The sequence below is a fragment of the Burkholderia puraquae genome, from assembly GCF_002099195.1.
GTDB classification, from domain to species: domain Bacteria; phylum Pseudomonadota; class Gammaproteobacteria; order Burkholderiales; family Burkholderiaceae; genus Burkholderia; species Burkholderia puraquae.
The window spans coordinates 451,995-681,643 of record NZ_NBYX01000001.1; the positions used below are offsets into that span (position 1 = coordinate 451,995).

Annotated in this window: 185 protein-coding genes, 7 pseudogenes and 2 riboswitches (1 of these 194 only partly in view); of the genes and pseudogenes, 80 read left to right on the forward strand and 112 right to left on the reverse strand. The window is 67.7% G+C overall.

What is annotated here, in order from left to right:
- On the reverse strand, positions 1-29 hold the 5' end (the start) of the coding sequence (locus B7G54_RS02065; protein WP_085037527.1) for a nuclear transport factor 2 family protein. The gene continues 484 nt to the left of window position 1, outside the view; the window shows 29 of its 513 coding nt (coding positions 1-29); the start codon lies at positions 27-29; its stop codon lies beyond the left edge, outside the window.
- 212 nt (positions 30-241) lie between these two features.
- On the opposite strand from B7G54_RS02065, the gene B7G54_RS02070 reads away from it, so the two are divergent.
- From B7G54_RS02070 to B7G54_RS02095, 5 genes are all read left to right on the forward strand, one after another.
- A complete protein-coding gene (locus tag B7G54_RS02070) occupies positions 242-742 on the forward strand; it encodes a nuclear transport factor 2 family protein (RefSeq protein WP_085037528.1) in 501 nt (166 codons plus the stop codon).
- Positions 743-792: 50 nt separating this feature from the next.
- Complete coding sequence (locus B7G54_RS02075; protein ID WP_085037529.1) at positions 793-1,659, forward strand: SDR family NAD(P)-dependent oxidoreductase; 867 nt, start codon at positions 793-795, stop codon at positions 1,657-1,659.
- 9 nt (positions 1,660-1,668) lie between these two features.
- Positions 1,669-2,424 carry an SDR family NAD(P)-dependent oxidoreductase gene (locus B7G54_RS02080; RefSeq protein WP_085037530.1) on the forward strand — a complete coding sequence of 252 codons (756 nt, stop codon included), beginning with the start codon at positions 1,669-1,671 and terminating at the stop codon, positions 2,422-2,424.
- 107 nt (positions 2,425-2,531) lie between these two features.
- Complete coding sequence (locus B7G54_RS02085) at positions 2,532-3,308, forward strand: glucose 1-dehydrogenase (RefSeq protein WP_085037531.1); 777 nt, start codon at positions 2,532-2,534, stop codon at positions 3,306-3,308.
- 526 nt (positions 3,309-3,834) lie between these two features.
- On the forward strand, positions 3,835-5,700 hold the full coding sequence (locus B7G54_RS02095) for a phosphoenolpyruvate carboxykinase (GTP) (protein WP_085037532.1): 1,866 nt from the start codon (positions 3,835-3,837) through the stop codon (positions 5,698-5,700).
- 97 nt (positions 5,701-5,797) lie between these two features.
- Here the strand turns inward: B7G54_RS02095 and B7G54_RS02100 are convergent, their stop codons facing one another.
- From B7G54_RS02100 to B7G54_RS02115, 4 genes are read right to left on the reverse strand one after another with little or no spacing between them, the layout of a single operon-like run.
- Positions 5,798-6,706: an NAD-dependent epimerase/dehydratase family protein gene (locus B7G54_RS02100; protein ID WP_085037533.1), complete on the reverse strand. Its 909-nt coding sequence runs from the start codon at positions 6,704-6,706 to the stop codon at positions 5,798-5,800.
- Positions 6,707-6,764: 58 nt separating this feature from the next.
- On the reverse strand, positions 6,765-7,598 hold the full coding sequence (locus tag B7G54_RS02105) for an SDR family NAD(P)-dependent oxidoreductase (protein WP_208864944.1): 834 nt from the start codon (positions 7,596-7,598) through the stop codon (positions 6,765-6,767).
- Positions 7,599-7,638: 40 nt separating this feature from the next.
- Positions 7,639-7,920, reverse strand: coding sequence for an SDR family NAD(P)-dependent oxidoreductase (locus B7G54_RS02110; protein WP_106408922.1), 282 nt, complete (start codon positions 7,918-7,920; stop codon positions 7,639-7,641).
- A 3-nt stretch (positions 7,921-7,923) separates the two neighbouring features.
- A complete protein-coding gene (locus B7G54_RS02115) occupies positions 7,924-8,340 on the reverse strand; it encodes a nuclear transport factor 2 family protein (protein WP_085037940.1) in 417 nt (138 codons plus the stop codon).
- A 460-nt stretch (positions 8,341-8,800) separates the two neighbouring features.
- Here B7G54_RS02115 and B7G54_RS02120 point away from each other — a divergent pair, with 460 nt between their 5' ends.
- Both B7G54_RS02120 and B7G54_RS02125 read left to right on the forward strand, forming a co-directional pair.
- Positions 8,801-9,010 (forward strand): hypothetical protein, encoded by a 210-nt coding sequence (locus tag B7G54_RS02120; protein WP_085037941.1) that lies wholly within the window; start codon positions 8,801-8,803, stop codon positions 9,008-9,010.
- 276 nt (positions 9,011-9,286) lie between these two features.
- Entirely contained in the window at positions 9,287-10,783 is a 1,497-nt protein-coding gene (locus B7G54_RS02125) for an FAD-dependent oxidoreductase (RefSeq protein WP_085037535.1), read from the forward strand.
- 101 nt (positions 10,784-10,884) lie between these two features.
- Here B7G54_RS02125 and B7G54_RS02130 read toward each other — a convergent pair whose 3' ends face one another.
- Complete coding sequence (locus tag B7G54_RS02130; RefSeq protein WP_085037536.1) at positions 10,885-12,549, reverse strand: acid phosphatase; 1,665 nt, start codon at positions 12,547-12,549, stop codon at positions 10,885-10,887.
- 472 nt (positions 12,550-13,021) lie between these two features.
- On the opposite strand from B7G54_RS02130, the gene ftsH reads away from it, so the two are divergent.
- Together ftsH and B7G54_RS02140 are read left to right on the forward strand one after the other, a co-directional pair.
- A complete protein-coding gene (gene ftsH / locus B7G54_RS02135; RefSeq protein WP_085037942.1) occupies positions 13,022-15,004 on the forward strand; it encodes an ATP-dependent zinc metalloprotease FtsH in 1,983 nt (660 codons plus the stop codon).
- Between the two features lie 123 nt (positions 15,005-15,127).
- Complete coding sequence (locus tag B7G54_RS02140) at positions 15,128-15,595, forward strand: OsmC family protein (RefSeq protein WP_085037537.1); 468 nt, start codon at positions 15,128-15,130, stop codon at positions 15,593-15,595.
- A gap of 7 nt (positions 15,596-15,602) precedes the next feature.
- Here the strand turns inward: B7G54_RS02140 and otsA are convergent, their stop codons facing one another.
- The 3 genes from otsA to B7G54_RS02160 all read right to left on the reverse strand — a co-directional run bounded on the left by otsA (position 15,603) and on the right by B7G54_RS02160 (position 21,809).
- On the reverse strand, positions 15,603-17,009 hold the full coding sequence (gene otsA, locus B7G54_RS02145) for an alpha,alpha-trehalose-phosphate synthase (UDP-forming) (RefSeq protein WP_085037538.1): 1,407 nt from the start codon (positions 17,007-17,009) through the stop codon (positions 15,603-15,605).
- Positions 17,010-17,644: 635 nt separating this feature from the next.
- Positions 17,645-19,264 carry a methyl-accepting chemotaxis protein gene (locus tag B7G54_RS02155; protein WP_085037540.1) on the reverse strand — a complete coding sequence of 540 codons (1,620 nt, stop codon included), beginning with the start codon at positions 19,262-19,264 and terminating at the stop codon, positions 17,645-17,647.
- A 466-nt stretch (positions 19,265-19,730) separates the two neighbouring features.
- On the reverse strand, positions 19,731-21,809 hold the full coding sequence (locus B7G54_RS02160; protein WP_425266444.1) for a TonB-dependent receptor: 2,079 nt from the start codon (positions 21,807-21,809) through the stop codon (positions 19,731-19,733).
- Between the two features lie 581 nt (positions 21,810-22,390).
- Between B7G54_RS02160 and adhP the strand changes: the two genes are divergently transcribed.
- Positions 22,391-23,419: an alcohol dehydrogenase AdhP gene (gene adhP / locus B7G54_RS02165; protein ID WP_085037542.1), complete on the forward strand. Its 1,029-nt coding sequence runs from the start codon at positions 22,391-22,393 to the stop codon at positions 23,417-23,419.
- Positions 23,420-23,489: 70 nt separating this feature from the next.
- Here adhP and B7G54_RS02170 read toward each other — a convergent pair whose 3' ends face one another.
- From B7G54_RS02170 to B7G54_RS02180, 3 genes are all read right to left on the reverse strand, one after another.
- Positions 23,490-24,935 carry a sialidase family protein gene (locus tag B7G54_RS02170; protein ID WP_085037543.1) on the reverse strand — a complete coding sequence of 482 codons (1,446 nt, stop codon included), beginning with the start codon at positions 24,933-24,935 and terminating at the stop codon, positions 23,490-23,492.
- A 458-nt stretch (positions 24,936-25,393) separates the two neighbouring features.
- On the reverse strand, positions 25,394-25,825 hold the full coding sequence (locus tag B7G54_RS02175) for a MarR family winged helix-turn-helix transcriptional regulator (protein WP_059240503.1): 432 nt from the start codon (positions 25,823-25,825) through the stop codon (positions 25,394-25,396).
- On the reverse strand, positions 25,822-26,739 hold the full coding sequence (locus B7G54_RS02180; RefSeq protein ID WP_085037544.1) for an alpha/beta hydrolase family protein: 918 nt from the start codon (positions 26,737-26,739) through the stop codon (positions 25,822-25,824). Before B7G54_RS02180 ends, B7G54_RS02175 begins: the two co-directional genes overlap by 4 nt.
- Positions 26,740-27,024: 285 nt before the next feature.
- Between B7G54_RS02180 and B7G54_RS02185 the strand changes: the two genes are divergently transcribed.
- Positions 27,025-27,993, forward strand: a complete 969-nt coding sequence (locus tag B7G54_RS02185; RefSeq protein WP_085037943.1) for an ABC transporter substrate-binding protein — start codon at positions 27,025-27,027, stop codon at positions 27,991-27,993.
- Positions 27,994-28,045: 52 nt separating this feature from the next.
- A complete protein-coding gene (locus B7G54_RS02190) occupies positions 28,046-29,140 on the forward strand; it encodes an LLM class flavin-dependent oxidoreductase (protein WP_085037545.1) in 1,095 nt (364 codons plus the stop codon).
- Positions 29,141-29,245: 105 nt separating this feature from the next.
- On the opposite strand, the gene B7G54_RS02195 is transcribed toward B7G54_RS02190, so the two are convergent.
- The 7 genes from B7G54_RS02195 to B7G54_RS02225 form a co-directional block, all read right to left on the reverse strand.
- Complete coding sequence (locus tag B7G54_RS02195; protein ID WP_085037546.1) at positions 29,246-30,178, reverse strand: ABC transporter substrate-binding protein; 933 nt, start codon at positions 30,176-30,178, stop codon at positions 29,246-29,248.
- A gap of 34 nt (positions 30,179-30,212) precedes the next feature.
- Entirely contained in the window at positions 30,213-32,003 is a 1,791-nt protein-coding gene (locus B7G54_RS39945; RefSeq protein WP_085037547.1) for an amino acid ABC transporter permease/ATP-binding protein, read from the reverse strand.
- Between the two features lie 64 nt (positions 32,004-32,067).
- Positions 32,068-33,420, reverse strand: a complete 1,353-nt coding sequence (locus tag B7G54_RS02205) for an LLM class flavin-dependent oxidoreductase (RefSeq protein WP_085037548.1) — start codon at positions 33,418-33,420, stop codon at positions 32,068-32,070.
- Between the two features lie 10 nt (positions 33,421-33,430).
- Positions 33,431-34,480 (reverse strand): LLM class flavin-dependent oxidoreductase, encoded by a 1,050-nt coding sequence (locus B7G54_RS02210; RefSeq protein WP_085037549.1) that lies wholly within the window; start codon positions 34,478-34,480, stop codon positions 33,431-33,433.
- Positions 34,481-34,554: 74 nt separating this feature from the next.
- Positions 34,555-35,508 (reverse strand): ABC transporter substrate-binding protein, encoded by a 954-nt coding sequence (locus tag B7G54_RS02215; RefSeq protein WP_085037550.1) that lies wholly within the window; start codon positions 35,506-35,508, stop codon positions 34,555-34,557.
- Between the two features lie 74 nt (positions 35,509-35,582).
- Positions 35,583-36,143, reverse strand: a complete 561-nt coding sequence (locus B7G54_RS02220; protein ID WP_085037551.1) for a GNAT family N-acetyltransferase — start codon at positions 36,141-36,143, stop codon at positions 35,583-35,585.
- A 491-nt stretch (positions 36,144-36,634) separates the two neighbouring features.
- Positions 36,635-37,558 (reverse strand): recombination-associated protein RdgC, encoded by a 924-nt coding sequence (locus tag B7G54_RS02225; RefSeq protein WP_085037552.1) that lies wholly within the window; start codon positions 37,556-37,558, stop codon positions 36,635-36,637.
- 459 nt (positions 37,559-38,017) lie between these two features.
- On the opposite strand from B7G54_RS02225, the pseudogene B7G54_RS02230 reads away from it, so the two are divergent.
- Positions 38,018-38,340, forward strand: a pseudogene (locus B7G54_RS02230) (IS21 family transposase); the annotation flags it as partial.
- A gap of 36 nt (positions 38,341-38,376) precedes the next feature.
- On the opposite strand, the gene B7G54_RS38490 reads toward B7G54_RS02230, so the two are convergent.
- Complete coding sequence (locus tag B7G54_RS38490; protein WP_133059135.1) at positions 38,377-38,964, reverse strand: hypothetical protein; 588 nt, start codon at positions 38,962-38,964, stop codon at positions 38,377-38,379.
- Between the two features lie 622 nt (positions 38,965-39,586).
- Here B7G54_RS38490 and B7G54_RS02235 point away from each other — a divergent pair.
- Together B7G54_RS02235 and B7G54_RS02240 are read left to right on the forward strand one after the other, a co-directional pair.
- Entirely contained in the window at positions 39,587-39,916 is a 330-nt protein-coding gene (locus B7G54_RS02235; RefSeq protein ID WP_085037553.1) for a DUF7660 family protein, read from the forward strand.
- Positions 39,917-40,132: 216 nt separating this feature from the next.
- Positions 40,133-41,200, forward strand: a complete 1,068-nt coding sequence (locus B7G54_RS02240; protein ID WP_425266447.1) for a hypothetical protein — start codon at positions 40,133-40,135, stop codon at positions 41,198-41,200.
- A gap of 75 nt (positions 41,201-41,275) precedes the next feature.
- On the opposite strand, the gene B7G54_RS02245 is transcribed toward B7G54_RS02240, so the two are convergent.
- Positions 41,276-42,310, reverse strand: coding sequence for a succinylglutamate desuccinylase/aspartoacylase domain-containing protein (locus B7G54_RS02245; RefSeq protein ID WP_085037555.1), 1,035 nt, complete (start codon positions 42,308-42,310; stop codon positions 41,276-41,278).
- Positions 42,311-42,406: 96 nt separating this feature from the next.
- The gene (locus B7G54_RS02250; RefSeq protein WP_085037556.1) at positions 42,407-43,312 is read right to left on the reverse strand and encodes a LysR family transcriptional regulator; all 906 of its coding nucleotides are present in this window, start codon (positions 43,310-43,312) and stop codon (positions 42,407-42,409) included.
- Between the two features lie 118 nt (positions 43,313-43,430).
- Here B7G54_RS02250 and B7G54_RS02255 point away from each other — a divergent pair, with 118 nt between their 5' ends.
- Together B7G54_RS02255 and B7G54_RS02260 are read left to right on the forward strand one after the other, a co-directional pair.
- Positions 43,431-44,012 carry a flavodoxin family protein gene (locus tag B7G54_RS02255; protein ID WP_085037557.1) on the forward strand — a complete coding sequence of 194 codons (582 nt, stop codon included), beginning with the start codon at positions 43,431-43,433 and terminating at the stop codon, positions 44,010-44,012.
- Positions 44,013-44,101: 89 nt separating this feature from the next.
- On the forward strand, positions 44,102-45,157 hold the full coding sequence (locus B7G54_RS02260; RefSeq protein ID WP_085037558.1) for an aldo/keto reductase: 1,056 nt from the start codon (positions 44,102-44,104) through the stop codon (positions 45,155-45,157).
- 381 nt (positions 45,158-45,538) lie between these two features.
- Here the strand turns inward: B7G54_RS02260 and B7G54_RS02265 are convergent, their stop codons facing one another.
- Together B7G54_RS02265 and B7G54_RS02270 are read right to left on the reverse strand one after the other, a co-directional pair.
- Complete coding sequence (locus tag B7G54_RS02265) at positions 45,539-45,814, reverse strand: hypothetical protein (RefSeq protein WP_085037559.1); 276 nt, start codon at positions 45,812-45,814, stop codon at positions 45,539-45,541.
- Positions 45,815-46,072: 258 nt separating this feature from the next.
- Complete coding sequence (locus B7G54_RS02270; protein ID WP_085037560.1) at positions 46,073-47,623, reverse strand: sensor domain-containing diguanylate cyclase; 1,551 nt, start codon at positions 47,621-47,623, stop codon at positions 46,073-46,075.
- 520 nt (positions 47,624-48,143) lie between these two features.
- Here B7G54_RS02270 and B7G54_RS02275 point away from each other — a divergent pair.
- The 3 genes from B7G54_RS02275 to B7G54_RS02285 are packed head-to-tail and all read left to right on the forward strand — an operon-like array spanning position 48,144 to position 52,977.
- Positions 48,144-51,020, forward strand: coding sequence for a xanthine dehydrogenase family protein molybdopterin-binding subunit (locus B7G54_RS02275; RefSeq protein WP_085037561.1), 2,877 nt, complete (start codon positions 48,144-48,146; stop codon positions 51,018-51,020).
- Complete coding sequence (locus tag B7G54_RS02280) at positions 51,017-51,721, forward strand: (2Fe-2S)-binding protein (RefSeq protein ID WP_085037562.1); 705 nt, start codon at positions 51,017-51,019, stop codon at positions 51,719-51,721. The genes B7G54_RS02275 and B7G54_RS02280 overlap by 4 nt, the downstream gene beginning before the upstream one ends.
- Positions 51,718-52,977, forward strand: a complete 1,260-nt coding sequence (locus B7G54_RS02285; protein ID WP_085037563.1) for a cytochrome c — start codon at positions 51,718-51,720, stop codon at positions 52,975-52,977. Before B7G54_RS02280 ends, B7G54_RS02285 begins: the two co-directional genes overlap by 4 nt.
- Before the next feature lie 89 nt (positions 52,978-53,066).
- Here B7G54_RS02285 and B7G54_RS38905 read toward each other — a convergent pair whose 3' ends face one another.
- Positions 53,067-53,234 carry a hypothetical protein gene (locus B7G54_RS38905; RefSeq protein ID WP_165765534.1) on the reverse strand — a complete coding sequence of 56 codons (168 nt, stop codon included), beginning with the start codon at positions 53,232-53,234 and terminating at the stop codon, positions 53,067-53,069.
- Positions 53,235-53,443: 209 nt separating this feature from the next.
- Here B7G54_RS38905 and B7G54_RS02290 point away from each other — a divergent pair, with 209 nt between their 5' ends.
- On the forward strand, positions 53,444-53,908 hold the full coding sequence (locus tag B7G54_RS02290; protein WP_085037564.1) for a hypothetical protein: 465 nt from the start codon (positions 53,444-53,446) through the stop codon (positions 53,906-53,908).
- A 162-nt stretch (positions 53,909-54,070) separates the two neighbouring features.
- Here B7G54_RS02290 and pal read toward each other — a convergent pair whose 3' ends face one another.
- The 3 genes from pal to B7G54_RS02310 all read right to left on the reverse strand — a co-directional run bounded on the left by pal (position 54,071) and on the right by B7G54_RS02310 (position 57,774).
- On the reverse strand, positions 54,071-54,562 hold the full coding sequence (pal, locus tag B7G54_RS02295; protein ID WP_085037565.1) for a peptidoglycan-associated lipoprotein Pal: 492 nt from the start codon (positions 54,560-54,562) through the stop codon (positions 54,071-54,073).
- 400 nt (positions 54,563-54,962) lie between these two features.
- Positions 54,963-56,174: a porin gene (locus B7G54_RS02305; protein WP_085037566.1), complete on the reverse strand. Its 1,212-nt coding sequence runs from the start codon at positions 56,172-56,174 to the stop codon at positions 54,963-54,965.
- A 577-nt stretch (positions 56,175-56,751) separates the two neighbouring features.
- Positions 56,752-57,774, reverse strand: a complete 1,023-nt coding sequence (locus B7G54_RS02310) for an ABC transporter substrate-binding protein (RefSeq protein WP_085037567.1) — start codon at positions 57,772-57,774, stop codon at positions 56,752-56,754.
- A 136-nt stretch (positions 57,775-57,910) separates the two neighbouring features.
- A riboswitch (guanidine-I (ykkC/yxkD leader) is annotated at positions 57,911-58,032 on the reverse strand.
- 432 nt (positions 58,033-58,464) lie between these two features.
- Positions 58,465-58,598: riboswitch (guanidine-I (ykkC/yxkD leader) on the forward strand.
- Between the two features lie 57 nt (positions 58,599-58,655).
- On the opposite strand from B7G54_RS02310, the gene B7G54_RS02320 reads away from it, so the two are divergent.
- The 6 genes from B7G54_RS02320 to B7G54_RS02345 all read left to right on the forward strand — a co-directional run bounded on the left by B7G54_RS02320 (position 58,656) and on the right by B7G54_RS02345 (position 67,646).
- Complete coding sequence (locus tag B7G54_RS02320; RefSeq protein ID WP_085037569.1) at positions 58,656-59,411, forward strand: urea amidolyase associated protein UAAP1; 756 nt, start codon at positions 58,656-58,658, stop codon at positions 59,409-59,411.
- Between the two features lie 11 nt (positions 59,412-59,422).
- Entirely contained in the window at positions 59,423-60,079 is a 657-nt protein-coding gene (locus B7G54_RS02325) for an urea amidolyase associated protein UAAP2 (protein WP_085037570.1), read from the forward strand.
- A 79-nt stretch (positions 60,080-60,158) separates the two neighbouring features.
- Entirely contained in the window at positions 60,159-63,749 is a 3,591-nt protein-coding gene (gene uca, locus B7G54_RS02330; RefSeq protein WP_085037571.1) for an urea carboxylase, read from the forward strand.
- Positions 63,746-65,653 (forward strand): allophanate hydrolase, encoded by a 1,908-nt coding sequence (atzF, locus tag B7G54_RS02335; protein WP_085037572.1) that lies wholly within the window; start codon positions 63,746-63,748, stop codon positions 65,651-65,653. The genes uca and atzF overlap by 4 nt, the downstream gene beginning before the upstream one ends.
- A gap of 64 nt (positions 65,654-65,717) precedes the next feature.
- Positions 65,718-66,692: an ABC transporter permease gene (locus B7G54_RS02340; RefSeq protein ID WP_085037573.1), complete on the forward strand. Its 975-nt coding sequence runs from the start codon at positions 65,718-65,720 to the stop codon at positions 66,690-66,692.
- A 45-nt stretch (positions 66,693-66,737) separates the two neighbouring features.
- Entirely contained in the window at positions 66,738-67,646 is a 909-nt protein-coding gene (locus tag B7G54_RS02345; protein ID WP_085037574.1) for an ABC transporter ATP-binding protein, read from the forward strand.
- Positions 67,647-68,329: 683 nt separating this feature from the next.
- Here the strand turns inward: B7G54_RS02345 and B7G54_RS02355 are convergent.
- Positions 68,330-68,527: pseudogene (locus B7G54_RS02355) on the reverse strand (VOC family protein); the annotation flags it as partial.
- Between the two features lie 347 nt (positions 68,528-68,874).
- Here B7G54_RS02355 and B7G54_RS02365 point away from each other — a divergent pair.
- The 6 genes from B7G54_RS02365 (at position 68,875) to B7G54_RS39505 (ending at position 81,600) form a co-directional block, all read left to right on the forward strand.
- Positions 68,875-69,981, forward strand: a complete 1,107-nt coding sequence (locus B7G54_RS02365) for an ATP-binding protein (RefSeq protein WP_085037576.1) — start codon at positions 68,875-68,877, stop codon at positions 69,979-69,981.
- Positions 69,982-70,125: 144 nt separating this feature from the next.
- Positions 70,126-72,612 (forward strand): DUF5682 family protein, encoded by a 2,487-nt coding sequence (locus B7G54_RS02370; protein WP_085037577.1) that lies wholly within the window; start codon positions 70,126-70,128, stop codon positions 72,610-72,612.
- Positions 72,613-72,712: 100 nt separating this feature from the next.
- On the forward strand, positions 72,713-73,837 hold the full coding sequence (locus tag B7G54_RS02375; protein ID WP_085037578.1) for a vWA domain-containing protein: 1,125 nt from the start codon (positions 72,713-72,715) through the stop codon (positions 73,835-73,837).
- An 8-nt stretch (positions 73,838-73,845) separates the two neighbouring features.
- The gene (locus B7G54_RS02380; RefSeq protein WP_341866370.1) at positions 73,846-76,080 is read left to right on the forward strand and encodes an SWIM zinc finger family protein; all 2,235 of its coding nucleotides are present in this window, start codon (positions 73,846-73,848) and stop codon (positions 76,078-76,080) included.
- Positions 76,081-76,248: 168 nt separating this feature from the next.
- Positions 76,249-80,514, forward strand: coding sequence for a DUF4132 domain-containing protein (locus B7G54_RS02385; RefSeq protein ID WP_085037580.1), 4,266 nt, complete (start codon positions 76,249-76,251; stop codon positions 80,512-80,514).
- A 339-nt stretch (positions 80,515-80,853) separates the two neighbouring features.
- A complete protein-coding gene (locus B7G54_RS39505; RefSeq protein ID WP_244289239.1) occupies positions 80,854-81,600 on the forward strand; it encodes a lysozyme inhibitor LprI family protein in 747 nt (248 codons plus the stop codon).
- Positions 81,601-82,169: 569 nt separating this feature from the next.
- On the opposite strand, the gene B7G54_RS02405 is transcribed toward B7G54_RS39505, so the two are convergent.
- The 20 genes and pseudogenes from B7G54_RS02405 to tssJ all read right to left on the reverse strand — a co-directional run bounded on the left by B7G54_RS02405 (position 82,170) and on the right by tssJ (position 113,064).
- On the reverse strand, positions 82,170-83,519 hold the full coding sequence (locus B7G54_RS02405) for an MFS transporter (protein ID WP_085037583.1): 1,350 nt from the start codon (positions 83,517-83,519) through the stop codon (positions 82,170-82,172).
- Between the two features lie 221 nt (positions 83,520-83,740).
- Positions 83,741-84,295 (reverse strand): annotated as a pseudogene (locus B7G54_RS02410) (helix-turn-helix domain-containing protein); the annotation flags it as partial.
- A gap of 264 nt (positions 84,296-84,559) precedes the next feature.
- A complete protein-coding gene (locus tag B7G54_RS02415) occupies positions 84,560-84,904 on the reverse strand; it encodes an immunity protein Imm33 domain-containing protein (RefSeq protein ID WP_165765535.1) in 345 nt (114 codons plus the stop codon).
- 41 nt (positions 84,905-84,945) lie between these two features.
- Entirely contained in the window at positions 84,946-89,589 is a 4,644-nt protein-coding gene (locus B7G54_RS02420; RefSeq protein ID WP_085037585.1) for an RHS repeat-associated core domain-containing protein, read from the reverse strand.
- Between the two features lie 15 nt (positions 89,590-89,604).
- Positions 89,605-90,870 (reverse strand): hypothetical protein, encoded by a 1,266-nt coding sequence (locus B7G54_RS02425; RefSeq protein ID WP_085037586.1) that lies wholly within the window; start codon positions 90,868-90,870, stop codon positions 89,605-89,607.
- A gap of 14 nt (positions 90,871-90,884) precedes the next feature.
- Positions 90,885-93,089, reverse strand: coding sequence for a type VI secretion system Vgr family protein (locus tag B7G54_RS02430; RefSeq protein WP_085037587.1), 2,205 nt, complete (start codon positions 93,087-93,089; stop codon positions 90,885-90,887).
- Entirely contained in the window at positions 93,086-95,746 is a 2,661-nt protein-coding gene (tssH, locus tag B7G54_RS02435) for a type VI secretion system ATPase TssH (protein ID WP_085037588.1), read from the reverse strand. Before tssH ends, B7G54_RS02430 begins: the two co-directional genes overlap by 4 nt.
- A gap of 12 nt (positions 95,747-95,758) precedes the next feature.
- Complete coding sequence (tssG, locus tag B7G54_RS02440; RefSeq protein WP_106408931.1) at positions 95,759-96,835, reverse strand: type VI secretion system baseplate subunit TssG; 1,077 nt, start codon at positions 96,833-96,835, stop codon at positions 95,759-95,761.
- Positions 96,832-98,703, reverse strand: a complete 1,872-nt coding sequence (gene tssF, locus B7G54_RS02445; protein ID WP_085037590.1) for a type VI secretion system baseplate subunit TssF — start codon at positions 98,701-98,703, stop codon at positions 96,832-96,834. Before tssF ends, tssG begins: the two co-directional genes overlap by 4 nt.
- 4 nt (positions 98,704-98,707) lie before the next feature.
- Positions 98,708-99,256, reverse strand: coding sequence for a type VI secretion system baseplate subunit TssE (tssE, locus tag B7G54_RS02450; protein ID WP_085037591.1), 549 nt, complete (start codon positions 99,254-99,256; stop codon positions 98,708-98,710).
- A 16-nt stretch (positions 99,257-99,272) separates the two neighbouring features.
- Positions 99,273-99,764, reverse strand: coding sequence for an Hcp family type VI secretion system effector (locus B7G54_RS02455; RefSeq protein WP_027791618.1), 492 nt, complete (start codon positions 99,762-99,764; stop codon positions 99,273-99,275).
- 71 nt (positions 99,765-99,835) lie between these two features.
- A complete protein-coding gene (tssC, locus tag B7G54_RS02460; RefSeq protein ID WP_085037592.1) occupies positions 99,836-101,344 on the reverse strand; it encodes a type VI secretion system contractile sheath large subunit in 1,509 nt (502 codons plus the stop codon).
- Complete coding sequence (gene tssB, locus B7G54_RS02465) at positions 101,337-101,891, reverse strand: type VI secretion system contractile sheath small subunit (protein WP_043183757.1); 555 nt, start codon at positions 101,889-101,891, stop codon at positions 101,337-101,339. Before tssB ends, tssC begins: the two co-directional genes overlap by 8 nt.
- Before the next feature lie 73 nt (positions 101,892-101,964).
- Complete coding sequence (gene tssA, locus B7G54_RS02470) at positions 101,965-103,077, reverse strand: type VI secretion system protein TssA (RefSeq protein WP_106408925.1); 1,113 nt, start codon at positions 103,075-103,077, stop codon at positions 101,965-101,967.
- Positions 103,064-105,439, reverse strand: a complete 2,376-nt coding sequence (locus tag B7G54_RS02475) for a serine/threonine protein kinase (protein WP_085037593.1) — start codon at positions 105,437-105,439, stop codon at positions 103,064-103,066. Before B7G54_RS02475 ends, tssA begins: the two co-directional genes overlap by 14 nt.
- Before the next feature lie 72 nt (positions 105,440-105,511).
- The gene (gene tagF / locus B7G54_RS02480) at positions 105,512-106,207 is read right to left on the reverse strand and encodes a type VI secretion system-associated protein TagF (RefSeq protein ID WP_085037594.1); all 696 of its coding nucleotides are present in this window, start codon (positions 106,205-106,207) and stop codon (positions 105,512-105,514) included.
- Positions 106,189-109,815 (reverse strand): type VI secretion system membrane subunit TssM, encoded by a 3,627-nt coding sequence (tssM, locus tag B7G54_RS02485; RefSeq protein WP_085037595.1) that lies wholly within the window; start codon positions 109,813-109,815, stop codon positions 106,189-106,191. The genes tagF and tssM overlap by 19 nt, the downstream gene beginning before the upstream one ends.
- 1 nt (position 109,816) lies before the next feature.
- Positions 109,817-111,139 (reverse strand): DotU family type VI secretion system protein, encoded by a 1,323-nt coding sequence (locus B7G54_RS02490; protein ID WP_085037596.1) that lies wholly within the window; start codon positions 111,137-111,139, stop codon positions 109,817-109,819.
- Between the two features lie 15 nt (positions 111,140-111,154).
- Complete coding sequence (gene tssK / locus B7G54_RS02495; protein WP_085037597.1) at positions 111,155-112,552, reverse strand: type VI secretion system baseplate subunit TssK; 1,398 nt, start codon at positions 112,550-112,552, stop codon at positions 111,155-111,157.
- A complete protein-coding gene (tssJ, locus tag B7G54_RS02500) occupies positions 112,549-113,064 on the reverse strand; it encodes a type VI secretion system lipoprotein TssJ (protein ID WP_085037598.1) in 516 nt (171 codons plus the stop codon). Before tssJ ends, tssK begins: the two co-directional genes overlap by 4 nt.
- A 630-nt stretch (positions 113,065-113,694) precedes the next feature.
- On the opposite strand from tssJ, the gene B7G54_RS02505 reads away from it, so the two are divergent.
- A complete protein-coding gene (locus B7G54_RS02505; RefSeq protein WP_085037599.1) occupies positions 113,695-114,081 on the forward strand; it encodes a TssQ family T6SS-associated lipoprotein in 387 nt (128 codons plus the stop codon).
- A gap of 44 nt (positions 114,082-114,125) precedes the next feature.
- Positions 114,126-115,571 (forward strand): type VI secretion system-associated FHA domain protein TagH, encoded by a 1,446-nt coding sequence (gene tagH, locus B7G54_RS02510; RefSeq protein WP_085037600.1) that lies wholly within the window; start codon positions 114,126-114,128, stop codon positions 115,569-115,571.
- A gap of 54 nt (positions 115,572-115,625) precedes the next feature.
- Here tagH and B7G54_RS02515 read toward each other — a convergent pair whose 3' ends face one another.
- From B7G54_RS02515 to B7G54_RS02550, 8 genes are all read right to left on the reverse strand, one after another.
- A complete protein-coding gene (locus B7G54_RS02515) occupies positions 115,626-117,104 on the reverse strand; it encodes a sensor domain-containing diguanylate cyclase (protein ID WP_085037601.1) in 1,479 nt (492 codons plus the stop codon).
- Positions 117,105-117,514: 410 nt separating this feature from the next.
- The gene (locus B7G54_RS02520) at positions 117,515-118,960 is read right to left on the reverse strand and encodes an NAD-dependent succinate-semialdehyde dehydrogenase (RefSeq protein WP_085037602.1); all 1,446 of its coding nucleotides are present in this window, start codon (positions 118,958-118,960) and stop codon (positions 117,515-117,517) included.
- A 153-nt stretch (positions 118,961-119,113) separates the two neighbouring features.
- Complete coding sequence (locus B7G54_RS02525) at positions 119,114-120,412, reverse strand: c-type cytochrome (RefSeq protein WP_085037603.1); 1,299 nt, start codon at positions 120,410-120,412, stop codon at positions 119,114-119,116.
- Positions 120,413-120,426: 14 nt separating this feature from the next.
- A complete protein-coding gene (locus tag B7G54_RS02530) occupies positions 120,427-122,649 on the reverse strand; it encodes a xanthine dehydrogenase family protein molybdopterin-binding subunit (RefSeq protein ID WP_085037604.1) in 2,223 nt (740 codons plus the stop codon).
- A 1-nt stretch (position 122,650) separates the two neighbouring features.
- Positions 122,651-123,106, reverse strand: a complete 456-nt coding sequence (locus B7G54_RS02535) for a (2Fe-2S)-binding protein (RefSeq protein WP_085037605.1) — start codon at positions 123,104-123,106, stop codon at positions 122,651-122,653.
- A gap of 135 nt (positions 123,107-123,241) precedes the next feature.
- Positions 123,242-123,541 carry a putative quinol monooxygenase gene (locus tag B7G54_RS02540; RefSeq protein ID WP_085037606.1) on the reverse strand — a complete coding sequence of 100 codons (300 nt, stop codon included), beginning with the start codon at positions 123,539-123,541 and terminating at the stop codon, positions 123,242-123,244.
- 98 nt (positions 123,542-123,639) lie between these two features.
- A complete protein-coding gene (locus B7G54_RS02545; RefSeq protein WP_085037607.1) occupies positions 123,640-124,698 on the reverse strand; it encodes an NADP-dependent oxidoreductase in 1,059 nt (352 codons plus the stop codon).
- A 233-nt stretch (positions 124,699-124,931) separates the two neighbouring features.
- A complete protein-coding gene (locus B7G54_RS02550; protein WP_085037608.1) occupies positions 124,932-125,552 on the reverse strand; it encodes a TetR/AcrR family transcriptional regulator in 621 nt (206 codons plus the stop codon).
- A gap of 305 nt (positions 125,553-125,857) precedes the next feature.
- Here B7G54_RS02550 and B7G54_RS02555 point away from each other — a divergent pair, with 305 nt between their 5' ends.
- A complete protein-coding gene (locus B7G54_RS02555; protein WP_085037609.1) occupies positions 125,858-127,429 on the forward strand; it encodes a hypothetical protein in 1,572 nt (523 codons plus the stop codon).
- A 238-nt stretch (positions 127,430-127,667) separates the two neighbouring features.
- Here B7G54_RS02555 and B7G54_RS02560 read toward each other — a convergent pair whose 3' ends face one another.
- Complete coding sequence (locus B7G54_RS02560; protein WP_085037610.1) at positions 127,668-128,687, reverse strand: DNA-binding protein; 1,020 nt, start codon at positions 128,685-128,687, stop codon at positions 127,668-127,670.
- A gap of 369 nt (positions 128,688-129,056) precedes the next feature.
- Between B7G54_RS02560 and B7G54_RS02565 the strand changes: the two are divergent.
- Positions 129,057-129,407, forward strand: a pseudogene (locus B7G54_RS02565) (IS66 family transposase); the annotation flags it as partial.
- On the opposite strand, the gene fabZ reads toward B7G54_RS02565, so the two are convergent.
- Positions 129,388-129,840: a 3-hydroxyacyl-ACP dehydratase FabZ gene (gene fabZ, locus B7G54_RS02570; protein WP_085037611.1), complete on the reverse strand. Its 453-nt coding sequence runs from the start codon at positions 129,838-129,840 to the stop codon at positions 129,388-129,390. The pseudogene B7G54_RS02565 and the gene fabZ overlap by 20 nt on opposite strands.
- Before the next feature lie 237 nt (positions 129,841-130,077).
- A complete protein-coding gene (locus B7G54_RS38910; protein ID WP_165765522.1) occupies positions 130,078-130,233 on the reverse strand; it encodes a response regulator in 156 nt (51 codons plus the stop codon).
- A 224-nt stretch (positions 130,234-130,457) separates the two neighbouring features.
- Between B7G54_RS38910 and B7G54_RS02580 the strand changes: the two genes are divergently transcribed.
- The 3 genes from B7G54_RS02580 (at position 130,458) to B7G54_RS02590 (ending at position 133,463) form a co-directional block, all read left to right on the forward strand.
- On the forward strand, positions 130,458-131,204 hold the full coding sequence (locus tag B7G54_RS02580; RefSeq protein WP_085037613.1) for a MipA/OmpV family protein: 747 nt from the start codon (positions 130,458-130,460) through the stop codon (positions 131,202-131,204).
- Between the two features lie 171 nt (positions 131,205-131,375).
- On the forward strand, positions 131,376-131,867 hold the full coding sequence (locus B7G54_RS02585; RefSeq protein WP_085037614.1) for a papain-like cysteine protease family protein: 492 nt from the start codon (positions 131,376-131,378) through the stop codon (positions 131,865-131,867).
- Between the two features lie 411 nt (positions 131,868-132,278).
- Positions 132,279-133,463 (forward strand): thiolase family protein, encoded by a 1,185-nt coding sequence (locus B7G54_RS02590; protein ID WP_085037947.1) that lies wholly within the window; start codon positions 132,279-132,281, stop codon positions 133,461-133,463.
- Between the two features lie 391 nt (positions 133,464-133,854).
- On the opposite strand, the gene B7G54_RS02595 is transcribed toward B7G54_RS02590, so the two are convergent.
- Complete coding sequence (locus B7G54_RS02595) at positions 133,855-135,045, reverse strand: helix-turn-helix transcriptional regulator (RefSeq protein ID WP_041493308.1); 1,191 nt, start codon at positions 135,043-135,045, stop codon at positions 133,855-133,857.
- Between the two features lie 281 nt (positions 135,046-135,326).
- Between B7G54_RS02595 and B7G54_RS02600 the strand changes: the two genes are divergently transcribed.
- From B7G54_RS02600 to B7G54_RS02620, 5 genes are all read left to right on the forward strand, one after another.
- Positions 135,327-136,265: an alpha/beta hydrolase gene (locus tag B7G54_RS02600; RefSeq protein WP_085037615.1), complete on the forward strand. Its 939-nt coding sequence runs from the start codon at positions 135,327-135,329 to the stop codon at positions 136,263-136,265.
- Positions 136,262-137,386, forward strand: a complete 1,125-nt coding sequence (gene ribBA / locus B7G54_RS02605; protein ID WP_085037616.1) for a bifunctional 3,4-dihydroxy-2-butanone-4-phosphate synthase/GTP cyclohydrolase II — start codon at positions 136,262-136,264, stop codon at positions 137,384-137,386. Before B7G54_RS02600 ends, ribBA begins: the two co-directional genes overlap by 4 nt.
- A gap of 151 nt (positions 137,387-137,537) precedes the next feature.
- Complete coding sequence (locus B7G54_RS02610; protein WP_085037617.1) at positions 137,538-137,966, forward strand: helix-turn-helix domain-containing protein; 429 nt, start codon at positions 137,538-137,540, stop codon at positions 137,964-137,966.
- 2 nt (positions 137,967-137,968) lie between these two features.
- On the forward strand, positions 137,969-139,309 hold the full coding sequence (locus B7G54_RS02615) for a type II toxin-antitoxin system HipA family toxin (RefSeq protein WP_085037618.1): 1,341 nt from the start codon (positions 137,969-137,971) through the stop codon (positions 139,307-139,309).
- 127 nt (positions 139,310-139,436) lie between these two features.
- Positions 139,437-140,672, forward strand: a complete 1,236-nt coding sequence (locus B7G54_RS02620; protein ID WP_085037619.1) for an NADH:flavin oxidoreductase — start codon at positions 139,437-139,439, stop codon at positions 140,670-140,672.
- Between the two features lie 45 nt (positions 140,673-140,717).
- Here B7G54_RS02620 and B7G54_RS02625 read toward each other — a convergent pair whose 3' ends face one another.
- Complete coding sequence (locus B7G54_RS02625; protein WP_085037620.1) at positions 140,718-141,845, reverse strand: 4-hydroxyphenylpyruvate dioxygenase family protein; 1,128 nt, start codon at positions 141,843-141,845, stop codon at positions 140,718-140,720.
- A 357-nt stretch (positions 141,846-142,202) separates the two neighbouring features.
- Between B7G54_RS02625 and shiA the strand changes: the two genes are divergently transcribed.
- The gene (shiA, locus tag B7G54_RS02635) at positions 142,203-143,510 is read left to right on the forward strand and encodes a shikimate transporter (RefSeq protein WP_085037621.1); all 1,308 of its coding nucleotides are present in this window, start codon (positions 142,203-142,205) and stop codon (positions 143,508-143,510) included.
- Between the two features lie 210 nt (positions 143,511-143,720).
- The gene (locus tag B7G54_RS02640; protein WP_085037622.1) at positions 143,721-145,022 is read left to right on the forward strand and encodes a UDP-N-acetylglucosamine 1-carboxyvinyltransferase; all 1,302 of its coding nucleotides are present in this window, start codon (positions 143,721-143,723) and stop codon (positions 145,020-145,022) included.
- A 72-nt stretch (positions 145,023-145,094) separates the two neighbouring features.
- On the opposite strand, the gene B7G54_RS02645 is transcribed toward B7G54_RS02640, so the two are convergent.
- Together B7G54_RS02645 and B7G54_RS40185 are read right to left on the reverse strand one after the other, a co-directional pair.
- Entirely contained in the window at positions 145,095-145,508 is a 414-nt protein-coding gene (locus B7G54_RS02645) for a PIN domain-containing protein (protein WP_085037623.1), read from the reverse strand.
- Positions 145,495-145,617: pseudogene (locus B7G54_RS40185) on the reverse strand (AbrB/MazE/SpoVT family DNA-binding domain-containing protein); the annotation flags it as partial. The gene B7G54_RS02645 and the pseudogene B7G54_RS40185, both read right to left, overlap by 14 nt.
- 127 nt (positions 145,618-145,744) lie before the next feature.
- On the opposite strand from B7G54_RS40185, the gene B7G54_RS02655 reads away from it, so the two are divergent.
- Entirely contained in the window at positions 145,745-146,518 is a 774-nt protein-coding gene (locus tag B7G54_RS02655; RefSeq protein WP_085037624.1) for an IclR family transcriptional regulator domain-containing protein, read from the forward strand.
- Positions 146,519-146,572: 54 nt separating this feature from the next.
- On the opposite strand, the gene B7G54_RS02660 is transcribed toward B7G54_RS02655, so the two are convergent.
- The 6 genes and pseudogenes from B7G54_RS02660 to B7G54_RS02685 form a co-directional block, all read right to left on the reverse strand.
- Positions 146,573-148,873 (reverse strand): ATP-dependent DNA helicase, encoded by a 2,301-nt coding sequence (locus tag B7G54_RS02660; RefSeq protein WP_085037625.1) that lies wholly within the window; start codon positions 148,871-148,873, stop codon positions 146,573-146,575.
- Positions 148,870-150,564 (reverse strand): VRR-NUC domain-containing protein, encoded by a 1,695-nt coding sequence (locus tag B7G54_RS02665; protein ID WP_085037626.1) that lies wholly within the window; start codon positions 150,562-150,564, stop codon positions 148,870-148,872. Before B7G54_RS02665 ends, B7G54_RS02660 begins: the two co-directional genes overlap by 4 nt.
- A gap of 98 nt (positions 150,565-150,662) precedes the next feature.
- Positions 150,663-151,541, reverse strand: a complete 879-nt coding sequence (locus B7G54_RS02670) for a MipA/OmpV family protein (RefSeq protein WP_085037627.1) — start codon at positions 151,539-151,541, stop codon at positions 150,663-150,665.
- Between the two features lie 205 nt (positions 151,542-151,746).
- On the reverse strand, positions 151,747-152,058 hold the full coding sequence (locus tag B7G54_RS02675) for an ATP-binding protein (protein WP_041492268.1): 312 nt from the start codon (positions 152,056-152,058) through the stop codon (positions 151,747-151,749).
- 14 nt (positions 152,059-152,072) lie between these two features.
- On the reverse strand, positions 152,073-152,270 hold the full coding sequence (locus B7G54_RS02680; RefSeq protein ID WP_133059137.1) for a hypothetical protein: 198 nt from the start codon (positions 152,268-152,270) through the stop codon (positions 152,073-152,075).
- Positions 152,271-152,379: 109 nt separating this feature from the next.
- Positions 152,380-152,592 (reverse strand): annotated as a pseudogene (locus B7G54_RS02685) (hypothetical protein); the annotation flags it as partial.
- Positions 152,593-152,733: 141 nt separating this feature from the next.
- Between B7G54_RS02685 and B7G54_RS02690 the strand changes: the two are divergent.
- The 3 genes from B7G54_RS02690 (at position 152,734) to B7G54_RS02700 (ending at position 154,310) form a co-directional block, all read left to right on the forward strand.
- Positions 152,734-152,982 carry a hypothetical protein gene (locus B7G54_RS02690; protein WP_085037629.1) on the forward strand — a complete coding sequence of 83 codons (249 nt, stop codon included), beginning with the start codon at positions 152,734-152,736 and terminating at the stop codon, positions 152,980-152,982.
- A 340-nt stretch (positions 152,983-153,322) separates the two neighbouring features.
- Entirely contained in the window at positions 153,323-153,754 is a 432-nt protein-coding gene (locus B7G54_RS02695; RefSeq protein ID WP_085037630.1) for a CBS domain-containing protein, read from the forward strand.
- Positions 153,755-153,812: 58 nt separating this feature from the next.
- Positions 153,813-154,310 carry a PRC-barrel domain-containing protein gene (locus B7G54_RS02700; protein ID WP_085037631.1) on the forward strand — a complete coding sequence of 166 codons (498 nt, stop codon included), beginning with the start codon at positions 153,813-153,815 and terminating at the stop codon, positions 154,308-154,310.
- 12 nt (positions 154,311-154,322) lie between these two features.
- Here the strand turns inward: B7G54_RS02700 and B7G54_RS02705 are convergent, their stop codons facing one another.
- Positions 154,323-155,021, reverse strand: a complete 699-nt coding sequence (locus B7G54_RS02705) for a DUF4142 domain-containing protein (RefSeq protein ID WP_244289240.1) — start codon at positions 155,019-155,021, stop codon at positions 154,323-154,325.
- A 48-nt stretch (positions 155,022-155,069) separates the two neighbouring features.
- Positions 155,070-157,058, reverse strand: a complete 1,989-nt coding sequence (locus B7G54_RS02710) for a hybrid sensor histidine kinase/response regulator (RefSeq protein WP_085037948.1) — start codon at positions 157,056-157,058, stop codon at positions 155,070-155,072.
- A 407-nt stretch (positions 157,059-157,465) separates the two neighbouring features.
- On the opposite strand from B7G54_RS02710, the gene B7G54_RS02715 reads away from it, so the two are divergent.
- On the forward strand, positions 157,466-158,503 hold the full coding sequence (locus B7G54_RS02715) for a sigma-54 interaction domain-containing protein (RefSeq protein ID WP_085037632.1): 1,038 nt from the start codon (positions 157,466-157,468) through the stop codon (positions 158,501-158,503).
- Positions 158,504-158,533: 30 nt separating this feature from the next.
- Here the strand turns inward: B7G54_RS02715 and B7G54_RS02720 are convergent, their stop codons facing one another.
- Together B7G54_RS02720 and B7G54_RS02725 are read right to left on the reverse strand one after the other, a co-directional pair.
- Positions 158,534-160,333, reverse strand: a complete 1,800-nt coding sequence (locus B7G54_RS02720) for a methyl-accepting chemotaxis protein (RefSeq protein WP_085037633.1) — start codon at positions 160,331-160,333, stop codon at positions 158,534-158,536.
- Positions 160,334-160,683: 350 nt separating this feature from the next.
- The gene (locus tag B7G54_RS02725; RefSeq protein ID WP_085037634.1) at positions 160,684-160,938 is read right to left on the reverse strand and encodes a DUF3562 domain-containing protein; all 255 of its coding nucleotides are present in this window, start codon (positions 160,936-160,938) and stop codon (positions 160,684-160,686) included.
- Positions 160,939-161,493: 555 nt separating this feature from the next.
- Between B7G54_RS02725 and B7G54_RS02730 the strand changes: the two genes are divergently transcribed.
- Positions 161,494-161,928 carry a hypothetical protein gene (locus B7G54_RS02730; protein ID WP_085037635.1) on the forward strand — a complete coding sequence of 145 codons (435 nt, stop codon included), beginning with the start codon at positions 161,494-161,496 and terminating at the stop codon, positions 161,926-161,928.
- A 495-nt stretch (positions 161,929-162,423) separates the two neighbouring features.
- On the opposite strand, the gene B7G54_RS02735 is transcribed toward B7G54_RS02730, so the two are convergent.
- The 5 genes from B7G54_RS02735 to B7G54_RS02760 all read right to left on the reverse strand — a co-directional run bounded on the left by B7G54_RS02735 (position 162,424) and on the right by B7G54_RS02760 (position 167,956).
- Positions 162,424-163,359: a universal stress protein gene (locus B7G54_RS02735; RefSeq protein ID WP_085037636.1), complete on the reverse strand. Its 936-nt coding sequence runs from the start codon at positions 163,357-163,359 to the stop codon at positions 162,424-162,426.
- A 209-nt stretch (positions 163,360-163,568) separates the two neighbouring features.
- Positions 163,569-164,951, reverse strand: coding sequence for an amino acid permease (locus B7G54_RS02740; protein ID WP_085037637.1), 1,383 nt, complete (start codon positions 164,949-164,951; stop codon positions 163,569-163,571).
- 442 nt (positions 164,952-165,393) lie between these two features.
- On the reverse strand, positions 165,394-166,419 hold the full coding sequence (locus B7G54_RS02750; protein ID WP_085037638.1) for a DedA family protein/thiosulfate sulfurtransferase GlpE: 1,026 nt from the start codon (positions 166,417-166,419) through the stop codon (positions 165,394-165,396).
- 185 nt (positions 166,420-166,604) lie between these two features.
- A complete protein-coding gene (locus B7G54_RS02755; protein ID WP_085037639.1) occupies positions 166,605-167,111 on the reverse strand; it encodes a cupin domain-containing protein in 507 nt (168 codons plus the stop codon).
- Between the two features lie 374 nt (positions 167,112-167,485).
- A complete protein-coding gene (locus B7G54_RS02760) occupies positions 167,486-167,956 on the reverse strand; it encodes a universal stress protein (protein ID WP_085037640.1) in 471 nt (156 codons plus the stop codon).
- Between the two features lie 325 nt (positions 167,957-168,281).
- On the opposite strand from B7G54_RS02760, the gene B7G54_RS02765 reads away from it, so the two are divergent.
- Both B7G54_RS02765 and B7G54_RS02770 read left to right on the forward strand, forming a co-directional pair.
- Positions 168,282-170,393, forward strand: a complete 2,112-nt coding sequence (locus B7G54_RS02765) for a PAS domain S-box protein (RefSeq protein ID WP_085037641.1) — start codon at positions 168,282-168,284, stop codon at positions 170,391-170,393.
- Positions 170,390-171,037 carry a response regulator gene (locus tag B7G54_RS02770; protein ID WP_085037642.1) on the forward strand — a complete coding sequence of 216 codons (648 nt, stop codon included), beginning with the start codon at positions 170,390-170,392 and terminating at the stop codon, positions 171,035-171,037. Before B7G54_RS02765 ends, B7G54_RS02770 begins: the two co-directional genes overlap by 4 nt.
- A gap of 89 nt (positions 171,038-171,126) precedes the next feature.
- On the opposite strand, the gene B7G54_RS02775 is transcribed toward B7G54_RS02770, so the two are convergent.
- On the reverse strand, positions 171,127-171,531 hold the full coding sequence (locus B7G54_RS02775; RefSeq protein WP_085037643.1) for a lysozyme inhibitor LprI family protein: 405 nt from the start codon (positions 171,529-171,531) through the stop codon (positions 171,127-171,129).
- 346 nt (positions 171,532-171,877) lie between these two features.
- Here B7G54_RS02775 and B7G54_RS02780 point away from each other — a divergent pair, with 346 nt between their 5' ends.
- From B7G54_RS02780 to B7G54_RS02790, 3 genes are read left to right on the forward strand one after another with little or no spacing between them, the layout of a single operon-like run.
- Positions 171,878-172,480, forward strand: a complete 603-nt coding sequence (locus B7G54_RS02780; protein WP_085037644.1) for a DUF1326 domain-containing protein — start codon at positions 171,878-171,880, stop codon at positions 172,478-172,480.
- A gap of 23 nt (positions 172,481-172,503) precedes the next feature.
- Entirely contained in the window at positions 172,504-173,292 is a 789-nt protein-coding gene (locus B7G54_RS02785; RefSeq protein WP_085037645.1) for a DUF2182 domain-containing protein, read from the forward strand.
- An 8-nt stretch (positions 173,293-173,300) separates the two neighbouring features.
- Complete coding sequence (locus B7G54_RS02790) at positions 173,301-174,194, forward strand: DMT family transporter (RefSeq protein WP_085037646.1); 894 nt, start codon at positions 173,301-173,303, stop codon at positions 174,192-174,194.
- A 127-nt stretch (positions 174,195-174,321) separates the two neighbouring features.
- Here B7G54_RS02790 and B7G54_RS02795 read toward each other — a convergent pair whose 3' ends face one another.
- The 6 genes from B7G54_RS02795 to B7G54_RS02820 all read right to left on the reverse strand — a co-directional run bounded on the left by B7G54_RS02795 (position 174,322) and on the right by B7G54_RS02820 (position 181,643).
- The gene (locus tag B7G54_RS02795; protein ID WP_085037647.1) at positions 174,322-174,648 is read right to left on the reverse strand and encodes a DUF4148 domain-containing protein; all 327 of its coding nucleotides are present in this window, start codon (positions 174,646-174,648) and stop codon (positions 174,322-174,324) included.
- A gap of 224 nt (positions 174,649-174,872) precedes the next feature.
- Complete coding sequence (locus B7G54_RS02800) at positions 174,873-175,754, reverse strand: PilZ domain-containing protein (RefSeq protein ID WP_085037648.1); 882 nt, start codon at positions 175,752-175,754, stop codon at positions 174,873-174,875.
- A 79-nt stretch (positions 175,755-175,833) separates the two neighbouring features.
- Positions 175,834-178,410 (reverse strand): penicillin-binding protein 1A, encoded by a 2,577-nt coding sequence (locus B7G54_RS02805; protein WP_085037649.1) that lies wholly within the window; start codon positions 178,408-178,410, stop codon positions 175,834-175,836.
- A gap of 173 nt (positions 178,411-178,583) precedes the next feature.
- The gene (gene lhpH, locus B7G54_RS02810; RefSeq protein WP_085037650.1) at positions 178,584-179,591 is read right to left on the reverse strand and encodes a trans-3-hydroxy-L-proline dehydratase; all 1,008 of its coding nucleotides are present in this window, start codon (positions 179,589-179,591) and stop codon (positions 178,584-178,586) included.
- Between the two features lie 71 nt (positions 179,592-179,662).
- A complete protein-coding gene (locus B7G54_RS02815) occupies positions 179,663-180,784 on the reverse strand; it encodes a branched-chain amino acid ABC transporter substrate-binding protein (protein ID WP_085037651.1) in 1,122 nt (373 codons plus the stop codon).
- A gap of 121 nt (positions 180,785-180,905) precedes the next feature.
- Positions 180,906-181,643 carry a FadR/GntR family transcriptional regulator gene (locus B7G54_RS02820; RefSeq protein ID WP_085037652.1) on the reverse strand — a complete coding sequence of 246 codons (738 nt, stop codon included), beginning with the start codon at positions 181,641-181,643 and terminating at the stop codon, positions 180,906-180,908.
- A 274-nt stretch (positions 181,644-181,917) separates the two neighbouring features.
- Here B7G54_RS02820 and lhpI point away from each other — a divergent pair, with 274 nt between their 5' ends.
- The 3 genes from lhpI (at position 181,918) to B7G54_RS02835 (ending at position 184,221) form a co-directional block, all read left to right on the forward strand.
- The gene (gene lhpI / locus B7G54_RS02825; RefSeq protein WP_085037950.1) at positions 181,918-182,853 is read left to right on the forward strand and encodes a bifunctional Delta(1)-pyrroline-2-carboxylate/Delta(1)-piperideine-2-carboxylate reductase; all 936 of its coding nucleotides are present in this window, start codon (positions 181,918-181,920) and stop codon (positions 182,851-182,853) included.
- Positions 182,854-183,020: 167 nt separating this feature from the next.
- Entirely contained in the window at positions 183,021-183,425 is a 405-nt protein-coding gene (locus tag B7G54_RS02830; RefSeq protein WP_085037653.1) for a response regulator transcription factor, read from the forward strand.
- 16 nt (positions 183,426-183,441) lie between these two features.
- Positions 183,442-184,221 (forward strand): helix-turn-helix domain-containing protein, encoded by a 780-nt coding sequence (locus B7G54_RS02835; protein ID WP_085037654.1) that lies wholly within the window; start codon positions 183,442-183,444, stop codon positions 184,219-184,221.
- 60 nt (positions 184,222-184,281) lie between these two features.
- Here the strand turns inward: B7G54_RS02835 and B7G54_RS02840 are convergent, their stop codons facing one another.
- The 6 genes from B7G54_RS02840 to B7G54_RS02865 all read right to left on the reverse strand — a co-directional run bounded on the left by B7G54_RS02840 (position 184,282) and on the right by B7G54_RS02865 (position 188,669).
- Positions 184,282-184,632 carry a metal ABC transporter ATPase gene (locus B7G54_RS02840; RefSeq protein WP_085037655.1) on the reverse strand — a complete coding sequence of 117 codons (351 nt, stop codon included), beginning with the start codon at positions 184,630-184,632 and terminating at the stop codon, positions 184,282-184,284.
- A 155-nt stretch (positions 184,633-184,787) separates the two neighbouring features.
- The gene (locus tag B7G54_RS02845; protein ID WP_069251529.1) at positions 184,788-185,027 is read right to left on the reverse strand and encodes a UDP-glucose 4-epimerase; all 240 of its coding nucleotides are present in this window, start codon (positions 185,025-185,027) and stop codon (positions 184,788-184,790) included.
- Positions 185,028-185,043: 16 nt separating this feature from the next.
- Complete coding sequence (locus B7G54_RS02850) at positions 185,044-185,334, reverse strand: DUF1488 family protein (protein ID WP_085037656.1); 291 nt, start codon at positions 185,332-185,334, stop codon at positions 185,044-185,046.
- A 138-nt stretch (positions 185,335-185,472) separates the two neighbouring features.
- Positions 185,473-185,871, reverse strand: coding sequence for a DUF488 domain-containing protein (locus B7G54_RS02855; protein ID WP_085037657.1), 399 nt, complete (start codon positions 185,869-185,871; stop codon positions 185,473-185,475).
- A gap of 164 nt (positions 185,872-186,035) precedes the next feature.
- Positions 186,036-187,238 (reverse strand): amino acid aminotransferase, encoded by a 1,203-nt coding sequence (locus B7G54_RS02860; RefSeq protein ID WP_085037658.1) that lies wholly within the window; start codon positions 187,236-187,238, stop codon positions 186,036-186,038.
- A 45-nt stretch (positions 187,239-187,283) separates the two neighbouring features.
- A complete protein-coding gene (locus tag B7G54_RS02865; RefSeq protein WP_085037659.1) occupies positions 187,284-188,669 on the reverse strand; it encodes an amino acid permease in 1,386 nt (461 codons plus the stop codon).
- 317 nt (positions 188,670-188,986) lie between these two features.
- Here B7G54_RS02865 and B7G54_RS02870 point away from each other — a divergent pair, with 317 nt between their 5' ends.
- Entirely contained in the window at positions 188,987-189,460 is a 474-nt protein-coding gene (locus B7G54_RS02870) for an Lrp/AsnC family transcriptional regulator (protein WP_085037660.1), read from the forward strand.
- 39 nt (positions 189,461-189,499) lie between these two features.
- Here B7G54_RS02870 and B7G54_RS02875 read toward each other — a convergent pair whose 3' ends face one another.
- Entirely contained in the window at positions 189,500-190,357 is an 858-nt protein-coding gene (locus B7G54_RS02875) for an EamA family transporter (protein ID WP_085037951.1), read from the reverse strand.
- A 401-nt stretch (positions 190,358-190,758) separates the two neighbouring features.
- Here B7G54_RS02875 and B7G54_RS02885 point away from each other — a divergent pair, with 401 nt between their 5' ends.
- On the forward strand, positions 190,759-192,432 hold the full coding sequence (locus B7G54_RS02885; RefSeq protein ID WP_085037661.1) for a phospholipase C: 1,674 nt from the start codon (positions 190,759-190,761) through the stop codon (positions 192,430-192,432).
- A 94-nt stretch (positions 192,433-192,526) separates the two neighbouring features.
- The gene (locus B7G54_RS02890) at positions 192,527-193,948 is read left to right on the forward strand and encodes a cytochrome-c peroxidase (protein ID WP_085037662.1); all 1,422 of its coding nucleotides are present in this window, start codon (positions 192,527-192,529) and stop codon (positions 193,946-193,948) included.
- Between the two features lie 24 nt (positions 193,949-193,972).
- Here the strand turns inward: B7G54_RS02890 and B7G54_RS02895 are convergent, their stop codons facing one another.
- The 5 genes from B7G54_RS02895 to B7G54_RS02915 form a co-directional block, all read right to left on the reverse strand.
- Positions 193,973-194,713 (reverse strand): class I SAM-dependent methyltransferase, encoded by a 741-nt coding sequence (locus tag B7G54_RS02895; protein WP_085037663.1) that lies wholly within the window; start codon positions 194,711-194,713, stop codon positions 193,973-193,975.
- 78 nt (positions 194,714-194,791) lie between these two features.
- Complete coding sequence (locus B7G54_RS02900) at positions 194,792-196,102, reverse strand: NAD(P)/FAD-dependent oxidoreductase (RefSeq protein ID WP_085037664.1); 1,311 nt, start codon at positions 196,100-196,102, stop codon at positions 194,792-194,794.
- Positions 196,099-196,854, reverse strand: coding sequence for an amino acid ABC transporter ATP-binding protein (locus B7G54_RS02905; RefSeq protein WP_085037665.1), 756 nt, complete (start codon positions 196,852-196,854; stop codon positions 196,099-196,101). Before B7G54_RS02905 ends, B7G54_RS02900 begins: the two co-directional genes overlap by 4 nt.
- Positions 196,851-197,507: an amino acid ABC transporter permease gene (locus B7G54_RS02910; protein WP_085037666.1), complete on the reverse strand. Its 657-nt coding sequence runs from the start codon at positions 197,505-197,507 to the stop codon at positions 196,851-196,853. Before B7G54_RS02910 ends, B7G54_RS02905 begins: the two co-directional genes overlap by 4 nt.
- A gap of 88 nt (positions 197,508-197,595) precedes the next feature.
- Complete coding sequence (locus tag B7G54_RS02915; protein ID WP_085037667.1) at positions 197,596-198,372, reverse strand: ABC transporter substrate-binding protein; 777 nt, start codon at positions 198,370-198,372, stop codon at positions 197,596-197,598.
- A 160-nt stretch (positions 198,373-198,532) separates the two neighbouring features.
- On the opposite strand from B7G54_RS02915, the gene B7G54_RS02920 reads away from it, so the two are divergent.
- A complete protein-coding gene (locus B7G54_RS02920; RefSeq protein WP_085037668.1) occupies positions 198,533-199,324 on the forward strand; it encodes an IclR family transcriptional regulator in 792 nt (263 codons plus the stop codon).
- 54 nt (positions 199,325-199,378) lie between these two features.
- Here B7G54_RS02920 and B7G54_RS02925 read toward each other — a convergent pair whose 3' ends face one another.
- Positions 199,379-199,831, reverse strand: coding sequence for a type VI secretion system amidase immunity protein Tai4 (locus B7G54_RS02925; RefSeq protein WP_085037669.1), 453 nt, complete (start codon positions 199,829-199,831; stop codon positions 199,379-199,381).
- A 391-nt stretch (positions 199,832-200,222) separates the two neighbouring features.
- Between B7G54_RS02925 and B7G54_RS02935 the strand changes: the two genes are divergently transcribed.
- The 4 genes from B7G54_RS02935 (at position 200,223) to B7G54_RS02950 (ending at position 204,327) form a co-directional block, all read left to right on the forward strand.
- Positions 200,223-200,933 carry a GntR family transcriptional regulator gene (locus tag B7G54_RS02935; protein ID WP_085037670.1) on the forward strand — a complete coding sequence of 237 codons (711 nt, stop codon included), beginning with the start codon at positions 200,223-200,225 and terminating at the stop codon, positions 200,931-200,933.
- Positions 200,934-201,001: 68 nt separating this feature from the next.
- Complete coding sequence (locus B7G54_RS02940) at positions 201,002-201,808, forward strand: SDR family oxidoreductase (protein ID WP_085037671.1); 807 nt, start codon at positions 201,002-201,004, stop codon at positions 201,806-201,808.
- Between the two features lie 35 nt (positions 201,809-201,843).
- The gene (kce, locus tag B7G54_RS02945) at positions 201,844-202,776 is read left to right on the forward strand and encodes a 3,5-dioxohexanoate:acetyl-CoA acetone transferase (protein ID WP_039367298.1); all 933 of its coding nucleotides are present in this window, start codon (positions 201,844-201,846) and stop codon (positions 202,774-202,776) included.
- A 222-nt stretch (positions 202,777-202,998) separates the two neighbouring features.
- Positions 202,999-204,327, forward strand: coding sequence for an MFS transporter (locus tag B7G54_RS02950; RefSeq protein WP_085037672.1), 1,329 nt, complete (start codon positions 202,999-203,001; stop codon positions 204,325-204,327).
- 157 nt (positions 204,328-204,484) lie between these two features.
- On the opposite strand, the gene B7G54_RS02955 is transcribed toward B7G54_RS02950, so the two are convergent.
- Together B7G54_RS02955 and codA are read right to left on the reverse strand one after the other, a co-directional pair.
- Entirely contained in the window at positions 204,485-205,819 is a 1,335-nt protein-coding gene (locus tag B7G54_RS02955; RefSeq protein ID WP_085037673.1) for a chloride channel protein, read from the reverse strand.
- A 165-nt stretch (positions 205,820-205,984) separates the two neighbouring features.
- Positions 205,985-207,226 carry a cytosine deaminase gene (codA, locus tag B7G54_RS02960; RefSeq protein ID WP_085037674.1) on the reverse strand — a complete coding sequence of 414 codons (1,242 nt, stop codon included), beginning with the start codon at positions 207,224-207,226 and terminating at the stop codon, positions 205,985-205,987.
- 431 nt (positions 207,227-207,657) lie between these two features.
- On the opposite strand from codA, the gene B7G54_RS02965 reads away from it, so the two are divergent.
- Both B7G54_RS02965 and B7G54_RS02970 read left to right on the forward strand, forming a co-directional pair.
- A complete protein-coding gene (locus B7G54_RS02965; protein WP_085037675.1) occupies positions 207,658-208,800 on the forward strand; it encodes a porin in 1,143 nt (380 codons plus the stop codon).
- A 216-nt stretch (positions 208,801-209,016) separates the two neighbouring features.
- Positions 209,017-209,319, forward strand: a complete 303-nt coding sequence (locus tag B7G54_RS02970; RefSeq protein WP_085037676.1) for a DUF4148 domain-containing protein — start codon at positions 209,017-209,019, stop codon at positions 209,317-209,319.
- A gap of 125 nt (positions 209,320-209,444) precedes the next feature.
- Here the strand turns inward: B7G54_RS02970 and B7G54_RS02975 are convergent, their stop codons facing one another.
- Positions 209,445-210,392, reverse strand: a complete 948-nt coding sequence (locus B7G54_RS02975; RefSeq protein WP_027791525.1) for a LysR family transcriptional regulator — start codon at positions 210,390-210,392, stop codon at positions 209,445-209,447.
- A 199-nt stretch (positions 210,393-210,591) separates the two neighbouring features.
- Between B7G54_RS02975 and B7G54_RS02980 the strand changes: the two genes are divergently transcribed.
- The gene (locus B7G54_RS02980) at positions 210,592-212,775 is read left to right on the forward strand and encodes an FUSC family protein (protein WP_085037677.1); all 2,184 of its coding nucleotides are present in this window, start codon (positions 210,592-210,594) and stop codon (positions 212,773-212,775) included.
- A gap of 137 nt (positions 212,776-212,912) precedes the next feature.
- Positions 212,913-213,125, forward strand: coding sequence for a hypothetical protein (locus tag B7G54_RS02985; protein WP_047903348.1), 213 nt, complete (start codon positions 212,913-212,915; stop codon positions 213,123-213,125).
- Between the two features lie 129 nt (positions 213,126-213,254).
- Here the strand turns inward: B7G54_RS02985 and B7G54_RS02990 are convergent, their stop codons facing one another.
- Positions 213,255-214,364: a P1 family peptidase gene (locus B7G54_RS02990; RefSeq protein ID WP_085037678.1), complete on the reverse strand. Its 1,110-nt coding sequence runs from the start codon at positions 214,362-214,364 to the stop codon at positions 213,255-213,257.
- Positions 214,365-214,465: 101 nt separating this feature from the next.
- Positions 214,466-215,872, reverse strand: a complete 1,407-nt coding sequence (locus B7G54_RS02995) for an APC family permease (RefSeq protein ID WP_085037952.1) — start codon at positions 215,870-215,872, stop codon at positions 214,466-214,468.
- A gap of 141 nt (positions 215,873-216,013) precedes the next feature.
- Here B7G54_RS02995 and B7G54_RS03000 point away from each other — a divergent pair, with 141 nt between their 5' ends.
- Together B7G54_RS03000 and B7G54_RS03005 are read left to right on the forward strand one after the other, a co-directional pair.
- Entirely contained in the window at positions 216,014-216,814 is an 801-nt protein-coding gene (locus tag B7G54_RS03000; RefSeq protein WP_085037679.1) for a helix-turn-helix transcriptional regulator, read from the forward strand.
- A 138-nt stretch (positions 216,815-216,952) separates the two neighbouring features.
- Complete coding sequence (locus tag B7G54_RS03005; protein WP_085037680.1) at positions 216,953-217,336, forward strand: hypothetical protein; 384 nt, start codon at positions 216,953-216,955, stop codon at positions 217,334-217,336.
- A 72-nt stretch (positions 217,337-217,408) separates the two neighbouring features.
- On the opposite strand, the gene B7G54_RS03010 is transcribed toward B7G54_RS03005, so the two are convergent.
- The gene (locus B7G54_RS03010; RefSeq protein WP_085037953.1) at positions 217,409-217,714 is read right to left on the reverse strand and encodes a panthothenate synthetase; all 306 of its coding nucleotides are present in this window, start codon (positions 217,712-217,714) and stop codon (positions 217,409-217,411) included.
- Between the two features lie 233 nt (positions 217,715-217,947).
- Positions 217,948-219,378, reverse strand: a complete 1,431-nt coding sequence (locus B7G54_RS03015; RefSeq protein WP_085037954.1) for a cytochrome P450 — start codon at positions 219,376-219,378, stop codon at positions 217,948-217,950.
- A gap of 87 nt (positions 219,379-219,465) precedes the next feature.
- Here B7G54_RS03015 and B7G54_RS03020 point away from each other — a divergent pair, with 87 nt between their 5' ends.
- The 3 genes and pseudogenes from B7G54_RS03020 (at position 219,466) to B7G54_RS03030 (ending at position 221,416) form a co-directional block, all read left to right on the forward strand.
- Entirely contained in the window at positions 219,466-220,401 is a 936-nt protein-coding gene (locus tag B7G54_RS03020) for a helix-turn-helix transcriptional regulator (protein ID WP_085037681.1), read from the forward strand.
- A gap of 92 nt (positions 220,402-220,493) precedes the next feature.
- Positions 220,494-220,751 (forward strand): annotated as a pseudogene (locus tag B7G54_RS03025) (EamA family transporter); the annotation flags it as partial.
- A gap of 290 nt (positions 220,752-221,041) precedes the next feature.
- The gene (locus tag B7G54_RS03030; RefSeq protein ID WP_085037682.1) at positions 221,042-221,416 is read left to right on the forward strand and encodes a COG4315 family predicted lipoprotein; all 375 of its coding nucleotides are present in this window, start codon (positions 221,042-221,044) and stop codon (positions 221,414-221,416) included.
- A 150-nt stretch (positions 221,417-221,566) separates the two neighbouring features.
- Here the strand turns inward: B7G54_RS03030 and B7G54_RS03035 are convergent, their stop codons facing one another.
- Both B7G54_RS03035 and aptA read right to left on the reverse strand, forming a co-directional pair.
- Positions 221,567-223,084: a CoA-acylating methylmalonate-semialdehyde dehydrogenase gene (locus B7G54_RS03035; RefSeq protein ID WP_085037683.1), complete on the reverse strand. Its 1,518-nt coding sequence runs from the start codon at positions 223,082-223,084 to the stop codon at positions 221,567-221,569.
- Positions 223,085-223,133: 49 nt separating this feature from the next.
- Entirely contained in the window at positions 223,134-224,489 is a 1,356-nt protein-coding gene (gene aptA, locus B7G54_RS03040) for an omega-aminotransferase AptA (RefSeq protein WP_085037684.1), read from the reverse strand.
- A gap of 105 nt (positions 224,490-224,594) precedes the next feature.
- On the opposite strand from aptA, the gene B7G54_RS03045 reads away from it, so the two are divergent.
- Positions 224,595-225,545 (forward strand): LysR family transcriptional regulator, encoded by a 951-nt coding sequence (locus tag B7G54_RS03045; RefSeq protein ID WP_085037685.1) that lies wholly within the window; start codon positions 224,595-224,597, stop codon positions 225,543-225,545.
- 122 nt (positions 225,546-225,667) lie between these two features.
- Here the strand turns inward: B7G54_RS03045 and B7G54_RS03050 are convergent, their stop codons facing one another.
- Genes B7G54_RS03050 through B7G54_RS03060 form a run of 3 tightly spaced genes read right to left on the reverse strand, consistent with a single transcriptional unit; the run spans position 225,668 to position 227,746 of the window.
- Positions 225,668-226,906: an MFS transporter gene (locus B7G54_RS03050; RefSeq protein WP_085037686.1), complete on the reverse strand. Its 1,239-nt coding sequence runs from the start codon at positions 226,904-226,906 to the stop codon at positions 225,668-225,670.
- The gene (locus tag B7G54_RS03055) at positions 226,903-227,238 is read right to left on the reverse strand and encodes a hypothetical protein (RefSeq protein ID WP_085037687.1); all 336 of its coding nucleotides are present in this window, start codon (positions 227,236-227,238) and stop codon (positions 226,903-226,905) included. The genes B7G54_RS03050 and B7G54_RS03055 overlap by 4 nt, the downstream gene beginning before the upstream one ends.
- Positions 227,239-227,275: 37 nt before the next feature.
- Positions 227,276-227,746, reverse strand: coding sequence for a MarR family winged helix-turn-helix transcriptional regulator (locus B7G54_RS03060; protein ID WP_085037688.1), 471 nt, complete (start codon positions 227,744-227,746; stop codon positions 227,276-227,278).
- A gap of 174 nt (positions 227,747-227,920) precedes the next feature.
- On the opposite strand from B7G54_RS03060, the gene B7G54_RS03065 reads away from it, so the two are divergent.
- Entirely contained in the window at positions 227,921-228,412 is a 492-nt protein-coding gene (locus tag B7G54_RS03065; RefSeq protein ID WP_085037689.1) for a 2,4'-dihydroxyacetophenone dioxygenase family protein, read from the forward strand.
- A gap of 76 nt (positions 228,413-228,488) precedes the next feature.
- Here the strand turns inward: B7G54_RS03065 and B7G54_RS03070 are convergent, their stop codons facing one another.
- Entirely contained in the window at positions 228,489-229,637 is a 1,149-nt protein-coding gene (locus B7G54_RS03070) for an epoxide hydrolase family protein (RefSeq protein ID WP_085037690.1), read from the reverse strand.
- Positions 229,638-229,649 lie beyond the last annotated feature (12 nt).

Below are 229,649 nucleotides of genomic sequence, written 5' to 3' on the forward strand. Positions count from 1 at the left end.
TCATGGAGCGTGCGGGTCGTGTCGTCCATCGCCGGGTCTCGTGGTGGTGTGGTTCGATGGTAGGAACGAAGCTGCCTGCATCACATCGTCTGTTCGGACGAACGCCGTTGTTGCACGTAAGCGGCACTGTCGAAACGAATCATGGGTTTCATCCGAACGGGTGATGGCCGACGCAACGCGCGGCGGTAACGTGGCATCGACGCGGCGTTCGAACCGCGCCCGCACCGAACAAGGAGACAGGATGACCCTCATCGAATCGCTGGAAGCGCGCGTGCGCCGGCTCGAGGACGCCGACGCGATCCGCCGGCTGAAGGCGCGCTACTTCACGTGCTGCGACCGCAAGGATCCGCAAGGGATGCGCGACTGCTTCGCACCCGGTCTCGTGCACATCGACTATGGCCGGATCGGCACGTTCGATACACGCGATGCGCTCGTCGACGTATTCACGCAACTCGGCTGCCATCCGTACATCGTCGAGATGCACCACGGCGTGAATCCCGCGATCGACGTGCTCGACGACACGCATGCGCGCGGCACGTGGGGCCTGCACTACCAGATGATCGACACGAACGCGCGCACGCTCACGCAGCTCGGCGCGTACTACGACGACGAATACCGCAAGGTCGACGGCGAATGGAAGATCGCGGGCACGCGCTGCGTCGTCACGTCGACGCTGTCGGCCCGCTACGAAGGCGATGCGCCGGGCGTGCTGTTCGCCGGCGTACAGCCCCCGGCCGCCTGACGCACGCCAGCGCCACGCTCATGGCGCACATTCCACAGGAGATATCGAACATGACACATAACCACGATACGCCGGTTGCCGTCGTGACGGGCGCATCGCGCGGCGCGGGCAAGGGTATCGCGCGCGCGCTCGGCGCGGCCGGCATGACCGTCTACGTAACGGGCCGCTCGCAGCACGAAGGCGATGCGCCGCTGCCCGGCACGATCCACGCGACCGCACGCGAGATCGATGCGCTCGGCGGCCGCGGGATCGCGGTGGCCTGCGACCATGCGGACGACGCGCAGGTGAAGGCACTGTTCGAGCGCGTCGAACGCGAAAGCGGGCGGCTCGACATTCTCGTCAACAACGCGACCAGCCTGCACGATCAGCTGATCCTGCCGGGCCCGTTCTGGGAGAAGTCGCTCGACCTCGTCGACATCCTCGATGTCGGGCTGCGCTCGGCCTATGTCGCGAGCTGGCATGCGGCGCCGCTGATGGCGAAGCGCCGCAGCGGGTTGATCGCGTTCACGTCGTCGTTCGGCGCGAGCTGCTACATGCACGGCGCGGCCTACGGCGCGCAGAAGTCCGGCGTCGACAAGTTCGCGAAGGACATGGCCGTCGACCTGAAACCGTTCGACGTCGCGGCCGTGTCGATCTGGATGGGCCCGCTGCGCACCGAGCGCACGACGCGCGTGTGGGACGAACACCCGGATCTGTACAAGGAATTCTCGCTCGTCGCGGAAAGCCCCGAATTCACGGGCCGCGTGATTCACGCGATCCACGGCGATCCGCAGCGCATGGCGCTGTCGGGGCAGGTGCTGGTCGGTGCGGAAGCCGCACTGCAGTACGGCATCGCCGATCTCGACGGCAAGCAGCCGCCGTCGTACCGCGAGTTGCTCGGCGGGCCCGTGCAGGCACATCCGGCGATCGTCGCCTGAGGAGATCGCATGGGCATCCTGACAGGCAAGGTCGCGCTCGTGACGGGCGCGGGGCAGGGCGTCGGCCAGGGCGTCGCGCAGGCGCTCGCAGCGGAGGGCGCACGCGTCGCAGTGGTCGGTCGCACCCGCGACAAGCTGCTCGCGACCTGCGAAGCGATCCGCGTGCGCGGCGGCGCGGCCGAACCGTTCGTGTGCGACGTGATGGACGCCGCGCAGATCGAGCAGTGCGTCGACAGCGTCGTCGCGCGGTTTGGCGGCGTGCAGATCCTGGTCAACAACGCGCAGGTCGTGCCGCTCGGCCGCCTGCTCGACGTGACCGATGCGGATTTTATGGCGGGGCTCGAGTCGGGGCCGATCGCGACGCTGCGCATGATGCGTGCGTGCCATCCGCATCTGAAGGGTAACGGCGTGATCGTCAATTTCGCGTCGTCGGCCGCGGTGCGCTGGGATGCGTCCGGCTACGGTGCATACGCGGCGACGAAGGAGGCGATTCGTGCGCTGACGCGTGCGGCGGCCTGCGAATGGGGCGTGGACGGCATCCGCGTGAACGCGGTCGCGCCGCATGCGTTGTCGCCGGGCCTGAAAGGCTGGGTCGACGCAAATCCGCAGGAAGCCGCCGCATTCTTCCGCACGATTCCGCTCGGCCGCGTAGGCGACTGCGAGCAGGACATCGGGCGCGCGATCGTGTTTCTGGCGAGCCGCGATGCCGCGTACCTGACGGGCGCGACGCTGCCGCTCGACGGCGGGCAGGCTTACTGGGGCTGACGGCGGAAGCCGGCGGCGCACGGCGTTGGCCATATGCCAATCATGGTCCGGCGAGCACGCGCACGCATGCGCGGCAGCCGGCAAACCGGAATCGAAGAGAGGACGACATGGGTCGACTGGATGGAAAGGTAGCGATCGTCACGGGCGGTGCGCGTGGCATGGGCGCGGCGACGTGCCGGCTGTTCGTCGCGGAGGGGGCGCGCGTCGTGATCGGCGACGTGCTCGACGCGGAAGGCGAGGCACTCGCGCGCGAGCTTGGCGGCGCGGCGCGCTTCATGCGGCTCGACGTCGCGGACGAAGCGAACTGGGTGCGCGTGACCGAAGCGACGATGGAGCAGTTCGGCCGTATCGACGTGCTGGTCAACAATGCGGCCGTGCTGACGTTCGGCGGCATCACCGAGCTGTCGAAACGCGATTTCGAGCGCGCGGTGTCGATCAACCTCGTCGGCACGTTCGTCGGAATCCGGACGATCGCGCCGCGCATGATCGCGCGGAAAGGCGGGTCGATCGTCAACATCTCGTCGGTGGACGGGCTGCGCGGCGTGAATGCGCTGGCCGCGTACGTGTCGAGCAAGTGGGGCGTGCGCGGGCTGACGAAGGTCGCGGCGCTCGAACTCGGTCATCAGGGCGTGCGCGTGAATTCGATTCATCCGGGCGGCGTGAACACCACGATGTCGAACCCGACCGGGGCGCCGCTCGAGGAAATCGACAAGCACTATGCGAACGTGCCGCTGCAACGCGTCGGCCTGCCCGACGAAATTGCGCGCGCGACGCTGTTCCTCGCAAGCGACGAAGCGTCGTACTGCAACGGCGCCGAGCTGGCCGTCGACGGCGGGATGGCGGCGGGCGCGTATTACCCCGGATTGCCGGGCGCACCGTTTTGAGCAGGGGGGGCCTGCCGCACGTTCATGTCGGATGTTTGTGTACGCAACCTAATTCAGGGTTTGCCTGAGTAGCGAAAACGTGAATTCGCACGGCCCGCGTTCTGGTTCGCAGTGCGCGGAAAGCGCGAGCCGAATTTTCTGCTCCCCCGAAACCCTTGCCGGACGGCCATCCTGGCCGTTTCGTCCCCAAAGCGCGCGCAATGGCGCTGTAAAAAGGACGCACAGGCAACCGGCGTGCCGGCTTGCCGACATAGTTGTTTCTTGTTGCAACGCAACGTTTGCCGAATAACGGCGATGGTATGCTGGCCGTCATGGAGTTGTACGGCAGGTTGCTTGTATGGCGAAACTCGCGTTCGCACTTACTAAAGAGACATCACCTTCTCTCGCTCGCATCGCGGCATCGACGCGCGCTCCGCTCGCGCGTCCCGTCCTGCGCGCCGCCGCACCCTGCGCTCCAATCGCATACCCCATCTCGCGGGCTCGCCCCGCAACCCCCATCCCCGCCCAATAATCTGGAGACATTCTCATGTCGCAAAACAATCTGGCCGAAGCGACACACGGCCCGCTGATCGCTCCGCCGGCTTTCGTCAAACATCGCAAGCTGATCGACTGGGTGTCGCGCATCGCGGCGCTCACGGAGCCCGAGCGCGTCGTGTGGTGTGACGGTTCGCAGGAAGAAAACGATGCGCTGTGCCAGGCGATGGTCGACCAGGGCACGCTCAAGCGCCTGAACCCGGCAAAGCGCCCGAATTCGTATCTCGCGCAATCCGATCCGTCCGACGTCGCGCGCGTCGAGGATCGCACGTTCATCTGCGCGGCATCGCGCGACGACGTCGGCCCGACCAACAACTGGGTCGAGCCCGCCGAAATGCGCGAGACGCTCAACGGATTGTTCCGCGGCTCGATGCGCGGCCGCACACTGTACGTCGTGCCGTTTTCGATGGGCCCGCTCGGCTCGCCGATCGCGCACGTCGGCGTCGAACTGTCCGACAGCCCGTACGTCGTCGTGAACATGCGGATCATGACGCGCATGGGCCGCGAGGTGTACGACGTGCTCGGCGAGGACGGCGATTTCGTGCCGTGCGTGCACAGCGTCGGTCATCCGCTCGAAGCCGGCCAGCAGGATGTGCCGTGGCCGTGCAACCCGGTCAAGTACATCGTGCACTTCCCCGAAACGCGCGAGATCTGGAGCTTCGGTTCGGGCTACGGCGGCAACGCGCTGCTCGGCAAGAAGTGTTTCGCGCTGCGAATCGCGTCGACGATGGGCCGCGACCAGGGCTGGCTCGCCGAGCACATGCTGATCCTCGGCGTGACGTCGCCGGCCGGCAAGAAGTATCACGTCGCTGCGGCCTTCCCGTCCGCGTGCGGCAAGACCAACTTCGCGATGCTGATTCCGCCGCAGGGTTTCAACGGCTGGAAGGTCACGACGATCGGCGACGACATCGCGTGGCTGAAACCGGGTAGCGACGGCCGCCTGTATGCGATCAACCCGGAAGCCGGCTTCTTCGGCGTCGCACCGGGCACCGGCGTAAAGACCAACCCGAACGCGATTTCGACGCTGACCGAAAACGTGATCTTCACGAACGTCGCGCTGACGGAAGACGGCGACGTGTGGTGGGAAGGGCTGACCGACACGCCGCCCGCGAAGCTGACCGACTGGCAGGGCAACCCGTGGACGCCGGAGATCGGCAAGGAAACGGGCCGCAAGGCCGCGCATCCGAATTCGCGCTTCACGGCGCCGGCTGCACAGTGCCCGTCGATCGACGGCGACTGGGAGAACCCGGCCGGCGTGCCGATCGACGCGTTCATCTTCGGCGGCCGCCGTTCGACGACCGTGCCGCTCGTGACCGAGGCGCGCGATTGGGTCGAAGGCGTGTACATGGCCGCGACGATGGGCTCGGAGACGACCGCCGCGGCGGTCGGCCAGCAGGGCATCGTACGCCGCGATCCGTTCGCGATGCTGCCGTTCTGCGGCTACAACGTCAGCGATTATTTCGCGCACTGGCTCAAACTCGGCAAGCAGCTCGAAGGCGCGGGCGCGAAACTGCCGAAGATCTACTGCGTGAACTGGTTCCGCAAGGACGCGAACGGCAAGTTCGTGTGGCCGGGCTTCGGCGAGAACATGCGCGTGCTGAAGTGGATGCTCGACCGTCTCGAAGGCACCGGTGGTGGCGGCGAGCATGCGTTCGGCGTGTCGCCCGCGTATGAGGACCTGCACTGGGATGGCCTCGATTTCACGCGCGAGCAGTTCGATGCGGTGACGTCGATGAATGCCGACGAGTGGCGCGAGGAGCTGAAGCTGCATGCGGCGCTGTTCGATACGCTGAAGCTGCGCCTGCCGGCCGAAATGACCGACACGATGAAGAAGATCGAGCAGCGCATCGGCGCCTGACGGTCCGTATCGACGTAGTCGCGCTAACGTCCCGCCGCCGGCATTCATCGCCGGCGGCGGGACGTTTTCACATCCACGCCACACCCGCGCCGTTCGCTTACTGCGCGCGGCAATGCGCGACGACTTCGTCGACCGCGCGCTGCACGTCGCCGCGCCGGTAGCGCAGCAGTGCGCTGTCGGCCGGATCGGGCTCGTACGACACGACATTGCCGCGCCCCGTGTAGATCGCGATGTCGGGCAGCAGCGGATGCTCCTGGTCGAGCGACGGTACCGCCTGCGGGTTGCCGGCCGCGCGGAAGAAGGCGGCGAAGTAGTCGGCAAAGCTGAGGTTCTCGTCGCCGACGAGGTAGGCCTTGCCCGCTTCGCCGCGCTGCAGCGCGCCCCAGATCGCTTCCGACAGCGATTGCGTCGAGATGAAGTTGCTGCCGCCGGCCGGCCCGAACACGGGCAGCCCCGCGAACTGGCCCAGCGCATAGCCGGTATAGGCAGTGAACATCTCGTTGCGCAGCCCCGGCACGGACCCGACGACGAACGGCGCATTGACGCTGCAGACGGCGAACGACGGCGTCGCGAGCGCACGCACGCGTTCGTCGGCGAGGTGGCGCGAGCGCACGTACGGCACCGTGTCGATGAGCGCCGGCGCGACCTGCGGATAAAAGCTGCCGACCAGCACCGCGCGCTTCACGCCCGCGTCGCGCGCGAGCGCGAAGAAGCGCGGCACCGCGTCGACGTTCGCGCGTTCCCAGTGCGCGGCTTCGTCGGTGCCGGGCGGCAGGTGGCGGATGTCGTTGCCGGCCGCGAACACCACCGCGTCGAACGGCGCGAGATCGTCGCGCGTGAAGTTGCCGGCCACGTAGTCGCGCGGCAGCACGTCGAACTGTGCGAGCGCGCTGCCGGGGGCGGGCGGCTTGCGTGCGGCGAGCGTGACGTGGTTGCCCTGCGCGTGCAGGTGCAGCGCGGCATGGCCGCCGATGAGGCCGGTGCCGCCGACGATCAGGATCTTCATGGTGTCTCCGGTAGCGGCCCAACCGCGCCGCATGAAATGAACAGGCGAGCGGTGCCGCTCAGAAGTTGAAGCCGTTGCCCGTGACGACGGGCAGGTTGGTCCAGAAGCCGTTCGGGTCGCGATACCAGCCGGCCGCCGCGAGCGCGCCGCCGTCGACATGCAGCGTCGTGCCGGTGACCCACGCGGCGAGCGGGCTCGCAAGGAACAGCGCGGCGCCCGCGATGTCGCCGGCCGCGCCGAAGCGCCCGAGCGGGATCCAGCGCGGGATGTGCTCGCGATGCTCGGCCGCGACCATCGCGCTGACGGGCACCTGCGGCGTCTCGGTGGTTTCGGGCGCGATCTGGTTCACGCGAATGCCGGCCGGCCCGAGTTCGACGGCGAGGCTTTTCGTGAATCCGGTCAGCGCGGCCTTGAACGACGCGTATACGGTGCAGTTCGGAATCGCGCGAAAGCCTTCGATCGACGACACGCCGACGATGCTGCTGCCTGCGCCGCGTTTGCGCAGTAACGGCAGCATCGCGCGCGTGACGATGAACACCTGGCGCAGGTTCACGTCGAACAGCCGCGCGATGTCGTCGTCGGTATAGTCGTCGAACGGTTTCGCGATCTGCAGGAAATCGCCCACATTGTTGACGAGCACGTCGAGGCCGCCGAAGTGCGCGTCGACCGTTCGCGCGAACGCATTGACTTCTTCGCGGCGCGTGACGTCCACGGTGCCGACGAGCGCGTCGACGCCCGCCGCTTCGAGTGCCTGGCGCACGCCCTGCGCGCGGGCCGGGTCGATCTCGGCCACCGCGACGCGCGCACCGGCCGCGCCGAACGCTTCCGCGCATGCACGGCCGATGCCTGCGCCGCCGCCGGTGACCAGCACGGTCTTGCCGGTAAATGAAATCATCGATGGACTCCTTTGAACAGGGAAGCAGTGGGTCGCGTCACAGCGACGACACCCGTTGCGCGTTGTCGATCCGCAGCTCCGCACCGTTCACGAAACGCGCTTCGTCGGACGCGAGGAACAGCACGGGATTCGCGACGCGGCTGCCGGGCACTGCGTCGGTCAGTTGCCGCTGCGTGCGTTCGAGTGCGTCGTGGCGGCGGCCCATCGGCACGACGGCCGCGCCGTCGGCGACGAGCGCGTGCGCGCAGGCCGCGCCGATGCCGCCGGCGCCGCTTGTCACGAGCGCGGTGCGGCCGTCGAGGGGAGCAGAGGGGCGCATCGTTCAGCCCTCCAGCGGCAGGTCTTGCGCCCAGTCGACGTGCAGCGTGCGCGTGGCAAAGCGCCACGTGCCGCCGTCGAACACGCAGCGGTCGCGATAGCGCAGCCCCCAGTCGAGCTTGCGCTTCACGCCGTCGCGCCCGTAGACGTGGCAGGCGATGCCATAGGTCTCGACGTCGGCCTCGCCGGCGTCGAGCGTGACGAGCTGGTTGTGCACGTGATGCTGGGTCGCTTCGTAGCGCTCGATCACGCGCATGCCCGCGACGATCGCGTCGCGGTCGTCGAAGCGGAAGCCGGGGCCGGCCAGGGTGGCATCGGCGGTGAACAGGGCGGTGAGTCGTGGCCAGTCGCGCCGGTCGACGGCTTGCGCGTAGCGGCACGCCAGTTCGTACAGCGCGCGGCGGGGATTGGAATCGGTCATGCGTTGGCTCCCGTGGAAGAACGGAACGCGTCGGCTGCGCGAGGCGGGCCGGCGCGGCGGCATTGCGACATCGACGCGCAGGTTCGCACCGGGCAGGCCGAGATTCATCATCCATACGGAGCAGGGCGAGGTCGGGGAAAACACCGGGGCCGGCCGCCGCGCAGCAGCCGAGGGCGCATGGTTGGTGCGGCGCAGCGACCGGTGCGCGACATGCGTCTGACGATCGGTGCGGCCGGCTGCGACAGGCGCGCGACGTGTCGCGTTACCGTCGCGTATGCGAAGCGATGGCGCGCGATGTTGCGATGCGGCAGGTCGTGTGCGCGCCGCTCAGCGTTTGCCCCTAGTCGAAACGGACGATGGCCGGCGGCCGGGCGCTGGCTACCGTGCAGTCATCCGGTGCCGCATGCGATGCACGCCGGACACGAACCGCACCAGCGGACAACCGGAGGGGACGACGATCATGAGACTGACGACTCGCAAGCTGTGCGTACTGGCGATGGGCACGTTCGCTGCCATGGCGATGGCGCGATACGGTGCCGATCAGGTCCCGTCGCCGCCGTACGCGGCCGGCATCCTGCAATGCCGCTCGGTCGACGTGAACGGCCTGCCGACCGGCTGCGTGCCGATCGATCCGTCGCACTTCGGTTTCGCCGCGTTGCGCGGCATGTGACGCCGGCGCGGCCACGCGCCGTGCAGGCCGGAAGCCGTGGCAGCGCGATGGCGTACGGACGCCGTTCGCTACGACAACGGCGGAATCATCGCGCGCCGATCCCGCTTCACGCGGTTCGACGCCAACCGGGCACGAGACGGCGTGCGTCCTGCACGCGCACCGGCGTACCCCCGTCTCGGCAACGGGCCGTTGAAGCGACGTCCGCGTCGGGCCGCCTGCCGGCCTTCGCCACGATCACCGCTTCCCGCAGATTTCCTACACGCTGACCCATTCCTCATGTCATCCGACTATTCCCTGACTCACCCCTTGAATACCCGCGACGTGCATCGCTGGGATGCCGAACACGATGTCGTGATCGTCGGCTTCGGCGCGGCCGGCGCCTGCGCGGCGATCGAAGCCGCGAGCGCGGGCGCCGACACGCTGATCGTCGAGCGCGCGTCGAGCTACGGCGGCACGAGCGCATTGTCGGGCGGCGAGATCTACCTCGGCGGCAGTGGCGGCACACCCGCGCAGCGGCAGGCCGGCTTTACCGACGACACCGAGGACTTGTACCGCTACCTGATGCTGGCCGGCGGCCGCGATGCCGACGACGCGAAGGTGCGGCGCTACGCGAACGAAAGCCTGGCACACCACGACTGGCTCGTCGCGCAGGGCCTCACGTACAAGAACACGTTCATCGCCGAGCGGATCGTCGAACCGGAAACCGACGATTGCCTGATCTGGTCGGGCAGCGAGGAAGCCTGGCCGTTCAGCGAGGCCGCGAAGCCGTGCCCGCGCGGACACACGCCGCAATGGCCGGGCTGGGGCGGCGGGCAGATGCTGATGCGGGTGCTGGCCGAACGCGTGGCGGCGCTTGGCGTCGCGACGCGCTACGACACGCGCGCGCTCGCGTTGATCGTCGACGACGGCGGCGCGGTGCGTGGCGTCGTGCTGCGCGCGTATGGCGAGACGGCATTCGTCCGGGCGCGTCGCGCGGTGATCCTGTGCGCGGGCGGCTTCGCGATGAATCGCGACATGGTGCGCCGGCATGCGCCGCAATTCCTGCGCTCGGACGAACCGATCGGCAGCCCCGGCGACGACGGTTCGGGCATCCTGCTTGGGCAGAGCGCAGGCGGCGCGGCGATCCACATGGACCAGGGCTTCGTCAGCCTGCCGTTCTACGCGCCCGAATCGCTGATCAAGGGCATCTTCGTGAACGCGCGCGGGCAGCGTTTCATCAACGAGGACGGCTATCACGGCCGCACGGGCCATCACGCATTCCATCAGGCCGGCGACCGCATCTACCTGCTCGTCGACCAGGCGACGTACCAGGAGCCGCCCGCGATCGCGCGGATCGGCATCGCGGCGGCCGGCGAAACATGGGAGGAAGTCGAGCGCGACCTGCAGATGCCGGCCGGCACGCTGACGGCGACCGTCGACGTCTACAACCGCCATGCAGCCGAAGGTGCCGATCCGCTGTTCCACAAGGCCAGGAAGTGGCTGCAGCCGCTGGTCGAGCCGCCGTTCGTCGCGCTCGATTGCCGGATCGACTACGCGTTCTATCCGCACTTCACGCTCGGCGGGCTCGACACGCTGCCGACCGGGCAGGTGGTCGATGCGGCGCGTGCGCCGGTGCCGGGGCTCTATGCGGCCGGCCGCACGACCTGCGGGCTGCCGCGCTGGGGCGCCGGGTACAGCTCGGGGCTGTCGCTCGCCGACGCGACGTTCTTTGGCCGACAGGCCGGCCGTCACGCTGCACAGGCGGAGTGCGACGCAGTGCGCCGCGTAGCGTAGCGTTTGCAGGCCGGAAATGAGCGACGCCCCGGGCAATCGCATTGCCCGGGGCGTCGTCGTTTCAACCGGATAAGCAGCCAGGCGGCCGGGGCAGTCTGCCGTCAGCCGAGGTCGAGCGCGTTCGTGAGATCGCCCGGCGGCGTCGCGCCGCGCGCGGCGAACGCCTTGTTGCGCGCGACCACGCCATCGAGCGGCGCGAGCCCGTGCACGCGGCTGATGAAGCGCAGGATCGAGTTGGTGTCGTACAGCGTGTGATCGACGAAACCCTTCTTCGCGAACGGCGAGATCACGAGCGCCGGAATCCGCGAGCCCGGCCCCCAGCGGTCGCCGGCCGGCGGCGCGACGTGATCCCACCAGCCGCCGTTCTCGTCGTGCGTCATCACGATCACGGTGTTGTCCCATTGCGGCCCGCGCCGGATATGGTCGATCACGGTCGCGATGTGACGGTCGCCCGATTCGATGTCCGCGTAGCCCGCATGCATGTTCAGGTTGCCCTGCGGCTTGTAGAACGTGACGGCCGGCAGGCGGCCCGCGTCGATGTCGGCGATGAAGTGGTTGGTCGACGGCGCGTCGCCGAGCCCCGCGTCGCGCAGGTGCTTGCTGCGCGCATCGGTGCCCGGCGCGTAGTTCGCGAAATAGTTGAACGGCTGGTGGTGGTACTGGAAATCGGGCACGGTGCCCGTGTCGCGATGCTCGAGCGCGTACTGCCACGCGCCGCTGTACCACGCCCAGTCGACGTTCTTTTCCGACAGGCGGTCGCCGATCGTCGCATGGCCTTGCGGCGGGATCACGCGATGATCGGCCGGATCCGCATACGCGGCATTGCCCGGGTCGGCCGGCGGCACGTAGCTCGGCTGGTAGGGCGGCGCCATCGTGTTCACGCCGTAGCCGTCGGGCGTCAGCGGGCCGTCGACCGCGAACTTCGGCGGGCCGTCGAGCGCGGACGCGGGCGAATCGCTGGCGAGCTTCAGGCGCGTGCCGGCCGGATCGTCGCCTTCGACCTTCGACAGCAGCTTCGCCGCATGCGGATGCTTGTGCGCGTCCGGATACAGCGGCGGCTGCGCGGAAATCAGGTACATGTGGTTCAGCCACGACCCGCCGAAAGCGGCCATGAAGAAGTTGTCGCACAGCGTGTATTGCCGGGCGAGATTCCACAGCCGCAGCGTGTCGGCCGAATTGCGGTAGTGGCCCATCACGAGGCCGCCCGAATCGGCCCACGCGGCGAACTGGTTGTTGCGGCCGGCCGCGATCTGCATCTGGTTCTGGTAGAAGCGGTGCCACAGGTCGCGCGTGATCACGCCGTTCGGCAGCGGCTTGCCTTGCGCGTCCGCGATCCGGAATGGCGCATTCGGCAGCTTGTCGATGTCGCGCTCGGCGATCGCGTAGCGCTTGCCGTCCACTTCCTGCGCCTGCGGCACGAGCCCGCCCCAGATTTTCGGCAGCACGGGCAGCGGCGTCTTGCCGTCGCGATCGAGCTGCTGCGCGTGCTCGGGACGCACCTCGCTCAGCGGATGGCGCACACCCGGGAAATCGCCGTACAGGTTCGCGAAGCTGCGGTTTTCCGCATAGATCACGACGATGTGGCGCACGCGCTGGCGCAGCGCTTCGTCGATGCGCAGGTCGGCGGCGGAACGCGGCGCGCTGCCTGCCGTGGTTTCACAGCCGCTGAGCGCGACACCCGCACCGAGCGCGGCGAGGCCGCCGAGCACACGGCGGCGGTCGGGATCGGCGGGAAGGTCGTCGGGGCGATCGGGGGTGTCGGTCACGTCGTGGGCTCCTCGTATGGACGGGTGGGCGATGTCGTTCGATGTGCGGCAGCGTCGCACAGGCTGCCGCGACGCGGGACGGATGGCAACGGCCGGCGTCGCGCAAAAGCGGGGGTGATTCAGCTGTCACAAAAACGTCACGAACGCGACTATAACGCGGCATCGGGGGCAGATGATAGGTGTTTGTCGGACGATTCGAGGCGCGCCGCGGGCGATGCGCGACGCGCGCGCGCGAACTAGACTGGATTCAGGGGCGGCGCGTCGCGGTGCGCCGCCCGGGCGAGGATTGCCCGGCGGCGCCGGCCGACAGCGGCGTCGCGGCGTCATCGATGCAACGAAACGAGGCGACACAGCGAGACGAAGATGGCGCGGATGAATGCCGCTTCCGCATGGCTGCCGATGCCGTGCACCGCTCGCGCGCGGTTGCCCGCGTGAGCGCGCGACGCACGGCGCGCACGTCCGGCCCGATGCCATGGACAGGAAATTCGACTACCCGGGATTGCTGATCGCGGCGGGCTTCTTCGTGCTGTTTGCCGCGCAGTTGCTGATGCTGCATCCGTCGTCGGCGCCGATCGCGTACAGCGATTTTCACCGGCTCGTGGCCGCACGGCTCGTCGACGATCTCGAAGTCGGCCCCGCGTCGATCTCGGGCACGCTGAAGATGCCGCAGGCCGGCACGATGCTGCCGGCGTCCGAAGCCGCAGCCGTGCAGCAGGCCGGTGCGCCGTGGCGCTTCACGACCAACCGCGTGACCGACGAGCACCTGACCGACACGCTGACCGCCGCCGGCGTCCGCTATCACGGCGCGCCCGACACGAGCTGGATTGCATCGCTTGCGTCGTGGCTGCTGCCGCTCGTGCTGTTCGTATTCATCTGGAACATGATGCTGCGCAAGCGCGGCGGGCTGCAGGATTTCACCGGGATGGGCAAGAGCCGGGCGCGTGTGTACGTGCAGCAGGAAACCGGCATCACGTTCGACGATATCGCGGGCATCGATGAAGCGAAGGCCGAGCTGCAGCAGCTCGTCGCGTTCCTGCGCAACCCCGACCGCTACCAGCGGCTCGGCGGCAAGATTCCGAAGGGCGTGCTCGTGGTCGGCGCGCCGGGCACCGGCAAGACGCTGCTTGCGCGCGCGGTGGCCGGCGAGGCGGCCGTGCCGTTCTTCTCGATCAGCGGCTCGGCGTTCGTCGAGATGTTCGTCGGCGTCGGCGCGGCGCGCGTGCGCGACCTGTTCGAGCAGGCGCAGCAGAAGGCGCCGTGCATCGTATTCGTCGACGAGCTCGATGCGCTTGGCAAGGTGCGCGGCGTCGGCCCGATGTCGGGCAACGATGAACGCGAGCAGACGCTCAACCAGCTACTTGTCGAGATGGACGGCTTCCAGGCCGGCTCCGGCGTGATCATCATGGCCGCGACGAACCGGCCCGAGATCCTCGATCCGGCGCTGCTGCGGCCGGGCCGCTTCGATCGCCACATCGCGATCGACCGGCCCGACGTGAATGGCCGCCGGCAGATCCTCGGCGTGCATGTGAAGCGCGTGAAGCTCGCCGCCGACGTCGATCTCGGCGAACTCGCGTCACGCACGCCGGGCTTCGTCGGCGCGGATCTCGCGAACGTCGTCAATGAGGCCGCGCTGCATGCGGCCGAACTCGGCAAGCCGGCGATCGGCATGGCCGACTTCGACGAGGCGATCGACCGCGCGATGACAGGCCTCGAGCGCAAGAGCCGCGTGATGAACGCCCAGGAGAAGCTGACCATCGCGTATCACGAAGCCGGCCATGCGCTCGTCGCGGAAAGCCGCGTGCATTGCGATCCGGTGAAGAAAGTGTCGATCATTCCGCGCGGAGTCGCGGCGCTCGGCTATACGCAACAGGTGCCGACCGAGGATCGCTACGTGTTGCGCAGGAGCGAGCTGCTCGACCGGATCGATGCGCTGCTCGGCGGGCGGGTTGCCGAAGAACTCGTGTTCGGCGACGTGTCGACGGGCGCGCAGAACGATCTCGAACGCGCGACCGCGATGGCGCGCCACATGGTCATGCAGTACGGGATGAGCGAGAAGATCGGGCTCGTGACCTTCGATGACGGCGACACGCGTACCGGCATGCCGGGCGTATGGCATGCGGGCGACGGCCGCTGCAGCGAGCACACCGCGCGGATGATCGACGACGAGGTGCATGCGTTGCTGACCGACGCGCATGCGCGTGTCGCGGCTACGCTTGGCGAACGTCGCGACGCGCTCGAGCGGATCGCGCAACGGTTGCTCGCGTGCGAGGTGCTCGAACGCGACACGTTGCAGGCGCTGATCGACGGGCGTGTCGAACCGTCGTCCGCAGTGGCGCCGGCGGCAGCGCCGGACGATGACGCCGGCGCCCGCGGCGGCACGATCGAAACGGACCACGCGTCCGCGGTCGAGCGCGATTTCGTCGCGTACGGGCCGCCGCGCGAACCCGAGCGCTGAAGTCCGAGCCTCGAGCGCTGCCGGCGGGCCGCCATGACCGCGTCGCGCCGGGGCTGCCACTCACTTGTGTCGGCGCGGCGTCGCGCCGGCCGTCTTTTTCCTCTTTCCAGTCACGGAGTCGCCATGAGCGAGGCGCACGTATCGGTCGATGCCGCGCAGCACGCGCGTTTCAGTTTCGAGGTCACGTTTGTCGGCACCGATCTCTCGCCGGTGCTGACCGACGAGCCGCCGCCGCTCGGCGCCGGCCGCGGCCCGAACCCCGTCCGGCTGCTGGCCGCGGCGGTCGCCAGCTGTCTCGCGGCGAGCCTGCTGTTCGCGCTCGAGAAACAGCGCGTCGATCCGCAGCCGGTGGCTGCGCATATCGACGTCGACATGGAGCAGAACGATGCGGGGAGGGTGCGGGTCGGCGCAATGGCCGTGACGCTGTCGGTCGGCAAGGCGTGGGCCGATCTCGCGGCGGCGACACGCATGCTTCACCGGTTCGACGCGTATTGCGTGGTGACCGAGAGCATGCGCGACGGCATACCGATCTCGGTGGCGGTGCAGGACGTGAACGGTACGGTGCTCGACCGCGAGACGACCGGCGTGTGAGCGCGCGTCAGGATTCGGTCGCGGCCGCGACTTCGGCCGCTTCGGTGAGCGCGTCGAGAAAGCGCGTGCGCCACCAGTGCACGTCGGTCTTGCGCACGATCGCCATCAGCGCCGCGTGACGCTGGCGACGCTCTTCGAGCGGCATCGCGAGCGCGCGCTGGATCGCCTGCGCGGTGCCTTGCGTGTCGTACGGATTGACGAGCAGCGCCGATTTCAACTGCTCGGCCGCGCCGGCGAAGCGCGACAGCACCAGCACGCCCGGGTCGGCTGCGTCCTGCGCGGCGAGAAACTCTTTCGCGACGAGATTCATCCCGTCGCGCAGCGGCGTGACGAGCGCGACGCGGCTCGCGCGGTAGAGGCCCGGCAAGCGCTTGCGAGCGACGGTGCGGTGAATGTAGCGCATCGGCATCCATTCGAGTTCGCCGTAGTCGCCGTTGATCGCGCCGCACAGGCTGTCCATCTCGCGCCGCAGGTCGTCGTATGCGCCGAGGTCCTCGCGGCTCGGCGCGGCGATCTGGATCAGCGTCGCGCGGTCGCGGTTCTCCGGATACTGCTCGAGCAACTGGCGGAACGCATGCACGCGCTGCGGCAGCCCCTTCGTGTAGTCGAGCCGGTCGACGCCGACCAGCAGCTGGCGGCGCGAATATTCATCGCGCATGCGCTCGAACATGTCGATGCCGTCGCGATCGCGTGCGAGCGATTCGAACTCGTCGACGTTGATGCCGATCGGAAATGCGCCGGCCGACAGCGTGCGGCCGAACGCGCGCAGGCGGCCGTCGGGCAGCCGTGCGGCGCCGGCTTCCGCTTCGACGTAATGCTCGAAGTGGAGCAGATCCGACTCGGTCTGGAAGCCGACGAGATCGTACGCGAACAGCGAGCGCATCAGCCATTCGTGTTCCGGGATCGCGGCCATGATCGGCGGCGGCGGCATCGGGATGTGCAGGAAGAAGCCGATCGGATTCCTGCAGCCCATCGCGCGCAACTCGGCGGCGAGCGGAATCAGCTGGTAGTCGTGGACCCAGATGGTGTCGTCGGGCCGCAGCAGCGTGCTCAGCTTGCGCGCGAACAGCTGGTTGACGCGCCGGTAGCCATCGGCGAAGCGGCGGTCGAACTGCGCGAGATCGAGCCGGTAGTGAAACACCGGCCACAGCACGTTGTTCGAATAACCGAGGTAATACGCGTCGTAATCCTGCGGGTCGAGATCGATCGTCGCGAGCTGGATGCCGCCGACGTTCTGGATTTGCACCTCGTCGCCATGCGCGGGCTGATCGTCGCCGCCGCGCAACCGGCCGCTCCAGCCGAACCAGACGCCGCCGGATTCCTGCAGGCTGTCTTTCACGGCGACGGCGAGCCCGCCGGCCGCGGCTTTACGTGGATCTGCAATGCGATTGGATACGACGACGAGTCGGCTCACCAGTTCTCCTGACGATTGTTGGGGGATGGTTCGTGCGGCCGTGGCGCGAGAAGCGGACGCCGCCATCGACGCGCGCTGCGCGCAGCGATGGGGCCGCAATGCGATCGGACGGGAGTCAGGGCACGCGATTCGCCGTCCGAACGGGGAGTGCTTTTTTTAGGATACTCGTCATTCGTGCGTTTTAAAAGTCTGCATCGGCGAGCGATGCGCGGGTGAATGCAGCACGATCTCCATGTCGTCGGTGTGGCAGCGCACGATACATGGGCGGGAGCGAAACTTGCGCGACGCTGCAAACGCAGCGTGCGCCATGCCCTGCGGAGGAGGGCGCATCTTGCGCGATCGTTCGTGACGATGCGCATTGCCCGACACAGGCACGATGCTGCGCCGGTCGGTAGAAACGACCGTCGACGATCGCGCTACGCCGACGTACGTGCTACACGCACGCGTGCCGCGAACGCGCCACGCGAATCGGCGAAGCGCGACGTCGTGCGTGAGAACAGGCCACGCCGGACGGCGACGATGCACAGCCGCACCGCGTGCCGCGTGCGGCCGCGCATCGTGCGGTGCGCGCAAGCGTGACGACGCAGGCGGGGCGGCGGAACAGTGTGCGCATCGTCGTCTCCTTGCGGCATCCGTTACGCGGTGGCCGGTTGCCAGTGATGCGCGGCGGGCGCTTGCGCGTACGCGTTCGGCGGCGTCGCGTGCGTGCCGGACGGCATCCGGAACGCGGCGACCGTTTCGGACAGCTCGCGGCCTTGCGCCTCGAGCGACTTCGATGCGGCCGCGGCCTGCTCGACGAGCGCCGCGTTCTGCTGCGTCGTCTCGTCCATCTGCGTGATCGTCAGGTTCACCTGGTCGATGCCGCGGCTCTGTTCGGCCGACGCGGCCGCGATCTCGCCCATGATGTCCGTCACGCGCGCAACGGCCTGCGTGACGTCCGACATCGTCTTGCCGGCTTCGCCGGCGAGCGCCGAGCCGTCGCGGATCGTCTGCACCGATGCGGAGATCAGCTCCTTGATCTCCTTCGCCGCCGTCGACGAGCGCTGGGCGAGACTGCGCACCTCGCTTGCCACGACCGCGAAGCCGCGGCCCTGTTCGCCCGCACGCGCCGCTTCGACGGCCGCATTCAGCGCGAGGATGTTGGTCTGGAACGCGATGCCTTCGATGATGCCCGTGATGTCGGCGATCTTCGACGAGCTGTGGCCGATCTCCGTCATCGTGTCGACCACGCGGCCGACCACCGAGCTGCCGCGATGCGCGACGTCCGATGCGTTCGCGGCGAGCGTGCTCGCCTGTTGCGCGTTCTCCGCGTTCAGCCGCACCGTCGACGTGAATTCCTCCATCGTCGCGGCGGTTTCCTGCAGCGACGCGGCCTGTTCCTCGGTGCGCTGGCTCAGGTCGAGGTTGCCCGACGCGATCTCGCTTACCGCATGCGCGATGCTGTTCGACGAATCGCGCACACGGCCGACGATGCCGATCAACCGCTCGTTCATCGTCCGCAGCGCTTCGAGCAGATCGCGCGTCTCGTCGTTGCCGCTCACGTGGATGCGGCTGCCGAGATCGCCGTTCGCGACCGTGCGCGCGACGTCCACGGCCGAACCGATCGGCACCGTGATCTTGCGCGTCAGCCACAGGCCGCCGCAGACCGCGACCGCGACAGCGATCAGGCAGATGCCGGCCAGCAGGTTGCGCTCCATCGCATAGCGATCCGCGAATTGCTGCGCGATCGCGAGTTCGCGTTCATGCGTATAGGTCGCGTATGCGTCGGTCGCGCGCACCAGCTGCGCGAGCAGCGGCCGGCAGTGGTCGTCGATGTCGGCGGTCGCCTCGTCTTTCTTGCCGGCCTGCGCGAGCCCGACGATGCGCAGCGCGACGGGCCCGTAGCTGCCTTCGATGCGCACGATGTCGGCCACCAGTTCGCGCGCGCGATCGGAGCTGTCGGTCGCGTTCGCCATCATCTCCTTGAGCTTCGAGAGACGCTCCTGCACGTCCTTGTGCGCCTGGTTCACCTCGGCCAGCTCGAGCTCGAGGTCGGACGGCTTGGTCACGAGCACGAGGTTGCGCGCGGCGATCGCGCGCCGGTCGACTGCCGTGCGGATCTGCGCGGACAGGTTCGCCCGCGCGTTGACGCCGTTCATGTAGCGGGAAAACTCGGCGTTCGTGTCGGATAGCGCCTTGAGTGCCATGCCCGACACGATTACGACAACCGCGGCGAGCAGGCCGAAGCCGCCTAGGAGTTTTGTTCTGATACTCATTCTGGCGATTTTCACAGTGTGCCTCTGTGCGTGTGGTTGGCGAATTGAATTTATTGTTCGACCAGATACGGGCTCGTGCCGGAATTAACGGGTATACCGGATGATTCTTTACCCGCCGAAAACCCTGATATTAGTTTTTTAGCATTGGAAACCATGCCAGGCGGCATTTGTTGGCTTTGATCAAAAAACGCCGGAGCGCCCGCAATTTAAAGATTTATACGTGGAATTTGAAACCGGTTTTATAGGGTTAAACAAAATAGCTTTTTGCTAATAATTGTCTGATGAATCTGTTTTGATTTATGGATGAATGACGGAATTTCGTTGCAGTCTAATTGGGGAGGGAACCGATGTGCGTCGCGGGCGGCGTGCGCCGCACGATTGGCGGTAATGCCCGAAAAGCGGAAATTCGCGGCGAAGTGGGGCGCCGGGGAGCGGCCCGCGGCGGGCGCCGCGAACCATGAGAGGGTCAGAACGTGGTGCGCAACCCGGCCATCACGCTGCGGCCGCCTTCCGGCGCGAAGCCGCGCACGACCGAGGTCGAATAGCGGATTTCCTGGTTCGTCAGGTTGTCGCCGCGCAGGTACGCGAGCCAGCGCGTCGCACCGACGCGGAACTTGTAGGTGAGCATCACGCCGAGCGACGTGTAGCCGTCCGTCGAAACGTCGTTGTCCGGCACGCGATGCTGCGACCAAGCATGCGTGACCTGCGCGCGCGCGCCGAACGGGCCGTAGCCGTAGTCGGCCGCGAGCGTCGCGCGCAGCGGCGCGATGCGCGGCAGCGGCTGGCCCGTGTCGACGTTGCGCGCGTGCGTGTAGTCGGCCGTCAGTTCCAGGTCGACCGTATGGCCGCGCCGCGCGAAGGCGCGCCACTTGCCGTCCAGCTCGATGCCGTAGAACTCGGCGCGCACACCGCGGTAGATCGCCTCGTTGAGCGAGCCGTCGGTACCGGGCGCGACCGGTTCGCCGTCGTCGTTCACCACGCGGCCCGTGTTGTACTCGGTCAGGTAGTTCGAGAAGCGGTTGTAGAACACGCCGATGCTGCCGCGGTTCGGGCCGCTCGCGTAGCGCAGCGACAGGTCGGTCGAAACGGCCTTTTCCTTCGACGCGTTCGGGTTGCCGATCAGGAACTGGCCCGTCGCATCGTGCGGCCCGTTCGAGTACAGCTCGTAGAAGGTCGGCGCGCGCTCCGTGTACGCGACGTTGGCCGCCACCGACCATACGGGCGTGAGCGAGAACAGCGCGCCGGCCGACAGGCTGCCCGCGTTGAACTCGCGCGGCTGCGCCCCCGCGAATTTCTCGACGCCGGCCGGATCGGGATCGACCTTCACGTGCTCGAAGCGGCCGCCGAGGCTCAGCTTGAGCGCGGGGACGACCTGCCATTCCTCGAGGCCGAACAGTGCGACGCTGTTGGTGCGCGTGGACGGCACGAGCATCTCGTCGCCCAGCGCGGAGAACGTGTTCTGGCCGAACTGCACGCCGATCGCGCCTTCGAACGGGCCGATCTTGCGATGCGTCGCCTCGATGCGTGCCTCGTAGCCGCGATTGCGGAAGGTGGTGGCGGTTTCGCCGTTGTCGACTTCCTTGTGGCGGTAGTCGGTGTACGCGAAGTCGAATTTCAGCTTCGTGAACGGCCCGCTCAGGTTGCGCACCTCGGACGCGAGCGCAAGGCGTTCCTGGCGCATCCGCAGCCGCACGTCGCTTTCCGCGACGGAGCCGTAGTTCGATTCGTAACCGCTGTAGGACAGGCCCGCGAAGCCATCCGCCCATGTGTACGACGCGCCGACCGCGCCGCCGTGCACGCGGCCGTCGCTGTTCGGCACGTTGCCATACGGCTGCGGCGTGTCGGGGCCGTCGATCGCGCGTTGCGCGCTGCTGCGCGCGTAGCCGGGAATCCGCAGCTTGCTCGTTTCTCGGTCGAATGCGTCGACGTGGAACGCGAAGCGGCCGTTGCCGCCTTCGACTTGCGCGGCGCCCGCGCGCACCGAGTTCGCGCCGCCGTAGCGCGCGTCGAGCGCGCCCGTCACGCCCTGGATCGCTTCGCGCGGAATCCGGTTGTCGATCGTGTTGACGACGCCGCCCACCGCGTTGCCGCCGTATAGCAGCGCGGCCGGGCCGCGCACGATCTCGACGCGTTCGATCGACAGCGGATCCTGCGGCACCGCATGGTCGTACGACAGCGACGACGCGTCGTAGGCCGCGACGCCGTTCTGCAGCAGCCGGATCCGGTCGCCGTCCATCCCGCGGATGATCGGGCGGCCGACCATCGGCCCGTAGGTGGTGGTCGACACGCCGGGCAGCCCGTTGAGCGTCTCGCCGAGCGAATCGGCCTGGCGGCGCGTCAGCGCATCGCCGGAAAGCTGGACCGTCGGCGCGATCAGTTCGTTGTCGCCGAGCGGGTTCGCGGTCACGAAGATCGGGGCGAGCGGGGTGGCCGGCGGCGTGCCGGACACGGCAGGCGTATCGGCCTGCGCGTGCGCGACGGCGGCGAACACCATCAGCGAAAGGGACGAGAGCGGGCGAAGCGGTAGACGAGGGAGGTCGCGCATGGTCGGGAAATCGGTTGGAATCGGATCGGATAACGAGCGATGCGGGCCACGGCTAGATACGATATATTGTTGCGTCGGCGACGCGCAGTGACCCGTTGGAACATGGCTCGGCGAGGCTTGCCCACCCACAGTGGAACGGCGGCAGGCGGACGAGCACGCGAAATGATATGTTATATCATTTCAAAATCCAAGCAGGACGGCGGCGTTCTGTCGGGTTTCTGTCGGATGGGTGAAATGGTGGCGGGAGCGGAAAGCGTCTGCACAGTGCTCGGAGCGACCGCCATCACGGGGGGATGCGATGCGCGTGCCGACGCGTTGCTCACGCGCCGGCCAGGTTCGCGTCGCCTGCCTTCGGTGTCTGTCGACACTGTCCGCGGGGAAACAGCCATACGCCGGTCGATGAGGCTGGCGTGGATAGCCACGATCGGATCCGGATCCACGGCAATCCGGCATCACGCGCCGGTGCGACGCCTTGCAGCACCGGCCAGCGCCGCGGATTGTCCCGCGCGTTGACGCGCATCAACGTCCTTCGATGCCGAAACCGGATACTGGATCGCTCACCGACCAGGCAGGAGCGACATATGACCCAAACCATGAAAGCGGCCGTCGTGCACGCGTTCGGCGAACCGCTGCGTATCGAGGAGGTGCCCGTGCCGACGCCGGGGCCCGGCCAGATCCTCGTCAACATCAAGGCATCGGGCGTGTGCCATACCGACCTGCATGCGGCCGACGGCGACTGGCCGGTCAAGCCGTCGTTGCCGTTCATTCCGGGCCATGAAGGCGTGGGCATCGTCGCGGCGGTCGGCGCGGGCGTCACGCACGTGCGCGAAGGGGACCGCGTGGGCGTGCCCTGGCTCTACACGGCCTGCGGCCATTGCGAGTACTGCCACACGGGCTGGGAAACGCTGTGCCACGGCCAGCAGAACACCGGATATTCGGTGAACGGCAGCTACGCGGAATACGTGCTGGCCGATCCCGACTACGTCGGCCATTTGCCCGCTCAGGTTGCGTTCGACGAGATCGCACCGATCCTGTGCGCGGGTGTCACCGTCTACAAGGGCATTCGCGTCACCGATACGCGCCCGGGCCAGTGGCTCGCGATCTCCGGCATCGGCGGCCTCGGGCACGTGGCCGTGCAGTATGCGCGCGCGATGGGCCTGCACGTCGCGGCCATCGACATTTCACCCGACAAGCTCGCGCTGGCGCGGCAGCTCGGCGCGCAACTGACGATCGACGCATCGATCGACGATCCGGCCAAGGTGATTCAGAAGGAGATCGGCGGCGCGCACGGCGTGCTCGTCACGGCCGTGTCGCGCAGTGCGTTCGCGCAGGCGCTCGGGATGGTGCGGCGCGGCGGCACGGTGGCCCTCAACGGCTTGCCGCCCGGCGATTTCCCGTTGCCGATCTTCTCGACCGTGCTGAACGGCATCACCGTGCGCGGGTCGATCGTCGGTACGCGGCGCGACCTGCAGGAATCGCTCGACTTCGCCGCCGACGGCCTGGTGCGCGCGCACATCCATCGCGACCGGCTCGGCAACATCAACGACGTGTTCGCGAAGCTGCGCGAAGGCAAGGTCGACGGGCGCATCGTGCTGACCGACATGCATTGACGCCGCACACACGGACCACGGCACCGCGCGACGGGCGACGTCGCGCGGTGCCGTGGCGGCCAGGTGCGCGTTATTGCGCGAAGAACACGTCGGTGCGGTTCGTCAGGTTGCCCGCGTTGGTCTGCACGAAGAACGGATGGAACGACGACGACGGAAGCACGTCGAGCCCCTGGTAGTCGCCGATGAAGAAGCCTTCGGCGTTGGGTGCGAGCTTCATGTCGAACGGGCCGCCGACGCGCCGCTCGTCGCCGAACGTGGTGCCGCCGTCATGCGAGATCTTGCGCCAGAAGCCGGTCGGCAGCGTCGTGGTGTTGCCGGCCAGCAGGTCGCGGAAGTCGTAGTACGTGACCATCACGGCCCCCGTATTGTCGACGCGCACCGATGGATTGAACGCGGGGCGTCCGGTCGGCGTATTCAACTGTTGCGGCGTGCTCCAGGTCGCGCCGCCGTCCTTCGACGTCGAGACCGCAATCTCGTCGTACGTGCCGCCGTTGAAGCGGCTGTCCTGCCACACGACGTACAGCTGCCCCGATGCGGGATCGATCGCGGGTTCCGGAATGATGTCGCCGGTGCGCACCGGTTCGCCGGTGACCGGATCCGTGACGCCGACCGTCTGCAGGCCAGCGATCACCTGCGGTTTCGTCCACGTTGCGCCGTCGTCGGTCGACTTGATGAACGCGACCTTGCCGGCCGCCTTGCTGAATGGTGGCTGGATCAGGTCGAAGAAATCGTAGAGCGTGCCGTTCCTCGGATCGACGACGATCTGGTTGCCGATCGTCTGCTGACGCGAAGGCACGTTGACGATGACTTTCGGGGCGCTCCACGTCTTGCCGCCGTCGATCGTCTTCGAGAACAGCGTCGGGCCGCGGAACGCCTGCGTGTGCAGGTTCGCGTACGGGTTGCCGTTCGGCAGCTCGAGGCGGTCCCATACCGCATAGGCCGTGCCGGCCTTCACGGGGTTTGCGGTCACCGATTCCTTGTCGTTGAAGAACTGCGTCGTCGGCTCGTCGTTCGCGATCAGCACGGCGGGGCTGCTCCACGTCTGTCCGCCGTCGGTCGAGACCGACGCGGCGACCGCGTTGCTGTTGTTCGACTGGTTGAACGAGATCGACACCGAGTACGCGGTGCCGTCCGGCCCGAACGAGACCCACGGATCGGACGCGCGTTCGTACTTGAGCCCGCCGGGCGCGCATGCGCTGAACGGCTGCGGCGTGCGTGCCCAGGTCGCGCCGCCGTCGAACGTGTAGCCGGCGACGAGCCCGTGGGCGCCGCCGTTCGACCAGCGGTCCTGCTGCCACACGCCGATCATGTTCATCGGGTTTGCAGGATTGACCGATAGCCACGGCTCGACTTCGGCGTTCACGTAGTTGGTGCCGGGGCCGCCGATGGTGCAGGCGGCGAACGGGCTCGGGCCGGACACCACGACGGGATCGGCGTGCGCCGCGGCAGCGGCGGCCATCGCCATCGCGGCGGTCAGGCGGGTGACAAGCGAGTGGGACACGATCATGCGTCGCATGGACTGCTCCTCGTTGACATGCGGGTGCGATGACGTGGCACGACGCGGCAACGCGATTCGGCGCGTGGCGTCGTATGCCGCGCATCATGCCGATACGTATCGTTCAGGATGCCGCTTCAGTCATCGCAATCCGCGTGCGCTGGACGCCGCCAGCGCGTCGGTTAAGACTCCTCTTCATTTTCATTGATTGTCAGGCGTGCCTGCGATGTCGGCCGGACGGGAAGGCCCGTCGGCGCATGCGACGAATGCGTCGAAGTGGATTGCAATGTAGGCGATTAGAATGCCGCCGGACAGGCAGTTTTTTGTAACAGTGCGTAGCCGGAAAGCGTTGCCGGCAGAGCGCCGCAGGCACGCAAAAATTGCCGTCGCAGCGGCATGAGAATCGAATCGAAAACGCGAATCGCAATCGCTTTCGATGAGGGCCGCCGAGCGCCGGTGGCGATGCCGGAACGTGCCGCTCAGCGTTCCGCTGGAAATCGCTCCTGCAACGCATGCAGCCAGCGCGCGACAACATCGAGTTCGTCATCGGAAAACCCATCGCACAGCTTGCCGTTGAGTTCGCGCAGCAGCACGCGCGCACGCTTGAGCGCGGCATGGCCTTCGTCGGTCAGGTACAACCGCGTCGCGCGGCCGTCGTCGGAATCGGCATGGCGCGTGATCAGGCCGGCTTTCGCCATCCGGTCGGCGAGCCCCGTCATCGCGGACGGCGCGAGCTGCAGCGCGGCGCCGACTTCGCCGATCAGCGCGCCATCCTGCTTCGCGAGACAGAACAGCGCGCCGGCCTGCGCGGCGCTCGCGCGCGTCTCGGTCTCCGCCTTGCGGTCGATCCATCGCTGCACGCGCCGCTGGCCGATGTTCAACATGAAAAACAGTCGTCGGTCTTCGCTCAAGCTGGGTTCCCGGCTGCAATGGAAAGGGAGGGACGGCCCGCGGTTCGCGGCGTGTCGAGTGCCTGCGCGAGCCAGTCGGCCACGTCGGGCCACAGCACGGTGCCGGGGCGGCTGCGGAAGAAGCCCATGTGCCCGACCGGGCCGCTGCCCGCCGCGTGCGGATCGATCTGGCGGCGTTCGACCGCCGCGCGGGTCAGGTAGCTTACCAGCAGACCGATGGCAGCCGGGTTTGCCCACGGATCGTCGTCAAAGCCGAGCGCGAGGATCGGCAACTGCTGTTTCGCGTAACGCTCGGCCGCGCCGAGTGTCGGATCGTCGAAGAAATAATGCGGCAGCGTCGTCCAGCGGCTCCATTCACGGAACACGCCGGCCGGCATGTCCTCGCCAAGCCCGAGCCGCTTGCCGGGCACGTAGCCGAGCAGCGCCGACATCAGCGGGCCGAGCACGCGCAGGATCAGCCGCACCTTCAGGCGTTCGGCCGCCTGCGTGATCAGTCGCGTGCTGCCCGCATGCGCGGCGACGAGCACGGCCGCGCGCAGGTGCGGCGTCGTGGCAGACAGCCCGATCGCATGCCCGCCGACGCTATGGCCGACCGCCAGCAGCGGCAACCCTTCATACGCCTGCCGTGCCCACGCGGTCGCCGCGCCCACGTCGAGTTCCATCCAGTCGCGCATACGGGCCTGCAGCGCGCCCAGGCGCGCGGGCCGCGACGCGCCGATGCCGCGATAGTTGTAGGTGAGCGCCGCGAAGCCGCGTTCGGTCAGGAAGCGCGCGAAGCCCGCATACAGCCGCTCCGGCACGGCCGTCGCCGGATGGATCAGCACCAGCGCGCGCGGCGGCGCGTCCGGCGACCACAGCGTGCCGTGCAGCACGTAGCCGTCGGCGGCGGAAAACTCGATGGGTTGGGAGGTCATGGCCGTCCTCGTTCCAGGTAGTTATTTCGTATGCGAAATATAGTCCGCGATTTATTTCGTGCACGAAATATCTGTCGAGGATTCATTCGAACGGCAGACGGCCGAGACGGGTTCGAGCACAGGGCGCCTGAATGCACTTCATAAAATATTTGCATCTTTGCAAAGCAGAATATTGCGTTTGTTTCATGAAGCAGATCGACGTATCTTCACCGGTTCAATCCGTTCCGCCGGCCGTCGCGCATGGCGGGCCACGCGGCGGCGCGACCGCCAACCTTCCGGGAGATCATGTTGTCGAGCCGAATCGTCACGGCACTCTTGCTGGCGCTTGCCGCGCAGCCGGGTATGGCCAAAGACACCGTCACGCTGCGCGTCGGTGAACAGAACTACTTCAACATCCAGGCGTCGATGGAGGCGTCCGGTGTGTTGAAGGACCTGCCTTACACGATCGAGTGGAAGCACTTCCAGGCCGCCGCACCCGTTGCCGAAAGCCTGAACGGCAACGCGATCGACGTCGGGTTCCTCGGCGATTCCGCACTACTGACGCTGGCCGCGCGCGGTGCGCCGGTGAAGGTCGTCGCCGTGTCGCGGCAGAGCCTCGACGGCGTCGCGATCCTCGTGCCGAAGAATTCGCCGGTGCGCACCGTGGCCGACTTGCAGGGCAAGACCATCGCCGTGTGGCGCGGCGCATGGAGCCAGCAGCTCGTGCTGCGTGCGCTCGAACACGCGGGGTTGCGCGCCGATTCGGTCAAGTACGCGTACCTGATGCCGATCGATGCGACCAACGCACTCGCGAACGGTTCGGTCGACGCCGTGTCGCTGTGGGAGCCGTTCGTCAGCACGCTTGCGCTGCGGCAGGGCGCACGGCCCGTGACGACCGCGCAGGGGTTGATGCCCGCGCTGAGTTTCGTCGCCGCGAACGAGCAGGCCGCCTCCGGCAAGCGCGCCGAGATCACCGATTTCCTGCGCCGCGTCGTTGCCGCGCGCCAGTGGGTCGACAGCCATCCGCGCGAGTATGCGGACCTGTGGGCGAAACGCGCGAAGCTCGAACCCGACGTCGCGTACCGCTGGCTCAACAACGCGAAGCAGCGCGTCGGCCCGGTCGACGAGACGGCCGCGAAGGACGCGCAGAACACGGCCGATTTCCTGCACAAGGCCGGTGTGATCCCGGCCGCATACGACACGTCGAAGCTCCTCGACCGCTCGTATGCGGGCGCGTTCGCCGCGCCCGTGCAGAAGACGGCCGCCGCGCAGTAAGCGGGCCATCCCGGCCGCGATTTCCGATCGAGAACCACAAGGACATCCCGACATGCCAGTCGACATCATCGGCATGATCACCGCGACGCCCGGCGCGGAGGTCGACGTACCGGGCGGCGAGGCCGTCCAGCCCGACTACGTGCGCCGCTTCGCGCAGGCGCACGAGGCCGCAGGCTTCGACCAGATCCTGGTCGGCCATTTCAGCAACGCGGCGGACGGCTTCATCGTCGCGTCGTTCGCGGCCGCCGCGACCGAGCGCATCCGCATCCTGCTCGCGCACCGGCCGGGCGTAATCGTGCCGTCGGCCGCCGCACGGCAGATCGCGACGCTCGACGTGTTCAGCGGCGGCCGGCTCGCGCTGAATGTCGTGTCGGGCGGCGACGATGCGGACCTGCAGCGCGACGGCGATTTCGTGCCGCACGATGCGCGCTACCGCCGCACCGGCGAATATCTCGACGTGCTGAAACGGATCTGGCAGGCTGACTCGCCGGTCGACCACGATGGCGCGTTCTACCGGCTGCGCGGCGCGTCGCCGCTCGTGAAGGGCACGCAACGGCCGCACGTGCCGATCTATTTCGGCGGCTCGTCGCCGGCCGCGCTGGCGGTCGCGGGCGAGCATGCCGATGTCTACATGACGTGGGGCGAGCCGCTCGCGTCGGTGCGCGAGCAGATCGCGCGCGTGCAGGCGGCCGCCGCGCCGTTCGGTCGTGCGCCGCGCATCAGCGTGTCGTTCCGGCCGATCGTTGCCGATACCGAGGCTGCCGCATGGGAGAAGGCCGAGGCGATCCGCGAACGCGTGCGCGCGGCACGGCTCGCAAATGGCCAGCCGATCGCCGACCATGCGCCGCAGAATGCCGGCTCGCAGCGGCTGATGGCGGCCGCCGCGCAGGGCGACGTGCTCGACGAGCGGTTGTGGATGGGTGTCGCGAACCTGACCGGCGCGCGCTGGAATTCGACCGCGCTGGTCGGCACGCCCGAACAGGTCGCGCGGGCGCTCGGCGCGTATTACCGGCTCGGTGTATCGACGTTCCTGATTCGCGGGTTCGATCCGCTCGACGATGCGCTCGATTACGGGCGCGACCTGATTCCGGCAATTCATGCGCAGGTCGCGGAACTCGACCGGTACCACGCGGCGGTGACGGCGTAGACGCGTCGCGGCGCAACGACGTACGGGACTGCGTCGAATCGCCCCGGCATTTCCGTTGTGGCATGCCGGGGCGATGTCATGTGGGGCATCGGCGTTTCGTCGCGTTCAAAACGACGGCAACCCCGGCGGATTGGTCTCCGCACGCGCGATCGCCTCGCTCTGCAAGCCCCAGCGCGCGAGCGCCTGCCCATAGCGGCCGCTGCCGATCAGCGCGTTCGTCGCGAGCGTCAGCGCCGGTGCCAGCCCGCTGTCGCGCCGCGTCGCGATCGCCACATCGGCGTTGGCCGGCCAGCCCGCATTGACGACGCCGACACGGCGGATCTTGCCGGTGCGCGCGGCCTCGTACGCGAGCGACGCGTTCGGGTTCAGCTCCGCATCGGCACGGCCCGACAGCAGCGCGACGCGCGACGTCGCATCGTCGTCGAAATAGAGCAGCTCGGCCGGCTTCAGCCCCTGCGCCACGTTGCGCTTGTTCCATTCGAGCAGGATGCGCTCCTGGCTCGTCCCCGCGCCCGTGATGATGCGCAGGCCGGCGATATCCTTCGGCTCGGCGATCTTCGCGATCAGGCTGCCGGTGCGCACGTAGAAGCCGTGCAGCCCGAGCCGGTAGGTCGTGAAATCGTATTTCTCCTTGCGCTTCTCGGTCACGCCGACGTTCGAGATCACCGCGTCGTACTTGCCGGACGTCAGCCCGAGCGGCCAGTCGGCCCACGCAATCGGCACCAGCGCGAGCGAGCGGCCGAGCGCATCGGCGACGAGCTGTGCATAGTCGGGATCGGCGCCGACCACGGTGCGCGCGTCGGTCGCATAGGTCGACACGGGCGGCGCGTGCGGTGAGATCGCGACCGTGAACGCGCCGTCGCGTACCCAGCGGTAGCCGGCTGCCGCGCGGATCGCCGCGTCGTCGCGTTCCGCGCGCAGGCGGCCGGCCTGGCGCGGGTCGAGGTCCGCCGTGGCGGCGGCCGCGTGCGCCGTGTGCCACGGCAAGCCGGTTGCCGCGACCAGCGCGGCGGTCATGAACTGGCGTCGGTCGGTCATCGTGCGGCACCTCGCAGGTCGGGAGCAGCGCGCATCACAGCACCCGCGACAGGAACTCGCGCGTGCGCGGATGCGTCGGCGCGTCGAGCACGACGGCCGGCGGCCCGGCTTCGACGATGCGCCCGCGCTCCATGAACAGCACGTTGTCCGCGACTTCGCGTGCGAAGCCGATCTCGTGCGTGACGATCACGAGCGTCGTGCCCGAGCGCACGAGTTCCTTGATCACGTCGAGCACCTCGTTGACGAGCTCGGGATCGAGCGCCGACGTCGGCTCGTCGAACAGCAGCACCTTCGGGCGCAACGCGAGCGCCCGCGCGATCGCGACGCGCTGCTGCTGGCCGCCGGACAACTGGCGAGGGTACGCATCGGCTTTATCCGCGAGGCCGACGCGCGCGAGCAGCGTGCGGGCGATGCGCTCGGCCGCGTCGCGTGTGACGCCGCCGACGACGACCGGCGCCTCGACCAGGTTCTCGAGCACCGTCAGGTGCGGGAACAGGTTGAAGTTCTGGAACACCATCCCGACGGCCGTGCGCCGGGCCAGCACGTCGCGTTCCTTCAGCTCGTAGAGCACGTCGCCGTCGCGGCGATAGCCGATCAGTTCGCCGTCGATGTCGATGAAGCCGTCGTCGACACGTTCGAGATGATTGATCGTGCGCAGCAGCGTCGACTTGCCCGAGCCCGACGGCCCGACGATCACGGTCACGCTGCCGCGCGGCGCGACGAACGACACGTTGTCGAGCACGCGCTGCATGCCGAACTGCTTCGATACGCCATGCACGGCCACTTCGCCGCCGGCGCGCGGTGCGACGGCGGTCGCGGCGTCGCCATCGCCGTGAGCCTGCGCGACCGATGCCGCGTGACGGGACGCGACGCGCCGCCACAGCACGCCGAGACGCGCGAGCGCAAACGTGATGACGGACGGCGGCGGGTTGCGCAGCGCCCCGCGCGCATAGTGCCGCTCGACCTGCACCTGGATGGCCGACAGCACGGTCAGGATGATCAGGTACCAGACGGTGGCGACCATCAGCAGCGGAATCACTTCGAGATTGCGGCGATAGATCACCTGCACCGTATAGAACAGCTCCGGCATCGCGAGCACGTAGACCATCGACGTGCCTTTCGCGAGCATGATCAGGTCGTTGAACGCGGTGGGCAGGATCGCGCGCATCGCCTGCGGCAGCACGATCCGCGTGGTCTGGCGGCCGCGCGGCAGCCCGAGCGCGGCGGCCGCTTCGAGCTGGCCCTGATCGACTGCGAGAATGCCGCCGCGGATCACCTCGGCGGAAAACGCCGCGTGGTGCAGCGTGAGGCCGAGCACGGCCGCGAGGAACGGGCTGATCAGGTCGGTCGTCGGCGTGTCGAACCACACGATATCGGTGAACGGCACGCCGAGCCGTACATGCTCGTACAGGTAGCCGAGGTTGTTCAGGATCAGCAGCAGCACGATCAGCGGAATCGAACGGAACAGCCACACGAAGGTCCACGCGCTCGCCGACAGCAGCCGCGAACGCGACAGCCGGGCCAGCGCGACGAACGCGCCGAGCACGAGGCCGAACACCGCGCCGAGCAGCGTCAGCACCAGCGTGCGCGCGAGCCCCGACAGCACCGGCGGCGACAGGAACCATTCGGCGAACACCGGCCAGCCCCATTGCGGGTTGCCGAGGATCGAATGCAGGACGATCGCGATCAGCGCGACGGCGAGCACGGTGCCGGCCGTGCGCGACCGGTGGCGCGCGGGCACGATCCGGAAACGCGTGCCGGCGTCGCGCGCGCCGGGGGAAGAGAGCGGCGGCAGTGCGCCGCCGAGGTGGGTCGTGTCGCTCATGTCGGTGGAAATCCTCGAATCGGTCGGGCGGGCGCGCCGCGCACGGGCGGCGCGGCAGCGGGTGTCAGGCGTGCGCTTCGGCCGCCGTTTCGTGCGAGGCGCCAGGCGCCGCATGGCGGCTGGCCTTGCGCGGCAGGCCGAGGTGGTCGCGCAGCGTCGCACCGGGCAGGTCGCGGCTATAGCGGCCGCGTGCCTCGAGCACGGGGATCACGAGTTCGACGAAATCCGCGACGCCCTGCGCCTGCACCGCAAAGCCGAGGATGAAACCGTCGCCGGCACCGGCGTCGTGCCAGCGGATCAGCTCGTCGGCGACCTGCTCGGCCGTGCCGATGAAGTTCGGGCGCGGCGTGGCGACCGCGAGCGCCGTCTCGCGCAGCGACAGGCCTTTCTGTTTCGCGTCGGCCTTGATCCGGTCGGTGGTCGAGCGGAAGCTGTTGCGGCCGAGCTCGCCGAGTTCCGGGAACGGCGCATCGAGTGCGTACTGCGTGAAATCGTGGTGATCGAAATAGCGGCCGAGATACGCGAGCGCCTCGTCGATCGTCAGCAGGTTACGGATCGCCTGGTATTTGTCTTCGGCCTCGGCAGCCGTGCGGCCGACGATCGGCCCGATGCCGGGGAAGATCTTCACGTCGCTGCCTTGCCGGCCGTGCTCGATCGCGCTCTGCTTCACGCGCCGCGTGAACGCGGCCGTTTCGTCGAGCGACGGCGAATGCGTGAACACGGCATCCGCATACTTGCCCGCGAGCCCGATGCCGGTGTCGGACGAACCGGCCTGGAAGATCACCGGCTGGCCCTGCGGCGAGCGCTGGATGTTGAGCGGGCCTGCAACCTGGAAGAAGCGGCCGTGGTGATCGAGCGTATGGAGCTTGTCGCGATCGAAGAAGCGCCCGGTCGCGCGGTCGCGCACGAATGCGTCATCGTCCCAGCTGTCCCACAGGCCCTGCACGACGTCGAGGTATTCGTCGGCGATCTCGTAGCGCAGTTCGTGATCGGGATGCGCCTTGCCGAAATTCTTCGCGGTGCCTTCGAGCGGTGTCGTCACGACGTTCCAGCCCGCGCGCCCGCCGCTGATCGCGTCGAGCGACGCGAGCTGGCGCGCGACCGTGAACGGCTCGCTGTACGACGTCGAGATCGTGCCCGCGAGCCCGATCTTCTTCGTCGCGACCGCGAGCGCCGACAGCACGGTGAGCGGCTCGAAGCGGTTCAGGAAGTGCGGGATCGACTTCTCGTTGATGTAGAGGCCGTCCGCGACGAACGCGAACGCGATGCCGGCGGCTTCCGCCTGGCGTGCGATGCCGATCGCGAAATCGAGGTTGATGCTCGCGTCGGGCGGGTTGCTCGGATGCCGCCAAGCGTTCATGTGGCTGCCTGCGCCTTGCAGCATCAGGCCGAAGGGGATCGATCGTCGGGTCGTCATGATGGGAGCGTCACGCGTTCTGGTCAGGGGTAAGGGAGCGGCCGGCCGCGAGGGCCGCCTGCAACGGCGTGGCCGACAGTGCGCCGCCGAGCCATTCGGCCGACGCGAGGCGTGCCGCGTAGTCGGTCACCGGCGAATCGATCACGAACGCATCGACGTCGAGCCGCCGGCTCAATGCGTCGAGCGCGCGGTGGATGCGCTCGGGTGTATCGGCGAGTACCGTCGGGCGCAACTCGTCGATCCGGTAGTCGGACGCGCCGCTTTGCCGCGCGAACTCGGCGGCCGCCTGCGCGCTGGCCAGGTTGAAGCTCTGGCCGCCCGCAAACTGCAGCTTGAAGATCTTCAGCGGCCCGATCAGTTGCTCGGCCTCGTCGCGCGTCGGCGCGGCCACCGCATACAGCGCGACCAGCGGCCGGGTGCCGCCCGCGCTGCGGTACGCGTCCAGCGAGCGTTCGAGGTTCGCGTCGTCGCCGTTGAAATGCCCCGCGTAGCAGAAGCGCCAGCCGTTGCGCGCGGCGAGCGCGCCGCTGTCCGGCGAGCCGCCGAGCAGGATCCGTTCGGGCGGCTGCGGCGGCACGGGCAGTGCGACCGCGCCGGCGAGCGGGTGATCTTCGGCGACGCCCCAGCCGAGAAAGGCGTCGAGTTCCGCCAACTGGCCCGCGAAGTCCGGCTTGCGCGCCTTGTCGTGGAACCACTGCAGCGCGCGCGTGGTCAGCGGCAACCCGCCGGGCGCCTTGCCGATGCCGAGATCGACGCGGCCCGGTGCGAGCGCGGCCAGTACCTTGAACGTCTCCGCGACCTTGAACGGGCTGTAGTGCTGCAGCATCACGCCGCCCGAGCCGACGCGGATGCGCGACGTGTGCGCGAGCAGGTGCGCGACGACGATCTCCGGCGCCGAGCTCGCGAAAGCCGGCGTGCCGTGATGCTCGGCGACCCAGAAGCGCTCGTAGCCGAGCTGTTCGGCGCGCTGCGCGAGCGTCGTGGTGAAGCGCAGCGCGTCGGCGGCGTTCGCGCCGTCGGCGATCGGACTCTTGTCCAGCAACGAAAGCGAGTAAGACATGATGGGCGGCGTTCCTGCGTGAGCGTGAAGTGAGCGAGAAGCGAGCGTGAATGGACGGTGGGCTGGCGCGGCGCTCAGCTCTTCGGCAGCCCCGGCGGATTCGTGCGCGACTGGTCGATCGCTTCCGATGCGAGGTTCCAGCGGTCGAGCACCTGCTGGTAGCGGCCGCTCTTGATCAACCCGTTCAGCGCGACGGTGAGCGGATCGGCGAGCCCGCTGCCGCGGCGCGTCGCGATCGCGATGTCGGCCGTGCGCGGCCAGCCGCCGCTGATTGCGCCGACGAGGCGCGTCTTGCCTTGCTGCGCGCTCTGGTACGCGAGCACGGAGTTCACGCTGAACACGGCATCGGCGCGGCCCGACTGCACGGCGACGATGCGCATCGCCTGGTCGTCGTAGTACTGGATCTGCACGGGTTTCAGCCCGTGCGCGACGTTCTCGCGATCCCACGCGAGCAGGATCTTTTCCTGGTTGGTGCCGGCGTCGGTCACGACACGCAGCCCCGCGACGTCCTTCGGCTCGCGGATCGCCTGGATCTTGCTGTCGTTGCGCACGTAGAAGCCGACCTGGTCCTTGCGATAGGTCGAGAAATCGAATTTCTGCTTGCGTTCCTCGGTGACGGTGACGTTCGAGATCACCGCGTCGACTTTCCCCGATTCGAGCGCGAGCGGCCAGTCGGCCCATGCGAGCGCGACGATCTTCAGCTTGCGGCCGAGGCTGTCGGACACGAGCTGGCCGACGTCGGCGTCGAAGCCGATCACCGTGCGTGCGTCGGTCGCATACGAACTGATTGGCGGCAGGCTCGGCGCGATGCCGATCGTCAGCGTGCCGGGCTCGGCGAACCTGAACGACGCGGGCACCGCGCGTTCGACGGCCGCGTCGGCTGCGCCGCGCGGGCGGCCACGCTGCTCGGGGCTCAGGTCGAACGTCGCGGCGGCGGCTACCGTCGCGGTGGCGAAGGCGGTCAGGCCGATCAAGGCGGCGGCCAGCGTGCGCACGGTGCGAAATGAAAGCGGTACGGCTCGTTGCATGAAAACGTCCTGTCGTGGAATCGTGGAGTCGTGGAAAGCGGAACGTGCGACGTGGAAGGCGGGACGCCGTGCGCTCAGCGCGGCAGCACCGGTTCGGGTACGGGCGCCCACAGGTCGGCCAGCGTCGACGTGCGCGACGGATCGACGAGGTCCTTGCCGAAACGCAGGTGGAAATACGCTTCAGGGTCGATCGATGAATCGAACAGCCGCGTATAGCCGGTGCGGTCGTACAGTGCCCACGCTTCGGGCTGGCGAAAGCCGGTGGTCAGGTAGAGGCGGCGATAGCCTTGCTGCGCGGCGCGCAGTTCGAGTGCCTCGACGATGAGGCGGGCCAGGCCCTGGCGGCGCAGGTCCGTGCGGGTCCAGATGCGCTTGAGCTCGGCGGTCTGCGCGTCGTAGCGCTTGAACGCGCCGCCGCCGATCGTTTCGCCGTCGCGCAGCAACAGCACGAAAGCGCCTTCGGGCGGCGCGAACAGCTCGGCCGGGTAGCGTGCGAGCTCATCGCGGGCCGACGCCCGGCTGTCGGGGCGATACGCGTTGTAACGGGTCGAATACTCGTCGATCAGTGCGTCGATCAGCGGTTGCGCGCGGACGTCGAGCGGCGTCGTGTCGATGATGCGGTCGGTCGTGGCCATGGGCATCGCGAAGGGCGCGCGATGCGGACGTTCCTGGCGGGGTGCGGGCACGCGGCCCGTCCGGTCTGTTCCGTTATCGCGACGCAGTTGTCGTGATGACGGCGGCCGGTGCGTATCCTGCTGCGATGCAGATGGCGGGCCGCCGCCGTTTTGAACACGTTAGCGGCGCGGCCGGCAAAGGCGAACGAAGCAATTGCGATAAGGATTTCGCGGGCGGTGTAAGAAGGCTTGCAGGGGGAGTGGGGTGGGGCGAACGGGCGGGGTGGGGAGCCGCGCCCGTTCGATACGTGGATGCGATGGATGACTGCCGTGGACTGGCGGGGTGTCGTTGTTTCGATGGCCTGCCGGTCATGCCGATTCGCGGTTGCCATTTCACGCGCGCGAGCACGCGGCCGCGATCCGCCGCCAGGGCGGCGACGGTCCTCCTCGAATGGTCGCGTCAACGCGAAGCCCCGCTATCGCAGGGCGATGATCGCCGCCGACGACGGCGTTCAGGCGGCTGCGGCTTGACGCATCGAGTCGTGCTGATCGCCACCCAGGATATCGACGAGATCGGTCAGCATTCGCGCCAATTCCCCCGTCATCAACGTGAAATCCGAATCGAAGCGTTCGTCGTCATTTTGCGCGGTGGGATCCGCCGCTTCCTTGATCACGTCGAGCGGCGTGACGCGCTTGATCGTCAGCGACGGTGTCAGCACGAACGAGATTCGGTCATCCCAGGTCATCGCGAGGCGCATGCATTGTTTGCCGGCTTCGATGTGCCGGCGCATGTCGTTCGCTTCCAGCGCGTGGCCGACGTATCGCACCGTGGCGCCGCCTTCGCCGCTCGAGCGCAACTCGGCGTCCTGGTCCACGGTGAAGCCGCCCGGCGCGTCGCCCGACAGCAGCCAGTCCGTCATCGAGGCCACCGGCGAACGGGCCACCTGAACGCCGGCGAGCGGCAACGTGTCGATGGATTTGACGAGGAGACTGCGCACGTCGTCGGCAAGCGCCTGTGCGGCCGCATCGATGACGAGCCAGCCGTTCGCCGTATCGATCCACACGCGGGTATCGCGGCGAATGCTGAACGCGCGCGGCAGCAGTTCGTCGGTCACCTGCTCCTTGAGCTCGCGTAGTTGCTTTCGGCCGACCTTGAAGCCCTGCTGCTCTTCGACTTCGAGCGCACGCGCTTTGGTGACCTGATTGATGACGGACGCCGGCAGCAGCTTCTTTTCGGCACGAAACAGCAGCAGCATCTGCCGGTTGTTCGAGTACACGAGCGCGCCGTCGTCACGCGGCGACGCCCATCCGGCACGCTGCATTTCGACGCTGCTGCCGGGCTGGAACGCGTGAGGCGCCAGCCATTTTTCCATCTGGTCGGGGGTGACGGCCCAAGGGGCGGGAAGACGATGAAGCTGAAGGTTCTTGAACCACATGGGAGTACGGGCAAAGCGCGTCATTCTATATGACGGCGGCGGTTCGCGGCCATGATGCGCGTCGGGGGTTAGATGTTCGGTACGCAGAAACGGTTCCGACCGTTCAGGGTCGTATCGAGCCATCCGGCTCGCCCCAGACCCGCCATTCGATGTGACGCACGAATATCGACGTTGCAGAGGAAAATGTTATCGGGATAAAAATATCTTTTTTGTCGCGACCGTGCGATTGCGAGCCGAAACTGGTGATCGGCGCAACACATCATCATGACCGCGCTCGCCGTGACAAGGCGGAAGGGTGTTGACAGCGGGCTTCGCGACGCCACGGCCGGTGACAATTATATTGCGCAGCGAATAACTTCAAGAATGCACGAGGAATTCCATTCATGTTGCCGATGTCCGGTGCCTGCCGAATTGACATCTTTGCTTCGCAAACGGTGACGGCTTTATTTCGGTCTACGGTTGCTGCGCGAGTTGCATGCGCACGGCTACGATGGTCAGTTGCGAAGCCTGCAGGTTTTCATGAATGCGCACAAATTCGTGCCGAAGCCGGACCCGCTCGTGAGGTTCGAGACCGAGCCCTGTCGGCAGATGCCGTGCGATTTCGTTGTCTTCCGCCGAGAAGCCGGTCCTCATACCATCATGCACTGTTCGGCGCCTTGGACAGTGTTCCTCGCGAGATCCTTTACGACAACGCCAAGACCATCGTTGTCGAGCGCGATGCGTATGGCTACGGTCAACACCGCTGGCACGCTGAGTTGCTCGACCTGGCCAAGCGGTACGGCTTGCGTGCCAACGACGCAGTCCACTGCTCTACCTCGTCATTTCGGCAGGACGATTGTCGCGTAGCCGTAACCTTCTTTGTAGGCGGCGCTGTAGTTGTATCCGTTGAATAGCCCGACCTCGTTTCCATCCGAGAGCCCCCAGAAGGTCTCTGTCACTTTGGTCGCAGTTGAAGTATTGTTGGTTGAATAATACCTTCCTCCAATTGGGCCTGCCCCCGATGGATTTGTGAGCATGTAAAGATCGCAGCTCACATAGCCGTGCTTGTAAGTAGAACTCCATCCATATCCAGAAAATGCAGATTTTATGACGCTTGCATCGGAGCCGGTATAGCCCCAGCTGAACTCTTCTACCGGCGTGTTGCTTGAAGAGTCGTTATTTGCCCACATTTTGCCGCCGACGACCATGTCTAAGCTCTCGTCTTGACTTAAATAAATGGATAGCCTGCCGTAAGAGCTTCCATACGCCTTCGTGTAGCAATAGACTCCGCCGATATGGTGGTGCAGAGGTGTCTGAACTCCCCATGAGCTTATTGTCACGAACGGGGCTGTAGACTTTGAATTCGAAGCCTCCATCAGGCCGCCAACAATTCTAAGTAGGGGACGCTTTGCCAGATCGGTGCTCATTATCCACTCCTGATGACAGTTTGCGCTGGAAGGCAATCTGGATTGCTCCATAAGTCAATCTGAAATTGTGCAAACTCTGCTCGATCCCGAAATTAATTGTGTCCACGTTAGTGTGGTGCACCCTGCCGCATCCCGTGTTGCCATTTCAGTAGCCGATCACGTTTTGATTGTACTAACGGGAAGAATCCCTAAAGGACACGTTTGGAAAGCGGCTTGCATTCATCACACAATAGGTAACTCGATGCTGCGATGTCAAGGAACAAGCGCTACGCGGCGTAGGTCCTGATGGGGCGGCATAACGTCTGGAAACGTCGACACGACATACATCTGGTTTCGACGTGCGACGAGGGAGGTTAACTGGGAAGCAGATTCCACAATTTTTTGCTCGCATCGCGCGATGTGGCGCACTCGCTCCGCGATACGTAATCGGGGGAAGGACGGCCGCTCTTCTACAAGGTTTTGAGACGTTCGGAGCAACTCACTCAACGATCGCTCCGGGTCGATCTGCGTCGGTCGCGCGTTGCAGGGCAGCGGCCGGCCGCGTTCGGCCACTTTGAGACGTTCGACGTTATGCGCCGGATCAGTGACAATCTCTGCTCAAAGTGTCGAGAAAAGGCGCAGCATGGAACACAAACAACGCAAGTTGAAAACCGAAATGGCGACGAAGCTAAGAGACGCACTGGAGCAAGTTTCCGATGAGCGCTCCTTCGTGGAATTTCTGGCGCATCTTGCGACTGACTGGTTCACTGAAGCAGAAATCGAAGCAACCACGCCTTCATCACCCTATTCCAGGGGTGCATTGGGCTGGGAAAATGGTTCCATCGGCTCCTTCCTGGAGGCCTCGTGCGCATGGGCAAATGCGTCCACGAAGGGATTGAAATATTACACACCGTCGGAAAATCCTTGGCGCCGCGCCGCTGACATTTTGATGGCAGGCAAGATCTATGAGTAAGCTACTCGTCCGATTTGTAGTGGTGCGGCTTCGCGTGGTCAGGCGGTGTCAATTGCTTGAGTGAATGCCCCCTGTCCAGAACGATGCATGACCGTTTCGGGTCGGCATGCGGCATCGGAGCGGCGCCGGGCTAAAATCGGCGAGAAAGAGACAATCGACGGTTGTATCGAGATTGACGACAATGAAAACCATTCCAACAGAGGGCAAAAAACAATGATGACTTCCGGCGACGGCCTGACCAGCCCGGCGCGGCTCCTGCGACTCGCGTCATGGGTGATCGCGATCGTCTTCGCGGTCTTTCTGAACATGCTCGGCAGCCTCGTGATCCGCGACATGGCGTTCGCGCCGAGCGGCGGCCCGCCGGTCATCGAGCAATTCGCCGACGCTCCGGCAAAAGCGCGGCTGGATGCAGCGCGGCGACAGCTACAGGCGCAGCGGGACGCGCTCGTCGAGAAGGTCGACACGATGGAGGTGGCGCGCAGCCGCGCGGCGAAGGAGTACGCGGCCGAGAAGGAAAGTTTCCGCAACTGGCTGGCCACCCGATCGGTCACGGGAGACAGTGCGAGAGACCCGGACATTCTCGCGAGAACGCACAAGCTCGATACGCTGCAGGCGGTGGTGGTCGACTGGCAGCATCAGATCGATGCGATCGCCGACCAGCAACGAGCACTCGCATCGCAACAGACGCAGGTGGACGCGCAAATCGCCGAGGCGGACGCTGCTGCGGAGAAGCGCTTCGACGACGCAACCCGGCACTACGAGATGCAGGTGTTCGGGCTGCGGCTTGCATTGACGTTGCCGATCCTGCTGGTTGCGATCTGGCTGTTCATCCGCTACCGCAAGGCGCGCTACTGGCCTTTCGTATATGGTTTCGGCCTGTTCGCACTGAGCGCGTTTTTCATCGAACTGGTTCCGTACCTGCCGAATTTCGGCGGCTATGTCCGGGTTCTGGTCGGCATTGCGCTCACGGTATTCGCCGGCCTTTACATGATGAAGGCATTTCAGCGCTATGCCGAACGCAAACGGCTCGAATTGCAGCAGGATCAGGGCGCACGCGCGCGCACGATCGGATACGAAAAAGCCGTCCGGTCACTCGAAAAAAAGCGCTGCCCGTCATGCGACAAACAATGGAATCTCGGCGGCGACGATTCCACGTTCTGCGTGCATTGCGGGTTGAGGCTTTTCAACGTATGCGAATGCGGCGGACGGAATTTCTTTTTCTTCCCGCATTGCCATCAATGCGGTGCTGCGCAGGGAAACGAGTTGCCGGGGTCGTCCGGCTGACGGCCAGCGTGCCTGCCATATGCACGGGCGCCGGCGAGCGACGTCAGCGAAGCGTTGCTGAATCCGCCGGGTGCATCACTCGATGACACGCGGCGGTGTCGATAGCTCCGCCAGCTGAAACAAACAATCTCCCCGCTGCACCTGCGCGGGCACGCGCTTGCACACCACCTCACCATCCCCCTTGAACCGGTGCAGCACCGGTTCGCGCAACGGCGTATCGGGGAAATGCACCCACGCGGCCGGCTGGCCGGCCTTCACCTGATCGCCGAGTTCGACAAGCGGCTCATACAGCCCGCGCTCGTACGCATAGACGAAATGGCGATCGCCGTCGACGCGCATGAAACGCGTGACGGTGGGCGGTGCGTCGGGCACGAGCGCGCCGTGCAGCAGTCCGATATAGCCGAGGTAATGCAGCAGGCCATGGCGGCCGAGTCGGATCAATGACGGATCGGCCATGCCGGCACCGCCGAGTTCGGTGACGATCGAGATCGCCCCTTGCCGGCGCGCAGCCGACGCCGAATGCACGGGATTCGGCGCATGCAGCAGCGCATTCTGCAACCCGAACGCGACCAGCAGCCCGTTGAGCTTCGCGGCTTCGTCTGCGTCGAGCGGATCGATCGCGAGCATGTTGCCGCCCTGGTACAGCAGCGAGCTGCCGCCCGAGTGCAGGTCGACCAGATACTGCGCGCGCGACAGCAGCGCGTGCTCGATGTAGTGGGCGATCATCTGCGTCGGCGTGCCGGTCGGGTCGCCGGGGAAGCTGCGGTTCAGGTTGCCTTCGTCGAGCGGCGACACGCGCAGGCCCGCATCCGCCGCCGGGAAATTCGCCATCGGCAGCAGGATCAACTGCCCGCTGACCATCTCGGGTTCGATCTCGCGGATCAGTTGCGACACGATGATCTGGCCTTCGTACTCGTCGCCGTGGTTGCCGGCCATCACGAGCGCGACGGGGCCGTCGCCGTTGCGGATCGACGCGATCGGGATCGGCAGCCAGCCATATGCCGAGCGGTGTACCGAGTGCGGCAGCCGCAGGTAGCCCGCGTGCTTGCCTGGCGCGTCGAGATCGATTTCGCAGTGAATGGGATTTCGGTGTGAGGAGGAGGCGGTCATGGCAGCGTCGTTCGATGAACGGAATCTGCCATCTTATCGGGAAACGGCTGTGGCGCGGCGCGCCGGGCGCGTGCAACGCCGAACGTGCGCACGCCCTCAATCGAAATACGGCGCCAATACCCGTTCGATCCAGTCCATGAACGCCCGGACGCGCGGCGAGAGATTGCGCCGATGGGCCACGACGAGCGACGCGGAGAGCGGTTCCGGGCGCAGGTCGGGCAGCACCTCTACCAGCGCGCCGCTTGCGACGTGGCTGGCGACCCCTGAATAGCCGGCCTGGATCAGCCCGATGCCGGCAAGCCCGGCCGCGTGATAGGTCTGCACGTTGTTGACCTGCATCGCGCTCGGCAGCGCAAGCGTCGCATAGCCGTCGCCGCTCGGATATTCCCAGCCGGCATGTCTGGCACCGAGCGTCAGCGAGTAGTGGACCATCCGGTGTCCGTGGCGGAGCAGATCGTCGAGCGTGTGCGGTACGCCATGCCGTGCCAGATAACCGGGGCTTGCCGCATTGATCATGCGCAGCCGGCCCAACGGCCGGGCAATCAGCGTCTCGTCCACGATCGGACCCAGGCGGATCACGCAATCGAATCCTTCCTGCACGAGATCGACACGCCGATCGGTGCTCGATAGCTCCAGTTCCAGCTCCGGATGTGCCGCCATCAGCTGCGGGAGCGCGGGAACCACGACGCTGCGTGCCAGCTCGGTCGGCATGTCGACGCGCAACCTTCCCCGGAGGCGGGTGCCGTCGCGGGAGAACATCGACTGCAGTTCCTGGACGTCGGCCAGCAGGTCCCGTGCGCGCGAATAGAACGCGCGGCCGTCGTCGGTCAGCTGCACGCTCCGCGTAGTTCGATGCAGCAGCGCAACCCCCACGTCGCGCTCGAGTTGACGGACCACCATCGAGACACGTCCCTTCTGGATACCCAGGCTTTCGGCCGCACGCGTGAAGCTCGTCATTTCGGCGACACGCGCAAAGATCAAAAGTGCATCGAGGTTTTGCATTGTTCACTCACGGAGTAACAGAACGTTCAATCGGCCGTCATTTATAACCCAGTTGCGACCCAGTAGAGTGCTTCCCGATGTCGTCACCCGACGACAACCTCAATGGAAGGGCACAACCATGACGCAACACGCTTCCCCGGTTAAGACGGCCGTGGTCTACCACTCCGGCTATGGACATACTCAACGGCTGGCCGCGGCGGTCGCCGAGGGGGCCGCCGCCGTGCTCGTCGCCATCGACGCCGACGGCAACATTGCAGAGGACGCGTGGGACACGCTGGCCGGCGCCGATGCGATCCTGTTCGGCTCGCCGACCTACATGGGCGGGCCCAGCTGGCAGTTCAAGAAGTTCGCCGATGCGTCGTCCAAAGCCTGGTTCGACGGCGCGTGGCGCAACAAGATCTTCGGCGGCTTTACCAACAGCGCGAGCATCAACGGCGACAAGCTCAATACGCTCGAATACTTCGTCCTGCTGGCCGGGCAGCACGGGGGTATCTGGGTGAGCATGGACATCAAGCCGGCGAACCTGAAGGCGTCGGCGCGTGACGACCTGAACCGCATGGGCTCCTATATCGCGCCGATGGCGCAGACGCCGGCCGATGCGTCGCCTGACGAGATGTCGCCGGGGGATCTCGAGACGGCACGCCGCTATGGCGCACGCGTCGCGACGATCGCCGGGCAGTTTCGGGCCGGGCAGCGCTGAATCAACCATCAACTGAAGTCCCTGGGTGCGCGGTGCGCCGGACCGGACGCCGCCGCATTTTTTCCCGCCGAGCCTGAAGGAAAACGACCATGAAATACAAGCGACTGGGCCGCACCGGCCTGTACGTCTCGGAGCTGTGTCTCGGCACGATGACGCTGGGCGGCAGTGCGGATGCCGGCATGTGGGCGGCGATCGGCACGCTGGATCAGCGCGACGCGACCCGACTGATTTCCCGTGGACTGGACGCGGGAATCAACTTCATCGATACCGCCGACATCTACTCGTTCGGCCAGTCCGAACGCCTCGTCGGACAGGCGCTCCGGGATCTCGGCGTCCCGCGCAACGAGATCGTGCTGGCGACCAAGACGGCCGGCGCGATGAGCCCGAAGCCCAACGATCAGGGGGCGTCGCGCGGCCACATCATGGATTCCGTGCAGCGAAGCCTGGAACGCCTCCAGGTCGACCATATCGACCTTTACCAGATACACGCCAGCGATTCCGTCACGCCGGTCGAAGAGACGTTGCGGGCGCTCGACGATCTGACGCGTCAGGGGCTGGTTCGCTATGTCGGCGTCTCGAACTGGCGCGCCGGAAAAATCGGCAAGGCGCTCGGCCTCAGCCAGGGGCTCCATGCGACGCGCTTCGAGACGCTGCAGGCCTACTATTCGATCGCCGGACGGGACGTGGAGCGCGAACTGGTGCCGCTCGCGATCGACGAGCAGATGGGCCTCCTCGTGTGGTCGCCGCTCGCCGGCGGGCTGCTTTCGGGGAAGTTCGGCCCCGGCGCGCCGACCGAGGCAGGCTCGCGACGTAGCCATTTCGACTTTCCGCCGGTCGACCTCGAGCGCGCGTGGCCGTGCGTTGCCGCGATGCGCGCCATCGCCGACGCGCATGGGGTCTCGGTTGCCCGGATCGCGCTTGCCTGGCTGCTTGCGAAGCCGCATGTCACGAGCGTCATCATCGGCGCCAAACGGGTCGAGCAGCTCGAAGACAATCTCGGCGCGGTCGATATCGTCCTGACCGGGGACGAGCTTGCACGTCTGGACGCCGTGAGTGCGTTGCCGCCCGCCTATCCTGGCTGGATGGTCGATCGTCAGGACGCGGGCAGGGTGCCGCAGCCTTTCACGGGCGTCGCGTCGAAATAGGACGGTGACGCCACGTTCGAGCCGGGTCGTTGCAAACCGCCCGTTATCGAACTGCGCGCGCTCGTCGGCGACCGCATGGCGGCCCCTGGCGATCGGTGTTCGAGCGGGCAGAGTGTATTCGTGAGGTGCGAGCCGATGTTTCGGAAGCCGCCCACCAGCGGGAGGCAGCCGGGGGTGCCGCATCAGTCGGGCGGCGGCGACCGGCGAAGTGACCTCGTTGCTTCGCCAGCCGCGGCAGGTTCATGGTGATCGCCGAGGACGACACGCGAGACCACCGGGATGTTGCAGCGATGAGCGCATGCCGGCGCGCGGCCGGCTGCATTCGTGTACCGGATTTCGCGCTGGCCCCTTGCTGCGACAGGGCCGGCGCGCGCAGCCGGCTTACCGGCCCGATGTTTCAGCTTCGAGACGCCCTTCTTCCCACAGTGCCCAGAAACGGCTGCCGGCGCGATACGGATTCGCGCGGCGCGCGCCATGATCGGCGATGCCCTGGCGAAATGCGCCGTACAGCGTCAGCGGCGGATTGTCGACGCAGCGGGCTTCGCGTGCGGCCGGTATGCGGCGCTCTGACACGAGCCGGCGGATCAGCGATGCGCCGTCGATCACATCCAGTTCGTCGATGGTTTCGCTGCGGCTGAGGACTTCGACGGTATTCATGTTGGGTCTCCCTGACAACCTGTTTCCCTGACAGGGAGCAATAAAAGTGCCAGGCTTGAAAGGCCTTGCGCTGCGTCGATCGTGCCGGCTTCTGCCGTCAACGTCAGGGGTGACGAACGGCGATGTTACGGAACACGTCACGTGACACGCGAACGCGCGCCACCACGTGCGGCCATGCAAGGCGTTTCGGAATTGAATCGTCGGGAGGCGGCGGAGGCGGGAGAAAGGAGGGCGGCGCAGCGGGCGTGCGCCGCCGCGTCAGTTCGCGGTGGCCGGCGTGACCCGGCTGCTGCCGCTCGAATAGAAGCGGTAGATTCCCTTGCCGGCCGACTTCGCTTCGTACAGCGCGCTGTCGGCCTGCCGGATCAGTTCATCGGGGGAACCGTGCCCGTCGTCGAGCGCGATGCCGATGCTGATCCCCAGGCTCACCGTCTCGCCGATCGACAGCGTGTACGGCGCCGAGATCTGCCGGATGATGCGCGTGGCGAGGAGCGAGCACGCGTGCATCGTCGTGTCGTCGAGCGCGACGACGAACTCGTCGCCGCCGATTCGCGCGGCGAGTTCGCCGGGCGGCAGCGTCTTGCCGAGCCGCTCGGCGACCTGCGTCAGCACGTCGTCGCCGGCCTGGTGGCCGAACCGGTCGTTGATCGCCTTGAAGCCGTCGAGGTCGAGATACATGACGGCGAGCGAGGGGCCGGGCATGCGCGGCCGGCGCGCGAGCATCCGCTTGAGCTCGGCATGCAGTTCGTGGCGGTTCGGCAAACCCGTCAGCGCATCGTGCCGTGCGAGATGCCGGATGTGCTGCTCGGTCTGGCGGCGCGCTGTGACGTCTTCGACGATGATCACCGTGTTGCCGTCCGGCACGCGGTGGCGCGTCAGTTCGAGCTGGCGGCCGTCGGCGAGCACGACGTCGAGTGGCACGGGTTCGTCGCAGGTCAGCCAGACTTCGCACTGCGCGGCGAGACTGGCGCCGCCGGGATCGGTCGCGTCGTTCGCGCCGAGCGCCGCGACGACGGCGGGCAGCGGCGTATCGAGCATGATCTCGCGCGGCGAGCCGAACAGTTGCGCGGTGCGCCGGTTCGCGACGATCACGCGGCGCTCGCCGTCGATCATGCACAGGCCGTGCGGCATGTAGGTGAGCGCGGCGTCGAAGCGCGCGACGAGTTCGGCATTGCGCTGGCGCGCGGCGATCAGCGCGACGAGCACGCGATAGTGACGCTGGACGACCGTGCGCATCGCGGCGAGATAGATCGCGAGCGGCGGCAGCAGCAGCCACGCGCCCGACCGGTGGGCCAGCAGCGCACCGACGCCGATCGGCAGCACGCCGAGCGTGACCTGCATCATCGCGAGCCGCGGCAGCGCCGAATTGCGCGATGCGATCCCGCCGAATACACCGCCCGCAACCATCACCGACAGCGTGCCGAGTTCGACGTCGGCGGCCTGCACGCAGCCCATCACGCCGAGGCCGAGCACGAAGCACGCGACGAGCGACACGGGGGCATAGCGCATTGCCCAGTACTCGGCGCGGTCGTCGCCGGTGTCGCGCTGAACCGTGTACGCACGTGCGATCGAGAGCCGTGCGATGAGCAGGCCGGCGTCGACGATCAGCCATGCGAGGCACCAGAGCTGCTGCAGCCGGATCAGTGCGATGGCCGCGACGAAGCCGCTCGCGAGCCCGGAGAGCGCCATCGGGCGGACGTCCTCGAACAGGGTAACGAGCATCGACGGGCGCAGCGCGACCGTCACACGGTGGTTGCCGGAGGGGGGAGTGGCGAGAACGGAGTGCAGGAGAGATGCCCTGACTGCCATGGTTTTTAACCTCGACACGATGTCGCGTGATGGCGCGATGGCTGGCGGCGCCCGCACGGCACATGGCGGAGGCCCGGCCCAGCCGGATGCGCACGACATTACCATGAAATACGGGCGGCGCGGAGGGCCGGGGGCCATGTCGGGGCAAGCCGGCGGCGCCGGCCAGTAGTCGTCAACCACGTCGGCGAAAGTCTTGCGCATTCGCCAACGCCGCGGCAGCATCGTTGCGAATGGATCGCGGCGCGGCGACGGACAGGAGGCCGGTCACCCTGCACCGGGCGCGTGTCCGCCGTGTGCGCTCGACACGATCGAAATCGCTGCAAACGGGCACGCGACGCGATCGAATCGCCTCCCGCGACCGGCTGTCGCAGCCCGGCTGAATACCGTTATAAGAAATTCAATAAGTATTTCATGCGAGAAATACTATAGGCGATATATCTAAAACAATGCCAGAATGCGCGCCGCTCCGAACGTCGCGACACCCGATCGTCGTCCGAGCCGCATCAGGAGGTTCCCCCCAATGAAAAACCACGGCCTGTCACGGCGGGGTTTTCTGAAAGCCAGCGTGCTGGCGGGCGTCGCAGTGTATGTCGCGCCCCTGGGCAGCCGCGCATTCGCGGCGCTCTTCGAAGAAAAACTCCTCACCCCCGTCAAATGGGATAGCGTCACCGGCATCCCCCAATTCCGCATCGACGGCATCGCGAAGGTCACGGGCTCGAAAGTGTTCGCCCGTGACGTGCGCGCCGCCGACATGCCGCACTGGCCGCAGCAGCAGTCGCATGCGCTGATCCTGCGCGTCACGCAGGCCGACCGCACCTACGAAGGCTTCGACCTGTCGCTGCTCGGCGACGACCTGAAGCCGGACCGCGTGGTCACGGCCGACGATCTCGCGCGCGACGGCGTCGCGTTCCCGACGTTCTACGGCGACGACATGTTGCTGCCGGCCGGCAAGACGCCCGCGTATCTCGGCCATGCGGTCGCGATCCTCATCTACCACGACTTCGCGCGCTTCCGCTTCGCGAAGAACGCGCTCAAGTTCCGCGACGACGTGATCCGCTACGGCGCGGTCACGGGCCCGCTCGAGCGCGATCCGTGGGGCACCTTCCGCTATGTGCGCGTGGGCGGCAAGACGGCCTATGACGACGACGTCTATTCGAGCCTGAAGGATGCGCCGATCTTCCCGAGCATGATGCGCAAGCACCTGCCGGTCTGGCCGGACGGCAAGGAGCACGGCAAGCTCGACGAGCAGGGCATGTTCCTCGCCGGGCAGATCGCCAGCGAGCTCGACCATCCGTCGGCCGACTGGCTCGTGTTCGACCGCGAGTACAACACGCAGTCGGTCGACACGTCCGCGCTCGAGCCGGACAACGCGAACTGCTGGTACGACACCGCGACGCAGTCGCTGCACCTCGTCGTGCCGACCCAGTCGCCGCTCGAAGTGGCGGAGAACGCGGCCGCGATGGTCGCGAAGTGCCGCTTCCCGGTGAAGAAGCTGTTCGTGCATCCGTGCTACACGGTCGGCTACGGCTCGAAGGATCACTTCAACGTGCCGTTCTACGGCCTCGTCTGCGCGCTGTACGCGGACGGCCGCCCGGTGCGTTTCGCGAACGATCGCTACGAGCAGTTCCAGACGTCGCTGAAGCGTCACGCGTTCAAGATGCACTACCGGATCGCGGTGGACCGCAACACGGGCCTGCTGCAATCGTTCAAGGGCGACTTCGAAGCGAACGGCGGCGGGCGCTCGAACTTCTCGCCGTCGGTCGCGATGGTCGGCGCAACGGCCGCGCAATCGATCTACTACTTCCCGAAGAGCGACCTGGCCGCAGTTGCCATCGCATCGCGTGCGATCGATGCCGGCTCCGCGCGCGGCTACGGCACGCTGCAGAGCATGGCGGCGACCGAGATGGCGGTCGACGAGATCGCCGCGCAGCTGAACATCGACCCGATCGAGTTCCGCCTGCGCAACGCGCTGCGTTCGGGGATGAAGAACACGCAAGGCGCGATTCCCGCCGGCGCGTTGCGCGTCGACGAGGTGCTGGAGCGTTCGAAGCAGCATCCGCTGTGGACGCGCCGCGCCGCACGCAAGGCCGAATTCGAGGCCGCGAACCCGGGCAAGCGCTACGGCGTCGGCTTCGCATGCGTGCAGAAGGATTTCGGTACGGGCGCGGAAGCGTCGTTCGCGAAGGTCGAGTTCGACGAGAACGGCAAGGTGTCGCTGCAGCACACGGCGGCCGAGATCGGCACCGGGATGTCGACGTCGCAAGCCGTCGCGGTCGCGAAATGGCTGGGCCGCCCGGCGACGGACGTGCGCGTGGCCGTGACCGAATGGCCGGACCTGCCGGTCGAGACCAGCGGCGATCCGTACATCATGTCGCAGGCCGACCAGGACCGGCTGAGCGCGAACCCGCGCTGGTCGCCGGGCTATGCGTCGCCGTCGAGCGCGACGAACTCCGCGTACTACTTCACGCACAGCACGCGCGAAGCCGCGCGCGCCGTGTTCCGCTATGGCCTGTGGCCGGCGGCGATGTCGATCTGGACGCGCGGCCTCGGCGGCGGCCAGGCCGCGCCGTACACGATCCGCATCGAGGACGCGCGCTGGGTCGACGGCAAGCTGACCGCCGACGGCCTCGAGCCGCTGTCGTTCGAACAGCTCGCGAAGCAGGCGCATGCACTCGGCCTGCCGACCGGTGCCGTGGTGCACGTGTTCAACCGCTGGCAGTGGACCGACGCCGAGTTCGAAGTGGGCGGCACGGTCGAGCGTTTGCCGATCGACGGGCTGTCGCTGCGTGTCGGCACGCCGAAGACGGGCGACAACGGCCCGGTGCCCGGCACCGCCGCGCCGGCCGGCGCGACCGCGATGCGCGGCACGCTGGCGCCGACCGCGAACGGTTACCGCGTGCTGGATCGCAAGCGCGTGTTCATCCCGCCGACGAGCCGCAACAACGCGGCCGTCACGTACTACACGGCAGTCGGCACGCTGGTCGAGCTGGCCGTGCACGAAGCGACCGGCAAGGTCGAGCTGCTCACGCATCACTCGATCATGGAATGCGGCAACCAGATTTCGCCGCAGCTCGTGTCGGGCCAGTTGCAGGGCGGTCTCGCGATGGGTATCGGCCACGCGCTGCACGAGTACCTGCCGCTGTATGAAGACGGCCCGGGCAACGGCACGTGGAACTTCAACCGTTACCAGCTGCCGCGCGCGTCCGACGTCGCCGTCTGGACGCAGACGGGCGACGTGCTGCCGCCGCTGTCCGAAACCGACCCGCCGAAGGGCGTTGCCGAAGTGGTGATGATCCCCGTCGTCGGCGCGATCGTGAACGGCATCGCGCACGCGATCGGCCATCGTTTCACCGACCTGCCGGTGACCCCGCAAAAGATTCAGGAGGTGCTCGCATGACGACCGCCCAAACCGCGGCTTCGGCCGCGAGCGCCAGCGCCGCTGCGACCGGCGCTTCCGCGCCGGCGGCAGCTTCGGCCGCACCGGCATCCATTCCTTCCGCGCCGGCTGCGCCGGCATCGGCGCCGGCCGCCGTCGAGCGTCCGCTCGTCCGGTTCCAGCAGAAGCCGCTGTCGGTGAACATCAACGGCAAGTCCGTCGGCCCGATGCAGGTGCCGGAAGGGCTGATGATGATCGAGTTCCTGCACGAGTACGCGGGCCTCACCGGCTCGCGGCTTGGCTGCGGGCAGGGCATCTGCCACGCGTGCGTCGTGATCGTCGACAAGCCGGACGGCACGAGCGAGGAAATGCGCACGTGCATCACCGGCGCGCACTTCTTCCACGGCCGCTCGATCCGCACGATCGAAGGCCACGCGAAGCGCAACGAAGCGGGCGAAGTGGTCGAGCTGTCGCCGATCCAGCAGAAGTTCCTCGAGCACTTCAGCTTCCAGTGCGGCTATTGCACGCCGGGCTTCGTCAATGCGGCAACCGTGCTGATCGAACGCCTGAAGCGCGAGCCGATTGCGAAAGCCGACGTCGAACGCACGATCACCGAGGCGCTCGATGCGCACCTCTGCCGCTGCACGGGCTATGTCCGCTACTACGAAGCCGTCAAGGACGTGGTGCTGACGACGCCGGGACTCGTGAAGGACACCGCATGAAACGCACATTCGCTCATCGTGTCGCGCGGGCGGCGGGCCTGCCGGTGCTCGCTGCAGCCTGCGCGCTGCTGCTCGCCGCGTGCGGCGGCCACGACGCACCGGCCCCGAACGCGGCTTCGGGCGCGCCCGGCGCCGACCAGATCGCGCGCGGCCGCTATCTCGTCAAGGCCGCCGACTGCGCCGCGTGCCACACCGCGAAGGACGGCGCGCCGTTCGCCGGCGGCGCGGCGCTCGAATCGCCGTTCGGCACGTTCTACGGCTCGAACATCACGCCCGACAAGGATCACGGGATCGGCAGCTGGAGCGCGGACGATTTCTATGCCGCGCTGCACGACGGCAAGGCGCCGGGCAAGCGCCTGTATCCGTCGATGCCGTACACGTCGTACCGGCAGCTCACGCGTGCCGATTCCGACGCGATGTACGCGTACCTGAAGACCGTCAGGCCGGTCGCGCAGGAGAACCGCGAGCACGAGCTGAAGTTCCCGTACAACCTGCGTTTCGGGATGGTCTTCTGGGACATGGTGTTCCTGAAGGACAGCCTGCCCGATGCATCGACGGGCCAGTCCGCCGACTGGCAGCGCGGCCGCTATCTGGCGGGCGCGCTCGGCCACTGCGCGGAATGCCACACGCCGCGCGCGTTCACGGGGCAGCTCGACAGCGCGAAGCCGTTCGCCGGCGCGGCGCTCGGCCGCGTGGCCGCGCCCGACATCACGCCGGCCGGCCTGGCCGCGCGTGGCTGGACGGGCACCGACCTGCAGACGTTCTTCGGCGTCGGCATCGCGCCGCAAGGCTCGGCCTTCGGCGAGATGTACCCGGTCGTGCACCTGAGTACGCAATACATGACGAAGGACGACCTGCGCGCGCTGTCCGTGTACCTGCTGGGCGACACGCCGCCTGCACCGCAACCGGTGAAGCCGGTGTCGGCGGACGCCGCGCAACTCGCGGCCGGCCGCTCGGTGTATCTCGCGGTCTGCGCGGGCTGTCACGGCTTCAACGGCGAAGGCAAACCGCACGTGGCGGTGCCGATGAACGGCAATTCGACGGTGCGCCAGGGCGACCCGCGCAACCTGCTGGTCGCGATGCTCGACGGCATCGGCGAGCAGAAGTTTGCCGGGTTCGAGAACCTGCAGCCGATGCCCGGTTTCGCGCACACGCTGAGCGACGACGAACTCGCTCAGCTCGCGAACTACCTGCGTGCGACGTGGGGCGGCCAGCCCGCGAGCGTCACGCCGGCCGACGTGAAGGCCATGCGTTAAGGCATGCTGCAGGGCGGGGCGTCGCGCGCGAGTCAGCCGGTTTCCGGTGCTCGCGCGCGACGCGTCGCCCGATTCTTTGCGGCGGTTCTTCAGTAGCCGCCGCCACCTCCGCCACCCCCACCGCCTCCCGCGCCACCGCCGCCGTACCGGCTCATGCCCGGTCCTTGCGAAACGCCGCCACCCGACGACGTACATCCTGCCGACAGCACGAGCACCAGCGCCGCGATCAGCGCCGCGGCCAACGTTGCCGATTTCATTTTCCGCCTCCTTGCAACGCGCAGGCCGCGGGAAAGGCCGGTTCGCGTGAACCGTGCGTCTGCGCGCTGACGAAACGTTTCGGGCGGGTCGTTTATTCCATGTTTTTTGCTTGCGGATCGTCGAATGCGAGGGGGCCGGATCGGAGCCATCGCACCGTGCCTTGGTACACTCCGGCACGCCGCCATTCCGATCCCGACGACAAAAAAACATGAGTGCCATCTCCGAACGTCCTCAGTCGCGTCCGTCCCATCCTGTCGTCCTCGGCTGCGTGTCGTTTGCCGTCGGCGGCCCGCTGGTCGCATCGCTCGTCTGGCCGGCCGTGATGCTGATCGCATGGTCGCTGATCGACGGCCCGTCGTGGGACGTCCTGAAAGTCACCGCCGGCATGGTGCCGATGATTTTTATCGCGTCGTTCGTATTCGGCTATTTCCTGCCCGCGACGGTCGCGGGCGGCATCATGGGCGCAATCGGCACGCGGATCCGGCGGCGCTGGTTCGTGCTGCTGGGGATGGCCGTCGGCGCTGGCGCGATGTTCGGCTTCGTCGAACTCGTGATTTACCTGATGAAATCCGACAAGTTCGGCGGCATCAACGAGATCGCCACGCTCGATGCGATCGTGACATCGGCCGTGATGTCGCACTGGCTGCATCGGCGGCTCGAACGCCGGCGTTGAACGCGAAGCGGTGTGCTATTGGCCGCCTTCGGGTCGATCGTGTGCATGCACCGTACGGACCGCAGGCGGCACCGCGCGGCCGCTTCTGCGGCCTGCGGGCTGCCATGCCATGCCATGCCATGCCGTTCCGGAAGGAGCAGCCGCCGTCGCGGCGGCCCGCGATCAACGATAGACGAGATCGGCGCGGCGGTTCTGTGCCCACGAATCCTCGTCGTGGCCGAGCGCGACCGGCTTTTCCTTGCCGAGGCTGACCGCCTCGAGTTGCGTGGCCGGCACGCCGAGCGTTTCGAGCCCGCTCATCACGGCCTGCGAACGGCGCTGGCCGAGCGCGAGGTTGTATTCGGACGTGCCGCGTTCGTCGGTGTTGCCCTGGATCAGCACGTGCCGCGCCGGATGGCTGCGCAGGTAGTCGGCGTGCGCCTGCAGCAGCGACTGGTATTCGGGCTTGACGGAGTACTGGTCGAAATCGAAGTAGATGCTGCGCTTCGCGAGCGGGCTGTTCGGATTATTGAGTTCGTCGGCCGTCACCGTTGCGACGGCTTCGCTCGAGGGCGTCGGCGCCATGCCGGCATTCTCGGGTGTCTTGGCCGCGTGGTGGCAACCGGCCAGCAGCACCACGGTTGCCAGGACCGCAAATCGGTTCGTTTTGCTCATCGTTCGTCTCCAGCGGTTGACTGCGTTGAACGCGTGGGGCGTGCGATTGGCACGCCCGTATCCGGCCGCAACGGCGCGAAAGGTCCGGCACCTACGACGTGAATCATGTTCGTAAGCCGGTGGTGCGCCATATGAAAGAGTGTCGCGACCGGAACGCCAAATCACGGCGTCGCTGCAAACAGATTAGGAAAAATGTCACAGCGTGACCAGTTTCTCCGCATTTTTTGCGCCGACGCCACAGTCCGGGCGACATTCTTGCCGTCGCGCCGGTCGATCCCACAGCGAAAAGGCCGCGCGGGCGCGGCCTTTTTGGCTCGAGGCATCACGATCGCGCGATGCTGGAAATACACGCGGCATGCCGCATGCGGTCAGCGCAGCAGCGTTGTGCCGCGCCGCGTCGTCAGAACTTGTGCCGCAGCCCCAGTGCGACGACGACCTGGTTGCTGTTCGCCGACGGCGTCAGCGTCCACACGGTCGCGTTGAACGCGGGATTGCCGTTGCCGCCGCTCACGCTCTGGTAGACGCCTTCGAGATACGCATCGGTGCGCTTCGACAGCGCATAGTCGGCTTGTGCCACGACCTGGTTCCATTTCGGGCGTGTCTGGCCGGTGCGCGTGTCGAAGCGGCCCATCGTGTACGTGTACGCGGCCGAGAGGCTCAACGCACGCGTGACGAAGAAGCGCCCGTCGACCGTGAAGTTGTCGAACACCAGCGATTCACCCTTCAGCGGCGCGATGCCGCCGCCCTGGAGCACACCCGTCACGCCGTCGGTGGTCGAGTGCGACCACGCGGCCCCGACCGAATGCGGCCCGAACGCATAGCGACCGGCCGCGGCCCAGATCTGCTGGTTGCCGCCCGTGATCGTCGCCGAGCCGTCGACCGTGCTGAGCGCGCCATTCGGGTTCGGCGCATTGCGGTCGCGGCTGATCTTCAGGTAGCCGGCACCCAGCTTCAGCGGCCCGTTCGCATATGACACGCCCGCGCTCCACGCCGCGTTGTTGGCGAACTGGCCGGCCGTGTTCGAGAACCCGTACATCGCGCCGAACGTCAGCCCGCGGTACGTCGGGCTCGTGTACTTCACCGCATGGTTGATGCGGAGGTTGCGGTTCGAATCGTCGTTGTCGTACGGATGCACCGCGAGGTTGCCGCCCCAGCCGGGGCCGGACGCGCCGAGCGGCGTCACGAAATCGAGAATCAGGTCGTACTGGCGGCCGAACGTGAGCGTGCCGGCTGTCTTCGAACTCAAGCCGATCCATGCCTGGCGGCCGAACAGGTCGACGCCTTTCTGCGACAGCGCGCCGGTGGTGCCCGAGAAGCCGTTCTCGAGCGTGAAGACCGCGGCCATTCCGCCGCCGAGATCCTCGCGGCCGCGCAGCCCCCAGCGCGACGCGTTCAGCGCACCGCTCGTCATCGCGACGGCGCCGCTGCCCGGCGAGCCGGCGCCGTGCGTGCGCTGGTTGGTCGCGTAGGTGATCGACGTGTCGATCAGGCCGTACAGCGTCACGCTGCTCTGTGCATGTACGCCGCCCGACGCGAGGGCGGCCAGGCAGGTGGCAATGGCGGTCCCCGCAAGTCGAGTGCTCGCGTGCTTGTTCATTTTGTAGGAATGCATAGGAGTTTTTATCGTTTTCCCGGCCCGGTGGCCGGCGGATCGAGCGGCCATTATTGGAGATCGCGCGGCGGTCGATTAAGGCGTTGCACAGGAAAGGTCCTCTGCGAAATCGCGCAGAATCGTGGCGAGGCGGAAACCGGTCGTCGTTCAGCCAGCGGGCGCGGCGGCCGGCCATCGGCATATCCGGGCGCGCCGTGCGATCCCGAGGCCATGGCCGGCACGATGCGGTATTGCGTCGCGACGACGCGCGTGCGGGCGCGGTGGCATGACGTCGACAACGATCGGCACTTTGTGCCCGATGTCATGCGGATCGGGTTCGACGCGTTCCAGGCGGGGGCGGGGAGGGTGACTTCGTCGTCGAGTCGCCGTTCGGACACGACGGGTACGGGACGTTCGCGGCAGGCCGCGCGATACCGATCGGGTTGCCTGCTTCAGGCCGTTCGCCGGGGTGGTGGTGTCGGGGCTGCCGCTGCCGGACGCAGCCGCGCATTGACGCGAACGCGGCGCGGCGGCAACAGGAGGATGCGCGTGTACGCCCGCGCTCGGGGCCGGCGCCCGAAGACCGGCCCCGCGCCCGTCAATGCGGCGCGACCAGGCGCGGATCGATATACGCGTCGACGTCCTGCGACTGCTTGTACACGGCGTTGCGCACGTTGAACGCATTCGCGTTGCGCGTCGAGCCATAGATCGAGTCGAGCCCGTCGCCCTTGCGGAACGCACGCTTCGCCGCCGCCTCATCGAGCAGGTGCGTGCCTTTCAGCAGCGGGAGGTATTGCTCCGGCGCGAGCCCGACGCGTGCGGCCATGATCCTGACCGCGTCGGGCTGCGTCTTCGAATCGTTGATGTATGCGACGCAGCGATACCAGACCTTGATCACCTTGGCCCAGTCGGCACGGCGCGCGGCGAGGCTCGCCGGTGCGACCGTGATCGCGTCGTAGATCAGCCCCGGCGCATCCGCCGACGTGAAGATCGCGCGTGCACCCGGTGCGCGCTTCAACGCCTCGCCTGCGTTCGGCTGCCACGCGGCCACCGCGGCGATGTCGGTCGACGAGCCGAGCACCTGCGGCAGCTCGTTGGTTTTCGCATTCACGAGCGTCACGTCGCCGTCCTTCAGTCCGTGCTTCTGCAACGCGGTTTCGAGCAGCAGGTGATCGACGAGGCCGAGTTCGACGCCGACCTTCTTGCCCTTCAGCGCCTCGACGCTGCGCAGCGGCGGCTTGGCGACGATCATGTCGTTGCCGGCGGAATAGTCGGTGAGCAGGATCATCACGTTCTTCGCGCCCGCCGCGCCCGTCACGAGCGCATCGCCGTTCGTCGCCGCGACGGCGTCGAGCTTGCCTGCGGAAAACGCGTCGAGCGATGCCGAATAATCGAACCATTCGAAATCGACATCGACGCCGGCCTCCTTGAACCAGCCCTTGTCGAGCGCGACCTGGAACGCGACCCAGCCGGGCCAGTCGCTGTAGCCGATCTTGAGTGGCGCGGCCGCGTGCGCGGCGGGCGCAGCCAGCAGCGTGGCTGCCGTGGCAGCGGCACCCAATGCGTGACGGACGGAACGGAAGGACAGCAGGCGGCGGAACGCCGGGGCGGGACGGGTCATCGTTTTCTCCAGGAGACCGGGATCGGATCGTCGATACGGACCGTGCTCGTGCACGATCCGGCCGCGTGGCCGGTTCCTGCGGATGCGGAACGAATGAAGCGGCCACGGAGAGGCGCGACGGCCGTTGCCATCGCCAATCTCCCGGGCTTTTGTCCCGCCGTGTAGCGCATGCGTGTCCGGTCTCGCGATCGGACGAACCCGCGCCGGGCTGCTCTCGGACCAGACGTTCGATGAACCGGAACCCTAGCACCCCTAAGATGCGACGCCGCCGCACCTCTCGGCGTCATGTCGAGCGAGAAGCGTGCCAACGGCGCGCGGCGGGCCCGCTCAGCGGCGGCGCGATGGGCGCTGCAGTTCGATGAAGCGGGCGGAGAAGAGCGCGCTCAGCGCGCGCCGGAGCAGGTCGAGCTTGTTCATGAGGTGTCGCGTATCGAGTGAAGGTGCATGCATCGAGCAATGCCCATGCCATTGCCGATCGTGCCGTGCAGGCGGGCGCGGTGCGCACTGCGCCGGTGCGCAAGCGCGTTTGCGTGGTGCGCGGCACGCTCGCCGCGAGGGCAGCCATCCGTATCGGGTGCAGTGCCCGTCAACGCGCGCATGCCGGGAAGCCGCGTGGCGCGGTGATTCCGCACACGCTGGCACGCAACTCGCTTAGTCGATGCCCGAGAGGTGCGAAGCAATTTGCATCATCTTCAGGATCGCTAGGGTTCCGGTCGTGCGGCGTTCGCGCCGTGCGATGGCTGGTCCGAGAGCAATCCGGTCTTGTCTTCTCCTCGATTCGAGGAAACGGCGAGGCTCCACGGAGGGATAAAAGCCCGGGAGGTCGCGATGTCGTTCGGTCGCCCTCTCACGCCTTTTGTCCAACCGACCACGGAGCCGCCATGTCGCCGAGCCCCCAAGCCGTCCTTGCCCCGCCGCCACACGTCGTGTGGGAAACGCTCATTCCAGCCGGTACCCACTGGTCCGGCATCCTGCGCCGCGGTCTCGCGCTGCGCATCGTCGACGTCGACGGCGGCGCGAACCTGTCCGCCGTGTTTCATCGCCAGGAAGACCCGCTCGAACGCTACAACATGGCTGACACGCTGAAGGCGCAGCACACTGCGCACCTCACGCGCGGCCATGCGCTGTACACCGACATGGGGCGCGTGATCGCGTCGATCACGGCCGACACGCTCGGCTGGCACGACCCGCTCGGCGGCGTCGGCGACGCGCGGCTGTTTGCGCACAAGTACGGCACGACGTCGTACCAGGCCGATCGCAACGCGATGATCCGCAACGGCCGGGACAGCCTCGTGCTCGAACTCGCGAAATACGGGCTGTCGGCGCGCGACCTCGTCGCGAACGTCAATTTCTTCAGCAAGCTCGACACGCGCGACGACGGCGCGCTCGATTTCGTCGCCGGACATTCGCCGGCCGGCAGCACCGTCGACCTGCGCTTCGAAATGAACACGCTCGCGGCGTTCTCGACGGCGCCGCATCCGCTCGATCCCCGCCCGGACTATGCGCCGAAGGCCGTGAAGCTGATCGCGTACCGCGCGTATCCGGCGGATGGCGCCGCACCGGAAGACGACCCGTGCCGCCGCGCCTGTGCGGAGAACACGCGGGGCTTCACCAACACCGATCGCCTGTTTGCGTAAGGAGCCGAGCCATGCCGATCATCGAAAGCCGTCTCGACCCACGCGACGCGATCCACGACACCACGCTGAACGCGGGCGAGCCGTGGTTGCACGACCTGAAGCGCGGGCAAGTCTTCCGCATCCTCGACCTGGAGGGCAACCAGGCCGTCGACACGCTGTTCTACCGCTCCGACGACCCCGACGAGCGTTACAGCGCGCAGGACACCATCCGCGCGCAGCGCAACCTGTACCTGAGCGCGGGCAGCGTGCTGCTGTCGAGCCGGGGTAACCCGATGGCGACGATCGTCGCCGATACCTGCGGCCGCCACGACACGCTCGGCGGCGCCTGCGCGGCCGAGAGCAACACCGTGCGCTATGCGCTCGACAAGCGCTACATGCACAACTGCCGCGACAGCTTCCTCAACGCGATCGCGCACTGCACGTGCGGCGCGGGCGCGCGGCTCACCAAGCGCGACCTCGTCGGCAACGTCAACTTCTTCATGAACGTGCCCGTCACGCCGCTTGGCGGGCTGACTTTCGAGGACGGCATTTCCGCGCCGGGCAAGTACGTCGAGATGCGTGCGGAGATGGACATCACGGTGCTGATCTCGAACTGTCCGCAGCTCAACAATCCGTGCAACGGCTACAACCCGACGCCCGTGCGCCTCACGATCTGGGAGGCGGAATGAACTGCCCCCACGCTCACTATGGTTCGCCGCCCCCCAGGAGAGCAGTGACCTGCCTCGGGGCTGCCCGGCGGGAGGCAACATGAGATTCGACAAAGTCCTCGTCGCGAACCGCGGCGAAATCGCGTGCCGCGTGATCCGCACGCTGAAGCGGCTCGGGATCGCGTCGGTCGCGATCTACTCGGACGCCGACCGCGATGCGCGTCACGTGACGCTCGCCGACGAAGCCGTGCGGGTCGGCCCCGCGCCGGCGGCGGACAGCTATCTGAACATCGAGGCGATCCTCGCCGCCGCACTTGAGACGGGCGCGCAAGCCGTGCATCCCGGCTACGGCTTCCTGTCCGAGCATGCCGGTTTCGCAGACGCCTGCGAAGCCGCGGGCCTGCGCTTCATCGGCCCGCGTGGCGACCAGATGCGCGCGTTCGGGCTCAAGCACACCGCGCGCGAACTCGCCGCTGCGCAGGGCGTCGCGCTGCTGCCGGGCACGGGCCTGCTCGACGACGTGCGGACGGCACGCGCCGAAGCCAATGCGATCGGCTATCCGGTGATGCTGAAAAGCACCGCGGGCGGCGGCGGGATCGGCATGTCCTTATGCCGCGACGCCGCACAGCTCGAAGCCGCGTTCGAATCGGTCGTGCGGCTCGGCACCGCTAACTTCGCGCATGCGGGCGTGTATCTCGAGAAATTCGTCGATCACGCGCGGCACATCGAAGTGCAGATCTTCGGCGACGGCCGTGGCGACGCGATCGCGCTCGGCGAGCGCGATTGCTCGGTGCAGCGGCGCAACCAGAAGGTGATCGAGGAAACGCCCGCGCCGGGCCTGACCGATGAAGAGCGCGCCGCATTGCACGCGAGCGCGGTGCGGCTTGCCCGCGCGGTCGGCTATGCGTCGGCCGGCACGGTCGAATTCGTGTTCGACGCGAACACGCGCCGGTTCTATTTCCTCGAGGTGAACACGCGGCTGCAGGTCGAGCATTGCGTGACCGAGGCGGTGACGGGCATCGATCTCGTGGAATGGATGATCCTGCAGGCGGAGGGCGACCTGCCGCCGCTCGCCACGCTCGCCGTTGCGCTGCGTGGCGCGAGCATCCAGGTGCGGCTCTATGCGGAGGATCCGCACAAGCAGTTCCTGCCGAGCGCGGGGCTGCTGACGCACGTTGCGTTTCCGGACGACGTGCGCGTCGACGGATGGATCGAGGCGGGCACCGAGATCAGCGCGTACTACGATCCGTTGCTCGCCAAGCTGATCGTGCATGGCGATACACGCCGCGACGCGCTGGCCGCGTTGCGGGGCGCGCTGGCGCGCACGGAACTGTACGGAATCGAGACCAACCTCGACTATCTGCGCGCGATTGCCGGCTCGGACACGTTCGCGCGCGGCGCGTCGACGACAGCCTTCCTGTCGCGCTTCGCGTTCGCGCCTCACACGATCGACGTGCTCGACGGCGGCGTGCAGACCACCGTGCAGCAGTCGCCCGGGCGTGTCGGCTACTGGAACGTCGGCGTGCCGCCGTCCGGGCCGATGGACGATCGCGCGTTCGAGCTGGCGAACACGCTGCTCGGCAATGCGCGCGACGCGGCCGGGCTCGAATTCACGATGGTCGGCGCGACGCTGCGCTTCAACGCCGAGACGCTCTTCGTGCTCGGCGGCGCACCGCTCGCGGCAGCGCTCGATGGTGAACCCGCACCGTTCTGGCGGGTGCTGCGTGCGCGGCCAGGCGCGGTACTGAAGCTCGGCGGCGTGACGGGCGCCGGCGTGCGCGCATGCCTGGCCGTGAAAGGCGGGCTGCAGGTGCCCGACTATCTCGGCAGCAAGGCGACCTTCACGCTCGGCCAGTTCGGCGGCCATGCAGGGCGCGCGCTGCGCAAGGGCGACGTGCTGCATCTGCATGCGGATGCCGGGCGCGGCGACGCGGGCGCAACGCTCGCCGCAGCGGACATTCCCGCGCTGACGCACGCGTGGACGCTCGGCGTGCTCGACGGCCCGCACGGTGCGCCGGATTTCTTCACGCCGGACGACATCGCGATGCTGTACGGCACGCAGTGGACGGTCCATTACAACTCGAGCCGGACCGGCATCCGGCTGATCGGCCCGAAGCCGCAATGGGCACGCACGGACGGCGGCGAGGCGGGCCTGCATCCGTCGAACATCCACGACAACGCGTATGCGATCGGCGCAGTCGATTTCACCGGCGACATGCCGGTGATCCTGGGCCCGGACGGCCCGAGCCTCGGCGGCTTCGTGTGCCCGGTGACGGTCGTGCGCGACGAGTTGTGGAAGCTCGGCCAACTGCGGCCGGGCGATACCGTGCAGTTCGTGCGCACCGGCGCCGCAAGCGGGCGTGCCGCCACGGCGGCCGTGCCCTCGGCACAGGGCGGCGTGCCGGACGATTGCGTGCTGCATCGCGACGCGTCGGCCGGCGGCGGCATCGGCGTCGTCTACCGGCGCTCGGGCGACCGGAACGTCCTGGTGGAATACGGGCCGCTCGTGCTCGACCTGAACCTGCGCTTTCGCGTGCATGCGCTGATGTGCTGGCTCGACGCGCACCGGCTGCCCGGCATGCTCGACCTGACCCCGGGAATCCGTTCGCTGCAGGTCCAGTTCGACGCGCGGACACTGCCGCTCGACACGCTGCTCGCGCATCTGCAGGCCGCCGAACGCGAATTGCCGGAAGTCGCCGACATGCGCGTGCCGAACCGCATCGTGCATCTGCCGCTGTCGTGGGACGATCCGTCGACGCGTGTCGCGATCGAGCGCTACATGCAGTCGGTGCGGCCCGATGCGCCGTGGTGCCCGAGCAATATCGAGTTCATCCGCCGGATCAACGGGCTGGTCAGCATCGACGACGTGAAGCGCATCGTGTTCGACGCGCGCTATCTGGTGATGGGGCTCGGCGACGTATACCTCGGTGCGCCGGTCGCGACACCGATCGATCCGCGCCATCGCCTCGTCACCACGAAGTACAACCCCGCGCGCACCTGGACGCCGGAAAACGCGGTCGGCATCGGCGGCGCGTATCTGTGCGTGTACGGGATGGAAGGGCCCGGCGGGTATCAGTTCGTCGGCCGCACCGTCCAGATGTGGAACCGTCACCGAACCACGCGCGAGTTCGAAGCCGGCAAGCCGTGGCTGCTGCGCTTCTTCGACGAGATTCGCTTCTACGAAGTCAGCGAGGCCGAGCTGGCGGGGCTGCGCGCGGATTTCGTCGCGGGGCGCGCCGGGCTGAAGATCGAGGAGTCGGTGTTCGATCTCGGCGCGTACAACCGCTTCCTGCGGGACGAGGCCGATTCGATCGCCGCGTTCAAGACATCGCAGCAAACGGCGTTCGAAGCGGAGCGCGAACGGTGGCGGGTGGCCGGGCATGCCGAATACGTCGGCGACACAGCCCAAGGCGATGCGGACGCCGTGCGGGAAGCCGGCGTGCTCGCCGATACGCAGCGCGCGATTGCCGCGGACGTATCGGGCAGCGTATGGAAGGTGCTGGTCGAAGCCGGCGAGCGCGTGACCGAGGGGCAGGTCGTCGCCATCGTCGAGTCGATGAAGATGGAGGTCGCGGTGACGGCGACGGAAGACGGCACGATCGAGACGATCGATTGCGCGCCGGGCGCGGCGGTGGTGGCCGGCCAGCGGCTGATGGTGATGAAGGCGGGCGCCGCCGAGGAGGTCGCATGAGTACGACGGAACGTTCGATCCTGCCCGGCGTCCGCTCGATCGCGGCGCTGCGTGCGCGCTATGCGGCGGGCGACCTGACGCCGCACGCGCTCGTCGACGCGATCGCCGCGCATTTCGCCGCGGGCGATCCGCATCATGCGTGGATCCGGCCGCTGACGCACGCCGAGATGACGGCTTATGCCGACGCATTGGCCGGGCGCGACAGCGCGGCATTGCCGCTGTACGGCGTGCCGTTCGCGATCAAGGACAACATCGACCTCGCCGGCATACCGACCACGGCGGCCTGCCCGGCGTATGCATATACGCCGGCTCGCAGCGCGCCCGTCGTCGAGCGGCTGATCGCGGCCGGCGCGATCCCGATCGGCAAGACCAACCTGGACCAGTTCGCGACCGGGTTGTCGGGCCAGCGCTCGCCTCATGGCGCGTGCCGCAATGCGCTCGATCCGCGTTATGCGTCGGGCGGCTCGAGTTCCGGGTCGGCGGTGGCCGTGGCGCTCGGCGTCGCGACGTTCTCGCTGGGGACCGACACGGCCGGTTCCGGGCGCGTGCCCGCCGCATTCCACGGGCTCGTCGGGCTCAAGCCGACCAAGGGCGTGCTGAGCACGCTCGGCGTCGTGCCGGCCTGCCGGTCGCTCGATTGCGTGTCGGTGTTCGCGCATTCGCCGGCCGATGCGCGGGCGGTGTTCGCCGCCGCGCACGGCGTGACCGATGGCGATCCGTACGGGCGCGCATGGCAGCCGCTGCGGGGCGCGGACGGGCACCGCGCGCAACCGGCGCGACCGTTCGGGCAGTTGCGCTTCGGCACGCCGCGCGCCGATCAGCTTCAGTTCTTCGGCGACGAATCGTATTGCGCGGCATGGCATGCCGCCCTCGAGCGCCTGCGCGCGACCGGGGCGCGGATCGTCGAAATCGACTTCAGCGCGTTCCTGGCTGCCGCGCGGCTGCTTTACGAAGGCCCGTGGGTCGCCGAACGGCTCGCCGCGATCGGTGCCTTCGCCGCGCGGGAACCCGATGCGTTGCATCCGGTGATCCGCGAAATCGTCGGCGGCGCGTCGCGCTTCAGCGCGGCCGATGCGTTCGCCGCGTTCGACACGCTTGCGAAGTTGCGCATCGAGGCCGGTCGCGCATGGGACGGACTGGACGCGATCGTCATGCCGACTTCGGCGACGACCGCAACCGTCGACGCACTCGAAGCCGACCCGATCGGCATCAATTCGCGTTTCGGCTACTACACGAACTTCGTCAACCTGCTCGACCTGTCGGCGATCGCGGTGCCCGCCGGCCTCTGCAAAACCGGGCGGCATGCAGGGTTGCCGTTCGGCATCACGTTCGTCGGGCGTGCGCACGACGACGCACGGCTGCTCGATCTTGCGCAGGCGTGGGGCGATGCAGGTGAACGCGGCAGGGGCGCAGGCGAGGAGGGCGGTTCGCAGACGGACGTCGCCGGCGACGCGTGTGCAACCACGACACCGGCGCCCGGCGTGTCAGCCGGCGTCGTGCGGGTGGCTGTCGTCGGCGCGCATCTGCGCGGTGAACCGTTGAACGGGCAGCTCACGCAGCGAGGCGGGCGGTTCGTCGCCGCGACGACGACGGCGCCCGCCTATCGTCTCTACGCGCTGTCCGCGGCGGCATCCGGCGGCGTCGCCAAGCCGGGCCTCGTGCGTGTGCCGGACGGCGGTGCGTCGATCGCAGTCGAGATCTGGGAGATGCCGGTCGGCGCGTACGGCAGCTTCGTCGCCGGTATTGCCGGCCCGCTCGGCATCGGCACGCTGACGCTCACGGACGGCGCTCGGGTGCAGGGTTTCCTGTGTGAAAGCGCGGCGCTCGACGGCGCGCAGGACATCACGCACTTCGGCGGCTGGCGCGCTTACCGCGCAACTGCCGCGAGCCGCGCATTGCAATGAACGCCCGGTCGCGCGGCGCCCCGGCATTCGCGCGACCGGCATCTGAAACGATACGGAGATTTTCATGCCAACGACCCGCAACACGACCGGATGGCTTGCCGTGCGCCGCGAGCTGACGACACGCGGCAAATGGACACTCGGCGTGGCGTCCTTCCTGCTGCCGTTCGCCGTCTGGTGCCTGATCAGCTATGTGCCGTTCATCTGGCATCCGCAAATGCGCATCACGAATCCGGGTAGCGTCGACTATTTCCAGTCAGGCATGCAGATCGACCGCGACGTCTTCGACGATGAACTCGCGCATGCGCGTACGGCGCACGCGGCCGTGCCCGAAGGCGTGCGTGCGAACCCGGTCTACCTGCCCGCGCCGCACCAGGTGCTGCGCGCGTTCTACACGGCGTTCACGACCCCGCCGGCATCCCGCGACGGCGTATGGCTGCACGAGAGCCTGTGGCACAGCATCCGGATCATTTTCTGGGGCTTCGTGATCTCGTCGGCGATCGGCGTGCCGCTCGGCATCGTTTGCGGCACCTTCAGTGTGCTCGCGCGGCTGCAGGAACCGTTCCTCGAGTTCTTCCGCTACCTGCCCGCACCGGCGTTCGGCGCGCTGATGGTCGCGATCCTCGGCATCTACGATGCGCCGAAGGTCGCGATCATCGTGATCGGGACGCTCTTCCAGCAGGTACTGATCATCGCGAACACCACGCGCAAGCTCGAATACGGGCTGTTCGAGGCCGCGATGACACTCGGCACGAAGAAGCTGAAGCTGCTCACGCACGTCGTGATCCCCGGCGTGCTGCCGGACCTGTATCGCGACCAGCGGATCCTGCTCGGCTGGGCCTGGACCTACCTGATCGTCGCCGAACTCGTCGGCACGAGCTCGGGCATCACGTGGTACATCAGCCAGCAGGCGCGCTACCAGCATTTCGACAACGTGTATGCGGCGATCCTGATGATCGGGATCATCGGCCTCGGCACCGACATCGTGCTCGGGCTGCTTGGCCGCAGGCTGTTTCCGTGGGATCGCACGCTGAAAGCGTGACGCCCGTTGACGCCCACCCATCGACCGATTCCCGCAGAGGCCATCATGCAGAACCCGCAAGCCGTTCCCGATTACCTGATTCAGTCCGACGCGGTGCGCGAGCGCTTCGCGCGACTGAAAACCCGCGACGTGATACTCGACGTGCGTCATGTGGGCAAGCGCTTCCCGTCGCCGCAGGGCGAGTGCGTTGCACTCGACGACATCAGTTTCCGCACCTATCGGCGCGAATTCGTGTGCGTGATCGGCCCGTCCGGCTGCGGCAAGTCGACCCTGATCCGCATCCTGGCAGGGCTCGATGCGCAGACGAGCGGCGAGGTGCTGCTCGACGGCAAGCCCGTGCAGGGGCCGGGTGCCGATCGCGGGATGGTGTTCCAGGGCTATACGCTGTTTCCGTGGCTCACCGTGAAGAAGAACGTGATGTTCGGTCTTCGGATGAACGGCAGCAGCAGCGGCGAAGCCGAGCGCGAAGCGCTGCAGTGGCTCGATCTCGTCGGGCTGACGCGTTTCGCGGACGTGTATCCGCACCAGTTGTCGGGCGGGATGAAGCAGCGCGTGGCGATTGCCCGCGCGCTCGCGAACCGTCCGCGCATCCTGCTGATGGACGAGCCGTTCGGCGCGCTCGACGCGCAGACACGGGCGAGAATGCAGACGCATCTGCTCGACATCTGGCGCAATATCGACGTGACGATCCTGTTCATCACGCACGATCTCGACGAGGCGATCTTTCTGGCGGACCGGATTCTCGTGCTGAAGGCGAATCCGGGCGCGGTGCAGGAACTGATCGAGGTGCCCGTGCCACGCCCGCGGGACTATTCGCAGGTCAATACACCCGAGTTCATCGCGACGAAGGCGCGGCTCGAGGCGCTGATCCATCCGAAGGAGGCAGTGGCGATGGACGACGGCGTGAGGCCGCACATGATCCGCATGACGGATGTGTCGGACAACGTCGAGTAAGCCGTGACGAACACCGTCGGGCGGTCGACACTCGGGCGGTCGACACGCGTCTAGCTGCGGGCGATCGCGAGCGCCGTCGCGACATCGCCACGGCGATACGCAGCCCGGACGGCCGCTGCCGTGGCCGCGACGATTTCCGGCGGCGGTGGCTTGCGCAGGCGCACGGCGACGCGCGGCAGCGATGCGAGCTGATTCCGGAGGTCGACGATCAGCCGGCAGCAGCGAACACCGGCGGATGAAGCTTCCGGGCGCACGGCGGCGTCGGCAAGCTCGGCCGTCCACGCGACACCGCGGTGGCGCCTGACTTCGTCGAGATGCGGCAGATGGTGTGCGTCGCCCGATAACGCGATCAACAGCGCGGCCCACTGCGCGCCGCGCCATCCGTGGAGCATGCCGCGCGTGAGGTCGGCCAGCAACGCATCGTCCAGCACGGACAGGCTTTGCTGGCACAGGTAGTGGAAGTCGAGCGGCTGGTAGCGGACCTGCGGGTAGTCGCGCAGCACATGCCCGAGTTCGGCGCCGGTCTCGACGGCGGCGGCGAGAAACCGTTCGGCCGGTGCCGGACGGTTCAGGAGCAGCGTCGGTACGCTCAGGTAGAGCCGGTGGAGGTCGTCGGGGTGATAGTGCATCGCCGGTGTCGGGGTGATCGACCGGTGCGCGCGGCGCGCCGTTCGGGTTTTCTGCTGATCGCCGGACAGCAGCGCCGTGTAACGCCGCTGCATTTCATCAGGTTCGATCGCTTCGATCGTATGCCCGATCAGCCAATCGTAACCGAACGGGTCGCGAATCTTGCCGGAACGCTCGCCGTAGAACGGGTCGTGGATCGCGCGCGTCAGCTGCGCGCCGGCCGCGACCGCGGCGGCGATCGTCGCGTCGGCGTCGGCGTCGTCGACAGGCGGTTCAGCGCGGAACGCGAAAGCCGCTCGCGGTCGCGCGTTGCCGGTACTGTTTCGGCGACAGCCCCGTGAACGCGCAGCGGATCGGCGTCGAGCCGGTTCGCGATGGGTCCTGCGCCGATCGGCAGCACACGCTCGCGGCAAGGTTGGTTCCGGATCGGAAACGGCGGGTACGACGCCCGGCCCATCGCGAATCAGCGCCCGCTCTCGCAATCTGACCACGAGATGACAAAAACCGACATCGACGGATCGTGACCTCGCGCGCGGCGATATAATTCGCGCTCCGAGGGCCTTCGGGCCCGAACGCGAATACAAGACAAGAAGAAGCAGACATGGCTCCGTCTCAACCGCATGCATTGCAGCGTCCGCCCGCTGAAGTCCTGTATGCCGATCAGCTCGCCGAGCTGAAGGCGCAGGATGGCGCCCAACCACGTCCGCCGGGCTGGCAACTGAGCCTCACGGCCGCCCGTGCATTCATTGCCGGGGATCGTTCGCTCGGCATCTCGCCGAAGATCGTCGCGCCGATCGCGAGCATCGAGCGCATGCTCGTCACGCTCGCCACCGGCCGCGGGCTGATGCTGGTCGGCGAGCCGGGCACCGCGAAATCGATGCTGTCCGAGCTGCTGGCGGCTGCGATCAGCGGTACGTCGACGCTGACGATCCAGGGCGGCGCATCGATCACCGAAGACCAGATCAAGTACGGCTGGAACTACGCGTTGCTGATCAACGAAGGGCCGAGCCCGCGCGCGCTCGTGCCCGCACCGCTGTACCAGGGCATGCACGACGGCCGGATCGTGCGCTTCGAGGAAATCACGCGTGCGCCGCTGGAGGTGCAGGACTGCCTGCTCGGCATGCTGTCGGACCGTGTGATGGCGGTGCCCGAACTGCACGGCGAACACGAGATGCTGTATGCGCGCGAGGGCTTCAACATCATCGCGACCGCGAACACGCGCGACCGTGGCGTGAACGAGATGAGCGCGGCGCTCAAGCGGCGCTTCGATTTTGAAACCGTGTTTCCGATTCTCGACTTCGACAGCGAGCTCGCGCTCGTGCGCGAAGCCAGCGCGCGCCTGCTGGCCGGCAGCGGCATTCCGGCGGCGGTGCCGCAGCCGGTGCTTGAGCTGCTGGTCACCACGTTTCGGGATCTGCGCGGCGGGGCCGGCGACGCGACGGGCAGCGACGGCGCGATGGATCGGCTGACGGCGGTGATGTCGACCGCCGAAGCCGTGAACGTCGCGCATGCGGTCGGGGTGCGCGCATGGTTTCTCGAGCAGCGCGAAGGATCGCCGCAGGATCTGGTCGATTGCATCGCCGGCACGGTCGTCAAGGACAACGCCGACGATCGCGCGAAGCTGCGCCGCTACTTCGAACAGAAGGCCGCACGGCGCGAAGGGGCGCACTGGCGCGCGTACTACGCGGCACGCCACCGTCTGCCGTGACGCGCAACATGAACGCGACTGTTCACGGCGACATGCCGGGGCCGAGACGTGTTGCGCCCGCCGCGCCCTGCGCGCACGGCGACAAGGGCAGGTCGGGCGCCATCGGCGGCGTCGCAGGCATCGACGTCGGCTGACGGGCGCCGCATGCAGACCGACACGCCCAACACACCTCACATCGTCGGCATCCGGCATCACAGCCCCGCCTGCGCGCGGCTGGTGGCCGAGCGCATCCGTGCGCGGCGGCCGCGCTACGTGCTGATCGAAGGGCCGGCCGATTTCAACGACCGGCTCGACGAACTGTATCGTCCGCACCGCCTGCCGATCGCGATCTACAGCTATCTGTCCGGCGATGCTGCGCACTACGGCTCGTGGACCCCGTTCGCCGAGCATTCGCCGGAATGGCAGGCCTTGCAGGCGGGGCGCGAAGTCGGCGCGACGGTTCGCTTCATCGACCTGCCCGCGTGGCATGCAGCGTTCTCGCGGCTGGAGAACCGCTATGCCGATGTCGCGGACGCCGAACACGAGGCACGCGCCGACGCATACGAGCGCGCGCTGGCAGACACGCTTGCCGTGCAGGGCCGCGATGCGCTCTGGGACCACCTGTTCGAGGACGTCGGCGATACGCCCGATGCGCTGGACGAACTCGCACTGCGGCTGTCGACCTACTTCTCGCACCTGCGCGGCGGCGATCCGGGCTCGCTCGGCAACCAGGCGCGCGAACGGATGATGGCGCGCTGGATCGCGTGGGCGGTCGCCGAAGCCGGCGGGCAGGCGGACGACGTGCTGGTCGTCTGTGGCGGCTATCACGCGCCGGCGCTGGCGAGACTCTGGCACACGCTGCCGGCCGCGTTGCCGGATACTCCCGAACCGGGCTCGAACGACGGCGGTACCGGCACCGTGCTCGACGAACAGGCGAACGACGCCGGCGTTCCCGAGACGGATTCGAATACCGCCGACGGAGCTGCACACGGCGTCCGCTACGGCTCCTATCTCGTGCCTTACACGTTCAAGCGCCTCGACGCGTTCGCGGGCTACGCGTCGGGCATGCCTTCGCCGGCCTATTACCAGTGGGTCTGGGCGCACGGTGCCGAAGAGGCCGCACGGCGCGTGCTCGAGAACGTGATGCAGCGGCTGCGCGCGCGCAAGCTGCCGGTATCGACGGCGGACCTGATCGCCGTGCACGTGCGGGCCGAAGGGCTGGCACGTCTGCGCGGCCACGTGCGGCCGTTGCGCAGCGACTGGCTCGATGCGCTGGCCGGCGCGCTGGTGAAGGATGCGCTCGACGCGCCGCTGCCATGGACCTATCGCGGGCCGCTGCGGGCCGGCACTGATCCGGTGCTGGTCGAGGCGATGGATGCACTGGCCGGCGACGTGGCGGGCGAACTCGCGCCCGGCACGCCGCAACCGCCGCTCGTCGCCGCGGTGCGCGAGGAACTGGGCGCACTCGGTATCGTGCTGCGCGGCACGCTGACGCTCGACCTGCTGACCGACGAAGGCCGTGCGCGCAGCCGCGTGCTGCACCGGCTGGCACTGCTGCGCGTGCCAGGCATCGTGCGCCGCCGGGGCGCACAGCTTGCGATGTCGGGCGAGCGCGACGAGGTCTGGCAGCTCGGCGAGCCGCTCGAGCAGCAGGCGGCGCTGATCGAAGCCGGCGCGTGGGGCGCGACGCTGTCCGACGCGGCACGCGCGCGGCTCGAGGATGAATTGCGCCAGGCCGGCGGCCGCATCGCGCCACTCGCGGATGGCCTGAACCGCGCCGCGTGGGCCGGACTGGCGGCACTGAGCGATAAGTTGCTGGATACGCTGCGTGATGCGGTTGCGCGCGAGCAGCGCTTCGAGTGGCTCGCACCGGCGCTCGGCAACCTGTATACGCTGCTGCGTCATGGCCATCTGCTCGGCATGAACGACGCGCCGGTGTTGCGGATCGTCGTCGAGGCCGGTTTCGACCGCGCGCTATGGTTGCTGGAGCCGGCCGCCGCGCTGGCGCCGGCGGATCTCGACACGCATGTGCAGGGGCACGTCGCGCTGCGCCGGATCGTGGCCGATGTGCTGGCCGCCGCCGACGGTGATGCTCACACGCCGCTCACGGTCGAACCGTTGCGGGCGTTGGCCGTCTGGCGGCGCAAGGCGGCTGATGCGACGGCGGCACCGGCGAGTCGCGGTGCGGCGCTTGGGGCACTGCTTGCCCTCGCCGCCCATGCGAGCACCGGCGACGGCCAACCCGTTGCCGGCATCGACGATGCGATGGCGCTGCTGCAAGCAATGCCGGCGGCCGCGCTCGGCGATGCGCTCGGTGGATTGCTTGCGCTGGCGCGCGAGACATTGGCGAGCGAGCCGGCCTTCGTCGCGGGCATGGATGCGACCGTGCGCGCGCTCGACGACGCCGATTTCGTGCTCGCGCTGCCGGGGCTGCGCGGCGCGTTCGCGTGGTTGCCGCCGCAGGAGCGCGGGCGGCTCGCGGACCAGGTGCTCGCGCTGCACCAGGCGACGCACCTGTCGCGACGCGTGCTGACGGAGCGGCATGCGAACGATGCATCGCCCGAGGAGGCCGCGCACGCTGCACGCATCGAGGCGCAGGTGCTCGGCCGCTTGCGGCGCTGGGGGCTCACACCCGATCCGGAGGCGTCGTGACGCGTCGATCGTCGGGCCGCCATGCGCGCAGCTTCTTCTTCCTTCACCACGATGTCGCGCCGTCACGGCACGGAGCGGCATGGTTTCCACGAGTCCTGCCATGCCGCTGAATATCCCCGGTCCGCTCGAACGCTGGCGCCTGCTGCTCGGCGAACCGGCCGAAGCCGCGTGCGGCACGCCGGGCGCCGACGCGCAGGCCGCCGACGCGGCACTCGAATGGCTGTACGGTCGCGACGACGACCGCGCGAAGCGTGGCGAGCGCGGTGCCGGCCTCGGGCCGTCCGCGCTGAGCACGCCGGACTGGATCAACACGATTCACACGCTGTTTCCCAAAGAGGTGATCGACCGGCTCGAACGTGATGCGGTCGAGCGCTTCGGCATCGACGAAGTCGTCACGAACCTCGATGTGCTGGAGCGGATCGAGCCGTCCGAATCGCTGCTGCGCGCCGTGCTGCACACGAAGCACCTGATGAATCCCGAGGTGCTGGCGGCTGCGCGGCGGCTGGTTGCCGAAGTGGTCCGGCGCATCATGGAGCGGCTGGCGACCGAGGTGCGGCAAGCCTTCAGCGGCACGCGCGACCGGCGCCGGCGCTCCCGGATGAAGATCGCGCGCAATTTCGACTACGCGCGCACGCTGGCCGCGAACCTGCGCCACTGGCATCCCGAGCGGCGCAAGCTGTATCTCGACAGGCCGGTGTTCAACAGTCGCACGCGTCGACAGGTCGAGCCGTGGGACATCGTGCTGCTCATCGACCAGAGCGGATCGATGGTCGACTCGGTGATCCACAGCGCGGTGATGGCCGCGTGCCTGTGGCAATTGCCGGGCATGCGCACGCGGCTCGTGGCATTCGATACGTCGGTGGTCGACCTGAGCGCCGACGTATCCGACCCGGTCGAGCTGCTGATGAAGGTCCAGCTCGGCGGCGGCACGGACATCGCGAAGGCCGTCGCGTATGCGCAATCCTGCGTCGCGAATCCCGCTCGTACGATCGTCGTGCTCGTCAGCGACTTCTACGAGGGCGGCAGCGGTTACGAACTCGTGCGTCGCGTGAAGGCACTGGCCGAGAGCGGCGCGCGCGTGCTCGGGCTGGCCGCGCTCGATTCGGCGGCCGAGCCCGCGTACGACCGCGAGATGGCGGCGCGGCTCGTGAACGCCGGTGCGCAAGTCGGCGCGATGACGCCCGGGCAACTGGCCGCGTGGCTCGCCGAGAAGGTGCAGGGATGAGTGCGACGATGCGTGACGATCTGCTCGAACTGACGCCGGAGGCGCTGACCGCGCTCGCCAACGCCGGGTTCGTCAAGCGGGCACAGAAGGATGTCGCGGCCGGCGCGGTGCCGGCACTGGCTGTCGACGGCGACGGAACGGTGCACGCGTCGTTCGACGACGGCGTGCGGACCAGCCTGCCGCCGGGCCGCACCTTGCGCGATGCGGCGTGCAGTTGCACCGCGAGCGGCATGTGCCGGCATCGCGTGATGCTGGTGCTGGCCTATCAGGCGAGCGTGCAGGCGAACGAAGCGGTCGATGCGGCTGATTCGGCCGATGTGCGTGCAAGTGGAGACGGCAAGACGGGGCAGGCCGATACGCGCGACGAAGCGGCCCGCAACCGGCAGGATGCGGCGAGCGACGAAACGCGCGACGGCCCGGACGATGCGCCGCAGGATAACGACACGAACGGCACGTCGTCCGCTGATCGCGCATGGAGTCCCGCCGATTTCGACGATGCCGCGCTGGAGGCGAGCTTCGCGCCGTCGGTGCTCGAACAGGCCGCGCGCATGGCGGCTTCACGTCCCGTCGTGGCCGTGCAGCCGTCGACAGGTGGGCAGGCGTCGCCGGTTGCACGATTGCCGATGTGCACCGTGCGGTTCTTCTCGCGACGCTCGCTCGCGCATGCGCGCTGCGATTGCCGGCAGGGCAGCGGCTGCGCGCACATCGTGGTGGCCGTCTGGGCGTTTCGCCAGGCCGGCGCTCCGGCCGACGGCGCATCGGAGACGATCGTCGAGGTGCGCCCGCCGGCCGGCGACGGAGACGAGAGCGACGACGACCGGTCGCCCTTGCGCGACGACGCAGCGCACGCGTTGATCGCCGACCTCGACAAGCTGGTGCACGCGCTGTGGCGGGACGGCTCGAGCCAGCCGCCGATCGCGCTGGCCGCGCGCGTGGAGTCGTTGCGCGGCCGTTTGCGGGAGCGCGGCTGGCAGTGGGTCGACGACGCGCTCGACGAAGCCTGGCAGCTCGTGCACGCGCAGCATGCGCGCAGCAGCCGTTTCGAGCCGCTGCGGCTCGTGCGCGTGCTGGCCGAACTGTGGGCGCGCCTGCGCGCGGCGATGTCCGCCGCGACGCAGCGCGATGGTGCCGCGGTGCCGGCCCGGCAGATGCTCGGCATCGGCGTGAAGGGCGAGGTCGAACTCGATCATCTGCGGCTGGTGTCGCTCGGTGTCGAGCTGTGGGCCGACGAGGCGGAAGAGGGCGCGAGCGTGCTGTTTGCCGATCCCGACACGCAGACCGTGATGGTGCTGACGCGAAACTGGCCGCGAGCCGCCGACGCCGCGGCCGGCGCCCGGGCACCGGATCTGGCCGGCCGCCGGGTCGCGGGTTTTCCGTTGCGGCAGATCGCGGCCGGGCAGGTCGTCACGAAAACCGCAAAGCGCCGCGCGAACGGTGCGGTCGACATCGCGGCCGGCGTACGGCAGACGGGCGTGCTGCCGCTGTCACCGAAATCCTGGGACGATCTCGCTGCGCCGATCCGCCAGCCGGGCATCGCGGCGCTCGTCGCGCACCTGCGTGACGCGCTGCCCGATTTCGTGCGGCCGAGACAGGCGGCGAATGGCGCAGCGGCCGGCGCGGCCGGGTCGCTGCACGTCGTCGCGTTCGAGCCGATGACCGTGCGGTCGGTCTATTGGAATGCGGCCGCGCAGGTGCTGCACGCGCGGCTCGCGCAGGGCGAAGCCCAGGCAACCGGCGCGGGCGGCGACGATGCGCTGCACCTCGCGCTGCCGCATCGCGCCGTGGCGCCCGGCGCGGTCGATGCGCTGGCGCGTGCGCTGTCCGGCGAATGGGGAGCGTTGCGCGCGCTGGCGGGCACCGTGCGCCTGCATGCGGGCACGGCCGTGATGCGGCCGCTGGCCGTGCTGACCGAGCAGCGCGCCGTCGTGCTGCAAACCGAGGCGGCGGCACCGCATCCGCTGCCGCTGGGCGGCGGGCGCGAGCCGTTGTCCGCACGGGTCGCGCTCGCGGAGGACACGCTGGCGCTGCTGGCCGAGTGGCTGCGGCAGGGCGTGCGCCATCAGGGCGGCGGTGCGGTCGAGCGAGCGTTGGCGCAGGCCGCGCGGCTGGAGCGGGCCGGCCTTGCTCACGCAGGCCGGCTGCTGCGCGCGCTGACCGACGGCCTGCGTGCCGCGCAATCGGCGTCGATTCTGGCGCAACTGGGTTCGCTGACGTTGCTGCTGCTGGGCATCGTCGAGCAATGACGGCATGACCGTCGACCGGGCGAGCAGGCAGCGCCCGACACCGCGCATCGTCGTGCAGGTTGCACGGATCGCGGGATGAATGAACGAGAGGGCGTCGTGGCTGCCTGGCGGCCGCGGCATGCAGGCGCGGCATCGTGCTGCGTCGTCGATCCGAGTGAGAGGGAACGGATGCGTCGTTTTGAACTGATCGAAGGCAATTCCAGCAAGTTCTGGGAAGTGGAGCAGGACGGCTCCGGGCTCAATATCCGCTGGGGCCGCATCGGCACCGCGGGCCAGAGCCAGACGAAGGCGTTCGCGGACGATGCGAAGGCACGCGCAGCGCTCGACAAGCTCGTCAAGGAGAAGACCGGCAAGGGCTATGCGGAAGTTGCGGTGACAGCCGGCGCCAGCATCGGCGCGGCCGCCGCGAAGCCGCCGGCCGCCGCGCCGTCGGCAACCGCGTCCGCGGTGCCGGAGGCGTCGGGAGAGGCAGACTCGGCGGCGAGCACGCAACCCGCGGCGGTGACGGCGGCGAATGGTGCGCCGCCCGTGCCATCGGCCCAGCCGGCCGCATCGACGCCGTCTTCGACGGCCACTTCCACGTTCGCCCCCGCGCCCATGCCGCCCGTCGCGGCCGAAAGTTTCGATGCCCAGTGCGAGCGTGTCTTCGAGACCGTACGCGCACAGATCGCGAACGGCGACATGCAGCCCGGCGAGGCGCTGACGGTCGCCGTGATCAAGCGCCGCTACAACGTAGCCGACCAGGGCGCCTCGATGGCGTTCGACCTGCTGAAGTCGCGCCGGCTGCTGGTCGGCTGGGGAGCGTCGGCCACCGTGCATGAGCACGCGCAGGCGGCGGCTGTGGCGCTCGGCGAGTGGGTAGCGGCCGAGGCTGCCGCCGCACCGGCGCCTGCGGCACCCGCGGTCGCCGATAACGGCGCACCGCCGTGGCTGGCAAATGGCGACCCCGTGCGCCTGTCGCCGCAGATGCAGCGCGACGCCTATGCGTCCCGCCGCTTTCCCGTCGAGGTGAGGGTGCTCGATGTGCGTGCCGCGTGGCTGAAGATCGAAGGCAAGGACGGTTACTCGATCGACATCGGCGCGACCGATGCGGCGCTGCGCCCGGCCGTCCAGCGGATGCTCGACCGGCTGGCCGCACGTACGCCGCTCGCCGGGCCGGTGGCCGATGCGGAAGCCGACGCCGCGCTGTTCGCGCTGGCGATGACCGTGGGCGACTATCACGGCGAGACCACGATCGGCCGCCCGGTCGTCGATTACCTGGTCGCGCAATACGGCTTGACGGGCACGATCGACGTGCTGCTCGATGCATTGAAAATCCAGGTGCACGCCGACTACGACCGTCAGGCCCAGCGCCGCGTCCATCGTTTCACGACGAATGTCGACGGCCCGGTGCGCGGTAGCTGGCGCGGGCCGATCGTCGGCAGCGAGGCCGCGCTGCGCGAGTATCTCGCCGCAGCGAGCGAGGCGGACTGGCAGGCCTGCGTCGACAGGAGCGAGGCCGCGTTGCCGACGCTGCACCCGACCCGCCAGCCCATCCCCGCACTGCTGTTGCCCGATGCGCCGCACTTGTCGAATGCACTGGTGCGCCGGCTGGGCGCCGAGCGCGACGTGCCCGAGACGCTGCACTGGATGCTGCTGACCGCGACCGATCCCGACGCGATCGCCGTCGCCGCGAAAATCCGGCCGGACAGCTACGGCCATTCGTTCTGGGGGATGTCGCGGATGGTCGCAACCGCACTGCGCGAGCGTGGCACGGCGGCGTTCGACGTGCTCGAGCGCGGCGCCGCCGACGATGCGGCGGGCGATGCGCTCGCCGCGATCGGCACGCCCGACGCGGTGGCCGCGCTGGCCAAGGTCGCAAGTGGTTCAAAGGGCGCGCTCGCGCGCCTGTCGCTGTCGCTCGATCGCTGGCCGGTGGCGGGCATGGTCGCGCTGTCGCGGCTCGTGGCCGCTGGCGGCAAGGATGCCGGGCTGCTGACGCCGAGCCTGACGCGCCTGCTGCGCGCGCATACGGCGCACGTCGACGGGCTGCGGCCGTGGCTCGACGCGCCGGCACAGGCGGTGATCGACAAGCTGCTCGCGGTGCTGGCCGGCCCAGCCGAGGTCGCGTCGCCGGACGAATTGCCGGCCGTGCTGGCGGCGCCGCCGTGGCTTGCCGTGCGGCAGAAAAAGACCACTGTGCTGACGCTGGAGCCGCTCGAACTGGCGGCGATCGAATGTTGGGACGAAGCGAAGCGCAACCAGGCGAAAACACCTGGCCAGTGGGAGGTGACGCGACTCGCCGAGGCGGCGAAGGACACGTTGACGCTGGTCGCCGGCCTCGGCTTCGACGCGAGCAAGAAGTACTACGGGCCGCTCGGCGAGGCCGCGGCGAAGGCGATCCGGCAAGGCGACGCGCCGGCCTTCGTCGCCGCGTGGCGCGCGATGATCGACGCGCGCAAGCGCGAGCGGTACTTCTGGTACTCGCTGCGCGCCGAGTACCTGACGCTGCTGCCGGCGGCGGTGGCGGTCGATATCTGGAACGCGGTGGCGGGCGATTACAGCACGGCCGGCGTCAACATGCTGATGGCGACCTTTGGCTTGCCCGCGTTGCCCGGCCTCATCGCAACCGTGCGCAACAAGCCGACGGAGAATTTCGGATACGCGCTGAACTACGGCGCCATCGAATGCGCGCCGATCGCGGCCCGCGCGTTCGCGAAGCTGAAGACGTTGCGCGACGACGGCCGTGCGTGGCTGCTGAAGTTCCCCGAGCATGCGGCCTGCGGCCTGATCGCGCCGTCGCTCGGCAAGCCGGGCGAAGCGCGCGACTGCGCTGGCACCGCGCTGCGTTTGCTGCAGGCGAACGGTCACGAGGCGTTGCTGATGGACGTCGCCGCGCGCTATGCCGACGCCGCGGTGCCGCAAGCGGTGCGCGCGGTGCTCGAGGAAAGCCCGCTCGACCGTTTCCCGACCAAGCGCAGCAAGCTGCCCGAATTCTGGCAGCCGCGCGGCTGGCGCCGGCCGGTGCTGAAGAACGGGAAGGCATTGCCTGACGACGCGCTCGAATATCTCGGCCAGATGCTGACGTTCCCTACCAGTGAAGGGATCTACGGCGGCATCGACATCGTGAAGGACGCATGCACGGCGGAGTCGCTGGCCGACTTCTCGTGGGATTGCTTCAACGCATGGCTCGACGCCGGCGCGCCTGGCAAGGAAGGCTGGGCGCTCACCGCGCAGGGCTTGTTCGGCAACGACGACACCGCACGCAAGCTGACGCCGCTGATCCGCACGTGGCCCGGCGAATCGGCGCATGCACGCGCGGCGACCGGCCTCGACGTGCTGGCCTCGATCGGCAGTGACGTCGCGCTGATGCTGCTCAACGGCATTGCGCAGAAGGTCAAGTTCCGCGCGTTGCAGGACCGCGCGCGCGAGAAGATCGATGCGATCGCGGAAGCGCGTGGGCTGTCGCCCGAGGAACTGGAAGATCGTCTCGCGCCGGATCTCGGGCTCGACGCGCAGGGCACGATGCTGCTCGACTTCGGTCCGCGCGCGTTCCGGGTCGGCTTCGACGAGACGCTCAAGCCGTATGTGCGCGAGACCGGCGCCGACGGCGTGGCGGGCGCGCGGCTCGCGGACCTGCCGAAGCCGAAAAAGACCGACGATCCGGTGAAGGGCAAGGAGGCAGTCGAGCGCTTCAAGCTGCTGAAGAAGGACGCGCGCACCATCGCGAGCCAGCAGCTCGCGCGGCTCGAGGTCGCGATGTGCGGCCGCCGCCGCTGGACGCCCGAGGTGTTTCGCGCGTTTCTCGCCGAGCATCCGCTGGTGCGCCACCTGGTTCAGCGTCTCGTCTGGGGGGTGTACGAAGTCGATGACGGCGGCAACTTCGGCGGCGCGCTGAAGGCCTGCTTCCGCGTGGCGGAAGACGGCACCGCGGCCACGGCCGACGACGATGCGTTCACGTTGCCGGAAGGCGCGACGATCCGCATCGGCGTGCCGCATGCGCTGGAAATCGCGCCGGCCGATGCCGCCGCGTTCGGGCAGGTGTTCGCCGACTACGAACTGCTGCAGCCGTTCGCACAGCTCGGCCGCGACGTGTACCGGCTGACCGATGATGAGCGCAAGGGGCGGCTGCTCGAACGCTGGAAGGGCGTCAAGGTACCGACCGGCCGCGTGCTCGGGCTCGTCAACAAGGGCTGGCGCCGCGGCCAGGTGGAGGATGGCGGTTGCATCTGGTATTTCACGAAGCCGCTCGGCGCGGGCAAGGCGATCGAGCTGTCGCTTGACCCGGGGATCATCGTCGGGGCCGTCGACATGTATCCGGATCAGGAGCTCGGTGCGTTGCAAGCCGGTTCGCCGTCGAACTGGGGCAGCATTCGCGAGGCTGACTCGTTGTCGACGCTCGACGAGATTTCGGCGAGCGAGTTGATCCGCGATCTGGAAGGGATGCGCGAGTAACGCTTGACGGGCGGGTGGGGAGGGGCGTTTGTGGCGTTGCGCCGGCATACGGGCTGTTGGTCGTCCGTAGGCCGGAAGCCCGGACTCCACACGCGCCAAGCCAAGGGCCTGGCGCCACAGGCGAGCTGCGGCGCGACGGTAGGCTCGGCGCGGGTCATGCGAGGCATCTCATCGGAATGTCGCAAAGAAGGCTTGCTCCGCGACTTCGCACGAGGATTGCGCGAGCGGGAATTGGCAATACATGGTCACCGCGGTACCGGCGTCGTTGCCCAGGGTGGTGGGCGAATACCGCCGATACCCGGGAAACGACGCACGTCACTCATCCTCATCGAATTCGACATGAAGACAACGATTACCCTTCGGATGCTGGTGCGCATTGCACTTCTGCCGGCATCTTTCTGGATCGCCGGCTCTGTGTACGCCGCCTCCTTCAATTGTCATCTGGTCAAACACCCGGCGGAACAAACGATATGCGCCGTCCCCGAGTTGTCGAAACTCGACGATCAGCTCGCGATCGCGTGGTCGCTCGCGCCGGAACGTGTCATGAAGGGGTACGGCTCGTCCGGCCTCAACGATTTAAAGGATTATCAGCGCGGCTGGCGACTGCAACGGGATGCCTGCGCACAAGACGTTGACTGCCTGCGCACCAGCTATCTCCGGCGGCTGCAGCAGCTTTCCGAGCCCAACCCCGAAATCGTGCGCGACATCAATGGCTTCCATTGGTCGCAAACCTGGACGCTCCTTGAAATCTCGTCCAAGCCGCTGCCACGTGATCGCGGCGGGATCATCATGATCAATGTCAACCCGTATGCCGATGCGGCACGGCTGACGTTCGACGCGTCATCATGGAACGGTGAAAACAGCGGACGGGAATACAAGGCCGACGCCGTCGTGCGTGCCGACGGCAAGGCATTCCACGTTGGCGCCGACGGCTGCCAGCTCGATTTCGCCATTCACGGCGCGCAGATGGAGGTCGAACAGCGCGGTCAATGCGGGAAAGTGCTCGGCCACGGCAGCGACGTCGATTTCCGAGGCACGTATATCGACGAAGCGCACGCTCCGAACAAGGGCTTCGAATTTGAATGATCGCCTGAACCGCACGTCGGCAAGCCGACATCGCGTCCGCCTCGGCTACGCCGGCATCGCACATCCGGCTGCGCGAACTCGCGCCGTTGTGTGCAAGGGCAGTCGAGGATGACGACGATGAAGCCGACGACGAACGGCGCGACTGGCACGCGGCCCGGCAACGACTCGACGCGCTCGGCGAGCGACAGGGCAGGGAAGCCGATGCGTTACGGGAGGCCGTCGATACGCTCATGCTGCCGCTGATGGCGATCTCGATGCGCGATCGCGACAATCACCGCAATCGCGTCGCCGACACCGCGCTGCGGGCGTTGCGGGACCGGATGGCCGACAACGTCAGTTCGACGTTCGACCAACTGCACTTTCTGCGCGCCGCGTCTGCGTTGCACTACGAACCGGAGTGCGTCGTCGTGCTGCCGGCTTCAGGCGAGGGCTTCATTGCCAGCGCGCATGCGGTCAACAACACGTTCCACGCGCTCACGCTGCTGCACCGCCTGATCGGCGAACATGCGCGAACGCTACGCGTCCGCAAGCCGATCGCGCCGAGGATCGGCGACGAACAGCGAAACACGTCAGAGTTTCAATGGCTCGCGCGCGTCGTCGTATTCCCGCGAAATATCCTTGTTCGTATAGTCCCCGAGCTTCGATGCGGCGACCACGCTCAGCACCGCACATACCAGCACGTACGCCGCGATCGCATACCCCGAATGGTAGTAGGCAAACAGCGCCGTTGCGATCAGCGGTGCCGGGCCACCGGCAATGACCGAAGCGAGCTGATAGCCCATCGACGCACCGCTATACCGTAACCGCCCTGTGAACGACTCGGCAATCAATGCAGCCTGCGGCCCATACATCATCGAATGCGGGACCAGCGACAGCACGATGGCCGCGAAGATCCATACCGGATTCCGGCTGTCGACCATTGCGAAGTAGAGGAATCCGAACACACCGACGGCAGCCGCACCGATCATGTACATCCGCCGCCGCCCGATAAGATCCGACACGTGCCCGAACAGCGGAATGGTGAAGAACTCGACCACAGACGCGACCAGCACTGCCGCCAGCAGCAGTTCGCGCGTGACGCCCAACGCCGTGATCCCGTAAGTGAACACGAACGCCGTATAGATATAGAACGGCGCCTGTTCGGCCATCCGAGCAAACGCTGACAGCACGATATCCCTCGGCTGCTTGCGCAGCACTTCGAGCATCGGCGTCTTCTCGATCCTGCGCTCGGCCAGCAGCTTCGCGAAGATCGGCGTCTCGAGAATATTCAGCCGGATATAGAGCCCGATCGCAACCAGGACGATGCTGAGGAAAAACGGCACGCGCCAGCCCCACGCGAGGAAACTGCTTCCGGAAAACCAGCTCATGGCCAGCACGGCGAGGTTGGCGAGGAACAATCCCGCTGGCACGCCGAACTGCGGCCACGAAGCGACGAAACCGCGATGCGCATTGGTGCGCGCCCACTCCATCGACATCAGGACCGAGCCGCCCCATTCGCCACCCACGCCGACGCCCTGGATGAAGCGCAGCACCGTGAGGATGACGGCACCCCAGATGCCGATCGAGGCGTAGGTCGGAACGAAGGCCACGGCGAACGTGGCGAGCCCCATCAGCAACAGGGTCACGATCAGTGTGGCCTTGCGTCCGATGCGGTCGCCGTAATGGCCGAAGATTGCCGCGCCGACCGGCCGTGCGACAAAGCCGACGGCATAGATCAGGAACGCCTGCAGCGTGCCGACGAGAGGGTGGGATTGCGGGAAATACAGCTTTGCGAAGACCAGGCCGGTGACCGTGCTGTAGAGGAAAAAGTCATACCATTCGATCGTGGTGCCAATCGTGCTGGCGACGACGGCGCGGTGCAACTGGCGCCGGGATTCCTCGTCGGAGAGGGGCGTGGCCGCGGATTGCATGGCAGCCATTTTGATATCTCCCTGATAAAGGGCGATAGAGAAATAAACGATACGCCCCGCGACCGGTTGCGGCAAGTGCAAGTGGCGAATGACTCGAACGGCGTTCAGGCCTTTCAGTTAGACATCCTGATGTATCGCGATATGACGTGTAATTATCATTCGATGCGGAAGGAGTGGGGTGGCGATCGCGAGCGGGCTGGATCTGACGGCCAGCGGTGCCGTGGGAGCCGAGTCTGCGTGAAGTGCCGCATCATCCGCCGGCTCGTCGCGTCGTCCACGTACACCAGCAGCGTGCAGGCCGGCGCACGGTCCTCGAACCACCGGTGGTCGCTACCGTCGATCTGGATCAGTTCACCGAGGCAAGAGCGCCGCGCTCGCGGCTGGTAGACCTTCGGCGGACGCTGTCGGCGCGGAATCCACAAGCCAGCGTCCGTCATCAGCTTCCTGACCGTCTCCTTGGCCAGCCGAATGCCGTGACACTCCCAGAACTTCTCGCAGGCCAGCGTCGGCCCGAAATCGGCGTAGCGATCGCGGATGATCGAGAGAGCCCGGTCGGCGGCCCCTGGGTCCAGGCGACGGTTGCCGGGACCGCCACGCTTACGCGAAGCTAGTCCACCTGCGCCGGATTCCCGATAGCGGATCACCAGACGTTCGATCTGCCGCACTGTCAGCCCCAGCCGTTCGGCTGCACGGCCGGGCTTCAAGCCCATATCCACCACAGCCTGGATCACCTTCAGACGGTCGAGTTCTCGCATGTTCAATGTCACCAGTGCCGTTCGGTGCATCGCCGACTCCATGATCTGACCGGGAGCCGGCAAGCTTACCGAGGTCCAAACACGACATTTCTAAATGGCTAGAACACGACATTTCTAAAAAGCTACTACAACACAAACTGTCGATAATTCACGTTATGTCAAATTTAGTTCGCAGAGTTACTACAATGATCCGGGCAACCAAAGCATCGCTGTCCCCGGCACCTCGCGCCAGGCAACGGCGTAACAGGCCCGAAATCGCCTCCGTCGAAACGCCTGCCGCGACCAAGCGTTTTATCAGGCCGGCTCCTGCCAAACATCCTCGTATCCTTGGTCGTCGACGATGAAACGCGTGCCGGGCGGCAACCGAAGATACTTGATGACGAGCGGCAGCATTTGCTGAAGATGCTCCGTATGCACCGGCTGATAAAAGTCATCGGCGTCCGAGTATTCGCCGCAATGGAAATACCAACTGATGTTATCGTCCGGGCGACGTTCCAGACGCGTGCCATAAACGGGCATCTGCCCCACTGTCGACGTCGCGAAGGCGACCATGTTCTCCACGGCGGTTTCGTGCAACCCGTATCGTTCGCATACTTCGCGCTGCATGTCTGCTATGGCTGTTTCGTGTTGTGATTCCATCTTTGCACTCCAGGTGTGCGTTCAGATATTCAACATCTTCTTCATCGGATATGAAGGGCCTTTTTCATTGCCCGCGAAAAGCCCGACGCTTTGCCCCCTTGAGATCGAGAACAATCGGGGCAATGCGGTTGCACCGCGGCAATTGACGTTTGCACCGTGACGTCGTTCGTTCCGGTTCGATAATACTCGACCACGAGCGCATCGATATGGTCGGCAACCATCGTTGTGGCTGTCTGATTGCACGCCACGCATGGCTTGCCCTGCACTGACCTCGTCTGCGCCGTGGTCGGTCCGCATTGGGAATTGCGCGAGTACGCCGTTGTGATGCCGGATTTGGGTTTGAACAAGGACTTGTCGGGGATACCCAGGGAGACGATCGGGACCGTGTTCCCGTGACCGTCGATCGTGTTTGCAAGACCATAAGGGTCGATCCAGGCGGCCGGGTTCGGTGCATATCGATAGAGTGCCGAACCTCCCTCGATGCAGCTCGGGTCCTGGCTGATGAACTGCCCGATTCCCGGGTCGAGATATCGATATCTGTTGTAGCAAAATCCGGTTTCTTCGTCGTAGTACTGTCCCTGAAGCCGAATGGGCTGATCGAACGATGGCCAGTCTTTCGGCTGTATCGGCGTGTTGCTCGACCATGTGGCATAACTCGCTTCCCACGCAATTCGGCCACGCTCGTCAACAACGCGGACTGGCGCCCCATTAGGGTCGTTATGGAAGAAGTAGACCGTGCTGACGGGGCGATATGACGCCGGCTGCTGGCGCGTAGCCGACGTCGTGTTCGGAGCGGAATAGTCGGCGATCGCCGTGGGTGACCGAATCTCATCGAGTGAAGGCGCGCCTCCGGGCTCGACACCGGCATGCTCTGACACGGGTGGAGGTATGCGCGAGTCGAGGGTTCGATGAACCACGGCGAGCGGTCGAAACGTATCGGGATAGTGGATCCAGTCCCGTACGTCCCGTCGGATCAGCACACTTTGTGTCTGGCTATTTTTCTCGTCTGACTGGTCGGAGCGGAGTTCGCTTGAGAGGACGTCGCCGTCCCAAAAGAATTGACGAACAGAGGTGTGGCTGGATTCAAGCCGGCGCGACGAAGTGATTTTCCTGATCCGCCGGCGAAATGCATCGTATTCGTACCGTACGCGGAGGTGATGATCGTCGTTGGTGTCGCCTTGCCCGGCGCGACGAGTCGTCAGCGTCTCGGCCAACTGCCCTGCAGCGTCCCACCGCAGAGTAATCTCCTGGTGCGCCTCGCGCTTATGGACGAGATTGCCGGCACGATCGAATACGTAATGACTGTCTTCGTGCACGCCTTCCCGACGCCATGCCGGCGATGCGGTTTCGCCTCGTAGCGCGCCTGACTGGAACACCCGGGTGTTGAGCAGATCTCCGGCGGGGTCGTACGTGAAGCGGCGTGTCGCGCCTGCGCAGTCGATATGTGCGACGACCTGCCCGACCGGATCGTATTGAAACTGCTCGATGCCGGTCCGGGAGTCACGTCGCTCGATCAGGTCGCCGTTCGCATCGTACGCGTATTCGATCGCGAACATTTCCCCGGTATCGGCAAGCAGAGCCTGCCGGGACAAACGTCCCTTGGCTTCGTACGACATTTCGCGTCGCAGCGCGTCACCCAGTCGTTCGTCGCGAATCTGGCCAAGTGCATCCCGTTCGATGATGATTGGCGCGTGTCCATCGATCTCGATCCGGACGACCGCATTCAGTGCGTCATAGTTGTAACGAATCGACTGCTCGACGATTTCACTGCCCGCAACGAGGCGCGTTCGTCGTTCGATTCGATTACCGGTTGCGTCATATCGATTGAAAAGTGTAAAGTCGTCGCCCTGTCGTTCCTCGACCAGCCTGCCGTCGTCGTCATATCTGAATTCGAGGTGAGAGGATGCGGTCGACGCGCGAATGAGATCGCCGTGTTCGTCGTAGTGAAAGCAGTCAGTCCGAACACCGTCGTGTCGGTCGGGATCAGGAATGCGTTTCTCGACGATTCGCCCTAGTTCGTCATATCGATACTCGATGGCCCGGCCACGCGGGTCGACGCTACGCAAGAGTTCCCCGGTCGTCCCGTATTCGTAAACGCGCGACTGTCCCCAGTAGTCGATTTCTTCAACGATTCTGCCGAGCGCGTCGCGCTTGAGCAGATAGGACTCTCCGCGCTCGTTGACGACCTGGGCGAGCTGCCCTTCAGTGTCATAGCGATACTGGACTTCAGTGCCATCGGGCTGAATCCGCTTTGCGATTTCTCCCAGCGGCGTATAGGCAAGACGCGTCACATTGCCGACCGGGTCGCGATACCGCAAGAGATGGCCATCCGGGTCATAGCTGCAGTGAATCTCGCGTCCGTCCCATTCGATGGCGCGTACCAGTCGTCCGCAGGCATCTCTCTCGTAACGATTTTGGTGCCCCGCTGCATCGAGGGAGCTTATGACATAGCCACGTGCGTCGCGTTCGTATTGCGTCGGGTGTCCAAGCGCATCGACCATCGTGGTCAGGTTGCCGTATCGGTCGTAACCGAACGTCGTTACGTCACCTTGCGGACCGGCACAGGACGTCACACGACCTAGTTTGTCGTATGCATATCTGAACGTCGCCTGGGATGGCGTGGTGCGACTCATCAGACGACCGCGAGCGTCCCATTCGTATCGAAATTGACGCCCCCCGGCCCCGGTCACGCAAACCGGCTTGTGATTGCTGTCGTATTCGGCCCGAACCGATCGACCATCCGGCATGAACTGTGCGATCAGATTGCCATTCGCGTCGTATTCCCACCGAGACGTACGACCTATCGGGTCGATACGGGCGCAGGTGCGCCACTGGCTGTCGTAACGATAACTGGTCATGCCGCCGAGCACATCTATTTCGGCGATCGGCACACGACGTTCATTCAGCTGAATGACGGCAACGTGTCCCAGGGATTCGATAATACGAGTCTGGTTTCGAGCGAGGTCGTATTCGAAGCGATAGTCGAGCACCCCTTCGTCGCCCCACGCATGGTCGACGCGCCACGCGCCGTCGGCACTTCGTCGATGGCTATAGTGAAACGAAACACCACTGGCACTGACGTGCCGAGTCATCCGATTGCCGCTTTCATAGTCGAAGCGGCGCGGATTGCTCATGGCATCGAGTGCCGCGACGAGGTTCCGGTCACGATCGTGTTCGTAACGTACCAGCGGATACACGTGTCCGTCAGCGTTGGTCAGTGTCATCACCGCTGTCAGGCCGTCGTGCCCGTCAACGTCGGCATTCGAGCGACATTCGATGCGTCGTCCCGTCAGTCCTTCGATGCCATGTTCGACGATCCGTGACACGTGACCCGACGAACTGCGCTCGAACAGCCACGCATGACCATAGAGGTCACCGATCCAGTCGAGCATCAGCGTTAGTGAGGGCGCGCCGGATAACCTGTCGACGATCGTGTCCCACGGATGCGGCAACAGGAATCCGTATTCGATTCCCTCGTCCGTACGCAATACCAATTGGTTGTCACGAAAGTACAGCGCATGGCCACACTGCCAGTCAGTGGCGCGCGTTGCCCACCCCTCGTGCATGGGCACTTCGTCGAATGCCGTGGCATGGTCGACAAAGTAGATCGCTGCGCCGATTCCGTCGTCGCGCGAAATGAGATTCAAATGGATGTCTGCCGGCGTACTCCATCCGACGCCAATAGTACCGAGGCGTTGCGCACGGCTCGCATAACACCGGGTCCACTCAAGAGGAAGATGTCCGGTAATCGTGAAGTCGTGTTGCGCGACGATGACTTCGCCGGTTGTGACATCAACAGGCTCTGCATGCAGGACGTTGCATTTCAGAAACCCCGGCTTCAAATTCAATTTGTCCGCCAGCGCCTTCGCCCATTTCGACCCCTGAAACGCCTTGAACAACCCCTTCGCCGCCGCGGCCATGTTCATGATCGGCGGCCCGCCGACCAACACGGGCCTTCCTGCCGGAATCGGCAGCATCACCGAACTCGGCATCGACGGATAAGTCCGATCCGTATGCGCGCTGTTATGCGGCGGCGGCTCCATCCCGATCGACCAGCAACTCAACGCCTCCAGCGCCATGTACGACATTGGATCGTTGTTGGCGAGCACCGTCTTGCTGCCCATGAACGATTCCCCGTCATTTGACGGTTCGAACTCGGCCGGCGGCGGGGCGAACGATTCGCCAAGCGGAAAATGCAATCCCGGAACGTGATACGCATGCGTCCCGGCCGTGGCCCGCATCATGCCGTTCACGAAAATCGGCCTGCCACTGCCGCCCCCCGATCCGACGTTCGAGCCAAGATCGTCGCTGATGCGATTCTTGATCTTGTTGGCGGCTCTCGCCAGTTTCACCCCCTCGGCGACAGTGGGGTTGTCCTCGAGGTCTGGTAGCTTGCCGCCGCCGATCAGTTCATTGACCTGCTGGCTCGCTTCATCGGCGAGGTGTTCGAGCTTCTTCGCATCTTCAGGATGATCTTCGATGTACTCGGTCACCTTCTCCTGCACGATCATCATGGCGATGCAACCGACCACGGCCTTCGCCGCCTCGACGTATTCGCGCAGATCGAGCATGAAACCAACGTGCGGATGCGGCAGGAACACCGGCGGCGTTGCCGGCGTAACCAGTACCGAATGAACGTCCACGCCAACAACGGGATCGAGATGCTTGACGGCTGGAAGTGCCACGGTTTCGGTCCCCGCTCAGCGCCCACTGCGCAACGCCGCGACTTTCTCGGTGAGCGTGTTTCGCCGCCGGTCCATCGCGCCCAGTTGCGACACCATCCACTCGACAACCATCGGCAGATTGCTGTTCGCCCGCATCGGCTCGTCGATCATCAATCCAGCATCGAGCGCGTTGAATCCGGCCTCCAGCGCATGTTCACGCTCCCCTGCCCGCTCCCAGCACACGGCACTCATTCTCCAGGCCTCAACCGTCATCAGCCCGTCCTTCGCCGCCGTGGTCGACGCGGCCGCTCGCTCGTAGCAATAAGCCGAGTGCGCATAGTCCTGATGCGTCAGATGCACGCTCGCCTCGCCGAACAACCCGTTCGCCACGAGCTTGTGCCCCGCCGGATGCCCTGCCTCGACCGCGCGCATACCGCTGCTGGCGGCGCTCCGGTAAGCCGCGATCGCCTGCTCCCGATCGCGCCACTTCAGATACGCAGCCCCCGCAATCAGGTGCACGACAACGCATTGATCGAACCACTGCTCGCGCTCCGCGACCTTCAGCGCCGCCGTACGCAGTTCCTCCAGACGAGATGGATTGCCGCCTTCGATCATCTCGGTCAGCATCACGAAGTGCCGTCGAAACTCCCCGCTCGGCCCACGCTCGCCCGATTCCGCCAGTAACTCGCGCGGCACGCTCGCCATCGAATACTTGCCTTGCACGACGCGCACCGCAGCCCGATGGCGTTGCATCAACGCTGCAAACGGCGCGATATCGATACGCGGCACGACGAAGCGCACGCGCTCGACAAGCTGCGGTGCGACCGCAATGATCGACAGCAAATCGTCGATCCATCGGATCCATGCCGTGTCATCTCGTACCTTCACCGGTTCCAGCACGAATACCATCGCCGGAAAAATATCCGGATGGTGCTGCATCAGGCTGTCGGTAACCGCGAACAGATACAACAAGGGATTCTTGCCATCGTCGTAGGGGGCGTGCCAGTCCGCACGCACACCCTGCGCATTGGACGCCTCCCGCCGGCTGTCGTAGAACGCGATGAGTTCATCTGTCAGCGCCGTCGCATACCCTGATTCATTGACGAACGACGCCCGCATCGTTCTGACCGCGCACGACGTCTCGTCCTGGACCTGGAAGTACAATCGCACGAGTTCCGCATCCGTCTCGTCGGTCTGCCAGATCATCAATCGCGCGTCCTGCTCTTTCGCGAAACTCATCCAGTCCGCATGCGCGTCCATGAACCTGCGCTCCACCGGATTGGTCGGCTGCCAGTTCTGCATTCGGTCTGGCCTCCTCAAGGATTCAGTTTCAGGACGGCACCTTCGACCGTGTGCTCCGCGGTCGCTGACGACGTTACCGTCTTGCCGTTCACGCTGTGAGTGTTGGTACCGGTCGATGCGACATTGACACCCTGGATCGTGATCGTGCCGTCGCTCTTCATCACGATGCTGGACATCCCGCAGACGAGCGAAAGCTGGTCGCCGGCGTTGACGGTCACCTGATGCTGCACGTTCGTCGTATGGTTCGCCCCGACGTTGACGGTGTGTTCGCCGCCGACCGTGTGCGTATGCGCGTTCGCGATCGTCGATGTGCGCGTGCCGATCTCTTCGGTGTGCGCCGACGCAACCATCGTCTTCATGTCCTGCGACGTCGTCTGGTACATCTGCCCGACGTTCAGCGTCTTGCCTTCGCCGATCGTTTCGGTCTTGGCATGCGTGACCGATTCCGTGTGGCTGCCGCCGATCGTCGCCTCGCGATCCGACGCAATCGTCACGGTCTCCTTCTTCCCGACCGTTCGCGTCCGGTTTCCCCCCACCCCATGCGTCTCATCCACTCCTATCTGCGCCACCCGGTTCTGCCCGATATTCACCGTCTCGTTCTGCCCCACACTCCTTTGCCGGTTGTTCTTCACCTGCATCGTTTCGTCGTTCCCGACCGTATGCGTATGGTTGTTCCCGACGGAAAGCGAATGATCGGCCTCCGTCTCCGCATCGAAATTCCGTTCCGCGTGCATCCAGAGTTGCTCGGCACCTTTCTTGTCTTCGAACCGGAACGCATTGGCATGCTCGTTCGTCCCGCCCGGCGACGAACGGGACAGCAACCCGCTCTGCGTCGCCCCCCCCGGCAGCCCCCACGGCGGCATCTTCTCGCCGTTGTAAACCCGCCCGGTGACGATCGGCTCGTCCGGATCGCCATTCAGGAAATCGACCACCACCTCATCGCCCACGCGCGGGATCTGCACGCCCCCGAACCCGCCCCCGGCCCACGGACTGGACACCCGCACCCAGCACGACGAATCCTGATTGCTCTGCCCGTACCTATCCCAGCGGAACTGCAGCTTCACGCGCCCATACTGGTCGGTCCAGATTTCTTCGCCGGGCGGCCCGACGACGGTCGCCGTCTGCGGGCCGTTGGTACGCGGCCGCGGCGTGTCGCGCGGCGACCGGTAAGGCAGGCTCGACGGCTGCACGAGCATCATCGTCTGATGCACGACGGCCTCCGCGCCCTGATCGCTCGCATACGCGTTCTCCTGGAAGCGGTACTGGCACCGCACGATCAGGTACTCGCGGTTCTGATCGGCGCGCGGGCAATGTTCGAGCGCGAACAGATAGCCGGGCGCGGCACCCCGCACATCGGTATCGGCGCTCGCCCGCTCGTGTTCGGCCTGCTGTTCCTCGAGCCGCACGCGGCTGTAATGCGCGCCGGGCGCATCGTCGCGATAGCCGCCCGGCCACTCGAACGACGCGAAACTGTCGTGATCGTGGCCGCGCGGATCGACCTTCTGCGACGAAAGATCGGCACGCGGCTTCGTATAGTCGTAGTCGGTGGTCTGGTGCCGGCCGACGCTCACCTCCTGCGCGGGCAGCCAGCCGTCGATGTGCTCCTCGTCGGCGATCGCGGTGCGGTCGCGCGCGATGTACGGAATCGTTTCGTAGCCGGGCAGCACCGTGTGCGACGACATCGCGTCGCCCAGCATCAGCGTATGCGTGTCCTGTGCATGCCGGAACCAGAAGTAGATCCCCTCGAACTCCATCAGCCGCGACACGAACGCGGCATCGGTCTCGTTGTACTGCACGCAGTAGTCGCGCGGCACATACGCCTCGGCGAGGTGGTTCTCGATCGGAAAGCCGTACGTCGACAGCACCTCCTGCACGATCTCGGGCACGGTCTTGTTCTGGAAGATCCGGCAATCGGAGCGTCGCGTCGCGAGCCACAGCCACGGGCGCACGATCAGCTCGTAGCCGTAGTACCGCTCGGCTCGCCGCCCCGCGAGCGACGCGCGCGCAACGATGCCGTTCAGGTAGCGCGTCGACAGGTCCTGCTGTTCGATCCGGACCGTCACGGGCTTGCCGAGCATGTCCTTCAGCGACAGGCTGTGACTGTCGGCGAGCGCCTCGATCCGGAATTCGAACAGGCGGCCGAGTTCGTCGCTGCCGTCGAGCGTATGGAACTTGAGGTCGTCGCCATGCTGGCTGTCGAGTGTGAATACGCGATTCAAGTCGCTTCCTCCTCGTCGAACCGGTACACGAATTCGCCGTCGGCCGCGCTCAGCTCGATCGACGACAGCGTGCGGCCTTCGAGCGTGGCCTGCAGGATCGCGCGGCCGATGCGCGGCATCACCGTATGCGTGAGGATCGCGTCGACCATCCGGCCGCCGGATTCGATCGTCCGGCAGCGCTCGACGACCAGCGCGGTCGCCGCGTCGGTGCAGCGCAGCCGGATGCCGTGGTGCGCGTCGATCCGTTGCTCGATCCGCCGCAACTGCAAGGCGACGATCCGCGCGAGCGTCGCGTCGGTGAGCGGGTAATACGGCACGACGGTCAACCGGCCGAGCAGCGCCGCGGGAAACACGTCGAGCAGCGGCGCGCGCAGTGCGTCGGCGAGCGTCTGCACGGCGGGCAGGCGCTCGGGATCGCGGCACAGCTGCATCACGCGATCGGCGCCGACGTTCGACGTCAGCAGGATCACCGTATGCCGGAAATCGATGTCGCGCCCTTCGCCGTCCTCCATCCAGCCCTTGTCGAATACCTGGAAGAAGATCTCGTGCACGTCGCGGTGCGCCTTCTCGATCTCGTCGAGCAGCACGACGCTGTACGGGCGGCGGCGCACGGCCTCGGTGAGCACCCCGCCCTGCCCGTAGCCGACATAGCCGGGCGGCGCACCCTTCAGCGTCGACACGGTATGCGCCTCCTGGAACTCGCTCATGTTGATCGTGATCGCATTGTGTTCGCCGCCGTACAGCGTGTCGGCCAGCGCGAGCGCGGTTTCGGTCTTGCCGACGCCTGACGGCCCGCACAGCAGGAACACGCCATGCGGCTTCTTCGGATCGTCCAGCCTGGCGCGGGCGGTCTGGATGCGCTCGGCGATCAGTTCGACCGCGTGCTTCTGGCCGACGACGCGCTCGCCGAGCGTATCGGCGAGCTTCAGCACGGCCTGCGTTTCGTCGCGCACCATCCGGCCGAGCGGAATACCGGTCCAGTCGGCTACGACGGCGGCCACCGCGTGCGTGTCGACGGCGGGCAGCACGAGCGGCGCATCGCCCTGCAGGTCGGCCAGTCCATGCTGCGCGGCCGAGAGACGAGCTTGTGCCGCGGCGCGCGCGTCGGTGTCGAGCGCATGCGACGGATCGTCGTCGAGCAGCAACGCGCGGGCATCGACGATCGCCGTCAATGCGTCGCGTTCGGTTTGCCAGCGCGTGTCGAGACGGTCGAGTTCGGCCTGTGCTGCCGAAATCTCGGTGTCGATCACGTCGCGCCGCGCGGTATCGCCGGTGCCGAGCGCGCATTCGCGTCCGATCCGCGCCTGTTCGACGCGCAGGCTGTCGATCCGGCGGCGCGCATCTTCGATCGGCGCGGGCACCGCGTGCTGGCTGACGGCGACGCGCGCGCAGGCCGTATCGAGCAGGCTGATCGCCTTGTCCGGCAACTGGCGGGCGGGAATATAGCGATGCGACAGCGTGACGGCGGCCTGCAGCGCGTCGTCGAGCACGAGCACGCGATGGTGGGCCTCGAGTTTCCCGGCGAGGCCGCGCAGCATCGTCAGCGCGGCCGCTTCTTCCGGTTCGTGCACGTGTACGAGCTGGAAGCGCCGCGTCAGCGCCGGGTCCTTCTCGATGTATTGCTTGTACTCGGACCACGTGGTCGCGCCGATGGTGCGCAGCAGGCCGCGGGCGAGCGCGGGCTTCAGCAGGTTCGCGGCGTCGCCGGTGCCGGCGGCCCCGCCTGCGCCGACGAGCGTGTGGACTTCGTCGATGAACAGGATCGCCGGCCGCTCGGACGACATCGCTTCGTCGATCACGCCGCGCAGCCGGCTCTCGAACTCGCCCTTCACGCTCGCGCCGGCCTGCAGCAGCCCGATGTCGAGCAGGTACAGCGCGACGTCGCGCAGCGACGGCGGCACGTCGCCGGCAGCGATCCGCAGCGCGAAGCCTTCCGCGACGGCCGTCTTGCCGACGCCGGCCTCGCCGACCAGCAGCGGGTTGTTCTGCCGGCGCCGCAGCAGGATGTCGACGATCTGGCGAATCTCCGGATCGCGTCCGATCACTGGATCGATCTCATCGGCCCGCGCGCGGGCGGTCAGGTCGACGGCGAAGCGCGCGAGCGCGGAGCCGTCGGCGGCGGTGGTCGCACCGCGCATCGCCGTGTCGCCGCCTGGCGGCGCCTGCCCGGCCGGTTGCGCCTCCGGCGAGCCTTCGACGATCGACTGGAGCGCGTCGGCGAGCACGTCGGGCACGATGCGCTCGAATTCGCGCGTGATCGCCACCAGCACGTTGCGCAATTGCGGCGTCTTCAGGATCGCGAGCAGCAGCACCGCGCCGCGAATGCGCGTCGCGTCGTACTTCAGCGTCGCGTAGACCCATGCACGCTCGACGGCGTCGTCGATATGCACGGACAGATCCGACACCGAGCCCGCACCGCGCGGCAGCCTGTCGAGCGCGGCAACGAGCCCGCGCTCGATCACGGCGTCATCGATCCCGAAGTGGCGCAGCACGCGCTGCAGGTCGCCGTCGGGCCGTTGCAGCATCTGCTTGAACCAGTGCGCGAGCTCGACGTACGGATTGCCGCGCAGCCGGCAGAAGCCGGTCGCCTGCTCGAGCGTCTCGTAGAGGAACGGATTCAGTTTTCCGAACAGGTTGACGCGGCCGATATCGGACATGACGGTTCCCGTTTAGGCGGTTTCGCGATGAAGGGGGGCGCCGGTGCGCCGCACGTCGCAGCGGACGACGAGGTCACGCGCGGGGCCCGGTTCGAGCCGCTGCCCGAGCCACGCGGTGCGGCCGATGCCCTGCGGCCCGCCGAGCGCGATCGCCGGTACCGCGTCGGCCGCCAGTTCGAGCTGCACGTCCCAGTCGAACTCGATGCCGACGTATTCGCGCACCCATTGCGCAAGCTGCCGGGCATGCGGGCCGCCCGGCAGGAAACGGCGGTACGCGTCGAGCGACAGCGGGCCGAGCACGATCCGGAACCGCGACTGCGCATCGCGCACCGCGACGCCGAGCGCGACGGCGCCGACGCGCAACGTCGGCCGCGTCGCACGAATCGTGCAACGCTGCGAACGTTCGATCGCAACCCACTGCGGTACGTGCTCGACGATGCGGGCCTCGACACCGAAATGCCGGCGCAGGATCTGCACGAGCCCTTCCGGGTTGCGCGTGTGCCGCACGAGATGGCCGGCATGAAAATAGCGCGCATGCGGCGCGAGCGTGTCCGCGTCGGCTTGCGCGGCCGGTTTGCCGCCCGGTGCCGCCCGCCCGATCAGGCTCGCGACATAGCCGTCGAACCGCGCGCGCTCCGGGCGATCGAGACTCACCGTCGGCTGCGCGTCAGCCCACGCGCGGTAGAACAGCAGGATCAGCCGGTGATGGAACAGGTCGGCGAACGCGGCAAACGTCGGGTCGTCGTGTTGCGCCGCGCGTTCGTGTGCGTATTCGGTCAGGTGCGTCGGTAACGGCCCGTTCGGCCCGAACAGCCCGAAACCATGAATCGCGATGCGCGGTGGCGTGGCGCCGTCGTCGCTCACGCCGGCCAGCATCGACGCCGCGAACGCGAGCGACGGTTGCTGCCCGAGCCGCACCGGTTCGTCGTGCGGCCGGGCGGCATGGCCGAGCGGTGCGCGGCCGGGCGACAGCGCATCGAGCCAGCGCAGCGCCTGGAACAGGTCGTAACCGTGCGGCGCGGCGCGCAGGCGTGCCCACCACGCGTCGCGGCGTGCGGCTTCGGTGCCCGGTGACGTGGCGCGCTTCATATCGCGGGCCGCCTGCCGATGCGCGCCGGCCAGTGTGCGAGCGTGCCGCGTTGCGCGCTGGTCAGCACGCATTCGGCGAACGCGTTGATCGACACGTGGCGCGCGAAGAACTGTTCGAGCACCGCGCCGAGCAGGAACGGACTGTCGCCGGAGAACGCGTGGTCGTCGACGGTCACGTCGACCTGCACGCCGCGCCCGAACATCAGGGGGCCGGACGCCGGCAGCCGGCGGAACACCGGCGAGAACGCCACGCGCAGCACACCGTCGATCTGCCGGCGCATCGCGGCGTCGGCCGGGTCGGCATGCAGGCCGAGCAGTTCGCGCAGCGCATGCGCGCCCTCGTCGTCGTCGAGATCGGTCAGCGTGTGCCGCGCCAGCCCGAGATGGCGGATCAGCCGCCACGCGGTTTGCGCGTCGGCGATCGGCGGGCGTGGCCGCGACGGGCCGCGGATCGCGACGATGCTTTCGACCGGGGCCGATACGCGCAACGTGAACGTGTTCGCGTCGCCGGGCGGCTGCAGCAGCACGAGATCGCGGTTCGTGCACAGCGTGTCGGCCGCCAGGTAGCGCATCGTCTCGTCGTACGGCGCGCACTGGCTGTCGACGAGCGATACGTAGGTTTCGCTGCCGACGTAGCCGGTGCGCGTGCCGTTCGCGCGCGCCTGCGCGGAGACCAGCCGGGGCTCGCGTCGCATCGTGTAGTACGCGCCATGATTGCCGTCGTCGCTTGCGAACGACGCGTGAAACGGCCGGAATTCGCGCGACTGGCCGTCGTCGCGCTGCTCGCTCGCGAGCCGCTGCACCGCATAGACCTCGTAGTCGAGCGGCCGGCTGCGATCGACGACGACATGGTGCTCACGCGCGCCCGGCTGCAGCGGGATGCGATCGGCGCGGCGCGCGAACAGGTTCACGGCCGGCGTGCAGTTCAGCGCGAGGTGTTTGGCACTGACGGCTGCCTCGAGCGCCGCATCGTGGCGGTCGAACAGCACGGTCAATTCGAACGCGTCGCCGGTCGCGCGCGCGAGTGCGGCACGCAGCCCGCCGATGCTGAAGAACAGGAAGCGCGCCGGAAACGCGAAATACTCGCGCAGCAGCCGGTAGCCGTGGAAGCTGCGGCCGTCGTCGGGCAGGATCGCCTGTGCGGGATCGAAGCCCTCGTGGACGATCGCATCGGTGTCGAGCGTGTGCAACCAGCGCGGCGGCTGAACGGGATCGTGACACACGACGCCGAGCGCATGCGCGGCGATCAGTTCGAGCAGGTGCAGCGCGTCGCGCTCGGGGCCCGCCAGATGGAACGTCAGCCGGTCGAGCGGCAACTGGGCGAGTTTGGCGCCGCCGCGCGCCTTCAGCCGGATGCGCAGCGCACCGCGCACGTCCTGCCGGGCGGCGACGGCGCCACGCGGCAGCCACGACGGTGCGCTGGTGACGGTCGCATCGGTCAGTTCGAGCGGCCACAGCGTCAGGTCGTGCGCGGTGCGGAATTCGCACGCGGTCTGCTCGGACGCGGCCGGACGCGCGCGCAGCGCGGTGCCGGCCGGCAACCGCCAGCCTTGTGCGAGGCTGCCTTCGTTCAGCATCGGCGCGAACCGCACGATCGCCATCGACGGCAGCGGCGCGACATAGCCGGGATACACGGCATCGAGCAGCGCCTGCGTGAAGCGCGGAAACTCGGCGTCCATCTTCAGCTGCACACGCGCGGTGAGAAAGCTGAAGCCTTCGAGCAGCCGCTCGACGTACGGGTCGGGCGGCCCCGATTCATTGAGCCGCAGCCGCGCGGCAACTTTCGGGAACTGCTGCGCGAATTCGCCGCCGAGCTCGCGCAGGTACGCGAGTTCGCGGTTGTAGTAGTCGAGCAGGCGCGTGTCCATCGCGTCAGGCTCCCGCCACGGATTGCAGCGACATCGCGCCGGTCTCGAGATCGAGGCCGGAGCGCAGCACGAATTCGAGCGGATGCGGGATCGACCACAGCGTGCCGCGAATCTCGAACAGCAGCACGTTGTGACGCCGCTCGCCGGCGCGGCCGCCCGGCGCGTCGGTCACGCTGCGGACTTCGACGCTGTCGGGCGCGATGCGCGGCTCGAAGCGGACGATCGCATCGCGGATCGACGCCTCGACCGAGATCCGCTCGACGCCCGACATCGGCTTGCCGACGAGCGGCCGCATCCCGTAGTTGAGCACTGACGCCTGCGCCTGCGCGAACGCCGACCAGTCGACGAAGCCGTCCTCGGCGTTGCGCGTGTTGAGCAGCCACGCGAGATCGCGCAGCACGGCTGCGCGCAGGCGTTCGGCGCCGATCCACTGCGCGCCGGGCGCTTCGGTCGCGCGCTGCGGCATGTCGTCGGTGAGCCGGTCGAGCAGCGCAGGCTGGAGCCGGTCGCGCAGGCTGCCCTCCCGGCCGTCGCGGGTTCGCGGGTCGTCCATGGTCGTCTCCGCGCCGTCACATCTCGGTGTTTTCCTTGATGTTCCAGCCGACGGTCACCTCCGCGCCCTTGCCGCCGTTGTCGTTCTGCTGCCAGTACTGCTTCTTCACCTTCGCGGCCTGGAAGCCGTAGTGCATCATCAGCCGGTCGGCGACGTCGCCCGGATCGATGCCCGCGACCTGCGCGGACGTGACGAGCACTTCCTGCAGCGTCACGCGCATGAACTCGACCTGCGTGCCGCCCGTCTTGCACGCGGAGATCTCGACCGACGAAAGATGCTTGCCGTTCGCGCAGTTCTTGATGATCGCGGGTGCGCCCTTGTCCATGTACGCGGCGACGACGAGATCGTTGAAGCTCGCCTTGCCCGCGTTGCCGCCGCTGCCGCTCGCCATCGCGCCCGGCTGGCTCGCGCCCCACGTGAACGACTGGATGTCGGTCCAGCCCTTGTGCTGCGCGTCCGCCGATTCGCCGGTCACGCCGTCCACCTTCATAAACATTGCCACGCCCATTGCCGTCTCCGTTTCAGTGCGATGTCAGGATGAATGCCGCGGTGAATGCCGATCGTTGCCTGCTCCGCCGCTCACTCGTTGGCCGCCTTCGCGGTCGGCAGCCGCGAGATGAGCCGCAGCGATACGGTGAGCCCTTCGAGCTGGTAGTGCGGCCGCAGGAAGAATTTCGACGTGTAGTAGCCGGGGTTGTCCTCGACTGCGTCGACGACCACCTGCGCGGCCGCGAGCGGCTTGCGCGCCTTGGTTTCCTGCGACGAATTGACGGGGTCGCCGTCGACGTAGTTCATGATCCAGTCGTTCAGCCAGCGCTCCATGTCGTCGCGTTCGCGGAACGAGCCGATCTTGTCGCGCACGATGCACTTCAGGTAATGCGCGAAGCGGCAGCACGCGAACAGGTATGGCAGGCGGCCGGACAGCCGCGCATTCGCGGTCGCGTCGGGATCGTGGTACTCGGCCGGCTGGTACAGCGACTGCGCGCCGATGAATGCCGCGAAATCCGAGTTCTTCCGGTGCACGAACGGCATGAAGCCGTTCTTCGCGAGCTCGGCCTCGCGGCGGTCGCTGATCGCGATCTCGGTCGGGCATTTCTGGTCGACGCCGCCGTCGTCGGTCGGGAACGTGTGGCTCGGCAGCCCTTCGACCGCTCCGCCCGATTCGACGCCGCGGATCGACGAACACCAGCCGAACTGCTTGAACGAACGGTTGATGTTCGCGGCCATCGCGTACGCCGAGTTCGCCCATGTGTAGCGGTCGTGGTTCGCGGCGTCGGTGTCTTCCTCGAAGTCGAATTCGTCGACCGGGTTGGTGCGCGCACCGTACGGCAGCCGCGCGAGAAAGCGCGGCATCGCGAGGCCGATGTAGCGCGAGTCCTCCGATTGCCGCAGGCTGCGCCACGCCGCGTATTCGGTGTTCTGGAAGATCTTCGTCAGGTCGCGCGGGTTCGACAGTTCCTGCCACGAATCCATCTGCATCAGCTCCGGCGACGCGCCGGCGATGAACGGCGCGTGCGCCGCCGCCGCGATCTTCGACAACTCGCCGAGCATCTCGACGTCGGGCGGGCTGTGGTTGAAATGGAAATCGCCGACGAGGCAGCCGAACGGCTCGCCGCCGAACTGCCCGTATTCCTCTTCGTAGATCTTGCGGAACAGCGGGCTCTGGTCCCATGCGACGCCCTTGTAGCGCTTCAGCATCCGCGCGACCTCGTTGCGCGACGCCGGCAGTGCCTTGATCTTCAGCAGCTCGTCGGTCTCGGTGTGCGTGACGAGGTAATGCAGCCCGCGCCATGCGCCTTCGAGCGTCTGGAACTCGTTGTGATGCAGGATCTGGTTGATCTGCTCGGACAGCTTGCGGTCGATCTCCGCGATGATCTGCTTCACGCTGCCGTACGCATCGGTCGTCATGCCGACCGTATGTTCGAGCGCCTGCTGCGCGAGCGTGCGCACCGCGCGCTCGACCGACTCGCGCGCCTCGGCCGTCTTCGGCTTGAACTCCTTCTGCAGCAGCGCGGCGAATTCGTCGTGGGCGACGGCCGGTTGCACGGCATGGCGCGTGTCGACGCGGGACTGGACGGGATCATTCATCGCGGGCCTCCGGTTGGGTCGCGTCGCCGCCCTGCGCAGGCGCATGCGGTTCGCGCACGAGCGTCTTCAGCAGGTCGGGATCGTTGATCGCGCGCTCGATCAGCTGTTCGGCGCCGTGCTTGCCGTCCATGTACGACAGCAGGTTCGACAGCTCGGTGCGCGCCTCCAGCAGCCGGCGCAGTGCGTCGACGTTGCGCGCGATCGCGGCCGGCGAGAAATCGTCGATCTGCTCGAACGTCATGTCGACGTTGAGCATCCCCTCGCCCGTCAGCGTGTTCGGCACCTGGAACGCGACGCGCGGCGCGACCGATTTCATCCGCTCGTCGAAGTTGTCGACGTCGATCTCGAGGAACTTGCGCTCGGGCAAGTCCGGCAGCGGCTCGGCACGCTTGCCCGCCAGGTCCGAAATCACGCCCATCACGAATGGCAACTGCACCTTGCGTTCGGCGCCGTAGGTCTCGACGTCGTACTCGATCTGCACGCGCGGCGCCCGATTGCGCGCGATGAATTTCTGTCCGCTGCCCGCCGCCTTGGTTCTGTCCGTCATCGTCCACTCCTTCACATCGATCAGGTTGCGCAGTCCGTCGCCGTCACCCGAGTGGCGGCGCCTTTCGTTCGTTTCATTCGCTCCGCTCGCCGCTCAGCAAGTCCAGCTTCGGCAGGCTTTCCGGCGCGAGATCGCGGATGATTTCGTAGAAGTCGAGCGCGAGCAGCCGCTGGGCACGTCGCAGCAGCAACGGCGCCGGGTGGCTGGGTTCGTGCTGCTCGAAATAGCGGCACATCTTGTCGAGACCGATGCGCACGTCGTCGCGGCTCGTGACCTCGGCATCGCGCCACGCGTGGGCGTTCGGCATCGCCGCCGCTGCGGTTGCCGCGGGGCCGGCCTGGGAGGCGTCGCCGGGCGCGGCCTGCTGCCGGTCGGGCGAGGCCGGTTGCGGCTCGGGCAGCGGCACGTCGCGCACGATCCGCCGCAGTGCCTTCTCCGCGTCGCCTTCGTCGGGCGCCCATTCGCGGCCCAGCTTGTCCACCACGCACACACGGATCGCCTCCAGCGCGTGGAGTGCCGCGCGCGCCGCGTCGAGCGGCGTCGTGCCGTCGCTGCGCGTGGCCGACAGCGCGGCCAGCAGGCTTTCGCGGCTGCCGGCCACGGGGCTGCCGGTATCGTCGCGGCCGTCGAGCAGCCGTTCGGCGTCGCGCACGCTCGGCCCGCCGTCGAACAGCGGCTGGCGGCGCGCCGCGCGCGCGCAGTCGTGCGCGCCGGCTACCTCGGCGAGCGCATTCATTCGCAGCGTCGGGTCCGGTTCGCCGTCCGCGTCGAGCCGCGGATGCAGGTCGTCCCAGCGGCGCTCGAGCAGGTTCGCGACGAGCGCGAGCGCGTCCGCATAGCCGGGAATGCCGTGCTGCTCGATCCAGCTTCGCGCGAGACAGGCGACGACGCGCAGGTCCTTCGTGCGCGCCGACAGCGCCAGCGCGAGCCGCTCGACCGCGCGCCAGTCGGGCGCTTCGGCCGGGATCACGGTGTCGCCGTATTGCTGCTCGGCGCGCGGCGTCGCGCGCTCCTGAAGTTGCAGGAACTCGGCGTCGTATTCGAGGTTCGCGCCGCACGGCGCATCGGGCGCGACATCCGCGAGCAGCTGGCCGATCAGGTCGGCGCGCGGTGTCGCCGGCACGCCGGGCGGCACCGTGGAAAATGCGGCGGCCAGCGCCGCCTGGCTGACGTCATTCGAATGCATAGTCGATGTTGACTGGTTTGCTGCCGAAGTCGATCGCCACGGTGCGGTGCAACGGCGGCAGCGAGCCGTTGCGGATCTCGATCACGTAGACGCCCGGCGTCAGCGATACCGAACGCAGCGGCGGGCTCGCGCCGCGCCGTGCGCCGTTCACGTATACGTCGCCCCATGGCCGCACGTTGAAACGCACCTGCACGGCTTCCTGCGCCTTCGGCGGACGCGTTTGTGGCTCGGCGGGCAGCACGTTCACGGCGGCGATGGCCGTCTGGTTTTCCGGCGGTTTCGGCGACGCGGATGGCGCCGAAACCGGCGGTACGGCCGCTTCGGACGGCGGCACGTTGACGACGCGCTCCGACGCGTCGAGGCTGCCGGCGGGCGCGATGGTCGAGCTGGAACCGGCCGGCGGCGGAGCCGGGTTCGTCGCGGTGGTCGCAACCTGCGGCGCGGGAGCGGCGGCTTCAACGGCAGGCGAGCTGGCCGGTTCGGCGGCGACAGGTGGCGGCGGAAACTGCGAGGACGATCCGGCCGGCAGGCTGGACGGCGGCACGACGGTCGGTGTCGGCCCCTGCTGGGCCAGGGTGGCTGACGGCGTGCTCGAGGGCGGTGGCGTGCCGGCCTGCGGCTGGCTCGCGGCGGGCGCGGCCTCGTCGGCGACGCGGGTGGGCCGCGACAGATAAGTTGCGGCGAGGCCGGCGGCGATCAGCGCGACGAGCGCGCTGCCGACGTAGACCGGCAGCCGGCGGTTGCGCGATCCGGCGGTGGCCTGGCCGCGTTGTGCACCGGTCGGCACGGATGTGCCACCTGATGACGAAGCCGATGCGGCGGGATGCGGTGCGGTCGTACCGGCGCCGCCGGCAGCCGCGGCCGCGTTCGCATTCCCGGACCCTGCTGCACCACGCGCACCGACGTCGGCGTCGGTACTCGTGGATCGCGTACCGGCTTCGTCGGGTGTGTCAGTTCGTGCAGCGGGCGGTTCTTTCGCGCGTTCGACGTTTCCGTTCGGCCCTTCGGATTCGACCGGTTTTTCAACCGGCTTTTCAACCGGCTTTTCAACCGGTTTCGCAGCCGGCTGAGAAGCATGCGATGCAGACGCTGCGAGCGAGCCCGCAGCCGCAACGGCAGCGCCTTGTGCTGTGGTTTCGGACGTCGAAGGCGCATCGGCCTCCGGCTTGGCGCCGGACACACCAGACGATGCGGATGCCGTATCCGTGGGCGTAGACACATGATCCGCACCACCGGCTGCCGACGGCCGTCCATCCGGTGCAGCGTTGCCCGAAGCGGTCCGGCTCGCGCCGATCGAAGCCGCAGCGGCAGCCGACGCCGTGCCGGATGCAGCAGAAGTCTCGCGCTTCCCTTCCCCGCCTCTGCCTGCTTCAGTCACCGGCGGCACAGCCGCCGCACCATACCCGCCACCCGTCCCGAATTCCCGCAACCCGAGCTCCGCCGCGAAGGCCGCGACCGATTCCGGCCGGTCCGGAATCCGCAACTGCAGCGCATGATCGACGGCCGCGAGGAAGGCTGGGCTGTACACCTCGCCAGCCGGCAGGTCACGTGACGCGAGCGGCCGGTACGTGTCCTTGATGCTGCGCACGACCGCCGCGGGCGGCAGTTCGCCGGTGATCATCGCGTGCATCACCGCGCCGAGGGCATAGAGATCGGTCCACGGCCCCTGGCTGAACGCGGGATCGTCGGTGTACTGCTCGATCGGCGCGTAGCCGGGCTTGATCATCATCGCGCCGTCGTCGACCAGATCGCCGATCCGTTTGCGCGCCGCACCGAAGTCGAGCAGGATCGCGCTGCCGTTCGGGCGGATCAGCACGTTGTCGAGCGCGACGTCGCGATGGAAGCACTGCGCGCGATGCAGCGTGTCGAGCGCGCCGAGCAGCGCGCCGACGATATTGCGCAACTGCGTCTCGCTGATCCGCATCCCGCCGTCGAGCAGCTGCTTGAGCGTACGCCCTTCGTAGAACGGCATCACCATGTACGCGGTGCCGTGGCTTTCCCAGAAATGCAGGACCTTGACGAGCCCCGGATGATCGAATTGCGCGAGCAGGCGCGCCTCGTTGAGGAATGCGCCGCGCCCGGCGTCGAAGGCCTGCGCGAACCGCTCGGAGCGCAGCGACACCGTATAGTCGCCGCCGCGCGTGGCCAGCATCGACGGCATGTACTCCTTGATCGCGACCGCGCGCCGCAACGTACGGTCGAACGCGCGATAGACGATCCCGAAACCGCCGATGCCCAGCACCTCGTCGAGCTGCAGTTCGCCCAGGCGATGGCCGAGCGGCAGCGGCCGCACCGTGAATTCGGATGCGTCGCCGCGTGTCGCCGTGTCGTGCTCGTTGTCTCTCGATCCAGCGTCCTTCATCTCCACCACCTCTCGAAACCGCGTCCTTTCCGCCCGCCGCGCCGGGTGGCCCGCCGTCCCTCAGCCGGGGCGCTAGCTGCCGCCGAACAGCGTCAGGAACAGCGCGTTGTCAGGCGTGCCCGTATGCGCATGCGTGCGCAGCGGCGAGCCGTCCGCGCGGTTGGTCCACCAGAAGCTGGTGCCGCCGTGCGGATCGAAGTAACCGGACAGGCCCGGCCACGCGGCCGGGGCCGGCCGTTCCGGCGGCGGCGCCGGCATGCCGTCGACGATGTCCGCGTACTTGTCGTCGCCGGGCGCGAGCCGCACGCGTTCGAGCATCTGCTCGAGATCGCCCGGCGCGCGCGCATGGCGGATCGCGTCGAGCAGCGCCTGGCCGACCTGCCAGTAGAACGCATCGGCGGCATCCGGCAGCCCGTTCCAGTAATCGGCCGCGCGCATCGGCAGCGTGACGATCACCGGGTAGTAGCGCCCCACGCGGTCGCAGCTCGGCGCGAGGCAGCCCGGCTGCACGCACGACGCGCCGGCGCCCGCCGGAATCAGGAAATTCCAGACCGGCGCGACCGTGTAGTGGCGCTCGATCTCGTCGGCGCCGCGCTGGCGCATCGCGGCCATCCCCTGCTGGAGCCAGCGCTCCCACCACAGCGCGAGCGCGTGCGGCAGCCGGCTGTTCACGAAGTCGCCGGCGCCGGGAATCTTCCCGTACCAGGCCGGCGCAGCGCCGTCGGTACGCGTGAACGGCGGTGTCGGGCTCATGGCTTCGGCGGGCATGTAAAGGACTCCATCTGGGGCAGCCTGAACGGGTTGCGGACACTGCCCGCATTCACTTGCAGCACGATCGGTTTGCCGTCGACCGTGAAGCGCGCAATCATCTGGTCGGAGCCGCGCCCGGCCGACACGGCCGCGCGGTCGAACAGCCGGTGCAGCGCCCACGGCCCGACGGCCGAGAATCCGTCGGTCGCACCGGCCTGCCCCGACACCTGCAGCCGCACCTGGTTGCTGCCGCGCGGGCCCGGCCAGTCCACGGCGCTCTGCACGAGCGGGCCGTGCGCGTAGCGGACGATCTGCCCGTCGACGTCGAGCACCATCTCCGTGATCGCCGGGTCCATTTCGAGCGGCTGGATCTGCACCTTCAGCTGCGCGGTGCGCGCACCACCGCCGAAATAGGCATCGCGGATCACTGCCGCCTTCTCGAACGACGACAGCATCGCGGCGGCCGACGGATCGGCGTCCGCATTGCGGTTCGCGAAGCGCCACGGGTGCGACGTCGTATCGACGATCGACTGCAGGTTCTTCTGGAAGAAGTCGTCCATCAGGCCGCCGGGTGCGAACATCTGCGCGAAATCCGCCGGCGCGACGTCGCGCGACGATCCGCGCGCGAACGGATAGCGGCCTGCGATCGCCTGCCGGCAGAAGTCGCCGACGTTCGCGCCGGCCCGCGTCGCGACGCTGCGCTGCTCGACGGTCGCGACGCTGCCGTTCGCGACGTTCGACAGGTCGTCGAGCACTTCGCGGAACGGCGTCGGCAGGCGGCCGGCCTGGGCGCGCAGCCTGGCGGGCGCGTCGGACGGCGGCGGTTGCGCGCCGCTCCTCAGCGCGTCGTCGGTGGCCGTCAGGTACGTGTACAGCGCGTCGATCGACTTCAACACTTCGTTGAACGCCTGGGCCTGGTCGCCGCTGCCCGGCGCGAACGCGCGCAGCCCGGCGAAGTGGCTGTCGACGATCTGCTCGGCGCTCGCGGGCGCCGCCGCGGACGCGCTCGAATTGCTTCCCTGGCCCGCGAAGATCTGCGACAGCGAGCTGCGCGCCTCGTCGACCTTGTCCTGCGCGCGCGCGGCAAGATTGCGCGCCCCGCCCGGCGCATCGCCGAGCGCCGTGTCGCGCGCGAGCGCGACCATCAGCCGCGTGAGCGGCGAATCGGCGGACGACAGCGCGCGCGCCACCTGGATGCTCTGCGCGAGCGTCGCGGTGCGCTGCAGCTTGATGTCGGCGAGATAGTCGTCCCAGATCTTCAGGTAGTCGTTCAGGTAGAGCTGGCGGATGTCGCGCGCCCATGCAGCCGCGTCGTTCGGCCCCGGAATCTCGGACAGCCCCAGGTTCAGCACCCACACTTCCTCGCGCCCGTAGGCGTCGACCTCGCCGGCCAGGCGCGGCGCGAACACGTTGCGATAGCCGTTGCGCGTATAGAGGCCCGGCACGCCTTCCGACAGCGGCTTGCCGCCCTGGCGGCGGAACACCAGTGAAGCATCGGGGCCGACTGCCCGCGCGACGCTGAAGTCGAACGCGGAGGTGGCCGGCCGCAGCGTGAGCGTGAGCTGCCGGTACAGCCGCTGCGAGAACGGCACCTGCCGCAGCCGGTCGCGCACGTCGGCCACGAGCCGCTCGTTCATCGGATACGGCGACACTGCGACGCGGCCGCCGAACAGCGCGGCGAGATGTGCGCGCAGCGCGGTGCGTTCGGCGGGCGAGAAATCGGGCGGCAGCGCGCGTTCCATTTCGAGGTCGACGACGGCCTGCACGAACGCGGGATCATAGTGCGCGCTGTCGTACAGCATCAGGTAGGCCTTCAGCGCCGCATACGCGTACTCGGTCTCGTCGGGCCGCGCGTCGCGCAGCGCGGCCTCCATCCGGCGTGCGGCAATCGGCAGCAGCACGTCTTCGAGCGCACGCCGGTACTCGGCGTCGACGGCTTCGTCGATCTTCTCGCCCTGGAACAGCCCCCACCGGTACGCGAGCGGCGGATGCTGCAGGTCGACGCCGCCCGCATTCGCGAGGCCGCCGAGCGCATCGAGCACGGGCAGCAGGCGGGCGACGTCGGCCGCATCGGAGAATGTCGCACCGGCGATCTGCGCATCGACGGCCGGCACACGCGCGGCGATCTGGTCGAGATACGCGCGATTGTTCGAATAGCTGCGCAGCCACGCGAACAGCACGGCCACGCACACCAGCGCGAGCAGCACGTAACCGGCGATCTGCAACACGCGCCGCTTCTGGTGCCAGCGCAGGTCGCTGCCGGCGAGCGCGGCTTCGCGGAAGATGTGCTCCTGCAGCAGCGACTTCAGGAAGAAGCTGCGCCCGGTCGAGCCGACCTGCGCGACCGGCGGCACGCCCTCGATCTTCAGGAAGCGCTTGATGCCGCTCATCACGCGGTCGAACGCGGTGCCTTCCTGCGTGCCGCTCGTCAGGTAAACGCCGCGCAGCATCGGCATCGGTTCGTAGCTCGACACGGAAAACACCTCGGCGACGAACTGGCCGAGCATGTCCTGCAGGTCGGCGATCTGTTGGGGCAGCAGGTACGTCATTTCGCGCTGGCGTGCGTCGGTCTGCGCGGCGAGCAGTTCGGGCAGCCCGTCGTTCAGCCGCTGGTGCAGCAGCCGGTATTCGCGGTCGAATGCCGCGCGCAGGTCGAAGCCCGGCGCCTCGCTTTGCGCGAGCGGGAACGTGAAACCCCACACCTGCGCACATTCCGTGCGGCCGTAGCTGCTGAAATACTCGGCGAAGCCCGCGAGCAGGTCGGCCTTCGTCACGAGCAGGTACACGGGAAAACGGATGCCGAGCTGCGCGCGCAGTTCGAGCAGCCGCTTGCGCAGCACCATCGCGTGCTGCGTGCGCTCGGCTTCCGACGCACCGAGCAGGTCGGCGACGCTGATCGTCAGCATCGCGCCGTTCAGCGGCTGGCGCGTACGGTATTTCTTCAGCAGGTCGACGAAGCCTTTCCACTCGGCCTCGTCGAGCGCGCGGTTGCCCTCGTGCGTCGTATAGCGGCCGGCCGTGTCGATCAGCACCGCATCGTTCGTGAACCACCAGTCGCAATGCCGCGTGCCGCCCACGCCGCGAATCGCCGCGCGGCCGAACTGCTCGGCGAGCGGAAAGCTGAGCCCGGAGTTCACGAGCGCGGTGGTCTTGCCCGAGCCCGGCGCGCCGATGAACACGTACCACGGCAGCTGGTACAGATACTGGCGCGACATCCGGTCGAACCAGCGCGGCAGCCCCTTGCGCACCGCGTCGGCCTGCCCGAAGCGGACTTTCTTCAGCAGCGTCGCGGCTTCGTCGAAGCGGCTGCGCAACTCGTCGAGCTGCGCTTTCGCCGGATCGTCGGCGGTGGCCGGCCCCGGCGCGGCCTCGCGCAGCTGGTTCAGCAACTGCGCGTTGAGGCGGCCGGCGCGCCAGCTGTGCCAGGCCACGCGCGCGCCCCACGCGATGAACAGCACCGCGATCGTCAGCCCGCGCGCCCAGCCGCTTTCGAGCGGCCGGATCTCGGCGAACGCGAACAGCGGGCCCGCGAGCCACACGAAGCACGCAAGCACGACGAGACCGGCGAAGGTCCAGATCTCCCGCGACGGCAATGGCCGGACGAAACGCGCGACAGCCTGGTTCATTTCAGTTGGCCCCCTGCGTGGCGCTCGCGCCGACGGCGGCACTGCCGGGCGCCGGCAGCAGCGTGATCTCGACGCGCCGGTTCAGCGCGCGGTTCGCCGGCGAATCGTTCGGTGCAACCGGATCGAGCGTGCCGCGCCCTTCCGCCGCGAGCCGTTCCGGATGGTCGAGCCGCGCGGCGATCATGCCGCGCACGGCTTCCGCGCGTTCGCGCGACAGGTCCCAGTTCGACGCGAAGCGCGCCGTATGCACGGGCGTGTCGTCGGTATAGCCGGTCACGCGCACGTTGCCGGGCACCTTGTTCAGCGCATCGGCCACCCGCGCGAGCACCGGCACGTAGCGGTCGATTACCGACGTCGAGCCAGACTTGAACAACCCGTCGCCGCGCAGCACGATCACGCTGCGATCGGCGTTGTCACGCACCGACACGAGGCCGGCCGCGATCTCCGGTGCCAGGAACTTCGCGATGCGCGGCGCCGGCGCCGGGCGCGGCGGCGCCTGCGCGGGCTGCAGCTTCGGCACGTGCAGCGCGTCGATCGATGCGAACAGCCGATCCGAATGCCCGGCGAGCGCAATCCGCAGCCCGACGAACACGCCGAAGCCGATCAGCAGCGCGAGCGCCACGCATACCCACAGCGGCACGACGAAGCGGCGCGCGACGTCGCGCGTGACGACGTCGCGCCAGTGCGGCGACAGAGCCGGTTCGAATTCGCCGCGCACCGAGCGGATCGTCTGCGCGAGCTGGCGGCGCAGCGCGTCGAGCTGCGCGTGGCCGTTGTCGAGTACGCGATAGCGGCCCTCGAAGCCGAGCGCGAGACAGAAATACAGCAGCTCGAGCAGGTCGAGATGCTGGCGCGGCTGCTGCGACAGGCGTTCGAGCAGGTGGAAGAATTTCTCGCCGCCCCAGGTCTCGTTGTGAAACGACACGAGCAGGCTGTGCGACGACCACACGCTGCCGCCCCACGGCGTCAGCGCAGCCGCTTCGTCGAGGGCCGTACACAGGCAGTAGCGCGCGCCGATGATCGCTTCCGACGGCACGCCGGCCTCCTGCGCACGTGCCTCGAACTGCCGGATCTCGACGACCAGATGCTCGCGCAGCCACGCCGGATTCGGGTGATGTACGGTCGAGCGAATCTGCGGCACCAGGTTGAGCAGCGGATTCGCGGCTGCGACGAGCGGGTTCGTGCCGCTCGCGGCCCAGCGCCCGGGGCGCGGCTGCGTCGCGGTCGGGCCGGCCGCTCCCGCCGCGGCCGGATGCATGCCGCCCGGATTCGGCGGCACGAATCCGCCTGCGCCGGGGGAAATCGAGTCGGAGGAGGTATTCATCGCGTCACCCCGCCCTCACCCGCGTATCGCCCAGAACTCCATCGAGAGCCCAGGGAATTCGCCGGCGAAATGAAAAGCGAGACCGCCGGAGCGTGCCAGCTGCTTCCACAGGTCGCTGCCCTTGTCGATCTCGAAGTACGTATGGCCCGCGTGATACGGGATCTGCCGCGGCGCGACCGGCAACTGGCGCATCGTGATGCCCGGCAGCTGCAACTGCACGAGATCGCGGATCCGCTCGACCGGCCCGAGCTTCGCCTGCGCCGGAAAACGCGCGCGCAGGCTGTCGGCCGGCACGTCCGCGCGCACCGCGAGCACGAAGCCGGCCGTGTCGCGCAGCGCGGGGTCGGCCAGCGTCGCGACGCGGATGCCGTTGCCCGCATCGCGCAGCTCGATCTGGATCGCGTTTTGCTCGAGCACCGTCGATAGGGACCGGCGCAGCTCGGTCATCAGTTCCGCGAAGCTCGTGCGCAGGTCGTCGTGCACGTAGACGGCGAGCGATTGCGGGCGCCGGCCGGCCGCCGTGAACGTGCTCAGGTCGCATGCGAGCTTCAGCCAGTCGCAGAACAGCGCCTCCGGATGGGTCGACACGTGCTGCTGCGCATGCCAGGTCAGCGCGAGATAGCGGTTCACGAGCTGCAGCAGCAGGAAATCTGCGACTTCCGACACGCCGCCCCGCCCGGGCTCCGACAGCCGTTCCGCGAGCGCTTCGCTGCGCTGCGTGAGCAGCCCGTGCAGCTCGCGTGCATAGGCCAGCAGCACGGCGTCGTGCTGCGCGACGAGGCGCGGCGGAATGTAGCCGTCGTCGACGAGCAGCCGCGCGTCGGTGCGCCGCTCGACGATCCGTGCGACGCCGAGTGCGTGCCAGTCGCCGGTCAGCTCGGCTTCGAGCATCAGCCGCACGTTCAGGCGGCCCGTCTGCAGCAGCGCGGGGCCGAGCGCGACCGCGTTCGCGTCGGCCACTTCGTATTCGCGCACGACGTAGCGTGCGACGTCGGTACTGCCGTTCGTGCCGTTTGCGGCATGGCCGCCGCCGGCACCGAACGACACCTCCTCGCCGCCGCCGCGCCACAGCGGCAGCGCGAGCACGACGAGCTGATCCTTCGCATCGGCCGGCACGTCGAGCGGTTCGGGGAGATCGTCCGGATGGGCCAGGTCGAACGGCGTGCCGTCGCGCATCACCCCCGACGCGGTGCGCAGCGCAACCTTGCCGAGCGCCAGTTGCTCACGATCGAGCTCCAGCGTGTCGAAGCCCCAGTAGAAGCCTTGCAGCGGCAGGCAGCGCAGCGCGACGTAGCGTTCCCAGTGCCGTTCGAGCTGCTGGAAATGCTGCGGCCGCAGGAACATCCCCTCGGTCCACACCACCCGCTGGCGGAGCGCCGCGACCGGTGTCGCGGACATCGTCGGTTCGGTCATGGGCGCCCCTTCGCATCGTTCAGTGCGATGCCGCCGTTCCTGACCGCGATCGCCAGCTTCAGCTCGCCCGGCGACGTCTGCCAGAACTTGTAGAGATTGAGCTGCTTCGCACGCGGCAGCGGCACCGTCAGCCGCCAGCGGTTCTTTTCGAGCATGCGGTATTCGGCGACCACGCCGATCGCGCCGGCCTCGACGTTGCCGCGATAGTGCAGCGTGCGCGACTCGCCCGGCCGCAGGATCACGCGGTCGGTGCCGAGCAGGTCGGCACCGAGCACGTTCTCCGGCTTGTCCTGCAGCGAGAAGAAATCGGCGCTGTCGAACGACGCCGCCGCGCGGAGCTGGAACACCTTCAGCACGATCGGCGAAGGCTTGCGGTTCGAGTCGGGGTTGACGTCGGGCGCAACGTCAACCGTGATCGCATACGGCACCGCCGCGGCATGCTCCGTCGCGCCGCATCCCGGCAACAGCATCACGCATCCCCATACGATGAAACTGCTCGACCGCCATTGCATATTCCACCCTCGCCACCCAATAGCCGCGCGCCGGTTTTCGACTTCGAAACCGGATGATCTGATTGAAAAAAGGGACAATTAATTGATCGGTAACTGTGTAGCCAGCATATCCATCCATTGCAATCCATGTCGGCAAATTATTCTTGTAAAAAGCCGGGTCATATCATTCAGGGTTTTTGAAAGTCGCTTTTGGCGAAATGATGGGTAATTGAATTTACGTTGGTAAATTAATGGCACAAGTTAATCCGGCCGATGTGCCTGGGCAGCCCGGTTCCATGGCGTGGACACCTGTCGGATGGGCGCGGGGCGCAAGCTGGCCGGCCGCCGAGCCAGGGGCACTCGCGACGCTGACGGTGGCCAGGCTATTCGTTTTGCACGAACGGACGGTCCGGTTTTCCGTGCATTGACGTGCGCTGGCCAAACAACTGACGAATCCGAAAAACACAGCGAACTATAGGCCGTTTTTACGGATTAACAAGCACTGAAATTCGTAGTCGATTCTGCATTCATGTGGAAACAGATTGCCCAAATGAAACAAAACGTAACAGCTGGTTCGATGCTTATGATTGGCACTAGAATCCAACAGCGCCTGTATGCCACCTTCCAATTACGCCAATCTTTAATTCAATAATGAAAGGTCGTTCATCGCTCGTTCTTTTCCTCGGCGCATGGTTGCTGGGGGCCGGCGGGTGCAGTACGTCCCCGGCACAGTCGGCTGCACGCGCGACAGTCGATAGCGCGCGCGCCGCGTACGACACCGGCGACTACGGGCGCACGATCGCACTGCTGAGCCACGCGAAGGAGATCGACGGCGCCGACCCCGACACGCAGGTTGCCGCGCACAAGCTCCTCGCGTTCAGCTACTGCGTGACGAACCGCATCACGCCGTGCCGTGCCGAGTTCTCGAAAATTCTCGACCTCAACCCGCGCTTCGACTTGTCCCCTGCCGAGAAGGGGCATCCGATCTGGGGGCCCGCGTTCGAATTCGCGCGCCGCAGGCATGCGTCGTCATCCTGAACGAACCGGCTTCCACGCGAGCGCTTCACCGAGCGACGTATGACATGCAACTGATCGTGATCGAACATGCCGGCGAGCCGGTCGAAAACGACTCCTACGACGCCGTCGTGTTTCATCCGCCGGGCGGCACCATCGGCCGGGCCAGCGACAACCATCTCGTGTTGCGCGACGACACGCGGCAGATCTCGCGGCTGCAGGCGCTGCTGCAGGTCGGCGACGACGCATGCCTGCTGAAGAATCTGAGCAGCGTATCGACGATCGAAGTGAACCGCGAGCCTGTCGGCTATGCGCAGGAGCGACCGCTCAACACCGGCGACATCATCCGCATCGGGCCGTACGTGCTGCGCGCGGAACGTGACGATGGCGACGACGGCGACGATGCGCCGGTCATCGACATGGCGACCGATACCGGCACGCACGTCGATACGCAGGCCCCGGCGCGGGCAGCAGCGGCGCCCGCACAAGCATCGCCTTCACGTGTCGATACGAAAGGCGCCGGCAACCGGCTGTGGGGGCTCCTCCAGGATCGTCTCGCCCCGCGCGGCAAGGCGGCGGATGCCGGTACACGGCCACGCGGCCCCGCACGTGCGGACGCAGCACAGCCGGCAAACCACGCGGCGCAGGCCGTACCGCCCGCGCCTTCGCAGCACGACCTGCACCAGCTGTCGACCGATCCGCTCGACCTGTTCGCGCAGTCGCCGGGCGAGTTCGGCGCATCGCACACGGCGCCGCGAGTCGATCGCGGCAACGCGGATCGCGAAGGGGCGGCCGCGACGCAGGCCGACCATGCGCCCGAGTGGACGCAGCACGTGCGCGTGCAGCCGGCCACTGCGCACACCGATGCGCGGCCGGCCGACGAACCGGCGCCGCATGCGGCGCGTGCGCCGACGCCCGATGAACTGCTGAGCGCGTTCTTCGAGGGCGCGGGACTCGATACGGCCGCCGAATCCCATCAGTGGTCGGCCGAACAGTTGTACATCGCGGGCCAGTTACTGGCGCTGTTCGCGAACGGCACGGTCGAGCTTCTGTCGTCGCGCAGCATCCTGAAGCGCGAGGTGAAGGCGCACATGACGATGCTGCTCGATCGCGAGAACAACCCGCTGAAGCTGCTGCCGGACGGCGGCGCCGTGTTGCGGCAGATGTTCGGGCTGCCGCTGCCGGGCTTCATGTCGCCGCAGAGCGCGGTCAGCGACGCGTTCCAGGATCTGCATGCGCACCAGATCGGCATGGTCGCCGGCATGCGCGCTGCGTTGATGGACCTGCTGACGCGCTTCTCACCGCAACGCCTGCGCGAGCGGGACGACGCTATGCGCTGGTACGAGAAGCGCGTGCCCGTGCTGTACAAGGCGAGGATGTGGGATCGCTACGCGGCGACCCATCGCGACACGGTGTTCGCGATCGAGGACGATTTCGCGTCGGTATTCGGCAAGGCGTTTCTGGCGGCGTACGACGCGGAAGTGGAAAGCTATCGCGGCAGCGGCCGGCATTGAGCGTCGAACGGAACGGCCGCCGCCGGCAGCGGGCGAGGCGTGCCGGCGGTGGCGTCAGGTGTTCGCCTCACGCGAGGCGACCTTGTTTCGCCCGGATTCCTTCGCGTGGTACAACGCCTCGTCGGCCGCCTTGATCACCGACTCGACTGCCCCTTCCTGCCCCGGTGCCCAGCTTGCCACGCCGATGCTCGCGGTGACGCGCCCGAATTCGCTTTCCGCATGTTCGATCGCCAGCCCGTCGATGGCCGCGCGAATGCGTTCGGCGATCTCGGTGGCGCCCGTGGCCGGCGTATCAGGCAGGATCACGACGAATTCCTCGCCGCCATAGCGGGCTGCGGTGTCCGCGGGCCGCCGGATGTTCTCGCCGATGCACCGTGCAACCGCCGCCAGCGCGTCGTCGCCGGCCTGGTGGCCGTACGTGTCGTTATAGGCCTTGAAGCGGTCGACGTCGACGAACAGCAGTGAGAATACCGAGCGGGCACGGCGTGCGCGGCGCCATTCGAGGTCAAGCACTTCCCCGAACGAACGGCGATTGTTGAGCCCGGTGAGGCCGTCGGTACGCGCGAGCATGACCAGTTCGGATTCGGCTCGCATCCTGCGCCGCAGCTGTGTGCCCAGCATGAAGGACAGCGCGATGAACGCCGCGCCGAAGGCCGCCACCAGCGCGCCGATCGTGATTGCCCGGCGCCGCCAGGCGGCGTAGATGTCCTGCTCCGCCTCGGCGACCATGATGATCAGCGGCAGGTGCGGCAGCGTCTTGAAATAGTACAGGCGGCGCACGTTGTCGATCACCGAGGTCTCGATGAACGAGCCTTCCGGCGCAGTCTGGAAATGGCGAAACGTTGCTGCCTTGCTGATGTCGCGACCAATGGTGTGCACGTCGTACGGCTGGCGCATGAACATGATGCCGTTCGTGCCGATCAGTGAAATCGCGCCGTGCGAGCCGAGCGCGATGCCGGCAAACAGCGTGTGGAAATATTCGAGATTGACCGCGATCATCACGATGCCGCCGAACGAGCCGTCCGGATTCGACACGCGGCGCGTCAGCGCCACGCTGAGCGAGCCGCCGCGCAGGCGGGACGCATAGGGCGCGCTGATGTAAAGCCCGGCGTCGGGATTGTCCCGGTGAACCGTAAAGTACTTGCGGTCGCCGAAATTGCCCCGTCGCGGCACGTCGTTCTCCGAATCCAGGATGATGTTGCCGGCCGAATCCAGCACGAGCATCGAGCCGAGAAATTGCGCCGTCATCGCGTGATCGAACAGGACGCCGCGGCGCAAGGCCGGCGAGGCCGCCATGACGTCCGGGCGCTGAAGGCCCTGGATCACCGCCTCCAGCGACAGGCCGTACAACTCGATATTGCGTTCGATATCGCGCTCGGCGACGAGCGCCAGGTTCCGCGACGTATCGCGTGCGCGATCGAGCGCGTCCTGACGGCTCTGAAACAACTGCAACACGCAGAGGCCCATCAGCGCGCACGCGATCAAGGTTCCCACCAGCACAACGTAGTACGGCGCTGCCGACCGCGGATGCATCCGTTTCCTCTCAGATGGGGCCGACGCTGACGCACCGGTCGTTATGGTTTGTTCTGAATAACCTATACCAAAAAGTGCGGCGTTCGGGTACGAGGTGCAGCCCGTACTTGCAAGGTTGCTGATGACGTGACCTGAGCGGTATCGAGCGGAGCGTGTTCCGCGCGGGCCGGCACCGGGTGCCGACGCCCATTCACCGAGGGGTGTGGTGTGGCGTGTGTCGTCGCTGATGACGGAATTGAAACAATCCATCCGCAGCGACACGCGTATTGAAATGCCCGGCCGGTTGCCGTTCGAATGCACGGCTGGCGGGAAAAACCGGCGCGAGACCGGGCGTACCGCCCGGCCCGCGCCGATCGCGCGCGCCACGCCAATGGCGCCGCGCACGCGATCGATCGACCATCAGACGGACGTCAGACGGCCATCACCGTCACCGACTTCGTGACGAGGTACGGCTCCAGCGCTTCCGGCCCGCCCTCCGACCCGTAGCCCGAGTCCTTCACGCCGCCGAACGGCATTTCCGGCCACGGCGTCGCCGGCTGGTTGATCCACAGCATCCCGACTTCGAGGCGCTGCGTGAGCAGGTGCACGTTCGCGAACGAACGCGTGAATGCGTAGCCGGCAAGACCGAACGGCAGACGGTTCGCTTCCGCGATCGCATCGTCGAGCTTGTCGAAACCGCGGATCGCCGCAACCGGGCCGAACGGCTCGTTGTTGAACACGTCCGCTTCGAGCGGCACGTTTGCGATCACGGTCGGCGCGAAGAAGTTGCCTTCCGAGCCGATCCGCTCGCCGCCGGTTTCGATGCGCGCGCCGACCTTGCGCGCGTTGTCGACGACCGACGCCATCGCGGTGAGCCGGCGCGGGTTCGCGAGCGCGCCGAGCGTGGTGCCTTCCTCGAGGCCGTTGCCGACCTTCAGCCCTTCGGCATGCTTGACCAGCGCGCGCGTGAATTCGTCGCGGATGCTGTTGTGCACGAGAAAGCGCGTCGGCGAGATGCAGACCTGCCCCGCGTTGCGGAACTTCGCGCCGCCGGCGGCCTTCACCGCGAGCGCGACGTCGGCGTCCTCGGCCACGATCACCGGCGCGTGCCCGCCCAGTTCCATCGTCGCGCGTTTCATGTGCAGGCCCGCCATCGCGGCGAGCTGCTTGCCGACCGGCGTCGACCCCGTGAACGTGACCTTGCGGATCACCGGGTGCGGAATCAGGTACGACGAGATTTCGGCCGGATCGCCGTACACGAGGCCGATCACGCCGGCCGGCACGCCCGCGTCGACGAAGGCGCGCAGCAGCGCGGCCGGCGATGCGGGGGTTTCTTCCGGTGCTTTCACGAGGAACGAGCAGCCGGTTGCCAGCGCGGCGCTCAGCTTGCGCACGACCTGGTTGACGGGGAAATTCCACGGCGTGAAGGCGGCGACCGGGCCGACCGGCTCCTTCACGACGGTCTGCTGCGCGCCGAGGTTGCGCGGCGGCACGATCCGGCCGTACACGCGGCGGCCTTCGTCCGCGAACCATTCGATGATGTCCGCCGCCGACAGCACTTCGACGCGCGCTTCGGTGAGCGGCTTGCCCTGTTCCTGCGTCATCAGCTGTGCGATCGCGTCGGCGCGCTCGCGCACCAGCGCGGCCGCCTTGCGCATCGTCGCCGCGCGCTCGTGCGCGGGCACCTTGCGCCACGCCTCGAAGCCGCGTTGCGCAGCGGCGAGCGCACGGTCGAGATCGGCGATGCCCGCGTGGGCCACCTTGCCGATCGCCTTGCCGGTCGCCGGGTTCACGACGTCGATCGTCTTGCCGCTCGCGGCGTCGACCCACTCGCCGTCAATCAGCAGTTGCGTATCCGTATAAGTCACGTTAGCCATCCAGACACCCCTACATTGCGTCGATAAACGCGCGCTGCCGCAAACGGCCGCGCGCCGGTTGACAGAAAAATGCCAGGCCGCCGGGGCAGGCACGCACCCGGCGGCGGCGATGGCGGGCACGCCGCCACGCCATCGTTCCGCATGAAGCCGCGCTCAGCGCGCGGCTGCCGTCGCCTTGCGGAGTTTCGCGACGTCCGCCGCCTGCACGGCCGGCGCGCCGTTGTTCCAGCCCGCGCGCATGAACGTCAGCACGTCGGCGATCTGCCGGTCGTTCAACTGGTTCGAGAACGCCGGCATCGGATACGCGGACGGCACGCCATCGATCACGAGCGTCTCGCTGCCGTTCAGCGTCACGTTGATCAGCGACGCGGCATCGGCTTCGAGCACGTTCGGATTGCCGGCGAGCGGCGCGAGCAGCGGCGCGTAGCCGCGCCCGTCCGCGCCGTGGCAATGCAGGCAGTAAGCGTTATACACCTTCGCGCCCGGATCGGTTGCCGGCCGGCCCAGCGCGACCTGCGTCACCTTCGGATCATAGCTGTACGGCGGTGCGCCCGTGCCGCCCGCCGCCGGCAGCGATTTCAGGTAACGGGACATCGCCGCCAGATCGTCGTCGGAGAGCGCCTGCGTGCTGTGGTTGATCACGCTGACCATCGAGCCGAACGCGGTCGCATGGCGGTTCGCGCCGGTCTTCAGGAACTGCGCGACCTCGGCCTCGTTCCAGCGGCCGAGCCCCGTGTTGTGTTCGCCGGTCAGGTTCGACGCGAACCAGTCGTCGATCGGCGCGCCCGACAGGAACGCCGTGCCGCCTTCGTCGAGCGCCTTTTCCTGGAAGCCGACGCCGCGCGGCGTGTGGCACGACCCGCAGTGCCCGAGCCCCTGCACGAGATACGCGCCGCGGTTCCACATCGCGTCCTTGGCCGGCTTGTCGGCATACGGCGTCGTATCGAGGAACACCATGTTCCACAACGCGAGCGGCCAGCGCATGTTGAGCGGCCACGGGATGTCGGACGGCCGGTTCGCCTGCTTCACCGGTTCGACGCCGTGCATGAAGTACGCGTACAGCGCCTTCACGTCGTCGTCCTTCAGCTTCGCGTAGGACGGGTAAGGCATCGCCGGATACAGGTGATGGCCGTCCTTCGCCACGCCCTTGCGCAGCGCGCCGGCGAATTCGGCTTCCGTATAGCCGCCGATGCCAGTCTCCGGGTCGGGCGTGATGTTGGTCGTGTAGATCGCGCCCATCGGCGTGACCATCTTCAGGCCGCCGGCGAACGGCGTGCCGCGCGGCGCGGTGTGGCACGCGACGCAGTCGCCCGCTTTCGCGAGATACGCGCCGCGCGCGACGAGCGCGCTGTCGGCCGGTGCCGCCTGCGCGGCATGCGCAGTCGTGCCCGCCAGCAGCGCAGACACGGCGAGCAACGACGTGCCGAGCATCTTCAGGGTGAGGTTTTGCATGTTCGTCGCTCCCTTCAAGCCGACTTCAGCTGGTCGCCGACCGGCAGCTTGCGCAGCCGCTTGCCGGTTGCCGCGAAGATCGCGTTCGACAGCGCCGCGGCCGTGGCGGCCGTACCCGGCTCGCCGATCCCGCCCGGCGCTTCGCCGCTTTTCACCAGATGCACCTCGATCGGCGGCGTTTCGTTGATCCGCAGCATCCGGTAGTCGGTGAAGTTGCTCTGCACGACGCGGCCGTCCTCGATCGTGATCTCGCCGTACAGTGCGCCCGTGATCCCGAAGACGATGCCGCCCTGCACCTGTGCCTCAATCGTGTTCGGGTTGACAACCATGCCGCAATCGACCGCGCAGACGACACGCTTTACCTGCACCTCGCCGTTATCCACTGCGACGTCGACGACGATCGAGAAGAAGCTGCCGAATGCGTGCATCACCGAGACGCCGCGCCCTTGCCCCTTGGGCAGCGCCGGGCCGCCCCAGCCGGCCGCCTTCGTCGCGACGTCGAGCACGTTGAGCGCGCGCGGCGTCTTGCCGAGCAGCGCGCGGCGGTATTGCACGGGGTCGGTCTTGGTCTGCGCGGCCAGCTCGTCGATGAAGCTCTCGACCACGAAGGTGCCGCGCGTCGGCCCGACACCGCGCCAGAACGCGGTCGGGATATGGCGCGGCTCCTGGCGCACGTAGTCGACGAGCTGGTTCGGCAGGTCGTACGGCAATTCGGCCGCGACCTCGACCGCGTCGGGATCGACGCCGTCCTTGAAGGCGGGCGGCGCGAAACGGGCGATGATCGACGAGCCGACGATCCGGTGCTGCCACGCGATCGGCTTGCCGTTCGCGTCGAGCCCGGCCGAGATCCGGTCGTAGTAGTACGGGCGGTACATGTCGTGCTGGATGTCTTCCTCGCGCGTCCAGACGACCTTCACGGGCGCGTTGACCTGTTTGCCGACCTTCACGGCCTGGCCGATCATGTCCGTCTCGAGCCGCCGGCCGAAGCCGCCGCCGAGCAGGTGGTTATGCACGACGATCCGGTCGGGCGCGAGGCCCGTGAGCTGCTGCACGGTATCGCGCGCCCGCGTCGGCACCTGCGTGCCGACCCAGATCTCGCAGCCGTCGCCGCGCACGTGCACCGTGCAGTTCACCGGTTCCATCGTCGCGTGCGCGAGGAACGGCTGTTCGTAGACGGCGTCGACGCGCGTCTTCGCATTCGCGAACGCGTTGCCGACGTCGCCATCCTTGCGCGCGACCGCGCCCTTGCCGTTCGCCGCGGCCTGCGCGAGATCCGCGACGATGTCCTTCATCGACACCTTCGCGTCCGCACCTTCATTCCATTTCACGACCAGCGCCGACGCGCCGCGCTTCGCGGCCCACGTGTGATCGCCGATCACCGCCACCGCGTTGTCGACGCGCACGACCTGACGCACGCCGGGGATCTTCTTCGCGGCTGACTCGTCGACGCTCGCGACCGTGCCGCCGAACACGGGGCTGTTCACGATCACTGCGTACAGCATGCCCGGCAGGCGCACGTCGAGCCCGAATTGCGCGGTACCGTCGACCTTCTCCGGCGAATCGAGCCGCTTCGCGGGCGTGCCGATCAGCTTGAAATCCGCCGGCTTCTTCAGCGCGACGTCCTTCGGCACCGGCAGCTTTGCCGCAGCATCGGCGAGTTGGCCGTACGACGCGCGCCGGCCGCTCGACGGATGCTGCACCTCGCCATTCGCGGCGCGGCAGGTGGCCGGATCGACCTTCCATTGCTTTGCGGCCGCCGCGACCAGCAGCGTACGTGCGGTCGCGCCCGCGCGGCGCAGCGGCTCCCATGCATAGCGCACCGACGTCGAGCCGCCGGTGAGCTGGCCGCCGAGCAGCGGATCGAGGAACAGTTTCTCGTTCGGCGGCGCATGGTCGAGCGTCACGCTCGACAGCGGCACTTCGAGCTCTTCCGCGATCAGCATCGGCAGCGCCGTGTAGACGCCTTGCCCCATCTCGACCTTCGGCATCACCAGCGTGACCTTGCCGGCACGGTCGATCTGCACGAACGCGTTCGGTGCGAACACGCCGGCGCGCGCGGTTTCATCGCCGTCGCCGCCGATCACCGAACGGCGCGCATCGTCGCCCGCAGCCGGCAGGCTGAAGCCGAGCAGCAAGCCGCCGCCGGCCGCCGCGCCCAGCGACATGCCGAGCTTGAGGAACGAGCGGCGCGATACGCCTGTGCCGGCCCGGCCGGCTTCGATCAGTCCTCGCGACATGTCACGCCTCCTTCGCGGCTTGCTTCACGGCCGCGCGAATCCGGTTGTACGTGCCGCAGCGGCAGATATTGCCAGCCATTGCCGCGTCGATGTCGGCGTCGCTCGGGTTCGGGTTCGACGCGATCAGCGCGGTGGCGGCCATCACCTGCCCCGACTGGCAGTAGCCGCACTGGACGACGTCGAGCTCGCGCCACGCCTGCTGGACCTTGTGACCGGCCGGCGTCGCGCCGACGGCTTCGATCGTCGTGATCTTGCGGCCCGCGACCGCCGCGACCGGCAGCACGCACGAGCGCGCGGCGACGCCGTCGAGATGCACGGTGCATGCGCCGCATTGCGCGATCCCGCAGCCGAACTTCGTGCCGGTGAGGCCGACGACGTCGCGCAGCACCCAGAGCAAGGGCATGTCGTCGGGGGCGTCGACCGAGCGGGCTTCGCCGTTGATGTTGAGGGTGATCATTCAGCCTCCGGGGCCGGTGTATTGGGGAAGCGGCGCGAACAATGCGCCGCGTGTTGTGGTCCTCGCCGCCGCGCGCCGTGCGGCGGGTGCCGCGCGGCCCGGGTGGGAGCAAGCCGCGACGGTGGTGCTGCGCGGTTATTCGGCGACGTCGATGCCCGACAGCACCTTGATGACCGGCGGCGCGGTGAACCAGTCGGCCGACTTCGTACGGAATTCGCCGAAATATGGGCTCGCGAGGTGCGCGTCGAAGGCCGCCTGGTCGTCGTAGATCTCGTACAGGTGCAGGTTCGGCGAACCGCCCTGCTCGCGGAACAGGTCGTAGCGCCGGTTGCCCGGTTCGGTGCGCGTCTTGGCGACCAAGCTGCGCAGTTCGGCCTCGGCGGCCTCCGCGTGTTCGGGTTTCACGAACAGGGAAGCAATCACGTGAAGCGCCATCTTGTCACTCCTATCGAAACGGAATTGGAAAAGCCGGCCGCCTGCGTCATGCGACGCCGGTGGCCGGTCGCTTGTTGCTGCGCGCCGGTACCGTCGTGTCAGGCCAGTTCGTCCGGGCCCACGCGCACGACGACCTTGCCGAAGTTCTTGCCGGCAAGCAAGCCGATCAGCGCTTCCGGCGCATCGGCCAGATCGGGGACGACGTCCTCGAGCGTCTTCACCTTGCCCTGCGCGACCCATTCGCTCATTTCCTTCATGAACGGCGCATAGCCGGTTGCATAGTGATCCAGGATGATGAAACCCTGCATCCGGATGCGCTTGCGCAGGATCGTGCCCATCAACGCCGGCACGCGGTCGCGGCCGGTCGACAGCGCGGTGTCGTCATACGCGGTGTCGTTGTAATGCGCGATGATCCCGCACACCGGCACGCGCGCATGGTCGTTGAGCAGCGGCCACACCGCGTCGAACACGGCCCCGCCGACGTTCTCGAAATAGACGTCGATACCGTTCGGACACGCGTCCTTCAGCTTGGCGGCGAACGCAGGATCGCGGTGGTCGACGCACGCGTCGAAACCGAGCGTATCGGTCACGTACGCGCACTTGTCGGCGCCGCCCGCGACGCCGACCACGCGGCAGCCCTTCAGCTTCGCGATCTGACCGACCACCGCGCCGACCGCGCCGCTCGCCGCCGCGACGACCACGGTTTCGCCGGCCTTCGGCTCGCCGATCTTCAGCAGCCCCGTATAGGCGGTGAAGCCCGGCATGCCGAGCACGCCGAGCGCATACGACGGATGCGCGAAGTCGCGGCCGAGCGGAATCAGGTCGCGGCCGTCGGACAACGCATAGTCCTGCCAGCCGGCGCCGGCAACGACGAGATCGCCTTCGCGGAACGCGGGCAGGTTCGATGCGACGACCTGGCTGACGGTGCCGCCGACCATCGCCTGGCCAAGTTCGGCCGGCGCGGCATAGGACGGCGCGTCGCTCATCCGGCCGCGCATGTACGGGTCGAGCGACAACCAGACCGTGCGCAGCAGCACCTGGCCGGCGCCGGGCGTCGGCACGTCACCGGTCTCGGCGCGAAAGTTGTCCGGCGTCGGCGCGCCGACCGGGCGCGAATTCAGGACGATCTGGCGATTTGCGGTCTTGCTTTGCGGCATGTGAGCCTCCGTCAACAGGGTGGACGTGCTTCGTGGGCACGATCGAATCAGGGATGGGCCAGCAGGAGACGCGCGCATGCGGCAGCGTCGGCGCTGAGGCCGTCGCGGCTGCGTGCGTGCGGTTGAAACAATCGGGACAGCGTAACGCGGCGCGGCACGTTCGTCATGCGTATTTGAGTAGACCAGTCGTCTAGAATCAGGGTAAAAACAAGGCGCGCCGCTGCGCGCCCGGGTTACGGCTGCGTTCCGCCCTGCTCGACCGGCGGCAGGTTCAGCATGCGCCGCGTTTCGACCATTGCTCTTTCGAGCGGCTTGCGGTTGCGGTGAATCTTTTCCAGCAGCGTCGCGCCCAGCCACAGCTCGTAAAGGATCGCGGCCGTATGCGACGGATCGGCGACCCCGCTCAGCGAGCCGTCGGCCAGCCCGGCCTCGATGCCGCCCGCGAGCCGCTCGATGATCTGGCTCGTGCCGTGCCGCAGCACCGCGCGCATCGCCTCCGACAGGTCCGACACTTCCGCGCCGAGCTTCACCGCGAGGCACTTGCCTTCCGGATCGTCCGCGCATTGCGTGTGCAGCCAGTTGCGCCAGTACGTCATCAGGCGCTCGGCGCCCGTGCCGGCCTGATGCTTGAGCAGGTTGTCGAGATGCGCGAGATAGCCGTCGAAATACGATTCGAGCAGCGCTTCGCCGAATGCCTCTTTCGAGCCGAAGTAATGGTAGAACGAGCCCTTCGGGATGCCCGCCGCAGCGAGAATCTCGTTCAGACCGACCGCCGAAAACCCCTTGTGGAGCATGATCGGCTTGGCGATATTCAGGATGTGCTGGCGGACTTCCGCGCCTGAAGATGCATTCATGATGGCGTATGGTAGCAACGATTAGACCGGTCGTCTAGTAACGTCGATCCGGCATGTTGAGCGGCACTTTACCCGATCCTCGCCAGTCGCCCAAACGCCGCGCCGGCATTCCCCCCTCTCCCGCGTTGCCGCGTGCGTGGCGTCATACGCATGACTCGGTTTCGTCGCGGGCGTTTCATCGATCTCCCGCATAAATACGCGCGGCGCATGTGCCGGCAGCCGGGAAGCTTCGGCCGGCATTGCACACGTGTGCAATGCGCCGGATCGTCCGCTGCCGCCTCTCGAACCCGTGACCAGGAACGCCCATGACCGCTTCGAAACCCGAACGCCCGTCCGCGCCGAATCGCCGGCGCTTCATCCAGCGCGGCGCCGCGCTGACCTTGTCGCCGCTCGTCGGGACGCTGGCTGCCTGCGGCGGCGACGGCAACCCGACGCCCGCGTCGTCGTTTGCCGCTGCGGGTGCGGCGGATGCATCCACGCGCAGCTACGGCATCGCCGACCGCTCGATCACGATCAACGTCGTCAATACGATCCCGTCGACGACGCTCGCGTACGGCAATGCCGCAAGCCAGAGCGGCTCGCTGCCGCAGGCGTCGCAAGCGCAGGTTGCGACCGGGCAATCGACCGCCGTCAGCGCGTCGAACAGCTGGGGTGATTGCACGGGATCGTTCAGCATTGCCGGCGGCGACGCGTCGTTTGCGATCTCGTACACGCATCCGTTCGGGTCGCAGCCGACCACCGTCAGCGTCACACCGTCGGCCGGCTACGTGTCGGGCGCCGACGCCGCCACGTTTCCCGGTCACGACTCGGTGGCAAATCTCACGCTGTACCGCGGCGTTGCGACCGCGAACGGCGCGTGGGTCGTCCCGCTCGCGCAACTCGCGACGCCGCCGGCCAACAACTGCCAGGATTTCGCGAACAGCATGTTCGGCAGCAACGTGCGCACGGCTGCGGCGATCCAGTCCGCTTACCAAAGTACCGGCCCGCTCGGCTATGTGCCGCCGGCCGACTTCAGCGGCGGCCAGCTCGCGGGCTTCGTCGCGCAATGGGTGCAGCGCTGGCAGAACGGCGCGGCGTATGGTGTGCTGCCCGCTGCCGATGCGCAGCTCATCGATGCGCTGAAGCAGTACGTGTCCGGCGCATCGAACGCAGGCCCGCTGACGATGTGGGTGCCGCAGATCGCGTGGCAGGCCGGCTCCGATCCGGCGGTGTTCGCGCTGTCGGGCTACCGCGCGTTTCCATTCGCCGATGCGCAGGGCAACTGGAACGCGGGCACGCTGTCCGCGTTCCTGACGCTGCTCGCGGCCGGCTCGCATATCGTCGCGATCAGCGCGGCGAGCGACCTGCCGGCGAGCGTCACGATGCAGGCATTCGACAGTTTCATGGGAGCGAGCGGGCTGACGACGTCGACGGATATCGGCAACTCGCACTACGCGTCGGTCCTGAACACGACGGGTCGCTATTACCTGAGCGTCGGCAGCGATTTCGCGCCGGCGAACTGCGGGTTGATCCTGTCGTTCCTGTACGGGCGCACGGTGAACAACCTGCTCGCGGGTGCCGGCACGTACAACACGTTCATCCAGCTGGAAGGCTGGCAGGCTGGCGGTTCGCGGCATAACGCCGACTATGCGACGTATCAGCAGACGCTGTGGAACATCTCGACGTATGGTGCGTCCGCGTATAGCGAGAAGCGCGCGACGTCGATCTTCCTCGCGCCCGCCGGGTGGACGCCGCAGGTCTACCAGACGACGCGGATGATGCCGTACGTCGGCGCCTATGCGCAGTCGAACGGTACGCCGCAGAGCTGGCTGAACACGTCGCTCGTCACGATTCCGGCGGACGCGCCGGCGCTGCCGTCGCGGTATGTATCGGGTTGATTTGTATTGACGGGCGGGCGATCGGGGGGGAGCGGTCTCGGTTGCTTGCTTGCTTGCTTGCCTGCTTGCCTGCTTGCTCGCTTGCCTGCTTGCCTGCTTGCCTGCTTGCCTGCTTGCCTGCTTGCTCGCTTGCTCGCTTGCTCGCTTGCTCGCTTGCTCGCTTGCTCGCTTGCGAGCTTCGAGCTTCGAGCTTCGGGTGTGCGTCGCATTCGGCTGACGCGCGCTTGTGGCTTTGCCGTCAGCGCGGCGCTTCGTCGACGCGCTTTCGCGTGCGCGCCCTCCGCTCGTCTCGCTGCGCGGCCGGTGCCGCCTTCGAACCGCGCAGCGGCGACCGACGCGCGAGCACCGTCATTTCGCGCCGCAGCGCATCGAGCTCCTTGCTGCGTGCCACATCGGTCGCCTGCGCGCCGTCGAGCTGCCCCTGAAGCACGCCGCATCGATGCAGCGCGTCGCCGAGTTGCGCCTGAAGCGCGGCCATGTCCTTCCGCTGCTGCGCATCGCGTTGTTCGTTGCGTGAGGCCGCCGCATCGAGTTCCTTTTGCAGCCGCGCGGCCGCGAGCCGCTCGCGATCGATCTCCTGAAGCGCCCGCTTCTCCGACGCGCGCAAGCGTTCCTCGGCACGGCCGGCGTCGTCGCGCAGCCGGTCGAGCTGGGTGGTGAAATCCGCGCGTGCCTGCGCAAGTGCGCGGTCGCCTTCCACGTTGTCGGCCGTCAGGCGCTCGATCTCCGCTTGCAGCGCTTGCCGCGACGCGTCGTCCGCCGCCCTCGCCTGCTCCAGTTCCTGGATGCGCACCTGCGCGGCCAGCAGCGCGGCTGTGCGTTGCTCCAGCGCGATTTCGGTGCGGGCCAGTTCGGCCTGCAATGCTGCGACGTCCGCCCTTGCTGCCGCCCGCTCGGCTTCGACCTCCGCGCGCAGCGCGTCGAGCGCGGCGGACGCATCGGCGCTCGATCGGTTCCACAGCGCCGCGACCAGCTCACCGGCGGCCGCCCGCAGATCGGCCGGCAGGTCGGGATGCTCGATGCGGACACGACTCTTTTCCCGCAACTCGGCCCAGAACTCGCCGAGGACGGCCGTTGGCGTACTCATGCTGCCCTTGCGAACGAGCTGGTACAGGCGGTTCGCGGTGGGCGTGATGCCGAAGCGGAAGAACAGCAGTGCGCAGGCTTCGCGATACAGCTCGCGGGTCTTCGGGAAGTCGGCCTTGAGGCGCTCGATTTCGGCGGTCAGGCGGGATTCGTCGGCAGCGAGATCGGACATGGCGGGTTCGGTCGGTAATTTCGTTAATAATATAACGTAAACCGTCAAATATCCGATTACCCGGATCATTAAATTTGACATTATTTCTATAATGTCGAGATTGGTGCGTATCGGTCCGGCGCTTCGTGTAACGGACGTCTGTTTGCACAATTTTGTAACCGCCGTCGTGGGTGCTGGAATGTCCGGCATGATCCCATGCCTTATCCGGCAGCCTTATCCAGCAAGGCTTAGCGGCTTATCGCCACTCGCATAGAAGTGAACTGAGGCCGGAGCTTGCCGCTTGAAGATGCCTCCGCCTGTTGGGCGGCTTGAGGCTGCGATCGTCGCAAATTTGTGCCCACGTGACCGATCGGCTAAGACGGTCGCAGAGTTGCCGTGTCGAAGTTCGCTTATCACATCCCGCTGCACCGCCAGGCAGTCATGTATGCGCGCGACGGCGTCGAGATCGATCCCGGCGCAATGGGGTATTGGATGGGCAGCATCACGGCGTTGCTCGCACCACTGGTCGACGCCGTGCGCCGCTACTCGTTGGCCGGCGGGAAGGTTCACGCGGACGACACGCCGCTGCCGGTGCTGGCGCCTGGCAACGGCCGCACAAAGATGGGCCGTCTATGGATCTACGTGCGCGATGATCGGCCGAGTGGCTCCGACGAACCGCCGGCGGTCTGGTTCGCCTACACGTCCGATCGCCGTGGTGATCCTAGCCTTCGGAGTGTTTCACGGTGCACATCAACTCGGCTTCGCAGGCCACTTCGCCGTCCACGGTCGCGTTAGCCTGGAATTTCCAGATACCACGGATGCAACGCACCACGGAAACGTTCAGATGGAGTTGGTCGCCTGGGCGCACCACGCGCTTGAATCGCGCGCCGTCGATCCCGACCAGGTAATACAGCGCCCCTGCCCTCCGCTCCGTGTCCGCGCCGAACGTCAATAGGCCGGCTGACTGGGCCAACGCCTCAATAATCATGACACCCGGCATCACCGGTTGCCCAGGGAAGTGCCCCACGAAGTACGGCTCGTCGATCGTCACGTTCTTGAGGGTTTTGATTCGCGTCTGCGGCTCGAATTCGAGCACGCGATCGACCAGCAGAATCGGATACCGATGCGGCAGCAGCTCCAGAATCTTGTGGATATTGATGTCGGATGCGTTCATGGTGATTTGTCTTCGTCGTGTTTGTGCGGAGCCCGGTAACCGCGGCTGCCCCGATTTAGGCTCATTTGAAAGTGAAAGCTTTCGGGCCGCGGCTCCGATGAATAAGGGGCGTCAATTCGCATCGTGCACTTTGAAGTTCGAACATAGGGCATTTGTTCTTTAAGAATTCTCAGCACGCAACGCGCTCAGTCACGCGGTCGCGCTCCGGTCTGAGATCGGAGGAAGTCGTCGATGCCATCACAGGCAAAGCGGCGGCCCGTAGCGATCGTCTGCGCGTGCACGTCGGTATTCGCGTACCGCGACGACCGCAAGATCGCCGCGCGGCACCACCCTCACGGTAAAGTCATAGCCGTCGAGGTATTCGCGCACGAGACACGCGAGTCGGTCGTTCACACCGGCCTTCGTCCTGCACGTGAGCACGCGGTGCGGCGCCCGAATTCTATCCGTCGTTCCGATCGCACGGGCAGCGTACGACAATCGGGAACAATCGATCACAATTGAGCACACATTCGCCGCAGATTCCGGATAGTCGCGCCACGCGATCGAACCTAGACTCCGGGCTCCGCCACTCTTGTCCCGATATTGTGCGTCCATCCCTGCGCTCCTTCCGCTATTGCATGCCGCTTGCCGGCCTGACGCTCTCTACATTGGCCCACGCCGAAAACCAGTACGCGATTTCACTCGGCGGCGGCTTTGCCCCACGCTACCAGGGCAGCAACCAGTATCGCGCCGTCGTCTCGCCCTCGTTCTCCGCGATGTTCGGCAACGGCTTCTTCATCGACACCAGCGCCGGCGCAGGCTACCGTCTGAACCTGCCGAGCGGTGCGTTCGTGTCGGCGGCAGTGAGTTACGCCGCAGGCCGTACTGACGAAAATCGTTTCGATCTGCCGGGTTCGGACCATCTGAAGGGGATGGGCCGGATTCCGGGCGCGGTGGTCGTCGGCATGCGGGCGGGTGTGAAGCTGCTGGATGGCGGCGAATTGAGCGTCGCGGTTGACGCACCGGTCACGCACACGTCGCGCGGCTTGTCCGGCCATGTCGATCTCGCGGTGCCCGTGTTCGAGGCTGGACGTCACGATGTCGTGTTGACAGGCAGCGTGCATGCGGGCACGGGGCGCTACATGCAGAGCTTCTATGGCGTGACCGACGCGCAGTCGATGGGCAGCGGATTCAGACCGTACTCGACGAGCGGCGGGGTCGACAGCGCGACGTTGTCGCTTGCGTGGAAGTGGGAGATGTCGCGGCACTGGTCGGTGCACGCGAGCAGCGGCTTCACGCGCCTGCTAGGACGCTACGGCGACAGCCCGATCGTCCAGACGCGCAGCAACTACTATGGAATGGCCGGAGCAACGTACAAGTTCTGAAGCGTTGATCGACAATCCTTAAATTGAATTGCCAGCCATGGCCTTTGTAGTGGTGACCTGCCCCCGGTCTGCACGTACGCCGACCGTCTCGACGAGCTCGCCGGTCACGGTGGTTGTCGTCGAGCCCGATTCTTCATACGCTTAGGGATCGTTCCTGCCTGGAGACCCGAAATGGTGGACGTCAGATTGAACGTGCCGATGGTCGATCAGAGCGGCGTCAAGAAGACCAAGTCAGGATCCAAAGCACTGAAAAACGCATGCTGGTATGCGGCGGCGTGCATGGTTTCGTACTTCCACCGCCCCGGGCCGCGTCTGGGCATTCCGGCGCTATGGCAGGCGGACCAGGGGCTTCCCCCGTCGAGAATCCCCGACCTGTGCGCGGCCGAAGGGCTCGTGGCGCTCAACCAGCCGACGGTCATTACGCCCGAGTGGCTGGCCGCGGTGCTGACGGAGTTCGGTCCGATCTGGGCCGCGGGGCATTTCCTGGACAGGCCTGACCAGCCTGAAATCGGTCACGTGATCGTCGTCACGGGGATCCAGCAACGCATCGTTCATTACAATGACCCGGAGGGGCCGCCCGCGCGCACGATGCTCCTGGCGACACTCGACACCGGACGGCGGAAACCCGACGGACTGCTGGTGAAGGGGCCGCACCGGTATTGAATGCATCGCGGGCGTCGGCCCAGCCGCCTGGCATGACGAAAAGACCGTCAAGACGCCTCCCGGCAACGCGATGTCGAAGCGGCATCTGTCCCACCGGACGCAGTCCGTCGCGCTCGCGTGGCGGGAAGGACCGATGGTGCCGAAGTCCTGCCGGCAGCGCGTCGGCCGCCCTTCCACACCCCCTGCCCCTCGATCCCGCACGCAAAGCCCCCGTTGACAGTATGCATATGCATAGATACCGTTCCCTCACATGGCGGCGCGCGATCCGGGCATCGGATGCGGCCGCATGGCGCGGCGTCGGTGATCCTGCCGGCGTCATGGCGCAACCGAACCGGCGACGCGAATTGCGCGGCGTGCCCCGTTCGCCACCGACTCGTCCGCGCAGCTTGCAACCCGATCCAGGAACGCATCATGAGTACACGCGAAGTCGTCATCTGCCATCCCGTCCGGACACCGATCGGCACGTTCAACGGTTCCCTGAAGGACACCCCGGCCACCGAACTCGGGGCGATCGCCGTGCGCGAAACCTTGCGGCGCTGCGGCCTCGACGGCGCGGCGATCGACACGGTCGTGCTGGGCAACGTGATCCAGGCCGGCAACAAGATGAACCCGGCCCGGCAGGCCGCCGTCGGCGCGGGCCTGCCGGTCAAGGTGCCGGCGCTGACGGTCAACCGCGTCTGCGGCTCCGGCGCGCAGGCGGTCGTCAATGCCGCGCAGGAGATCCTGCTGGGTTACGCGAACGCGGCAATCGCCGGCGGCATGGAAAGCATGGAGCGCGCGCCGTACCTGCTCGACGGCGCACGGTGGGGCTACCGGATGGGCGATGCACCGATCCGCGACAGCATGCTGCGCGACGGCCTCGTCGATGCGTTTTCCGACCAGCATTCGGGCTGGCATACCGAGGATCTCGCGAGCCAGCTCGACATCTCGCGCGATCGCCAGGATCGCTGGGCGCTCCGCTCGCAGCAGCGCTTTTCCGCCGCTCTGGCGGACGGCAAGTTCGACGCCGAACTCGTGCCGGTCGAGATCCTGCAGCGCAAGGCGCGCGTCGCGTTTGCGCGCGACGAGACGCCGCGCCCCGACACGACGCTCGACGCGCTTGCGAAACTGAAGCCCGCGTTCCGCCCGGACGGCACGATTACCGCGGGCAATGCGCCGGGCCTGAACAGCGGCGCAGCGGCGATGCTGGTTGCGGAGCGCGCATTCGCCGACGCGCACGGCATCGCGCCGAGCGCCCGGCTGGTTGCATTCGGCGTGGCCGCCGTCGAGCCCGGCATGTTCGGGCTCGGCCCGGTGCCGGCCGTGAAGATCGCGCTGGAGCGAGCGGGCTGGGCGCTGGCCGACGTCGAGCGCTTCGAGATCAACGAAGCGTTCGCGGTCGTACCGATCGCGGTGGCGGGCCAGCTCGGCATCGCCGAGGAAATCGTCAACGTCGAAGGCGGCGCGATCGCGCACGGTCATGCAATCGGCGCGACGGGCGCGGTGCTGACGACGCGCCTGATCCATTCGATGCAGCGCGACGGCATCAAGCGCGGCGTCGTCACGCTGTGCATTGGCGGCGGCCAGGGCATCGCGCTGGCAATCGAGACGCTTTGAGTCGCAGCTGACGCGAACGCATCGACCATTCGGACGAACGGGAAAAGCTGCGGGCGATGAAGTCCGCGGTGCAGGCTTCCCGAGAAGCGGTGCAGCCGGTTGGCCGCGCTCGCGATCGGCGCACGCGTGATCCGGCGCGGTTGCGCGCAGTGGCCGGCGTTGGCGTCGTGGGCGGATGGTTCCACGCGCGGGTCGTGAACGCGAGCGGCATCGCCGTGCGTCGGGCGGCCGGTCTCCGCAAGCGGCTGCGCTGAATGAAGAAGAGGCTCGCACCGTGCGAGCCTCTTTTGCATGATGTTGCCGCCATCGTGCGACACACGACGCGCCGACCCAAGTCGATGTATCGCCAGACGAATACGGCCAGTTCCGACGGATCGGCCTCGGCTGCCGCTTACCCGAGCGGCACGACGCTCCCGAGCAGAATCCGCACGAGCGTCGCCTGGCGCGTGACGCCCGTCTTCGAGAAGATCGCGCGCAGGTGCGTGCGCGCCGTGTTCTTGCTGATCCCCGATTCCTCCGCTGCCTCCTCGAGCGTCAGCCCGTTCGTCAGCAGCAGCGCGAGCGACGTCTCGGCGGGCGTCAGGTCGAACAGCTTGCGGATGATTTCCTGCGCGCCCTGCGGCTTGCGGTCGGGATCGCGCAGGAACAGCGTGACGGCCGGCCGCCGCTTGTTGTCCTCCGACCAATCGGACAGCAGCACCGTGCGCACCAGCAGCCCGAGGCGCGGCTTGTCGAAGCTGCGCGTGATCGGCATCGCCTCGACGGTCGCTGCGGCCGTGCCGTGGTGTCCCATCACCGCGTGGCGGATCAGCCGCTTCAGCGTGCGGTTCTCCTGCGCGTCGGTCGCCTCGATCGTGCCGCGCGCAATCGTCAGGCCGTTGTTCTGCTTGAGGATCTCGTCGGCGACGCTGTTCAGGTCGATGATCGTGCCGTTCTCGTCGAGCGTGATCGTGCCGATCTGCATCCGGTTGATCGCGTTCGCATAGATCGACCGTTCGACCTCGGCCGTGTCGAGCCGCGAATGCAGCTCGACCGCGCGCTTCAGGTGCGGCAGCAGCAGCGCGCAGATCGCCTTGTCGCGCGCGGAGAACTGCTTCGACGCATGATTGCGGCACACGCGGAAGCGGCACTCGACGCCCGACGACGTGCGCAGGTCGGCGCCGAGGATATAGCGCACGTCCTGCGGCTTCAGGAACTGCTTGTACAGCTCGCTCGACAGCCAGCCCGTGTCGCCGAACACGTCGTCGACCGTGACCACGCGATCGGCCGGCAGGCCGACGAACGGGTCGAGCGAATAGTAGTAGTTGTTGTACGACGCCTCGCCGTCGCCCGGAACCACCGGGCCGAATTCCGACGCGTGCACGGACAGCGGCGCGCGGCGGTCGCTCGCGGCCGCGCGCAGGATCAGCGTCACGTAGTTCGCCTGCAGCCAGCGCCGGACCAGTTCGAGCGCACCGGCCCACGGCGGCGTTTCCAGCGGCCCCTGGTAGATGCGCGCCATCAGCTCGCTGAAATCCGCGACGCCGATGTCGGCCTCGTCACTGGTTGCCTGGCTCTCTTGCGGAGCCCATCTCGTCTCCATCAGCACGCTCCATCCTCCATACGACATGTTTCCGGCACGACCCAACCGCGCCGCCATGATTAAGACGCGTCTAAATTCCGGCGTCATCGGGAGATTCACTGAATGGTGAGAATTGGCCATCCCGGCCAACCAACCATCGTCCGATCGGATGATGTGGCGCCCTGCCCGCTGCGCTGGAATGCCCGTCAGGCCATGCCGGCAAGCGTCCGGCGCGGACTCAGGGAAAACCGCGACACGGGTTTACCTGATTCAAACCGCATTCGATTCAGACAGGAGTCCCCATGCCGCTCGACCCACAGGCGCAGGCGCTGCTCGCCGCGTTCGCCCAGGCACCCGCGATCGATTTCGCGCAGCTCACCGTTCCCGCGTATCGCGCGAGTCTTGCCGCCGGCGGCGCGTTCGCGCCGGGCGATGCCGTCGCCGCCGAAGAGGACTGGCAGATTCCCGCAGCGGGCCGTCAGTTGTCCGCACGGCTATATCGGCCCGCCGCCGACGGGCCGTTGCCGCTGACCGTGTTTTTCCACGGCGGCGGCTTCGTATCGTGCGGTATCGATTCGCACGCGAACCTGTGCCGCAGCCTCGCGGCCCGTGCGCGCACGCTCGTGCTGTCGGTCGACTACCGGCTTGCGCCCGAGGCGCGCTTCCCGGCCGCCGCGCACGACGCATGCGACGCCGTGCGCTGGGCCGCCGCCAGTGCGCGCGATCTCGGCGCACGCGCCGGCGCGGTGGCCGTGGCCGGCGACAGCGCCGGCGGCAATCTTGCGGCGGTCGCCGCGCTGCAGTTGCGTGGCTCGGGCATCGCGATCGCGCACCAGTTGCTGCTGTATCCGGTCGTCGATTGCGCGACCGAGCATCCGTCGTACGAAACGCTCGGCAACGGCTATTTCCTGACGGCGGACATGATGCGCTGGTTCAAGCACCACTATTTCGACGCCGGCGCCGATCGCGCATCGCCGCTTGCAAGCCCGCTCGCCGCGCCGGACGTCGCGGGCGCGGCGCCGGCGACGATCGTCAGCGCCGAATTCGATCCGCTGCGCGACGAGGCCGAAGCGTATGCGCTGCGTCTCGCGCGGGCCGGCACGCCGGTGACGCTCGTGCGCTGGCCGGGCCAGCTTCACGGGTTCGCGAGCATGCTCGGCGCGATCGATGCGGCCGACCGCGTGCTGACCTTCGGCGCCGACGCACTGCGCCGCGCGTTCGACGCGACGGAGGCACCATGACGCTCGCCGGTACGCTGGAGATCGTCGACGAGCTGCGTGCGGGCCGGATGGTCCTGCTCGTCGACGAAGAGGATCGCGAGAACGAAGGCGATCTCGTGATCGCAGCCGACCACGTGACGCCCGACGCGATCAATTTCATGGCGCGCTTCGGGCGCGGGCTGATCTGCCTGACGCTGACCGCCGAACGCTGCGAGCAGTTGCGGCTGCCGCCGATGGCCGATCGCAACGGCACGCCGTTCGGCACGGCGTTCACCGTCAGCATCGAGGCGGCCGAAGGCGTGACGACCGGCATTTCGGCGGCCGATCGCGCGCATACGATCCGCGCGGCGGTACGCGCCGGCGCCCGCCCGGACGATCTCGTCCAGCCCGGCCACGTGTTCCCGATCGCCGCGCGCCCGGGCGGCGTGCTCGTGCGCGCGGGGCACACCGAGGCCGGCTGTGATCTCGCGGCGCTCGCCGGACTCACGCCCGCATCGGTGATCTGCGAGGTGATGAACGACGACGGCACGATGGCGCGGCTGCCGGAGCTGAAGGCATTCGCCGCACGTCACGGGTTGAAGATCGGCACGATCGCCGACCTGATCCACTACCGCCGCGAGCGCGAATCGCTCGTCGAGCGTGTCGGCGAGCGGCCGCTGCATACGCCGTGGGGACGGTTCCGCGCGATCGAGTATCGCGACACCGTGCACGGCGCGCCGCATCTCGCGCTCGTGCGCGGTAAGCCCGATCCGTCGACGCCTGTGCTGACGCGCGTGCACGAATGCCATTCGCTGCTCGACCTGCTCGATGCGGAGCCGTCCGCGCATTCGTGGCCGCTGCATGCCGCGCTGCAACGGATCGACGCGGCCGGCTGCGGGGTGGCGGTGCTGCTCGACTGCGACATGCGCGGCGACGCGATGCGGATGCCGGCCGGCCATACGCGTCGCGACGGCCGCGTGACGGGGATCGGCTCGCAGATCCTGCGCGAGCTCGGCGTGCGGCGGCTGAACGTGCTGTCGAGCCCGTTCCGGCTGCCCGCGCTGTCGGGGCACGACCTCGAGATCATGGCGTTCATTCCGCTCGGCGACGACGATCCGGAAAGCGCGCGGGGCCCGCATGCGAGCCCGCTGCGGGCTGCGTGAGGCGTTGACGCGGGATCGCCGGGCGTTTTCCGCTTGACAGGCTATCGTTTGTTTTTCATTAATACAGCCTATAGTTTGTATTTTGACAATACATGCCATAGACTGTATTTTCCGATGACAAACGATCGCCTGTCATCCTGCGGAGCGCCCGATGCCCTTTCCTGTCCAGACCCTGACTCAGCTGCGTCCGATACTCGTCGGCTTCCGGAGGGCCGCGGGGCTCACGCAGGCGCAATTGGCCGCCCGCCTGGGCGTCACGCAGCAATCCTACGCGCAGCTCGAGGCCAACCCGTCAGCGGTCAGCATCGAGCGGCTCTTCAAGGTGCTGAACACGCTCGGCGTTCACATGACGCTCGCCCAGGGCAAGCAGGACGTGTCGGCGGCATCGGCCGATCCCGAGCCCGATGCCGCGCCAGCGACGCGAAAACCGGCCGTGAGCAAACGCCACCCGGAAAAGGCGCGCGGCGCCACGGCCACAAAAGAGCCGATCCAAACCCAAACCAGGCCCGGCGCCGCGCGCAAGCGGCCGGCGCCGGCCACCCCGGGCAAGCCGCGGGTTTCGAAACGGGAGGACTGGTGACGATGGCCACGCGCGCCCGTCACGACCGGCTCGACCTGTGGATGAACGGCATTCCGGTCGGCTACTGGGAAGTCCGGCGCGGCGTCGAGCGTCTCGTCTACCTGCCGGCCTGGCTCGACGATCCGCAAGGGCGGCCGCTGTCGCTGTCGTTGCCCTTCACGCCCGGCAACCAGCCGCACCAGGGCGCGATCGTCGCCGATTACTTCGACAACCTGCTGCCGGACAGCGAACCGATTCGCCGTCGCATCGCGCAGCGTTACCGGCTCCGATCGACGGCGCCGTTCGAGCTGCTCGCGTCGATCGGCCGCGATTGCGTCGGCGCGATCCAGATGCTGCCACCCGGCGAAACGCCCGTCGATCTCGAGACAATCGGCGGCGTGACGCTTGACGACGCGGCCGTCGCCGACGTGCTGCGCCATGCGACTGCCGCGCCGCTGCCCGGCCGTGCGGAGCCGGAAGGCGACCTGCGCCTGTCGATTGCCGGCGCGCAGGAAAAGACCGCGTTGCTGCGTCAGGGAAACCGCTGGCTGCGGCCATCCGGCAGCACGCCGACGACGCACATCTTCAAGCTGCCGCTCGGGCGCGTCGGGAACATGCAGGCCGACATGCGGACGTCCGTCGAAAACGAATGGCTGTGCTCGACGCTCGTCGCCGCATACGGCCTGCCGGTCGCGCCGTGCGAGATCGGCCGGTTCGACGACCAGAAGGCGCTGATCGTCGAGCGCTTCGACCGGCGCCCGTCGCGCGACCGCACGTGGATCCTGCGGTTGCCGCAGGAGGACATGTGCCAGGCGACCGGCACGCCGTCCGGCGCGAAATACGAATCCGACGGCGGCCCCGGCATCGACACGATCATGGGCATCCTCGCGAACTCGGCCGACGCCGCGCACGACCGGATGAATTTCTTCGTCGCGCAACTCGTGTTCTGGGTGCTGGCGGCGATCGACGGCCATGCGAAGAACTTCAGCATCGCGCACCTGCCCGGCAACGCGTACCGCAGCACGCCGCTGTACGACGTGCTGTCCGCGCATCCGATCATCGGCACGCGCCGCAACCAGCTTCCGCCGCGCCGCGCGCGGCTCGCGATGGCCGTGTGCGGGAAGAACCGGCACTACGTGATCGGCGAGATCCAGCCGCGCCACTGGATCGCGCAGGGCCGGCGTGTCGGCCTGACCGAAGACGACGTGCGCGCCGCAATGGCGGCCGTCGTCGCGCGCACCGAACCCGCGATCGCCGAAGCCGCAGCGCAGATCCCCGCGGATTTTCCGGCGGACGTGGCGGACGCGATCTTCGACGGCATGCGCCGGCAGAGCCGCAAGCTCGGGGCGGGCGATCTCGCGTGACGGATCCACGGGTTGCGGCACCGGTCCGCCAGCGCCGCCCCCGCCGCGGCTCGTCCACCCGGACGATGCGTGCCCGCGCCAGCGCCGCACAATGGTCGCCGTGCCCATTCCCGACGCCCGCCGCCACATGGATTCCGCCGACCTCACGACCGCGTTCAGCCCGCTGCAGATCGGCCCGCTGACGCTGCGCAATCGCCTGATCAAGTCCGCCACCAACGAAGGCATGACGCCGAACGGCGTGCCGTCGCGCGCGCTCGTCCGCTTTCACGAACGCATCGCGGAAGGCGGCGCCGCACTGACGACCGTCGCGTACTGCGCGATCTGCGACGACGGCCGCACGTTCGTCGACCAGGCGCGGCTCGACGTGCCGACGGTTCGCCAGTTCCGCGCGCTGACCGACGCCGTCCATCGCCACGGCGCAGCCGCATCCGCGCAGATCACGCACGGCGGCTGCTTCACGTTCCTGCCGTCGCTGTCGACCCGACGGCCGTTGAGCGCATCGGGCGGCTTCAACAAGGTCGGCGTGATGAGCGGCCGCTTTCTGAAGCAGGCGATGACGCGCGACCAGATGTCAGCCGTCGCCGACGAATTCACCCAGGCCGCACGCCACGCGCGCGACGCCGGCTTCGATGCGGTCGAGATCCACATGGGGCACGGCTACCTGCTCAGCCAGTTCCTGTCGCCGCTGTACAACCGTCGCCGAGATGCGTACGGCGGCGACGCGGCACGGCGCGCTGCTTTCCCGGTCGAGGTGCTGCGCCGCGTGCTCGACGCGGTGGGCCGCGATCTCGCCGTCGTCTGCAAGATCGGCGTGACCGAAGGCGTGCGCGGCGGCGGAACGGCCGACGACGCATGCGAAATCGCGCGGCGGCTCGAGGCCGAAGGCGCGCACCTGCTCGTGCTCAGCGGCGGGATGAACGTCGAATCGGTGTGGCAGCTGTTCGGCAGCCCGTTGCCCGGCGACGCGCGCGCGAACGCCGACAACGCGATCGTGCGCGCCGCGATGGCGCTGCAGAAACTCACCGAGCCGAAGATGGGTGCATTTCGCGAGATGTATTTTCTCGAGCACTCGAAGAAGGTGCGCGCGGCCGTCAGGATGCCGCTCGCCTACCTCGGCGGCGCACGTTCGCGCGGAAACGTCGAGCTGGCGATGCGCGAAGGGTTCGACGCCGTCGCGCTCGCACGCGCGCTCGTGTTCGAACCGGGTTTCGTCAACGGGCTGCGCGACGGCCGGCTCGCGCAGTCGGGCTGCACGTCGTGCAACCGCTGTGTCGTGTCGATGTACACGCCCGGCGGCACCACGTGCGTGCTGCGCGAGCCGAACGACCCTGCGCCGAACCGCGTGCCGGCCGCCGGCGCGTAAGGCTTGACGTGTAACGCGCGACGCCTGATGGGGCGCTGGCGGCCCTCAGCCGGCGTCGCGCGCGTGGGCGAGCGCGGCGAGATTCCCCTCCCCGAACCCGTGGTGCCCCTTGCGCTGCACGACTTCGAAGAAGATCTCGCCGGGCCGGCGCTTGACGAAGGTCTGGAAGAACAGGCGCGGCACACCGTCGCTGCCGATCTCGCCGTCGACCAGCACCGCACGGCGGCGCAGCGCGTCGAGATCCACGCCATGCCCCGGCAGCCGCGCATCGACGTCGTCGTAATAGCGGGCCGGCGGCTCGATGAATTCGACGCCGTTCGCACGCAGCGCATCGACGCAGGACAGGATGTCGTCGGTGGCCAGGGCGACGTGCTGCACCCCCTCGCCCGGGTGATCGGGCAGATACGCATGCATCAGCTCGGTGCGCCGCGTGCCTTCCTCGTACACCGGAATCCGCACCGCGCCGCACGGCGACACCATCACACGCGATTCCTCCGACACATGCCAGTGCGCGTCGATTTCGTGGATCTCGCGAAAATGCAGCAGGTCGTGGTAGAAATCCAGCCACTCCTGCATGCGCCCGGCGCCGACGGTCTGCGTGAAATGATCGACCTGCCGCAGCCCGACGCCCACGCAGTCGAGATCGGTATGCGCGGTCGCGATGTCGATCGGCCGGAAATCGATGTCGAAGATCGAGATGTCGCCGACGCCGCCCCGCTGGCCGTCGCGCCCGCGCCAGCGGTCGACGAAATAGAGGTGCGAATCGCCGATGCCCTGGATCGCCGGGATCTTCAGCTCGCCGACGCCGACTTTCTCGCCCTCGAACGCCCACGCGCCAAGCTCGATCGCCCGCTCGAACGCGCGCCGGGCGCTGGCTACGCGCAGCCCGATCGCGCACACGCCCATCCCGTACTCCTCCGCATAGCGCGCGGCGAACGAATCGGGCTCGGCGTTGATCAGGAAATGCATCTGCCCTTGCCGATAGAGCGTGACGTTCTTGCTGACATGCCGCGCGATCGCCTTGAACCCGAGTTGCTCGAAGCGCTGCGCAAGCGCTTCCGGAACGGGCGCCGCAAATTCGACGAATTCGAGGCCGGCCATCCCGAGCGGATTGGCAGCCGGATCGGCAACGGGCGGCGTATCGCTGGACAGGGGGTGGGAATTGCCGGGCATTCCAGTCTCCGGGGGCATGCGGTCGATGGGGATGGCGCCCGTCGCGTGCGGCATGCGCGGCCGGGGTGGCGACCGTGCATCCGCTCCGAACGGGCGAGTTTTCAATGCTGCCGATTTTAACCAGATCGTTCACGGCGGCACACCCTGGCCAAACGGGATATCGTCACGCCGCTTAGTGCAAACCCGAAAAACGTTCGATAATCGCACGAACTTGAACGATAATCGCGCATTTTGTCCGATTGGCCAATTGCCGCCGTGCGGTGCGCGCCCTATTCTCCGTTCACTCATCGACTTCAATGCAGCATCGGACGCGGCGCCGCCACGATTCCACGATGCGCCGTGCCAGGAGACATCGCCATGACCCCAACCTTCGACACCCTCGACGCCACCGCCCGTGCCCGCATACGCAGCCAGGCGCGCAAGGCCGCGATCGGCAGCTTCGTCGGCGCCGTTGTCGACTGGTACGACTTCCTGCTGTACGGGATCGTCGCCGCGCTGGTATTCAATTCCGAGTTCTTCCCGAAAGTCAGCCCGACGATGGGCACGCTCGCGGCGTTCGCGACCTTCGGCGTCGGCTTCCTGTTCCGGCCGCTCGGCGGCGTCGTGTTCGGCCACTACGGCGACCGGCTCGGCCGCAAGCGGATGCTGGTGCTGACCGTGATGCTGATGGGGCTGTCGACGGTCGCGATCGGCTTGCTGCCGACCTTCGCGACGATCGGCTGGTGGGCGCCCGTGCTGCTGGTGCTGATGCGCGCGATCCAGGGCTTTGCGGTCGGTGGCGAATGGGGCGGCGCGGCGCTGATGGCAGTCGAAAGCGCGCCAAAGGAAAAGAAAGCGTTCTACAGCAGCGGTGTGCAGGTCGGCTACGGCGTCGGCCTGGTGCTGGCCACGGGCATCGTGTCGATCCTGAGCCACACGCTCGGCGAGGCCGCGTTCAAGTCGTGGGGCTGGCGCCTGCCGTTCGTGTTCAGCATCGTGCTCGTGCTGATCGGGCTGTGGGTGCGCAAGAACATGGACGAATCGCAGGAGTTCGTCGAGAAGGTCGAGCACGGCAACCGCAAGCTGCGCCTGCCGGTGCTGGAAGCGCTGACACGCCATCCGAAGGCGTTCCTGCTGATCATCGCGCTGCGCCTCGCCGAACTGTTCACGATGTATATCGTCACCGCGTTCGCGCTCAGCTATTCGACGACGAACCTCGGCATGTCGCGCGATCTGTTCCTGAATATCGGCCTGCTGGTAGGTGCGGTGAGCTGCGTGACGATCCCGTGTTTCGCGTGGCTGGCCGACCGCTACGGCCTGCGCCGCATCTACCTGATCGGCGCGCTGATCGGCGTCGCGTCCGCAGTGCCGTTCTTCCTCGCGCTGGAGGCGCGGTCGATCGCGTGGATCGTGATCTTCTCGATCCTGCTCGCGAATGCGGCGCACGACATGGTCGTGAGCGTCCAGCAGCCGCTGTTCACCGAACTGTTCGGCGCCGAATACCGCTATAGCGGCGCGGGCGTCGGCTACCAGTTCGCGAGCGTGGTCGGCGGCGGGTTCACGCCGTTCATCGCGGTTGGCCTCGTCACTGTCGGCGGCGGTTCGTGGCACCTCGTCGCCGGTTATCTCGCAGTGGGCTGCCTGATCTCGCTGGTCGTCGCCGCTCGGATGCGGGCGGCGCAGTAACGCCCTGCCGAATGGCCGGCCCGACCTGCGGCCGGCCATCACACATTGGTCGACGGCGGCCGGCAACAACCCTGCTGCCTCGCAGGCGCGACGTCAAACACTGTCAGTTGCACGCGCCGATTCCCCCTTTTTCCCCCTGAACATTCCACGCCGCCCGCCGACCAATGGCATCATATGGGCCTACGTCAGTCACCGATACGCCCCCATATCATGTCGAATCTCATCGTCCACGGCGGCACTCCGCTGCGCGGGGACATCAAGCCGTCCGCGAACAAGAACGCCGTCCTGCCGATCCTGTGCGCCACCCTGTTGACCGATCAGCCGTTGCGCCTCGTCGGCGTGCCGGACATCACCGACGTGCGCAAGATCCTCGACATCTTCCGCACGCTCGGCAGCGACGTGTCGGTCGACTTCACGACGGGCCTGCTCGAACTCCACCATCGCGACACGAAGTTCGATCCGGCCGTCCACCGGCTGCCCGAGGCGATGCGCTCGTCGATCATGCTGATTCCGCCGCTGCTCGCGCGCTTCGGCGTCGCGCGCCTCGAGAACGACGTGAAAGGCTGCACGCTCGGCGTGCGCGAAATCGACCCGCACGTCGAGGTGTTCGAGCGCTTCGGCGCGCACATCGAGCGCACGCCCGATTCGCTGATCGTCCGCACCGACGGCCCACTGACGGCCAACGATCACTGGTTCGACTACGCGTCGGTGACCACCACCGAGAACTTCGCGCTGTGCGCGACGGCCGCGAGCGGCACGTCGACGCTGATGAACGCGGCATCCGAGCCGCACGTGCAGGAGTTCTGCCAGTTCCTCGCGATGATCGGCGTCACGATCGAGGGCATCGGCACGTCGCGGCTGTGCGTGACGGGCGGCGGCAAGCTCGGCGGCGGCGAATTCCGTTTCGCCGAGGATTTCCACGAGATCGCGACGTTCCTCGCGCTCGGCGCGATCACCGGCGGCGACATCACGGTGCGCAACTCGTCGCCCGAGCATTTCCCGCTGATCGACCGCACGTTCGCGAAGTTCGGCGTCAACGTCACGCACCGCGACGGCTGGTCGCGCGCGGAACGCGACGGCCCGCTGCGCGTGCGCCGGCCGTTCACGCAGAACATCCTCACCAAGGTCGAAGCCGCGCCGTGGCCGTACCTGCCGGTCGACCTGCTGCCGATCTTCATTGCGCTCGGCGTGCGCGCGGAAGGCAGCGCGATGTTCTGGAACAAGGTCTACGACGGTGCGCTCGGCTGGTCCGGCGAACTGTCGAAGTTCGGCGCGCACGTGCTGCTGTCCGATCCGCACCGCCTGATCACGTTCGGCGGGCTGCAACTGACGCCGGCTCGCGTCGAGAGCCCGTACATCATCCGCGTCGCGATCGCGCTGCTGATGGTGGCCGCGAGCATCGAAGGCCGCTCGGAAATCATGAACGCGCTGCCGATCCGCCGCGCGCACCCGCACTTCGTCGAGAACCTGCGCTCGGTCGGCGCGAACGTCGAGTGGACGAGCAGCGAGTAAGGTCTTGACGGATGCGGCGCGCGCAAGGGTCGCGTCGCATCCGGTTCCTCCGCTTTTCCCCTTCGCCGGTCCTCAGGCAAACGGATTTCGCAACACCGGACCGCCGTCCACTTTCAAGCCGTCGTGCATGTCTTCGGTGTACAGGTATTCACATCCCTCGATCGAAGCAGTTGCCACGATGCATGCGTCGTAGAAGGATAAGCGATGCCACTCTGCCAGCCGCCGCGCGAGGTCGTGCGCATCGACGGTGAACGGCACGACATGGCACAAACTCCTGATCGGCTCCAGAAACTTCCCTACCTCGCGCCACGGCATCCGCAATTTGCGGTTGCACACGCTGGCGACTTCGTTCAGGACCTGGACGCTGATGGTCGGCCGCCGCAGGAACAGCGCCTCCGCACGGTTTGCCTTGGTTTCGTCCTCGGACAGCAGATGCAGCACGACATTGCTGTCGATGAATGATTTCTCCGCCTCAATCCTGCTCATTCGCATCGTCCCGGCTGAACTTGAAATCGGCGGGCAACTTGCCCCTGAAACGCCGCAGCCGCTCCAGAAACTCGTCGGGCCTCGGCTTGCGGCTTACCGCGAAAACCCGGGTCTTGGGTGCAAACCCGCAAGTCGGCTGAATGGACAATTCGGGGCCGCGCGCGTCCCGCTACCTCACGACTCGCGCGATAATCGCCCACTCCCGCGCGAACACCGCGCGCCACCGCCCACCCGTGATGACGAAAAAGCCCGAACTCGACCGACGCGACTGGATTGCCGGCCTCGAAAAAGGCCTGATGATCCTCGAAGCCTTCGACAGCCAGCACGCGCGCATGACGCCCACGCAGGCCGCTGCGCGCACGGGTCTCACGCGCACGGCCGCGCGGCGCTACCTGCTGACGCTCGAAGCGCTCGGCTACGTGTACACCGACGGCAAGCTGTACGGCCTCACGCCGCGCGTGCTGCGGGTCGGCTGGTCGTACTTCGATTCGGCGCGCCTGCCGCGCACGGTCCAGCCGTATCTGCAGCAATTGAGCGCGTCGCTGAACGAGTCGGCGTATGTGAGCGTGCTCGACGGCTGGGAACTGGTGTTCATCGCGCGCAACGGCGTGTCGCGCGTGATGACGACGGGCTTCGTGCTCGGCGCGCGCGTGCCGGCGCCGCTCACGTCGCCGGGCGTCGTGTTGCTCGCCCATCATCCCGATCGCGAAGCCGTGCGCGCGTGGCTCGACAACACCGAACTGCCGCCGTTCACGCCGCACACGATCACCAACAAGGCGCGTCTGCTCGAACAGGTCGACGAGGCCCGCGACGCCGGCTTCGCGGCGATCGAGCAGCAATTGCAGGTCGGCGTGCGCGGGATCGCGGTGCCGCTGAAGAACCGTCACGGCGAAGTGGTCGCCGCGCTGAGCACGAACATGCCGATCGGCGCGGAGACGACCGACGCGGCCGTGCGGCGCGTACTGCCGCACCTGCAGGAAGCGGCGCTCGCGATGCTCAACGTGCTGTAGCGATGCACGGATACGGGGAAGCCACGTGCCGGAACGGGCGGCGCAGCGTCACCGTCACCCGATTCGCCACCACCGCGGCAGCAGGTCGCGCACCTCGCGCCTGCGATAACGGTCGTCGATCAGATGCACGACGCCTTCGTCGTGCTCGGTGCGGATCACGCGCCCGGCCGCCTGCACGACCTTCTGCAAGCCCGGGTACAGGTACATGTAGTCGTAGCCGTTGCCGAAGCGCGCCTCCATCGCGCGCCGCATCTGCTCGTTGACGTCGTTGACCTGCGGCAGCCCGAGCGTCGCGATGAACGCGCCGATCAGCCGCTCGCCGACCAGGTCCACGCCTTCCGAGAACGCCCCGCCCAGCACCGCGAAGCCGACGCCCCGCCCGCCCGCGTCGAAGCGCGCGAGAAACGCGTCGCGCTCGCTTTCGGCCATGCCGGGCGCCTGCGCCCAGACGGGCACGTCCGGATGCCGCGCCTGCATCAGCGCGACCACGCGCCCCAGGTAGTCGAAGCTGCTCAGGAAGCCGAGGTAGTTGCCGGGCCGCACCGCGTATTGCCGGGCGATCAGGTCGACGATCGGTTCGAGCGAACGGTCGCGGTCGCGCCAGCGCGTCGATACGTGGCTCGCGACGCGCACCGTCAGTTGCTCGGCGCGGAACGGCCCGTCGACGTCGAGCCAGCCCGTGTCGCCGGGCAACCCGAGCGTGTCGCGATAGAAATGAAACGGGCTCAGCGTGCCCGAGAACAGCACGGTCGCGCAGGCAGCTTCGTAGCGCGGCGCGAGAAAGCCGGCCGGAATCACGTTGCGCACGCACAGCGTCGACTGGACGCGGCGCCGGCGGCCGGCCGACGCGACGCCGTCGAGCGCCGGCTGGCGCGGCATCGGTTCGCCGTGCAGCGTCGCGTCGAAGATCGACGCGCTGTCGAACGCTTCGGCAAGCACGCCGAACTGGATCGCCTCGAAATGAAACCGCAACAGTGCGTCGCCGTTCGCGCGCGGCGCGTCGGCCAGGTGTTCGCCGATCGCCGCGACGAGGTTCTGCACCGCCGACACGATCGGGCCCGGTATCGCCGGATACGCGGCATAGCGTTCGGCCTGCGCGCGACTGACCGTGCCCCAGGCGCGGGCGAGCCGGTCGAATGCCTTGCGCAGCGCCGCAGGCGCGGCCTCGCGCGCGGCCGCGAACGCGAACGGGTCGAGCGACGCGCTGTACATCTTGCGCGCGCGATCGAGCAGGTTGTGCGCTTCGTCGACGAGCACGCCCACGCGCCACTGGTTCTGCTGCGCGAGCGTGTGCAGCATCGCGCTGCCGTCGTAGTAGTAGTTGTAGTCGCCGATCACCATGTCGGACCAGCGCGCGAGCTCTTGCGAGAGGTAGTACGGGCAGACGTCATGCGCAAGCGCGGCCGCGCGCACGGTATCGCGATCGAGCAGCCCGGCCTCGATGGCCGCATCGCGCGCGGCCGGCAGCCGGTCGTAGAAACCTTTCGCGAGCGGGCACGATTCGCCGTGGCATGCGCTGTCCGGATGTTCGCACGCCTTGTCGCGCGCGACGAGTTCCAGCACGCGCAGCGGCAGCGCGGGCGTGCCGGCGCCGAGCGTCGTAACCGCTTCGAGCGCGAGCGCGCGGCCGGGCGTTTTCGCGGTCAGGAAGTACACGTGGTCGAGCTCGCCTTCGCCGCAGGCCTTCAGCAGCGGAAACACGGTGCCGAGCGTCTTGCCGATGCCGGTCGGCGCCTGCGCCATCAGGCAGCGCTCGTCGCGTGCCGCACGATAGACGGCCACCGCCAGCTCGCGCTGGCCGCTGCGGAACTGCCCGTGCGGAAACGCGAGCGCGCGCAGCGCCGCATCGCGTGCCGCGCGATGGGCCGTCTCGCGCTCGGCCCAGCCGACGAAGCACGCGCACTGCTCGGCAAAGAACGCCGCGAGCTCCGCCGCTCCCAGCGTTTGCGTCAGCACCGTCTCGCGCTCGGACACGATGTCGAAATAGACGAGCGCGACGTCGATGTCCTGGAGGCCGCGCGCGTCGCACATCAGGTGCGCGTAGACCTTCGCCTGCGCCCAGTGCAGCGCACGGTGGTTGGCCGGCATCGCATCGAGGCTGCCGCGATAGGTCTTGATCTCCTCGAGGCGGTTCGCCACCGGATCGTAGCCGTCCGCGCGGCCGCGCACGGTGAGCGTGCCCCACGTGCCCGTCAGCGCGATCTCGGTTTCGTAGCGTGCGCCGCGGTTCGACGTGACCGCGCCGTGGCCGGCGATGCCTTCGAGCGCAGTCGGCGCGGGCGTGAAGCGCAGGTCGAGATCGCCGCGCCGCGCGGTGAACTCGCACATCGCCCGCACCGCGACGATGTAGCTCATGCGGATAGTCCCGCCGCTTCGGCGTGCGCGACGCCCTCGCCGGCCCACTCGACATCGATCACACGCACCGGGATGCCGTGCGCGATGCAGTACGCGAGCCAGCGCGTCTGGTTGTCCTGCAGCCGGTCGCCGGGGCCTTTCACCTCGATCAGTTCGTAGCGGCGCTCGCCGGGCCAGAAGCGGACGAGATCGGGCAGCCCCGACCGGTTGCTGCGGATATCCGCGAGCAGGCGCGTGAACCACAGCCGCAAGTGCTCGGGCGGCAGGCACGCGAGCGCCTCGTCGAGCAGTTCGTCGCTCAGCACGCCCCAGAACACGAACGGCGATTGCAGCCCCGCCTTCGTCGCGAAATGCCGGCGGATCGTGTCGCGATAGGCGCCCGAATCGAGTTGCGCGAAGCACGCGGCGAACGCGTCCGCACGGCGCGCGGCGAAATCGGGCGCGTGCAGGTCGGCCGGGCCGCGCTGGAACGGGTGGAAGAACGCACCGGGCACCGCCGCGAACACGGGCTCCCAGCACAAGAGCCCGAACAGCGAATTGATCAGCGTGTTTTCGACGTAGTGAACCGGCGAAACCGGTTGCGCGAGATGGTCGCGCACCGCGAATTCGACACTGACGAACGCATCGGGGCGCGCAAGCACGAGCGTTTCGCGCGGCACGTCCGCCGCCGCGGCCGCGCGTTCGACGCGCTGGCCGAGCCGGCGCTGCAGGCGCGGCAGCATGCGCTCGACACGCTGGCGCTCCTCGTCGCTCTCGAAGCCGCCGCGCGCATCGAGCGCCAGCGCGAGCGCATCGTCGTCGCGCCCGCAGCGTTCGAGCACGCGGATGCGCCGATGGCGGCTGCCGGGCCATGCGCTGCGCGCATACGCGTCGAGCGCGGCGGCCCAGTCGGCCCGGCGTTCGCAGCTCTGCCCGAGCGCGAACAGCAGCTTCGCGCGACGCGTTGCGAGCCACGGCTGCGTGCAGCCGACCGCGTCGATCGCGCGCATCAGGTCGTCGAACGGCAGATCGTCGGGCCATGCGTCGAGCGCATCGCGGCACGCCTGCAGCGCGAGATACGCGTCGACGTCGCCGCGCTGCTGGAACGCGCGCGACGACGGTGCGATCGGCACGCTTTCGTACTGGAACACGCCGAGATCGGCGAGCACGAACTCGCTCCAGTCCTGATGCAGATTGCCGAAAAACATCAGGCGCAGCCGGTCGCACAGTGCGCCGACCGACACGCGCAGCACGCGGTCGCCGGCCTGCGCGCACCACGCGTCGAGCGGTTGCGCAACGCCGTGCGCGGGCCGCAGCCGTTCGAGCCATTCGGGCTTGCGCTCGCCCGCATGTGCGGCGAGCGCCGGAAAGATGCGCAGCAGATCGGCCTTGGTCGACAGGGCGAACAGTTCGTCGAGCGTCAGCGCGGGCGCCGGATCGATCCAGCCGAGTTCGACGAGCGGCGCGGCCGCGTCGAGCGCGCAGCCGATTTCGTCATAGACGAGCTTGCTGGCGCGGAAGTCGGATCCGTTGCGCATCAGCATTCGGACGAGCAGCGCGCGCGACGCCTGCGGCAGCGTTGCGAACTGCCGGACGAACGCGTGCTCGTGCGCGTCGAACAGGTCGTCGTAACGCTCGCCGAGCCAGGCCAGCGCGCGTTCGAAATTGGTCAGGTAGTAAAACGCCGGGGGCGTCGGCGAAGCAGGCGTCACGGTGATCGATCACTGTACATTTGTACAGGTCGGAATCATATCAAATGTGACGGGAAATGCCGTACGCCCCGTCGTTCCGCCTTGCTGCCCGGCCCCGGTCAGAACTGGTAATTCACCGACATGTCGAACACGCCGTTGGTCGACTGCTGCGTGATCGGGCTGCGTGCGGCGCGGCCGACGAGCTGCTCGATCGCGCCGTCGATCGTGACGAACCAGTGCTTGTTCAGGAACCAGGCCATCGTCACGCCCGCGCCGAACGACTTGATCCCGGCCCCCGACGAATAAGCCGGCAGCCCCGAGCGCGCGGCGGCGCCCTGGTTCACACCGAACCAGCTGTTCATGTAGCGCGAATCGGCGAACGACACGGTCGGCCCCGCGAACCAGAAGAAATGCTCGTTGCTGCCCGGCAGCGGCATGTACGCGGAGAAATCGCCAACCCAGCCGTTCGAGCCGCCGAGGCTGCGCCGGATATCTGCGCGCAGCACGAGCGGAAATTCCTTCGAGATCACGTAATCGGCCGCCAGTTTCATCACCGGGGCCGCGTTGATGTTGTCGAGGCCGTTCAGGTGCTGGATATCGTCGGCCGAACGGCGCCCCAGGTCGTAACCGACGGACAGGCTCACGCGCCAGTTCGGCCCGCGCAGCACGTTCGCGCCGAGCCCCTCGCCCGTCGACAGGAAGAACAGGTCGCGATAGCGGATGTCGAGGTTCGGGCCGCCCATCACGCGATAGCGATCGGAGCCTGCATAGCGCGGCTGCAGCGTCATCGCGGCACCCACGCTGATATTCCAGGTGGAGATGTTCGGGTCGTAGAGTTTTTCGAGCGGCACACCCGCCGAGTATTGCCACTCGCCGAGCGGCGAAGGCGTCTGGGCCGACGCATCGCGGGCGCCGGCCGCGGCGAGCGCCGCGCAGGCCGACACACCGGAAACGAACCGGCGTGCGCCGGGCGACAGCAAAGGGCGAGCAGCAGTCATCAAGGCGTCCCCGTCGGTTGCACGAAACGAACCTGAAGGAAAGCGCATCGCGCCGTTTCGGCTGCAGCGGCTGGCAGCCTGCGGCGCGAACGTAGCGTGCGCTGAATTAACGGACATCCTACGCGACGCGCGCGAGAGACGCAAAGCGCCCGCTGCGCGCGGGCACTTTGCCGTACGCGGGACAGACCGGTAAAGCGTGGTGGCGTCAGAATCGCTCGACGTGATAGTCGCCGGCCAGCGCGGCCGGGCTGCGCGTCGACATCATCCGCGAGAAGCCATCGGCGAGCCGTCCGAGCGCAAGCTGCTTCTGGCTGGCGTCCCAGTGCGTATAGGTGTCGTACGCGGCATCGTCGAACGACACGGTGACGGCGACCGGGCGGCCGCTGGCGCGAAAGCCGATCTGCAGCACGCCGCCCGGCAATTCCTCGATGTGATAGCGCAGCGAGCGCGATTCGAAATAGCGGCCCAGCACCTGAGCGATCGCGCGCTTGTCTGGCGATTGCACGTGAATGTCCATGACGGTCCTCCTTTTCAGTGTTCGCGCGGCCGGTTGTGTGCACCGCTTCCTGCCGGCATCCGCATCGGCGGCGGGTGCGACGGCGGGTCGCCCTGCGGCAGCCCGTCGGGCACGGGCGGATCGACGGGATCGTCGTGCTCGGGTGTCGTCGGATCCGGGCCGACATCGGGCGTCGTCGGCTCGGGGCGGTGCAGCGTGAATGGCATAGTCATGTCTCTCCTGCGCGACGGCACGCGCATCTCGATGGCGCCGGCACCGTGCGCAACCGGCATGCCCGCTCGCGCGCCGCCCCGGTTGTCCGCTGCCGTACGCTCAGTCGTCGCAGGCCGTCATCGCCCCCCACATCGTGCGCTCGGGGCCGTCGCAGACGGTGTCGTTCAGTTCACGTACCTCGTTCTCGTCGTCGACCATGCGCCGCTCGGGCCGATCGACCAGCGATGCGCGCTTCCACGTGCCGAAGCGCTCGCGCACGCGGGAGAAATCGCCACCGCATCCGTTCGCGTCGTAACGTATCCTTTTCCTGGATGCATTCATCACGATGCCCTCTCGTCCATGCCGACGGCGCGCGTTGCTGCACCGCGCCCCGCCGGGTTTCGCCGACGCGCACGCGTCACGCCGCCTGCCCTGCGCAGGCACGGCGCGTGCGCCCGCATCCATGACCAAGGAGGTTCGACCATGACCGTTCACGCTACCGGCCGCCACGACGCCGTGTCACCGGCTGCCGGACTGCTCTGGCTCGCCACGTCGCGCCCGCCGCCCAAAGACAAGACGGAGGAACGCATCGACGAGGGACTCGAGGAGACGTTTCCGGCCAGCGACCCGCCCGCCGTTGGCGGCGCGACTCGTATCGACCCTGCCAAGCCGCCCGGCGAGCACGAACGCCGCGCGCCGCACGTCCCATCCCCGCCCCGCGATCACGGCTGACGGCGGCACCCGGCCCGCGCTGCGCTACGGCGCGGTGGCGCGCCGGTGCAATCCGGAGTTGATCTGATGAAACGCCTTGAACGCAGATGGCATGAAGTCAGCGGCGCCGCCGGCGTCGCCGCGCTGGCGGCGATCGAAAGCGCGGTGGTGCTCGCGATCGTCGCGATGACAGGCATCGGCCACTGACGCCCTGCACGGCCCGTACGCGGCTGCCGCCGTGGAAGATGTACAAGCGGGCTGGCAAATTTCTCCGTCGCCCGGCCGTCGGGGCCCCGCGTGGGCCTCCCGCGCGCGGCACGCTATCTGCTCCCGAATCGTCTCGCTCACGAAGGAGGCGTTCATGTATCGCGTCACAGAGATCATGTCGCGCGACGTGGTGTGCGTCGCGCCAACCGACACGATTCGCCACGCGGCCGAACTGATGCGGCGCTTCGATATCGGCGTGCTGCCCGTTTGCGACGGCCCCGAACTCGTCGCGATCGTGACCGACCGCGACCTCGCGGTGCGCGGACTGTCGCACGGCCATTCGTCCGATACGCCCGTGCAGGCAGTCGCGTCCCGACCCGTGCAGTGGTGCGTCGAGGACGACGGTGTCGGCGACGTCCAGCAACGGATGGCCGATGTCCAGTTGCATCGGCTGCCGGTGCTCGACCGCAACCGGCGGCTGGTCGGCATCGTGTCGCTGGGCGATATCGCGACGCGCGCGGGCGGCCCCGAGCGCGACGAGCTGGCCAATACGCTCGAGGACGTGTCGCTGCCGCGCCGGCGCTGACCGGCGCCCGTTCATGTCGCGTGCCCGCCCGGGTGCCGCTTCGACCAGGAGGTATTCGATGACAGCGGAACAACCGTCACACGACGACATGCGCATCGTCGGCGGCAGCCGTCGCTCGGCCGGCGGCGGGCCGGGGCCCGACGTAATGGCCGCCCGCACGCTCGAAGGCGATCGCGTCCTGACGATCGACGGCGACAACATCGGCGTGGTCGCCGACATCATGCTCGACGTGCGCACCGGCCGGATCGCGTATGCGGTCGTGTCGTCGCGCGGCCTGCCGGGGATCGGCGACAAGCTGCTCGCGGTGCCGTGGAACGTGCTCGTGCTCGACGTCGAGCGCCAATGCTTCGTGCTGCCCGTCGCCACCGACCGCGTGCGCGAAGCCCCCGGCTTCGACAGGAATCGCTGGCCGTCCATGGCCGATCCGGACTGGGCCGAGGCGCTGCACGCGTACTACGGCAGTTCGCCATACTGGCTGATCGAGGAAGGCGAAACGGCGCTCGACTCACCGCCGTACGAGGCGTCGCCGGGCGGCCCTGACGGCGGCAAGCGGTAACGCGATCACGGCTCAGTGCGCGGCCGCCACCGTCCGCGCGAGTTGCCGGGCGGCGGCCAGATGCGCGTTCAACATCGGCAACGCGTTGGCCGCGAACGCGCGAAGCTGCGGATCGCGGCCGTTCCGCGCCTCGCCTTCGTAGAGCCGGATCGCCGCTTCATGCGCGCGCGGGCCTGCCACCGCGACGTAGGCCGTGTCGAACGCATGGCCGTCTTGGGTTCGCAACGCGGTCACGGCCGGATCAACGAGCATCCGCGACTGGACCGGTACGCCCTTGGCCGCGCCAAGCCGCCGCAATTCGCCGGCGATCCGCCCGTGATCGTCGACCATCCGGCGCGCGAACGCCTTGACTTCAGGGTTCGACGAGCGATCGAGCGCGAGCTGGCTGGCCTGCCGCTCGACCTTGCCGATCATGCCCGCCTTGTCGACGAACTCGGCATCGATACCGGTCGGCCGCTGCGTCATGCCGGCCTCGTCGGCAGTCGAGCCTGGGCGGATGACGCCCGGCGCGACCTGCGCCGCCGAGGCGGGTAACGCCTGGCTCGCGCGCTCCGCTCCGACGCCCTCGTCGGCCGGTGCGTCGCGGGGTGTCGCGATCCACGCACACGACAGGATCGGCAGGATCGCGGCCGACACGACCGACCGCATGCGCGTCAGGCAAGCCGGCCCGCCGCTCTTGCCGTCGTGCCGCGTGCTTTCGGTTGCGTCCATCGCACCTCCTTTCCTCCTGGATGACCGGGCACGCGGCCGTGCCGGCTGCTAACGGCCGCGTGCTTTCCGATCGTGCCCGGCGTCCGGCGCGACATCGGCGATCACGCTCGCCAGCGTCGGCATGTCCACCGGCTTGCACAGATACGCGTCGAAGCCGGCGGCCATCACGCGGTGCCGGTCGGCGTTGCCGGCGTGCGCGGTCACCGCGACGACGGGCAGATGCCCGCTACCGCCCGGCAAATGACGAATGCGGTCGAGCAGCCAGAAGCCGTCGCCGTCCGGCATGGCGAGATCCGACAGCACGACGTTCGGCGCACGCCGTTCCAGCACGTCGAGCGCGTCGTGTCCCGATTGCGCGGTCGACACCTGCGCCCCCATCGTTTCGAGTGCCGCGGCGAGGCTCGCGCGCGAGGTCGCGTCGTCGTCGACGACGAGCACGCGCTGGCCGTCGAGCGTGACTGTGTCCGTTGTGCCCGCCGCGCGCAGCCGGTTCCCGGCGGGATCGTCGGCATCCCAGCCGGCCGGCAGCGTGACCGTGACGGTCGTCCCGCGTCCGGTGCCCGCGCTCGTCGCGACGACCTCGCCGCCATGCAGTTGCGCGATGTTGCGCACGATCGACAGCCCGAGTCCCAGACCGCGCTTCGACGACACCAATGCGCGTTCGGGCCGGCTGAACGTCTCGAACAGATGCGGCAGGTATTCCGGTGCAATGCCCTGCCCGGTGTCGGCGACCGACAGCCGCACGCGCTCGCCGGCACGGATCAGCGACACGTCGATGCGGCCGCCCGGCGGCGTGAACTTGATCGCGTTCGACAGCAGGTTCGACAGGACCTGGCGTACCCGCTCGCGGTCTGCCGGAATCACGCAGGTCGGCATTGCATACGAAGTCGACAATTCGAGCCCTTGCGCCTGGGCCGTCGCGTCGAGTTCCCGCGTGGCATCGCGCACGACCCGCACGAGATCGACCGGCACGCGCTCGAGGCGCAACCGGCCCGTCGCGAGCGACGATGCGTCGAGCAGGTCGGCGACCATGTGCGACAGCGACCGCGCGCTGCGATCGATCGCGTCGACCGCCTGTTGCGCGAGACCCTGGCCGTCCGCGTTGCGCAGCACCTCGACCCAGCCGTAGATCACGTTCAGCGGCGTGCGCAGCTCGTGCGACACCGTGGCCAGTAGCTCGTCCTTCAGCCGGTTCGACGTGTCCGCCTGCGCGCGTGCGTCGCGCGCGCCGCGCAGCGAGCGCAGGTTGCGACGCTCGCCGCGGCGCCGTTCGTGCGCATCGCGCAGCGTCATCGACACGCCCGTACAGTTGCCCTGCGCATCGACGATCGGCGACGCAGCGAAGGTCGCTCGAAAATGGCCGCCGTCGCGTCGCACGCACAGCGCGTCGAGCGGACCGACCGGCGCGCGCAGGTTCGCGAACGACGCAGGTAACGGATGGCGCCGCAACCAGCGCGGTGCGATCATCGCGACGATGTCGCCACCGGCGGCCTGCGCCGCGTCGATGCCGAAGATCCGTTGCGCGGCCGGATTCCAGCTCGTGATCCGGCGTGCGGCATCGACCCCGACGATCGCATCGGGCGAAGCGTCGACCACGCGGCGCAGCAGGCCGTCGTCAGGTACGGGCAGAGGTGGATCCGGTGCCGGCTCGCGATGCGGCGGGCGAACGGCGTCGCCACCGTCATCGATTTCGCGAAGACGATCGTTCGCGAACAGCGGCTTCACGGCCATCACGAGCACGCACTCGACGAAGCTGATCGCGACGAATGCGCCGGCCTGCGCGAGCAGCGTGGCCAGCGGCGCCTCGCGCCACCAGAGCGCACCGATCACGGCCACGCTCGCGGCGGCCGCGACCAGGCCGCCGCCGAACGACGTCAGCCATGCGGCAGCCGCAACGCCTGCATAAAAAGGCAGCGGCGCAAATGGTGCGTGCTCGCCGACCACGCGAACCGCCCACGCCTGCAGCGCGGACGCCAGCCCGACGGCCAGCACGATCCATGCACCCTGCCGTAACAGCTCACGGGTCAGGGTCCTCATTGCATCCTTGCCTCGCGCCGGCTCCGGTCGCACGGCGCCATGCCGCTGGTCGACCATCCGGCGTGCCGTCGAGCGTGCCGGGCGAGCGTGGTGGCATACGCAAGCGTCATGCCCGATGCAGGCCGCGGATGGCGGGATGGTGCGCCGTGCCGTCTACCCGGCTACCCGGCTGCCGGGTGGCTCCACGGGACGGAGGGCTGCGCCCGGCCGGTGCGGCGGGCCGCATCGGCACATCTTGGCCGCGACCGGATTTTTCATCGGAATGCTGTAAAAAAGCATCGATACGACCCTGGATCGCTCAAAAATGCCGCGATTCGTGTCAGGAATCGATGGCCTGTTCCTTCCGCCCCCGCCCCGCACATTGGAAATTTCTATTTTGCGGCACCTTCTTGACCAATTCGCTGTCAATGATAAATATTGCAATCAACGGAACGTGTGATGCCGATTTTCAAAACGGCCCGCTAACGCCGATGGGAGAAACCGCAAACCGGTCGAAGCAGCGTGCAGACGGCCGCCGGTTGTCCGGCCGGTCCGCCGCGATGCGCACGCTGCTCGGCCGCATCGAGAAAATCGCGTCGACCCACGCCAGCGTGATGATTGCCGGCGAAAGCGGGGTCGGCAAGGATATCGTCGCGCGCCGGCTGCACGATCTCAGTGCCCGGCGGGACGGCCCGTTCGTCCCCGTGAACTGCGGCGCGATTCCGCCCGACATCGCGGAGTCGCAATTGTTCGGGCACGAGAAAGGCAGCTTCACCGGCGCGATCGCGCAGCGGGAAGGTTTCTTTGAAGCCGCGCGCGGCGGCACGCTGCTGCTCGACGAGATCGCCGAAATGCCTGCGCCGCTGCAGGTGAAGCTGCTGCGGGCGATCGAATCGAATGTGATCGTCCGGGTGGGCGGCACCGAGCCGATTCCGCTCGACGTGCGCATCGTGTCGGCCACGCGCCACAATCCGGCCGAAGCCGTGCGCGACGGCCGGCTGCGCGAGGACCTGTTCTACCGCCTCGCCGCATTTGCGCTGTACGTGCCGCCGCTGCGCCAGCGCGACAGCGACATCGAGACGATCGCGCTGGAGTTCGTCGACGCGCTCAATGCGCGGCACCATGCGCACAAGCGGCTGACCGAGGCCGCGATCGCGGCGCTGCGCGCATACTCGTGGCCCGGCAACGTCCGCGAGCTGCACAACACGATCGAGCGCGCGTACATCCTGTCGGACGAAGGCATCGACATCACGCTGCCGAAGCCGGCGATGCCGCCCGAGCGCCTGTCGGAGAACACGATGGCGCTGCCGCTCGGCGCGACGTTGCACCATGCACAGCAGCGCTTCATCGCGGCGACGCTGCACCACTTCGACGGCAACAAGCCGCGCGCCGCGAAAGCGCTCGGAATCAGCCTGAAGACGCTCTACAACCGGCTCGCGCTGATGCGCGACAGCGGCCGCTCCTGAGCGGCGCGGCCGTATTTCATACCGGCCGCGTCATGCGACCTTGAACCGCCCGACCGTCGTCGCCAGCGCGTTTGCCTGCGATTGCAGCGCGGTCGCGGCGGCGGTCGACTCTTCGACGAGCGCCGCGTTCTGCTGCACCATTTCGTCGAGCTGCGTGACCGCGCGATTCACTTCCTGGATGCCGCGCGTCTGCTCGTTCGCCGCGTGCGTGATCTCGGAGATGATGGTCGTCACGTTCGACACGTTCGAGACGATCTCGCGCATCGTGTCGCCGGCCTGACGCACCTGCCCGGACCCGGCCGACACGCTCGCGACCGTCGATTCCACCAGTACCTTCACTTCGCGTGCGGCCTGCGCGCTGCGTTGCGCGAGGCTGCGCACTTCCTGCGCGACGACCGCGAAGCCGCGGCCCTGCTCGCCCGCGCGCGCCGCTTCGACGGCCGCGTTCAGCGCGAGGATGTTGGTCTGGAACGCGATCCCGTCGATCACGCCGATGATGTCGCCGATCCGGCCCGATGCTTCCTCGATCTTCTCCATCGTCGCGACGACGTCCGACACGACCACGCCGCCGTGCGACGCGATCCGCGACGCAGCCGCCGCGCGTTCGTCGGCCTGGCCGGCGGCCGCCGCCGACTGGCCGACCGTCGCGGTGATCTCTTCCATCGACGCGGCCGTTTCCTCGAGGCTCGCCGCCGCCGATTCGGTGCGCGACGACAGGTCCTGATTGCCCGCCGCGATCTCGTTCGCGGCCGTGCGCACCGATTCGCTTGCATCGCGAATCTGGCGCATCACGTCGTTCAGCTTGTCGACGAAGCTGTTGAACGAGCGCGCGATGTCGGCCACTTCGTCGCGGCCGTCGGCCGGCAGGCGCTGCGTCAGGTCGCCGTCGCCCGAGCCGATCGCGGCCATGGCCTGGCGCACTTGCGACAGGCGGCGGAATGCGGTCGCGGTAATCGCGCCGATGATCAGCGACGCGACGGCGACGATCACGAGCAGCGTGACCAGCGAAGCGGTCAGCAGCGAGCGCATCCCGGCCGTCGCTTCGCTCTTGTCGAGCAGCACCAGCGCGTACCAGTCGGTGCCCGGCACGGGGCGCGCGCGCACCAGCTTCGCGTCGCCGCCGACGCTCACCTCGACCGGCACGGTCGCGGCCGCGATCGTCGCGCCGTTCGTCGCGCCGAGTTCGGGCGACACGTCGGCGACCGGCTTCAGCGTGAGCTTCGGGTCCGGGTGCGCGACGATGTGGCCATTGCTGTCGATCAACATCCCGAAGCTCGCGGGCGTCGGGTGGATCGACTTCACGTTCGCGATCACGGTATCCATCGCGACATCCGCGGCGACGACGCCCTTCAGCGCGCCGTCGCGCAGGATCGGCACCGCGAACGTGACAACGAGGTTGCCCGTGCCGGCGTCGACGTACGGCGGCGTGACGACCGGCTTGCCGGCCTGCGCGGCCTGCTTGTACCACGGGCGGCCGGTCGGATCGTAGTCGGGCGGAATGCCGGTCGGGTCGGAGAAGTGGAACGCCTTGTCGGCGTAGCCTGCATAGACGTTCGTGAAGCCGCCGGCCGTAGCCATCTGCTTGAACACCGGCAGCGGATCGGGCGTCAGCGCGGCATCCTGCAGCGACGCGATCATCCGGCTCCGGGTGGCGACCCAGTCGGCGATCCCGACCACGTGGCCGCTTGCGACGGAGGTCAGGTTACGGTCGATCGCGTCGTCGTTGTACGAGCGCGCGATGAAGTAGTTGATGAGCGTGGTGGCAACGAGCGCGAATGCGACGATGGCGACGCACGCGGCGAGGATGCGGGCGCGGATGGACGAGAACATGGCAACGACTCGGTAAGGGAGCGCGAACGCCCGGTGGACGAATTCACCGGGTAAACGGCAATCGCGCCGCTTACTTGAGGCCGCCGTGACAATTCAGTGAAACGTATGACAAAACGCAAGGCTGACTGTCAGCGGATTGTCAGGATGACCACACCGGCCGTCGCCATGCGCGCACGCTGCCGCAGGACGCGACAACGGCATCGGCAATCCTGGGCACGGCGGCAAAAAACGGAGTCGGGACGGGCTGGTTCGCTGTCGACGGAGGCAGGCATGTCGATCAGGATCCGGCCCTGGCCCGGCCCGGCAACGGATCGTGCGACGTCCGCGGCGTCAGCCGCGGCGCACGCCCGTCACAAGCGATGGCTCGGGCGCGGATCGGCTTCCGCGGGCGCCGCATCGGCGCGTGTGTCGCTGTCGAGGTCGTCCCGCTGACGCATCCGCTCGCGCAGGTGCCGGATCGCGAACACATGGATGTAGTCGTGCACCCGCGCGTCGGACGACAATGCGCGCACTTCGTCGTCGAGCATCGCACGCAACTGATCTGAACCGATCGCGCGCTGTTTGGCGGCTTCCTTGAGTGAATCGAGCAAACTGTCCTTGGACATCGACGGACTCCTGACGGTCGAGGAACGAAAAGAAGAAGGTACCGGAAGCTTAAAGACTGAACGGCCGCGCGGCGTGCGATGCGCCGGCGTGTGTTTGCGCGCGATCAACGGCACGTTGCGTGCCGCCGTGCCGATCCGTCCCCGAACCGGCCGCGCTAGATCCGCGGCGCAAACTGCCCGCGAACGAGACTGGAAGCCCTGCCACGCCACCCCGGGGCGCGGCACCGGCTGACGGGCGAAGGATGGAGCGCTGCCCGACGCCGATGCACTCGCAAACGTAGACCGGCCGAAATCATGCGTCAAGCGACGTCTGCCACGCGCCCCCCATTCGTCGGAACGAACGTGCCGGATCGTCGCCGGGGCGGCCGATCGGTCGCCGTGCGTGTCAGCGGATTCCGATACGCGCCGCGCAATCCCTGACAGCGACTTCAGCGCACGCTGCTTGGCAGCGCACGGGCGCCACACGATACTGGTGACATGGACGAACCGTTCATACAGGTCATCGCTCAGCCGGCCGTCGAGCCGGCATGCGGGGCCTGGCGCAGGAGACCAACCATGGCACTTCGCAACTTACCGGGCCGGGACGGCCAGCGGCGCGCGGCGGGCAACGCGCGCGCCCTGCCGGCCCAGGCCGTGCCGGCCGGCAACCGTCCGTCCGACAATATCGACACCTTGCTTGCGCTCGCACGCGAAGCCGGTTTGCTCGTCACGCTCGACGGGCAGATCGGCCGCGAAAAGTACCAGAGCGTCGCGGGCTCGGTTCTCGCGTTGCAACGGTTCGCTGCTGCGCTTTGCGCGCGGGCCGCACCCGATGCGCCGGCCGATGTGGAGCCACGCCGCAAGGCACGCCCCGGCTGGCCGCATGCCAACCGCCTGCGCAACCGCACGTGCAGCGCATGCGCGCCGCTGCATGTCGCGCCCCAGCGCCCGCGGGTGCGACGCGGCGCAGGCCGACGGCACGACCTGCGGTCGATGCTTCGCTCCACCTGAACGTGCAAGCAGCCGTTGCGCGGCAAGGGGGCCGTGCAACGTCGGCAGCGCCTGCCGCACACCGCGCCCGTATGACAGCGGCGCGCATGCCATCACGCATCACGACGCGCCGTTCGACACGGCCGCGATGACAACGATTCCTGCGGGGAAAGCAACCCGGACGGGGCCAGCTACAACACGAAAGCGGAAAGCGGACGGGGTGACTTGCACCCCGCCCGTCCTCCAAGGCAGCCGCCGGCTGCCTACCCTCGTGCCAGAGAGTTCTCGATCGGATGACGCGTCGTGCCGTGCACGTTGCGGCTCCGGAAAATGATGTGACAGCGGCGAAGGCACCGTCGATCATCGGCTTTGACGCTCGCGTTGCGGCGTGGCTGCGCGGACCATGTGCGACAGACCGGCCGCGCAGCTCGATGTTCCGTCAATGTCTCACGCGATACGCGCGCCGTTTCTGATGCAGGTCAACCCAAGCCTGCTTCGATCTCGACACCGCGCGATTTATTCGGCACCGCGCACGAGCAGCACCGGCACCTCCGCAAGATGCGCAACGCGGCGCGCGACGCTGCCGATCAGCCAGGCGGCGATGCCGCGCCGGCCATGCGTGCCGACCACCAGCAGTTCGGCACGCCAGTGCACGGCGTCGCGCATCAGCGCGTGCGCCACGTCGTCGCTGGTCGGGCGGGTTTCGACGACACCGCGCTTGGTCGGGTTCCCGGTCGCATGGAACAGCGGGCCGATCTTCGCGAGCGCATCCTCGCCCTCCGCGCGGTAGGCATCCTCGAGCGCGCGCACCGGCACGATATCCGTCAGACGAACCGCGCGATCGATCACGTAGGCCGCGTACAGCAACGTCGTCGGCGCCGCGAAGCCGAGCCCGACACGCACCGCGTGCAGCGACGGCTCGCTGCCGTCGACCGCGAACATCAGCCGCTGCAGGCCGCCGTCCGACGGCCGCGCATAGGCGGCCGGCACGATCAGCAGCGCGCAGTGCGCGCGCGTCGTCAACGTGTCCGACATCGCGCCTTCAACGAGCCGCAGCAACCCGTGATGCGGATTCGCGCCGACGATCAGCACGTCGGCGCGCCATGCCAACGTGTCGTTCACCAGCGCATCGGCCACCGAGCCGCCCGTCACCGACGTATCGATGACGGCCTGCTCGACCTCGATGCCGCTGTCGGCGAACAACGCCGCGATCCGCTCGTTGACGGCTTGCGCTTCGCGCATCAGGTCCTCGCGCGCGGACGTCAGCAGTGCGTCGATGCGCGGGATGTCGGGCAATACGAGGCGCGGGTTGTCGATTGCGCAGACGACGCGCAATCGCATGCCGGGACGCAGCAGCGTGCGCGCGTAATGCGCGGCTGACAGCGATTCGGGCGTCGGATCGACGGCCAGCGCGATCCGCGCAAGCGTCGGGATGGGCGGGGCAGGCTGCATGGCGAAGGCCTCCGTGCGTGCGCGTCGTCGCGGAACGACGACAGGAGCTTCGCGCGGAAGCGGCGCGCGGCGGGCTGAGCGCCGCCGCGGCCGCGGGGATCGGTGGGTTGCCACGCGAAGCGCGGACAATCGATTCGTTCAGCATAGATCGTCCGGCCCGCATGCGCATGATCGCGATCAAGGGTCGCGCAGGCCCCTGCCCGTGCCGCTTACGACTTCGTCGGCACCGATGCCGCCGGACGGTTCGCGTAGAACAGCGCGTACGCGATGCCGAGCAGCACGATCCACACCGGCCCGATCACGAGTGCGACGCGCGTGTCGGGCGTGAATGCCATCAGCACGACGACCAGCACGAGAAAACCGAGCGCGACGAACGAACCGAGCGGATAGAACGGCACGCGGATCGGCAGGCGCGCGATCTTGTCGGCCGACAGCGTGCGGCGAAAGCGCATCTGTGCAATCAGGATCACGCACCACGTCCAGATCGCACCGAACGTCGACACCGACGTGAGCCACGTAAACACGTGCTGCGGCGCGAGATAGTTGAGCAGCACGCCGATCAGCAGCAGCGCGACCGACAGGATCACGCCGTATACCGGCACGCCGTTGCGGTTGAGCTTGCCGAGCTGGCTCGGTGCCTGGCCCTGCTGCGCGAGGTTGTAGAGCATCCGCGCGGTGCTGAACAGGCCGCTGTTGCACGACGACAGCGCCGCGGTCAGCACGACGAAGTTGATGATGCCGGCGGCGGCCGGGATGCCGAGCCGCGAGAACGTCATCACGAACGGGCTGCCCTGCGTGCCGATCTGGTCCCACGGATACAGCGACATGATCACGAACAGCGCGCCGATGTAGAAAATCAGCACGCGCCAGAACACCGAGTTCACGGCCTTCGTCAGCGACTTCTCCGGGTTGCGCGCCTCGCCGGCGGTGAGGCCGAGCATCTCGACGCCCAGATACGCGAACATCACGATCGGCAACGCGGCAATCACGCCGTTGATGCCGTTCGGCATGAAGCCGCCGTGTGCCCACAGGTTCGAGAGACCGATCGCGACCCCGCCGTTGCCGATGCCGAACGCGATCATCAGGCCGCCGCCGATGATCATCAGCACGATCGTGACGATCTTGATCAGCGCGAACCAGAACTCGAATTCACCGTACAGCTTGACCGCGATGAAGTTCACCGAGCCCATCGCCATGAGCGCCGCGAGCGCCCAGATCCAGTTCGGTATGCCGGGGAACCACATGTGCATGTAGACGCCGACCGCCGTGATTTCCGCCATGCAGGTGACGATCCACACGAACCAGTAGGTCCAGCCGGTCAGGTAGCCGGCGAGCGGGCCGAGATAGTCGCGCGCATAGCGGCTGAACGCGCCGGCGACCGGATTGGCGATCGCCATCTCGCCGAGTGCGCGCATGATCAGGAAAATCGCGATGCCGCCCAGCAGGTAGGTCAGCAGGATCGCCGGGCCGGCGACGCGGATCGCGGTGGCCGAGCCGAGGAACAGGCCGACGCCGATCGTCGCGCCAAGCGCCATCAGGTTGATGTGCCGCTCTTCCAGCCCGCGGTGCAGCTGGTCTTCTGGTTGTTTCAAGTCCGTCTCCTGGCAGCCGCGAACGGGCCGCCGTCATTGTCGATGTCAATGCGCGACCGTTCATGCCGATCCCGGCATGCCGAAAACGAAATAATCTCCGCCGTCGTTTTCCAAATAAGAAACGATACGGATGCTGCGTCAATCCGATTGGAATCGCCGCGGATTATCCGTATTTTCCGGAACAATCCGGAAAACGGATCGGGCCTTTCACGGAATACGCCCGTGCGGCCCGTGTGACGCGGCTGTGCGCGTGACGGACGGCGACGGGATCAATCGCTTTCGGCGCGAACGAACGCGCGTCGAATGTGCGCAACCAAGCACACGCAATATGCAGGCGGGATTATATGGAGGATCAGCGGTTTTACACCAGCCGATTTTGATAAAAATCGCGGCGGTTGAATCCGCCGGAAAATTCGAATGTGCGCGTACGCCGCGCGCGGATTTATTTCGACAGCGTCGCGCGCACCGTATATTCGCCTTCGACCGCGCCGTGCTCCGGACGCACGAAATAACGCGACGCATCGAGATCGGCCGGCATCGGCTCGACCGGATAGCCGTGCTTTTCCCACGCATCGAGGCCGCCCTTCAGCGCCCGGATGTTGTGGATCATCTTCTTGCGCTGCATCTTCGCGATCAGGCGCTTGGCCGTGGCCTCGTTCGGGCACACGCAATAGACGACGATCGGCCGCTTCAGCATTTCCGGGTCGAGCAGGTCCGGCGAATCGAGATCGACCGGCACCGCGCCGGCGATCCGGTACGGTTCGCGCTCGCGAATCGCCTTCGGCCGCGCGTCGAAGATCAGCGGCGGCTCGTCCGACGTCATCATCTCGACGAGCTGCGGCGGCGAGATGCGAACCTGGGCGAGATAGCGGCGGAACTGCACGCGGCGCACCCAGCGGTACAGCAGGAACGTGATGAAGATCGCGAGGAACGCATCGAGGATCGTGCCGCCGCTCGCACGCACCCACAGCACGAACTGGACGATCTGGTCGTGAATGGCCGCGCCGCCGACCAGCCAGAACGCGGCCCACAGCGACGCGCCGGCCAGGTCCCAGAACAGGAATACGCCGACGCCGATCGCGGTCGTGCCGAGCAGCGGCGCCGACACGAGGCCGAGGCCCGGCAGGAATTTGGACAGCACGAGCAGCGGCGCGCCGTATCGTTCGAATACGTTACGTGCGAAGCGCAGCGTCGTGTCGAGCGACAGCGAGAAGCGCACGAGGCCGTTCAGCAAGCGTCGGCCGCGCGTGCGGCCCATGAAGAACCACAGGGAATCGGCCAGCATCGTCGCGCCGATCGCCGCCGCGAACATGCTGACCCACGAGGCCTGCCCCATTGCCGCCATCGTGCCGCCGAGAATCAGCATCGGCACGGCAGGCACCGGCACGCCGAGCTGCGTGATCAACACGCTCGCGAACACGGCCCACGGGCCGAGCGACGATGGAATTGCGATGGGAAAGTGCCACACGGCGGCGCTCCTGGAAGACATGCGGCCGTGCGACGGGGGCCGTCGGACCGGCTGGGCAACGACCGCCGCGGCATGTCCGCAGCCGACCCGATGCATCACGGCATTCTAAACGGGTTTGGCCGCGATCGCGCGGAACACGCGCCAGCGGCGCGGGCTTCGCGCCAATGGTTGCACCGCCGTGACAGTCACGTGTCCGTGCGCTGCGCGAGCGTCGCGACGTGTTCCGCGTAATCGGGAAACGCGACGGCCAGCGCAGCGGCGTCGGCCAGTTCGAATTCCGCGAACTCGAACCCCGGCGCCACCGTGCAGCCGACGAGCGCGACGTGCTCCGGCGCCGCGCAGCGCGCGCCGAACCAGCAGCCGGCCCGCACGACCGCCTGGAACACGGTGCCCGGATGTGTGAGCGGGTTGCCGAGCCGGTGGATCGTCAGCCCGTCGCGCTCGTCGAGCACCCACACCTCGATCGGGTCGCCCGCGTAGAAATGCCAGACCTCGTCGGAACGGATCCGGTGCCACGACGAATACGCACCGTCGCACAACAGGTAGTAGATCGCCGTCGACGCGGCGCGCGGCGCGCCGTCGGCGGGACGCACGACCGAATCGGCCGCACGGTAGGTTTCACGGAAATAGCCGCCTTCGGGATGCGGCTGCAGGTTGAACTGGCGAATCAGGTCGGTAGCGGAAATCGGCATGGCGGATGACGTCGGTAAGGTCAGGAACCGGACACCCGGCGCACGGCCACGCTTCGCTCATCGCGAACGCGGCCGCAGGCCGCCGGATGCTGCTGCGTCGATCGCCGCGGCCATGCGCGCGGCGAACAAGCGGACACCGGCCGATGCTGCCAGAACTGCATGTCGGGACGCAACCGTCGGCGCGCGATTGCGCCGATGGGGTGCATCGGGCGGGCCGCCCTCGCCCGGCCGATGTGACCGAAGCGACAGCCGCGCTCACACGCCGTGCGCCAGCCGGCGCGTCGCGCGCTTCCGTTTCATCGGCCGTCACCCGGCGAATGCGCACGACTGTGGCCGCGCGCGGCCGCCCGGGCGTCAGCGCCGTGCCGCTTGCATCAAGCCGACACCGGCGTGCCGGGCTCGCTGTGCCGCACCAGCAGCACGGGCCGGTCGGCCGCACGCAGCAGCGATTCGGCGACGCTGCCGACCAGCAGCCGGCGCAGGCCATGCCGCCCGCTCGTGCCCATCACGATCAGGTCGGCGTCGGCTTCGGCCGCCGTGCGCATCAGTACCGTGGCGACATCCTCGCCGTATGCGTCGAGCGCGCGCACGGTGCCCCGCACATGCTCCTGGGCGAGCACCGCTTTCGCATCGTCGAGCACCGGCGTCACGGCATCGGTCGCGGCCGCATCGCCATCGCGCTCGGCCGGGAAGCCCGCATCGACGTCGACGAGCTGCGGCCGGTGCTCGACGACATACGCGCAGGTGACTTCGCCGCCGGACGCCGCCGCGATCCGGATCGCCTCGTTCAGCGCGAGACGCGCGCTCGGGCTGCCGTCGAGCCCGACGAAAATCCGCTTGTACATGGTCCGTCCCTCCGACCGGGCACGCGTCGCGCGTTACGCGACGGCGGCCCGTTATCGCCACCCGACCCGGTGTCGGCTGGCCTGCCGAACAGTCTGCCCCACGTGCCGACGCGCCCGTTGATGCGCGTCAATCGCGGCCGGCGCGCCCGCTGCTTCACGCCGGTTGCCGCAATTTCTAGTGACCCCATTACAAAAACCGTGTAAATCGCGCACAATTTCATCTTGAAAATAGACGTTGCGTGCAGCCGGTGCGAGTTTTGCCTGGCTTTGCTGCGCTGCTCCGGGTGCCACGGAGCGGCCCCCCCGACAACAGAATGGCCATCGAATGACCGCCAGTGGAACCCCGACGCGTGGCGCCCGAGGGCCCACGCGCCTCCAGATCATGTTACGCCAGCCGCTCGCGGCCGGCGTCGTTACGCTGTGCGCCGGCGCGGCGCTGTCGCTCGGCGTCGCGCTGCTCGTGCGCGAGCAGTGGCAAACCGCCGTCCATACGCGTTTCGAACGCCGCACAACGCACGTGACCGCGATGCTCCGCCACGAGCTGCAATCGGGCGTTGCCGTGCTCGAAGGCGCGCGCGGCGCGTTCAGCCTCGTCCCGGGCATGACGCCCGAGCAATGGCGCCGCTATGCGGATACGCTCGATCTCGACAGCGGCCGCTCGCCGGTCCGCCAGATCGGCTATGCGCCGCTGCCGCCCGCGACACGCACCGCCCTCGCCGGCGCGAAGCCGATACCGGCCGGCACGCTCGCGACCGCGGCGCTCAGCGCACCGGCATCGAATTCGCCCGTTGTGCGCTTCGGCGCGTCCGACGCCGCGCCGCTCTCTCGCGCGCTGCAGACCGGCGACATCGCGCTCGGCGTCCACCCGGCCGACGACGACACATCCCGCGACGCCCGCACCTTCACGCTGTTCGTGCCGGTCGCTGCGTCACCGCACGCAGCCGCCACGCCGTCCGGCACGCGCGACCCCGGCGCCGACGGGGTGCTGTTCGCGGCGTTGAGCCCGCGGCGCCTGATCGAGCGCGCACTCGACGCGGAACGCGGAATCGACGTGTGGATCACCGCCGGCGGCGATCGGCGCGCGATCGTCAGCGTCGAAACGACGACCGACGAGGCCTCGGCATCGCCCGATCTGATGCGGCGCACCGACGAGCTGAATTTCGGCGGCACCGTGCTGACGCTCGCCTATTCCGCGGACGGCCGCCCGAGCGCGACCGGCGCGCAACGCGCGGCCGGCACCGTGCTCGCCGCGGGGCTGGTCGCGTCGATTGCGTTCGCGGTGCTCGTTCATGCGCTGCTGCGCGGCCGCGCCGGCGCCGCCGATTCCGGCGCGAGCAGCCGCGGCATCCTCAACGAGGCGCGGATGATGGGCATCATCCGTTCGTCGATGGAAGCGATCATCACGATCGACGAAAAGCAGACGGTCGTGATCTTCAATCCGATGGCCGAGCAGGTGTTCGGCGTGTCCGCGATGGAGGCGATCGGCGCGCCGCTGTCGCGCTTCATCCCCGAGCGGTTCCGCGCCGCGCACACGAAGCACGTGGATCAGTTCGGCGTGACGGGCGTGTCCGAGCGGCAGATGGGCCGCCAGCGGGTGCTGTTCGGGCTGCGCGCCAACGGCGAGGAGTTCCCGATCGAGGCCTCGATCTCGCAGATCCGCGACGCGTCGGGCAAGCTCTATACGGTGATGCTGCGCGACATCACCGAGCGGCTGCGTGCCGAGAACGCGCTGAAGCTGTCGCGCGAGGAATTGCGCGAACTGTCGGCGAACCTGCAGAACGTGCGCGAAGCGGAAAAGACCCGCATTGCACGCGAACTGCACGACGACCTCGGCCAGCAGCTCACCGCGCTGAAGATGGATCTGTCGGTGATCGAGCAGCAGCTGCGCGTGCCCGGCCGCGTGCAACCCGACGAGGATCTGCAGTCGCATCTGCAGGGCATGCGGCGGCTGATCGACGCGACCGTCGCGTCGGTGCGGCGCATCGCGGCCGACCTGCGGCCCGTGATGCTCGACGATCTCGGCCTCGTGCCCGCGATCGAATGGCTCGCGAACGATTTCACGAACCGCTACGGGATCGATGTCGAGCGGCACATCGAAACCGGCGGCCTCACGTTCACCAGCGCGGGCGCGACCACGTTGTTCCGGATCGTCCAGGAAGCGCTGACGAACGTCGCGCGCCACGCGGATGCGACGCGCGTCGCGCTGCGGCTCGACGTCGAGGAAGGCTTCTGCGTGTTGCGCGTCGCGGACAACGGCCGCGGCTCGACGCCCGGCGGCCCGGCCCACGAAGACAAATCGTTCGGCCTGATCGGCATTCGCGAACGCGCCCACATGCTGGGCGGCACCGTGACGATCGACACCGCGCTCGCGCGCGGCTTCTCGATCACCGTCGCCTTCCCGCTCAATACCGTCCAACAGGAAACGCTCATCACATGATCAAGGTGCTCATCGCCGACGACCATACGCTCGTACGCGACGGTCTGCGACACATCCTCCAGAACGCCACCGGATTCGAGGTGGCCGGCGAAGCCTGCGACGGCCCGTCGACGATCGCGCTGGTGCGCGCCACGCCCGCGCAGGTGCTCGTGCTCGACCTGTCGATGCCGGGCCGCAACGGCGTCGAGCTGATCAAGCAGATCAAGGACGAGAAGCCCGCGCTGCGCGTCCTCGTGCTGACCATGCACGCGGAGCAGCAATACGCGGTGCGCGCGTTCCGCGCCGGCGCGTCGGGGTATCTGACGAAGGAAAGCGCGAGCGCCGAGCTGGTCGGCGCGGTCACGAAGGTGGCGTCGGGCGGCGTCTACGTGAGCCTCACGATGGCCGAGCAGTTCGCGCAGAGCCTGAACGAGCCGGCCGAGACGCTGCCGCACCAGCGGCTGTCCGACCGCGAATTCGACGTGTTCCGGCGGATCGCCGCCGGCCAGACGCTGACCGAGATCGCCAACGCGCTGTGCGTGAGCGCGAAGACGGTCAGCACGTACAAGACGCGGATCCTGGAAAAGATGCAGATGCCGCACGAAGCGGCGCTGGTGCGTTACGCGATGCGGCACAAGCTGCTCGACGAAACGGACGACGTGTAACGGACGACGTGTAACGGACCACGTCCGGCAGCGGACGGCTTGCGCCGCCCGGCCGCGCGGCATGCGTCAGGCCGGGCGGCGCACCACGCTTACTTCGCGGGCACCGGGCACGCGAGATCGCCTTCCTCGCAGGACAGATAGCCCTTCAGCGTGTCGGTGCGCGCTTTCGTCAGATCGTCGAGGCAGGTCGACACGACCATCGGATACGCGCTGCCGCCCTCGGCGTTCGCGCTGGAGAAGCGGCATTCGGCGTCGCGGTACGCGATCCACGCCCGCTGCGCATTCACGAGTTCGTCGGCCAGCGGCCGCGCATCGCGCAGGCGTGCGGTGACGGCCTGGTAGGTCCGGTTCAGTTCCCCGTCGGATTTCTTGTACGCGCGGTCGGCACATGCCGTCATCGCTGCCTGATCCGTCGCGTCGGCACAATTCGCCTGCGCATGGGCGACGTTCGCCGCCAGCGTGAGCGCGCATAGCAGACCGGTCAAGACACGCATGGATGCTCCTTGTTGTTGGTTGAAGTCGTGGAACCCGGTGCCGGGCTTGCCGCGCTGTCGCGCATCGGCCGCCGTCGCGCGGCGACACCGATCGCGATCCTAGCGCACGCGCGCGGGCTTGTCAGCCGGTGTCGCAGCATGCGACGGCTTGCATATCGGCCCTCCCCACCTACACTTGAAAATCGATACGCCGCTTCAGGCCCGCGCTATCGCATCCATCCCGTCTCCGCTTCCGCGCATTCCCCTGCGCATTTCGCGTTCGCATCGCCGAGCGGGGTGACGATTCGTCAGTCGGCTTCCTCCCCCCAGCCCAACGTGCAATCGCCGTCGCTCCCTGGAGGGAATCATGAGCTATCACCTTGAAGGCCGTCTGCTCGAGGTCTGCAACTGTCGCGTCCTCTGCCCATGCTGGATCGGCGAAGATCCGGATTTCGACGTTTGCGACACGATCGTCGCCTGGCATGTCGACAAGGGCACCGTCGACGGCGTCGACGTGGGCGGCAACACGATCGCCGCGGTGTGCCGCGTGCCGGGCAACATCCTGCAAGGCAACTGGACCGCTGCGATCTACGTCAGCGACACGGCGTCCGAAGCGCAGGAGCAGGCGCTGCTCAAGGTCTACACGGGGCAGGCCGGCGGCCCGATCGCCGAACTCGCGAAACTGATCGGCACGGTGGTGTCGATCGAACGCGCCCCCATCACCTTCAATGTCGAAGGGGCACGCGGCACGCTGTCGATCGGCACCGACTACCATGCGGAACTTGAGCCGTACCTCGGCCCGAGCGGCGCGCAGACGACACTGACCGACACCGTGTTCTCGACGGTGCCCGGCGCGCCGGTATTCGTCGGCAAGGCGCCCGTCTACCGGTCGAAGAATGCGGCGATCGGCATCGACGTCGATCTGAAGAATCACAACGCGCTGCAGAGCACGTTCCTGTTCGACGCGTGAAGCGCGATCGCACGCCAACGGTCATGGCTGCGTCGCTGCATCGGCGCCTGTTTCCGCTCGTGCTCGCGAGTCTCGTCGCGTTCGCGTGGCTCACCCTGTGGGCGTGGACGCGCAGTCCGTACGGACGGTACCTCGACCACGGCGACATCGCGCTGCCCACACCGTTCAGCGCGCTTTGCCGCGCGCTGCCGGGCGGCACGCTGTGGCTGCCGGCTGCGTTCGACGCGGCCGGCTGGACGCTGATGATCCTCGCCATGATGCTGCCGACGACGCTGTCGCTGTTCGATGCGTTCGCCCGCGTCGTCGCGAGCCGCCCCGACCAGACGCGCCTGCTCGCGCTCGTCGGCATCGGCTACGTCGCTACGTGGAGCGGCTTCGGCCTCGTCGCGCACGGCCTGCACGCGTTGCTGCTGACCGGCGTCGCGCGCGTGCCGGCGCTCGCGTGGCGCGGCTGGCTGATCGGTGCCGCCGTATTCGCGCTCGCCGGCGCGTTCCAGTTCAGCGGGCTGAAGACGCACTGTCTCGACCGTTGCCGCACGCCCTTCAGTTTCGTGATCAGCCGCTGGCGTGGCCGCACGCCGATGCGTCACGCGTTTGCGCTGGGCGTGAGCCACGGGCTCTTCTGTGTCGGCTGCTGCTGGGCGCTGATGATGCTGATGTTCGTCGTCGGCGCCGGCAGTCTCGGCTGGATGCTGTCGCTCGCCGCGTTGATGGCCCTCGAGAAGAATGCGTCGTGGGGGCAGGCGCTCACCGCGCCGCTCGGCGCCGCGCTGTTCGGCGCGGCCGTGCTGATCGTCGCCAGCCACGCGTGAGGCCCGCGATGCGCCCACCTGCCTCCACATTCGCGCTGCATGTCCGGCCGGGCGTGCGCGTCGTTGCGCTGACGTCGATCGCGATGCTCGCCTTCGCGTCGAATTCCCTGCTGTGCCGGCTCGCGCTGCAGGCCGGACGGATCGATGCGGCCAGCTTCGGCAGCCTGCGCCTCGTATCCGGCGCGCTGATGCTCGCGATCGTCGCGCGTGCGGGTGCGCAACGGCCCGTCCCGCCAGCAGACTGGCCCGCGGCGGCGATGCTGTTCGTGTACGTCACGTGCTTCTCGTTTGCGTACCTGACCGTCAGCGCGGCCACCGGCGCGCTGATCCTGTTCGGCGCGGTGCAACTGACGATGTTTGCGGCGGGGTGGCACGCGGGCGAACGGTTTGCCGCGACCGGCTGGGCCGGGTTCGGCGCGGCGCTCGGCGGACTGGTGTATCTCGTGTCACCCGGGCTCGCCGCGCCGACGCCGCGCGGCGCCGCGCTGATGACGGCCGCCGGCATCGCGTGGGGAATCTATTCGATACGGGGCCGCCGGCCCGTCGATCCGGTCGCGGCGACCGCCGGCAATTTCCTGCGTGCCGCGCCGCTGGCCCTCGCGCTGAGCGTCGCGCTCGCCGCCCGCTTTCACGTCACGCCGGCCGGGGTCGTGCTCGCTGCGCTGTCCGGTGCGCTGACGTCGGGCCTCGGCTATGTGGTCTGGTATGCGGCGCTGCGGCACCTCACGGCAATGCGCGCCGCGGCGGTCCAGCTCTCCGTGCCCCCCATCGCTGCGGGCGGCGCCGTACTGTTCCTGTCGGAACAGCCGACATGGCGGCTCGCGCTCGCATCGGCCGCGATCCTTGGCGGGGTGGCGGCCGTGCTCGCGACGCGGGCCCGCCGGGCCGGCAGCATGCGGTGATGCGCATCAGGTGCAGCTCGCTCGCCCCAGCCATTCAGGCCGCCAAAACGCAAAACCCGCACACGGATACCGTGCACGGGTTTCGGATGAAACGGCAAACCGGGCGCCCTTGCGGGCGCAGCCTGGCTTAGTGGCCGAAGAACACCGACGAACGGTCGGTTGCGGCCGGCACGACCACACGCTGACCCGACTGCGACGTCGCGGCAGGGCTCGCACCGTAGCCCGTTGCATCAGCTTGCGCGCCGGTGTTCTGCGCGGCGGCGATCTTTGCCTGCGCGGCCTGGATGTTTTCCGGGTAGTTGATCCAGTCGTTCGGGTTGTAGCCGGCCTTTTCGAGCTGGACCAGCTCGGCGCGCACTTGCGCGCGCGTCAGCGGCTGCTGGCTCTGTGCGAACGAGACAACCGGTGCGGCCACGAGTGCGGCCAGTGCAACTGCCTTGATCAGCGATTTCATGATGCGTTACCTCCAGGATTGTTTTGTCAGGCGCTTCGGACTCGGGGTCGTTGCGCATGAGTAGAAGTCTAGGAGGCCACGCTATCAGGGTAAATACTTAAATCGCAAATTCACTGTTGACGGAAAACATACAATCTCAGTGGAATCGACTCAATCATCAGATGATTATCGGCGTTCACGCACCGAATAGCCCGCCGCGGCATCCGGCGCGCCCCAGCCGCGCATCAGCGCCGCCGGCCGCTATCCGACGACGCCATCAGCCGGTCGAACAGCAGCGCCTTGAGGCGGATCAGGTCGTCCTCGCCGGTCTCGCCGAACGCTGCGTGATGAAGCGTCAGCGCGGGCGCCGTGGGATCGGCATGGACGGCCCGCACCGTGCCGTCGAGCGCCAGCAGCTCGACCCGGTCGCCCGTCGTGTACGGAAGCAGCACGCGCAAGGGTTCACCGGTTGCGGCGATCGGCCGGTCGACGGCAATCGACAGCCCGCTCACGCTGATGTCGTGCACCATCCCGATTCCTTCCGCGCCCTCCGCCCCACCCGCGCAGCAGGCGGCGATCCGCACCGGCACGCGCGGCTCCGCGCGCGTGCGCAGCCGGTCGACGAAGCCGGGCGGCGACAGCACCAGGAACCGTGCCGCGCCCGACGACTGCACCGACTCGACCGTCGCACCGAAACGCGACACCGCGGCACGGCCGATCGCGATGGCCTCGATATCGTCGCCACGCGCGAAGTCGAACGCGGCCGCCGGCTGCGGCTCGACGAACAGCGCACCCGACGCGGCGACGCCGATCAGCCGGTAGCGTTGAAGCCCGCGGGTCGTGCCGACCCGGCGGCGGATGCCGATCGAGGCGCCCGCCGACAACCCCATCCGCGGCGCGTGCGGCACCGCGTCAGGCACGTGTGGCGCCGGGTCGGCCTCGGCGTCGTCGCGCCGGCGTACCGGCCGGAAATGATCAAACAGGAATGCATGCTGCGCGGCATCGCGCAGCGTCGTGCCGGCCGGCAGCAGCGCGGCGCCGTCGGCATCGTAGAGATCGAAGCCGAGCGGGACACCGGCGGCGAGATCGTCGCGCGTGAGCGGGACGTAGTCGGTAGATAGCCTCATCGGGGAGTGGCGGAGCGACCGCGCGTGCTGTCATGACAACAGGATTACGGCAGCATCGCGCGAAATCTGAACGGCTTCGTTACTGCGAAGCGCCGGTCGCGTCGGGCGCGGCCGGCACCGGCGGCTGGGCCGGTGCGGCCGACGGGGCGGTGCCGAAGCCCGCGCTGCCTCCGCTCGCCGTGCTCGCCCCCGCTGGCGGCTGCGCGGGCTGCGGTTGCGATGCGCCCGCCGACAGCGCAGCGGCCGATGCGGCCACCTCGGACGCCGGCACCCATTCCTCGACGATCCCGCCCGATGCCGCTTCGGGCGCCGATGCGGCCGAAGCAGCCGAGGCCGCGTCAGCGTCAGCTTCCGAAGCCCGCTCCTCCCGCTGCGTCCTGACCGGCGCGGGCACCTGCTTCGGCTCGGGCGGGAACCACGTGTCGAACAGGTCCGTCACGCGCTCCCGCAACGACGCGAACCAGCCCGGCGACGGCTCGGTATCGAATTTCGCCTTCGTGTCGACGAGCCGCGCGCGCTGCGCACGCTGGTAGAAGTCGCCGACGATCGGCAGCGCACTGTGCGCGCCCTGCCCCCAGTAATCGCTGCGCAGCGTCACGCGGCCGTCGTCGAAACCGACCCACGCACCGGCGACGAGGCCGGGCTGCATCAGGATGAACCAGCCGTCCGCGTTGTCCTGCGTCGTGCCCGTCTTGCCGGCCACGTCGCCGCGGATCCCGAAGCGCGTGCGGATGCTGCCGCCCGTGCCGCGCGTCACGACATCGCGCATCACGCTGAGCAGCGTCTTGTCGGTTTCCGCATCGAGCGCGCGCTCGGGCGGCGCCGGCGCGTATTCGGCGAGCACGTCGCCCTGGCGGTTCTCGATGCGCGTCACCATCTGCGGCTCGACATACAGCCCGCCGTTCGCGATCGCCGCGTACGACGCGACCATCTCCTTCAGCGTGACCGGGCTCGTGCCGAGCGCGAGCGACGGCACGCGTTCGAGCGGGCTTTCGCGCACGCCCATGTCGCGCGCGAGCCTGGCGACCGCAGCCGGCCCGACCTTCTCCATCACCTGCGCGGTGATCCGGTTGCGCGACAGCGCGACCGCGTCGCGCAGCGTCATCGGCTTGCCGGTCGGCGGCACGTCGTCGTTCGGCCGCCAGATCTCGCCGCCCTTCAACGGGATCTCGACCGGCTGGTCGATGAACGTGTCGTCCGGCTTCATCCCGTTCGCGAACGCGGCGCCATAGACGAACGGCTTGAACGTCGAGCCCGGCTGGCGCCGCGCCTGCGCGACATGGTCGAACGGTTCGTTGGTGAAGTCGCGGCTGCCGACCCAGGCACGGATCTGCCCGTTGCGCGGATCGATCGCGAGAAAGCCGGCCTGCACGTCGGTCTTCGTCTTGCACAGCGCGCGCATGAAGCCGCGGTCGGCCGCGAGCAGCTTCATCGCGGCCGCGTCGTCCTTGCCGGCGTCCTGCGCGGCCTTGTACTCGGGCGACTCGCGCATGAAGGTGCGGAACACCTCGCTGTCGGTGCCGCAGCCGTCGCGGCCGCTCCATGCGTTGTTCGCAATGCCCTGCAACTGGTTGCCCTGCAGCGTGAGCGCCTGGGTCGCCATCTGCTGCAGCCGCGAGTCGATCGTCGTACGCACGATCAGCCCGTCCGAGTAGATGTTGTAGTCGTTGCGGTCGGCCCACGCGATCAGCCATTTGCGCAGCTGCTGCGCGAAATGCGGCGCCGGCCCCGGCGGCTCCTTCTGGCGCTCGAAGTCGATCCGCAACGGCCGGCGCTGCCACTGCGCGAACTGCGCCTGCGACAACTTGCCGTACTTCACCATCTGGCCCAGCACCGTATTGCGCCGCTGCAGCGCGCGCTCGGGATTCAGCACCGGGTTGTAATAGCTGTTGCCCTTGAGCATCCCGACGAGCGTCGCGCTGTCGAGCACGTCGAGCTCGTCGGCCGACTTGTCGAAATAGGTGCGCGCGGCCATCTCGACGCCGTACGCGTTGTACAGGAACGGCACCGTGTTCAGGTAGGTCTCGAGGATCTGGTCCTTGCTGTAGACGGCCTCGATCTTCAGCGCGGTGATCGCCTCCTTCACCTTGCGCGTGAGCGTCGGCGCGCGGCCGATCTCGTCCGGATACAGGTTGCGCGCGAGCTGCTGCGTGATCGTCGAGCCGCCCTGGCGGCTGCCCGAGAACGTATGGAGCGCGGCCGACGCCGTGCGCTTCCAGTCGAGGCCGTGGTGCTCGTAGAAGCGGTGATCCTCGGTCGCGATCAGCGCATCGACCATATGCGGCGAGATCTGCTTGAGCGGCACCCACTCGCGGTTCGACGGCTTGAATTCGGCCAGCAGCTTGCCGTCTGCGGACAGCACCTGCGCGGGCTGGTCGACGCGCGCCTTGCGGATGTCGCCGATGCCCGGCGTGAACGGGATGAGCACGACCACGTACACCACGAACAGCACCGGCACGGCGGCGCCCGCGAGCAGCACGCCGCGGCGCGTCGGATGACGGAGATGATGCCACGCGGTGGCCGCGAGAGGCTTGACCCGCGCGACGGCAGCAGCCGCGACGGGTTGGGCGCGCGCGGCCCATCTGGCACAGAAGTCACGCACTGACGACACGTTTCGGCGATTCACGCGGGTGGAGCTCGGCTGAAAAGGGTGCATCGTACCAAACTCGCGCGGCCCGCCGGCCCACGGCCGGGTTGCGCCGGCGCCTGCCGCGCAGGTTCGCGACGACGCGCACGAAAAAAAGGCGCGTGCCCCGCAACGGGAACGACGCGCCAAACCTGGTACGACAACCGGGAAGCCGCGCAACGGCGGCCGATCGGCGCGGCAACTCAGCGCACGAGGAATCCGTAAGTGAGCGGATCGCGTTCGTCGACGATCCAGTTCGCGAACCCGCAGATATGCGCGCTGCCCTCCACTTCCGGAATCACGGCCGGGATGTCGCCGACCGTCGTTTCGCGCAGCACGCGCCCCTTGAAGACCGTGCCGACGATCGATTCGTTGACGAGCGTGTCGCCGGCCGCGAGCAGCCCGCGCTGGTAGAGCTGCGCGACGCGGCCGCCGGTGCCGGAGCCCGTCGGCGAGCGGTCGACCTCGCGATCCGCGAACACGCAGCAGTTTGCCTGCGTCGAGCCCGGGTGGCGCGGCGCGTTCGCGATGATCGTGCCGTAGATGTGATTGATTTCCGGAATCTCCGGATGCACGACCGGATACTTCGCGTTCGCGGCGGCCTTCACTTCCGCGCCGAAGCGAATCAGCTTTTCCACCGCCGCTTCGCGCACCGGCAGGTCGAACGGCGCACCGTCGACGTAGAAATAGAACGCGCCGCCATAGGCGATGTCGCCCGTCACCGTGCCGAACGACGGTGTCTCGACCGACACGTCGCGCTGCCAGATGAACGACGGCACGTTGACGAAGCGCACGGGCCCCGCATGCTCGCCGTCCCACTTGACGAACGCCTCGATGAAGCCGCACGGCGCGTCGATGCCGACCCGCGTTTCCGGCACCGTGCGCTGCACCCAGCCGAGCTCCACTGCCGCGGTCGACAGCGCAATCACGCCGTGTCCGCAATGGTCGCTGTAGCCTTCGTTGTGCACGAAGATCACGCCGAAATCGGCATCCGGCGAAACGGGCTCGGTCAGGTAGCCGCCGTACATGTCGGCGTGGCCGCGCGGTTCGAACATCAGCGCGCGGCGGATCTCGTCGGCGTGCTCCTTGAGCCACGCGCGGCGCTGGACGATCGTGTCGCCGGCCGCGCGCGGCAGCCCGCTCGTGACGATGCGGAACGCTTCGCCGCCGGTATGGACTTCGACGGTGGAAAGGGATCGGGAAATTTTCATGGTCGAGCGAAGGGGTTGAAACGAAGAACGGCGGCCGCGCCGCCGTCCGATGGCAGGTGAGCCGCTTACGCTTACTTCGCGTACGGCTCCGGCAGGCCGTTGCGAATCACGTAGACGGACGTCGGTGCGCCCTTCAGGTCGCCGTTCGCATCGAACGAATAGGTGCCCGCGACGCCCTTGTAGTCCGACTTCGCGAGTTGCGCGATCAGCTTCGCCTTGTCGGTGGTCGTACCGGCCTTGACCATCGCGTCGGCGAGCAGCTTCATCCCGTCGTAGTAGTTCACGCCGTAGACCTGCGTATCGGTGTGATACGTGTCGTGGTACTTCTTCAGGAATTCGCGGCCGGCCGCCGTCTTCTCGAGCGCGACGCCGCCCTGCGCGCAGTAGACGATCGACGCCGCGTCGCCCGCGACCTTGCCCATGTCGGCCGAGCAGATGCCGTCGCCGCCGAGCAGCTTCGCGCGCAGACCGCGCTGCTTCATCTGCTTGGCCATCGGCGCACCCTGTGCCGCGTAGCCGCCGAGGAAGATCACGTCGGGGTTGCTGGCCTTGATCTTGGTGAGAATGCCGAGGAAATCGGTGGCCGACGAATTCGTGTATTCCTGGTCGACGATCTTGATCCCGTTCGCCTTCGCGACGTTCATGAACTGCTCGGCAACGCCCTGCCCGTAGGCGGTGCGATCGTCGATCACGGCGGCGGTCTTGGCGTTCAGCGTCTTCGCAGCGAAGGTGGCCATCGTGCCGCCGAGCTGTTCGTCGCTCGCGCCGATCCGGAAGATGTTCTTGAAGCCCTGCTTCGTCAGCGCCGGGTTCGACGCGACCGGCAGCATCGGCACGCCGGCATTCGCGTACACGCGCGAGGCGGGGATCGCGACGCCGGAGTTGTACGGCCCGAGCACCGCGACCACGCCCTTGTCGACGAGATTCTGCGCGACCTGCACGCCGGCTTTCGGGTCGGCCTGGTCGTCGTCGGAAACCAGTTTGAACGTGACGGTCTTGCCGGCGACCTTGATGCCGGCCTTGTTGAGTTCGTCGACGGCAAGGCGCGCGCCGTTTTCATTGTCCTTGCCGTTCGCGGCCTGCGGGCCGGTGAGCGGCGCCGAATGGCCGATCATCACGACTTCCTGCGCGTGCGCGGAAGTCAGCGCGCCGGCGGCAATGGCCACCGAGAGCGCGGTAACGAGGTGTCGCATGATGTCTCCTGATTGGTTTTGTGTGAAACCAATGTAGGACACGTGTGGTCACCATGCAAGCAATTTCAAAATAAAATCTTCGATTCTGGTCAATTTTCAGACCAGAACGAGCCTGGCGCCGTCATTTCGGCGTGATGTCGCGCCGCACGCGACGGATGTGCTGCTCGACATAGAACGCCGCCGCGTCGGCATCGCCCGACACGATCGCCTCGTAGATCAGCCGGTGTTCGGACACGTAGAGCCGGATCCGGCCCGCGTCGTAGATACCGTCGTCCTTCAGTCGCTTCCACAGCGGCTGGTCCATCGTCTTCGCGACTTCGTCCGCGATCTTCACGATCAGCGCGTCGCCGGTCATCAGCGCGAGCTGCCGGTGGAACAGCCGGTCGCTTTCGTTCCACAGCGCGCGCTGATGCGGATCGTCGACGTCGGAAATGGTTTCCATCTGGGCCAGATAGCGTTCGGCGCCGGGATCGGCTCGGCCGTGCGCGGCCGCGAGTCGCGCAATCGCCGGCTCCAGGATCAACCGCACGTCGAGCGTCGACGTCGGGCTGAAATCGGCTTCGGACGCCTTGTGCATGTCGCCGCGCTGCGCGAGCACGTCGAGCGGCGACGCGACGACATAGGTGCCCGAATTGCGCTTCGTGAACACGAGCCCCTCGTTCTGCAGCGCGCCGAGCGCTTCACGCACGGCCGGCCGGCCGACCTGGAACAGCCCCGCAAGCTCGCGCTCGGACGGCAGCCGCGACTCCGCGGCATAGCGCCCCGCGCGGATCTCGTCACGGATCTTCTCGGCGACCTGCTCGTAGATCTGCAGCGGCCTGAAACCGCCTTCGAGTGTGTCGGGACGCGCGGACATCATCGTATGGCTCCTGCCCGGTCGCGGGCGTGAATCTGGAATGGGTTCGCACTATACCGGAGCGCGCCGGCATCGCGGCCCCGGCGCCTCTTCTGGACAGATATTAGAACCAAAACCGGCAACACGCTTTATTTTCTGGGTGGCGGGTGGGCCAGAAAGTGGTATAAATTTGATCCACACTGCCCTGTGTCACGGTATCCGGCAGCCCCGTGGCGGGCGCGGCATGCGCCCGTCGTCCACGCTCACCGACGCATACGACGTACACGAGACGTACACGATGACCGCTCTTTCCCCGATTCCCGTTTTCGATGCGGCCGACACGGCCGCGCTGCTCGACTACCCGGCGCTGCTTGCCACGCTCAGGCAAGCCGTCGCCGACTATGCGGCGGGCGAGATCGTCAGCCCCGAGCGCCTGGTCGTCCCGCTGCAGGCCGGCGGCGTGATGCTGTCGATGCCGTCGAGCGCGCGCGACCTCGCGACCCACAAGCTCGTGAACGTGTGCCCGGGCAACGGCGCGCGCGGGCTGCCGACGATCCTCGGACAGGTAACCGCGTACGACGCGACCACCGGCGAGATGCGCTTCGCGCTCGACGGCCCGACGGTCACCGGCCGCCGTACGGCGGCCATCACAGCGCTCGGCATCCAGGCGCTGCATGGCGCCGCGCCACGCGACATCCTGCTGATCGGCACCGGCAAGCAGGCGGCCAATCACGCGGAAGCGCTCGCGGCGATCTTTCCCGAAGCACGCCTCCACGTGCGCGGCACGAGCACCGGCAGCGCGGCTGCATTCTGTGCCGCACACCACACGCACGCGCCGCGTCTCGTGCCGCTCGACGGCGACGCGATTCCCGATGCGATCGATGTCGTCGTGACGCTCACGACGAGCCGCACGCCCGTCTATCGCGAAGCCGCGCGCGAAGGCCGGCTCGTGGTCGGCGTCGGCGCATTCACCGCGGACGCGGCCGAGATCGATGCGAGCACGGTGCGCGCCAGCCGGCTGGTCGTCGACGATCCGGCCGGCGCGCGCCACGAAGCCGGCGACCTGATCGTCGCGCAGGTCGACTGGCAACACGTCGCGTCGCTCGCCGACGTGCTGGGCGGCGCATTCGACCGCAGCGGGCCGCTGCTGTTCAAGAGCGTCGGCTGTGCCGCGTGGGACCTGGCCGCGTGCCGCACCGCGCGCGATGCGCTGGACGCACGCCGGGCCGGCTGATCCAGCCGCCCGGCCCGCCTGCCGCGCACGCGGCACGTCACACCGAGGCCGATCCGGCGGTTTCCCGTACGCGTTGTAGGAATCGCCCTACAACGCGTCGCAGCGGCCTACATCAACTTCCAATTCGGCCGATTTCATTTTCGGCGGCGCAACACGATACTGCCGGCATGAATGCCAGCCAGTTACCCGCCGCGCTCCGGGTGTTTCTCGTCGATCACGCCGTCGCCGTCCGGCAGCGGATCGCGCTGCTCGTCGGCGCGATCCGCGGCGTCGCCGTCGTGGGCGAGGCGGAAGACGGCCAGGACGCATGGACGCACATCCGCAGCAGCCAGGCGGACGTGGTGATCGTCGACCTGCGGCTGGCGGACGGCAGCGGCCTCGACCTGATCGGGATGCTGTCGAAGGCCGCGCCGCGCATCGTCACGATCGTGCTGACGAATCACTCGGCGCCGGCATTCAGAGAGGCATGCGCGTCGGCCGGAGCCGACTACTTCTTCGACAAGACCGTCGAATTCGACGCTGCATGCCGTGTCATCGAATCCCTGGTGCACGCTCGCGCGCACCGCCCCTGACGAGCCGGAGTGACTCATGTCCACAGCCACCGCCTGCGCCGCCGACGTATCCATCACGCCCCGGCCGACGCTTCCGCTTCGCGCGGTCACGCGCGCCGACGCCACCAAGCATCCCGCCGCGCGCTGCTCGGTCTGCGCGATGCGCTCGATGTGCCTGCCGCCGCACCTGACCGCGGCCGAATACGGCCGCCTCGACGCAATCATCTGCACGACCCGGCAGGTGCGCCAGGGCGACGCGCTGTTCCGCACCGACGATCCGTTCCAGAGCATCTATGCGGTACGCGCCGGTTCGTTCAAGACGGTGATGATGCATCGCGACGGCCGCGAGCACGTGACGGGCTTCCAGATTGCCGGTGAAACGCTCGGGATGGACGGCATCGGCGGCGGCCAGCACTGCTGCGACGCGATCGCGCTCGAAGACAGCGTCGTGTGCATCATCCCGTTCGGCGCGCTCGAAGCGGCATGCCGCGAGATCAAGCCGATGCAGCACTTCCTCTACCAGATGCTGAGCAGCGAGATCGTCCGCGAATCGAGCCAGATGCTGTTGCTCGGCACAATGTCGGCCGAGCAACGCGTCGCGCATTTCCTGCTGAACCTGTCGTCGCGCTTCGAGGCGCGCGGCTATTCGGCGACGGAATTCAACCTGCGGATGACGCGCGAGGAAATCGGCTGCTATCTCGGGATGAAGCTCGAAACCGTGAGCCGGATGTTCTCGCGGCTCCATCGCGAAGCGGTGGTTGAAACGCGCGGCAAGCGCGTGCGCATCATCGACTCGCAAGCGCTCGCACGGGTCTGACAGACCCAGACCAGGACCAGGACGACGCCCGGCGGCCCGCGCGGCTTCGCGCGCAATGCATCATTGCACGGCGCCGCCGGCCGCCGCGTCGCGCAGCCCCACCCTTGCACCGCCCGCCTGGCACACGATCAGTGCCTGTTCGGCCTGTGTGAACGCGCGGCGCAGCGTGTCGTCCATGTCGTCGCCGACACACGGCGGCAGCGGCCAGAGCGCCGTGTCGTGCATCACGAGGTCGAGCCGCACGTCGTACCGGCGTGCGCCATCGGCGGCGGCACGCGATTCGATGGCGAGGTGGCAACCGGCGATCAACGCGCGAAACCGTTCGAGCCGCACCAGCTGCGCGCCGGCTTCGGCTTCGACCGCGGCGGAACCCGCGAATCCATGGCAGGCGATCTGCATGCCCACGCCCATGTCGTGTCTCCTGACGGGGCCGCCCGCTCGTCGACCGCCTTGCAAATGCCGCCCGCACCAAAACGCGGCGGCACGTGTTACCCGTGGCGCGGCGCGATTTCTTCGATCGCTGCCGGGCCGATAGTCTGCCCGCGCCTTCGTCGGCGCGGGATCGTTCATACGTTGAAGGTCTGCGACGTCTTCATCTCGATCCATGTCATGCCTGCCCGCAGCCCTTCGATCATCGCCTCGCGCTCGGTCGGATACGCATGGCTGTGTTCGAACGTGTGATGAAAACGCGCGGCACCGGTGCCATGCTCGACCGACACGCGGCAGCGGAATTCGCCCGATTCGCACGGGCGCGTCTCGACTTCGACGGACCAGTCGCGTTCGTGAATGTTGCCCTGCAGTGACATGCACCCTCCTGCGGTATCAGTCTTCGAGCCGGAAGTGGCCGCTGTGCAGCAGCACCGGCCGGCCGCCGATTTCCTCGAGCATGCGTCGCGCCATCGCCTCGATCGCCGACCGGTGCGCGTCGAACGCAGCCAGCAGGTCGCGTTCGAGCAGCGACGGCGCGCCGAAATGATCTTCCAGCGCCTCGGCCGTGACCGCGCACTGTACGCAACGCCCGTCGACCAGTGCCGAAAACGCCACGACCAGGTCGCGTGCGCAATATTCGGGTGGTTCCGGCGGGAAGGCAATCTGCATCTGTCCGCCTGTCATCGTCGTGATCGCTCCATGACAAGAGCATAGTGGCGCGCGCGCCCGCACGCTTGACCCACGTCAACCGGTTCGCTGCGCCGCACGATGACGGCGCGGCAGCGCGCCGGCGTGGCTGCGCGGCGCCGCTTCAGCCCGCTTTCAGCCCGCGTCGGGCTCGATCGCCGCGCCGCGCGCCGCAAGCAGCTCGCGCAGCACGCTGCGGTGGCAATGGCGTTCGTCGTCGCAATAGCAGCCGATCGAGAACGCGGTGGTCGCCGACAGCGCGGCCAGCAGGTCCAGCACCTTCGGCGCATCGCCATGCGCCATCTCCGCGCGGAAATGGCGCTTGAACGCGTTCCATTCTGCATCGGTTTCGGCGGCCTGCGCCTGCGCGACGAGTTCCGGGCTCGGCGACAGCGTCGGCAACCATACATCATAGTAGTTGCGCGACGCGAATTCCGCCTTCGGCACGCCGCGCGGCGGCCGCCGCACCGTTCCGATCCGCAGGCCCTCGCCAGCCGCGCGCGGCGTGCCGAGCTGGATGATCCGGATGCCCATGTCGCTCCCTTTCGTGTGGCGTACGATCCCTTGATCGTACCCCCGCGCCTGCCCCCACGTCAGCCGGGTGGCGCACATTGCGTGCCGCACAATTGAAAACCGGCTGCCCCCTTGCGGGAAGCAGCCGGTTCGGCCAGCCGGGTTGGCGCCGGGGCGCGCCGCGATCAGACGCCGCTCTTCAGCACCTTGCCGATTGCATCCGCGACGATCGCGACGTTCGAGTCGTTCAGGCCCGCGACGCACATCCGGCCCGAACGCAGGATGTACACGCCGTGCACTTCGCGCAGCGCATCGACCTGCGACTCGGTCAGGCCCGTGTACGTGAACATCCCGCGCTGCTTCACGTAGCGCGTCAGTGCCTCGCCGCTGACGTGGTCGCGCAGGCCGTCATGGATCGACTGGCGCATCCGCGCGATGCGGCGGCACATCGCCGCCAGTTCCTCTTCCCATTGCTTGCGCAGCGCAGGCGTGCCGAGCACGGCCGCCACGAGCTTCGCGCCGTAGGTTTGCGGGTTGCTGTAGTTCGAGCGCACGGCGCCGGCCAGCTGGCCGAGCACGCGGTCGGCCGCGGCGGCATCCTCGCAGACGACGCTCAGGCCGCCCACGCGCTCGCCGTACAGCGAGAAGTTCTTCGAGAACGAGTTCGCGACCAGCGCCGGCACGCCGCGGCGGGCCAGCTCGCGCACTGCGAAGGCGTCCGCGTCGAGGCCCGCGCCGAAGCCCTGGTACGCCATGTCGACGAACGGCAGCAGCCCGCGCGCCTCGATCACGTCGATCAGCTTCTCCCACTGGCCTTCGTCGAGGTCGACACCGGTCGGGTTATGGCAGCACGCGTGCAGCAGCACGATGCTGCGCGCCGGCAGCGCGTCGATCGCCGCGAGCATCGCGTCGAACTTCAGGCCGCCCGTCGCTTCGTCGTAGTACGGATACGTGTTCACCGTGAAGCCGGCGCGCTCGAAGATGAAGCGGTGGTTTTCCCAGCTCGGATCGCTGAGCCACACCTGCGCATCCGGAAAGTAGCGCTTCAGGAAATCGGCGCCCACCTTCAGTGCGCCGGAGCCGCCGAGCGTCTGCAGCGTCGCGATGCGGCCGGCCGCGCGGGCCGGGTGATCGGCGCCGAACACGAGCGCCTGCACGGCGTCGCGATATGCGGCCAGGCCGACCATCGGCAGGTACGGCTTCGCGCTGCTGTCGCGCTGCAGCGCGGTTTCGGCTTCGCGCACGGCGCCCATCACCGGAATCCGGCCTTCGGCGTCGAAGTAGATGCCGATGCTCAGGTTGACCTTCTGGTCGCGCGGATCTTTCTGGAAGTTCTCGTTGAGCGTCAGGATCGGGTCGCCCGGGTACGCGTCGATGTGTTCGAACATGGCTATGTACGTCTCGTTTGGAAGAATGATCGGTCGTGGCCTGCGTCAGCTTGCGGATGCGCCGTCATGCACCGCATAGCCTGCATTCTTCTGACGGAAGCGATACCCGACCGCGAGCACCGCGAGCCATACCGGGATCAGGTACACCGACAGGCGGAGATCCGGTGTCAGGTACATCACGACGAGAATGCCGGCCATGAATGCCAGGCACAGGTAATTCGTGAAAGGATAGCCCAGACTGCGGAAGGAAGTCTCCTCCCCGGCCGCGCGCTTCGCCTGGCGGAACTTCAGGTGGATCAGGGTGATCATCGCCCAGTTGATGATCAGCGCCGACACGACGAGGCCCATCAGCACCTCGAACGCCTTGCCCGGCATGAAGTAGTTGACGAGCACGCACACGCCGGTCGCGAGCGCCGACGCGCCGAGCGCGGCGAGCGGAATGCCGCGCTTGTTCACCGAGCACAGCACCTTCGGCGCGTTGCCCTGCCGCGCGAGGCCGAACAGCATCCGGCTGTTGCTGTACACGCCGCTGTTGTAGACCGACAGCGCGGCCGTCAGCACGACCACGTTCAGCACGTTGGCGACCAGGTTGCTGCTCAGCGCGTGGAAGATCAGCACGAACGGGCTGCCGCCGCTGACGACCTTTTCCCACGGGTACAGCGACAGCAGTACCGCGAGCGCGCCGATGTAGAAAATCAGGATGCGATAGATAACCTGGTTGGTCGCACGCGGAATGCTGCGCTTCGGATCGTCGGCCTCGGCCGCGGTGATGCCGATCAGCTCCAGCCCGCCGAACGAGAACATGATCGCCGCCATCGACATCACGAGCCCCGACACGCCGTTCGGGAAGAAGCCGCCGTGCTGCCACAGGTTGCGGACACTCGCCTCCGGCCCCGCATGACCGCTCACGAGCAGCCAGCCGCCGAAGCCGATCATCCCGACGATCGCGGCGACCTTGATGATCGAGAACCAGAATTCCGTCTCGCCGTACGACTTCACACTCGCCAGGTTCAGCAGGTTGATCGCGACGAAGAACACCAGCGCCGACACCCAGGTCGGCACGCCGGGCCACCAGTACTGCACGTAGATCCCGACGGCCGACAGCTCGGCCATGCTGACGAGGATGTACAGCACCCAGTAGTTCCAGCCGGACAGGAAGCCGGTGAAGTGGCCGACGTACTTGTTGGCGAAGTAGCTGAACGAGCCGGCGACAGGTTCGTCGACGACCATCTCGCCGAGCTGGCGCATGATGAAGAACGCGACGATGCCGGCCACCGCATAGCCGAGCAGCACGGACGGGCCCGCCATCTTGATCGTCTGCGCGATGCCGAGGAACAGCCCCGTGCCGAGCGCGCCGCCGAGCGCAATCAGCTGGATGTGCCGGTTCTTCAGCCCGCGCTTCAGGCCGTCGCTCTCGTTTCCAGAAACCATGTCTTCTCCACTCTGTCCGCCTCCGCCTGACGCGGTGCGGCGCGCCTCGGTGTGCCGGGCGCTGTTTTGCTGTGCCGGGGCCGTTCGTGGAGCCGCCGGGTTGGGGGACTGCAATCTTCGCGTGGCGGCGCCCGATTCGCGTCGGCGTGCCCGCCAGACCAGCCGCCGGCCGTCGTCGCGCCGCATGATTGCGATCGCACACGAAAATCCGGCGTCAGTTTAGCGTCGCGGCCGCGAAATCGGGTTTCGTAACCCGTTCATGCAAACCCTACATTATGAGATAAGATTGCATGCAGGAGACAAATGAGGAAACAAAAATGCATGAACCGGTTCTGGATCGCCTCGATCGCCACTTGCTCGCGATCCTGCAGGAGAACGGCCGCGCGTCGAACCTCGATCTGGCGAAGGCCGTCGGCCTGTCGCCCGCGCAGACGCTGCGCCGCCACCGCCGGCTGGAGGAGATTGGCGCGATCCGCCGCTACGAAACCCGGCTGTGCCCCGACACGCTCGGTTTCGGCGTCACCGCTTTCGTGCACGTGACGATGGAGCGCGGGCATATCCGCGACCTGTCGAAATTCCAGAAACTGGTGTCGGATCTCGCGCAGATCCAGGAGTGCTTTTCGGTGACGGGCGACATCGACTACGTGTTGAAGGTCGTCGCGCACGACCTGAAAGGCTTGTCGCGGTTCCTGCTCGAAACGCTGATGCGAATTCCCGGCGTGAGCGGCGTGCATTCGAGCGTGTGCCTCGACGAGATCAAGTGCACGAGTGCGATGCCGGTGGAAAGCTGACGCGGCACGCGGCGCGCCCGGCACAACAGGGGGACACGTTCACCGCACCGCTTCGAACGCACTGATCAGCAACGCCCCCGCCGCGATCACCATGCAGCCGGCCGCTCGACGCGGCGTCAGCCGCTCGCCGAGATACACGCGCGCGATCAGCGCCGCGAACACCACGCTCGTTTCGCGCAGCGCCGACACCGGCCCCATCGGCGCGCGATCCATCGCCCAGATCACGATCCCGTACGCGAGGGCCGCGAATACGCCGCCACACGCAGCCTTCACCGTTTCGCCCACATCCTGCGTCAGCCGCAACGGCCCCGCGCGCAGCCGGTAGTACGCGGCCATCATCGCGCCCGTCAGCACGAACATCCACGCGGTATAGCCGACCGTGTTGCCGCTTTCCCGCACGCCGATCCCGTCGACCACGCTGTAGGCCGCGATCGACACGCCAGTCGCGAACGCGGTCGGCAGCACCTGCATCATCCGGTGCTTCGCGCCGCGCCCGAGCTCCAGGCCGATCGCCATGATCCCTGCGCAGATCAGCACGAGCCCGCATTGCGCGCCGACATTCAGGTGCTCGCCCGCGAACGCCGCCGCGCCGAGCGTGACGAGCAGCGGCGCGGTGCCGCGCGCGACCGGATACGCGACGCTCAGGTCGCCGTGCTCGTACGCGCGCACCAGCAGCAGCGTGTAGACGACGTGGAGCACGGCCGATGCGACGACATAAAGCCAGCTCGCGGGCGTGATCGGCGCGGCGGCCGGCAGGAACAGCAGCGCGAACAGCCCGATCGCGATCTGCAGCACCGTGGCCGACCGCAGCCGGTCGCCGCTGCTGCGGACGAGCGCGTTCCATGACGCATGCAGGAACGCCGCACACAGCACGGCAAACAGAACGGGGATCGGCACGCTGAATACTCCCTGGGGGCGGCCACGCGAAATCGTCGCCGCAGGGCGTTCATCGTATGAATCCGTCATCCGATTGTCAAAAAACTGCCCTGCGCAGCACCTTGCCCGAACCGCTCGGCCGCGCGCTTTCGCCCGCCCCGCATGGCATCCGCGGCAGCGGCCCCACGCGCCGCGCGATATGACGCAAAGATGGCATGCGGTCTGCCCCTTTCCATTCTCTTTCGCATCGCATTCCGCCGTAATGAAATCGATACCGCAGCGCAATCGACACGAAACCACTCCGTCCCCATATCTTCATACGGGACTGTTCCAATGCGCGTGCTCTCTCACGAGCTCCGCGCCGAACCGACACGGCGACGGGGCCGCTCTCCACCATCGAAGACCTTACCTGGAGTTTCCCGATGTTCCGTCAAGCCTTGCTCGTCACCGCCTGCGCAGCCGCAGCGCTGGCGCTGTTCGCCTGCGGCGGCAGCGACGATCCCACGCCGACGCCTGCCGTGTCGTCGCAGGATGCGCTGCAGACCGCCACGCCGATCAAGCACGTCGTCGTGATCTACGGTGAAAACATCTCGTTCGACCACTACTTCGGCACCTACCCGAACGCGACGAACCCGTCGGGTGAACCGGCGTTCACCGCCAAGTCCGGCACGCCGACGCCCAACGGCCTGACGGGCACGCTGCTCACCGCGAACCCGAACTTCACGAACACGGCCAACGGCACCGACGCGGCGAACCCGTTCCGCCTCGACCGCACGCAGGCCGCGACCGCCGACCAGAACCACGCGTACACGGCCGAGCAGCAGGCCGAGGACAACGGCCTCGCCGACCTGTTCCCGAAATACACGGGCAAGGGCACATCCGGCGGCGCCGGCGCGTTCGGCACGAAGGGCCAGGTGATGGGCTACTTCGACGGCAACACCGTGACGGCACTGTGGAACTATGCGCAGCGCTTCGCGATGAGCGACAACACGTACACGACGACGTACGGCCCGTCGACGCCGGGCGCGCTGAACGTCGTGTCGGGCCAGACCAACGGGATGCAGATCGTCAAGACGTCGAAGCAGCCGTCGACGCTCGCCGCCAGCTCGTACTACATCAATGACGGCCAGGGCGGCCTCACGATGATCAACGACGTCGACCCGGGCTTCGACGTGTGCTCGAGCACGACCGACCAGGCGATGATGACCGGCAAGAACATCGGCGACCTGCTGAACAGCGCGAAGATCACGTGGGGCGGCTTCATGGGCGGCTTCAACCTGTCGACGACGAACGGCAACGGCACGACGGGCTGCGCGCGCAGCACGGTCGCCACCGCCGTGAACGCCGCGACGGCCGACTACATCCCGCACCACAACTGGTTCCAGTACTACGCGTCGACCGCGAACCCGCAGCACACGCGCCCGAGCTCGGTCGCGGCGATCGGTTCGAGCTTCCAGGCCGACGGGAAGACCGCCGAACCCGCGAACCACCAGTACGACAGCGACGACTTCTTCGCGGCCGTGAAGGCCGGCAACTTCCCGTCGGTCAGCTACCTGAAGGCGCCGGCCGCGCAGGATGCGCACGCAGGCTATTCGGATCCGCTCGACGAGCAGGCGTTCGTGACGAAGGTCGTCAACTTCCTGCAGCAGCAGCCGGACTGGCAGAACACGGCCGTGATCGTCACCTATGACGACTCGGACGGCTGGTACGACCACGTGTACACGGCGCCGACGCACGCATCGTCGGACCCGGTCGACCAGGTCAACGGCGCCGGCAAGTGCGGCACGGGCGGCACCACCGGCGTGAACGGCGCGACCGTGAACGGCCGTTGCGGCCCGGGCGTGCGCATTCCGCTGATCGTGATCTCGCCGTACGCGAAGCAGAACTACGTCGACCACACGATGCTCGACCAGTCGTCCGTCGTGCGCTTCATCGAGGACAACTGGCTCGGCGGCCAGCGCATCGGCGGCGGTTCGTTCGATGCGACCGCAGGCGACCTGCGTGCGCTGTTCGACTTCACGTCGAAGCCGAACACGACCCCGCTGTATCTCGACCCGACGCTCGGCACCGCATTGAGCGCGGCACCGGCGATCTGACCGGCACTGCATGACCGCATGGCCGGCGCCTCACGCGCCGGCCGTTTCCGTTTAACGCGCCGCTTCGTGCGGCGCCCGATTTCCGACCGACAGCATGACAGCTCGCCCTGCGTTCCCGTCTCCCGACACCACCGCGAACCGCGCGCCGCGCACACGCTCCCGCCTCCTGCGCCGCGCGGCGTTCGTGATCGGCGCTGCGGTGCTCGGCTATGGCGCGTTCGCGATCGCGTTCCCCGCGCAGGTGCCGGCGGCGATCGGCACCGTCGTCGCCGACTGGACGGGCGCGAACCCGCATCCGGTCGTGCTGCGGCGGCCCGCCGCGCAGCCGCTGTCGGCGGTCGCGCAGCTCGGCCGCGCGCTGTTCGCCGATCCGTCGCTGTCGGCGTCGGGCAAGCAGTCGTGCGCGTCGTGCCACAGCCCCGACCATGCGTACGGCCCGCCGAACGCGCTCGACGTGCAGCCGGGCGGCCTCGCGATGACGCAGCAGGGCTATCGCCCGCCGCCGTCGCTGATGTACCTGTACCGCCAGCCGAACTTCAGCATCGGCCCCGATGCCGGTGAAAACGACGCCGCGCCGAGCGTCGCGCAACAGGCCGCGTCGGCGGCCGGCGTCGTGAAGGCGCAGAAGGTGGCCGGCACGTCGGCCGCACCGCAGCTCGTGCCGCAGGGCGGGATGTTCTGGGACGGCCGCGCCGATACGTTGCAGCAGCAGGCGTTCGGCCCGCTGCTGAATCCGGTCGAGATGGCGAACGCGAGCATCGACGACGTCGCGCGCAAGCTCGCGCAGTCGTCGCACCGCGCACAGCTCGAGCAACTGTTCGGCGCGAACGTGTTCGGCAGCCCGCAGCTCGCGGTGTCGGAAGCGATGTTCGCCATCGCGCGCTACCAGGTGGAGGATCCGTCGTTCCACCCGTACAACAGCAAGTACGACCGCTGGCTCGAAGGCCGTGCGCGCCTCACGCAGGCCGAGCTGCGCGGGCTGCGCCTGTTCAACGATCCGGACAAGGCGAATTGCGCGGGCTGCCACCTGTCGAAGCCCGGCACGGACGGGCTGCCGCCGATGTTGACCGATTACCAGTACGAGGCGCTCGGTGCGCCGCGCAACAAGGACCTGGCGCAGAACCGCAACCCGGCGTTCTACGATCTCGGCGTGTGCGGGCCGTTCCGCGACGACCTGAAGGACCAGACGCAGTATTGCGGGATGTTCCTCACGCCGACGCTGCGCAACGCGGCGACGCGCCAAGTGTTCTTCCACAACGGCGTGTTCCACACGCTCGACCAGGTGATGGCGTTCTACAACGAGCGCAGCATCTCGCCGCAGAAGTTCTATTCGCGCGGCGCGGACGGCAAGGTCGACGAGTACGACGACATCCCGCCGCAGTATCGCGCGAACGTCGATGTGACCGACGCGCCGTTCGATCGCAAGCCGGGCGACAAGCCGGCGATGACGGCGCAGGACATCAAGGATATCGAAGCGTTTCTCGGCACGCTGAACGACGAGCCGGTGCGGCAGTGAGCAACGGTTGACCGCCGCGTCGCGTCAGCAGCGCGCGCGGATGCAAAGGAAGGCCGGGGCCAGCGACAGCTCCGCATGGAGCCGCTCCGACACGGCCTTCATCTCCGGCAGCGGTTGCGGCTCGACGAAGCGGTCGAGCCGCCAGCCGCTTTCGGCGACCGCATTCAGGATATCGGCGAGCGGCCGCCGCCACGCTTCGACATAGGGCCTCGGCTCGCCGAAACCCGACCAGTGGAAACCGAAGCGCGACGTATCGAAGTACGTGCCGTCGCCGCGTGTGCGCTCGTCCATCCAGTCGCGCATCGGATGGGCCATCGAGAACACGAGCGTTGCCCCTGCACGCGCGACGCGCCGGAATTCGCGCAGCGTCGGCGCGAGATCGCGCACGTAGTCGAGCGCGAGCGAGCACAGCACCTTGTCGACCGACGCGTCTGGCAGCCACGCGAGCGGCGCCTCCAGGTCGCCTTCCGTGACGTCGACCGTCAGCCCCGCGCAGCGCGTTCGCGCGAGCGCGACCATCTCCGGCGTCACGTCGAACGCATGCACGGTCGCCCCCTGACGGGCGAGATGCGCGCTGCAGATGCCGGGCCCGCAGCCGGCGTCGAGTACCGTCAGCCCGTCGACGTCGCCGAGCAGCGCCATCGTCGCCGGCCATTCGTAGAGTGCGTTGTGCGCCTTCGTCGGTGCGATGTCCGCATAGCGTTGCGCGAAGCTCGCGTACGCGCGGCGGCCGGGCGGATCGTGCGGATCTTTCGGTTCGGTCATGCGGCATCCATCGGCGGAAACTGGGCATCGCGATTCTGCCCGATCGAACGACGAATGGCGACTGCCTTCGCGCTCGCGTCAGGACAGGCTGTCGAGCAACCGATACCACGCGACCCCGGCCGCGATATAGAAGCGCTGCAGCCCATGCAACGGGATCGGCCGGATCGGCGTGACCCGGAACGGCAGCGGCAATTGCGCATCGCCCGACAGATGCGCGGCCAGATGCTTGCCGAGCGTCGTCGCCATCGCGATGCCGCGGCCGTTGTAGCCGAGCGCGATCGTCACGCCCGGCGCGGGCTCGTGCACGTGCGGCAGGAAATCCGCGGTGATCGCGACGCGCCCCGCCCAGCGGTATTCGAACCGGACGCCCTTCAGTTGCGGATACAACAGCGTCGTCGCGCGTTCGAGATGGCGCCAGTCGCTCGGCGCGCGCGGGTCGGCGAACGGGCCGCGGCCGCCCATCAGCAGGCGCCCGGCCGCGTCACGGCGGAAGTACAGCAGCAGGCGCCGCGCATCCGATGCGACTTCGCCGCCGGCGAGAATGTCGCGACCAAGCGTCGGCGCGAGCGGTTCCGTCGCGACGATGAAGCTGTTCGCGGCGATCACCGACTGGCGCAAGCCGGGCCACAGCCCGTCCGTGTAGCCGTTGGTCGCGATCACGACGCGCTCGGCCGACAGCGTCGCGCCGCCCGAGGTCGCGATCCGCCAGCGGCCGTCGGCACGCGTCAACCCGACGGCGCGGGTCAAGCCGTGTACGACGGCCCCGCTCGCCTGCGCGGCGCGCACGAGGCCGCGCGTATAGCTGAGCGGCTGCACGCTGCCCGCGCGGCGATCGATCCAGCCGCCCGCATACGCTTGCGTGCCGAGCCGCCGCGCGACGTCGTCGCGGCCGAGTACGTCGACCGGCGCGCCGCGCGCGGCCCACTGCTGCGCGCGCCGGGCGACCGTGTCGAGCATCGCGGCGGTCGGCGCCGGCTGGATCCAGCCGTGGCGGCGCGCATCGCAGTCGATCGCGTGCCGCGCGACCAGGTCGAACACCGTGTCGGCCGCACCGCCGACGATGCCGGCAAGCTGCTCGCCCACCTCGTCGCCGAACCGACGCACCAGTTCGTCGGGGTCGTACTTCAACCCCGGAATCACCTGCCCGCCGTTGCGGCCCGATGCGCCCCAGCCCGGCTGCGCGCCATCGATCACGCGGACGTTCACGCCGCGTTCGGCGAGATGAAGTGCGGTCGACAAGCCGGTAAAGCCAGCGCCGACGATCGCCACGTCGCACGACACGGACGCGTCGAGCGCCGGTGTATCGGGCGCCGGCGCGGCGGTCGCTGCCCACAGCGAATCCGGCCACCGGGAGTCGGGCCGTCGGGGTGCCGCGTGCCTTGCGCTCATGTTCGATCCGGGTTGGCGGCGCCGTCCGACGCCAGCAGGCGACGCAGGAATTCCTGCGTGCGGGGATGGGTGGGCTGCGTGAGCACGTCGCGCGCCGATCCGCTTTCGCAGATCGTGCCGTCGTGCAGGAAGCACACGCGATCGGCCACCTCGCGGGCGAATGCCATTTCGTGCGTGACGACCACCATGGTCATCCCGTCGCGCGCGAGCCCGCGCATCACGCCGAGCACTTCGCCGACGAGCTCGGGGTCGAGCGCCGACGTGGGCTCGTCGAACAGGATCGCTTGCGGCTCCATCGCGAGCGCGCGTGCGATCGCGACGCGCTGCTGCTGCCCGCCCGACAGCTCGGACGGGTACGCATTCATCCGGTGCGAAAGCCCGACCTTGTCGAGCAGCGCGCGGGCCTGCTCGCGCGCTTGCGCGGCCGGCATGCGCCGCACGTGCACGGGCCCTTCCATCACGTTCTCGAGCGCCGTGCGATGCGCGAACAGGTTGAAGCGCTGGAACACCATGCCGACCCGCATTCGCAGCTCGTGGATCCGCTTCGAATGCGCGTCGACTTTCACGCCGTCGATCGTGATCGACCCTTCGTCGTAGGTCTCGAAGCCGTTGATACAGCGCAGCACGGTCGACTTTCCGGAACCGGACGGCCCGATCAGGCACACGACTTCACCCGCCTGCACGTCGAGGCTCACGCCCTTCAGCACCGCGTGCTGCTGAAACCGCTTGTGTATCGAATCGATCCGGATCATGCGCCTCTCCTCAGTGCGAGCCGCTTGCCGAGCCGGTTCACGCCGAACATCAGCGGCAAGCCGAGCGCGAGATACAGCAGCGCGACGAGCGTGTAGACGCTCATGTTCTGGAACGTCGACGACGCGATCAGCTGGCCGGCACGCGTGATCTCCGCGACCGTGATCGTCGACGCGACCGACGAATCCTTCAGCAGCATCACGAGCGTGTTGCCGTACGGCGGCAGCGCGATGCGAAACGCCTGCGGCAGCACCACGCGCCGCATGATCATCGGGCCGCGCATGCCGATCGCGTGCGCGGCTTCGATCTGGCCGCGGTCGATCGCCTCGATGCCCGCGCGGAAATTCTCGGCCTGATACGCCGAATACGCGATGCCGAGGCCGAGCACGCCGGCCTGGAACGCCGACAGCTGGATGCCGAGATCGGGCAGCACGAAGTACATGTAGAACAGCTGCACGATGATCGGCAGCCCGCGGATCACGTTGACGACCGTGCTGCCGGCCGTCGACACCACGCGGTTGCGCGACACCTTCAGCAACGCGAGAATCAGCCCGAGCACCGAGCTCAGCACGAACGCGCATGCGGTGATCTCGATCGTGACCACCGCGCCCTTCAGCAGGATCGGCAGGAAATCGATCGCGTTCTGAAAAAACATGAGGTCTCCTATGCGACGGCCTGCCGGCACGCCGCAGTGGGTGCCCGCGTCAGGCGGGCGATACCGTTCGGGAATCCCGGGCCGGCGCTCAGCTCATGTGCCACTTCTGCAGGATCTGCTGCAGCGTGCCGTCGCCCTTCATTTTCCGGATCGCGCCGTTGAGCTGCTCGAGCGTCGCCGTGTCGCCCTTGCGCACGATGAAGCACACCTGCCCCTTCACGACGCTCTGGTATTCAGGCACGAGCCGCACCTGGCGATTGACGCCGTGCTCGATCTGGTACGCGACGATCGGCTGGTCGGCGAAGCCGGCCTTGATGCGCCCGAGCGCGACGTCGCGCATGATGTCGGCGATCGAATCGTAGGTCCGGACTTCCTTGAAGATGCCCTTCTTGTTGAGCGCGTCGACGAACGCCGTGCCGACCTGCGCGCCGACCACCTGCCCCTTGAAGTCGTCCATCGACGTATAGCGGCCCGGATCGTCGGCCTTCACGATCAGGCCTTCGCCGAATGAGTAGACGGTGTCGGAGAAATCGACGACCTGCTGGCGCGCCGGCGTCTTCAGCATCGCGGCCGAGATGATGTCGATCTTCTGCGTGGTGAGCGACGGGATCAGCGCCGAGAACACGGTCTGCTGCACGTCGACGCGAAACCCGGCCGACTTCCCTGCCGCGGTAATCGCATCGACCATCATCCCCTGGATCGAATTGCTCTTGACGTCGAGAAACGTGAACGGCACGCCGGTGGCCGTCGCGCCGACCTTGAGCGTCGGCTCGGCCGCGACGGCGCCGGCCGAAGCCGCGGAAAGTGCGATACAAGTGGCGAAACCGGCGGCCAGTGCGCCGAACCGCTTGATGAACGGAACCATGGTGACTCCTTCTCGAATAATCCGGGGCGCCGGCCGGTCGCTGATCGACACTGCGACGATGGCTTGATCTTAAAACGAATCAAAAATATCGCAAATAGATTTTTGCGTATCGATATTCGATACGCTATGATGCGATATCGAATCGATTCCGCTCCTCGCCATGGAAACGTCACCCGACCAAGCAAACGATCTGCTGTTCAACCAGTCGCTCGAAAAAGGGCTGAACGTGCTGCGCGCGTTCAGCGCGAAACGGCGCACGATGACACTGGCGGAAGTGGCGGATGCCGCGGGGATGACCAAAAGCTCCGCGCAGCGGATGGTCTATACGCTCGAGAAGCTCGGCTACATCCGCAAGCATCCGGTCACGCGGCGCTACCAGCTCACCCCGCACGTGATGCGGATCGGCTTCAACTATCTCGCGGCCGACACGTTGATCGACGTCGCGAATCCGTTCCTGTCCGAGCTCACCAACCTGACCGGCGAAACCACCAACCTCACCGAGCCGGACGAGGACGACATGGTGTACGTCGCGCGTTTCGTGTCGACGAAGTTCGTGCCGATCCACATGCCGATCGGCAGCCGCATCCCGATGTACTGCACCGGCAGCGGCCGCGCGTTCCTGAGCGCGTTGCCGCCCGGCGACGCCCGCGCGCGGCTCGACGGCATGGCGCGCACGCCGCATACGCCGCGCACGGTCACGGCGCTCGACGATCTCGTCGCGCTGCTCGACAGCGCGCGGCGCGAAGGCTACGCGACCAACCAGGAAGAACTGTTCATCGGCGACATGTCGATAGCCGCGCCGGTGCTCGGCAGTCAGGGGCAGCCGGTCGCGGCCGTGCACGTGGTCGCGCCGACGAGCCGCTGGACGTTCGACGACGCGCGCCGCAAGCTCGCGCCGGCCGTGATCGACTGCGCGCGCGGCATCAGCAATTCGATCAGGACGCTTGAATAGCGTCGGCGAAACGGCACACGGCGCGCCGTTGCATGACGCAACGGCGTTCGACCGCTACTGCGGCTTCGGAGGATACTCAGTCCGGTAGGTACGGTTCGGGCGCGATACGAATTGCCTCGCTGCAGCGTCCAGCTCCTTGCCGCGATACAGATCAATGCACTTCAGGAAGTCGAACTTCACGTCCCTGACTTCCGGTTCGACAACCGGATTCCGATAGTCTCGAGCCAGATACTTCGCGACCAGCGCGTGAATGACTTCCGGCGCACGCTTCATGTCGTAGTAGGTCCAGTCGCGCAACGCGCTGATGCTGCTGCCGATGTCCTTGCTCACGCCGGGCTCGCGCTTGTAAGCGGTAGCCAGGCAGTTGGCCAGCACCATGTCCTTGAAATTCTGGATGTAAGTCCGTGAACCGGCCTCCGACGACGCCTGCACGGCGTCCTTCGCCACGGCTATCGCCGGTTGAAACACGAAGCAGGCCAACGCGGCAGCGATCCAGGCTTCCCTCATGACAGGCTCCAAGAATTTGCGCGATCGGTACGATACCGCGCGCCCGGTTCGTTGAAGTAGCAATGGTCGTAACACGTCCGCCCGTTGAACAGCGTAGCGTTATGCCGTGCGCCGACGGCGGATAGTCCACAGCTTCGCCGCTCGCAATCCGCGCGTCGACGATCGGATCAAGTCCCTTGGGTAGAAAAATCTTGCCGACTGTCACCGGCCCACCGGAAGAGGTTTCGACCAAGAAAGGCCGCCCTGGACTCACCGATGTATCACCTGCTTCGCGCCCCTCTCCTCGTTTTCCCCGATCCCGTTCGCCTTGACTCCGCCGCCCCGATCGACAAAACTTCGCACATCGCTAGTGTGATCACAGATCGCAGATCAAACCCAGGAGATCCCCGCCTTGCCGCCTCGTATCGTCCCGCCCGCACTGAAAGCCATCGAACAGGAAACGATGGCCGACAAGGTCTACCAGCAACTGCGCGAAGCGCTGATGAGCGGCCGCTTCGCGCCCGGCCAGGCGTTGAGCCTGCGCAGCGTCGCCGAGGCGGTCGGCTCGTCGACGATGCCCGTGCGCGCCGCACTCACGCGGCTGCGCGCCGAGCGCGCGCTGGTCGACGGCCCGAATCGCGCGCTTGTCGTGCCGCCGATGACGCTCGACATGCTCGACGAGCTGCGCGACGTGCGGATCGCACTCGAAGGCTGCATCGCCGAGCGTGCGTGCGGACGGATGACCGACGCGCAGATCGCGGTCGTGCGCAAGACCTGCGAGACGATGCAGGCGCACGTCGAGGCCGGCCGCTCGCGCGCCTACCTGCAAAGCAATTTCGCATTCCACAGTGCGATCTACGCGCACGGCGCAGGAGAAAGCACGCTCGCGATCGTCGAGAACCTGTGGATGCGCGTCGGCCCGTTCCTGAACATGGTCGCGCTCGACATCCCGCACATGCGGCGCTCGATGGACGCGCACCGCGCCATCGTCGACGCGCTCGAACGACGCGACGGCGCAGGCGTGCGGGCCGGCATCGCGCTCGACATCGGCGGCGCCGCACACGATCTCGCCGAGACGCTGCGGGCCGAACAGACCCCGCGGACCGTGAACGCGAAGCCGTAGCGGCCGCTTGCGACGGCCGCACGACACACGAGCGGCCGCAACGACATCAACGATGGAGACAACCCGGCATGACAGCTTCCGATCTGCTGAAACCCTATGACGGCCTGCGCGTCCTCGTGACGGGCGGCGCATCGGGCATCGGTCTTGAAATCGCGGACGCGTTCGCCGAATGCGGCGCGCACGTGCATGTATGCGACGCATCGCAAGCGGCGATTGCAGCGCTCGCCGACCGGCCGCCGCGCGCCGGGGCCGGCGCGATCAGCGCGACGCTGGCCGACGTATCCGATCCGGCCGCCGTCGAACGCGTGTTCGCCGACGTATCGGCCCGGCTCGGCGGCCTCGACGTGCTCGTCAACAACGCCGGCATCGCCGGCCCGACCGGCGCCATCGACGAGATCGACCCCGTGCAGTGGGAACAAACCGTCGCGATCAACCTGACCGCGCAATTCCAGTTCGCGCGCCGCGCGGTGCCGCTGCTGCGCGACTCGAAACACGGCGGCGCGATCATCGCGCTGTCGTCGGTCGCGGGCCGGCTCGGTTACGCGTTCCGCACGCCGTATGCGGCCACCAAATGGGCTGTCGTCGGCCTCGTGAAGAGCCTCGCGATCGAACTCGGGCCGCTCGGCATTCGCGTGAACGCGATTCAGCCAGGCATCGTGCGCGGCCCGCGGATGCGCCGCGTGATCGACGCGCGCGCGCAGCAGCTCGGCATCGGTTACGACGAAATGGAGCAGCGCTATCTCGAGAAGATCTCCCTGCGGCGCATGACCGATCCGGCCGAGATCGCCGCGACAGCACTGTTCCTGTGCTCGCCGGGCGGGCACGGGATCACGGGGCAGGCGATCTCCGTCTGCGGCAACGTCGAAGTGCTCTGACGCACCCTGCATCGTTCACCGAAAGGAATCCATCCGTGGCAAACGCTCGCAAAGTCATCATCACCTGTGCGCCGACCGGCGCGATCCATACGCCGTCGATGTCGCCGTACCTGCCCGTGACGCCGCACGAAATCGAAACCGCCGCCGTCGCGGCCGCCGAGGCCGGCGCGGCGATCCTGCACCTCCACGCGCGCAATCCGTCCGACGGCAAGCCGACCCAGGATCCGGCCGTGTTCGCCGAATTCCTGCCGCGCATCAAGGCGCAAACCGACGCGGTGATCAACCTCACGTCGGGCGGCAGTCCGCACATGACGGTCGACGAACGGCTGCAGCCCGCGCTGCATTTCCAGCCCGAGGTCGCATCGTTGAACATGGGCTCGATGAACTTCGGGCTGTACCCGATGCTCGAGCGCTTTCGGGAACTGAAGCATCCGTGGGAACGCGAACACCTCGAGAAGAGCCGCGACCTCGTGTTCAAGAACACGTTCGCCGACATCGAGACGATCCTGACGCGCTGCGGGGCGAACGGCACGCGCTTCGAATTCGAGTGCTACGACATCTCGCACCTGTACAACCTTGCGCATTTTGTCGACCGCGGGCTCGCGAAGCCGCCGTTTTTCGTGCAAAGCGTGTTCGGCCTGCTCGGCGGGATCGGCGCGCACCCGGAAGACCTGATGCACATGCGCCGCACGGCCGATCGTCTGTTCGGCAGCGATTACGTGTGGTCGATCCTCGGCGCCGGCCGCAACCAGATTCCGCTCGCGACGATCGGCGCTGCGCAAGGCGCGAACGTGCGCGTCGGGCTCGAGGATTCGCTGTGGATCGCGCCGGGCAAGCTCGCGGAATCGAGCGCCGCGCAGGTGCTGAAAATGCGGCAGGTGCTCGAAGGCCTGTCGCTGGAGATCGCGACACCGGCCGAGGCGCGCGCGATGCTCGCGCTCAAGGGCGGCGACGCGGTGAATTTCTGATCGCCGGATAGCACCCCAACACCGGAATCCGCAAGCGCAGTGACAAGGCGCCGGCCCGAGCCGGCCGGCGCCAGGACGCCCATCATCGCCCCGCTCCGTTCGAGCGCCGCCGGCGCGGCTCCGTCGTCTGCCCATCCGCTGCATGTATCGCAGCGGCATCTGCCGAACGCGGCGCACCGTGCTTGCCGTGCGCGCCGGTTCGCCCTTACCGGAGTCGTCCGCATGTCCACTCATCACGCCCAGGCCCTGTCCCCCGCCGCCGGCGACGCGAGCGCGTCGCTGAACCGGCTGCTGTTCCGCAAACTCCTGCCGCTGCTGATCGCCGCCTACGTGATCAGCTTTCTCGACCGCACCAACATCGCATTCGCCAAACATTCGATGGGGGTCGATCTCGGCATTTCATCGGCCGCGTACGGACTCGGTGCGGGGTTGTTCTTCCTGACCTACGCGCTCTTCGAGATCCCGAGCAACCTGATCATGCATCGCGTCGGCGCGCGCTTCTGGATCACGCGGATCATGATCACGTGGGGCGCACTGTCGGTCGCGATGGCGTTCGTCAGCGGCGAGACGTCGTTCTACGTGATGCGCCTGCTGCTCGGGGCCGCCGAAGCCGGCCTGTTTCCCGGCGTGATGCTGTACCTGACGTACTGGTTCGGCCGCGAGGAGCGTGCGCGCGCAACCGGCTATTTCCTGCTTGGGGTGTGCATCGCGAACATCGTCGGCGGGCCGCTGGCCGGCGCGCTGATCGAGCTCGACGGCACGCTCGGCTTCCACGGCTGGCAATGGCTGTTCGTCGTCGAAGGCATTCCGGCGATCCTGCTGGCGTTCGTCGTGTGGACCCGGCTGCCGGATCGTCCGAGCACCGCGCCGTGGCTCTCCCCGGAAACCGGCCGCGCACTCGAACGCACGCTGGCCGCCGAGCAGGATGCGGGCGTCGGCACGCACGGCAGCCATGCATTCGGCACCGTGCTGCGCGATCCGCAGATCTGGCTCGCGATCTTCGTGTACTTCTGCCACCAGTTGACCATCTACACGGTGATTTTCTTCCTGCCGGGCATCATCGGCGCGTCGGGGCGCTTCTCGCCGTTCGCGGTCGGGTTGTTGACCGCGCTGCCCTGGCTCGCCGCCGCGTGCGGCGCCGCGACGCTGCCGCGCTTCGCGCGCGAGTCGCGGCATTCGCGCCGGATGCTGTGTGCGGGGCTGTTCGTGATGGCGATCGGGATGGTCGGCGCCGCGCATGCGTCACCTGCAGCGGGACTCCTGTGTGTGTGCGTGGCCGCGTCGATGTTCTTCGTCGTGCAGTCGATCGTGTTCACGTTTCCCGCGTCTCGGCTCGCCGGCAGCGCGCTGGCCGGCGGCCTCGGACTCGTGAATACGTGCGGGTTGCTCGGCGGCTTCGTCGGGCCGACCGTCGTCGGCGCGATCGAACAGGCGACCGGCAATGCGAAGAACGGGTTGACGCTGCTTGCGGCCGCGCTCGTCATCGCGGCGTTCGCCAGCCTCGCGTTGCGGCACGGGCACGAGCGCGCCGACGTGCGGCCGCGCGGCTGAAAGACCGGCTGGAATCAAGCTGGCGGGAGGCGGCCTGACCCGCCGCATCTCGCTTCGATCGATCAGAACAGATACATCGTCGCGGCGATCGGGCGGGTGCTCGATGAGGCGATATGCGTGCCGCCACGTGGGTCGCGAATCCCGATGGACCGGCGAATCAACGCGCCACCGTCGCCGGCGTGCTCGCGGTCGCGACCTCACTCCCCCGCCGCTCCGCCACCCGCTGCGCGAACCGGTACGCGACCAGCGAGCCCGCCACCGCAAGCAGCATCGGCACGAGGGCGTCGTGATTCGCGCGCGTGAATTCGAGCAGCAGCACGACGGCCGTGATCGGCATCTGCATCGACGCGGCCAGGAACGCGGTCGCGCCGATCAGCGCACATCCGCCGATCGATGCACCCGGCCACACGAGGCTCCACAGCCCACCGAGCACGACACCGAGCAGCGCGCCGTTCGCGAGGCCCGGCGTCAGCAGCCCGCCTTCCGCGCCGGCCCGCAGGCTGCCGGCCTCGATCAGCACCTTCAGCACGAGCAGCGCAGCGGCAACACCGATCGTCAGCGAACCGTCGAAACCCAGCGATGCCGGCCCCTTGCCGTTGCCGAGCAGTTGAGGAAAGCGCATCGCGAGCACACCGATCACCGCGAAATTGACCAGCGCGAACACGGGCAGCCGCCAGTCTTTCGGCGCGTCCGCTCGCGCGCGGGTCGTGAGCCGCACGAAGCCGTACGCGGCGAAACCGAACAGCGGCCCGCAGACGATCGACCAGGCGACGAGCGGCGTGCTCAGCACGAACGCCGGCACCGTGTACTGGTGCTCGTTGCCGAGACCGATCCACGCGACGACGGCCGCGATGGCCGATGTCACGACCGCCACGACCAGCGCGCGCAGTTCGAACGTGCCGAGCAGCACTTCGAGCACGAAGATCGCGCCGCCCAGCGGCACGTTGTAGACGGCCGCAAGGCCCGCGCCGGCACCGCACGCGACCATCAGCCGGCAGTCGTCGGGCGTGAGTCGCGCCGCATGGGCGAACCGCCCGGCCAGCAGCGAACCGATCTCGCGCGGCGCGACTTCGCGGCCGAGCGGCGAGCCGAGCGCAACGGTAACGATCTGCAGCAGCGCGTGAACCGTCGTGCTGGCGAACGGCATCCGCGGATCGGCCGCACGCACCGCGCGGCGGATGCTGACGAGCGGCCGGCCATACCGGTACAGCGCCCACCAGCCGCCGCCGGCGACGATCCCGCAACCGACCAGAACCGCGAGCCGGCGCAGCGGATCGGCCGCGGTCACGCCAGTGAGGAAGCTTTCGGACCCGATCACGTGCGCGACGCCGTAGCCGTACGCGATGTGCTGGATCGCATGCAGCAACAGCGCGAGCAGCATGCCGCCGAGGCCCGCGCCGATGCCGGTCAGGACCGTGACGACGGCCAGGCGCGCGAACGGGCTGGCGGGCGGCGAAGAGGATGCGGGAGCGGACGGGAGATCGAGGCGCATGAGGTCGGCGAACGAGGATCGAAAGGACGGTGCGCAAGTTGCACGCCGTCGTCAGGACCGAATCGTAGGCCCGAGCCCATCATGAGACAAACGTATTTTTCAAATCAACTTATGTATTTTGCGAATACATGAGAGCCGGCAGGCCGTAATGGCCCGCCTTCCACGTCAATCCGGATAGGTGACGCGCTCCGGTTCGCGCCGCATGATCACCTTCCCGTGGCGCACCGACAGCGTGGCCTTCGCCTGCCGCCGCACCGCTTCGTAGTCGCTGTCCGCGTCGAGCACGACGAGATTCGCCGGACGCCCGACCGCGATGCCGTAGCCGTCGCCGAGATGCATCGCCGTCGCGCTGTGGTCGGTCACGAAGTCGAGGCAGCGCTGCAGATCCTGGTAGCCCATCATGTGGCAGATATGGAGGCCCGCATCGAGCACGCGCAGGATGTTGCCGTTGCCGAGCGGGTACCACGGATCCTTGATCGAATCCTGCCCGAAGCACACGTTGATGCCCGCGCGATCGAGTTCCGCGACGCGCGTGACGCCGCGCCGCTTCGGAAACGTGTCGAAGCGGCCCTGCAGGTGGATGCTCTCGGTCGGGCACGAGATGAAGTTCAGGCCCGCGCGCTTCAGCAAGCGGAACAGCTTCGAGCAGTACGCGTTGTCGTACGAACCCATCGCGGTCGTGTGGCTCGCCGTCACGCGCGCGCCCATCCCGCGCACGCGCGTCTCTTCCGCGAGCACTTCGAGGAAACGCGAATGCGGATCGTCGGTCTCGTCGCAATGCACGTCGACGAGGCAGCCGGTGCGCTCCGCCAGATCCATCAGGAAGCGGATCGAGCTGACGCCCTGCTCGCGCGTGTTCTCGAAATGCGGAATCCCGCCGACGACATCGGCGCCCAGTTCGATCGCCTGCTCCATCAGCGCACGGCCGCCGTCGAACGATTCGATGCCTTCCTGCGGAAACGCGACGATCTGCAGGTCGATCAGCCCGCGCGCCTCGTCCTTCACTTCCAGCATCGCCTTCAGCGCGGCAAGCGTCGGATCGGTGACGTCGACATGCGTGCGCACGTGCTGGATCCCGTGATCGCGCAGCATGCCGATCGCCGCATGCGCGCGGGTCTTCGTGTCGTCGTGCGTGATCGTCGCCTTGCGTTCGGCCCAGCGCTCGATGCCCTCGAACAGCGTGCCGCTCATGTTCCACGCGGGCTCGCCGGCCGTCAGCACCGCATCGAGGTGGATATGCGGCTCGACGAGCGGCGGAATCGCCAGGCGGCCGCCCGCGTCGACATCACCGGCGCCTGAGGACACGACCGGAGCCGACTGTGCGTCGACCCGCGCGATCGCGCCGCCGTCGATGCCGATCGTGAACAGGCCGTCGCGGCCGCGCAGGCGTACGTTGAACAGATTCATGTGGAGTCTCCCCGTGGCATCCATGAAAACGGCCGCGCTTTGCGTCGGCAGCCGTGCGATCCAGTTGACGAGTATGGGTGAAACGCGTCGATGCGCGCGCGCCCGCCTTCGAATGCGTGTGACGCCGGTCGTGCGTGTCGGCGCGAACGCCCCATTCTCCGCGCGCCGGTCGCGCCGATCAACCGCCGTGCCACGTCCTGCGCATGTTGCAGCAACGCGACAACCGGCCCGCACCGAACGGATGCCACCCGCGCGTGATCGGGCAAAAAACGCCGGCGTCAGGCGCACGTTGTGCGTCGTGTCAGTTTTGTGAAGGACTCTTGCGGGATCCGGAAAGGTGCGCTCGCGGCGCCTGGCGGCCTTGCGCGCGCGATGCATTCCTATACTTGCGCCGAACTTTCGTTCCCAGTCCCACACGCAGGAGCCTTGACTTGAAAAAGACCCTCATCGCCGGCGCATGCACCGCCGCACTGTTCGCCCCGCTCGCTCACGCACAGAGCTCGGTCACGCTGTACGGCCTGATCGACGCCGGCATCGTGTACACCAACAACGCCAATGGCGCGTCGCTGTGGCGCCTGAATAGCGGCACCGTCAACGGCAGCCGCGTCGGGTTTCGCGGCACCGAGGATCTCGGCGGCGGCCTGAAGGCGCTGTTCGTGCTCGAGAACGGCTTCAACGTGAACAACGGCGGGCTCGGGCAGGACGGCAAGCTGTTCGGCCGCCACGCGTATGTCGGCCTGAGCCAGAACGGCTACGGCACGCTGACGCTCGGCCGCCAGTACGACACGATGGTCGACTTCGTCGCACCGTTGTCGGCCACGGCCGGCGACTTCGGCGACGCGAGCTTCGCGCATCCGTTCGACAACGACAACCTGAACCACTCGCTGCGCATCAACAATGCGGTCAAGTACACGAGCGAGACCTATGCGGGCTTCAAGGTCGGCGCGATGTACGCGTTCTCGAACGCGACCAACTTCGGCGCGAACCGCGCATACAGCGTCGCGGCGAGCTACACGAACGGCCCGCTGAAGCTGGCCGGCGCGTACCTGCAGATGAACGGCACGAAGGGCTCGACGAGCGCGAGCGCCGGCGCGACCGATGCGGCCGAAGCAAAGAGCCTGAACCAGGGCGGCTGGTCGATCAGCTCGGACCGCATGCGTTCGTACGGCGGCGGCATCAGCTACGGGTTCGGCCCGGCTACCGTCGGCTTCGTCTATACGCGCTCGCAGTACGACAACACGGGCTCGTTCGGCTCGAACGGCCAGGTCGCGTTCAACAACTACGACGTGAACGTGCGCTATGCGGTGACGCCGGCCGTCAGCGTCGGCGCGGCCTACGTGTATACGGACGCCAGCGTGTCGAACCCGGACAGCAAGCACGGCACCGATCCGAAGTGGCACCAGGTCGACCTGCAGGCCGTCTACAAGCTGTCGCGCCGCACGGACGTCTACGCGGAAGCGATGTTCCAGCACGCGTCGGGCCGCGGTTACCAGGCGTTCATCAACGGCTCGGGCGGCGCATCGAGCACGGCAAACCAGGTCGTCGGCACGATCGGCATGCGCACGCGCTTCTGACCGGCGCGATGCATCCCCGCCCGCCGGCCACGAACCTGCGTTCGCACACGGGTTCGTTCGCCGCGGGCGGCTTGCACCAATGTTGTTCCTTCTGGAAGGCAGCCTGCCTGGAATCGGGGTTTTTACGCGCACGGGTGCTGCGTAGACTGCCAGCAAAGGTCAGGGTCACGCATCGCGCGTCGAACCGGCCGCCCACCCCGTACCCAGGAGAACCTCGTGAAATCGCTCGTCGTTACCGCCGCCGCTGCCGTCCTGCTCGCTGCACCGGCCCTGTCTTTCGCCCAGTCGGCAAAGTCGCCCGTCACGCGCGCGCAAGTGCTGCAGGAGCTGATCGATCTCGAGTCGGTCGGCTACAACCCGGCGCGCGGCGAAGTCAACAACTATCCGGATGACATCATGGCGGCGCAGGAACGACTCCACGAAAAACGTCTCGCGGAGCAGAAGGCCGCACACACCGCATACGGCCCGGCCGGCGAACCGGCAACGGAATCGGGCGCGGCGGCCAAGCCCGCGCTGTGACGGCATGACGAAGCGCCCCGCCCGCGTGAACGATGTACTGCGGGCGCGGCGCGGGTTGCGTTCGCCTGCTTTGCTTGAAAAGAAGACGCCGACGGTGCGGCAGTGCGCCGATGCGCGTCCGCCGCTCAGGCCGCCTGCGGTTCGCGATCGATCGCGTTCAGCATCTCGACGTCGCGCGCGATCATCCCCGGCACCTGGGCACGCAGCATCTCGACCCAGGTCCGCACCTTTGCATCGACGAAGCGGCGCGACGGATACAGCGCGTACACGTTCATCTTCTGCAGGATATGCGCGGGCAGCACGCGGACGAGCGTGCCGTCGCGCAATGCGTCGATCGCCGAGTACAGCGGCAGCATGCCGATCCCGATGCCGTCGCGGATCGCGAGGGCGAGCGATTCGGCCGTATTGGTCTGCACCGGCCCCGCGACGTGGATCTGCTCGACGCCTTCGGGCCCTTCGAGCACCCATTCGTGCGTCGGGAACGCCGGCGTGCACAGCGTCAGGCACGCGTGCGCGGCGAGATCCTGCGGACGGGCCGGCGCGCCGTGGCGTTTCACATAGTCGGGCGACGCGCACAGGATGCTGAAGGTCGAGCCGAGCAGGTGCGACACGAGCTCCGAATCGGGCAGCGACGACGCGGTCACGACGGCCATGTCGCTCGTGCCGTCGAACAGGTCGGGCATGCGCTGCGACAGCGACAGTTCGATCGACACGTCCGGGAACTGCGCGTGATAGCGCGTCAGCGCGGGCAATACATAGTGATGGCCGACGCTCGCGAAGCTGTGCATGCGCAGCACGCCGGCCGGCCGTTCGTGCGCGCAGCTCGCCTCTTCTTCCGCGCGGTCGACGTCGGCGAGGATCTGGCGGCAGCGCCGCAGATAGCTTTCGCCGGCCGACGTGAGCGCGAGGCGGCGCGTCGAACGATTCATCAGACGGGTGCGCAGGCGCGCCTCGAGCTCCGACACTGCGCGCGACATCGCGCCCGTCGTCGAATTCAGCGATTGCGCGGCGGCGGTGAAACTGCCTGTCTCGACGACGCGCGAAAACACCCGCATGTTTTGTAGGGTATCCATTCCTGTGAGCGACCTGTAGCGGAGCCGCTATTTTCCTCCACGGGATGCGACAGATTGTTACTCCGGCTGCAACTATCGTTTCCCCGCAGCTGCGTTAATGCGCAGGCGCCGCACTCCTACAATCGGCGCCTCACCAGTCGAACGGACCCGTTCGGACGCGCCGCGCACCCTGCCGGCCCCGTACCGGCCCCCTCTTTTCATGAAGCCACCACCTGCGATCGAGCGTCCTTCCATCGAACCGGCACGATGGAGAACATGGCTCGATCCGCTCGGCGACGCGGCGCGCGACTGGGCCGCGAGCGACGGGCTGATCTGGCTGCACCTCGCGAAAACCGTGTTCGCGGCGCTCCTCGCGATGGGCATCGCGATGCGCCTGGAGATGTCGCAGCCGCGCACGGCGATGACGACCGTGTTCGTGCTGATGCAGCCGCTGTCGGGGATGGTGTTCGCCAAGAGTTTCTATCGCGTGCTCGGCACGGCGGCCGGCCTCGTCGCCGCGCTCGCGCTCGGCGGGCTGTTCGCGCAGCAGCCCGAGCTGTACATGGCCGGCATCACGCTATGGATCGGCACCTGCATCGCGCTCGCGGTGCGCAACCGCCACTTCCGCTGGTACGGCTTCGTGCTCGCCGGCTACACGGCCGCGCTGATCGGCCTGCCGTCCGTGATGACCCCGCAGACGCTGTTCCAGTCCGCGCTCACCCGTGCCGCGGAAGTCGCGCTCGGCATCGCGTGCTCGGGCGCGGTCAGCGCGCTGATCCTGCCGCTCAGCTCCGCGAAGGCGCTGATGCGTTCGCTGGGCACCCGCCATGCGACGTTCGCGGCGTTCACGGCCGGCGCGCTCGCGGGCGACGTCGCACGCGGCGATTTCGAGCGGCGTTTCGCCGATTTCGTCGACGACATCGTCGGCTTCGAGGCCAACCGCGCATTCGCGTCGTTCGAGGATCCGCACATTCGCGCGCGCAGCCGCCGCCTCGCACGGCTGAACAGCGAGTTCATGAACGCGTGCACGCGGCTGCACGCGCTGCACCAGCTCGTCAAGCGGCTGCGCGCCAATGGCTCGGACGCGGTGCTCGATGCGCTGGCGCCGCACGTCGATGCGCTCGCGCAACGCTTCGCCGCGCTGCGCGACGAGCGGCAGCGCGGCCTTGCGCCGGCCACCGGCGCACTGCTCGAACTGCGCCGTTTCCACAGCGCGTTGCCGAAAGCCGCGCGCGCCTCGCGGCGAAACATCGAGGCGCATGCGGCCGGCGGCCTGCTCGATTTCGATACCGCGATCGAGCTGCTGTACCGCTTCATCGGCGAATATCTCGGCTATGCCGACACCTATGCGTCGCTCGACCAGGACGATCACGCGTTCGAACGCTCGGTCACGCATTACGCGGTGAAAACCAACGCATTCTTCGTCGGCTTCGCGTTCCTGCGTACGGTCGTCGCCGTCGGCGCGATGAGCGCGTTCTGGCTTGCCTCCGAATGGCCGAGCGGCCCGCTCGCCGTGATCGCCACCGCGATCGCGTGCGCGCTCAGCTCGACGTCGCCGCGCGCGCCGAAGTTCGTCGCGCAGATGAGTGTCGGCGCGGCGTTCGCGACCGCCGTCGGCTACCTGTTCCTGTGCTACGTGTATCCGAACATCGACGGCTTTCCGCTGCTGTGCGCCGCGCTCGCGCCGGTGCTCGGCCTCGGCGCGTTTCTCGCGATGCGGCCGGGCTTGTCCGGCTACGGGATCGGTTTCGCGGTATTTTTCTGCCTGCTCGCGGGGCCCGACAACGCGATTGCATATACGCCCGAGGTGCTGATCAACAACGGCCTCGCCATCGTCATCGCGATGCTCGCGTGCGCGCTCGTGTTCGCGGTCGTGTTCCCCACCCACATGCCGTGGCTCACGGGCCGCATCGCGCACGACCTGCGCCGCCAGGTCACGCTGGCGTGCGAAGGCGCGCCGGACCGCCTTGCGCAGCGCTTCCAGTCGAGCACGCACGACCTGATGGCGCAACTGCGCACGCTGCTCGTGAAACGCACGCGGCAGCATCGCGACGCGCTGCGCTGGATGCTGTCGACGCTCGAGGTGGGTCACGCGGTGATCGACCTGCGCGACGAACTGAACGCGTTCTGTGCATCGAAACCGCCGCAAACGCTGCGCTGGACCGATTCGATCGACGCGGTGCTGCGCGAGCTGCCGCGCTTCTTCGACGATCCGACGCCCGGCCATCACGCGCGCACGCTGAAATCGGTGAATCTCGCGATCCGCGCGGCCCAGCATACGCTGCAGGCGTGGTACGCGGTGCCCAACGAGCGGCACCGCATGCAGCGCATCGTCGGCTGCCTGCACTTCATGCGCAGCGCGCTGCTGGACAAGGATGCGCCGTTCAACCGGCATCGCCACTGACGATCGATGCACGCACAACGGGATCCTTGTTCCGGATGGAAATAAGCTCTACAGCCGCGGTGATTAATCTTTAAGCAGTGCGAGCCTATAGTTTCCTCACTGCCAGCGAGACTGGCACTCACCCAGGAGAAACCAAAATGAAGCCGCTGCACCTCGCCCTCGTTGCCCTGTCGCTCACCGCTGCTGTTGCTCACGCACAGCCGGCACCGGCAGACGTCGCACAGCAACAGGCGAACCGCGCTGAAGCCGTGAAGGCCGCAGGCCGCGTCGATCGTGCGCAATCGAAGCAGGAAGACCCGAACGCCTGTGTCGGCCCCGTCAGCTTCTGCAACATCTACTTCGGCAGCTGAGCATGACGCCGCGTCGTCACGGCCAGGCCCGCACCGCCCGCCTTGCATGCGCGGACGAGCGGCGGCCCGGCCGATCGCCGCACCGCCGCTCCCCCCCACGCCGCTTCGATTGAAGCGGCGCATGCCGTTTCAGGCGCCGCGCCCCGGCCGCCAGCCCACCTCGCGCAACGCATCCAGCAAGCGCGCCTGCCCCAGCCCTTCGACCCGCGCCCCGCGCGACTCGACGTCGCCGCCCGCGACGAGCGCATTCACGATCGCTTCCTCCACCGCTTCCGCCGCCGCGACGAACAGCGCGGAAATATGGTCGTTGTTGACCATCGTCACGCCCGTGGTCGGCACGCCCTTGCTGCCGTAGTTCGCCGCCGGCAGGCCGTCGTTGCCCGTTGCGAACGCAAGGAAGATGTCGCCGCTCGAATCCTCCGTACCGCCACCGGCGCGCGCGAGCCCGATACTTGCACGCTGCGCAAGACGCGTGCATTGATGCGGCAGCAACGGCGCATCGGTCGCGATCGTCACGACGATCGAGCCCATCCCGGCCTCGCCTTGCGCGTCCGGCGCGCGGAACGGCGAAGGCACGTGCCGCAGCATTTCGCCCACCGGGTAACCGGCCACGCGCAGCATCTCGCGCACGCCGTAGTTCGCCTGCACGAGCGCGCCGACGGTCCAGCCGCCCGCATCGGCCGCGAGCACGCGCGATGCGGTGCCGATGCCGCCCTTGAACTCGTGGCAGATCATCCCCGTGCCGCCGCCCACGCCGCCTTCGGCAACCGGCCCCGACTGCGCGGCGGCCAGCGCGCGCTGCACGTGCGCGGCGTTCACGTGCTGCCCCCAGATGTCGTTCAGCAGCCCGTCGTAGGTTTCCATCACGACCGGCATGCACCAGTACACGCGGCCGGCCGCCGCCTCGCGCTCGTTCGCGACGAGCGCATCGCGCACCGCACCGACGCTGTGCGTGTTCGTATAGGCAATCGGCGTGGTCAGCAGGCCGGCCTCGCGGATCCATTCGAGCCCCGTCGCATCGCCGTTGCCGTTCAGCACGTGCACGCCCGCGAAACACGGCGAATCGTGCGCGGCACCCGCGCGCGGCTCGATGACGGTGACGCCGGTGCGGATCGATGCGTCGCCGTTCTCGACGTTCAGCGTGCAATGTCCGACCCGCACACCCGGAACGTCCGTGATCGCGTTGAAGCGGCCCGGTGTGCCGAGTCCGATGCGGATGCCGAGATCCCTCGTGCGCATGATGCAATTCCTCCAGTCTTTCAATGGTTCGGTGTTTCGGTGTTTCGGTGTTTCGGTGTTTCGGTGTTTCGGTGTTTCGGTGTTGCAAGGTAATCCAGCGCTCAGAGCGTGCGGAATGCTTCGCTGTGGCGCGCCCAGACCCCATACATCGCGAGCGCGGCGATCAGCAGCCCGGCGATGATGATCAGGTCGGTCGGTTTCGTGGCCGTCGCCAGCGTCGTGTAGAGCGTGTACGCTGCGCCCGCCACCGCGACGAGCGGCGTCACGGGCCACAACGGCATCCGGTAATGATGCTCGACGTCACGTCGCACGAACCGGCTCGCGAGCGCGGCCAGCCCGACGACCAGGTAGATCAGCAGCAGCAGGTCGACCGTGAACGCGGTCAGCTCGTCGAGGCTCGACACGAACACGAGCCCGGCCGACGGCACTGCGAGCGCGATCGTCGCAAGCCACGGCGATTCCAGCCGCGGATGGATCGTCGAAAATGCGCGGTTGCAGGTGCGCGACCAGAGCGCGTGCCGTCCGCTGCTGTACAGCAGGCGGCCCATCGTGATCACGATCGCGATGATCGCGTTGAACACCGACAGGAAGATCCCGCCGCTGACCACGCGCGACACGGCCGGGTTGCTCAGCGAACGCACGACATAGCCGATCGGGTCGGCACTCTTCGTCATCTCCGTCAGCGACGGCGCACCGAGCACGATCGCAGTGAGCGGAATCAATTCGACGACGAGGATCACGAGCAGAGAATAAATCACCGCCTTCGCGACGTTGCGGTTGCCGCCGCGCAGGTCTTCCGCGAGATAGGCGGCCGAGCCGAAGCCGTTGTAGCAGAAGATCGCCGTGCCGATCGCCGGGACGATCGCAGCCAGCGTCGCCGGCACGAGCGCGTTGCCGCTCGCGACGACCGGCGCGATCAGCGCGTCGGCACCACGATGCGGCGAACCGAAGCCGAGGCCCGCGATCAGCATCAGCACGCCGATCTCGACGACCAGGAACGCGCCCGTGATCCACGCGTTCGTCTTGATGTTCAGCATGCCGAGCAGGTAGCTGAGCAGCACGATCGTCAGCGCGACCGACTGGTTGCCGAAGTGCGTGCCGAGCGCGTTGTTCAGGTACGGCGCGGCGCCGCTCGCGAGCACGGCCGGGATGAACACGCTGACGGACAGCACCGTGATGAAGGTCAGGTAGCCCGGCAGCGTGCCGAACACGCGCTTGGCCATCACGTACTCGCCGCCCGCGCTGCGGTGCGCGGCGCTGAGCTCCGCATAGCAGAGCGCGAACGCCAGCGCGAGCACGCCGCCGAGCAGGAACGACAGCACGGCACCGCTGCCGGCCTGCTGGATCGCGAACGGCGCGATCACGAAGATCGAGCTCGCGGGCGTCACGCCCGATACGGTGATCATCACCGCATCGCGCACGCTGAGCGTCTGCGACAGCGCGCGCGGCGCGTCTTCCGTGGCAGGCGCCGCTTGCAGCGTGCCCGTCGATTCCGACATCATCGCCATTTCGTTCTCCTGTGCTTGGACCAACCCTTTGCCACTTTTTTTTGAATGCCCATACTCGGGCCCGATTGATTGCGTGGCAGTCTAGGAAGCCAATTTCAGGACCGCTATTCCCCCTTCGTGTTACGCCCTTCCGGTGGTGGTATGGATCGTCTCTTTTCCGAAATCGCGATGCACCAGGCGCTTGGCCGCGCAATCGATCATCTCGGCCAGCCGCGCTTCTGGCGGTTCCTGGTGCTGCTGCTCAATGAAATGGTGCCGTTCGACAATGCGCTCGCGACCGCGATCGGCCCCGACGGCGTGCCGCTCGTGCTCGACGAATACGACACGGGCGGCACCGATGCCGCATCGCCCATGCCGCTCTACCTGAACGGCGTGTATCTGCTCGACCCGTTCCTGCAGGCCGCGCACGACGGGCTCGCCGACGGCTGTTACCGGCTCGAGGAAATCGCGCCCGACCTGTTCCGGCAGAGCGAATATTTCCTGAGCTACTTCCGCGACGCGGTCGGCGACGACGAGATCCAGATCCTCGTGCGGCCGAACGCCGACATGCTGCTGTCGCTGTCGCTCGGCGCGGGCACGCGCTTCGACGTCGAGCCGCTCGGCAAGCTGACGGCCGCGATGCCGTGGGTGCTCGCGGCGATCCGGCAGCACTGGCGGCTGGTGGGCGACGCGGCGCGCGCGACGCCCGATGCCGATCTCGGCGCGCGGGTCGAGCAGGCGCTCGCCCGCTTCGGCGCGGGCGTGCTGACCGATCGCGAGATGTCGATCGCGAGAATGGTGCTGCGCGGCAATTCGTCGAAGGCGATTGCCGAGCGGCTCGCGATATCACCCGAAACGGTGAAGGTGCACCGGCGGCACCTGTACGCGAAGCTCGGGATTTCGTCGCAGCCCGAGCTGTTCTCGCGCTTCATCCAGGCGCTGGGGGAAGACGCGGCCGGATGACTGCTTCGATGCCGACGGATGGCAACCGGCGTGGAATCGGGCACACTCCGTGAAGTGCGGCATGCCGTGGTCATCCGGTGATGCCGATGCGGATGCGCCGTCGACAACACGATTGCCCGAAAACAGGAATCCCGATTCATGTCGCTCATTCCGATCATGGGACTTGGCTGGCTGTTTCTGTGCGCGATCAGCGCCGCATCGCTCGTGATCGTGCCGCCCGTGGTGCTGGTCGCCTGCCTGATGGGGAAAGACGCCTGGTCGATCCTGACCCGCGGCCGTCTGCAGTTCGCGTTCCTGGCCTACCTGGGTTCCGCGCCGGTGCCGGCGGTCTTCACGTTCCTGCTGGAAGCCGGCGCCACGGCCGGGAATGCCGGCGGCGTGGCGTCCGACAGCCTGCTGCAATGGAACGAACGGTTCTTTTTCGTATTCGTCGCCGCGGCGGCACTGAGCGGCCTGCTGTTGCTCTTGCGGCCGAAAGACACGAAAGCGGCGAACGCCGAACCGTCGCAGCCTACGCGATAGCCGGCACGCGCACGCCGCGCCATGCCGCCTGCCCGGTTCTCGAGCAGGGGCACGGTCATGCGCAGCGTCCCGCTACTGCCACTTCGCGCCGAGCTGCGCGAGCCCGGCATTCCGGAGATCGTCCGGCAACATCACCACGCGAAACTCGCAGTCCGCATTCAGCATCAGGAACCACGGCTCCGCGAGCGCCGGGATCTGCGACGGTTCATTCACGTCGACGATCACGACCGCCCCGCGCCCGCCGTTCTGCTCCGTGAAATACACGGCCTCCGGCTTGACCGCTTCGAGTATTCGCCCGATCACGTCGCCGACGCTGCCGTCGCGCACCAGCGTGTTGAACGGCTCGTGAGGGATTCGTATGTTGAGAAGCATGCGCATGACCATCCTCCTTGGGCTCCGCCCGGCCTGGGCCCTTCAAGCATAGGTGCTGCGCGATGCCGCGCCAGTGCGCGCCGAAAGCGGTAGCCGGCACGCATTCACTTTCCGACGATTCGATGACACCGCATCGCGCGAACGGCAATCATTCACGACACGCGAGTCCGGCGAGCATGCCGTCGCGTTCGGTGCCCTCGTCGAACCGGCGCCCCGCTCGCCGGTCCCCGCCGCACGCATCACTCGGTACCGCCGGCCGCGGCGGGCGCGATCGCGAGATGCAGCGGCCGCTCCGGCCGCAGCGTCACATTCAGCACCGGCCGCGGCGGCTTCATGCCGGGCGGCGCCGACAATGCGTAGCGCTGCAGGATCATCGCGGCGACGACCGTCATTTCCGTCATCGCCAGATGCTGCCCGAGACACACGCGCGGGCCCGTGCCGAACGGCATGTAGCTTCCGCGCGGCGCAGCCGGCGCGTCGTCCGCAAAACGCTCGGGACGAAACACGTCGGGCTCCGCAAACCATCGCGCATCGCGCTGCATGAGTTGCAGCGGCAGCATGAACAGCGTCCGCGCGGGAAACTGCCACGGCCCCAGCACGATCGGCCGGGACGCCCGGCGGCTGATCAGGATCGGCGCGGACGGATACAGGCGCAGCGTTTCCTCGAGCGTGTGCGTCAGGTAACGCAACGACGATCGCGTGTCGGTGGACGGCGCGCGACCACCCAGCACGCGCGCCACCTCGTCGCGTGCGGCGGCCTGCGCCGCCGGATGCGACGCCATGCACCAGGCCCACCAGGTCAGCGCGCCGGCCGTCGTCTCATGGCCCGCGAGGAACGCCGTCATGCATTCGTCGTGCACGGCCTGCAGCGGCCAGCGCCGCGCGTCGTCCCGATGCAGCCGCAACAGGCGCGACAGCAGATCGTCGGGCCACGCGTGCGTCGGCAGGTCGAGACGCGCATGCAGTTGCCGGTCGACCAGCCCGTTCAGCACGGCCATCGCCCGCGCCTTGCCACGCTTCCACGGCATCCAGTCCGGCGTGCTCGCGGGCCAGTAGAAATCGGCGTTGGCTGCCGCGCTCACCGCGCGCACGGCTTCCTCAGCGGCACGCGCATCGTCGCCGATCGCGTCGGAGAACATCGTACGCATGATCACGTCCATCGCCAGCGACGTCAGTGCACTTTCGATCGGCCAGTCCGGATCGCGCACGGGCCACTGCGCGAGCGCATGTCCGGCCGTCGCCGCGATCGACGGCACGAACGCCTGAACCGGTTTCGGCATGAAATTCGGCTGCAACGCCTGCCGCTTGTCGCGCCACGCGTCGCCTTCGGCGATCAGCACGCTATGGCCGTGGACCTCCGCAAACACCCGGACGGCTCGCTCCCAGCGCCCGAGCGCATCGTGATGCGTAACCAGGAGTTCGCGCACGAGCGCGGGATCGGTCACGGCCACCGCATGCTCGGGCCATATTCGCAAGTGCATGACATCACCGTATTCGCGCTGCCAGCCGGCCAGCGTGCCGAGCAGGTCGCGCGACATCGTGCGCAGCAGCCCCCAACCCGTCAGGCCGGCACGCGGCCCCGGCGGCCATACGCCGGGCGGGTGAAGCACGGGCGCCGAAGCCGGGGCGCCCGCATGGAATGGACATTGGGAAGTGGATCGCGTGTTCATGGGCCGGATTGTCCGCATCGGCGTGCCGGCGGTCTTGAACGCAAACGACATCGACACGCGTATGGCCGGTCCCTATACTCCGGCGTCATGTTCTCCGACCCGTCATCGATCTCGCCGTCGTGCCCCGATCCGCTGGCACGCGCCCCCCGCGCGCTGAGCGACGGGCGGTCGCCGCATGGGCGGCTGTACCCCGCGCCGGCTGCGCTGCAGGGTGCGGTGGTCGCGATCGTGTTGCACGACACGCGCGGGTTCGCGTTGAGCGACGCACAGCGGCTCTCGCATTTTCCAGCCACGCCGCTCGTGTGCGTGTCGTGGTATCGGGATCTCGACGTGGGCTTCGTCGAATCCACCGCCGACGGGCCTCGATGGCGCCCCTTCGGTGCCGCGGCGACGCTGTCGGGCAGCCATTCGGCCCCCACCGTGGCCTGGGCGCCGACGGGCGGAAGGATCGGCATGATCTGCTTCACCGCCGATGCGGCGCGGGCGCTGTTCGGCATCGCGCTGCCGGACCTCCACGACCGCGTGCTCGACGCGCACGCATGCCTCGGCCACGACTGGCACCCGCTGCTCGATGGCCTGCTCGGCGCGGAGCGCGATGCCGACGTGCTGGCGGCCATCGAACGTCATCTCGCGCCGCGCTGGCAGGCGCTTCGGCCCGCGACACCGCTGTCGACGCTCCGCAACGCAGGACGCAGTTGGGTCGAGCGCCTCGCGCTGCAGGCCCGCGAATGGCGGCACACCCACAGCCCGCGCCAGGTCGAACGGCGCATCAAGACCTACAGCGGCCGATCGCTGCGCGAATGGCAGACACTCGTCAGGACGGAAAGCGCGTTCTTCGCGGCGCGCGACCGGTTCGAAGCCGGTGCCGCGTTCAACTGGGCCACGCTAGCGCTGGACGAAGGGTTCGCCGACCAGGCGCACCTGAGCCGCGAGGTCAAGCGCATCACGGGTTTCTCGCCAAGCGAATTCACGCAACGCTTTATCGAGGACGAGTCGTTCTGGATGTATCGGCTGTGGGTGTGACGCGCCGCGTACGGCGCATTGCGCTGGCGTGCGGGATCGCTCGAGCGGATCGGCGCGACGTCGCGCGCCTGTTCGGCTCGCCAGCCAGCAGCCGCGCGCCGCTGACGTGGCAGGCCGTCGCGTCGATGCTCTACCTCGGCGCGATCGGCACGGTGGCCGCGTTCGTCTGGTATTCGCAGGGAATCCGCGAACTCGGGCCGGCCCGCGCGGCCGTGTTCACCAACCTGGTACCGGTGTTCGGTGTGCTGCTGGCGGTCGCGCTGCTCGGCGAGCCGTTGTCGCCGTCGATGCTGGCTGGCGGTGCGCTCGTGATCGCGGGCGTCGCGCTGACCAACCGCGCGAGGCGCTGACGCACGGGCGCGACGCGCATTCCGGGGACGGATGTCAAATACCGGAGCAGCGCACGGCAGCGTCGCCGCGCCGTTGCGTGACGCCGACGCATGGCCGATACGCCCCCGATGTGCTCGCAGCCCCGCCAAAAACCGCCTATCGTGAATGGAGCGCTCCGTTCGCCGCCATTCGACCCTGCGTCGCTCGCACCGGCGGCGACGGCACCGCGTTCCGGCACCATTCATCGCGATCCTGGCGCACGCTCGCCCGTGCACGATCGCGGCCGCCCACCGGATTACAGGAGGCCCTCATGAAAGCCGCGCTGCTCGTCAGTTCCGCCCTGCTCGCCATGGCATCCGCCTCGGCGTCGGCTCAAGGCTCGATCACGAAAGTCGAAAACGGTTCGCTCGTCGCCGCAAACGGGATGACCGTCTATACCTTCGACAAGGACAAGGCCAACGCCGGCACCAGCGCGTGCACAGGCCAGTGCGAATCCTTCTGGCCGCCCTACAAGGCCAGCGCGACCGACGTTCCGGTCGGCCCCTACACGATCGTCAAGCGCGACGACGGCAGCCCGCAATGGGCGTACAAGGGCAAGCCGCTGTACTTCTTCTCGAAGGACATGAAACAGGGCGACCGCAACGGCGACAACTTCAAGGACATGTGGCACGTGGTCGCGCCGTAAGCGTCATTCCGCCGTCTTCCGCGCACGCAGCGCGGACGTGAAAAAGCCCGCGCGGATCGTCGATCCGGGCGGGCCTGCGGGCGATCGCGCCGGCCGCGTTGCATCGCCCGCCGTCAGGCGGGCGTGCAACGCATGCAGCCGGATGGCGACTCAGCGGCTCGACGGGAAGCTGAACACCGTCCCTTCGCGCACGCCGGCCGACGGCCAGCGCTGCGTGATCGTCTTGCGCTTCGTGTAGAACCGCACGGCGTCCGGGCCGTACGCGTGCAGGTCGCCGAACAGCGAACGCTTCCAGCCGCCGAACGAGTGGTACGCAACCGGCACCGGCAGCGGCACGTTGATGCCGACCATGCCGATCTGGATGTTGTCGCCGAAGTAGCGCGCGGCCTCGCCGTCGCGCGTGAACAGGCACGTGCCGTTGCCGTACTCGTGCGCGTCGATCAGCGCCATCGCCTCGTCGAGCGACTTCAGCCGGATCACGCCGAGCACGGGCCCGAAGATCTCGTGCTGGTAGATCGGCATGCCGGGCTTCACGTTGTCGAACAGGCACGGGCCGAGGTAATAGCCGCCGTCGTGGCCGTCGACCTTCACGCTGCGGCCGTCGACGACGAGCGTCGCCCCCGCTTCCACACCCGCTTCGACGAAGCCCGTCACCTTCTCGAAATGCTGCTTCGTGACGAGCGGGCCCATGTCGATGCCCGCGCCATTGCCCGGGCCGACCTTCATCTTCTCGATCTCGGCCTTCAGGCCCGCGACGACCTGGTCGCCCGTCTCGTCGCCGATCGCGACGACCAGCGGAATCGCCATGCAGCGCTCGCCGCACGAGCCGTACGCGGCGCCCATCAGCGCGTTCACCGCGTTGCCGATGTCGGCGTCGGGCATCACGACCGCGAAGTTCTTCGCGCCGCCGAGCGCCTGCACGCGCTTGCCGTGCGCGCAACCGGTCGAATAGATGTACTCGGCGATCGGCGTCGAGCCGACGAAGCTCACGGCCTTCACGCGCGGGTCGGTCAGGATCGTGTCGACCGCCTCCTTGTCGCCGTTCACGACGTTCAGCACGCCCGGCGGCAGGCCGGCTTCGAGCGCGAGCTCGGCCATGCGCAAAGTGGACGACGGCGTGCGCTCCGACGGCTTCAGCACGAACGTGTTGCCGCACGCGACGGCCATCGGCCACATCCACAGCGGCACCATCACCGGGAAGTTGAACGGCGTGATGCCGGCCGCGACGCCCAACGCCTGGAACTCGCTCCACGAGTCGATCGCGGGGCCGACGTTCTTGCTGTGCTCGCCCTTCAGCAGTTCGGGCACGTAGGTCGCGTATTCGACGTTCTCGATCCCGCGCTGCAGTTCGCCCATCGCATCGGCGAGCACCTTGCCGTGCTCGGCCGTGATCAGCGCGCACAGCTCGTCGGCGTGCTCCTCGAGCAGCGTCTTGAAGCGGCTCATCACGCGGGCACGCTTCAGCGGCGGCGTGTTGCGCCAGGCCGGGAACGCGGCCTGCGCGGACGCGATCGCGGCTTCGACGGTCAGCTTGTCGGCGAGCGCGACGCTCTTGTGCGATTCGCCGGTGGCCGGGTCGAACACCGGCTGGACGCGGCTGCCGCCGTCGACGCGCTTGCCGTCGATCAGGTGGCCAACGGTGGAGGTCACATTGCTGTCGTGTTTCATCGTTCAGGCTCTTTCGTGAATTCGGTTATCGCTCAGGGCAGAACGCGGCTCAGTCCACTTCGTTCAGCGCGTCGGACAGCGCGTTGACCAGGTTGTCGATCTCGCGCTTCTCCGAGATGAACGGGGGCGCCAGCTGGATCGTGTCGCCGCCGTAGCGCACGTAGAAACCCTTCGCCCAGCAGCGCATCGCGATCTCGTACGGGCGCCGTGCCGGCTCGCCCGGCAGCGCCGCGATCGTCAGGCCGGCTGCCAGCCCGTAGTTGCGGATGTCCGCGATGTGGCGCTGGCCCTTCAGCCCGTGCACGGCCGCTTCGAAATGCGGCGCGAGATCGCGCACGCGGGCCACCGCGTCTTCCTTCACGAGCAGGTCGAGCGCCGCGACGCCGGCCGCGCACGCGACCGGATGCGCCGAGTACGTATAGCCGTGCGGGAACTCGAGCATGTACTCGGGGCCGCCTGCGGCCATGAACGTATCGTAGATTTCCTTCGTCGCGATCACGCCGCCGAGCGGCTGCACGCCGTTCGTCACCTGCTTCGCGAAGTTCATGATGTCCGGCACCACGCCGAACGCGTCGGCGCCCGTCATCGCGCCGGCCCGGCCGAAGCCCGTGATGACTTCGTCGAAAATCAGCAGGATGTCGTGTGCGGTACAGATGTCGCGCAGGCGCTTCAGATAGCCCTTCGGCGGGATGACCACACCGGCCGAGCCGGAGAACGGCTCGACGATCACGGCCGCGATGTTCGATGCGTCGTGCAGCGCGATCAGGTCGAGCAGGCGGTCGGCCAGGTCGGCACCGTGCTCGGGCATCCCGCGCGAGAACTTGTTTTCCGCGAGTTGCGTGTGCGGCAGGAAATCGGCATCGAGACCCTGGCCGAACAGCTTGCGGTTCGCGCCGATCCCGCCGACCGAGATGCCGCCGAAGTTCACGCCGTGATAGCCCTTCTCGCGGCCGATCAGGCGCGTCTTCGTGCCCTTGCCCTTCGCACGCCAGTACGCGCGGGCCATTTTCAGCGAGGTGTCGGCCGCTTCCGAGCCCGAGCCCGTGAAGAACACGTAGTCGAGGCCGGCCGGCGTCAGGTCCTTGATCTTGTTGGCGAGCTCGAACGATTTCGGATGGCCGAACTGGAACGCCGGCGCGTAGTCGAGCTGCGCGACCTGGCGGCTCACGGCTTCGACGATTTCCGTGCGGCCGTGACCGAGGCCCGTGCACCAGAGGCCCGACAGGCCGTCGAAGATCTTGCGGCCTTCGCCGTCCGTGTAATACGCACCCTTGCCCGACACGATCATGCGCGGATCGGCCTTGAACTGGCGGTTGGCCGTGAACGGCATCCAGTGCGCGTCGAGCCATGCGGCGTCGGTACGGAGGTTGGTTTCGTCCTGCTGGGCGGTGGTGATGTCGGTCATGTCGGTCGGCGCGTTGCGCCCCTCCTCCTTATGTTGATATTGCGCATTGTCGGGAGGCCAATTAGTCTTTTGAATATCGCAATATCAATGTTCACTTGCGCATCTATGCAAGCAAAGAAACCGAAGAGTCGTGCGCTGCTCGGGCAGCTCAGCGACATGGATCTCCGCCTGCTGCGAGTCTTCAAGGGCGTCGTGCAGTGCGGCGGGATGGCGGCGGCCGAACTGGAACTGAATATCGGCATCTCGACGATCAGCCGGCACGTGAAGGATCTGGAAACGCGCCTCGGCCTCGTGCTGTGCCGGCGCGGCCGCGCGGGCTTCACGCTGACGCCCGAGGGCCAGACGGTGTACGAGGAGACGCTGCGGCTGCTCGCGTCGATGGAGGCATTTCGCAGCAGGATCGACGGCATTCACGACCGGATGGGCGGCGAACTGCACATCGCGGTATTCGACAAGACGGCCACCAACGCGAACGCGCGGCTCGGCGACGCGATCCGCCAGTTCGCCGACGAAGCGCCCGACGTCGCGCTGAACCTGCATGTCGCGTCGATCAACGAGGTCGAGCGCGGGATCATCGACGGCAGCTATCAGGTCGGGATCATTCCGGCGCACCGCAACTCGGGCAGCCTCGTGTATTCGGAACTGTTCGACGAACGGATGCTGCTCTACTGCGGCCGCCAGCATCCGCTCTACGATGCGCCGCACGGCAAGCTCACGTGGACGACGATCCGCAACCATGCATTCGCCGGCCTCGGCTTCCATTCGCCGAACATGGAGCTGAGCCATCGCGCGAAGCTCACGCGCAGCGCGACCGCGTCGGACCAGGAGTCGATCGCGACGCTGATCCTGTCCGGCCGCTATCTCGGCTTCCTGCCCGACCATTACGCGGAAAGTTTTGAAAACAAGGGGCTGATGCAGCCGATCGCGCCGCACCGGTTCAATTACCGGTGCCGGTTCGTGAGCCTGCTGCGGCGCTCGCCGCGGCCGTCGCGGGCCGCGCTGCTTTTCCAGTCGTGTCTGGAAGCCGCGCATGCAGCGGCGCGGCCGGCGGCGTAGCGACCGTCGCGGCTGAGTGGCTGAGTGGCTGAGTGGCTGAGTGGCTGAGTGGCTGAGTGGCTGAGTGGCTGAGTGGCTAAGTGGCTGAGCGGCCGAGCGCCTTACGCCGGTTTCACAGCCGCTCAGGCGCCATCGCCCGTGCCTGGCTGTGCGCGCATCCGCCGCAGGAAATGCATCGCGACGAGCGCCGCGGCAAAACCGGACATCGCGCCGACGCCGAGCGCCCAGCGCGGGCCGAGATGGTTCGCGACCCAGCCGGCCACCGGCGCACCGATCGGCGTGCCGCCGAGCGCCACCGCGAGACGCAGCGCCATCACCCGCCCGCGCATCGCCGGCTCGGTCGACAGTTGCACCAGGCTATTGGTCGAGTTCATGAAGGTGATCGCGGCGATCCCGGTCAGCACGAGCGCGGCGCCGAACAGCCAGTAGCCCGGCGCCAGCGCGGCCAGCGTGCAGCCGAGCCCGAACAGCGCCGCGCCGATCCACAGATGCCGGAAGCGCGGCCGTTCACGGCGCGCCGCGAGCAACGCACCGGTAATCGTGCCGACGGCCATCATCGACGACAGCACGCCGAAACCGCGCGCGTCGACATGAAACACGCTGGCCGCCATCGTCGAGATGAACAGCTGGAAATTGAGCCCGAACGTGCCGATCAGGAACAGCATCACGAGGATCGCCTTCAGGTCCGGGCGCTGCCACACGTAACGGAACCCGTCGAGCAGGCTCCCGCGCTTGCGGTCGGCCCGCGCGTGCGCGCGCAGCTCGTCGGCACGCAGCATCGACAGCGACGCCAGCACCGCGACGAAGCTGAGCCCGTTGAGCAGGAACGCCCAGCCGGTGCCGACCGACGCAATGATGAAGCCGGCCGCCGCCGGCCCGATCATCCGCGCCGCGTTGAACGACGTCGAATTGAGCGCGACCGCGTTCGCCAGCTCCCGATCGGCGACCAGCTCCGCGACGAAAGTCTGCCGCACCGGCGCATCGAACGCCGACGCGCAGCCGAACAGGAACGCGAACAGATACACGTGCCACAGCTGCGCGACGCCCGTCACCGTCAGCAGCCCCAGCGCGAGCGCGAGCCCGCCCATCAGCGCCTGCGTCGCCATCAGCAGCTTGCGCTGGTCGAAGCGGTCCGCCGCGTAACCCGTCCACGGCAGCAGCAGAAGCTGCGGGCCGAACTGCAGCGACATCACGATGCCGACGGCCGACGCGTCGTGATGCGTGAGCTGCGTCAGGACGAGCCAGTCCTGCGCGGTCCGCTGGATCCACGTGCCGATGTTCGACACCAGCGAGCCGATCGCCCACACGCGATAGTTGAAGCTGCGAAGCGAGCGGAAGACGCCCGCCGCCGGCACGCTCATGGCCGTTCCCGGTCGGGCTCGTTGCCGCCGTGCAGCTCGCCGAAGTGCCGCGCGAGGAACAGGCCGAGCACGAGGATGCCGAGACCGAACGCCGCCGCATCGGCCGTGATCCGGAGGTCGAAATCGCCGACCCGGCACACCAGCACATAAGCCGCCACGAGGTTCGCGACGCCCCACACGACATTCACGGTGGAGGACGACAACCCGCGCCCGGGCGGATTCGCGAACGGGGTCTGGAACGGCTCGCCGCGCAATCCGCTGACGAGATGCGGCACGACGTTCGCGAGAAACGCGCCGCCGAAGAAATACGACACGAGGTGCGGGAGGTTCATGTTCAGGTTGTCCTTTCGGCAAGCGGGCAGATGCGTTTCACGGGCGCGCCGGATCCTGGAATTCAGCGAGCCGCTGCAGCAGCTTCACGGCCGACGCGAGCTCGGCCCGCTCTGCGTCCGACAGTTGTGCGTGCAGCGCGCGCAACAGCCAGTCGTCCTTGGCCGCGCGGTTGGCCTGCAACACCTTGCGGAAACCGGGCGTGAGCGCGATCAGCGTCTGCCGGCCGTCGGCGGGATCGGGTTCGCCGCTGACGGCACCCAGCGTCTCGAGCGCGGCGACCGTCACGCGCATCGACTGCGGGCGCACGCTTTCGGCGCGCGCGAGCGCCGACACGGTCGCGGGACCGTCGCGGTCGAGCCGCAACAGCACCGATTTCTGAGACGACGTGAGGTCGTTCGGGTGGATCTGCTCCCGCATCCGCCGCATCAGCTTGCCGACCGAGATGCGGAGTTCGCCGGCGAGACCGGCCAGGGGGAGCGCGTCGGAGGGAGGCGATGGCGTGTTCATGAATTCAAGATAGCAGATATACAGTCAAACTGTACAGTTTGACTGTATATCCCAGCATGCAAGGATCGTCCCTTCGCATGCGCCTGGGTTCAAACCGATGCGAAACGTCCCGCTCGGCTGCTTGAGCCAGCTCTGCGATAATGCGTGCTCCCCATTTCCGCTCCGCCTCCCGCCATGACGCAGCCGTCCGCCCCGCTCCCCACCGACCTGCCGCCGATCTCGTGCCTGCCCGGCGACGCGCTGCCGTGGCTGCCGATGAGCGCCGACCTGCCGGGGCTGGCGATCAAGTACCTGCACATCAATGCGGCCGAGGACACGCTGACCGCGCTGCTGAAGATGCCGGCCGGCGGCACGCTGCCGCGCCACCGTCACGACGGCGAGGTGTTCGTCCATACGTTGCAGGGCGCGTGGCGCTACCGCGAGTACGACTGGGTCGCGCAAGCGGGCTCGACGGTGCTCGAACCGGCCGGCTCGGTGCATACGCCGGAAACGCTCGGCGCACCGGGCGAGGATGTGATCACGCTCAACGTGATGCGCGGCGATCTCGTGCTGCTCGACGACGACGGCCGCGAAACCGCGCGCGAGAACTGCCGCGTCGCGCTGCTGCGCCAGCGCAAGCATGCGCGCACGGCGCCGGACGACGCCGCGCCGTTCGTCACGCGGTAACGCGGTAACGCGGGCAACATCGTCGGGTCACGATCCGCGTGGTGCGCTTCGCCCGCGTCGCCGGCCAACCCGCTCGTTACCGAAAGCGCCGGAAAAATCTCCGAATATCGCCGGCCAGCAGATCCGGCTCTTCCATCGCCGCGAAATGGCCGCCGCTCGGCATGGCGGTCCACTGCACGACGTCGAACACGCGCTCGAGCCAGCTGCGCGGCGGGTGGCTGATTTCCTTCGGAAAGCGCGCGAACGCGACGGGCACCGCCACGCGCTGCCCGGCCGCGAAGCGCATTGGCTGCAGCCGGTTTTCCCAATACATCTGCATTGAAGAACCGATGCAGCCGGTGAACCAGTAAAGCGAGATTCCGGTCAGCAGCGTATCGTGCGAAAACCGCCGTGCGACGTCGCCGTCGCAATCGCTCCACGCGCGAAATTTCTCGGCGATCCATGCGGCCAGTCCGGCCGGCGAATCGTTGAGCGCGACGGCGAGCGTCTGCGGCTTCGTCATGTGCACATGCGCGTATCCGCCTTCCAGCGCGGCCCACTCGCCGCGCTGCGTCACGAACGCCCGTTCGTCCTCGGTCAGCGGCAAGGCCGCGTCGGCCGGAGGCTCGTAGCCGCCGGGCAGGTAGTTCAGATGGATGCCGTCCACCCTGTCGGCATGTCGCGCGCCGAGCGCGATCGACACGCCCGCGCCGAGATCGCCGCCTTGCGCGCCGAAGCGTCGATATCCGAGGCCGGACATCAACGCCGCCCAGCGGTCGGCGACCTGAAATGCCGACACGCCCGGCGCCGTGGGCGCGGGCGAAAACAGGAAGCCGGGCAGTGACGGTACGACGACATCGAACGCGTCGTCAGGATCGCCGCCGAATGCCGCCGGATCGCAGAGGCGATCGATCAACGCATCGAATTCGAACACGGAGCCCGGCCAGCCGTGCGTCATGACGAGCGGATAAGGTTTCGGTCCCGCCCCCCGCCGATGGATGAAATGCACGCGCTGCCCGCCTGCGTCCGCGACGAATTGCGGCAACCGGTTCAACGCACGCTCCGCCGCGCGCCAGTCGAAGCGCTCGGCCCAGTACTCGGCCAGGCCACGCAGCCACGTGCCGTCCACCCCCTGCTGCCACGGCTCGGCGGGTGTCAGCGTCGGCGGGCGGCGGGCCCGCAAGCGCCGGCGCAGGTCATCCAGCGCGTGATCGGGTATCGCAATGTCGAACGGCTCGGTGTGCATGGTGTCTCCTCG

What these genes read in the sequence shown, in the direction of transcription:
- B7G54_RS02310 (WP_085037567.1), bottom strand. Translation starts at nt 57,774, where the DNA reads ATGACCCGTCCCGCCCCGGCGTTCCGCCGCCTGCTGTCCTTCCGTTCC.
- B7G54_RS02140 (WP_085037537.1), top strand. Translation starts at nt 15,128, where the DNA reads ATGAGCGAGGCGCACGTATCGGTCGATGCCGCGCAGCACGCGCGTTTC.
- tssC (WP_085037592.1), bottom strand. Translation starts at nt 101,344, where the DNA reads ATGAATGATCCCGTCCAGTCCCGCGTCGACACGCGCCATGCCGTGCAA.
- B7G54_RS02095 (WP_085037532.1), top strand. Translation starts at nt 3,835, where the DNA reads ATGTCGCAAAACAATCTGGCCGAAGCGACACACGGCCCGCTGATCGCT.
- B7G54_RS02425 (WP_085037586.1), bottom strand. Translation starts at nt 90,870, where the DNA reads ATGCAGAACTGGCAGCCGACCAATCCGGTGGAGCGCAGGTTCATGGAC.
- B7G54_RS02205 (WP_085037548.1), bottom strand. Translation starts at nt 33,420, where the DNA reads ATGACGACCCGACGATCGATCCCCTTCGGCCTGATGCTGCAAGGCGCA.
- B7G54_RS02700 (WP_085037631.1), top strand. Translation starts at nt 153,813, where the DNA reads ATGACAGCGGAACAACCGTCACACGACGACATGCGCATCGTCGGCGGC.
- B7G54_RS02340 (WP_085037573.1), top strand. Translation starts at nt 65,718, where the DNA reads ATGCCAACGACCCGCAACACGACCGGATGGCTTGCCGTGCGCCGCGAG.
- B7G54_RS02215 (WP_085037550.1), bottom strand. Translation starts at nt 35,508, where the DNA reads ATGCAACGAGCCGTACCGCTTTCATTTCGCACCGTGCGCACGCTGGCC.
- B7G54_RS02640 (WP_085037622.1), top strand. Translation starts at nt 143,721, where the DNA reads ATGTCGAATCTCATCGTCCACGGCGGCACTCCGCTGCGCGGGGACATC.
- tssJ (WP_085037598.1), bottom strand. Translation starts at nt 113,064, where the DNA reads ATGCAATGGCGGTCGAGCAGTTTCATCGTATGGGGATGCGTGATGCTG.
- B7G54_RS02515 (WP_085037601.1), bottom strand. Translation starts at nt 117,104, where the DNA reads ATGCATCCGCGGTCGGCAGCGCCGTACTACGTTGTGCTGGTGGGAACC.
- B7G54_RS02735 (WP_085037636.1), bottom strand. Translation starts at nt 163,359, where the DNA reads ATGCAGCCTGCCCCGCCCATCCCGACGCTTGCGCGGATCGCGCTGGCC.
- pal (WP_085037565.1), bottom strand. Translation starts at nt 54,562, where the DNA reads ATGAGCAAAACGAACCGATTTGCGGTCCTGGCAACCGTGGTGCTGCTG.
- B7G54_RS02710 (WP_085037948.1), bottom strand. Translation starts at nt 157,058, where the DNA reads ATGAGGACCCTGACCCGTGAGCTGTTACGGCAGGGTGCATGGATCGTG.
- B7G54_RS02795 (WP_085037647.1), bottom strand. Translation starts at nt 174,648, where the DNA reads ATGAAATCGCTGATCAAGGCAGTTGCACTGGCCGCACTCGTGGCCGCA.
- B7G54_RS02655 (WP_085037624.1), top strand. Translation starts at nt 145,745, where the DNA reads ATGACGAAAAAGCCCGAACTCGACCGACGCGACTGGATTGCCGGCCTC.
- B7G54_RS02620 (WP_085037619.1), top strand. Translation starts at nt 139,437, where the DNA reads ATGGATTCCGCCGACCTCACGACCGCGTTCAGCCCGCTGCAGATCGGC.
- B7G54_RS02260 (WP_085037558.1), top strand. Translation starts at nt 44,102, where the DNA reads ATGAAATACAAGCGACTGGGCCGCACCGGCCTGTACGTCTCGGAGCTG.
- B7G54_RS02820 (WP_085037652.1), bottom strand. Translation starts at nt 181,643, where the DNA reads ATGATGTCCGCGCGTCCCGACACACTCGAAGGCGGTTTCAGGCCGCTG.
- tssA (WP_106408925.1), bottom strand. Translation starts at nt 103,077, where the DNA reads ATGCATTCGAATGACGTCAGCCAGGCGGCGCTGGCCGCCGCATTTTCC.
- tssB (WP_043183757.1), bottom strand. Translation starts at nt 101,891, where the DNA reads ATGACGGACAGAACCAAGGCGGCGGGCAGCGGACAGAAATTCATCGCG.
- codA (WP_085037674.1), bottom strand. Translation starts at nt 207,226, where the DNA reads ATGAATCTGTTCAACGTACGCCTGCGCGGCCGCGACGGCCTGTTCACG.
- B7G54_RS02890 (WP_085037662.1), top strand. Translation starts at nt 192,527, where the DNA reads ATGACAGCTCGCCCTGCGTTCCCGTCTCCCGACACCACCGCGAACCGC.
- B7G54_RS02905 (WP_085037665.1), bottom strand. Translation starts at nt 196,854, where the DNA reads ATGATCCGGATCGATTCGATACACAAGCGGTTTCAGCAGCACGCGGTG.
- B7G54_RS02950 (WP_085037672.1), top strand. Translation starts at nt 202,999, where the DNA reads ATGTCCACTCATCACGCCCAGGCCCTGTCCCCCGCCGCCGGCGACGCG.
- B7G54_RS02850 (WP_085037656.1), bottom strand. Translation starts at nt 185,334, where the DNA reads ATGACAGGCGGACAGATGCAGATTGCCTTCCCGCCGGAACCACCCGAA.
- tssM (WP_085037595.1), bottom strand. Translation starts at nt 109,815, where the DNA reads ATGAACCAGGCTGTCGCGCGTTTCGTCCGGCCATTGCCGTCGCGGGAG.
- B7G54_RS02910 (WP_085037666.1), bottom strand. Translation starts at nt 197,507, where the DNA reads ATGTTTTTTCAGAACGCGATCGATTTCCTGCCGATCCTGCTGAAGGGC.
- B7G54_RS02870 (WP_085037660.1), top strand. Translation starts at nt 188,987, where the DNA reads ATGCATGAACCGGTTCTGGATCGCCTCGATCGCCACTTGCTCGCGATC.
- B7G54_RS02555 (WP_085037609.1), top strand. Translation starts at nt 125,858, where the DNA reads ATGACCGCTTCGAAACCCGAACGCCCGTCCGCGCCGAATCGCCGGCGC.
- B7G54_RS02800 (WP_085037648.1), bottom strand. Translation starts at nt 175,754, where the DNA reads ATGAGGCTATCTACCGACTACGTCCCGCTCACGCGCGACGATCTCGCC.
- B7G54_RS03030 (WP_085037682.1), top strand. Translation starts at nt 221,042, where the DNA reads ATGAAAGCCGCGCTGCTCGTCAGTTCCGCCCTGCTCGCCATGGCATCC.
- B7G54_RS02490 (WP_085037596.1), bottom strand. Translation starts at nt 111,139, where the DNA reads ATGAATACCTCCTCCGACTCGATTTCCCCCGGCGCAGGCGGATTCGTG.
- B7G54_RS02940 (WP_085037671.1), top strand. Translation starts at nt 201,002, where the DNA reads ATGACAGCTTCCGATCTGCTGAAACCCTATGACGGCCTGCGCGTCCTC.
- B7G54_RS39945 (WP_085037547.1), bottom strand. Translation starts at nt 32,003, where the DNA reads ATGAGCGACACGACCCACCTCGGCGGCGCACTGCCGCCGCTCTCTTCC.
- B7G54_RS02125 (WP_085037535.1), top strand. Translation starts at nt 9,287, where the DNA reads ATGTCATCCGACTATTCCCTGACTCACCCCTTGAATACCCGCGACGTG.
- B7G54_RS02585 (WP_085037614.1), top strand. Translation starts at nt 131,376, where the DNA reads ATGGTGGACGTCAGATTGAACGTGCCGATGGTCGATCAGAGCGGCGTC.
- lhpH (WP_085037650.1), bottom strand. Translation starts at nt 179,591, where the DNA reads ATGAAAATTTCCCGATCCCTTTCCACCGTCGAAGTCCATACCGGCGGC.
- B7G54_RS02110 (WP_106408922.1), bottom strand. Translation starts at nt 7,920, where the DNA reads ATGCGCCCCTCTGCTCCCCTCGACGGCCGCACCGCGCTCGTGACAAGC.
- B7G54_RS02415 (WP_165765535.1), bottom strand. Translation starts at nt 84,904, where the DNA reads ATGGAATCACAACACGAAACAGCCATAGCAGACATGCAGCGCGAAGTA.
- tssK (WP_085037597.1), bottom strand. Translation starts at nt 112,552, where the DNA reads ATGACCGAACCGACGATGTCCGCGACACCGGTCGCGGCGCTCCGCCAG.
- B7G54_RS02255 (WP_085037557.1), top strand. Translation starts at nt 43,431, where the DNA reads ATGACGCAACACGCTTCCCCGGTTAAGACGGCCGTGGTCTACCACTCC.
- B7G54_RS02545 (WP_085037607.1), bottom strand. Translation starts at nt 124,698, where the DNA reads ATGCCGCAAAGCAAGACCGCAAATCGCCAGATCGTCCTGAATTCGCGC.
- B7G54_RS03020 (WP_085037681.1), top strand. Translation starts at nt 219,466, where the DNA reads ATGTTCTCCGACCCGTCATCGATCTCGCCGTCGTGCCCCGATCCGCTG.
- B7G54_RS02600 (WP_085037615.1), top strand. Translation starts at nt 135,327, where the DNA reads ATGCCGCTCGACCCACAGGCGCAGGCGCTGCTCGCCGCGTTCGCCCAG.
- B7G54_RS02705 (WP_244289240.1), bottom strand. Translation starts at nt 155,021, where the DNA reads ATGGACGCAACCGAAAGCACGCGGCACGACGGCAAGAGCGGCGGGCCG.
- B7G54_RS02720 (WP_085037633.1), bottom strand. Translation starts at nt 160,333, where the DNA reads ATGTTCTCGTCCATCCGCGCCCGCATCCTCGCCGCGTGCGTCGCCATC.
- B7G54_RS02525 (WP_085037603.1), bottom strand. Translation starts at nt 120,412, where the DNA reads ATGCAAAACCTCACCCTGAAGATGCTCGGCACGTCGTTGCTCGCCGTG.
- B7G54_RS02755 (WP_085037639.1), bottom strand. Translation starts at nt 167,111, where the DNA reads ATGCCGATTTCCGCTACCGACCTGATTCGCCAGTTCAACCTGCAGCCG.
- B7G54_RS02365 (WP_085037576.1), top strand. Translation starts at nt 68,875, where the DNA reads ATGGCTCCGTCTCAACCGCATGCATTGCAGCGTCCGCCCGCTGAAGTC.
- B7G54_RS03055 (WP_085037687.1), bottom strand. Translation starts at nt 227,238, where the DNA reads ATGAACCTCCCGCACCTCGTGTCGTATTTCTTCGGCGGCGCGTTTCTC.
- B7G54_RS03065 (WP_085037689.1), top strand. Translation starts at nt 227,921, where the DNA reads ATGACGCAGCCGTCCGCCCCGCTCCCCACCGACCTGCCGCCGATCTCG.
- B7G54_RS02540 (WP_085037606.1), bottom strand. Translation starts at nt 123,541, where the DNA reads ATGGCGCTTCACGTGATTGCTTCCCTGTTCGTGAAACCCGAACACGCG.
- B7G54_RS02645 (WP_085037623.1), bottom strand. Translation starts at nt 145,508, where the DNA reads ATGAGCAGGATTGAGGCGGAGAAATCATTCATCGACAGCAATGTCGTG.
- B7G54_RS02195 (WP_085037546.1), bottom strand. Translation starts at nt 30,178, where the DNA reads ATGACCGACCGACGCCAGTTCATGACCGCCGCGCTGGTCGCGGCAACC.
- B7G54_RS02275 (WP_085037561.1), top strand. Translation starts at nt 48,144, where the DNA reads ATGAAAAACCACGGCCTGTCACGGCGGGGTTTTCTGAAAGCCAGCGTG.
- B7G54_RS02780 (WP_085037644.1), top strand. Translation starts at nt 171,878, where the DNA reads ATGAGCTATCACCTTGAAGGCCGTCTGCTCGAGGTCTGCAACTGTCGC.
- B7G54_RS02925 (WP_085037669.1), bottom strand. Translation starts at nt 199,831, where the DNA reads ATGAGGGAAGCCTGGATCGCTGCCGCGTTGGCCTGCTTCGTGTTTCAA.
- fabZ (WP_085037611.1), bottom strand. Translation starts at nt 129,840, where the DNA reads ATGAACGCATCCGACATCAATATCCACAAGATTCTGGAGCTGCTGCCG.
- B7G54_RS39505 (WP_244289239.1), top strand. Translation starts at nt 80,854, where the DNA reads ATGAAGACAACGATTACCCTTCGGATGCTGGTGCGCATTGCACTTCTG.
- B7G54_RS02845 (WP_069251529.1), bottom strand. Translation starts at nt 185,027, where the DNA reads ATGTCACTGCAGGGCAACATTCACGAACGCGACTGGTCCGTCGAAGTC.
- B7G54_RS02345 (WP_085037574.1), top strand. Translation starts at nt 66,738, where the DNA reads ATGCAGAACCCGCAAGCCGTTCCCGATTACCTGATTCAGTCCGACGCG.
- B7G54_RS02250 (WP_085037556.1), bottom strand. Translation starts at nt 43,312, where the DNA reads ATGCAAAACCTCGATGCACTTTTGATCTTTGCGCGTGTCGCCGAAATG.
- atzF (WP_085037572.1), top strand. Translation starts at nt 63,746, where the DNA reads ATGAGTACGACGGAACGTTCGATCCTGCCCGGCGTCCGCTCGATCGCG.
- B7G54_RS02455 (WP_027791618.1), bottom strand. Translation starts at nt 99,764, where the DNA reads ATGGGCGTGGCAATGTTTATGAAGGTGGACGGCGTGACCGGCGAATCG.
- B7G54_RS02305 (WP_085037566.1), bottom strand. Translation starts at nt 56,174, where the DNA reads ATGCATTCCTACAAAATGAACAAGCACGCGAGCACTCGACTTGCGGGG.
- B7G54_RS02530 (WP_085037604.1), bottom strand. Translation starts at nt 122,649, where the DNA reads ATGTCGCGAGGACTGATCGAAGCCGGCCGGGCCGGCACAGGCGTATCG.
- B7G54_RS02290 (WP_085037564.1), top strand. Translation starts at nt 53,444, where the DNA reads ATGAGTGCCATCTCCGAACGTCCTCAGTCGCGTCCGTCCCATCCTGTC.
- B7G54_RS02265 (WP_085037559.1), bottom strand. Translation starts at nt 45,814, where the DNA reads ATGAATACCGTCGAAGTCCTCAGCCGCAGCGAAACCATCGACGAACTG.
- B7G54_RS38905 (WP_165765534.1), bottom strand. Translation starts at nt 53,234, where the DNA reads ATGAAATCGGCAACGTTGGCCGCGGCGCTGATCGCGGCGCTGGTGCTC.
- B7G54_RS02715 (WP_085037632.1), top strand. Translation starts at nt 157,466, where the DNA reads ATGATAAATATTGCAATCAACGGAACGTGTGATGCCGATTTTCAAAAC.
- B7G54_RS02855 (WP_085037657.1), bottom strand. Translation starts at nt 185,871, where the DNA reads ATGGGCATCCGGATCATCCAGCTCGGCACGCCGCGCGCGGCTGGCGAG.
- B7G54_RS02075 (WP_085037529.1), top strand. Translation starts at nt 793, where the DNA reads ATGACACATAACCACGATACGCCGGTTGCCGTCGTGACGGGCGCATCG.
- B7G54_RS02385 (WP_085037580.1), top strand. Translation starts at nt 76,249, where the DNA reads ATGCGTCGTTTTGAACTGATCGAAGGCAATTCCAGCAAGTTCTGGGAA.
- tssG (WP_106408931.1), bottom strand. Translation starts at nt 96,835, where the DNA reads ATGAAGCGCGCCACGTCACCGGGCACCGAAGCCGCACGCCGCGACGCG.
- B7G54_RS03000 (WP_085037679.1), top strand. Translation starts at nt 216,014, where the DNA reads ATGGATCGTCTCTTTTCCGAAATCGCGATGCACCAGGCGCTTGGCCGC.
- B7G54_RS02220 (WP_085037551.1), bottom strand. Translation starts at nt 36,143, where the DNA reads ATGGCCACGACCGACCGCATCATCGACACGACGCCGCTCGACGTCCGC.
- B7G54_RS02155 (WP_085037540.1), bottom strand. Translation starts at nt 19,264, where the DNA reads ATGAGTATCAGAACAAAACTCCTAGGCGGCTTCGGCCTGCTCGCCGCG.
- B7G54_RS02860 (WP_085037658.1), bottom strand. Translation starts at nt 187,238, where the DNA reads ATGTTCGAACACATCGACGCGTACCCGGGCGACCCGATCCTGACGCTC.
- B7G54_RS02975 (WP_027791525.1), bottom strand. Translation starts at nt 210,392, where the DNA reads ATGGATACCCTACAAAACATGCGGGTGTTTTCGCGCGTCGTCGAGACA.
- B7G54_RS02675 (WP_041492268.1), bottom strand. Translation starts at nt 152,058, where the DNA reads ATGGACATTCACGTGCAATCGCCAGACAAGCGCGCGATCGCTCAGGTG.
- B7G54_RS02080 (WP_085037530.1), top strand. Translation starts at nt 1,669, where the DNA reads ATGGGCATCCTGACAGGCAAGGTCGCGCTCGTGACGGGCGCGGGGCAG.
- B7G54_RS02580 (WP_085037613.1), top strand. Translation starts at nt 130,458, where the DNA reads ATGCCGCTTGCCGGCCTGACGCTCTCTACATTGGCCCACGCCGAAAAC.
- B7G54_RS02625 (WP_085037620.1), bottom strand. Translation starts at nt 141,845, where the DNA reads ATGCCCGGCAATTCCCACCCCCTGTCCAGCGATACGCCGCCCGTTGCC.
- B7G54_RS38490 (WP_133059135.1), bottom strand. Translation starts at nt 38,964, where the DNA reads ATGAGCACCGATCTGGCAAAGCGTCCCCTACTTAGAATTGTTGGCGGC.
- B7G54_RS02170 (WP_085037543.1), bottom strand. Translation starts at nt 24,935, where the DNA reads ATGCGACGCATGATCGTGTCCCACTCGCTTGTCACCCGCCTGACCGCC.
- B7G54_RS02865 (WP_085037659.1), bottom strand. Translation starts at nt 188,669, where the DNA reads ATGGTTTCTGGAAACGAGAGCGACGGCCTGAAGCGCGGGCTGAAGAAC.
- B7G54_RS02180 (WP_085037544.1), bottom strand. Translation starts at nt 26,739, where the DNA reads ATGACCTCCCAACCCATCGAGTTTTCCGCCGCCGACGGCTACGTGCTG.
- B7G54_RS02235 (WP_085037553.1), top strand. Translation starts at nt 39,587, where the DNA reads ATGGAACACAAACAACGCAAGTTGAAAACCGAAATGGCGACGAAGCTA.
- ftsH (WP_085037942.1), top strand. Translation starts at nt 13,022, where the DNA reads ATGGACAGGAAATTCGACTACCCGGGATTGCTGATCGCGGCGGGCTTC.
- B7G54_RS02615 (WP_085037618.1), top strand. Translation starts at nt 137,969, where the DNA reads ATGGCCACGCGCGCCCGTCACGACCGGCTCGACCTGTGGATGAACGGC.
- B7G54_RS02790 (WP_085037646.1), top strand. Translation starts at nt 173,301, where the DNA reads ATGCGCCCACCTGCCTCCACATTCGCGCTGCATGTCCGGCCGGGCGTG.
- B7G54_RS02375 (WP_085037578.1), top strand. Translation starts at nt 72,713, where the DNA reads ATGCCGCTGAATATCCCCGGTCCGCTCGAACGCTGGCGCCTGCTGCTC.
- B7G54_RS02590 (WP_085037947.1), top strand. Translation starts at nt 132,279, where the DNA reads ATGAGTACACGCGAAGTCGTCATCTGCCATCCCGTCCGGACACCGATC.
- B7G54_RS02830 (WP_085037653.1), top strand. Translation starts at nt 183,021, where the DNA reads ATGAATGCCAGCCAGTTACCCGCCGCGCTCCGGGTGTTTCTCGTCGAT.
- B7G54_RS02725 (WP_085037634.1), bottom strand. Translation starts at nt 160,938, where the DNA reads ATGTCCAAGGACAGTTTGCTCGATTCACTCAAGGAAGCCGCCAAACAG.
- B7G54_RS02995 (WP_085037952.1), bottom strand. Translation starts at nt 215,872, where the DNA reads ATGGCGATGATGTCGGAATCGACGGGCACGCTGCAAGCGGCGCCTGCC.
- B7G54_RS02915 (WP_085037667.1), bottom strand. Translation starts at nt 198,372, where the DNA reads ATGGTTCCGTTCATCAAGCGGTTCGGCGCACTGGCCGCCGGTTTCGCC.
- uca (WP_085037571.1), top strand. Translation starts at nt 60,159, where the DNA reads ATGAGATTCGACAAAGTCCTCGTCGCGAACCGCGGCGAAATCGCGTGC.
- B7G54_RS02560 (WP_085037610.1), bottom strand. Translation starts at nt 128,687, where the DNA reads ATGTCCGATCTCGCTGCCGACGAATCCCGCCTGACCGCCGAAATCGAG.
- B7G54_RS02320 (WP_085037569.1), top strand. Translation starts at nt 58,656, where the DNA reads ATGTCGCCGAGCCCCCAAGCCGTCCTTGCCCCGCCGCCACACGTCGTG.
- B7G54_RS02210 (WP_085037549.1), bottom strand. Translation starts at nt 34,480, where the DNA reads ATGTCTTACTCGCTTTCGTTGCTGGACAAGAGTCCGATCGCCGACGGC.
- B7G54_RS02805 (WP_085037649.1), bottom strand. Translation starts at nt 178,410, where the DNA reads ATGCACCCTTTTCAGCCGAGCTCCACCCGCGTGAATCGCCGAAACGTG.
- B7G54_RS02920 (WP_085037668.1), top strand. Translation starts at nt 198,533, where the DNA reads ATGGAAACGTCACCCGACCAAGCAAACGATCTGCTGTTCAACCAGTCG.
- B7G54_RS02475 (WP_085037593.1), bottom strand. Translation starts at nt 105,439, where the DNA reads ATGAAGGACGCTGGATCGAGAGACAACGAGCACGACACGGCGACACGC.
- B7G54_RS02185 (WP_085037943.1), top strand. Translation starts at nt 27,025, where the DNA reads ATGTTGTCGAGCCGAATCGTCACGGCACTCTTGCTGGCGCTTGCCGCG.
- tssH (WP_085037588.1), bottom strand. Translation starts at nt 95,746, where the DNA reads ATGTCCGATATCGGCCGCGTCAACCTGTTCGGAAAACTGAATCCGTTC.
- B7G54_RS02100 (WP_085037533.1), bottom strand. Translation starts at nt 6,706, where the DNA reads ATGAAGATCCTGATCGTCGGCGGCACCGGCCTCATCGGCGGCCATGCC.
- B7G54_RS02695 (WP_085037630.1), top strand. Translation starts at nt 153,323, where the DNA reads ATGTATCGCGTCACAGAGATCATGTCGCGCGACGTGGTGTGCGTCGCG.
- B7G54_RS02765 (WP_085037641.1), top strand. Translation starts at nt 168,282, where the DNA reads ATGACCGCCAGTGGAACCCCGACGCGTGGCGCCCGAGGGCCCACGCGC.
- B7G54_RS02895 (WP_085037663.1), bottom strand. Translation starts at nt 194,713, where the DNA reads ATGACCGAACCGAAAGATCCGCACGATCCGCCCGGCCGCCGCGCGTAC.
- B7G54_RS02885 (WP_085037661.1), top strand. Translation starts at nt 190,759, where the DNA reads ATGTTCCGTCAAGCCTTGCTCGTCACCGCCTGCGCAGCCGCAGCGCTG.
- B7G54_RS02240 (WP_425266447.1), top strand. Translation starts at nt 40,133, where the DNA reads ATGACTTCCGGCGACGGCCTGACCAGCCCGGCGCGGCTCCTGCGACTC.
- B7G54_RS02190 (WP_085037545.1), top strand. Translation starts at nt 28,046, where the DNA reads ATGCCAGTCGACATCATCGGCATGATCACCGCGACGCCCGGCGCGGAG.
- B7G54_RS02280 (WP_085037562.1), top strand. Translation starts at nt 51,017, where the DNA reads ATGACGACCGCCCAAACCGCGGCTTCGGCCGCGAGCGCCAGCGCCGCT.
- B7G54_RS02405 (WP_085037583.1), bottom strand. Translation starts at nt 83,519, where the DNA reads ATGGCTGCCATGCAATCCGCGGCCACGCCCCTCTCCGACGAGGAATCC.
- B7G54_RS02690 (WP_085037629.1), top strand. Translation starts at nt 152,734, where the DNA reads ATGACCGTTCACGCTACCGGCCGCCACGACGCCGTGTCACCGGCTGCC.
- B7G54_RS02085 (WP_085037531.1), top strand. Translation starts at nt 2,532, where the DNA reads ATGGGTCGACTGGATGGAAAGGTAGCGATCGTCACGGGCGGTGCGCGT.
- aptA (WP_085037684.1), bottom strand. Translation starts at nt 224,489, where the DNA reads ATGACCGACATCACCACCGCCCAGCAGGACGAAACCAACCTCCGTACC.
- tssE (WP_085037591.1), bottom strand. Translation starts at nt 99,256, where the DNA reads ATGGACGACCCGCGAACCCGCGACGGCCGGGAGGGCAGCCTGCGCGAC.
- B7G54_RS02550 (WP_085037608.1), bottom strand. Translation starts at nt 125,552, where the DNA reads ATGAATGCATCTTCAGGCGCGGAAGTCCGCCAGCACATCCTGAATATC.
- B7G54_RS02505 (WP_085037599.1), top strand. Translation starts at nt 113,695, where the DNA reads ATGAAAGGTCGTTCATCGCTCGTTCTTTTCCTCGGCGCATGGTTGCTG.
- B7G54_RS02285 (WP_085037563.1), top strand. Translation starts at nt 51,718, where the DNA reads ATGAAACGCACATTCGCTCATCGTGTCGCGCGGGCGGCGGGCCTGCCG.
- B7G54_RS02840 (WP_085037655.1), bottom strand. Translation starts at nt 184,632, where the DNA reads ATGGGCGTGGGCATGCAGATCGCCTGCCATGGATTCGCGGGTTCCGCC.
- B7G54_RS02070 (WP_085037528.1), top strand. Translation starts at nt 242, where the DNA reads ATGACCCTCATCGAATCGCTGGAAGCGCGCGTGCGCCGGCTCGAGGAC.
- tagF (WP_085037594.1), bottom strand. Translation starts at nt 106,207, where the DNA reads ATGCCCGCCGAAGCCATGAGCCCGACACCGCCGTTCACGCGTACCGAC.
- lhpI (WP_085037950.1), top strand. Translation starts at nt 181,918, where the DNA reads ATGACCGCTCTTTCCCCGATTCCCGTTTTCGATGCGGCCGACACGGCC.
- B7G54_RS02535 (WP_085037605.1), bottom strand. Translation starts at nt 123,106, where the DNA reads ATGATCACCCTCAACATCAACGGCGAAGCCCGCTCGGTCGACGCCCCC.
- B7G54_RS02610 (WP_085037617.1), top strand. Translation starts at nt 137,538, where the DNA reads ATGCCCTTTCCTGTCCAGACCCTGACTCAGCTGCGTCCGATACTCGTC.
- B7G54_RS03015 (WP_085037954.1), bottom strand. Translation starts at nt 219,378, where the DNA reads ATGAACACGCGATCCACTTCCCAATGTCCATTCCATGCGGGCGCCCCG.
- shiA (WP_085037621.1), top strand. Translation starts at nt 142,203, where the DNA reads ATGACCCCAACCTTCGACACCCTCGACGCCACCGCCCGTGCCCGCATA.
- B7G54_RS02325 (WP_085037570.1), top strand. Translation starts at nt 59,423, where the DNA reads ATGCCGATCATCGAAAGCCGTCTCGACCCACGCGACGCGATCCACGAC.
- B7G54_RS02245 (WP_085037555.1), bottom strand. Translation starts at nt 42,310, where the DNA reads ATGACCGCCTCCTCCTCACACCGAAATCCCATTCACTGCGAAATCGAT.
- B7G54_RS02770 (WP_085037642.1), top strand. Translation starts at nt 170,390, where the DNA reads ATGATCAAGGTGCTCATCGCCGACGACCATACGCTCGTACGCGACGGT.
- B7G54_RS02760 (WP_085037640.1), bottom strand. Translation starts at nt 167,956, where the DNA reads ATGTACAAGCGGATTTTCGTCGGGCTCGACGGCAGCCCGAGCGCGCGT.
- B7G54_RS02985 (WP_047903348.1), top strand. Translation starts at nt 212,913, where the DNA reads ATGAAGCCGCTGCACCTCGCCCTCGTTGCCCTGTCGCTCACCGCTGCT.
- tssF (WP_085037590.1), bottom strand. Translation starts at nt 98,703, where the DNA reads ATGGACACGCGCCTGCTCGACTACTACAACCGCGAACTCGCGTACCTG.
- B7G54_RS02370 (WP_085037577.1), top strand. Translation starts at nt 70,126, where the DNA reads ATGCAGACCGACACGCCCAACACACCTCACATCGTCGGCATCCGGCAT.
- B7G54_RS02815 (WP_085037651.1), bottom strand. Translation starts at nt 180,784, where the DNA reads ATGCGACACCTCGTTACCGCGCTCTCGGTGGCCATTGCCGCCGGCGCG.
- B7G54_RS02520 (WP_085037602.1), bottom strand. Translation starts at nt 118,960, where the DNA reads ATGGCTAACGTGACTTATACGGATACGCAACTGCTGATTGACGGCGAG.
- B7G54_RS02730 (WP_085037635.1), top strand. Translation starts at nt 161,494, where the DNA reads ATGGCACTTCGCAACTTACCGGGCCGGGACGGCCAGCGGCGCGCGGCG.
- B7G54_RS02670 (WP_085037627.1), bottom strand. Translation starts at nt 151,541, where the DNA reads ATGACTGCTGCTCGCCCTTTGCTGTCGCCCGGCGCACGCCGGTTCGTT.
- B7G54_RS03060 (WP_085037688.1), bottom strand. Translation starts at nt 227,746, where the DNA reads ATGAACACGCCATCGCCTCCCTCCGACGCGCTCCCCCTGGCCGGTCTC.
- B7G54_RS02680 (WP_133059137.1), bottom strand. Translation starts at nt 152,270, where the DNA reads ATGACTATGCCATTCACGCTGCACCGCCCCGAGCCGACGACGCCCGAT.
- B7G54_RS02660 (WP_085037625.1), bottom strand. Translation starts at nt 148,873, where the DNA reads ATGAGCTACATCGTCGCGGTGCGGGCGATGTGCGAGTTCACCGCGCGG.
- B7G54_RS02785 (WP_085037645.1), top strand. Translation starts at nt 172,504, where the DNA reads ATGGCTGCGTCGCTGCATCGGCGCCTGTTTCCGCTCGTGCTCGCGAGT.
- B7G54_RS02595 (WP_041493308.1), bottom strand. Translation starts at nt 135,045, where the DNA reads ATGGAGACGAGATGGGCTCCGCAAGAGAGCCAGGCAACCAGTGACGAG.
- adhP (WP_085037542.1), top strand. Translation starts at nt 22,391, where the DNA reads ATGACCCAAACCATGAAAGCGGCCGTCGTGCACGCGTTCGGCGAACCG.
- B7G54_RS02380 (WP_341866370.1), top strand. Translation starts at nt 73,846, where the DNA reads ATGCGTGACGATCTGCTCGAACTGACGCCGGAGGCGCTGACCGCGCTC.
- B7G54_RS03010 (WP_085037953.1), bottom strand. Translation starts at nt 217,714, where the DNA reads ATGCGCATGCTTCTCAACATACGAATCCCTCACGAGCCGTTCAACACG.
- B7G54_RS03070 (WP_085037690.1), bottom strand. Translation starts at nt 229,637, where the DNA reads ATGCACACCGAGCCGTTCGACATTGCGATACCCGATCACGCGCTGGAT.
- B7G54_RS02835 (WP_085037654.1), top strand. Translation starts at nt 183,442, where the DNA reads ATGTCCACAGCCACCGCCTGCGCCGCCGACGTATCCATCACGCCCCGG.
- B7G54_RS03045 (WP_085037685.1), top strand. Translation starts at nt 224,595, where the DNA reads ATGCAAGCAAAGAAACCGAAGAGTCGTGCGCTGCTCGGGCAGCTCAGC.
- B7G54_RS02955 (WP_085037673.1), bottom strand. Translation starts at nt 205,819, where the DNA reads ATGCGCCTCGATCTCCCGTCCGCTCCCGCATCCTCTTCGCCGCCCGCC.
- B7G54_RS02775 (WP_085037643.1), bottom strand. Translation starts at nt 171,531, where the DNA reads ATGCGTGTCTTGACCGGTCTGCTATGCGCGCTCACGCTGGCGGCGAAC.
- B7G54_RS02225 (WP_085037552.1), bottom strand. Translation starts at nt 37,558, where the DNA reads ATGTGGTTCAAGAACCTTCAGCTTCATCGTCTTCCCGCCCCTTGGGCC.
- B7G54_RS02270 (WP_085037560.1), bottom strand. Translation starts at nt 47,623, where the DNA reads ATGGCAGTCAGGGCATCTCTCCTGCACTCCGTTCTCGCCACTCCCCCC.
- ribBA (WP_085037616.1), top strand. Translation starts at nt 136,262, where the DNA reads ATGACGCTCGCCGGTACGCTGGAGATCGTCGACGAGCTGCGTGCGGGC.
- B7G54_RS02120 (WP_085037941.1), top strand. Translation starts at nt 8,801, where the DNA reads ATGAGACTGACGACTCGCAAGCTGTGCGTACTGGCGATGGGCACGTTC.
- B7G54_RS03050 (WP_085037686.1), bottom strand. Translation starts at nt 226,906, where the DNA reads ATGAGCGTGCCGGCGGCGGGCGTCTTCCGCTCGCTTCGCAGCTTCAAC.
- B7G54_RS02990 (WP_085037678.1), bottom strand. Translation starts at nt 214,364, where the DNA reads ATGCGCACGAGGGATCTCGGCATCCGCATCGGACTCGGCACACCGGGC.
- tagH (WP_085037600.1), top strand. Translation starts at nt 114,126, where the DNA reads ATGCAACTGATCGTGATCGAACATGCCGGCGAGCCGGTCGAAAACGAC.
- B7G54_RS02160 (WP_425266444.1), bottom strand. Translation starts at nt 21,809, where the DNA reads ATGCGCGACCTCCCTCGTCTACCGCTTCGCCCGCTCTCGTCCCTTTCG.
- B7G54_RS03035 (WP_085037683.1), bottom strand. Translation starts at nt 223,084, where the DNA reads ATGAAACACGACAGCAATGTGACCTCCACCGTTGGCCACCTGATCGAC.
- B7G54_RS02980 (WP_085037677.1), top strand. Translation starts at nt 210,592, where the DNA reads ATGAAGCCACCACCTGCGATCGAGCGTCCTTCCATCGAACCGGCACGA.
- B7G54_RS02115 (WP_085037940.1), bottom strand. Translation starts at nt 8,340, where the DNA reads ATGACCGATTCCAATCCCCGCCGCGCGCTGTACGAACTGGCGTGCCGC.
- B7G54_RS03005 (WP_085037680.1), top strand. Translation starts at nt 216,953, where the DNA reads ATGTCGCTCATTCCGATCATGGGACTTGGCTGGCTGTTTCTGTGCGCG.
- B7G54_RS02900 (WP_085037664.1), bottom strand. Translation starts at nt 196,102, where the DNA reads ATGAGCGCAAGGCACGCGGCACCCCGACGGCCCGACTCCCGGTGGCCG.